The sequence below is a fragment of the Polaribacter sp. ALD11 genome (genome assembly GCF_002831685.1).
GTDB lineage: Bacteria > Bacteroidota > Bacteroidia > Flavobacteriales > Flavobacteriaceae > Polaribacter.
Genome location: NZ_CP025119.1, coordinates 3,040,857 through 3,271,542, shown reverse-complemented (window position 1 = coordinate 3,271,542; position 230,686 = coordinate 3,040,857). Strand labels below are relative to the sequence as shown.

Here is a 230,686-nt window from a genome sequence, read left to right as displayed (position 1 = left end):
ACTTAATTTAGCCTGAGTAAATTGATTGCTTGCACTGCTTTTACGATCTACAGCTTGTAAAATTGAAGTTGATAAGAAATCCATAGGTTCATTAGAGTTATAAGAAATTAATCCCTTACCTAAACTAGAAGTAATAGTATTGATACCCAATTTTGCAAAAACACCAAAATATAAAGAATTCCCATTTTTTAATATCTGTTTTAATCCAAGTCCTAAAGTTGCATTGTAACTATTCTTAATATCAAAATCATTTGCAATAAACTCTTGAGTATCAAAATTCCCAAAACCTGCAAACCTTGGTTGATCAAGTTCTGCATTTATTCTAGGAAAATAACCCGTAGTTGTTAGTTTTTCTACTCTAGACGTATACTTTTTATTTACAAAAAAGTTCGCTTCTAAACCTACTTTTGAATAAAAACGAAAATTTCCTGTAGTTTCATATTGAAACGCAATAGGAATGCTAATTGTTGTTAATTGTTGCTCTTCAGAAAAGTTTTGCAACTGATATCTAAACTCAAAATCCTCTCCAGAAAGATCTACTGAGTTTTGAAAACTTGAGTAAGAGTCTAGTTTAATTTCACTTTTATAATGATTCAAACCGATTCCAGAATGTACACTAAAATGAGTGTTTATACGATAGGAAACACCTAAATCAACACCATATCCAATACTTAACGAGTTATCAAGTGAGGCATTATTTAGTTCTAATTTTGGATACATCGATTGTACGCCGACAGATAAGTTAATGTCAGATTGAGCATTGCTAAATTGTACGAGTAGAACACCAACCAAAAGTGTAACTATGTTTTTTAATTTTATAAATAGATTCAAAAATTTCATGCTTTTTTATTTTTTTATTGCTAATTTAATTATTTATAAAACGTTTAAAATCACGACTTCTTGAAGTAATTACTACGAGGGTATATACTCCCTTAGCAATGCTTGTTGGCAACTCTATACTGTTATGAACACCTCTAACTTTTACGGTAGTAATTAACCTACCATTCAAATCAAAAATTTGAAAGATTGCATTTTTCAATTCCTCTTTAGGAAAATCTGCACGAACTTTAAGTTGATTTCCTTGGATTATAGGGTTTTGTAAAATGGTTAATCCTCCTATAACATCTAATTCTACCTGAGAAACACAGGTACGAAGCTCATATCCGGCTTCAGTGACCATAACTGCTTGATAAGTAGCATTTGGATCTAAAATATTATCCGCATTATCCCCTTCTGAGAAAAATTGTTTTTCAGAAACTAACACTCCATTTTTAAACCATTTATAACTCACAAAAGAATGCCCTCCATTTGTAGCTGGATTATTATTAACTATCAAAGTATTATTGTATTTTTTATCGATAATATCTTCAAAGTGGAAAGCTTTCTCTATTAAAATTTCATAGTTTTTACTTTGAGTTCCGTCTTGATAATTTACCACAACATTAGTACGATAGATTCCGGGGGTTAGGGTCTCTATACTAAACTCTGGAGCTACGTTTAGATTTGCATTTGCACCTACATGAATAACAACATCTACTAAAGAGGTATAATTACCACAATCAACTAAGTAATAGATTTGTGCTTCTGGGGCATCAATAGTTTGTCCGCCAATTGTAATATTAAATATTGCGGCATTCTCACTGGTGATGTTTAACTCACGTTTCACAGAAACTACAGGTACATAATTATTGTTTCCTATTTGTGTTGCGGTAATTTCAATTATTCCAGAACTCAACAGCTCAACAAACCCAGTAGAGCTAACTATAGCTGCTGGCGAAACCGAACTATAGGTAAATGTATAGTTGATAGGTAAACCAGAAGAAGCAGTAGCATTCAGTTGAAAATCAACATCATTCTCTAAACTTTTTATTGATATTTCATTAAACACAATAGTTTGTGTTGCTTTTTCGATGTTTAAGGTTACCGAAGTATTAGTTGCCTTATAATTTGTAGTTTCTACAGCAATAACCTCAACCACATAACTTCCTGCATCTGTATAGCCTTGTTGAGGTGCATACGCTATTGTTGTTTCTGAATGATTTAAACTTGCAGTTGCATTTTTAACAGTTCCATCATAGGTGAATGTTTGTACAGCATCCGCAGTTATTACAGATTGTGCTTTGTCAATAGTCAAGGTTGCGTTTAAAACAGCATCTTCATAATTAGGTCTCGAAACCGTGGCTTTCACGTTGTAAGTTCCAGCATTAGTTTGATTGTTATTTTCATACACCACATTTGCATCGCTTGCTGCTCCTGTAATTGCTAGTGCTTTGGCATTACTGTCATAGGTATGGGATGCTGCTGTAAGTACTAAACCTGTTTGCGTTGCCTTGTTTATGATTAAGGTAACTGTTTTACTTCCCGCCTCATAATTAGTGCTTGCTGCTGCTGTAACCTCTACGGTATAACTTCCTGCATTGGTATGCCCTTGCTGTGATGCATAGCTTACGCTTGTTTCTGCATGATTTAAACTGGCCACAACGTTTTTAACGGTACCATCATAAGTATGTGTTTGTGTTACCACTGCTGTTATAAACGTTTGTGCTTTGTTTATGATAAAATCTTTTGAATCAAAAGTTATTGTGTAATTTGTTCCTGCGGATAACATACCTTGTGTAATTGCATAGGTTCCAACTTCTTCTCCTGTTGCTCTTGCCAAACTTCCTGCAAAAGAATCCGTACCCAATAAAGCTGTTGCCGAATAGGTAAATATTGGATCTGTTTCTCCATACACTTTTGTTATTGTATCTGCTACTACTGTGATTGCTTTTGGTAAAATCTGTAAAATTATTATCTTTTCACTGCTTAAATAACTTGCATCGGCAGCTACTGTGGCTTTTATACTTACACTACCTACATTGCCTAAAGTTACAGTTGAATTATTTGAACCAGACAGGGTTACCGTTTCTGGGTCACCAGCTACAATACTGTACGTTATATTTCCTGTGGAGTTTGAAGTTGCATTTAAACTAAAAGCTGTATCTCCATAAATTTTAGAAATATTAGCAAAAGTTAACGGTGCTTTTTCAACATTATTTATAGTAACCATTGCAGTATCTGTAATATTTACATTAGTGCTTGTTCCTAATAAATTAGATTGGGAAATTGTAAATGTCTCATTTGACTCTCCTTTTGAATCTGCTATAGGTGTAACTGTAAAAGTTTGTGTTTCACCAATATTTCCAACAAAAGTTAATGTCTGATTGTTAATTGCTACATAATCATTATCTAACAAAGTTGCTGTACCGTCGTTTGTATTTATATCTACTGTAAACCCACCTTGTACAGCATTATCTAAAGTTGCTGTTAACGTAATTGTACCTCCATTTTCGTTTCCATTTACATCTTCAATTGTTACTTTGGCAGTATCGTTATTGATAATGGTATATGTATAAACTGTGTTAGTACCTAAAGTTGCATTTGTAGGGTTTGATAACGTTAAAATTACGGTTTCATCTGTTTCTAATACTAAATCATCTATAATATTGGCAATCGTGATGTTTTCTATTGTACTTGTTGGATCAAAAGTTAATGTTCCATTAGCCAAAGTATAATCTACCCCTGAAGTTGCTGTTCCTGTAACTGTATATTCTACAGTTACCGTATTTGACGTTGATCCATTTAAAATTACCTCTAAATTTGCAGAGTTTACATTTTCTAAACCGTTACTTGAAGTAGTTGTAAAAGCTACCGTTGGAAATTGAATATCTGCAGAAAGTGATAGACTATTTATTGTATAATTGTCTATATCAAATCCGTTTGAACCTGTTGGAGCAAAAGTAACGGTAACAGCTATATTATTAGCAACATTAGCATTTGCAAAATTATAGGTTCCGTTTACAGCATCTATTCCTTGCCCATTTGGTAAAAAATTATCTGAATCTAAATCTACTACTAAAAACGAATTTTCATTTGCAGTTGCTATAGTGTTTCCATCAAATATTTTATTATCAAGAGTAATATTCGTAAATGAAATAGGTCTTTTAGTTACAACCAAATTCCCATTAACATAAGAAATATTATAATTTGCATTAGAAAGGCCGCTTGCACTAATTTCATTTGCATACGTATTAGCGTCTACTGTAGTATCACTATCATAACCCGATTCTGATGCAATTGTAACTTCAGTAAATCCTAAAGAAGCTGCTGTATCTCCATTAACCAAACCTGTAAGAGAAAACGCTGTATCGTCTAAAGTTAACGTATTCCCATAAATTCTAGTTTGTGTTTGCGCAGTAACTTTTAAATCTGCTTTATCAATAGTAAGCGTTATTGTTTTTTCTGCGGCATCATAAGTAGCATCTTCGGCAATACTTGCTTTTAGAGTTACAGTCCCTGCTTTTACTATGGTTATATTTTTACCCGATAAAGTAACCTCACCTGTTCCTCCAGCAACAATACTATAGGTAACTGTTACCGGTGAAGTTGATGTTGCCGTTAAATCGAAAGCAGCATCACCATAGGTTTTACTAAAATCTTCAAACGTAATGGTTGGTGTTGCTTTTACAACAACGCTTACCGCCACACGATTACTAATCGCTATTTCTCTAATACGTTTGATTGTATTATTAAAAGTATCTGCTACCAAAATTTTTCCATCAGCTTGCACTGCAACTCCACGAGAAATATTAAATCCAGTGCCTAAAGTCTCTATATTAGAACCATCTGCATTCATCCGCTTAATTGGGTTACTACCAGAGCCTACCACCAAAATTTTCCCATCAGATTGTAGTGCAACTCCAGAAGGAGCAATAAAACCAGTTCCTAAAGTTACGATGTTATCCCCATTTGCATCCATTCGTTTAATGACATTATTTTCAGCATCTGCTACCAAAATTTCACCATCATATTGTACTGTAATTCCGTATGGATAACTAAAACCGCTCCCTAAAGTCTCTATATTACCCCCATTTGCATCCATTCGTTTAATAGCACTATTATAGCTATCTGCCACTAAAATTTTACCATTAGATTGAAGTGCAACTCCATGAGGTTGATTAAATGTACTGTTTAGGGTTACTATATTAGTACCGTCTGCATCCATACGTTTAATAGCGTTGTTGCCAGCATCTGCTACCAAAATTTTTCCATCAGGTTGTACTACAATTCCACGAGGTTTAGTAAATCCAGTCCCTAAAATTTGTATGTTAGTCCCATCTGCATCCATCAATTTAATCGCATTGTTATCGGTATCTGCCACCAAAATTTTACCGTCAGATTGCAGTGCAATTCCAAAAGGTTGAGAAAAATCACTTCCCAACGTTTCTATGGTTAACAAAGGTGTGGTTTGCGCTACATAATACGTACCAGAACTTAATGCATCTGTATTTTCTAAAGCAGTACTACCTGTTGCAGTTGCATACCATTTTACCATAGTACCTGTACTTGGCGTACTTACTAAATTAGCAACGGTTGGGTTGTTGCTACTTAAAAATGTTTGGGTAGCCTCACTTATTTTTTTAGCGATTACAGCTGCTCTCTCTGTACTTTCTACTCCGTTTACCATTTGGCTTGCGTAGTAGGTAGTGTTGTCTGTAAGAACAGTAGTGTTGTCTAAAAAGTTACCTGCAATTGCAGCATCATACCATTTTATAGCTGTACCGGTTACTTGTAAATCGGCTACTGTTTTTGCTTCTGCATAAATTTGCAATGCTAAAGTTGTTGTTGGAGCAGAAGGAATTAGCTCTGTTTGAGATTCATAAGCCCCCATATCAATAATATTTTGAAATACTCTCGGGTTTCCTGCTAAATCTTTGTCTGTAGTTACATTACCACCTGCATCTGTAAATAAAGTATTACTTCCTGCATTTACAGCAATACTTCCTGTTTTTAAGCTATAATCGCCATTGGTAGGGTCTTTAAAAAGACCTGTTGCTGTTAGGTTTGTAGTAGTTTCATTACCATCGTTATCATAACTTTTATCGGCTATAATACTGTTTTTATATACTGGTGTAGCATTATCATTAGAAATAATTCCAGTAATAATGGTGTTGTTAACTATTGGATTTGAATTATCTTGATTAGACATACCGCTACCATCAGTAGCCGAATTTCCGCTAAAAGTAGTATTGGTAATGGTTGGTGAAGATGAACTATTGTTAAACATACCACCACCTTTACCATCAAGACTAATAACACTGTTATCAATAAAAATGCTATTTGTAATGCCTGGTGAAGAGTTTAGATTAAACAGACCTCCACCAGCAATATTCGCTTTATTTCCAATAAAAATAGTGTTAGTAATAGTTGGTGAAGAATTTCTATTAAACATTCCTCCACCTACAAATCTTCTAATATCTGTATTATTGATACTAAAAGTTCTAGCATCATTTGCACGACCGCTAGAAACGGTAAAACCGTCTAAACGTGCTGTACCCACTACTCCAAAACTCACAACTACATTATTTGCATTGTCTGTGTCATCAGTAACCACGCCAATATCTCCACTTAATATAGATTTATTTACTGTTAAGGTTAAGTCTCTTTCCGCTAACGTAGTTTCTGTACCTGTAAAACCGCCATACAATTGTACGTTGTTTACCATTAAAAAAGCATTATCTCTGGTCTCATCTGTAAAATCTGCACCATCTCTTGGGCTGTATAATGGTTTATACGTACCGCCTGCTACCCAAATTTTTAAAGGTGTTGTGCTAAAGTTTGCTTTGTTTTTGTTTGCCCAAACTAAAGCATCTGCTAATTCTGGAATTGCGTTTGCCCAAGACTCTCCTGTTTTATTACCTGTAGTTGTTTTGTTTACGTATAAAACACCATTTGTTGCTGTAATTTTTAGTGGTTCTGCTTGGTATTCATAGGCCCCTAAATCTACAATAGCTGGATTAGGAATTCCTACAAATAAACGTGCGTTTCCTGCCAAGTCTTTGTCTGTACTAATAGTACCTGAGTAAAAAGAATTATCTCCTGCATTAATTAATGGGCTAAAACCGCTTAAACTATAATCTTCATTTGCTGAGTCTTTAAAAAGGTTTGCTTCTGTAAAATCTGTAGCATCTATATTACCATTATCTGTATTTGTTTTGTCTTTAAGTAATGAATATTCTGCCGTAAAATCTCCAGAAACAGCATCCCAAATAATACTGTTTTTAAACGTAACTGATGAATTTCCTTCACAGCCTACTCCTTTATCATAGACACTATTTACAGTTGCTCTATTTCCTGCAAGTGTAACGTTGATAAGTGTTGCATTAGAGTCATCTACATTATACAAACCACTAGCATTTGTAGTAGCATTGTTGTTGATGATAGATATATTAAGTAATGTAGCTGATGTTTCAAATTGATTTGCCATACCTCCACCATCTTTCGCTTGATTATTTTTAAAAATACTATTTTGAAGACTTGGTCTAGATTTATAACTAAACATACCGCCACCAGATTCTGTACAACTGTTTTCCTGTATGATTAAATTTGTATAAAAAGGTACTGACTCTGAATTATAGATTCCTGCTCCAGAACAACTATAAACCTCTTTGGTATTTATCAATATCGCAGGATCATCACTATCTGCATAACCGTCAACAATGGTAAAACCATCTAAACGTGCTGTACCCAAATCACCTGCACTAACTACCACATGGTAGGTATTATCTGTATTGTCATCAACAGTACCAATATCTCCACTTAAAATAGTTGTATTTGCTGGTAAGCTTAGATTTCTATTTGCCAACGTAGTCTCTGTACCCACAAAACCTCCATAGATTTGCACATTATTGGCTAATGAAAAAGCATTATTTCTGCCATCACTTGTGAAATTTTCACCATCTTCTGGACTATACAAGGGTTTATACGTACCGCCTGCTACCCAAATTTGTAAAGGAATTGTAGTGAAATTTGCTTTATTCTTGTTTGCCCAAACTAACGCATCTGCTAATTCTGGTACTGCGTTTGCCCAAGAATCACCTTCACCATTACCGCCACTTATATTTTTCTTAACGTAGAGAATGTTGTTTGTTGGTGATAATGTTAACGTTGTAACTTCTATTTTTGTTGGATTCGCCTGTAAATTAGACGCAGCTTCATCATCTTCTGCAATCACATACACATCATAAGCTGTACTATTTGTTAGACCTGTAATATTAAAATTATTGGTAAAATCTCCTACATTTACAGCTATATTACCACTAGAAACTACACTTGCACCACCATTACCTGTACCTGCTTTTACTTCTACAGCTGTTGGTGCAGTTGCGCCATCTGTTAGAACTACATAATAAATTGTACCTGCTTCATCTAAATCTGTTTCTAACGTAAAACCTGTTGTTGTTATTGACGCTGTTACTGGTTTGCTGTTTTCGAAAACTGGAGCAATAATATCAAAATTTGCAGCTAAACCTGGTGTGCCTCTTATTGGCAAATTATTAAGATAAGCAGGTCCTGGTATACTTGTTCTAAAATCTCTTACATCGTTAGAGGCTGACCAATTAGCTCCAACATTATTATCTGATGTTATATCACGTAATTCCATAGACGGTCCATCACCATTAGCGCCTGTCGGCCAAGGAGACCGATTATCATAATGTACATAATCTACAATGCGATTTACATCATCTACTAATTCAATTTCTTCTCCTCCATTGCTTAAACTATGAGAACCCACCAAACTTGCATCGGCTGTACCAGCACCAAACGCGGCCTCGAATGAAGCTACCTTAACTGCAATTACAAAATAGGCTCCTGCAGCAATTGAACCTGTTGTAAATGTGTGTGTAACACCTTTAGAGAAAGAATATCCGGTAAGATCTACTGCAGCAGTTCCTGCATTATACAACTCTATATATTCATTTTCATCTGAACCACGTTCTGGTGAATTGTACATTATTTCACTAATTACAATATTTGCTAAAGACTTAAATGTTTTTACAGTAACTAATGTTGCACTTGCTTGTAAAAGCGGTGTGGTTTCATCATCTTCTGCCGCCACATACACATTATAAGTTGTGTTTTCTGTTAAATTTGTAATAATAAAATCGTTTGTAAAACCGCCTGTATTTACAGTTGCATTACCACTAGTTACAACACTTGCGCCTGCGTTACCTGTACCTGCTTTTACTTCTGCTGCTGTTGGTGCAGTTGCGCCATCTGCCAAAACTACATAGTAAATTGTGCCTGCTTCGTTGATGTCTGTTTCTAAAGTGAAACCCATAGATGTAATTGAAGTAGCAACTGGTGTGCTGTTCTCAAATACTGGGGCTGTATTTGGGAATATATTGGTTGCAGAAAAATTATCAATTTTAAAAAAATCAATACTTGATATTTTTACTTCATCTACTGTGCCAATACTAAAACTTAATGTTGCAGAATTGCTAGACGAAACGGTTTGAGAATCCCCTACTAAACTATTGTTATTATACCCACTAACAGTTACAACAGCACCACAACATCCTACATTATTTATTAATATACTCGTAAAAGTAAAATCTCCTCCATCGTTTCGTTTGATAGAAGCTTCAGGATCTATAATAATAGAACCCCCACTCGTTTCCATATTACCATTAGTTATAACATCATATTGAATACCTTCTTGTGTAAAGCTAAACGAACTACAAGGGAAACAAGATACACTAGAGAAATCTTCTGTAAATTGAGCGGAAGAAGTTTGGCTATTGAATGCTAAAAATAGAAATGCGATTAAAAGTGTAATTTTTTTCATAATATGACTATTTTATTAATTTTTTTCTTTGTTTGGTATTTAGTTATATAGAACTTCCTAAAGTTTACTGTGCATCACTTTTTTGTTTCACAACAGTAATAGTAATAACCAGTTAATTGATTATTACTACAATAAATAGCACCCTAAGACAAGTTGGTTATCCTAAAGAGCATTATGCTGTTAAAAAAAACTAAAGATGTATTATCTTTTACTTGAATTTGATTATCAATTTCTGTTGTATGCTGGGTAGGTTTAAAATTGGTTGCCATACAATCTGACTCGTAACAATTTGTTTGTGCAGTAAAAGTTAGCAATAAAAATAATAGCAGTCCAAATAGTATTTGCTCATTCATAATCAGAAATTTTCACGAAATTTGGCAATTATAAATAATAGTGCCAAAAATTTGTCGTGAAATGCAGGTATTTTGTCGTGAATGAAGTAATTGGGATAAAATCGAAGCTTTTTATAGCGTTTTTCTAAACAGTTTGTTATTCTGGAAGAATGTTTAATTGAATGGTTTATTACCTTTCTGTGAAACATCTAATGCCATGACAGGTAAACTTACAGTGCAACAACCTAGTTGAGTAAAAGTGTAACAATTTATACGAGTAGAAGTTTTTAATAATTTCTGAACGAAACTCCAAAGGTGTTTATCTAGTTTTTTAAAAGGCACATTCTTTTTATCCAACCTAGATTAAAAGGATAAATATAAAACTCACATTTAGGTTCTTAAATTAATTTTAGCTGATTCTGCTAAATTTTCTTGAGACAAATTTCTTTTCACTCTTATATCTTTAATTCTTTTTCCGATTCCTGTCATAATTAATTCAGTTTGTTTTTGAATCAAAAGTATTCACAAAGTTTTCAGTTTGATAGCGGTTTATTAACGACATTTATACGGCATTCGCTGATATTACTGGAATTTTAAAAAGTACCAACTTAAATATAGTGAAAAGTACATTGTGCTTGTGTTCGTTAAAATATCAATTTTTTAATTGCGAAATGTTATCATTTCGAGAAGGTAAGACGTGAAAATCTAGGAATATTAACAAACAGATAGCTTCGTACCTCGCAGAGACGAATGCCTCACAATAACATTATCCTATTTCTTTTTACCCTTAGGCATCACTTCTTTAATCTTCACATAAATAAGTTTCAAACGCCCTTTAGTTGTTTCACGTCTTTCGATTTCAAAAGTAGGAATCGATTTAATTAAAGGAGTTAATTTCTGAAAGCCATAATTTCTAGAATCGAAATTGGGTTGTTTCTTTTGTAAAAGTCCTCCAACATCTCCTAAAAATGCCCAACCATCATCATCTGCAACATCATCTATCGTTGCTGCTATAAAACGAATCTCTTTTTGGGTTATTTTATCGTATTCATTTTTAGTATCTGTTGTTACTTCTGTAGATTCTTGCTCGTTTTCAGAAGCTTGCTGTTTCAAAATTTCAATATAAATAAACTTGTCACACGCTACAATAAAAGGTTTTGGTGTTTTCTTTTCTCCTAAACCATAGACTTTCATACCAGCTTCACGTAAACGCGTTGCCAAACGTGTAAAATCGCTATCACTAGAAACCAAACAAAAACCATCTACTTTCTCTGAATATAGAATATCCATTGCATCTATTATCATTGCAGAATCTGTAGCATTTTTACCTGTTGTGTAACCATACTGCTGTATTGGTGTTATGGCATTTTCTAACAATAAACTTTTCCATTTGTTAAGATTTGGCTTGGTCCAATCGCCGTAAATACGTTTTATAGTTGGGTTCCCATATTTCGCAATCTCCTCCATCATCTCTTTTACATAGGCAGAAGGAATGTTATCTCCATCTATAAGTACTGCAAGTTTTATATCCATAATCTTTAAAGCGTATTAGTTTTCACAGATAAAGATAAATCCTTTAAAACAAAAAACCACTCTAATTAGAGTGGTTTTTATAAATCTATGCGCATGCTGTTAATTACGAGCAGCTTTTTTAGCTAATTTAGCAGCCTTTTTTTCTTTGGTTGTCTTAGCTGGTTCCTTTTTTACATTCTTTTTTGAATCTTGTGATTTTGCCATAACGTTCTATTTTAAGTATTTTTATTATAAATTAAATATAGTGAAAAACACATTATGTTTGTTCATAATTTTATTTTTTAATTGATACTGTCTAAATATTGTCTTTAGCTAACAAGAACTAATAAGCTATAAATTTTTAAATTTTAAATAAAATGGTCATTCTTTCTTTTCTTATTATCTTAATTTAGCAGAAGACTAACAAACCATCATTAGTCATTTTAATTACTGTAAGGTTTTTAGATAAAAACAGACCTATATTATAATTTATTATTGATAAGAGACACCCTTTTTGTAATATTAAAACGGAAATAAATATACAGCTAATTAGAGAAACGTAACCCAAGTAAATGAACAAGTATTTAGACATTATAAAAAATTCTTATTCCGATTATTGGAACTACATAAAACAGTCCGTTCTTATGGATTTGAATTGGGAGAATTACTTCTATGGTTTAATTATCATTTCATTGGTCGTTTGGGGTCTAGAAGCTATTTTCCCTTGGCGTAAAAATCAATCTTTGTTTAGAAAAGACTTCTGGCTAGATACTTTCTACATGTTTTTCAACTTCTTTTTACTGAATTTGATTGTACTAATAGCCTTATCTAACGCTGCTGCAGAACTATTTAATGACATTTTAGGATTTCTGGGCGTATCTATTACCAACTTTCAATTGTTAGAAATTAATACGTTGCCTTTTTTTGTGAGAATCTTCCTCTTTTTTATTGTAGTGGACTTTGTACAGTGGTGGACACATAGATTGTTGCATCAGTATAAATTTCTTTGGAATTTTCACAAAGTACATCACTCTGTAAAACAAATGGGCTTTGCCGCACACCTTCGTTACCATTGGATGGAGCCTGTAGTTTATAATTCTTTACGATACATTCCGTTGGCTATTATTGGTGGTTTTTCTGCACAAGATGTTGCATTGGTACATTTCTTTAATATTATCATTGGGCACCTAAATCATGCCAATATTAATTGGGATTATGGCTGGTTAAAATATATCTTAAACAATCCTAAAATGCACATTTGGCATCATTCTAAAGTGTTGCCCAAAGAAAGAAAATCTGGTGTAAATTTCGGAATTACACTAAGTATTTGGGACTATATCTTTAAAACAGATTACATTCCATATTCTGGTAGAGATATAGAAATAGGTTTTGAAGGAGATGAAAATTTCCCAAAAGGTTTTCTCAAGCAAGAAATATATCCTTTAGGAAAAAAGTAATTTTTATGTTTTTTTAAATAATTTTTACAAAAACACCCTACTACATCGATTTCGCTTAGTATCTTTAGCGAAAAATTCATTCCTAAATTCAAAATATATTTCATAAGATGAAAATAAAAAAAGTACTTGTTGCCAATAGAGGAGAAATAGCTATTAGAATTTTTAGAGCCTGTACAGAAATAAACGTTAAAACGGTAGGTGTTTACACGTTCGAAGACAGATACTCGCTTCATAGATACAAAGCAGATGAGTCTTACCAAATTGGTGAAGACAACGCCCCTTTAAAACCATATCTAAATATTGATGAAATTATTAGAGTGGCTTTAGAAAGCGGTGCAGATGCTATTCACCCTGGGTATGGCTTTTTGTCTGAGAACGCCAATCTTGCTCAAAAATGTGAAGATAATGGACTTATTTTTGTTGGACCAAAAGTGTCTGTATTAAAGTCTTTAGGAGATAAAATTACAGCTAAGGAAGTTGCTGTTGCTAATAACGTTCCTGTTATTAGAAGTAATGAAAAACCTTTAGATAGTATTGAAATTGCTTTAAGTGAAGCAGAAAAAATAGGCTACCCTATTATGCTAAAAGCAGCCTCTGGTGGTGGTGGAAGAGGAATGCGAGTAATTCGAAAAGCAGATGAATTAAAAGGTGCTTTTAATGAAAGTAAACGTGAAGCTTTAAACGCTTTTGGAGACGATACTGTTTTTCTTGAAAAATTTGTAGCAAATCCTAAACACATCGAAATTCAAATTGTTGCCGATAATTATGGGAATACGGTGCACCTTTTTGAACGCGATTGTTCTGTGCAACGTCGCTATCAAAAAGTAATTGAGTTTGCGCCTTCATTTGGTTTAAAACCAGCAATAAAAGAGGCACTTTACAAATATGCAATAGACATTTGTAAAGCAGTAGATTATAATAATATAGGAACTGTTGAGTTTTTAGTAGATGATGATGATGCTATTTATTTTATTGAAGTAAACCCAAGAATTCAGGTAGAACACACCGTTACCGAAGTGGTAACAAATATAGATTTAGTAAAAACACAATTATTTATTGCTGGCGGTTATAAATTAGCAGATCAGCAAATAAAAATAGCCAATCAAGAAGCTATTGAAATAAATGGTTATGCCCTTCAATGTAGAATTACTACAGAAGACCCTCAAAACGATTTTAAACCAGATTACGGAGAAATTACAACCTATAGAAGTGCCTCTGGTTTCGGAATTCGTTTAGATGCGGGAAGTGTGTATCAAGGCGCAATTATTTCACCTTTTTTCGATTCTATGCTTGTAAAAGTTACTGCAAACAGTAGAACTTTAGATGGTGCTTGTAGAAAAGTACGAAGAGCATTAGCAGAATTTCGAATTAGAGGTGTAAAAACCAATATGCCTTTTCTTAACAATATTTTACAACATGAAACCTTCCGAAAAGGAGAAGTAACCGTTAATTTTATTAACCAAAATCCTGATTTATTTGTTTTTAAAGCACCTAGAAATAGAGCTACGAAATTAGTAACATACTTAGGTGATGTTATTATAAATGGAAATCCGGATGTTAAAAAATTAGACCCAACAAAAACATTCGTAAAACCTATCGTTCCTAAGTTTGATGCAAATGCTAGTTTCCCTAAAGGAACAAAAGATTTATTAACAGAATTAGGTCCTGAAAAATTTTCTCAATGGCTAAAAAATGAAAAGAAAATTCATTTTACAGACACCACAATGCGAGATGCACATCAAAGTCTATTAGCAACCAGAATGCGAACTTTCGATATGCTTAAAGTTGCAGAAGGTTATGCAAAAAACAATCCAGATATTTTTAGTATGGAGGTTTGGGGTGGTGCAACTTTTGATGTTTGTATGCGTTTCTTACAAGAAAACCCTTGGGAACGTTTACAATTATTACGAAAAGCAATGCCAAATGTATTGCTTCAAATGTTAATTAGAGGTTCTAACGGCGTTGGCTATACTGCATATCCTGATAATTTAATAGAAAGCTTCGTTGAAAAATCTTGGGAAAATGGAGTTGATATTTTTAGAATTTTCGATTCTTTAAACTGGATGCAATCTATTGCACCTTGTATTGAACATGTGCGTAATAGAACCAATGGTTTAGCTGAAGGTTCAATCTGCTATACTGGCGATATTTTAAACCCGAAGAACACAAAATACAACCTTAAATACTATACCTCTTTAGCCAAAGATATAGAAAATGCTGGTGCACATATTCTTGCAATTAAAGATATGGCGGGTTTACTAAAGCCGTATGCAGCCTTCGAATTGGTTTCAGCTTTAAAGCAAGAAGTTAATATTCCTATTCATTTACACACGCACGATACCTCATCTATTCAATCGGCAACCTATTTAAAAGCAATTGAAGCTGGTGTAGATGTTGTTGATGTTGCACTTGGTGGTTTATCGGGCTTAACATCGCAACCTAATTTTAATTCGGTTGTAGAAATGATGAAGTTTAATGATAGAGAAAGCAACTTAAATATTGATTCTTTAAATGAATATTCTAATTATTGGGAAACTGTTAGAGAATATTATTATCCGTTTGAATCTGGTTTAAAAGCGGGTTCTGGGGAAGTTTTTAAGCATGAAATTCCTGGAGGACAATATTCGAACTTAAAACCACAAGCACAAGCATTAGGTTTAGAAGATCGTTTTCATGAAATTACCAAAATGTATGGAGATGTAAATCATCTTTTTGGAGATATTGTAAAAGTAACTCCAAGTTCAAAAGTGGTTGGCGATATGGCTCAGTATTTAGTGAGTAATAATTTAACTGTTCAGGATGTATTGGAACGTGGAGACACCATTTCGTTTCCGCAATCTGTAGTAAGTTTCTTTAAGGGAGATTTAGGTCAGCCAGTTGGTGGTTTTCCTAAAGATCTTCAGAAATTAATTTTAAAAGATCAGAAACCATATACAGACAGACCAAATGCACATATAGAACCATTGGATATTGATGAAGCTTATAAAGATTTTAGAAAAATATTTGAGAATGATTTAAGCAGACCTATCGATTTTACAGATTTCTTATCGTACAAATTATATCCAAAAGTTTTTACAGATGCTTATAACAAGCATTTAAAATATGATAGTTTAATTAATTTACCAACCAAAAATTTCTTCTATGGAATGGAACGAGGTGAAGAAATTATTATAGAATTAGACAAAGGAAAAACCTTATTAATTACTTTAGACTCTGTTGGTGAAGCTAATAATGATGGAATGGTTACCGTTTATTTTAAAGTGAACGGACAAGGAAGAGCTGTACAAATAAAAGATGAATCTGTTAAAGTTCATAAAATAGCACATACCAAAGCAGATAAAAATAATGCTAAAGAAATTGGTGCGCCTTTACAAGGGATGTTGTCTACTATTTTGGTTAAAAAGGGAGATAAAATAAGTAAAAACCAACCTTTATTTATTATTGAAGCCATGAAAATGGAAACAACAATTACTGCAATAGAAGATGCAATTGTAAAGAAAATAACGTTAAAAGAAGGCGTAATGGTAAATTCTGAAGATTTAATTTTAACTATTGATTGATCAAATAAAAGTAATTATTATGAGAAACGAAACAGTCTTTTGGTTGTTTCGTTCTTCATAATTAGAACAGACTTTCATCATTCTTCGCAAGAATAACCGTTTTTATTTATTTCTCCCTTTTTCATTCGGATATAAATCAGGCAAATTATCACTTTGATAATAGGCTTTTGTATCAATATTTATTCCGGTTACTTTACCTTTAAAAGCAGCACCTGTATCAACATTCCAGATATTAACAGCATTCATAGGTACTGTCTCTCCGAAATTAGTTGTGGGTGTATGACCTATATAGACTTCGTTGTAATGTTGTAGCCTTTTTGGGTAGATTACATGGTCTTTATCAATACTTCTATCCATTGCTAATGCCAATTCCCATAAAGTTCTATCAAAATAAAAATTTTCTTTAAAAATCTCTCTTTCAACACCATGTATCGATGTATAACCAGCATGTAGAAACAATCTGTTTTCAGCATCTAAATGATACAAAGGCATGCCTTCAAAAAAACTTACATGTTGCTTTATTTTATCTGCAGAAAAACCCTCATAACTATCCATTGTTTCCTTACCACCATGCATATACCAAATAGCATTTACATCTTCTTCCTTTAACCAATTCTGACACCAAACATCATGATTTCCTTTAATAAAAATACAGTTTATTTCTTCTGATAAACGAATTAAAAACTCGATTACTTGTGCAGATTCACTCCAACCATCAACATAATCTCCCACAAAAATCAAGGTATCTTCTTCTGTTACTTCTAATTTGTTTAAAACTTGAAGCAATGCTTTTAAACCTCCATGAATATCTCCAATTGCAAAAGTGCTCATTCTTTTTTTATGCTAAACTAACGGTTTTCTATAAAACAATTAAAAACTAGTATTAAATTAAGATTAAAAATATTGTCCAATTCAAAAACGAAACCGCCATTAGAATTATTATTTTGTCCTAAAACTCTAAAACCATAATCGATTCTAAAAGCTATAAGATGCATTCTCTTATTTTTCCAAACAGTTAAATAGTTATTCTGAATAACTATTTTCTAAAATATCAAAAAATGAAAAAAAACCTAGAATAAAGATTTTCTTACAATATATTATTCCGCTATAAATGTATTTTGAATGACTAAATTTAACCAATTATCAGAACTCAATCCAAATACATAAAACTTATAACTATTATCTAAAACTAGACTTGGTGGTGTTTCTGTATGAATTTTATCCGTTATATTTTCTTCCTTATAATACTGAAATGTCTTTTCTGTAGTATATGTTCCAGATAGAAAAACATCGTCACTCTGTGTAAAAACTTGTAAATAGGCAACATTGTCTACATGTGTACCATCTGCCCATTTAAAAACTGGTTGTAAGGTTTCAGGATAGGTAATATCAACAGCTGTTTTCCACTCAGTTGTTTTTGAATTATTTTTGGTTTTTATAGGTTCTGAAATATGTAGTTTTCCATTTACAATATATGTTACCAAACACCAAACCTCATCTGAAGAACTGTGCGTAAATCTCCTGAATTTTCCACCAAACTGAATTACATCCGTTAAATTTCTTCTTTTATAGTTTGAAAAATCTGTTGGAATTACCTGTGCATTCTCCGTTTCATAATAACGATATTCAAAAGCCCCCTCAATAGGTTGAAAATAAATATAAGTTTCTTCTTTATTTCCATTTGCATTTCCTGCAAAAGCCAATACATCTATTGTTTTATCAGTATTTACAGCGATGTATTCTTCTAAATTTCTAGGAATAAATTGTTCTTTTATTATAATGTTTACCCAATTATCTTCATTAATTCCCATCATTGTAAAGTTGTAAACTTCATCCTCTACTAAATCCTTTACTATTACAGTGTTAATTTCAGGCTCCACGGTATTAGACAGATTGTAATATTGAAAGAACTTTTCTTTTGTATGCGTTCCTGAAATAAACTCTTCTTCTTCATCTGTAATTACCTGAAAATAAAGAACACTTTCTTTTGTAGCACTATCTTCCCAAGTAAAATTAGGTTCTATAGTCGTTTTATAATTAATGATAACCTCGTCTGAATATTGGGTAGATTTAGAGATATTGTTTAACTTAATAGGTTTAGAAATTCTTAAACCTCCGTCTTTTACATATGTAACCAAACACCATGTTTCTACATCGCTAGAGCGTGAAAAACGCTTTAATTTACCACCAAAAACAGCTTCGCTACCTAAGCTTTGTCTTCTGTAATTTATAAAATCATTTTTATTTAAAGAAGCGTCTGTTAATTCGTAATATCTAATATCTGAAGCTCCAACTTCTGGGTAATAAAAAATATAGGTTAAACTAGTATTCGCTTCTGCATTTGCAGCATAGGCAACCACTGGCTTTTCTGCTATAGTTGAATTTTCATCGATGTATTCTTGCAGGTTTCTAGCTACAGAAATATCTGTATCTTCTGAACAAGAAAATATTGAAATACATATAAAAAGGAGTACTATTTTTTTAAAGGCCATATAACTTTCTAATTAATTCTTCTGCAGGTTTATTCTGTGGTGTAAATCTATTGTTTTTTTCGCCACCAACCTTATCGTGACTATGAAACCATTTCCAAATAAAACCACCGGCAAACCATTCTTCTTTCCAAAACTGGTTATATATTGCTTGCAAAGCATTTGCTTGTGCTTCTAAATTTACTGCTCCTTCTACATTACTAGAGTCCCAAGGTTCTTTTCCATTAAAATCTACACTTCGATACCCAAACTCTGTAAATAAAACAGGCTTATTAAATTGCTGCTGAACCCTTAAGACTTCTTCTTTATGTAATTTCCAACCCAATTCATATTCTGCTGTGGTTGGTGATTTTTTATCACTCAAAGGAAAATAAGCATCAATACCAATAAAATCTAAATCTTTCCAAAAAGAAACGCGCTTAAACTCGTCCCAATTTGCTGCATAAGTTAACTTTCCTTTATAAACTTTTCTTATTTCTTGAATCAATTTTTGCCAATAAGCAGGTCTATTAACAACAAATTGCTCTAATTCTGTACCAATACATAATATGTCTGCATTCAAATTTTCTGCAGCTTTTGCATAGGTTAAAATAAATTCTCTGTAAGAATTTTCTAAGGTATTCCATTTTTCTTCAGAATCCATTTTTATATTCCCTGTGAACTCGCCTCGCCAAACCCAAATATGTGGTTTTACCATAATACTTAGCTTCTCTTTCTGAAAGCGTTTTGCGTATTGCAACAAACCATTTTTGGTTTCACCAAACCATTGTCTATTGGTATTATGAATTATTTTAGGTGATGCTAATTCTTTTATAAAACCAAAAGGCATCAATGCAACATAGTTACTTTGCGCCTTTAATACAGGATTAATATGTTGGTTGCTTATAGAGTCTCTAGAAGCAACAAAGCTTACTCCATTAATTTTTTTCGCCTGACTTTTACATGAAAAGTTTAAAAGAATTAGTAGTAAAAAAAGAAGTTTTTTTGTTTTCATAAATATTCATAAAAATACTTCTTTTTGTTAAAATAACGCTCTTAAACCAATGTTAAAACTTTGCCCTAATCCGGTATCATTTCCTCTAATAAACTTGCTGTACAAAACCTCTAAATTCAACAGATCTGTTAATTGATATTTTCCATTTAAATCCAATGCCATGTATGTTTTTAAAGAGCTTATTCAAAAGAGTTAAAACCAATACTCTTACTAGCATAATTCTTTTACATTCTGCTTTTCATAGAAATTTATACACTTCAAAACAACCCTAAACTGTAAATATCTTTGCGGGATTTTATTTATAATGATTCTAAATTCAAATAAATTATAGATTAATAATTAAGTTCTTAACTTGACCTTCGACATAAATGCTACAATCAATAAACCATGGAACATATTGTAATTATTGGTAATGGGATCTCTGGAGTTACTACTGCCAGACATATTAGAAAAAATTCTGATAAGAAAATAACCATTGTCTCTGCAGAAACAAAATATTTTTTTTCTAGAACCGCCCTAATGTATGTATATATGGGGCACATGAAATTTGAACACACTCAACCTTATGAAAATTGGTTTTGGGAGAAAAACAGGATCAATTTAAAACAGGGTTTTGTTGGAGCTGTTGATACTGATAAAAAAAGGCTAGATTTTACAAACGGAGAAACGTTAACCTATGATAAATTAATTATTGCAACGGGTTCTAAACCTAATAAATTTGGTTGGTCTGGGCAAGATTTAGACGGAGTTATGGGCATGTACCATAAACAAGATTTAGACAAACTAGAAAAATATGCACCAGACAATAAGGTTTGTAATAGAGCAGTTATTGTTGGAGGTGGTTTAATAGGAATTGAATTGGCAGAAATGTTAAGAAGTAGAAAAATTCCTGTTACTTTTTTAGTGAGAGAAGATAGTTTTTGGAACGGCGTTTTACCCGCACAAGAATCTGCAATGATAAATGAACACATTAAAGAACACCACATAGATTTACGATTAAGTACCAACTTAAAAGAAATAAGATCTGATGAAGACGGACGTGTAAAATCTATTATTATTGAAGAAACTGGCGAAGAAATATTCTGCAATGTAGTTGGTTTAACTGCTGGTGTTACACCTAATGTAGATTTTCTGAAAGAATCTGAAATTGAATTAGGCCGAGGTGTAAAAGTCAACCGTTTTTTAGAAACTAACATAAAAGGAATCTACGCAATTGGTGATTGTGCAGAACAACATGAAGCGATTGGACAACGCAGAAATATTGAAGCTGTTTGGTACACAGGTAGAATGATGGGGGAAACCTTAGCGCAAACTATTTGTGACAATAAAACAGCATACAAACCTGGACATTGGTTTAATTCTGCAAAGTTTTTAGATATTGAATACCAAACCTATGGTTGGGTTTTTAGCGAAAAAAGCAAGCAAGAAAACGAAGGTTATTTTCAATGGCAACACCCTAAAGAACAAAAATGTATTACCATTTCTTTTGACAAAAATACACATCTGTTTTTAGGTATAAATACTTTCGGAATTCGAATGCGTCATGAAATTTTTGATAAATGGTTAACCGAAAAAAAAACCATAGCACATGTAGTAGAGTATTTAGCAGATGCTAATTTCGACCCTGAGTTTTACAAATTACACGAACCCGAAATTGTAGCAAAATTCAATCAAGAAAATAACACAAATATTCAACCCAAAAAGAAAAGCTGGAAACGGATTTTCAGCAAAGCGCTATAAAAGCGTTTATAGATATTAAAAAACACATACAGTTAAATTTCATAAAACTAAAATATCATTTTGAAACTCATAAAACAATCAGGTCTCGTCATTTTTTTATTAGGATTGGCCTTCTTTATAGGAATTATTTTTACAGGTTCTTTCAGTCTAAAACAAACAGATCTAGATACTTTTTTAAAAGAACAAAATTATAAAAGTACGGTTATAAAAGGCGCATTAGAAAAAGCTGTGATAACAAAAGAAGACTTAAATATTTTTGAATTTTCTAGCAGAGTTACAAAAGCATACGCATCTTCTAATAATTATTATGACAATCTAATTCAGAAATATGACGAAGAAAAAAACTGGGAGAAAAAAGGAGAACAATTCCAGTATAAAATCTCTGGTAAACCTCATAGTTTAAGTTTTACGCTTGCTAAAAAAGCAGGTAAAGGTTTTGCGGCAGACAACACAGGTTTCATGTGGTTTTTAACTTTTGGTTTGGGTATTATTGGTGCACTTCTATTTATAATACCAGATGTAGTTTTATTAGGAAAACCAGGAATAAAAAATGATGGAATTTTTCTAAACGCAGCAACAAATCGAGGTTGGATTGGTTGGTTTGCTTTTCTATTTTTAGTTACATTTTACATCTTGCTTTATTTTTATCCAGATTTTATTGTAAACTGGGTGTATTTAGTAGACCCTATCAGCAAATCTATTAGCGGTAATCCTGCAAGTCAATGGTTTCTATATGGTTTTTTATACTGTACAGTAATGACGGTTATGGCCGTGAGAATGTATATAAAATACCGTCATAATAAATATCATATTTTACGAACTACCTCTGTTTTGTTCTTTCAAATTGTATTTGCCTTTTTAATTCCAGAAATTTTAGTTCGTTTCGAAAAGCCTTGGTACGATTTTAAAAATGCGTTTCCTTTAGATTATGATTTTTTCTTCAAATGGAACTTAGAAGAACTACTAGATAGTGGTAGTTTTGGTTTGTTTGTATTAGTTTGGGGAATTATTTTAACAATTGTTGTAGTACCCGTAATGGTATATTTCTTCGGGAAAAGATGGTATTGTTCTTGGGTTTGTGGTTGTGGTGGTTTGGCAGAAACTTTAGGAGACCCTTACAGACAACTCTCTAGTAAAACCTTACTTTCTTGGAAATTCGAACGTATTATTGTGCACTCTGTGTTGGTTTTTGTGTTGGTAATGACAGGTTTTGCTTTATATACTTTCTTTTCTGAAGAAAGTCAAATTTTAGGCATTCAAACACAAACCATTCAAGACATTTATGGTTTTCTAATCGGGGCTATTTTTGCAGGTGTTATTGGTACAGGGTTTTATCCAATTTTCGGAAACAGAGTTTGGTGTCGTTTCGGTTGCCCATTAGCGGCATATTTAGGTTTTATACAACGTTTTAAATCAAAATTTAGAATTACAACAAATGGCGGACAATGTATTTCTTGTGGAAATTGTTCTACCTATTGCGAAATGGGAATTGATGTAAGAGCCTATGCACAAAAAGGTGAAAATATTGTACGTTCTAGTTGTGTTGGTTGTGGTGTTTGTTCTGCAGTTTGCCCAAGAGGGGTTTTAAAATTAGAAAATGGACCAGAAGAAGGTAGAATAAATCCTACTGACGTTTTATTGGGGAATGATGTTGATTTAATGGCGTTTGTTAATAAAAAATAGTTCACAAGAAAGAAAATAAACTCAATTTTAAAAGATATATATGTTCCTAAACTTTTCGAAGTATAAAATATTTTCATGAAAAGAAATAGGTTATTTCTCTTTTTTTTATTGATAAATTTCTCGCTTTTGTCTCAAAAAAAATACCATAAAGAGTATTATAAAAACGGACAAATAAAAGAAGAAGGTTGGTTAAGAAACAATCAAAAAAATTCTTATTGGAAGTATTACTATAGAAACGGAAACATCCAAAAAGAAGGTAGGTTTAAAGACGATTTAGAAACAAAATATTGGTATTTTTACAGCCAAAATTCAACAGTAAAAAAAGAAGGCCATTTTAAAAAAGGAGTTAAGAATAATTGGTGGTTATTTTATGATAAAGACGGATTTATAGATCATAAATGTCAATTAAAAAACAATAAAAAAAACGGTTATTGTTTGATGTATAAAAAACAGCAATTAATAAAAGCTTCAAAATTTAAAAATGGTAAAAAAATAAAAGAATGGACAGACTTTTCATCCTTTAAGAATGAAAATAGTCTAAATGATTTAAGATAATGAAACCTATTATAAAAGTTATTATCCCTGCTTACAACGAGCAGGATTCTATTGCAAATGTTATTAATGATATTCCTAAAATTGTAGAAGAAGTTATTGTTATAAGCAATAATTCTACAGACAATACAGAAATTAATGCAAAAAATGCGGGCGCTACTGTTTTAAAAGAAAACAGAAAAGGCTATGGTTATGCTTGTTTAAAAGGGATGGATTACATCAGTAAACAAAAAACAAAACCAGAAATTATCGTTTTTTTAGATGGTGATTACTCTGACTACCCAGAACAATTAACCGAATTGATTGAACCAATACTAAAGGATAATTTAGATTTTGTAATTGGTGCACGTGTAAAAGAATTAAGAGAAATCGGTTCTATGACACCGCAACAAATTTTTGGTAATTGGCTGGCAACCTTTTTAATGAAACTTTTCTTTGGCGCAAAATTTACAGACTTAGGCCCTTTTAGAGCTATAAAATATGATAAATTATTAGCGCTAAATATGGAGGACAAAACCTACGGCTGGACCGTTGAAATGCAATTAAAGGCATTAAAACAAAAATTATCTTACAAAGAAATACCTATGAAATATCGAAATAGAATAGGAGTTTCTAAAGTTTCAGGAACTGTAAAAGGTAGTATCTTTGCAGGCGTAAAAATTTTAGGTTGGATCTTCAAATACAGTTTTAAATAATGATTTTAGAATACATCATCATCTTTATATATTCTATTGCTCTTTTGCTTATTTTTATGTATGCATTGGCGCAATTAAACTTGCTTTTAAATTATTTAAAAGCAAGAAAAAAAATAGATACTTCAGAGAAATTCGATTTTTCAAATTCAGAAGAAATTCCTTTTGTAACCATACAATTACCCGTTTATAATGAGTTGTACGTAATGAAGCGTTTGCTTAAAAACATTGCGAAACTAGAATATCCAATAGATAAATTAGAAATACAGGTTTTAGATGACTCTACAGATGAGTCTATTGAAACAACTGCAAAACATATTAAACAAATTAAAGAAAAAGGAATTGATATACAACATATTAGAAGAGACAACAGAAAAGGTTTTAAAGCTGGTGCTTTAAAAGAAGGTTTAAAAACAGCAAAAGGTGAATTTATTGTCATTTTTGATGCTGATTTTTTACCACAAAAGGAGTGGTTGTTTCAAACAGTGCCATATTTTAAAGATGATGAAATTGGCGTTGTACAAACTCGCTGGGGACATATAAATAGAGATTACTCTACACTTACCAAAATTCAAGCTTTTGCTTTAGATGCCCATTTTACATTAGAACAAGTAGGCAGAAATAGTAAAGGACACTTTATTAATTTTAATGGAACAGCTGGTGTTTGGCGTAAAGAGTGTATTTATGACGCTGGTAATTGGGAAGGAGACACACTAACAGAAGACTTAGATTTAAGCTATAGAGCACAACTTAAAAACTGGAAATTTAAATATTTAGAAAATGTAGAAACACCTGCAGAACTACCTGTTATTATTAGTGCTGCAAGGTCGCAACAATTTAGGTGGAACAAAGGTGGTGCAGAGAATTTTCAAAAGATGATGAAACGCGTTATTAAAAGCGAAAATGTTTCTTTTAAGACTAAAATACACAGTTTACTGCATCTTTTAAATAGCTCTATGTTTACCTGTATTTTTTTAGTTGCGGTTTTAAGCATACCAATGTTGTATATTAAAAATGAATATACTCATTTAAAAATCTATTTTTATGTAATGAGTTTTTTCGTAATAAGCTCGCTCATTTTCTTTGTTTGCTACTGGTATATGTATAAGAACAGTTACGGTGGCGGTATTAAAAACTTCTTTAAGTACATTGGTGCTTTTTTTACCTTTTTCTCTATCGCAATGGGCTTTTCCCTGCACAATACCGTTGCAGTTTTAGAAGGTCATTTTGGTAAAAAAAGCGAATTTGTAAGAACGCCAAAATTCAATATTAAAACAATAAAAGACGGCTGGAAAAACAATAAATACATTAAGAAAAAACCTTCTGTTCATGTAATTTTAGAAGGTATCTTAGCTCTTTATTTTGTCTTTGGAATGTACAGCGCATTTGTGGTTGGTAATGAAGGTGGAGATTTCGGTCTTTTCCCATTCCACTTTATGCTTTTTATAGGTTTTAGTTATGTCTTTTTTAAATCTGTATTCTCTAAAGCATAATGGCTTTTTTTAAAAAATATAGCAGCATTTTTACAATTATAGCAAGTGTAGTACTTTATTTTGTCTTTGCTTATTTTCTAGAAAGAACCGAATTTTACACGCTTTGCTTGTTATGGTTTTCTTTGTTTGTTGGTTTTTATATATTGATAAAAAACGAAAATATTTCGTTTACTACATTGGCTGGAGTTGCCATCTTATTTAGACTTGTTTTCTTATTTTCAATACCCAACTTATCACAAGATTTTTACCGATTTATTTGGGATGGACGCATGATTTTAAATGGATTTAACCCATATTTATCATTCCCAGAAACTTTTATTACACAAAATCTACGGCCAGTTTCAGAAGCTTCAATATTGTATGAAGGTATGGGAGAGTTAAACGGAAGCCATTATACCAATTATCCACCATTAAATCAATTATGCTTTTTTATAGCCGCTATTTTTGCCAATAAAAGTATTTTTAGTTCTGTAGTCGTACTTAGAATACTCATTATTTTAGCCGATTTGGGTATTATATACTTCGGAAAAAAGTTGTTAGAAAAATTAAACCTACCAATTAAAAATATCTTTTGGTATGTTTTAAATCCGTTTATAATTATAGAAATGACAGGTAATTTACACTTCGAACCTGTCATGCTATTTTTCTTAGTTTGGGCACTTTACAAACTACAGCAACAAAAATGGGTGTGGGCAGCCATCTTAATCGCCTGTTCTGTTTCGGTAAAATTAATTCCGTTGCTATTTTTACCCTTGTTTTTTCAATGGTTTATTGGCCGAAGCAAAACCTCACTGATTTCCAAAACCTGTGAGGTCTCTAAACTAGCTTTATTCTATATAATTATCTTCTCTATAACAATTCTTTTGTTTCTCCCCTTTTACTCCTCAGAATTAATTGCAAACTATGCTAATTCTGTAGGCTTGTGGTTTCGAAATTTTGAATTTAATGCAAGTTTTTATTATATTTTAAGAGAAATTGGCTACTTATTTAGAGGGTATAATGAGATTGCTATTATTGGTAAAGTAACTCCTATTTTAACCATACTATTTTTAATCTACCTTACTTTTTTCAGAAAGAATAAAACTACTATTCAATTAATTACAGCGATGTTATTTGGGTTGTGCTTTTACTATTTTACAGCCACAACAGTACATCCTTGGTATTTAGCAACTCCGTTAATTTTGTGTGTTTTTACCAACTATAAATTCCCTGTCATTTGGTCTTTGGTTATTATTTTAACCTATCAGGCGTATGCAAATAATCCTTGGAAAGAGAACTTATGGTTTGTTTTTATTGAGTATTTAATACTGTTTACTTTTTTAATTTATGAAGTTTTTCATCAACATAGAATGAAGAAATTGTAAAATAATAACGTTCCTACTCTTATCTGATGACTTTTTTGTATTTTGCTAACTTATATCTTAACTTACATGAAAAGACTTACCATAAAAGACATTGCTAAAGAATTTAGTGTTTCTATTTCAACGGTTTCTAAAGCCCTTAACGACAGTTATGAAATTAGCGTAAGTACGAAAGAAAAGATAAAAAAATATGCTAAAGAGAACAATTACAAGCCAAATTTTAATGCTTTAAGTTTAAAGAATAGATCTACAAGAACTATTGGAATCATTATTCCTAACATGTTAAACTATTTTTTTGCTCAGGTTTTTAATGGTATTGAAAAAGTAGCCAATGAAAAAGGATATAAAATCATTTCTTGTATTTCTAATGAGTCTTACACAAAAGAAGTAGAAACTATGGAAATGCTTTCTAACGGAAGTATCGATGGCTTTATTCTTTCTTTGGCAGAAGAAACGGTTTTAAAAAACGACTTTAAACATTGTGAAGAAATACTAGAAAACGGCACACCTATAGTAATGTTCGATAGAGTTGCAGAACCTATAAATTGCGACAAAGTAATTACAGATGATTTTAAAGGAGCTTCAAAAACCGTTAAATATTTAGCAAAATCTGGTAGTAAAAATATTGCATTTATTTCTACAATTAGCAATTTAGAAATTGGTAAAAAAAGACATCAAGGGTACATAAAAGGATTAGAGAAAGCAGGTTTACCAATAAATAACAACCTTATCATAAATATTCTAGAAGAAGATTATAAAAAATATGAAAGTATTTTAGCTCCTATTTTTGAAGCAAATGAAATTGATGCTGTTATTGCAACAGATGAATCTTCTGCCATTGCTGCTATGAAAACAGCTCAAAAAAGAGGTTTAAAAGTACCTGAAAATTTTGCTGTAGTCTGTTTTTCTAACGGAATTTTAGCAAGACATTCTCAACCAAAAATGACTACAGTGAGCCAACATGGAGAAAAAATGGGTGCAACTGCGGCTAAGTTGTTAATTGACCGATTAGAAAACAAATCTGAAGAAAAAGAAGGGCCAAAAACGGTAATTATAAAAACTGATTTAGTAGAACGTAACTCGACCAAGAAGTCTTAATAAATGGATTTAACTAAAGTAAAGTTGGTTGTTTCTGACATGGATGGAACACTACTAAACTCTAAAAACGAAGTCAGCCCGCTTTTTTTTGAAATTTTTAAAAAACTACAACAGCAAAACATACTTTTTTGCGCTGCAAGTGGCAGACAATACAATAGTATTGTAGACAAGTTAGCGACAATTAAAAACGAAATTTTTGTAATTGCAGAAAATGGTGCCATTGCTAAAAAGGGAAATCGCCTTTTACTCTTAAAGTCTTTAAACAAAAAAAAAGTTACAACAATACTTCCGGTTTTAAGAAATATTGATGGTGCTAATATTGTTTTATGCACTCAAAAAAATGCTTATATAGAAAGTAAAGATCAAAAATTTATCAAATTATTTCAAGAATATTATCATAGTTTTGAAATTGTTGATGATTTAATGGAAATAACTAAAACAACTCCAATTCTAAAAATAGCCGTATTTCATTTTTCTTCTTCTGAAGAGTTTATTTATCCGGAATTAAAACACTTAAAAGGCGATTATTTACTAAAAGTCTCTGGGCAGAATTGGTTAGATGTTTCAGAAGGTAACGCCAATAAAGGAAATGCTTTAAGAGAAGTACAGCAACTTTTAAATATTTCTAAAGAAGAAACTATGGTTTTTGGTGATTACCATAATGACATCGAAATGTTACAAGAAGCAGATTTTAGTTTTTCTATGGGAAATGCGCATAAAGACATTACAGAAATTGCAAATTATGCTACAGAAAGTAATGATAATTTTGGCGTAGAACGTGTTTTAGAAAAATTGGTTTCGCCTAGATAGTTGTTTCACAGAAATATATTGAGCTTGTCGAAGTGATTAAGAAATTCTTCGACAAGCATAACACCTAAACCTCTACAGAAACCACCAAACCTTCATTACTTCTTACATTAAAAACAGTTTCATCTTCAAAAATTAGATACTGTCCTTTTATTCCAATAAGTTTTCCTTTGTAAGTTGGTGTTTTTATTAAATTCAAACTTTTAGGTTTCAATGGATACTTTAAAACAGGAAACTTTAAATTCGTTTCAGAATTATTCTCAATAAAATACTCTTTAGCTTCCTCTGGTATAAATTCTTTCAATTTTTCTCTCCACTCCACCAAGTTTACATCTTCAATATCATTCTTTAACATTTTACGCCAATTGGTTTTATCGCCCACGTGATCTTTTAAAGCAACTTCTGTAATTCCCGCCAAATATCTGTTAGGTACTTCCACTATTTCAATTGCTTCGTGCGCACCTTGGTCTATCCAACGTGTTGGTACTTGTGTTTTTCTTGTTACGCCTACTTTTACATTACCAGAATTGGCTAAGTAGACAATATGCGGTTGTAATTGAACCGCTTTTTCATACGTTAAATCTCTATCCTCTTCATCTAAATGCGCTTTACTTAATTCTGGTCGCATAATCCAATCACCAGCATTCGGTGCATCAAAAAAACAAGATTTGCAAAAACCCTGTCTGTAAACTTGTTTTTCCAAATGGCAGCTTAGACATTCATACGTTACAAAGTTTAAAGAAATCTCTTTATTTAGTAACTGATTCATGTTTAAAAAATCAGTTTTCATATCTAAATAATACTGAATTTCATCAGCATTTTCGGTCATCATTTTTTTTAAAACTCCTTGGTAAATCATTGCACAAATTTTAGTATTTTTAGACTTTGGTTTTAAAACGATAATTGTTCTAAAATCGTCCAAAACAAATTTACGCATTTATATGGCTTTTCAGATTATCAATTCTATAATTTCTTGGTTTTTGAAGAAACGAAAACATCAAATTGAGTTATTTTTAAAATACCCAATAGATGTACAAAACGAGTTACTTATAAAATTATTAAACACTGCTAAAAACACCGAATTAGGAAAAGAAAATAATTTTTCGAGCATAAAAAACCATAAAGATTTTGCTGCAAATGTTCCCATTCAGAAATATGAAACTTTCGAACCTTTAATTGAACGCTGTCGAAAAGGGGAGCAAAATTTATTTTGGCCTTCAGAAATAAAATGGTTTGCAAAATCTAGTGGAACAACAAATGCAAAAAGTAAATTTATTCCTGTTTCTGATGATGCTTTAGAATATTGCCATATGAAAGCGGGTAAAGACATGTTGTGTAATTACATTAATAACAACCCAAAAACACAATTATTTACAGGTAAAGGGTTGCGATTGGGTGGTAGTTCGGAAGTCTACCAGGACAATGGTTCTCACTTTGGCGATTTATCTGCAATTATTATTGAAAACATGCCTTTTTGGGCAGACTTTAGCTCTGCTCCTAGTCAAGAAGTTGCTTTAATGAGCGATTGGGAAACCAAAATGGATGCAATTATTGATGAAACCATTAACGAAAATATTACAAGTTTAGCGGGCGTACCAAGTTGGATGTTGGTGTTGCTAAATCGTGTTTTAGAAAGAACAGGAAAAGAAAACATTCTAGAAGTTTGGCCAAATTTAGAAGTGTATTTTCATGGAGGCGTAAACTTTAACCCGTATCGAGAACAGTACAAAAAAATTATTCCAAAAGCTACTTTTAAATACTACGAAATTTACAATGCTTCGGAAGGTTTTTTCGCGATTCAAGATAGAAACCATTCTAAAGAATTGTTATTAATGTTAGATTACGGAATTTTCTATGAGTTTATTCCAATGAGCGAATATCATGGCGAAGATTCTAAAACAATAACGCTTGCTGATGTTAAAAAGGATACAGATTATGCTTTAATAATTACCACAAATGGCGGATTATGGCGTTATCTAATTGGTGATACCATTCGTTTTACTTCGCTAGAACCTTATCGAATTAAAATTACAGGACGAACAAAACATTATATAAATGTTTTTGGTGAAGAGTTAAATATCGAAAACGTAGAAGATGCATTAAAACTTGCTTGTGAAAAAGCTTCTGCTGCAATTTCAGATTATACCGTTGGCCCTATTTTTATGCAAGGAAAAGAAAAAGGAGGACATGAATGGATTATAGAATTCAGTAAAAAACCAAATTCTATGGGGTATTTTTCTGAAGTTTTAGACAATGCATTAAAATCTATAAACTCAGATTATGAAGCTAAACGTTATTTGAATATTACTTTAATGGCGCCAAAAGTACACCTAGCAAAAGAAGGTTTATTTTATAGTTGGTTAAAGAAAAAGAACAAGTTAGGTGGCCAGCATAAAGTACCAAGATTATCTAATTCTAGAGAGTTTGTAGAGGAATTACTAACTTTATAAAAGTAGCGTAACTCTTATATCTTACGCTCTACAACGTAATCTATCATTGTTTTTAAAGAGTTTTTATATTCAGATTCTGGAAAACCTTCTAAAATAGATAAAGCCTTGTTTTTGTAATCGTTCATTTTGGTGGTTGTGTACTCGATTCCACCATTATTTTTCACAAAAGCAATTACTTCTTTTACTCTTTTTTTATCCTTGTTATGTTTCTTAATCGAATTAATCAACCAAGATTTTTCTTTCTTAGTACAATTATTTAAGGTGTAAATTAGAGGCAAGGTCATTTTTTGTTCTTTAATATCAATACCTGTTGGTTTCCCTATTTTTTCATCTGAATAATCAAATAAATCATCTTTAATTTGAAAAGCAACCCCAATATACTCACCAAATTTTCGCATTTTCCGAACACAATCTTGATTCGCACCAACAGACGCTGCTCCAATACCACAACAAGCAGCAATTAAAGTTGCTGTTTTCTTTCGAATAATATCAAAATAAATATCTTCTGTAATGTCTAATTTTCTTGCTTTTTCTATTTGAAGTAATTCGCCCTCACTCATTTCACGAACGGCAATAGAAATCAATTTTAGCAAATCGAAATCTTCATTGTCTATGGACAATAATAATCCTTTAGATAATAAAAAATCTCCTACCAAAACCGCAATTTTATTTTTCCATAGTGCATTCACAGAGAAAAAACCTCTACGTCTGTTACTATCATCTACTACATCATCATGTACTAAAGTTGCTGTGTGGATTAATTCTACAACAGCAGCTCCTCTATAAGTTCTTTCATCGAAACCTCCATTAGAAACCATTTTTGCAACTAAAAAAACAAACATTGGTCGCATTTGTTTACCTTTTCTACGTACAATATAATAGGTAATTCTATTTAAAAGCGGAACTTTAGAAAGCATAGAATCTTTGAACTTTTCTTCAAAGAGTTCCATTTCATTTTTAATGGGAAGTTTAATTATTTCTACTGGTCTCATGCTTTACAAAAATAAGAAATATAAACAAGACTTTAACACTTTTGCATACTCCAGAGGTCTAAAAATCTGTTAAGATTTATTCGCTAATTGCCCGCAAGCAGCATCAATATCTTTCCCTCTACTTCTTCTTACATTTACAGTAATGTCGTTCATTTCTAAATTAGATATATAATTATTTATTGCAGAGGAATGTGCCTGCTGAAACTCGCCATCATCAATAGGGTTGTATTCGATTAAATTTACTTTACAAGGCACTGCTTTACAAAATGCAACCAAAGCCTTTATATCTTCTTTTTTATCGTTAATTCCGTCCCAAACAATGTATTCATAGGTAATTGCTCTACCTGTTTTTTCATACCAGTATTCTAAAGATTCTTTTAAATCTTTTAACGGAAACGTAGCATTAAAGGGCATAATAGAGGTTCTTACTTCATCTATTGCAGAATGTAAAGAAACCGCTAAGTTAAATTTCACTTCTTCGTCTGCCATCATTTTTATCATTTTTGGCACACCAGAAGTAGAAACAGTAATTCTTTTAGAAGACATTCCTAAACCTTCTGGAGAAGTAATCATTTCTATAGACTTCATCATATTTTTATAGTTCATTAAGGGCTCTCCCATTCCCATAAAAACAATATTTGTTAATTTATGATTGAAGTATAATCTACTTTGTTTGTCTATAACTACAACTTGATCGTAAATTTCATCTGGATTTAGATTACGCATTCTTTTTAAGCGAGAAGTTGCGCAGAATTTACAATCTAAACTACAACCAACCTGACTAGAAACACAGGCTGTTGTTCTTTTTTCTGTTGGAATTAGTACAGATTCAACAATTAAGCCGTCGTGTAATTTAATTCCGTTTTTAATAGTTCCATCCTTACTTTTTTGCATGGAATCTACTTTAATATGATTGATAACAAAGTTTGCTGCCAACATTTCTCTAGTTTCTTTAGAAATGTTTGTCATTTCTTCAAACGTATGTAAAGACTTACTCCAAAGCCATTCATACACCTGATTTCCACGAAAAGCTTTATCGTTATTTTCAACAAAAAAGAATCTTAATTCGTCCTTTGTTAATGCTCTTATATCTCTTTTTTTAACTTCCATTAGATTGCAAAAATACAAAACCTCGCATTAAAAATGCGAGGTTTTAATGTTTCAATAAAAAATTGAATTATATAATTAGCATAGCATCTCCGTATGTAGAGAATTTATAACCTTCTTTAATTGCTACTTTGTATGCTTCCATAACAAAATCAAACCCACCAAAAGCTGCAGCTTGCATTAGCAATGTAGATTTTGGTTCGTGAAAATTAGTAATCATTGCAGTGGCAATACTAAATTCATGCGGCGGAAAAATAAATTTATTTGTCCAACCTTCAAATGCATTTAATTCATGCTTAGAAGAAACAGAAGACTCTACCGTTCTCATTACTGTAGTTCCAACAGCACAAATTCTTCTTTTCTCTTTCTTCGCTTTATTAATCAATGTTGCAGTTTCCTCAGGAATCACAATTTGCTCAGAATCCATTTTATGCTTAGATAAATCTTCTACCTCAACTGCGCTAAAAGTACCTAAACCAACATGTAAAGTCATTTCTGCAAAATCTATTCCTTTAATTTCTAAACGCTTTAATAAGTGTTTAGAAAAATGTAAACCTGCGCTTGGTGCAGCTACAGCACCTTCATGCTTTGCAAAAATAGTTTGGTATCTTTCTTTATCTGAGGCCTCTACTTCTCTAGCAATTGCTTTTGGCAATGGTGTTTGCCCCAATTCTAATAACTTCGCTCTAAACTCTTCATAAGAACCGTCATACAAGAAACGTAAAGTTCTACCTCTAGAGGTTGTATTGTCTATTACTTCTGCTACTAAACTATCATCTTCACCAAAAAATAATTTGTTTCCAATTCTAATTTTTCTTGCAGGATCTACTAAAACATCCCACAATCTATTTTCTGCATTTAATTCTCTTAATAAGAAAACTTCAATTCTAGCACCTGTTTTTTCTTTGTTTCCAAACATTCTTGCAGGAAAAACTTTGGTGTTGTTCAACATCATCACATCACCTTCATCAAAGTAATCTATAACGTCTTTAAACTGTTTATGTTCTATAGTTTGTTCTGCCCTATTCAATACCATCAAACGAGATTCATCTCTATGCTCAGCAGGGTAAATTGCTAACAACTCTTCTGGTAACTCAAATTCAAAGTGCGATAATTTCATATATGTGTATCTTCTAAAAGCTACAAAGATACGATATCGGAATAGGCGTTGTCAAGTGTTTCGCCTTTTATTTACACTTCTTCTACCTTAATACCAATTTGTTGCATGTCTTCCCAAAATTTTTGAAACGACTTTGTAACTACTTCAGCATTTAAAATTTTTATAGGAACCTTTAAAGCTAAAGGAGCAAAAGCCATTGCCATTCGATGATCGTTATATGTTTTAATAGCAATGTTTTTGTTTATTTCTGAAGATTTTTCTAAAAGCAAACTCTCATTCGTCACAGAAATCGAAGCTCCTAAATTTGTTAATTCTTCTTTTAAAGCTTCTAATCTGTCTGTTTCCTTAATTTTTAAGGTATGCAAACCCGTTAAATTACAAGAAATTCCTTCAGAAAAACAAGTTACTGCAATTGTTTGTGCAATATCTGGTGCATTTTTAAGATCGATTTCTAATGTTTGTAAATTAGAACTTCTTTCTTTTTTTAGGGTGATAAAATTCTCGCCAAAAACAGTTTCTACACCAAAATGTTTATAGATTTCTGTTAAACAAGAATCGCCTTGTAAGCTTTCTTTTTTGTATGCCGTTAATTTTATTTCCGAACCAATTTCTGCAGATGCAATTATGGAATAAAAATAACTAGCAGAAGACCAATCTGACTCTACAACAACGGTTTGCTTTTCTATTGATTTCTTTGGAAATACTTTAATGCTATTTCCTACAAAAGTTGTCTCAATTCCCAATTGATTCAATAAACTCAACGTCATGTTAATATACGGAATCGAAGTAATTTTACCTAGCAATTCAATTTCTAGTCCGTTTTCTAATTTTGAAGCAATCAATAATAAAGACGAAATATATTGGCTACTTACGTTTCCGTTAATTTCAACTTTTGCTTTGGTTATCTTTTTTCCTTTGATTCTAATTGGTGGATACCCAACTTTGTCTTCGTAAGAAATTTCTGCACCTAAATCTGTTAACGCATTCACCAAAATTTCAATTGGTCTGTTTTGCATTCTTTCAGAACCAGTAAGCACTACTTCTCTTCCATTCTTTACGGCAAAATACGAGGTTAAAAAACGCATTGCAGTTCCTGCATGACCAATATCTACAGTTTCTTTATCAGTAGAAAGTGCGTGTTGCATATGAATAGAATCATCAGAATCTGACAAGTTTTCAATCTCAATTTCTGGAAACAAGTTTTGTAAAATAAGTAATCGATTCGATTCGCTTTTAGAACCAGAAATTGTAATTTCTTCCTTTATTTTCTTATCCTCTAAAACATTTAACAATATGTCCATTCTAAAAACTGATTTTAATTATAATAGCTACTTACTTGTTTTTACTTCTAAAAGCAAAGTTAACGCACAAAAAAAAACTACCAAATTTTATGGTGAATATTTTACAGCTATAAAGTAAAGAAGTATTCTAAGACCTTTATTAAATTTTATTTTTAATATTCCACAAGCTTAGACTAAAGACCTTCGTATTTAATGTTGCTTGTAATTATAGAATAATTGAAGTAATAAAAAATAACACATAAGCATATAGAAAACAGATCATTTTATTCTCTACATACCTATGTGTTAAAATATATTTTTACAGAAAAGTATGTTATAACGATTCGTTAAAAACTAATATATTGTTTACTTCATTTTTTTATTGGTGACGTAAAAACCATAAAAAGCACTTAAAAAAACTTTAAGCCCCCAGAAACTCATCCATTTTCCGTCGGCAAAATTAACTTCATTTACTTTTGCAAAATCGCCTGCAAAAATATCGCCCCAGCTATTCATAAATAATGAAATTAAGGTTACCATGATAAAAAAAGGGATGGCTACTTTTGCGAAATTATTCCAAAAAAGTGGTTGTTTTGTTTTTTCTAAAAAAGTCATTCTATTGTAATTTTTGATTGTTATGATGGCGATCGTGATCGCGTTTTGTTTTAATATCTAATTTTTTTTCAAAAGCACCTTGTAAATTGATTCCTGTTTGATTTGCCAAACATAAGACAACGAACATAACATCTGCCAATTCTTCACCTAAATCTTTATTTTTATCAGATTCTTTTTCACTTTGTTCACCATAACGTCTTGCAATTATTCTTGCAACTTCACCAACTTCTTCTGTTAATTGCGCCATGTTTGTAAGTTCATTAAAATAACGAACTCCATGATTTTTAATCCAATCGTCTACTTGCTTTTGTGCGTTTTCTATGTTCATGTTTCTTTTATTGAAAGATTGAAGGTTTTAAAACTCAAAGGTAAAAGTTTTGAAATGATTTTGTTTGTTTGTATTTTAAAAATATAACTTCGCTAATTAGGTATACAAGTTCCTAAAACAGCAGCATATGAATGCTAATTTTATTTATATAGTAGTAAATTATAATTAAATAGATGAATACAAAATCATTAATAACGTTTCTTGAAAGAGACCTGAATAAATTAATTACAGAAATAGAACTTTATAAAAATGAAGCAAATATTTGGCGATTAGAAAAAAATATTTCTAATTCAGCAGGAAACTTAACGTTACATCTAATTGGAAATTTACACACCTTTATTGGAAAAGAAATTGGACAAACAAACTATATTAGAAATAGAGAACTCGAATTTAGCCAAAAAAATGTTCCAAGACAAACGTTGATTAATCGTATAAATGAAACTATAGAAATGGTTAATAAATCACTTATTTCTGTTACAGATAAAGAATTGAATGAAGATTATCCTGTTTTAAAATTTTCAAAAGTAGAATCAACTGAGTATTTATTAATTCATTTAACTATTCATTTGACGTATCATCTTGGGCAAATAAATTATCATAGAAGATTATTAGATAAATAAAAACTCATACGAACTGCCACGTACAACATATTCGACTATGTTCTAATCAATTGACAAAAACTTATTTAAACTATTGCATTCTTCAGAACAAATAAAAAGATATAATAAACTTATAGATTTAATTACTATTAAATTTAACGAATCTATTAGTGTTAAAGAAGTTGAAAACATTACCAACTATTCATATAGAAATATGAATCGGATTTTTACCTCTCTAAACAAAGAATCTATAGGAAAATACATCAAACGTATCCGAATTGAAAAAGCAGCTGAAAATTTAAAATATACTAATAATGCTATTGGCGATATTGCTTTTAAAATTGGGTTTAATGATTTAGCCGTATTTAATAAGGCATTTAAAAATAAATTTGGTGTTTCTCCTTCAAAATTTAGAAACAAAGCCAATATCCAAATTATTTCGACTGCTAAGAAATTAAATAATGAATCTAATTTAGTGCAACAAAAAATTGATTACAAGATTGAATTATTACCTGATTTCAACATTTTATACATAGAACATAAAGGATCGTATGGTGATATAAAAAAGATAACTTTAACTTGGTCGAAACTACTTAACTATGCTAAAAAACTAGCTATTATAGATGATAATTCTATTTTTCTTGCAGAGATATTAGACGACAATCATATTACTGATGACCTAAATTGTAGATATAGTGCTGCAATAATCATTCCTGAATCATTTACTAAAATTCAAAACAACTTGTTTAGAACTAAGACTATCAAAAGTCAGAAATACATCAAATTTACTCATCAAGGAAGTCATGAAAAATCACATGAAACTTATAATTTAATATTCCCTTTCATATTCCTTAATTTAAAACTAGAATTATTAGACTTACCGATACTAGAATTCTATTTAAATGACGAAGATAACACACCTAAAGAAGAACTGCTCACAGAAATATATATCCCGATAAAATAAAATGTCCTAAAATGACTAACAGAACAAAATTTTCTGTAATATTTTTGTTTCAGATTTAAAAATTAAAATTTCGAAGCTATACAATATTGATTATCCGTAACGAATTCAGTTGCCTAAATCTTCTTTAATTAGTATGTTTTTTTTTTGAATTTAACGAATCTATTAGACAACAAAAGGATGAAAAAAAGAATAATAGGAATTGATGTAGCTAGAGCGCTGGCAGTTATGGGAATGATAATTGTGAACTTTAAAGTTGTATTTGGCGATAATGGACGCAACTGGATAAAATCTGCTGCAAGTATTTTCGATGGAAAAGCAGCTGCTACTTTTGTTGTTTTAGCTGGCATAGGTGTTGCATTAATGACGAATTCTGCTATTAAAAATAAAGACCAAGCTAAATTAAAAATTGTTCGCTTTAAAATTGTCAAAAGAGCTGTATTTCTATTTGTTATTGGAACCTCATACATTGTTATTTGGCCAGCAGACATTCTACATTTTTATGGTGTTTATATGATAATAACCCTCTTGTTGCTTACTTGTAAAGAAAAAAATATTTTAATTTCTGCAATAATCTTAATCATAACATTTCCTTTACTAATGATATTTTGGAGTTACGAAACTGGTTGGAATTTCGAGACTTTAAACTATCAAGACTTTTGGACTCTCAAAGGGTTTATGAGAAACCTCTTTTTTAATGGTTTTCATCCAGTAATTCCTTGGACTGCTTTTATGTTATTTGGTTATTGGTTTGGAAAACAAGACTTACACAACGATAAATTTATAAAAAAGACTTTTAAGGTTAGTGCAATTATTTTTATTTCAATCCAAATACTGTCATCTGTAACTATTTTATTTATATCAGAAGGAAACCAAGAAATAGCGAAGGAATTAACTGAAATACTAGGAACAAACCCAATGCCACCTTTGCCAGTTTATATGTTAAACGGCATTGCAATTGCTTTTACAGTAATTTCTGCTTGTATACTAATTGCTAAGAGATTTGAAAACAGCCTCATAATTGATGCTTTAAATAAAACTGGCCAATTAGCGTTAACATTTTACGTAGCACACGTAATTATTGGAATGGGAATTATTGAAATAATAAACCCTTCTAAAATGGGAAATTACGCTATTGAATTTTCAGTGATTTATGCTTTAGCATTTAGTTTTTTTTGTGTCCTATTTGCTGTAGTTTGGAGAAGCTATAAAAAATCTGGACCATTAGAATGGATTATGCGAAAATTAACTGATTAAAAAAACTACAAAAATGAATACGGTTTATTTCTAATTTAATGCCCACTACTATGGTTCTAACTCTATAACTAATTCATTTTCCTTTGAATTATTTGAAAATTTAACAATATTTTTTCTGAAATAGTTTGTTTTGTTTCTAAACCTAAAAAATGATAACTTCGCTAACACCGATTAATAGGTCATTAAAACGTCACATAATCGTCTAAAGTTGTGGTTTATATCTCACTCAAACGGCTGAATTGAAAACTGAAAATTAATTAGTAAATTTAAAAAATCATGAAAATGAAAAAAAACAAATTATTTAAACTTTTAAAAATTGGTATTATATTATTTGGAGTTACATTACTTCTCAACAGTTGTCAAGAATAAGATGTATTATTATCTGAAAAACAAGAGCAAATAAATCAAGTAAAATCTTGGTTTGAGCAAAATAAAAATTTCCCTATGGAGAATAATGTGTTTTTTAAAGGCGATTTAAATTGGGGAAATGGAGAAGTAACTAATCAAAAAATTTATATCCCATTAAAAAGAAGTAATTTAGAACTCACTAAAAAAGGAAAAAATTATAAAACAAAGACTACAGAAACTTATTCATATTTATTCTTTGACCTAAATCAAGAAAATCTAAGAGTAAACCTGAAAGTATTCATAAATAAGTCTGAAGATGATTTTTCAACATTTGAAGATAAATTAAAACTTCCTTTTCTTTTCTATAATAATGATGATTTTAGTTGGAATGACGTTGGAGGCGGTAGTGGAGGTGGAACTGGTACTGGTGGAAACTCTAATGCAAATTCAACAATTGATGATAAAATTGATACAGATAATTTAGACGCATGCTCTAAAGCAATTTTAGAAGCGATACAAAGTGGAAAAGCTATTGAAGATATCGTAAATCAATTTGCTGGTGAAAATGCAGATTTTAATTGGACACTCGAAACCACTAACACAACTGATGCAGCAAATACAGATTGGGATAATCAAACAGCAAGTAATTACCTTACAAAACTTAATACAAGTTATGTAAATTCTGCAACTAAATTATCTATAGCTAGAACAATAATCCATGAAGCAATTCATGCATATATTTTGAGTTACGTTGATTCAAATGTCAGCGGTTTCAAAAAAACATTCCCAGAACTCTGGAACGAATTGGTTAACAAAAAATATGGTAATCCAAATAATGGTACTGCATGGAATAAATATCAGCATGAAGAAATGGCAAGAAATTATATAGCAACTATCTCCAATGCTTTATCAGTTTGGGATAGCAATTCTAATACTTCTCAATATTATACAGATTTAGCTTGGGGTGGCTTATATGGAACAGAAATATATAACCAAACATCTGATTTAAATGATACAGATAGAACTAGAATTGAAGCCGAAAATCTAGCGGAGGATACTAACTCTTCAGATTCAAAAGGAAATAAATGTAACTAAAAATAAAATTATGAAAATAAAATATAATTTAATAATAATATTTTTGTTTGGTATCATATCATGTACCTCTCAAAAAAAAAATACAAAAAAAGAAACTGATAAAATTATAAATCTAGTCTTAAATAAATATGATTCAGTAAGATTAATTAGCGAAACTTTTTATAATACAGAGATAAAACCTTCTTCAATTTTAAATCCATATTATAGAGCTTATAATTCAAAAAAAAATACTTTTGCTTATCAAATATTGTACAAAAAAGTTCAAAATATTATATCTCTTAATGAGTTAGATGAAATAAAAAGCAGTTATAAAAATTGGTCTTTAAGAAAATGGGAGAGGAATTTTAATAAAGATAATGTATTAATTATTTTTTTAAAAGATAGAAAAAAATATAATTCTTCAATTCCAATATTAAGATTTTCAGAACCTTTATTTACTAAAGATATGAAAAAAGCAATAATTTATGAATATAACTTAAAAGATAATACTGGAGGAACTAGTATAAAAATTTTAGTTAAAGAAAATAATGAATGGTCAATAAAAGGTGAAATACCTAGTGGGACTATAAATTAAACAAACCACAACCACGTATATAAAAAATAGCAGTTAAGTGCAAACTACAAAGTTTGTGCTTTTCTGTTATTTTATTACTATACCTTGAAGTTGTAGCACCTTTACACTGCAACTTTCCATATACAAATACGTTAGCGAAAACTAAACCCTACCTCCACTTAATACCACAACCAACACTCGGTTTCTGGTTTTCTAAAACAGCTTTATTCTCTAACAAATTATCCAAAGCACTTCTAATATCTTTTCCATTAACAAGTTTTCCATTACTTGGTCTAGAGTTGTCTAATTGCCCGTGATAAACTGCTTTTAAATCGGCATCAAAAACATAAAAATCGGGTGTACAAGCGGCATCATATTCTTTTGCTACTTCTTGAGTTTCATCAAACAAATATGGAAAAGGATAGTTTAAATCCTCTGCAACTTGCTTCATGAAATTTGGTGCATCTTGTGGATAATTTTCAATTTCATTAGAACTAATCGCAATAAAACCAATTCCTTTGGCTTGGTATTCATTTGCCATTTTTATCAATTCAGAATTTACATGAATTACAAACGGACAATGATTACAGATAAACATAATTACAGTTCCTTTTTCTCCTTTTGCTTCAGATAAAGAAAGATCTGTATTATTAACCGTATTCATCAACCTGAAATCTGGTGCTTTTTTTCCTATTGGAAATTCGTTTGATTCTGCTCTTGCCATTTTTTTATTTTTACGATGTTATTACCAGGAACGAAGCAATCTGTTTATTTAAAGTTACAGACTGCTTCGTTCCTCGCAATGACGCTTATTCCTCACTCAACGCTTTTGCACAGATAAAACCACCTGTCCAAGCATTCTGAAAGTTGAATCCGCCAGTTACAGCATCAATATTTAAAACTTCTCCTACAAAAAACAAGTTGTTGTGTTTCTTACTTTCAAAACGTTTAAAGTTAATTTCTTTTAAATCGATTCCACCAGCCGTTACAAATTCGTCTTTAAAAGTAGTTCTACCATTTGCATTGTAAATTCCTTTGGTTAATTGATTTGCTAATTTTTCTAATTGTGCGCTGTTTAAATCTGCCCAATTATGGGTTTTATCAATATCTGAAAACAACACAAAACGCTCCCATAATCTTCTTGTAATCTCTGAAAATGGCGATTTTAAAATCACGGTTTTTCTAGGTTCTTTCTTTTTTAAATTCAGTAAAACATTTAAAACCTTGTCTGTTGGTCTCGACAACCAATTTACTTCTACGTTGTATTGGTAATTTTTATCAGCTAAAATTCGTGCGCCAAAAGCAGATAATTTTAAAATTGCGGGTCCGCTCATTCCCCAATGTGTAATTAATAAGGGACCGGATGCTTCTAATTTTGTTCCAGAAATGTTTACCGTTGCATTCGGCACAGAAGTTCCTAATAGATCGACCAATCTTTTGTCATTGATATTAAAAGTGAACAAAGAAGGAACGGGTTCTATGATAGAATGGTCTAATGTTTCACACAACTCCCACACTTTTTTAGAACTTCCTGCGGCAATGACCAATTGATCTGCTACAAAATTTTGCTCTTTGGTATTAACAATCCATTTATTATCTTCTTGATAAACGGAATTTACACCACAATTTGTTAGCACTTTAATACCTAAATTATCAACAGATTTTTGAAAACAATCTATAATTGCCTGACTTGTATTTGCTTCCGGAAAAACACGATTATCGCTTTCTATTTTTAACGGAACACCACGATCGTCAAACCACTCAAAAGTATCGCCCGTCATAAACTGATGAAAAGGTCCTAACAATTCTTTTTCTCCTCTTGGGTAAAACTTCACCAATTCTTTTGGTTCGAAACATGCATGTGTAACATTACATCTTCCGCCACCAGAAATCTTTACTTTTTGTAAGACATCTTTTCCTTTTTCAAGAATAGTAATATCTAAATCAGGATTATTTTCTTTCGCATTAATTGCTGTAAAATATCCTGCTGCTCCACCTCCAATAATTACTATTTTCTTCATGTTATTTTGTTCTAAAACTTCTCGACTGCGCTCGAGGACATATTTAATATATTCATTATCAGGCCGATCGCAGTCGAGACCTAAATTAGCTATTATAAAATCATTTCTGAATACGAAAGAATTGTTTCATATCCTTTATTTTTAAAATACGTTGGCGTTTCCTCGTTTCCTGTTACTAGCACAAAATCGCCACCCCAAGCACCTAAACTTTTTATTTCTCCAAAATAATTAGAGAATAATTTTTCTTTTACTGGTTTTAATTTGATAATCGAACTAATAATATGTTCGTGTTCTACAATTAATTTATTAAAATCTATGATTGAATTCGCTTTTAAAAACGCATCAGAAATACTAGAAACTGCTGCTATTTCTTTATCGAAATTGCGTCCGCTTTCTCTAAACTTAGCAATACCTTCTTTAGAATCTTGTTTTTGATTCAAATGCACAAAAAACAAATTTTCTTTAAAATTCGGATTGAATTCAACCTGTTTTACAATAGGTTTTTTATCTTGAATTTGATAAAATATTGGCCCATTATTCTGTGCACAAGCAATATCATAACCACTTCCTTTAAAAGAATTCCATAATAACTGAAACGCGTCTATATTTGCCCAACTTGCTATCGAATTTACTAAAGTTGATGACGTTCCTAAACCCCAATTTCTTGGAAATGTAAGGTTTGTTTTTACAACAAAACCATTTTCTGAACTTAAAAAAGCAGGATTTACTCTTTTTGCTTCCTCTAAAATAGCTAACAACGTTTCTGCAATAAACTCTGCACTTCCTTCTTTCTCTGATTTAAAAGTACAATTTACCAAACGTAATTTTGGTAAGTCGAAAACTGCTTCAAACCAACAATTGCCAGTATGTGTAAAACTACCCCAAATTAATTGCGGTTCTTTTATTTTCTCTACCACTAAATCTTGTCCAAATTTTGTGGGTATCGCTAAAGATTTTGCGCCGTCTAAGACCAAATATTCTCCTGTTAATAAAAGTTTTCCGTTTGAGTAGTAATTCATTAGACCAAACCAAATTGTTTAAAATGATGTGTAAAATGTTTTACATGAAATTTCTGCCAATATTCAAAATCTAACTCACCAAAAAACGGGTGATTTTCTGATTGCACTGTTTTAAAGTGTTTTTCAAAATCATTCACTTGTAAAATTAAATCGTCTATTGATTCTTTTATTGTAGCAAATTTTACTGGGTAAGGTTCTTCAGATAACATGGCTGGTTTAAATCCAATTTGTAATTCACCATCGGTATTTAAAAAAGTCTTTCTTCTTGCAGATTTTTCATCTTCTACAAAATAATCTGCAGCCACCTTTCCGTTAGAAATCTTCATTAAAAAACTTACATGTTCTACCATTTGTTGTCCGTTCATTTTACCGAAAAGTGGTTTTGAATCCGCTTTTAAATTTGACAATAAACTTCTCACTTCACTTTCATTTGTAAAATCTACCCAATTTACTTTTGCTTTTCTTAGTGTTTCAAACTTAGAAACTACAGCAGCATGTGAAACTGTTTTTCCATCGAAAAAAGTTGTTATTTTCTCTTTCTCTATTTTATTTGCACCTAACTGATTTATAATATTCTGCAAGTGCATTTTCATATGTCCGTGTTGAATTCCTTTGGTTGTTAACGCTCTTAAAGCCGCGAAATTCTGCGCCAAACCAGCAGTTGCAATAATCTGCATCAACTCTTTAGCAGATGGCTTTTGCAACATTTCTAAAGACAATTTTGCCAAAGGATGTAAAGCAGTAATACCGCCAACAGTTCCTAAGGCCAAAGGTACATCTAACCAAAATTTAAAAATTCCGTTATCAATGGTGCAATGAGACAAACTTGTGTAACTTCCTGAACGAGATGCGTATGCATGAACACCAGCTTCCACAGCTCTAAAATCATTTCCTGTTGCTAAAACTACCGCATCAACACCATTCATAATTCCTTTATTATGCGTCACTGCTCTATAAGGTTCTATTTCTGCAATTTTTACTGCTTGGTAGAATTTCTCTGCAAATTTCTGCGGATTCTTAACGCCTAAATCTTCAATCTTACAACTCACTTCTGCCCTTACCAAACATTCTGGAACGTAATTAGACAAAATACTCATGACAATTTCAATTTCATCATTTCTAAATTCAGTCGCAATTGCTTCTAAACAAGAATTAATGAAATTTGCGCCCATTGAATCTTTCGTTTCAAAAGTGATGTGTAATTGATAGTAATTTTCTAACTTCTCTGTTTTATCAACTAATTTTATATCTAAAATTCCACCGCCACGTTTTTCCATATTTTTAGTGATGGAAGCCGTTGCAGCATATAATTCTGTTTTATTTTTATTGAAATACTTTTCTAAATCTGCTTTTTCACCTGCAAACATAAAATGGACTTGCCCTATTTTCGTCGTTCCAAAAACGGTGGTTTTAAAACCACCTTTTGTACTCCAAAACTTAGCAACTAAAGAAGCAGCAGCAACTACAGAACTTTCTTCTGTAACCATTGGTATTGCATATTCTTTACCATTTATTAAAAAATTAGGCGCAACGCCCATTGGTAGATAGAAATTAGAGATGGTATTTTCTATGAAATCGTCATGCAATTGTTGCAATTTCTCATCAGCATTCCAATATTGCTTTATAATATCGATTGCAGTTGAATTACCCTTCAAATAATTTTCTGCCAACCAATTTATTTTTTCCTCTTTCGTAAACTTAGAAAAACCCGTTATTTTCTTACTCATTTCTTATCCTATAATCTATCAACAACAAATATAAATCAATCCGTTAAAACTTAACACAATATTCAAGATTTCTCATTTTTTAAAACATTTTTTGCGAATTTTTACGTAAACTTGACAAACTTTTATTAAAACGACGTCTATAATGAAAAAACTCTTCATTTTAGCAACTATAATCTTACTTGCTAGTTGCAAAGAGCACAAAACAATATCCAATTATACCTCTGGACTTAAAGAAATTACTTTAGAAGAAATTTGGGATGGCACTTTTTCTGCAGAAGGAATGAATGCCTTAAATTCTATGAATGGTGATTTTTATTCTTTGTTAAACACTGATGCTTTCGGAAATACAACGGTAGATAAGTATAGTTACAAAACTTTAGAAAAGGTAGAAACGATTGTAAACAGTAATAATTTAAAGGAGTTAGAGGGTTTTTCTTCTTATGTTTTTAATACTGAAGAGTCTTCTTTAATTTTAGGAACAGATTTCAAAAAAATATACAGACGTTCTTTTACAGGCACTTTTTATTACTATAATATTGCTTCTAAAAAACTAACTTTAATAGGAGAAGATATTCAGGAACCTACTTTTTCTCCTGATAGTAAAAAAATAGCCTACGCTAAAAACAACAATATTTATATTTTAAATGTAACCAACGGCAATAAATTAACGCAGGTTACTAAAGATGGTAAATTTAATCACATTATAAACGGAATTACAGATTGGGTTTATGAGGAAGAATTTGGTTTTGTACAAGCTTTTGAATGGAGTAAAAACAGCAACTATTTAGCTTTTTTACGTTTTGATGAAACCAACGTACCTACTTTTTCTATGGATATGGTTGGAGACAAAAATTATCCTGATCAGCAAGTTTTTAAATATCCAAAGGCAGGAGAGAAAAATGCAGTTGTAACTTTACATATGTACACTGTTTCTTCTAAAAACACAAAGAAAGTTTCTTTAGGTGATTACGAGTATATTCCTAGAATTAAATGGTCTAATGATGCGAAGACTTTAATTGCAACTACTTTAAACCGTCATCAGAATAATTTAAAATTATATAAAGTAAATGCGTTGAGAAATAGTTCAACTTTATTGTTGGGTGAAACTGACAAGGCGTATGTAGATGTTACAGATAATCTTACTTTTTTAAATGATAATAGCTTTATTTGGACAAGCGAAAAAGATGGATTTAATCATATTTATCATTATGATTTTTCTGGAAAATTAATCAATCAGATTACCAAAGGAAAATGGGAGGTAACCAATTACTATGGTTATAATAAAGACAAAAAAACTATTTATTATCAATCCGTAGAAAATGGCTCTACAAATAGAGGTGTCTATTCTATTGATTTAGATGGAAATAACAAAAAATATTTAAGCGCCAAAGAAGGTACAAACACAGCTTCGTTTAGTAAAAACTTAAATTACTTTATCAATACCTTTTCTTCTTCTCAAATTCCGCCAATTTATTCTTTATATACTGCTGAAGGCGAAATGCTGAAAGTTATAAAAGACAATGCTGAATTAAAAGAACAATTGGCAGCGTATAAAATGAGTAAAAAAGAATTTTCTACCATTTCTATTAATGGAAATGAATTAAATATGTGGACGATAAAACCCGTAGATTTTGATGAAAGTAAGAAATATCCATTATTAATGTTTCAATATTCTGGCCCAGGATCTCAGCAAGTGGCTAATAAATGGAATGCAAGTAATGATTATTGGCACAATATGTTGGCGCAAAAAGGTATGATTGTAGTTTGTGTAGATGGCCGTGGAACTGGTTTTAAAGGAAGTGATTTTAAGAAATCTACCTACCTAAACTTGGTAAAGTATGAAACTGAAGATCAAATTGCAGCTGCAAGAAAATTAGCAGAACGTACTTATATCGACGAAAACAATATTGGTATTTGGGGTTGGTCTTTTGGCGGACACATGAGTACCAATTCACTTTTAAAAGGAAATGATATCTTTACAACCGCAATTGCTGTTGCACCAGTTACTTCTTGGCGTTTTTATGACTCTGTTTATACAGAACGTTTCTTAAGAACTCCGCAAGAAAACCCAGGTGGTTATGATGAGAATTCACCTGTAAATTATGCAGATAAATTAGAAGGAAATTACTTGTTAGTTCATGGTACTGGAGATGACAATGTACATGTTCAAAATAGTTACAGAATGATAAACTCTTTAATTGAAGCCAACAAGCAATTCGATATGTTTATTGTACCAGATAGAACACACGGAATTTACAAAGGAAAAAATACGCGTTTAAATTTATATACAAAAATGACAAATTTTGTAGAAACGCATTTAATAAATAAATCAAATACATCAACAAAAATTAAAGGATAATTATGTTAGACAAAGGAGTTAGTACTACTGTAGAAGACCCACAATTATTTGGACACCCGAAAGGATTGTTCTATTTATTCTTCGCAGAAATGTGGGAGCGTTTCAGTTTCTATGGAATGAGAGCGTTGTTAACGCTGTACATGGTTGAAGAAATATTTAAATCTTTGTCAAATAGAGATTATGCAACTGCAGCAGTGTATGCATCTTATGGTTCTTTAGTGTATGCATCTACGGTTATTGGAGGCCAAATTTCTGATAAAATTTTAGGAATGCGTAGTTCCATTTTTCTAGGTGGAATTTTAATGTCTATTGGTCATTTTGTTTTAGCTGTAGAGAATGATATTGCCTTCTTTTTAGCCTTGGCTTTTATTATTGTTGGTAACGGTTTCTTTAAACCCAATATTTCAACTTTTGTTGGTGCTTTATATAAAGATGGAGACGTAAGGAAAGATTCTGGTTTCACTATTTTTTATATGGGAATTAATATTGGAGGTTGGATTGCGCCTTTATTATGCGGTTGGTTAGCTGTAAAATATGGGTATCATTATGGTTTTGGCTTAGCTGGAATTGGAATGATGACAGGTTTAATTTTCTTTTGGAGCGGTATTAAAAAGAATGTTTTTGGAGACAAAGGTATGCCACCAAGTAAAGAAATCTACGAAAAGAGAATTGCAGGGATTCCTCAAAAAACTTTTATTCCAATAGTAGCAACACTTTGTGTTCCATTAATCGCTTTTGTTTTAGCCTCTTACAAGTCTATTACAACAGATGATACTTTTTTAATTGGTGAAAAAAACTTAGTTGGGCTGGTCTTTTTAGCTATTGGTATTGGAATTGGAATTTATTTAATTAAAATTTTAGCAAGTGTAGAATTAGAACAGAGAAAGAAATTGTTTATGGCAATTTTAATTACTTTTTTCATGACTCTTTTTTGGGGTTTCCACGAATTATCTGGAAGTGTAATTACATTGTTTGCGTCTAGAAATATTGCTTTAGAAGGAATTATGACTGCTAGTCAGACAAATTCATTAAACTCTATGTTTATAATTATTTTAGCTATTCCTATTTCTTTGTTATGGGCTTATTTATCAAAGAAAAACATAAACCCTAGAACACCTTACAAGTTTGGTTTTGGCTTAATATTAGCAGGTATTAGTTTCTATATCTTAGCAATGAGTAAAGGAAGTGCAGATGAAAACGGAATGGTACCTTTTGCTTACTTATTAGTAATGTACTTAATAATATCTATTGGAGAATTATTTATGTCTCCTGTAGGTTTATCTAAAATTACAGATTTATCACCAAAAAGAATTATTGCTTTTATGATGGGAATTTGGTTTTTATCTTCTGCTTATGCTTTTCAAATTGTAGGTTTTATTTCTAAACAATTGGCAGTAGAGAGTACAGATGCTAATGTTGGCGGACTAGATACTTTAGCTATATACACAGACGGATTTGAATTAATAGCAATGTATGCTTTAGGAGCAGGAGTTATTGTTATTGTGCTATCTCCTCTAATGAAAAAATTAATGGGTAACGTACATTAATTATAATATATAAATATTTAAAAACCTTATAAACTAAAATTTATGAGGTTTTTTCATGCCTTAAAACAGCTAAATTATATACTATTAAAAAAAGTTTATTTGTAAATTTGGAACAACAATTTCGACAACACATACTATGAGAAAATTACTATTCATTTTAACAATAACATTGTTTACTATAAATACAAAAGCACAAGACACCATTAAGTGGTTGTCTTTTGAGGAAGCAGTTGCTTTAAATAAAAAGACTCCAAAACCTATTTTAATTGATGTGTACACAGATTGGTGTGGTTATTGTAAAAAAATGGACATGGAAACGTATTCAAATAGAACAATCATAAATGTTATAAATGACAATTTTTATGCTGTTAAATTAGACGGTGAAGAAAAAGAAGACATTGTTTATAAAGATCATACTTTTAAATTTCAGAAAAATGGCAGAAAAGGATTTCATCAATTACCTGCTACTCTGTTAAATGGAAAATTATCTTATCCAACCACTATTTTTCTAACAGAAACAGAAGAATTGATACAAAGTATTCCTGGATATTTAGATAAAAAAATGTTCGAGAAAATACTAGGTTATTTCTCTTCAAACAATTACAAAAATACGAACTGGAAAGACTTTGAAAAAGGTTTTAAAAGTAATTTATAAAGCTAATTTTCTAAAATGAAAGCTCCTTTTTGACCAGTATAATGAAACGGAGTTTCTTGTTTTATTGAAGTGTTTTTCCAACGTGTCACATAACTTTTATAATTAGAACCATCTGCTATTATTAAACTTGGTTCAAGCGTTTTAATTAATCTCTCTAAATTTATTTTTGGAGAATATTGTAAAACTACAATTGGATGCTTCAAATTATTTACTTGATAAATTCCCAAACTATCAATTATTAAAATGTCTTGTTCATTAGATCTGAGGTAACTTTTAAAATCAGTTTTCTGTATACGCTGAATATGTTCAGCAATTCTATAAGATTTCACCGCTTTAATTTCTTTCGTTTTTACGGTATCTAGATCATGCTGTATTTCTAAATTATCACCTTCTCTTTTCCCTATTACAGAAAACCTACTTTTATGAAATACAATAAAAGCTTCTTTCTCATTTGCTGTCTTACCTTCAATAAAATAAAGACTTTGCAATATTAAAATTGAAACTAAAAAGTAGGTTAATCGAATTGTTTTTTTCTTAATCAAAAAAAGAATTCCAGAAAAGATAAAGAAGTAACACCCTAACATCATTAGAAAAGAAATAGCTATTTCTTTAAATAAAAATTGCTCTTGTTGTGATATCCAACTTACAAATTCGTTCATTAAAGAAATTATAGCACCATAAATATCGGCTAAGAATTGTGGCAAAACATTTAATAAAGACATACAGATTATTACAACTCCACCAACTAAAATAGCACCTAAAAAAGGAATGATTACTAAATTAGACAACACAAATAACCCCGGAAATTGCTGAAAATAATAAATACTTAAGGGTAAAATCCCCACTTGTGCAGCAATAGAGACTGTAAATAATTGCCATATTTTTTTATCTAACAAAAATTTTGGTTTGTAAATAGTGGCTAATTTTGGCTGTACCCAAACAATACCAAAAACAGCAAGATAACTTAACTGAAAACCGACATCAAACAGAAACATTGGTTTTACTATTAAAAGAAATAACATCGATGAAATTAGTGAAAATTCTACCACTTTTTTTCTTTGAAAAGATTGCCCGATTGCTAAAAAAGTAAACATGGTTACCGCTCTTACAACGGAAGCTGATAAACCAGCTACAAAAGCGAACATCCACAATAACAAAACAATACAAAAAGCTTTTAAATAAGCACCGTTTTTAAGTCTTTCTAAAGGCTTAAAGAAGAAAGACAAAATCAATAAAATAATACCCACATGCAAACCAGAAACTGCCAAAATATGAATTGCGCCTGCATTTGCATAATCTTCTAAGAGTCCTTTTGAAATATCTTGTCTTTGTCCTAATAACAACGCACTAATTACTGCAAACTCATCATTCTTAAAGTTGAATTTTAATAATGATTCTTGAATTTTATCTCGAAAATTTTCTGAAATCCCAATTAAAGAAACAGAAGAGTTTGAGAGTTTTAAAAACTGAGAACTCTCTAAAAACATTTGATGATGAATGCCTTGTTTTGCTAAATAGGATTTATAATTGAACTGATTTGGATTTAAAGGCGGAATTAAGTTCTTAAAAACAGGATTTACAAACAGTTTATCATCAATTTTAAGCCGGATATTTAAACTGTCTTTTTTAACATTTAATAAAATTTCTCCTCTAGTTCCCTCTTCATTTAATTGAACAACCTCTGCTACATATTTCTCATAATAAAAACCTGGTTTTAAAACTTTAGAAATTCTTAAAATTACTTTAGCATCTTGCTTTGAAAAGTTATTATAATAGTTTTTAAAGTTTCTAGCATCTTGAATATAAACAGTAGAAACACCAATAAAAAAGTATAAAATAAATGCAACGAATGTGATGCCTTTTTTATTCTGAAGAAAAATAAGAGAAATTGATAAAAACAATATAGTAGATAACAACTTCAGTAAACTGAAAGTCCAAATTTGAGTATAAAATTGGATTCCAATTCCTAAAATTAAAAACACTAAAAAGTGTAAAGGCACATATTTTAACAACCTTTTCATAGCAACGGAAAGTTACTAAAAATAAATTATAATATTCTTTTTACTTTCACGAAGGCATCTTTCCAATATTTTTGAGACAATGAGGAAACAATAACACCTCTAGAAGTTGTAGAATGTATAAAACGAATCTGATTTTTTGCAACAGAAACAATCAGTCCAACATGATTAATTCTTCGTCTACTTTTAGAAGTTTTAAAAAAGAGTAAATCTCCCTTTTTAGCTTTTTTTAGAGGAATCTCACCTCCTCTTTTTGCCATGTCTCTAGAAATTCTAGGCAACTGTACATTTTCTTGTAAATAAGAAACATAGACAATCCCAGAGCAATCCATTCCTCTTTTTGTGGTTCCTCCAAATCGATATTTTACGCCTTTATATTTTAAAGCGTTCGAAACAATTTTATCAATTTTAGTTGAAGGTTGTTTTGTCGTTTTTCGAACTGTTTTGGTTGATGAGCAAGAAGCAAGCCCCAAAGAAGTTAAAAGAATTAAAAAATACCATTTTCTCATATTAATAACTCGATTTTAAACCTGCTACAATTTGTGTTGCTACATTTTTAGAGGCACCTTTCCCTCCTAATTTTTTCTCTAAATCGAAGTAATGCAGAAACATTTTTTCTCGATACGAAGCCTCTAAAATATTTGTTAACTCTGCTTTTAAATTTTTGGTATTAAAATCGTCCTGAATTAATTCTTTCACAACTTCCTTGTCCATTATTAAATTAACCAAAGAAATAAACTTTAAAGTAATAATTCTTCTTGCTATTTGGTACGAAATATAACCACCTTTATAACAAACAACTTGCGGTATTTTAAACAAAGCCGTCTCTAATGTTGCTGTACCAGAAGCCACCAAGGCAGCGTAAGAAACACTTAATAGATCGTAGGTTTTATTATTGATAAATGCCACTTCTCTCTGACCAATAATTTCTTGGTAAAAAGAAAAATCTTGACTTGGTGCACCTGCAATGACAAATTGATAATCAGAAAAATCATCTACCAAAGACAACATTACCGACAGCATTTTTGTAATTTCTTGCTTTCTGCTTCCAGGCAATAAAGCAATTATTTTTTTATTACTTAGCTTGTGTTCTTTTCTAAAACCAGCTTCAGAAACTTGGGTTCTATCTGCAATTGCATCAATTAAAGGGTGCCCAACAAAAGCAACTTCATAATTGTATTTCTTGTAAAAATCTTTCTCAAAAGGAAGAATTACAAACAATTTATCTATATCTCTTTTTATATCTTTTACTCTACTTGCTCTACTTGCCCAAACTTGTGGAGAAATGTAATAATTCGTTTTAAATCTGTTTTCTCTTGCCCATTTGGCAACTCGCAAATTAAAACCCGAGTTGTCTATAAAAATAATAACATCTGGGTTAAAGGCTGCAATATCTTTTTTACAAAACTTAATAAAGCCTAAAACTTTAGACAAGTTTTTTAAAACTTCAAAAAAGCCCATAAAAGCTCTTTCTTTATAATGACTCACTAAATTGCCCCCAACAGCTTGCATTAAATCTCCTCCCCAAAAACGAATATCTGCAGTTTTATCTTGCACATATAATTCTTTCATTAAGTTAGCACCATGTAAATCTCCTGAAGCTTCACCGGCAATTATGTAATATTTCATAAGCATTAAGCTATCTGGTCGAGCGCAATCGAGACCGTATTAAAACGACTCCATTGCGCTCGAGGATATATTATTTCTTTTTAAACAAACTTTAATATTAGCGTTGTTAGCGCAATTAAAATAGTAGCCAACAACACTCCTTTTGCGCGATTATCTTGTTTCTTTTTAATAAAAACAAAAAACACAAATAAATTAGGAATTGCAGCTAAAACGAGTACTTTTCCGTACAAACCACCTTCTTTTATCATCTCTAATGTATCATTAAAACTAAATTTAGAAAAATATTCTAAATACAAGAAAATACCACCAAAAGTGGCGAATAATGAAACCAAAACTCCTATTAAAATATCTTTTTTTATAGTTCCCAAGAATTTAATTTTTGAATCATATGATGTGCAGTCATATCAAATTGAACAGGAACTACAGAAACATACCCGTTTTCTAAAGCATAAATATCTGTATCTTGTCCTCTATCTTTATTTACAAACTCACCAGAAAGCCAGTAATATTCTTTTCCTAATGGGTTTTTACGTTTATCAAAAATTTCTTTCCAATATCCATTTGCTTGTCTGCAAATCTTCACTCCTTTTATCTCCTCTTTTTTTAATTTAGGAATATTCACATTCAAAACAATCCCTTCTGGAATACCATTTAACAAAGCATTTAAAGTAATATTTTTTATATATTCTTCTGATGGTTTAAAATCTGCATGCCATTTAAAATCTAGTAAAGAAAAGCCAATTGCGGGCACACCCTCTATTCCTGCTTCTACTGCAGCACTCATTGTTCCTGAATAAATTACGCTTATCGAAGAATTTGCACCGTGATTAATACCAGAAACACATAAATCTGGTTTTCTATTTAAAATTTCATTTACAGCCATTTTTACACAATCTGCAGGTGTTCCAGAGCACGTGTACTCTAATTGCGGACCATCATCAATAGTTATAGGATTACAAGTTAACACATTATCTACCGTAATTGCATGTCCCATTCCGCTTTGCGGACTATCGGGTGCAACAACAACAACATCTCCAATCTTATTCATTATTTTTATTAACGCTCTAATTCCAGGAGCAGTAATTCCATCATCATTTGTAACTAAGATTAACGGTTTTTCTTGCATAATTGTTTATTTTAAATACAAATGTAATTCATTTAAACTATTTTCTTTTTAACAATTCGTAAAGAATAGAACCGTCGTTTTTTATGTAATATTGTAGGATTCACTTTTAAGGTATTCTTAATAAAATTTACAAAAAAAAAGAAAGCAATCCTTCTTTTTAATAATTTGGCATTATTTTAGTAAATTGGTAAATGCAAAAAAGTAATTTTATAATACAAATCACGACAGAAGGTTTATGAAAGTAACAAATAAAATAAGCATTACATTAATAGCATTCTTAATGTTATTTACATCGGTTTATGCAAAAACTGATATAAAAAACTCAGATCCAGAGAAAGACAAAATCTTAGTTTATGTTCTAAAAAATATTTTAACTAGAGGTCATTTCCTAGTAAAAGATATGAATGATGATTTTTCTGAACAAGTTTTTAAAAGTTTTATTGATGGTTTAGATCCAAGTAAACGTTATTTTACTCAAAAAGACATCAAAGAGTTTTCTAAATACAAGTATGAGATTGACAATCAATTATTAAAAGATGATGTGTCTTTTTACAATTTGGTCTATAGTAATTTTACTGAAAAAATTAAGACAGCTAAATCTTATTATGGAGAATTATTAGCACAACCTTTCAATTTTAATAAAAATGAAACGATAGATCTCGATTATGATAAAGTTCCTTTTGCTAAAAACGAAAACGAACTAGTTAACTACTGGCGTAAACAGTTAAAATTAAATGTATTAAGCAGGGTTCAAGGTAAACTAGAAAAACAAGAGGCTAAAGGTAAAAAAGATAAGAAGTTTAAGAAAAAATCTTTTAAAGCTCTAGAAGAAGAAGCAAGAGCAGAGGTTTTAAAAAATATGGATGAGCTGTATTTAAGAATTGAAGAACTAGAGCATGAAGACTGGTTTTCTACATTTTTAAATAGTGTTGTTGGTGCTTTTGATCCTCACACAACCTATATGGCGCCTAGAACAAAAGAACGTTTTGACCAAGATATGTCTGGTAAATTAGAAGGAATTGGAGCACGTCTATTAAAAAAAGGAATTTATACAGAAATTTTTGAATTGGTTTCTGGAGGTCCTGCTTGGAAGCAAGGAGACCTAGAAGCGGGTGATATTATTTTAGAAGTTGCACAAGGAGACGAAGAACCCTTAGATATCGTTGGTATGCGTTTAGATGATGCTATTAAATTTATTAAAGGAAAGAAAGGAACTGAAGTACGATTAACTGTTAAGAAAAAAATGGATGGCTCTACAAGAGTAATTTCTATCATTAGAGATGTGGTAGAGTTAGAAGAAACTTTTGTAAAATCTACCATAGTAGAAAAAGAGGGAAAAAAATATGGTTTAATAGATTTACCTAGGTTTTATATCGATTTCTCTGATAGTAACTCTAGAGATTCTGCAAAGGACATGGAAAAAGAAATAGCACGTTTAAAAAGTGAAAATGTTTCTGGCTTGTTAATCGACTTGAGAAATAATGGTGGTGGTTCTTTAAAGACTGCTATTGAAATTGCAGGTTTATTTATTACAGAAGGTCCTGTTGTTCAAGTAAAATATAGAGGGCAAGAACCAGTTGTAAAAAATGATGTAGACCCTGAAATGCAGTGGGAAGGTTCTGTAGTCGTTTTAGTAAATGAATTATCCGCATCAGCTTCAGAAATTTTTGCTGCAGCAATGCAAGATTATGGACGCGCTGTAATTATAGGAGGAAATCAGACTTACGGAAAAGGTACTGTACAGAGTGTAATTCCTATTAATAATTTTTACCCGAAGTACGAAGAAGATTTAGGTGCAATAAAAATGACGATTCAGAAATTCTACAGAGTTAATGGTGGCTCTACACAAATTGAAGGTGTCTATTCTGACATTGCAATGCCAGATAGATATAGTTATATGAATTTTGGAGAAAGAGATTTAGATGGCGCTTTAATTTGGGACAAAGTTCCGCAAGCAAATTACACCAAAACAAACTCTTATGAGAACTTCTCTGACGTTGTAAATGAAAGTAAAAATAGAATAGCATCAGACACAAAATTTAAGTTGATAAATGAGTATGCTAAATGGCTGAAGAAAAACCAAGAAGACACTTCTTATTCTCTTAATTTTAAAGATTTTTCTAAAGAAAGTGAGTTGTTAGAAAAAGCTTCAAAAAAATACACAGATGCTTTTAAATATGAATCTAACCTTAGCTTTCAGTCTCCTAAATACGAATTTCCTTTAATAGAAAAAGATAGTGTTTTGGCTGATAAAAGAAATGCATGGCATAAGAGTTTAGCTAAAGATATTTATGTAGCAGAAGCATTAAATGTTTTAAAAGAATTAAAACTAAAAAATACTACAGAAATAGTAAAACACTAACTAATAAACAACCTATAATACCTGATGAATTAAAAACTTATCAGGTATTTTAATATCTAAAATATGAGTTTTCAAGTAACCTTTGCAACAAAATGGTCCGACTTTGACCCAAACAGACACATGCGCCACACCGCTTATAATGATTATGCTGCGGAAGTAAGAGTGCGTTATTTTGCCAAACATAACTTTTCTATTGATGAATTTACCAAACATAACCTTGGTCCTATTTTATTTACAGAAGAAACTTCTTTTAGAAAAGAAATTCATTTAGGAGAAAACATCACCGTAAACTTAAAATTACAAGGATTATCTGAAAACAACGAGCGTTGGAAAATTGTTCACGAAGTTTTTAATGAAGCCGGAAAATTGTCTGCAATCATAAAAGTCTATGGTGCTTGGATAGATTTAACAAAAAGAAAACTAAGAACACCTCCAGTTGAAACCAAAGAAATGTTTGATTTTGCTGAAAGAGCCGAAGATTTCGAAATTATTTCGTTAAAAAAATAAAGATTATAAATATACTTCTAATAGTTTACTTTTTTCTGACAAAGATTTCAACTCAATAGTATCTATTGAAGCTGGTAACAAAATAGTTTCTCCTTTTTTAAGCGAGAAGCTTTTTTTGTTGTGAGATAACTCTAAATCTCCGTCAACACAAATATAAATCACAAAAGAATCTAAATTCGTATAATCTTTTTGAATCGTTCCTTCAACAATTAAAAAATTAGAAGTAAAATAAGGCGAGTGTACCAATTCATTAGACACATTGGTTTTAGTTTCATACGTCGTTTTATAAGTATCATGACATTCAAAATCGATCACATCTTTTGCCAAATCATTGTGCAAATCTCTTAATTCACCTGTTTTTGCATCTACTCTATTATAATCGTAAATACGATAGGTAATATCTGAAGTTTGTTGAATCTCTGCCAACAAGACACCAGAACCAATCGCATGTACTCTTCCTGTAGGAATGTAAAAAGTATCTCCTTCTGCCACGTTTTCATGATGCATTACTTCTAAAATTGAACCATCTGCAACATATGTATCATACGCTGTCTTATCAATTTCTTTATCAAAACCAACAATCAACTCCGCATCTTTATCAGCTTCCATTACATACCACATTTCATTCTTCCCGAAAGAGTTGTGGCGTTCTTTTGCTATTTCGTTACCAGGATGCACTTGTATAGACAACGGTGTTTTAGCATCTATAAACTTAATTAATAATGGAAACTCATTCCCAAATTGTTTATAAACAGCTTCTCCTAAAAATGCTCCTTTGTACTCTTCTGTTAAATCTCTAAGCGTTTTTCCTTCAAAAAAACCGCTAGCAACAACAGTTTCATCATTTTCTACATCAGAAACCTCCCAAGATTCACCAATGTTCGTTTCAGAATACTCTTTATTTAATACTGATTTTAACTTATTTCCTCCCCAAAGTCTGTATTTAAAAAGAGGTGTAAATTTTAAAGGATGTAATTTCATAGCGTTAAATAGGTTTTTTAGAATAAAAAAAAGACCGAAGCTTTCACTTCGGTCTTATCATTTGTACAGGCGGAGAGACTCGAACTCTCACACCTCGCGGCACTAGATCCTAAGTCTAGCGTGTCTACCAATTCCACCACGCCTGCAACTTATCCGAAGATTCGGGATGCAAATATAAACAATACTTCCAAACTACAAACTTGTTCATTATAATTTTTCTATTTTTGATGAAGAAATAAAAAACAATTCAAATGAGTACAATTCAATCGTATATTCAAGAAAACAAAAATCGCTTTTTAGACGAGCTAATCAGTTTATTAGAAATACCATCTGTAAGTGCCGATAAAGCCTACAAAAAAGACGTTTTAAACACAGCCGATTTTGTGCTAGAAAGTCTTAAAAAAGCAGGTTGTGACCACGTAGAAATTTGCGAAACTCCAGGATATCCAATAATTTATGGAGAAAAAATTATTGATAAAAATTTACCAACAGTGCTCGTTTATGGTCATTATGACGTTCAACCAGCAGATCCTATTGAATTATGGACGTCTCCTCCATTCGAACCGGTCATTAAAAAAACGGAAATTCACCCAGAAGGAGCAATTTTTGCAAGAGGTGCTTGTGATGATAAAGGGCAAATGTACATGCATATAAAAGCAATGGAATATATGACTTCAACAGGTAATTTGCCTTGTAATGTAAAATTTATGATTGAAGGTGAAGAAGAAGTTGGTTCTGAAAGTTTAGCTTGGTTTGTACCTAGAAATAAAGAAAAGTTAGCAAATGATGTAATTTTAATTTCTGATACAGGAATGATTGCAAACGATATTCCATCAATAACTACTGGTTTACGTGGTTTAAGTTATGTTGAAGTGGAAGTTACAGGACCAAATAGAGATTTACATTCTGGTTTGTATGGAGGCGCGGTTGCAAATCCTATCAATATTTTGACAAAAATGATTGCTTCTTTACATGATGAGAACAATCATATAACCATTCCTGGTTTTTATGACAATGTCGAAGAATTATCCAAAGAAGAAAGAGCAGAAATGGCAAAAGCACCTTTTTCTTTAGAAAATTATAAAAAAGCCTTAGATATTGACGAAGTTCACGGCGAAAAAGGATATTCTACAAATGAAAGAAATGCAATTAGACCTACTTTAGACGTAAACGGAATTTGGGGTGGCTATATTGGTGAAGGCGCAAAAACAGTAATTGCTAGTAAAGCGTTTGCTAAAATTTCTATGCGTTTGGTTCCTAATCAAGATTGGAGAGAAATTACACAGTTATTTAAAACTCATTTCGAAAGTATTGCACCAAAATCTGTTACAGTACTTGTAAAACCACATCATGGCGGACAAGGTTATGTAACGCCAACGGATAATATTGCGTACCAAGCAGCAAGCAAAGCATACGAAACTAGTTTTGGTAAAACGCCAATTCCACAGAGAAGCGGCGGTAGTATTCCTATTGTTTCTTTGTTTGAAAAAGAATTAAAAAGCAAGACTATTTTAATGGGGTTTGGTTTAGATTCAGATGCAATTCACTCGCCAGATGAACATTTCGGAGTTTGGAATTATTTAAAAGGGATTGAAACCATTCCGTATTTTTATAAATATTTCACAGAATTATCAAAATAAAATAAGTAGACGTATGAGAAAATCAACTTTAACTAAAGCTTTAATTTTTAGTATCTTTTCGATACTACTATTAAGTTGTTCTAATTCTAAAGAACAAAAACAATTTACAGTTGCAGAATATGAAGCTGCAGCAAAACACATGGACAGAGGTTTATATAGCTTAGTCTACAACCAAGTTTCTGGAAGTTCATTTGTAAACGGAAATAAACTTCTGTATTCAACTACAAATAAAGACGGAAAATCATTTATTTTGGTGGATGCAAATTCTAAAACAAAAGAAGCTGCTTTTAACCATGAAAAATTAGCGGAAGCTTTGTCTAAAGAAATGGACAAAGAAATAAAAGCAACTGATTTACCAATTTATAGCGTTTCTTTTTCTGAAGATTTAAAAATGTTGCATTTTACTGCTTCTAAACAAAAATATTCTTATAATCTGGCAGATAATTCACTCTCTAAAAATTCATCAGAAAGTAAAAATATAAGCAGAAATGAGCACATTTCTCCTAACGGAAAGTTAGCGATTTACATAAATAACTTTAACCTTTGGGTTCGTAATTTAGAAACCGACAAGAAAACGCAACTTACTTTCGATGGGATCGAAGATTATGGCTATGCAACTAATAATGCAGGTTGGACTAAAAGTGATGGAGCCGTTTTAAAATGGTCTCCAAATTCGGATAAAATCGCAACATTTCAACAAGACGCTAGAGGTGTTGGTATGATGTATTTAACATCTACAAATGTTGGGCACCCAAGATTAGAAGCTTGGAAACATCCGTTACCAGGAGATGATAAAATTTTTACCATTGAACGTGTAATTATTCATTTAGAGAACAAGCCAAAAACGGTCCGTTTAAAAATGGACAAAGATTTTCAAAGAGGTTCTACAACAGATCATATTGCAGATTGGAACAATGAGTTATTAGATGCACAATGGAACAAAGATGGAACAAAATTTGCTTTTGTTTCTGGTTCTAGAGATCATAAAATTGCACATTTACAAATTGCAGATGCAGCAACTGGTAACGTCGAATCTATTCATAAAGAAGAAGTAGCAACCTATTATGAGTCTGGTGTGAATGTAGAAAACTGGAAAGTATTATTCGATTCTAATGAATTTATCTGGTATTCAGAAAAATCAAATTGGGGTCACATTTATTTGTATGATTTAGAAACTAAAAAGTTAAAAAATCAGATTACTTCTGGTGATTTCTTAGTGAAACAAATCAAAAATATTGACGAAAAAAACAGACAAATTTATTTTTCTGCAGGAGGAAAAGAAGAAGGAAATCCTTATCATAATTATTACTATAAAGTAAATTTCGATGGTACTAACTTCATCAACTTAACACCTTCTAAAGGAACACATACTGTTGCTTTCTCAGCAGACTATTCGATGTTAGTAGATACATATTCTACAACTACAAATGCACCAATTGCAGTTTTAAGAAATGGTAATGGAGAAAAAATAATGGATCTAGAAGCTGCAGATATTTCAGCATTAAAAGAAAGTAACTGGCAAGAACCTGTTGAGTTCAAGGTAAAAGCAAGAGATGAAAAAACAGACATTTATGGTATTATGTGTTTGCCTTCTCATTATGATGAATCTAAAAAGTATCCTGTTTTAAATTATATTTATCCTGGCCCACAATCTGGAAGTGTTGGTAATTATGGTTTTAGACCGGTTTGGAGTGATTACCAAGCAGTTGCAGAACTAGGTTTTGTGGTAATTGCTGTTGATGGTATGGGAACACCAATGCGCTCTAAATCTTTTCATGACGCATATTATGGAAACATGGGTGATAATGGTTTGCCAGATAATATTACTGCAATTAAACAACTAGCGCAAAAATATAAAGGAATGGACATTGAAAGAGTTGGTATTTGGGGACATTCTGGTGGCGGATTCGCTTCTACAAGAGCTGTTTTTGCATATCCTGAATTTTATGATGTTGCTGTTTCTGGTGCTGGAAACCACGATAATAGAAATTACGAAGCAGATTGGGGAGAAAAATGGCAAGGGCTTTTGGTTGATGGAAAGATAGAAGGAACTACAAATTATGACAACCAAGCAAATCAATTAATGGCAAAAAACTTAAAAGGAAAGCTATTAATTACGCATGGTTCTATGGATAATAATGTACCCCCATCTAACACTATGTTAGTTGTTGAAGCTTTAATTAAAGCGAACAAAGATTTTGACATGATTTTATATCCGAATAAAAGACATGGCTATGGAGATATGACAAAATATATGACCCGTAAACGTTGGGATTATTTTGTAACGCATTTATTAGGTGCAAAACCAGCAGAAAGTTTTAAATTAAAATAAAAAATTATTTATGAAAAATTCATTTTATGTATTCGTCTTTTTAATTATTTTTTCTTCTTGTAAAGACAAACCACAAGGTTTATTGCAAGAAAAAAGTGAATTTTCTAGACAAGATACCCTTAGAGGATCTATTACACCAGAAAGAATTTGGTGGGATTTAACGTATTATCATTTAGAGGTGGAAGTAAATCCTGATAAAAAATTTATATCTGGTAAAAACACTATTAAATATAAAGTTTTAAGTGTTTATAAAACAATGCAAGTTGATTTACAAACTCCTTTAAAAATCACGAAGGTTACGCAAGACGATAAAGAGTTAGAAGTCATTCATGAAGGAAATGCGCATTTTATTAAACTTACCAAAGACCAAATAATAGGCAATACAGAAAGTGTTGTTGTTTATTATGAAGGAAATCCTAAAGAAGCGGTTAGAGCACCTTGGGATGGCGGTTTTTCATGGAAGAAAGACAAAAATGGCAATCATTTTGTAGCTACTTCTTGCCAAGGTTTAGGTGCAAGCGTTTGGTGGCCTTGTAAAGATCACATGTATGATGAAGTTGAAAGTATGCGTATTAGCGTAACGGTTCCTAGTCATTTAATGGACGTTTCTAATGGTCGATTAGAAAGTGTAGAAGATCACGGAGACACGAAAACCTACAACTGGTTTGTAGACAACCCAATAAATAATTATGGAATTAATGTAAATATTGGTGATTATGCTCATTTTTCTGAAGTTTATAATGGAGAAAAAGGAGATTTAGACATGGATTATTACGTGCTAAAACACAATCTAGAAAAAGCAAAAAAACATTTTAAAGATGCTCCAAGAATGATGAAGGCTTTTGAACATTGGTTTGGACCATATCCTTTTTATGAAGATGGATTTAAATTGGTAGAAGTGCCTTACTTAGGAATGGAACACCAAAGCTCTGTTACTTATGGGAATGAATATAAACAAGGCTATTTAGGTAGAGATTTATCTGGAACCGGTTGGGGTTTAAAATTCGATTTTATTATTATTCACGAAGCGGGGCACGAATGGTTTGCTAATAATATTACCAATAAAGACATTGCAGATATGTGGATTCATGAAAGTTTTACAAACTATTCTGAAAGTTTATTTTTAGACTATTATTATGGTAAAAAAGCATCATCTGAATATGTAATTGGACTTAGAGATGCAATTGCTAATGAAGGAACCATCATTGGAAAATACAATGTAAATAAAGAAGGATCTGGTGACATGTATAACAAAGGTGGTAACATGTTACATACCTTAAGACAATGGATAGATAATGATGAAAAATGGCGTATAATTCTTCGGAAAATGAACAAAGAATTTTATCATCAGACAGTGGAAACCAAGCAAATTGAAGATTTTTTAAGTAGAGAAACTGGTTTTGATTTGAATCCATTTTTTAATCAATATTTAAGAACTATTAAAATCCCCACGTTAACGTATACTATTGAAAACAATGTATTAACCTATAAATGGACAAATATTGTTGAGGATTTTAAAATGCCTTTAAAGGTTTTTATTAATGATAAAGAGGAATGGATTTATCCAACTTCAGAAAATCAAAAAATAAGTTTCGAAATTAAAGACACCACTTTTAAAGTAGATCCGAATTTTTATATTTTCACAAAAAACTAAGACAAAAAAAGGCCGCTTCTAGCGGCTTTTTTTTATTTAATAAAATATGCTTTTATAATGTAATCTACTTTCGGATATTCTTTTCTTAAAAAAGTATTTCCACGTTTGTTAATTTCCCCTTGTTGCCTTCCTAATTTATCGCCATATCCATCATAGAATTTCAGCACATTTTCTTGACCAGAAATCACTTTTGCTACCACAGGAAAACCTGTAACACCAGAATACGCTAAGGTATTTAAACGATCATTATCCTTTAAATTGATAAAAATCTGATTCGTTCTTGTTTTTACGCCACCTCTTGCAAATGAAATGGTCATCGAATCGTTTTTCATTACAACTGGCTCATCTTCGATACCTTTGTTAGACCAACTTTTGTTTATTAAGGAATCGTTGTGTATTCCAAATTGCGCAACAAAATTTGGCACTACTCTATAAATAGCTACATCATTATAATACTCATATTTAATTAATTGATACAATCTATCAACCCCTTTTGGAGACCATTCTCTTTTTGCTTCAATATCAAAATTACCCTGAGTCGTTTCAAATCTTGCTTTAAAACTAATTGGTGCTTCCTTTTCTAACCATTTTTTTTTGAATTTTTTAGTTGCGCAAGCAGATAAAAGAACAACAATTGCTAATAATACTATTTTATTTTTCATTTATTTTCGTTGGTTTTTCTCTTTAATAGCAGCAAATATAACAAAATCATAAATTAAACATGTACTCTACATTTGTAGAATACATTTTTTTCTTCTATGTTTGTAGAGTAATAAATAGCTTAATTATGCAATTATCTAAAACTGAAGAACAATTAATGCAATATTTATGGAAACGTAAAAAGGCATTTTTAAAGGATTTATTAGAAGATTTCCCAGAACCAAAACCTGCAACAACAACCGTAGCTACTTTATTAAAACGAATAAACGACAAAGGTTTTATCAACTATAAATTATTTGGAAAATCGAGAGAATATTATCCGTTGATTAAAAAGACAGATTATTTTTCTAATCATGTAAACGGGTTGATTAAAAACTTTTTCAACGATTCTGCGAGTCAGTTTGCGTCTTTCTTTACCAAAGAAACAAACCTTTCTACAGAAGAATTAGAAGACTTAAAGAAGATAATTGACAATCAAATTAAAAAGCAACAGAAATGATTATTTACATTCTAAAATCTGCAAGTTGCCTCGCATTATTATTATTTTTCTATCACCTTGTTTTAGAAAAAGAGAAGATGCACAACTTTAACCGTTTCTACTTATTAGGAAGTGTTTTGTTTTCTTTTTTAGCTCCGCTAACAACATTTACAACCTATATAAAGCAAGAAATAATAGCTACAAGAGATGTAACTATAGTTCCAAATTACATTAATAATTCAGTGTTAATTACTAAAGAAAGCACCATCGATTATTATCAAATTCTAATAGGCATCTATTGTTTGATTTCTGCACTATTCTTACTTCGATTTAGTTATAATTTATTTAAAATAATTAAGAAAATCAATATAAACGAAAAAATAAAACAAGACCATGCGACCTTAATTTTGGTAACAGACAAAATTCTACCACATACGTTCTGGAGCTACATCTTTATAAATAAAGCTGCTTATGAAAACGGAGAAATTGAAGAAGAGCTTTTTACACATGAATTAACGCACGTAACCCAAAAACACACCTTTGATGTTTTAATTATTGAATTATTACAAGCTGTTTTTTGGATCAATCCGCTTTATATATTCTTAAAGAAAGCTGTTCAATTAAATCATGAATTTTTAGCAGACGAAAACGTAATCAATCAACATAAAAACACGTTCCAATACCAGTATTTATTATTGAATAAAGCTGCTTGGAACAACGAATATTACTTGGCCAGTAATTTGAATTATTCACTTACTAAAAAACGATTAAAAATGATGACAACACAAAGTTCACGCAGCATCATCTTGTTAAAAAAACTGGCGGTAATTCCGCTTTTAACAGGGTTTGTCTTCCTCTTTGCAGAAAGAGTTGAAGCACAGGAAAAAGAAGAAATTATTGAGACAATTGTTGAAGATGTTCCTTTTAAAGATAAATCTGAAGAAAATCTATATAAAGAATATTATTATAAAAATTTAACCACTCAAAGAAAAGGTAAAGATGGTAAATATATTATTAAAAAATATCAGGAATTAAATACTGAAGAAAAGGGGCGATTAATTCCGCCTCCACCTTTAAAACTTGAAAAAAAAATCCCTACAAAAAAGCAATTCGAAGATTTAAAAGACAACACTAAATATGCGGTTTGGATTGATGGAAAAGTTGTTAAAAATGAAGTTTTAAATAAATATAAGAATTCAGATTTTGCCAGATATTCTAACAGTTTTGTACACAAAAACGCAAGAAGCAAACGTTTCCCTCAAAAAAACCAAGCAAGTTTAGAAACCAAAGAATATTTTAAAGCTCAGAATACAAAAAGAGTTAAAGACTTTGAAATTTATAAGGAAATTCACAAAAAATTGGGTGAAGCTGAATGGCAAAAATTACCTAACGGAGAAAAAATTAAAATTATTGAAAATCCTAAGATTGAAACAGTAGAAGAAAATTATTCTAAACACAGTGGAGAAAAAGTTAATACTGGTTTTAAAGATATAAATGGAATAAACCATTATTTTGTAACTGTTGGCAATAAAACAAAATACTATAATAAAGAAGGTAAACAAACCAACGAAAAAGGGGCTTCTATTTCCAATAGAAAGGCGAGTTCAAGTAATATAATTCCAGGAAATCATGTTACAAAAATATATTTTGATGGAAAAATATTTTGTAAATTTAATGACAATATTCCAAGTAAAAGAGTTAATAAAAATTATATAGATGCTACTATCCATAGTAGTAAATCATCTAAACAAAGTATTAGTCCAATTCAGTTACAGCTAGAAGATGTTAAGAAGTTATACGAAAGAGTAAACTCACCTTTAAATGTTTATAACAGGAAAAATAATTATTATGAAGAAGATAGACAAGAAAAACCTCACTTTGTAAGAAGTTCTAGAGAAAGACAAGAAGAATTAAAAGGTAAATTTTCTAAATTAGGAACTTTATATTTTAAACTTTCAAAAGAAGATAAAAAGAAAGTAACAAGACCAATTCTTCCACATGCCCCATATTTAAAATTAAAAAAGAATAATAAAGTCTTTTATAAATTAAAAAATGAATTAACAGAGGAAGATAAATTATTAATCCCACCACCACCTCCTGCTCCAAATGCTTCAAATGAAGAAATTTTAAAAGCTAAAAAAGCATATTCAGATTGGAAGAAAAGAACCAGCAATGGCAATGCTCCTCCGCCACCTTCAATAGTAAATAAAAAGTAAAAAATTACTGTTACCAATTTCGAAATTACTTTTACAAAAAAGAAGAACCGATTAGAGTTAAAATGTTTTATAGGTTGCGCTTGGAAATAAATTTCACTACAAATAATGTAAAAATTGATAAATTTGGTATGACTAATAATTAAGTCTAGATTTAAATTAAAGAAAAAAAACGCATCAAATTAATTTTTGATGCGTTTTTGATTTTTTATAGAAAAAATTTTAGTAAAATTAATCTACATTATCATGTAAAAAAGAGTTATTAGATTTAAAATCTATATTATCATCATCTGTTCTAATAGCTGTTTGAGATCTACTTATTGGCGCATTTACATTTAAGTCTAAACCCTGTCTTTTATAAGCTGGTTGACGTGAGATTTCATCTACATTTTTATTCAATTGGTCATTGAACTTGTAATTAAAACCTTTCATTTTTTGACGTCTCTCTTCTGCTCTTTGTTGCAATTCTGAAATTGTTAAATCTAAAGGAGAAACCTCTTCATTAGAAGTTACTATAGCACTTTTTATCTGTGGTGTCGCCGTTTTTAATTCAAATTGAATTTCATCTTCAACAATTGCTTCTTTTGCGACGATGTGAGAACTTTTACCAATAGTTGGTTTTGCATCAAAATCTTCTAAAACATAGCGTTTTTCATTTGTTTTATTTTCAAGAACTACTTCTTTTGCTTCAAAAACATCAATATCATTTACATTTACAGCTCTTTCCACATTTAAATTGATTTTTTTAATATCTTCTTCTGCTTTTACTTCTGTATGAGAATTCAAAGGAAGGTCAAACAATAAATCTGCTTGCATTTGTTTTGGCTCTTCTATAATTTCTTTAACTACTGGTGCAGCATCCGTAATAATAAAATCTTCATCAGAAACAACATCTAAAGAAATTTCATCATAAGAAACAGGCATACTTGCAATAATTTGAGAAGTAGGAATCAAATCCATTCCCATTCTAGGAGAAGGCTTTACCACCTCAACAACTACATCTTCCTCTAGCGTGTGTACTGTTTTTTGTTGAACAACATTAGAAATTGGCTGATCGAAAGTTGGAGATTTAGAAACTGTCTTTTCTTCAAAATTATAAGTTGCTTTTTGTTCATCTTCTAATGTGTGAACAATTTTTTTAACTTCTGTATTTGTAATTGTACTTTGTTGATCTTTTGCAAAACCTGTAGCAACAATCGTTACAGCAATAGAATCTCCTAACTCTTCATCTTCACCAACCCCCATAATAATATTAGCGTCGTAACCAGCTTCATCTTGAATATAGTCGTTAATCTCTCCTATTTCATCTAAAGTAACTTCATTAGTACCAGAAACAATTAATAGCAATACATTTTTGGCTCCAGTAATTTTATTGTCATTCAATAACGGAGAATCCAACGCTTTTACAATCGCTGTTTTTGCTCTGTCTTTACCTTCTTCTTTTGCAGACCCCATAATTGCTGTTCCGCTATTAGAAAGTACTGTTTTAGCATCATGTAAATCAATATTTTGTTTATAGTGATGCGTAATTACCTCTGCAATACCACGAGAAGCTGTAGATAAAACTTCATCTGCTTTAGAGAAACCAGCTTTAAAACCAAGGTTTCCATAAACTTCACGAAGTTTATTATTATTAATTACAATTAAAGAATCTACATTTTGGCGTAATTGATCGATTCCTAATTGAGCTTGTGACGCACGTCTTCTTCCTTCAAAAGCAAAAGGCATGGTTACAATACCAACGGTAAGAACGTCCATATCTTTTGCAATTTTTGCTATAATTGGCGCTGCTCCTGTTCCTGTTCCTCCACCCATTCCTGCAGTTATAAATACCATTTTTGTCTGGGTATTTAACATTTGCTGAATTTCTTGCATGCTTTCTTTAGCTGCCTGTGCTCCAACTTCCGGATTTGCACCTGCACCCAAACCAGATGTTAGGCTTACTCCTAACTGTATTTTATTAGGAACTGGACTATTTTCTAATGCTTGTGCATCTGTATTACAAATTACGAAGTCTACACCTCTAATTTGTTGCGTGTACATATGATTTACTGCATTGCTTCCACCACCACCAACACCAATTACTTTAATTGTGTTAGATTGTGTTTTTGGCATGTCAAATGAAATGTTATCAAATTCTGTGCTCATAATAACGTTCTATTATATTTTAATATTTTTTTTTCTTTACTCCTTAACCCCTAGTTAAGAACTACCAACTTATTTAATGTACTTTTATTCTGCGTTGTCTAAAAAATCTTTTAGACTTTCTGTAAATTTTTCAAAAAAAGACCTTTTCTTTTTGGCCTTCGGCTTTTCTTCTTGTATTGGAGGTACTTCTTCGACCTCTTCTTCAATAGGATTTAAAATTTCTTCAATTGCTTCCTCTATAATTTCTTCTTCTTTAGAATCTTTACTCAAACCTTCCATTAGCAAACCAACTGCGGTTGCGTAGGCAGGACTAGATAAAGCATCGTCTGAATCTCCTGCTAAATGCTCATTAGGGAAACCAATTCGAGCATCCATACCCGTAATATATTCTACTAACTGACGTAAATGTTTTAATTGTGCACCTCCACCTGTTAACACAATTCCTGCAATTAATTTTCCTTTTGCAGTCTCGTGTCCATAATTTTTTATTTCTAAATACACATGCTCAATAATTTCTTGCACTCTTGCATGTATAATCTTTGATAAATTCTTTAATGTAATTTCTTTCGGTTCTCTTCCTCTTAAACCGGGAATTGAAACAATCTCTGTTTCTTTGTTTTCACCAGGCCACGCAGAACCAAATTTAATTTTCAATAATTCTGCCTGCTTTTCTATAATAGAACAACCTTCTTTAATATCGTCTGTAATTACACCTCCGCCAAACGGAATTACTGCTGTATGTCTAATAATACCATCTTTAAAAATGGCTAAATCTGTTGTTCCACCACCGATATCGATTAAAGCAACACCTGCTTCTTTTTCTTCTAAACTTAATACTGCAGATGCAGATGCTAAGGGTTCTAAAGTGATATCACTTAAGTCTAAACCAGCACTTTTAACACAACGTCCAATATTTCTAATTGATGAAACTTGCCCAACAACTACATGAAAATTCGCTTCTAGACGACCTCCATACATACCAATTGGTTCTTTAATATCTGCCTGAGAATCTACTTTAAATTCTTGTGGTAACACATGAATAATTTCTTCTCCTGGCAACATTACCAATTTATGAACTTGATTTACTAAATTTTCTATGTCTGTATCATTAATTACTTCTTCGGCATCATTTCTTGTAATATAATCTGAATGATGTAAACTTCTAATATGCTGACCAGCAATACCTACAACAACTTCCTCTATTTTAAGACCAGAAACACTTTCCGCTTCATCTACAGCTTGCTGAATAGATTGTATTGTTTGTGTAATATTACTTACAACACCACGTTTTACGCCTAAACTTTTCGCTTTTCCAATACCAACAACTTCTATTTTGTCATATTCGTTTTTACGACCAATCATGGCAACAATTTTGGTTGTACCAATATCTAAACCAACAGCTATTTTATTGTTTTCCATTTTGATTTATTTTGTGCACACAACTTGGTTGTGATATTTTACAGTAATTGTTTTATATTCTTGTATCGTTTTATCTTTATACGTTGTATTATAAAACGCTTTTAACTTACTAAATTTTATTTCAACATCCTTTAATTTTCCGAAATCGATCTTATAATCTCCACTTCTTACAGAAAACTCATACGCATCAACGTCAGACTTTACAATTCCAACAATTTCTTTTTGTAAAAAATTATCTTCTAAAATAGTTGATATTAAAGGCAAAACTGCCTGAATATCTTCCTTATTTTCAACACCTGAAACCAACAATACCCTTGCCGAATAGTTACTAGACAACGGAATCGTTACACCCTGTTTGTCAATATAATAAGAATCTTTACTAGAAATAATTCTTGCTACAGGCGTACGCTGTTTTATGGTCGATTTTAACACACCTCCAATAGTTAAAAAAACGGCTGCATTTTCAACATAAGGGTTTTTAGACACATTATTCTCTAATTTGTATAAATCTATTACAGATTTTGCTTGGTTTGTTACTATTGTATCATTTTGTATTAACAATTTGTTAACCATAGCATGTGTCAAGAAATTATTGTTTCCTTCTTCAAATTTTACTTCTATTTTTGTTACTTTTTTCTGTTCATTTCTAACAGAAGTAAAGCTATATAAAAAGCTAAAAAAACCAATTATAACAACAAATAGCAGGTATTTTAAGATTCTTTTAAGCCTCATATTATAGTTCTTTTAAAAGTTCTTTTGTCACCTCATTTATCATCACTCCAATATCTCCTGCACCCAACATAACCACTACTTTTGCTTCAGAATTTTTAATATCTTTTACTAAATTATTTTTTTGAGACATTTTTTTCTGCTTATTTTCAATCTTACTCAACACCCAATTAGAGTCTACACCGGCAATTGGAATTTCTCTTGCAGGATAAATATCTAATAGTATAATTTCATCAAACTTTGTTAAAGCAGCTGCAAAATCATCTATAAAATCTTTTGTTCTTGAAAACAAATGAGGTTGAAAAACGACCAAAATTTTCTCATCAGGGTACATTTCTCTCACAGCGTTTTCTACTGCATTTATTTCTGTTGGGTGATGTGCATAATCATCAATTAAAACAAAACTATCTGTTTTTATTTTATATGCAAATCTACGTTTTACTCCTTTAAAATCAGCTAGACTTTGTTTGATATTTTCTAACGAAATTCCATATACATCTGCCATTGCCAAAGCAGCCAAAGCATTCATAATATTATGCTGTCCTGGTAAATGGAATGTAATATTTTTTATTTCTGATGAAGGTGTTTTTACATCAAAAATATACGTGCCATTTTCTATTTTTAAATTAGAAGCTTTATAATCTGAATCTTCATTAATTGAATACGTTAACCCCTCTAAAGGCAATCCTTTTGCTACAATTAAAGTATCTGAAACTTTATTAGAAAACTCGATAAAAGATGCTGTTAGCGCTTCCGGATTTTTATAAATATCTAAATGATCTGCATCCATAGAAGTTACACAGGCAATATTCGGACTTAATTGTAAAAATGATCGATCAAATTCATCTGCTTCTACAACAGAAATTTTATCCTCACCTAAAATTAAATTTGAATTGTAATTCTCTGCAATTCCACCTAAAAAAGAAGTTGCCTTTACGCCTGCCATAATATGCCCTAAAATGGAAGATGTAGTTGTTTTACCATGCGTTCCTGCAACTGCTAAACAAAATGTAGTCTCTGTAATTTTACCTAGAATTTCTGCTCTTTTTAAAACCGTAAATTTATTATCTACAAAATAATTGAATTCATTATGAGTTTTTGGAACAGCCGGTGTATAAATAACCAATGTCTTTTCTGTATTCAAAAATGAAATTGGAATATTTTTCACAGCATCCTCAAAGTGAATTTCAACACCTAACCCCTCTAAATCTTTTGTAATTTGAGAAGGTGTTTTATCATAACCAGCCACATTTTTTCCATTCGCAGCAAAATAACGAGCAATTGCACTCATTCCTATGCCACCAATTCCGACAAAATAAACGTTATGTATCTTTTTTAAATTCACTTTTTTAATAATTTTTCAACTTCGTCAACAATATCTTTTGTTGCACTTGGTAGTGCTAATTTTTTAATATTTTCTGATAAAACTTGTTGCTTTTCAATATCCTTTAACAATGATTCGAACACCACTGAAAAGGTATCTAATTCACTTTCTTTTATCATTAAAGCGGCATCTTTTTCTACAATAGATTTCGCATTTTTTGTTTGATGATCTTCTGCAACGTTTGGTGAAGGAACAAACACAACTGGCTTACCAACAATACATAATTCTGAAACTGAACTTGCACCAGCTCTAGAGATAATTATATCAGCAGCAGCATAACCAAAATCCATTCTATTAATAAATTGATACACTTGTACATGTGCTAACTCATTATATTTCTTATACTCTTCAAAATATAGTTTTCCACATTGCCAAATAACCTGAATTCCTTGATCTTTAAAGAAATTTAAATTACTTTCTACTAATTGATTTATTTTTCTCGCCCCTAAACTTCCACCTAGAACCAAAACAGTTTTCTTTGTATCATCTAATTTAAAAAAGTTTTTACCTTCTTCTCTTTTAGAATCGATAGACAATAAATCTTGACGAACAGGGTTTCCTGTTTTTACTATTTTATCTAAAGGAAAAAAACGATCTAAATTATCGTATGCAACACAAATTTTTTTTGCTTTCTTACTTAATAATTTATTGGTAATTCCTGGGTATGAATTCTGTTCTTGAATTAATGTAGGAATTCTCTTTCTACCCGCCATAATTAATGTTGGTCCGCTTGCAAACCCCCCTGTACCAATCGCAATATCTGGCTTAAATTTTTTAATTATCTTTGAAGCATTCCATAAACTATTCATCAATTTAAAAGGAAAAGACAAATTATCTTTCGTTAACTTTCTTTGAATTCCAGAAATCCACAATCCTTTAATTTCATAACCCGCTTGTGGTACTTTTTCCATTTCCATTTTATCTTTTGCTCCGATAAAAAGAAATTTTGCATTAGGATAACGAAACTTTAATTCATTTGCTATTGCAATTGCAGGGTAAATATGCCCGCCAGTTCCACCTCCAGAAATTAATATGTTAAGCGATTGTTTCATGTAAAATATCTAAAGGGTTATCATCTAAAATATCTTCTTCTGTTTCTTCTTTTGATGCACTTACGCTTAAAATCATTCCAAGTGCAAAACACGTCATCCAAATAGAAGTACCTCCACTACTAATTAGCGGTAAAGTTTGTCCTGTTACAGGAAATAAATTAGTAGCTACTGCCATATTTATTATTGCCTGAAAAATAATAGGCAAACCAACACCTACTACTAATAATGTTCCAAAAATTGTTGTCGTTTTCTTTAAAACAACAAAGACTCTAAAGAGTAATAAAAAATACACAAACACTACTGTAATTGCTCCCAAAAGACCATATTCTTCAACAATAATTGCATAAATAAAATCTGATGATGATTGTGGTAAAAAGTTTTTCTGAACACTTTTACCAGGACCAACTCCTAATGGACCACCAGTTGCAATTGCTATTTTTGCTTTTTCTACTTGGTATGCCTCTTTACCTTCTTCTCCCGAAAAACTTTCTATTCTACTTTGCCAGGTTTGAACCCTATTTGGCATTGCATCTGGAAACGCTTTTGCAATTAATATAAAAAAAGACAATGCTAAAATTCCTGCACCTAGTATAAAACCAATGTACTTTAAAGGGTAGCCACCAATAAAAACCATGACTAAAATCATTGTAAAAATAATAGCTGTTGTCGAAAAATTGGCTGGTAAAATCAAAATTAAAACCAGTCCTACTGGCAACCACAACTGTAACAGACTTTCTTTAAATTTAATTTCTTTTTCTTTATTTCTAGCCAAATACCTTGCTACAAAAACCATTAAAACTAAACCAGCCAATGTAGATGTCTGAAAGCCAATACCTACAAACGGAATCCGAATCCATCTACTTGCATTTGCTCCACCAATTGTGGTTCCTTGTGCTAACGTAAAAATTAGCAAAATAATTACTATTGGCAACATTAAAACAGCTCCTCCAGAAAAATATCTATACGGAATTTTATGTACACCATAGATAATTGAAAAACCCATAATTAATAAAACCATGTGCTTTACTAAATACCCAAATGTAGAACCAGAACCTACAACATACACCAAGTTTGTACTTGCGCTATACACAGGCATAAATGAGAATATTGCCAAAGCAGCAACAATTGCCCAAATGGTTTTATCTCCTTTTATATGTTGAAAAATAGTTTTCATTATAAGTTTCTAGTTTCCTAGGTTATTGGTTTTGTATAAATAAATTTTGACTTCACTTTAATTAAACGATTATACCTTTTTACAAGTCTCTTACTGCTGCTTTAAATTGACGACCTCTATCTTCATAATTCTCAAACAAATCGAAACTTGCACAAGCTGGCGACAATAAAACAGCATCTCCAGATTCAGATAATTTATGCGCTACTTTAACAGCCTCTTCGGCTCCCGCAGTCTCTACAACAATATCAACTACGTTGCCAAACATGTTTTTTATTTTTTCATTATCTATACCTAAACAAACAATTGCCTTTACCTTTTCTCTTACCAAAGGCAACAAATCATTGTAATCATTTCCTTTATCAACACCACCAACAATCCAAACAGTTTGTCTATCCATACACTCTAAAGCATAGAAAGTTGCATTTACATTGGTAGCTTTAGAGTCATTAATATATTCAACACCATTTACTTTTCCAACATTCTCTAAACGATGTTCTACTCCTTCAAAATCTTCTAAACTTTCTTTAATCGCCTGCTTTCTAGCATTTAATAATTGTGCCGCCATTGTAGCAGCCATTGCATTTTTAACGTTATGTTTTCCCTTTACTGTTAAAGCTGATATAGGCATATTAAAAGTGTCTTTATTTATGTTGATTGTAATGTTATTGTTTTTCAAAAAAGCACCGTATTCTAATTCTCTTTCTATAGAAAACGGAACTAATTTTGCTTTTGTTTTATTCTTTTTTAACCAATTATTGATTGCTTCATTATCTGCATCATAAATTAAGTAATCGGTCGCTTTTTGATTCTTTGTAATTCTAAATTTTGAATCTATATATTTCTCAAAATTATATTCGTACCTGTCTAAATGATCTGGTGTTATATTTGTTAAAATTGCAATATGACTATTGAAGTTCTCAATTCCGTCTAACTGAAAACTACTTAATTCTAACACATAATTATCATACGATTCTTGGGCAACTTGTTGCGCAAAACTATCGCCAATATTACCAGCAACACCAACATTAAAACCTGCGCCTTTTAAAATATGATGCATTAATAACGTCGTAGTTGTTTTTCCGTTTGAACCCGTAATTCCTATAATATTTGCAGTTGTGTATTTCGATGCAAACTCAATTTCTGAAATTATTTTTATTCCTTTTTCTTTCAATTTTAAAATTAAAGGAACCTTATCTGGAATTCCAGGACTTTTCATCACTACATCTGCATTTAAAATTTTGCTTTCTGTATGATTTTTCTCCTCAAAATCTATCTCGTTATTTAAAAGAACTTGTTTATATTTTTTTGATATTTCTCCTTTATCTGAAACAAAAACTTCGTACCCTTTTTGTTTTCCTAAAATAGCTGTACCAACACCACTTTCTCCTCCGCCGAGTATTACTAACCTCTTCACTTTATCTTAATTTTAAAGTGACAATTGTAAATACTGCTAAAAGAATTCCTATAATCCAAAAACGGACTACAATTTTACTTTCGTGGTAACTTAATTTTTGATAATGGTGATGTAATGGTGCCATTCTAAAGACTCTTCTTCCTTCTCCAAACTTCTTTTTCGTGTATTTAAACCAAGAAACTTGCATGATTACAGACAAATTTTCGATAACAAAAATTCCTGCTAAAATTGGCAACAACAATTCTTTTCTAATGGCAATTGCTATAACCGCTATAATTCCTCCAATAGTTAAACTACCCGTATCTCCCATAAAAACCTGAGCTGGATAGGTATTATACCAAAGAAACCCAATTAAAGCACCTGCAAAAGCAAGTATAAAAACGGTCATTTCTCCGGAATTAGGTATATACATGACGTCTAAATAATCTGCGAAAATGATATTTCCAGAAACCCATGCAAAAACAGCGAGTGTTATCACTATAATTGCAGATGAACCTGCGGCTAAACCATCAATTCCGTCTGTTAAATTTGCTCCGTTTGAAATTCCTGTAACGATAAAAACAACGATAAAGATGAAAACAATCCACCCGTATTTTTCATAGCCTTCACCCAAGAAACTCAAAGCTTTTGTATAATCTAATTCATTATCTTTTAAGAAAGGAACTGTTGTTTTAGTAGATTTATGAACCTCCCCAAAAACCTTTGTCCTTCCGTTATCTTGCATTACTTGTTGTTCTATAGGTAATTGCTCTTTAATAGTTACATCGTCATGAAAATATAACATAGAACCTACAATAATTCCTAAGCCAACTTGCCCAAGAATTTTAAACCGTCCTTTTAAGCCAGCTTTGTCTTTCTTAAATACTTTAATATAATCATCTAGAAAACCTATTAAACCCATCCAAACGGTTGTAATTATCAAAATAACTACATAAATATTATCTAATTTAGCTAATAAAAGCACCGGAATTAAGGTAGCTAGAATGACAATAATTCCACCCATTGTTGGCGTACCCGCTTTTTGAACCTGACCTTCTAAACCAAGATCTCTAATAGACTCACCAACCTGCTGTTTTTGTAAAAAATTGATAATTCTTTTACCATAAATTGCCGAAATTAGTAAAGAGAAAATAAAAGCCGCTGCAGCTCTAAATGTGATAAACTGAAACACACTTGCTCCTGGAAAACTAAATTGACTTTCTAAATATTGAAATAAATAATACAGCATGTTTACTAATTTTTTAACTGATTGAAACAACTCTTCACTTCTTCTAAATCATCAAAATGAGCACGAACGCCATTAATTTCTTGATAATTTTCATGTCCTTTTCCGGCAATAAGTATAATGTCTCCCGTTTCAGAAAATTTACAAGCCGTTTTAATTGCTTGTCTTCTTTCTAAAACTGTTAATGTTTTTTTATAGTTTTCTGATGAAACCCCAACTTCCATTTCATCTAAAATAGTTTGTGGGTTTTCTGTTCTTGGATTGTCTGACGTAAAAATTACTTGATTACTTAATTGTGAAGCAATATGTGCCATTTTTGGTCTTTTACTTTTATCTCTATCACCACCACAACCAACAACTGTAATTACTTTTTCATTATTGGTTCTAATATCATTAATAGTTTCTAATACATTTTTTAATGCATCTGGCGTGTGTGCATAATCTATAATTGCAGTTACTCCGTCACTTGAAACTACATACTCAAAACGCCCACTAACACTTTCTAACGCACTAACAATTGTTAAAACTTCTAGTTTTTCTAACCCTAATAATTCTGCAGTTGCAATAATTGCAGTTAAATTATAAATATTAAAAACACCTATTAACTTTGTCCAAACTTCAGTTCCATCCACAGAAATTAAAGTTCCAGATAATTGTTTTTCTAAAATCTTAACCTTAAAATCTGCCAACGTTTTTAAAGCGTAGGTTTTCTTTTTAGCTTTGGTGTTTTGCAACATAAAGTCGCCATTCTTATCGTCTATATTTGTGAGCGCAAAAGCAGTTTTTGGTAAAGAATCGAAAAAATATTTTTTTACATCTCTATATTCAGCAAACGTATCGTGGTAATCTAAATGATCATGAGATAAGTTTGTAAAAATTCCGCCAGCAAAAGTTAACCCTTCTGTTCTTTTTTGATGAATTCCATGAGAACTCACTTCCATAAAACAGTAATCTACACCAGCATCAATCATTTTATCTAAATACAAATTGATTGTTACAGAATCTGGTGTTGTATGTGTTGCTTTAAATTCAGTTTCATCAACCATAACTTTAACCGTCGATAACAAACCAACTTTATACCCTGCTTTTTTAAATAACTGATATAAAAGTGAAGCAATTGTAGTTTTACCATTTGTACCAGTTACACCAACCAATGGAATTTTAGAAGAAGGGTTGTCATAAAAATTGGAAGCCATAATAGCCAAAGAAACATTTGCATCAGCAACCTGAACATAGGTAATTCCTGCTTTTTGTTCCTCCGGAAAATCTTCACAAATAATTACAATTGCACCTAAATGTATCGCTTTATCAATATATAAATGCCCATCTACAGAAACACCTTTTTGAGCTATAAAAACATCGTTCTCTTCAACTTTTCTAGAATCGAAAACAAGACTTTTCACATCAACATTTGTGTTACCAAAAACTTGATTTATTGAAACCTTATATAATATGTCTTTTAAATTTTTCAGACTAAGATAATTTTAACGTGATTGTATTTCCTTTTATTAATTTCTCTCCTTTTTTTAAAGATTGATATTCAACCTTACCAACCCCAGAAACTTTTACTTTTAAACCGATGTTCTCTAACAAAGACAAAGCATCCATACCAGACATCCCTTTAACATTAGGAACTTCTGTATAATTTTTATTTAACTTATCATCGTATGCTGAATATTTTTTTTCAATTTCTTCAAAATTGACTTTATCTTCTACAGACTGGTTGTCTATAGGAGTTGTAGTATAAATTTTCTGCGCAATTTCTTTAAAAACGGGTCCAGCAACAGTAGCACCATAATATCCTTTTTCTTTTTTCGGATCATGAATTACCACAATACATGAATATTTAGGTTTATCTGCAGGAAAAAAACCTGCAAATGAAGCCACATAATGTTTATTAGAATACCCAGCATACACCGTTTTACCGTTTTCATCAATATGTTTTGGAAGATACTTTTTAGCAGTTCCTGTTTTTCCTGCCATAGAAAAATTTGGAGAATATATATTTCTTCCTGTTCCTTTAACAACTGCATTTTCCATTACTTTTCTAACTTTACTTAAAGTTTCATCAGAAGCAATTTTTGGATTTACAATAACGGTTTCAAAAATCTTCTCCGTTTTATCCTGTCTTCTTAACTCTTTAACAAATCTCGGCTTCACCATCACTCCGTTATTTGCAACAGCATTGTAAAACATTAGAGTCTGCATTGGTGTAACTGAAATTCCATACCCCCAAGACATCCATTCTAAAGAAATTTTATTCCATCTTTTATCTGAAGGTTTTGGAACCACAGGAATTCCTTCTCCCTTAATTTCAAAACCAATTGGCTTTGTAAATCCGTATGCTTTTAATTTCTCTATAAATTTCTCTGGCTGATGATCGTAATGTTTTTTAATCATTTTAACAATACCTACATTAGAAGAAACTTCAAAAACTCTAGCCACAGAAATCTTACCATAACCGCCTCTATGAGAATCTTCTACTTTAGAACCGTGAATGTAAATTCTACCTTTTTCTGTATCTATAACAGTAGATGTATCTACTACTTTATCATCTAAAGCGGCCATTAAACTTGCCAATTTAAATGTAGAACCAGGCTCATGACTTTCCCAAACTGCGTAATTTCTTTTTTCGAAATATTTTCCTTTCGATGTTCTCCCTAAGTTAGAAATTGCTTTAATTTCTCCTGTTGCAGTTTCCATGACAACCGCACAACCATGATCTGCCTCAAAAGACTCGAGCGTTCTTAACAAAGCATGGTGGGTAATATCTTGAATATTTACATCAATAGTTGTAATAATATCATGACCATCAATTGGCTCTTTTTCATTAAAATCAGTAATTGGTTTCCATTGATTTTTAGCAATTTTCTGCTCCCATCTCAACCCATTTTCACCCTGCATATAATCTGCAAAAGCACCTTCAATTCCTGCTTCTCCCCTAAAATCGTCATAACCAATAGTTCTTTCAGCAATTTTACCTATTGGATGCGCTCGCTCTGTTCTGTGTTTTGCTATAAAACCACCTTTATAAACTCCCAATTTAAAAATTGGAAATTTTCTCATCTTTAAATAATCTGTATACCCAATATTTCTCGCAATTAAAAAGTAGCGTCTTTTTTTATTCTTAGCAGCTCTTAATCTTTTCTGATAATAACTAGAAGAACGCCCCAACATTTTAGAAAGCTCTGTAGATAATTCTACGATATTTTCTTCAAAAACAGTACCATCTACGGTAACTAAGTCCATAAAAATATTAAACTTAGACATAGAAGTTGCCAACAAGTTACCATCTGCAGCATACACATTTCCTTTATTTGCATAAATAGTGTCTTGCCTAATTGTAAGTTCTGTTGCTAATTTTCTATATTCATTTCCCTGAACATATTGAAGATTGATAACTCTAAAAATAATAGCCAACAAAAACAAAGTCATAAAAGCAGCTACCAAGTAGAATTTAGTAAGGATGCTTTTTTTGTGAGTTGCCAATTTTAATCGTTTTTATAGGTTACTTTTATTTTCTTTGGAGGGGTTTTCGAAGGCATTAAGCCTCTATGTTTTGCTTTTTCTCTGACACTAGATTCCATTTTCATTCTCATCAAAATAGTACCAGTATCTACGTACTCAGCCCTTAATTCTCTTTTTAATTTATTTAATTCAGAGATTTTTATTACTTTCTTATCTGCTTTATGAGAACTTGAAATCATTATTAAAAGCAGACCAACTACAAAAATTATAATGCGCCAATTTTTAAAAGCAGATTCATCTGTAAGGAAACTTCCTCTTAGAAAATCATATACACTTTTTTTAATTTTAGACATCCTACTTACTTAAAGTTGCAATTCTTAATTTAGCACTACGCGCTCTATTATTAATGTTAATTTCTTCTTGACTAGGTATTATTAATTTCCCTACTTTTTGCATAGGAACATCTATATTTCCAAAAACATCTTTTTCTGGCTCGCCACTAAACATGCCCGTTCTTATAAACCTCTTTACCAATCTATCTTCTAAAGAATGATATGAGATTACACTCAACCTTCCTTCTTCTTTTAATAAATTTGGCATTTGTTCTAAGAATTCTTTTAAAACATCTAACTCTTCATTTACTTCAATTCTAATTGCCTGAAATATTTGAGCTAAAATTTTATGTTCTTTTGCATTCGGTAAATATTTCTTTAAAACCTCTTTCAACTGAAAACTTGTTTCAATTTTTTCTTCTTGCCTTTTTTCAACAATCGTTTTTGCTATATTTCTAGAATTTCTTAATTCTCCATATAAAAACAAAATATCTGCTAATTTTTCTTCAGAATAACTACCGATAATTTGCTTCGCAGAAACCTTAGATTTCTGATTCATTCTCATGTCTAAATCACCGTCAAAACGAGTAGAAAAACCTCGTTCAGCCTCATCAAACTGATGAGAAGAAACCCCTAAATCAGCTAAGACTCCATCTACTTTTTTCACACCATGAAACCTTAAAAACCTTGAAATATATCTAAAGTTCTCTGGTATTAAAGTAAAACGTGCATCATCAATTATATTCTCTAAAGCGTCAGGATCTTGATCAAAACCAAACAACCTTCCGTTTTCACCAAGTCTGCTCAAAATTTCTCTTGAATGACCTCCACCACCAAACGTAACATCTACATAAACACCATCTTCTTTAATAGCTAATGCATCTACGCTTTCTTTTAATAAAACTGGACTATGATACTTCATCTAATTCTGTATTTCCCATTACTTCTTCAGCTAAATCTGCAAAATCTAAAGCGGCGTCATCAATTGCTTTTTCATAATTGTCTTTGTCCCAGATTTCTATAATATTAACCGCTGAAGACAAAACAACTTGTTTTTTAATTCCTGCAAAATCACATAAATCTTTCGGGATTAAAACTCTACCAGCAGCATCAAATTCTACTACCTTTACACCTGCTGTAAACCTTCTAATAAAATCATTATTCTTTTTAACAAACTTATTCAGCTTGTTCAACTTATTCATCATTAAACTCCATTCTTCCATAGAATACAACTCTAAACAAGGTTGAAAAACTGCTCTTTTTATGACAAACCCCTCATTTAAAATTGGTTGCAACTGCTTCTTTAGAGCCGACGCAAACATCACCCTACCTTTAGCATCTGCCTTACATTCGTATGTACCAATTAGATTTATCACAAATAAAAACGTGTTTTAACAGTTATCAAAAATATATAAATTTTACCACTTTTTACCACTTTTAACCACATTGTTAATAAATAATCTGTTTTTAAGACGAAAAAGGCATATCTGTAGTCTTAAAAATTGAAATAGAGTGATTTATGAAAACGACATTTATTTTATAAAAAAGAATTACATTTGCGCCAAAGTAAAACGAATTGAATGATGACTGACAAGTTAAAAACCGAAGGGAAATTTACATATGCAGAAGCAGGAGAAGGACCTGCTATAATTGTTTTACATGGATTAATGGGGGCTTTAAGTAATTTCGGTGCTACATTTAACCATTTTTCTAATAATGGATATAAAGTTTTAATTCCTGAATTACCTTTATACTCGCTTCCTCTTTTAAAAACAAATGTTAAAAATCTAGCAGAATTTTTGAAGGAATTTATGGAGTTAAAAAAAATAGACAATGCTATTTTATTAGGTAATTCTTTAGGCGGCCACATTGGTTTGTATTTTACAAAACATTACCAAGAAAAAGTGAATGCACTTGTTTTAACAGGAAGTTCTGGCTTGTATGAAAAGGCAATGGGAGATAGTTTTCCTAAAAGAGGAAACTATGAATATATAAAGGAAAAAACAAAGGGCGTTTTTTATGATCCAGCAATTGGAACAAAGGAAATGGTAGATGACGTTTTTAAAATTGTAAATGATAGGAGCTCTGTAATACGAACTTTAGCAATTGCAAAAAGTGCCATTAGACACAATATGGCAAACGATTTACCAGACATGAAACAACCTACCTGTTTAATTTGGGGAAAACAAGACATTGTAACTCCACCAGAAGTAGCAGAAGATTTTCATAAAATTTTACCAGATTCAGATTTATTTTGGATTGATAAATGCGGACATGCTGCAATGATGGAACAACCAGAAGAGTTCAATACAATTCTTCATAAATGGCTTATCGACAGAAACCTATAATAGAATGAAAATTAAGTCTGCAGAATTTGTAATGAGTAACAGTAATGTTATAAATGCACCAAAGGATAGAATACCAGAATACGCTTTTATTGGCCGCTCTAATGTTGGTAAATCTTCATTAATTAACATGTTAATGGAGCGAAAAGATTTGGCAAAAATTTCTGGAAAACCAGGAAAAACCCAACTTATAAATCATTTTAAAATAAATGACGAATGGTTTTTAGTAGATTTACCAGGGTATGGTTATGCTTCTGTTTCTAAAAAGAAAAGAGTAATCTTTCAATATTTTATAGAAAATTACTTTAAAGAAAGAGAACAATTGGTTTGTACTTTTGTTTTAATAGATTCTAGACACGACCCGCAAAAAATAGATTTAGATTTCATGCAATTTTTGGGTGAAAATCGAATTCCGTTTTGCATTGTTTTTACAAAAGCAGACAAATTAGGAAGTTCTAAACTAAACAAGCAAATAACTTCTTACAAAAAGAAATTATTACAACATTGGGAAACATTACCTACATCTTTTTTAACTTCTTCTGCTTCTCGTTTAGGTAGAGAAGAGTTTTTAACTTTTCTTGATGGCGTAAATGAAGATGTTGCTAAAGATTTTAAATAACAAATACACTTTACTTTTTAAGTAACCTATAATGCAATCTACTAAAGAGAATTTACAAGTTTTATTTGAAGACAATCATATAATTATTGTAAACAAAAGAGCTGGCGATATTACCCAAGGTGATAAAACCGGAGACAAACCTTTAAGTGATGTAATTAAAGAGTACGTAAAAGATAAGTACAACAAACCAGGAAATGTTTTTATTGGAACTGTTCACAGATTAGATAGACCAACTTCTGGTATTGTAATTTTTGCTAGAACATCTAAAGCTTTAGAGCGATTAAACAAGATGTTACGCGATAAAACCATCAATAAAACATACTGGGCACTTGTAAAAAGTCCACCAAAGAAAACAGCAGATACTTTAATTAATTTCTTAAAAAAGGACACGAAAAAAAACAAATCTTTTGTGTACAAGAAAGAAATTGAAGGCAGTAAAAACGCAATTCTACATTACAACGTTATTAAAAAATTAGAAAACTATTTTCTGATAGAAATTGACTTAGAAACGGGTAGACATCATCAAATTAGAACACAACTATCTCATATTGGAAGCGCTATTAAAGGTGATTTAAAATACGGCTTCCCTCGCTCGAACAAAGATGGAAGTATTAGCTTACATGCTCGAAAAATAAAATTCACCCATCCGGTTTCTAAAGAAGAAATAGCAGTTACAGCGCCTACACCAAAAGATATTATTTGGGACGCTTGTAATTAAAAAACAATTTAACCTCTATTTCCTCTAGACTAAAAATAAATTTTTAGTTAATTTCTAACGAAGTAAATTTAAAAGAAGTTCCATCAAATAAACCTTTGTCAGACAATTTTAAAGAAGGAATAACCAACAACGCCATAAAAGACAAACTCATGTATGGCGCTCTTAATTTACTTCCCATTTGTTTCGCCATTGTATCTAATTCTGCATACGCCTTTCCTACTTCTTCTGCAGATAAATCAGACATAATTCCGGCAACGGGTAAAGAAACTATTTTTTCTTCAGAATCATTTACAGCACAAATTCCTCCGCTATTCTCGATTATTAAGTTCACTGCCTTACAAATTGCCTCATCAGAAACACCAACGGCAATAATATTATGAGAGTCGTGCCCAACAGAACTTGCAATCGCACCTTCTTTTAATCCGAAGTTTTTGATGAATGCAATTGCTGGAACCTCATTTTTATAACGATTTACAACCGTCATCTTTAAAACATCTGTAGAAACATTAGATACTAAATTACCATCTATAATTAAAGTATCTGCTTCAATTTGATTCGTAACCAATTCGCCATCTAGAGCCTCTATAACTCTAATTTTTGCTGATGACGACTCAAATCTAAAGTCTTCAACTTTTTTTGTATCCGTATTAAAATTATTCAACACTTCAAAAGGAACCGATTTGATAAAAGATTCTCCATTTTTAGCAACCAATTCTCCACTAATATATGTTTCTAAAACATTGAATTCCTTTAAATTATCAACCAAAATAAAATCGGCATCATCTCCTTTACTTAGCAAACCAACGTCTAAATTGTAATGTTTTACAGGGTTTACACAAGCTGCTTGTAAGATCTTAAAAACATCAACTCCTTTTGCTACTGCTCTTTCACAAAGCTGATTGATATGTCCTAATAACAAATCATCTGGGTGTTTATCGTCGGAGCAAAACATCATATTTTCGAAATGTTCTGGCAATAAATTTATCAAAGCTTCGAAGTTTTTTGCCGCAGACCCCTCTCTAATAATCATCTTCATTCCTTTTTGAAGCTTCTCTAAAGCCTCATCATATGTAAAACACTCATGATCTGTAGAAATTCCGGCAGAAATATATTTCGTTGCCTCTTCTCCTCTTAAACCTGGAGCGTGACCATCAATTGGCTTGTTGTTATTTTTTGCATGCTGAATTTTCGCTAAAACCTCTTCATCGTCGAATAAAACACCAGGATAATTCATCATTTCTGCAAGATATTTAATATCAGGATTTTCCATCATCAACTTAATATCATCTGCATTTATAATTGCGCCAGCACTTTCGAAAGAAGTTGCTGGAACACAACTCGGAGCACCAAAATTAAACTTTAACGGAACTTTCTTTCCGTTTTCAATCATAAAATCGACTCCTTTTACACCTAAAACATTGGCAATTTCATGTGGGTCTGAAACCGTTGCAACAGTACCATGAATAACGGCAATTTTTGCAAATTCTGAAGGTACCAACATAGAGCTTTCTATGTGAATATGTGCATCGATAAAACCAGGTAAAATAAAGTTTTCTTGCTTGTGATCTGCTTCTATAATTTCTAAAATTTTGCCGTTTTTAACCTCGACTTCTCCTTTAAAAATTCGTTTATTTTGTATATCAACAATATTTCCTTGTACAATCATCCTTGAAATTATTTACCACAAATCTACAAAGAAAAGATTATATGAATAGGCACTTGACTTGAAACAAATAGAAGCCTTTTTAAACATTATAAGAGAATAAATTCTGTCGCCAAATTATCTAGATAAGCTCCTCCCTTGTTTCTATCATACAGATTCCTTCTTTTTTAAGTAACCCAAGAATTGGAGCATAGATTGATTTTTTAATTGGAATTTGAACTCCATTACCAACAATTACACCATCTAATATTAGCTTAACTGCCATTGCTGCTGGTAGCGCTACTGTTTTAGCTATTGAAGTATATTTATTATTTCCATAATCTATCATTCTAGAAGTAATGGTTTCCTTTTCTCCATTTTTCTTCGATATATTAAAAATATGCTGCATAATTACCATATCCCTTTCCGACGCGTCCATCATCATTTTTTCTATCATTAAATCAGAAATAATATCAAATGTAGAACTATTTTCTTGGGTTATAATTCTATTCGAATCTAATACACCCAACCATTCAATAGCTTTTAACCCTAAATGATTATCATTAATATTAAATTTATTTTTTATCTCCTCTTTTAAATTATTAACATCTAAATTATTTATTTCAGCCACAATTTTTGCCACTGATTTCCCTTTTACCTTTATAACATTATATGCTGTTAACTTTAAATTTTTTAATAAATCTAAAGAATCGCACCAACCATTATATCTAAAGGTTCCTCTATACATTGTTTTTACTTCGGGAATATTATAAATATCTATGTATGGTAATGAATTTCTATTCGGATAAACCTCCATTAGCTCTACTTCTGGGAAGTCAATTTTTAGAGGATTTTTAAATAAATTCTCTGTTGGCACTTCAATTACTTCGTTATTTTTAAGGTAGGTAGCGTCATTATTACTTGCCATTACAACTCCTTTTGGTGACCAAGAAAATTTATAACGAAAAGGATTATTAGATGCCTCTGGAGCACACAAAGCCCCGCACAATGAATAAAACTCATCTACTTTTCCTCCTTCATCATGAACTCTATCAATAATTTCCATTGCCGTCATGTGATCAAAACCTGGATCTACACCAATTTCATTTACAATAATAACATTAGCTGCCTTCGCTTGCGCATCCAATGCCTTCATTTCTTCTGAAACATACGATGTTGTTAACATATTTTTTTTGAATTGAATACATTTTTTAGCTACGGTTACGTGATGCGTGTATGGCAATAAACTAACCGTTAAATCATGCATTTTTATAAGATCATCTAATTGATCTAATTCATCAACTGTCCAACGAATTGCTTTACCATTTGAATACCCCTCTAAAACTTTTTCAGCTTTCTCTTTTGTGCGACTTGCAATAGTAACTTCGATATTATTATTTAACAAATAATGTGCTATTGGTTTCACGACCATTCCTGCTCCCAATATTAAAACTTTTTTCATTTTATGATTTTTGATTCTTAAATCTTTTTTTTTACTTAAACATCTTCTCATTCAAGCAAATATCTTCATCCTTTAAAAAAAAATAGTGTAATTTATCTTAAGCAACTACTTAGAGCGTTGCCTCTTCAAATTAATATCAATTCAAATAGATTTAATAAAAATGAATTTAGCTTAATCTAACAGTCTTAAATTCTCTTTAAATAACTCATTAAAAAAAGGGCAATCATAATTGAAAGCCCTTTTCTACATTCAAATAAAAATATTAATAGAAGAAAAAATAATATTCTTTTAGTTAACTTCTGAATTGTTCTTTACCTCTGTTAATGGAACTGGTAAATACGCATGGTTTGCTGAATTAAGAGATCTTCCGGCAGCATTCATAGCTGCATCTAACATTCCCCATCTACGTAAATCGAAAAATCTTGAAGATTCTAATTGAAACTCCATAGTTCTTTCATGAATAATTTGAGTTTTTACATCTGCTTTTGATACCGCAGTAATTGCTGGCATTTTACCATGCATTGTTCTAACAAGATTAATTAATGTAATTGCTTCTGCAGTATTAGCATTTTCATTTAAAGCTTCTGCCCTCATTAACAGTACATCTGCATAACGCATTAATGGCACATTTAAGTCGTCATTATAAACACCCCAAGTACTTTTAGGTATAAACTTTCTAAGAAAAACTTTAGTGTCTACTGCATCTACACTTCCATACTGCTGGTTAGATAAAAAGTCCCAAGTATAACCTTGCATGTTTGGGTTGTCATTATAATAATCTCCCTTGTAATATAAAGATGCGTATAACCTTTCGTCATAACCACCATTTGTAGAAGTTTTCCCTTCAGATTGCATTTCTGTTAATAAAGCCTGAGTAGCAGCAATACCTCCCCAACCATCATACATTGGGTCTCCAATAAACTTATGTAAATTGGTTCTATTATAAGCATCTGCAGACGGCGAATTAATTTGTATTTCGAAAATAGATTCTGATGAGTTTTGATTCGTTCCATCAAACATGCTTCCATAGTTTCCTTCTAAACTATATGCAGTTAATTTCATTACCGCATCTAATGCATCTGCAGCATTCTTATAATCATCAGATTCTGAAGACTCAACATCTCCTGCTTTATGCAAATATGCTTTCCCTAAATAAGCTAATGCAGCTCCTTTAGTCGCCCTACCAATATCAGAAGACCCGTAAGAAACTGGCAAATTAGCCGCTGCGTCTTTAAAATCTTGAAGAATAACTGCCCATGTTTCTACTCTTGTAGACAAAGCTTTATCTAAATTAGCTTCTTCAACAACACCTTTTCTTACAACAATTTGCTTATAGAGTGTTAATAATTTAAAATGATAGTACGCTCTTAAAAAAGTTGCTTCTGCTATAAAGTGTTTTCTTTCAGTTTCTGTAATAGTTGCTCCATCCATTAAAGCTACATTTGTAATTACTTGGTTTGCATAATTTAAACCTCTGTAATTTAATCTCCATAATAGATTTATAAATGTATGTCCGTCTGTATATGTTCCGTTAAACATAGACATCCAATGTGCATAATTATTTCCATCTACTCCTGGTAGCATGTAATCTGAACGATACCACTCGACTACTGAGCGTCCTTCTTGCCATCCATCCCAAAAATTTTGTCTTGCTTCTAATTCTGAGTACGCAGTTGTTAAGGCTGCTTTTGCATCTGCAGCGTCTCGCCAAAACAAATTGGATGATAATTGATCTGTTGATTCTCTTGTTAAAAAATCATCTTCATCACAAGAAACGATGTTTAATGCTATTAAAATGATTGCTATATATTTAAGTATGTTTTTCATCTTTAAAATATTTTAAAATTTAAGTTGTAATCCTACAATTACAGATTTGTATTTTGGATATAATGTTCTATCAATTCCTTGACTTAATACACTTCCTCCAACTTCAGGATCAAGCCCATTATAACTTGTTGCAGTAAATAGATTCTGCCCTGTTACATAGATTCTTAAATTATCTACCTTTAGTTTTTCTAAAACTTCATCAGATAAAGTATACCCTAATTGAATTGTTTTTACTCTTAAATACCCTCCATCATGTAAAAAACGAGTAGAAGCTCTATTATTCTGATTTGGATCTCCCAAAACAGCTCTTGGAATATTTGTGTCTGTATTAGTAGGTGTCCAAGCATTTAAAACATTAGAAGTAAAGTTTCTTGGAGCATCGATTCCTTGCATTTCAAAAGCATTACCATCATAAATTTCATTACCTCCAACTCCTTGTAAAAACACAGTAGTATCAAATCCTTTATATTCAAAATTAAAATTTAAACTGTATTCATATTTTGGTAAACCTGTACCTGCATAAATTAAATCATCTGAATCTAAGGCACCATCGTTGTTTTGATCTACAAAACGAATATCTCCTGGTTTTGCTCCTGGTTGTAGAGTTCCTGTAGGATCATGTGTTGTAATTTCTGCTTGACTTTGAAAAATACCAGCTGCTTCTGTTAAAAAGAAAGCACCTGCTTCATAACCAATTCTAGTACTATTTACATAATGATCTGAACCATATTTTAAACCGACTCCAGAAACCTCTTGGTCTGCATTTGATAAACTTGTTACTTCATTTTTTGTAGTTGAAAATGCTGCGTTTACCTTATATTTAAATTCATTTACAGAATCTGAATACCCTAACTCTAATTCTATTCCGCTATTTCTAAACTCTCCAATATTTACTATTGGATTATTAATACCAGCTGAAGGTGCTACTTGTCTTCTAAATAACAAATCTGAAGTAAGACTAGAGTAATAATTTGCAGAACCACTTAACCTTCTATCTAATACTGTAAAATCTATTCCTAAATTGGATGAGGTATTTGTCTCCCATCTTAAGTTAGGGTTGTTTAAATCTCTAGAAATAGCACCTCTTGTTGGTGTACCTCCAAAAACATAACCTCCATTATTATAATCTTTACCTACTTCTATTAACGGAGAATAGCCATAATAATTTAAACTCGAATCGTTACCTGCTTGCCCCCATGAAAAACGCAATTTCAAAGAACTAAAAATATCTTGATCTTTCATAAAACCTTCTTCTGTTACTTTCCAACCTAAAGCAAATGCAGGAAAAGTTCCGTATCTTTTATTTGAACCAAATTTAGAACTACCATCTCTACGAACACTTGCTTGAAATAAATATCTGTCTTTAAAAGAATAATTTACTCTTGCAAATTGTGATGCCAAGGCATATTCTGCATTTGTTCCTGTAGACGTTCTTGTTCCGTCTCCGAATGCATTTATAGTTTTAAAATTAGGATCAATTAAATCTGCTAATACTTGGTTTCCTTCTACAGTTTTATACCCATCTGCGACAGCATTTGTTTCTCTGAAAGGTTCGTAAATTTTAGAATACCCTAACAAGATGTCGAAAGCATGGTTTCCAATTTCTTTCTTGTATGTTAACAAAGCTTCCGTTTGAGTTCTTTTAAATTGAGAATTATACTCTGTTACTTGACCAAACTCATGTGTACTTTCTACAATTCTCTGTGCTTGAAAACGCTTTGAAAAACCGAAAGAGTAATTATTAGTAGTTGCCTGAGATACATTTAACTTAGCGTTTAAACCATCTAAAAGCTCGTAGCCCATTGATACATTAAATAAGTTGTATTGCAATTTGGTAGTTCCTTCTACAAAATTATTTATAGCTAAAGGGTTTGCTTGGTCTGGTATCGATGCATCTGTAGCATACCCATAACCACTTGTATTATTTGTATCGTAAATTGGAATTAAGGGAGAAATATGATATGCATCTCTTAAAGAAAACTTATATCCTTCTCTATTCGTTTCAGCATAAGTTACACCTCCATTTAAAGAAAACTTACCTTTCGTAAAACCTAAGTTTAGATTCAATGATTTTTTACCAAAATCTGACCCTAGCACAATACCTTCTTCAGAAACTTTATTTGCAGCTAAACTATAGTTAACATTGTCTGACGCTCCACTTACTCGAATACTATAGTTTGTTTGAACGGCATCATTCAAAATTTGATCTAACCAATTTGTATTTGCTGCAGTTGGCGCAGTTACAAACGATGGTAAAGCACTTCCTGCATTCTCAAACATTTGTTTATGAACACTTTTATACCCTTCTGCATCAAGTAAATTGTATGATTTTCTTATACTATTAAAACTAACATAAGAATCAAACTCTACTTTTGGCGCACCTGATTTCCCTTTTTTTGTAGTAATGATTACAACTCCATTAGCTGCCCTTGTACCATAAATTGCTGCAGATGAAACATCTTTTAAAATCTCTATAGATTCAATGTTATTCGGATCTATAAAGTACGAGCTAGCTTGTACACCATCTACGATGTATAATGGCTGGTTATTTCCATTTGTACCTACACCTCTAATTTTAATATCTACACCAGAACCTGGTGAACCAGAAGACTTTACTACTGTTACCCCAGCAACTCTACCTTGTAAAGCCTCAGTAGCATCTGAAACAGCAACCTTATTTAATTCCTCTGCCTTCACTTGCCCAACAGCTCCCGTTACGTCACTTCTCTTTTGAGTACCATAACCAACAACTACAATTTCATCTAAACTCTGGCTGTCTTCTTCTAAAACAACATTAATAACCGTTTGATTATTTACAACAACTTCTTTGCTTTTATAACCTAAATAACTAAAAACTAAACTTGTTCCTGATTTTACGTTTGTAATAGAAAAGTTTCCATTAAAATCAGTTTCTGTTCCTTTTGTAGCATTTCCTTTCGTTGTAATTGCAACTCCCGGAATTGGATTATTGCTTTTGTCGGAGACTGTTCCTTTTACAATTATGGTTTGTCCGAAAGTATTAAACATTCCTAAAAAAAGAAACGCAAGCAACATTACATGCTTTGCTCGAAATAAGTAATTAAAGTTAATTTGTATTTGCTTCATAATTGAATTATTTTATAATCCAAATATTGTAAAATTAACAACACCTCCCCAAAAAACAACCTTTACTTAACCTTTACAAAACAATAAAAACTTATATATAAAGGCTATTTTACCTAATAGTTTAGATTTTCTGTAAAAATTCCAATAGGTTTTCTTTTTTCTCTAAATTTAATTTTTTCCTCAAACGATGTCTACCAATCTCTACAGAGTTTAAAGAAATATTATTAAGATTTGCAATTTCTTTAGAACTAAGCTTAAGCTTCACCTGAACAGATAATTGTATTTCCTTCTCTGTAAGTTTTGGGTATTTCTCTTTAATTTTAAATAAGAAATCGCTTTGAAGAGTTTCTACATTTGTATGAAATTTCTGTATATCTTCATTAAAATCAAATTTAAATGTATATTCTTTTATAAGTGAATTAATGTCTTTTTTTAACTGATCTACACTTGTGAAATTTAAACTTTTAAACGATGTAGTAAGATCTTTATATATAGATGATCTTTGTGAAATAAACAATGCCAAATTTGTTAGCTCTTTCATTCTAAAATCTAATTTATGCTCAAGGTTTTCTCTTAAAAGAGATTGTGTTTTCAACTTCTCTTTAGAAAGCTTAGAGCTTTGCGTATAAATAGCTTTCTTCTTTTTAATATTATTTCTTAGAGATAAAACAATGAGAACCCCTATTACCATTAATAACACAAAACCATATAATAAGTACTTCTTTTTTTGAGCCTCTAAATTTCGCTGTTGCTGTAAGAGCTTTATTTCAGATTCACTTCGTTCTGCTTCATACAGAATTCGCATTTCTGTCAATTTTTCACTTTTATTATTCGAGAATATTTCAGCCTTCCCCATTTCATATTTCTTATAACTTCTCAATGCTTTTTTATAATCTCCTATTGCTAAATAATAGTTAGACCATTCTTTATCATTATCAATAATCCATTCTTTATTTTCAACAAACTCCATTATAATTAATCGAGATTTTGTTAGAAATTGGGCACATTTATTAAAATCACCAAGTTTTAAATAAACTTTAGCTAGTTCATTTAAAACTTCAACTTTAATTTGATTATCATTAATCTCTTCTGAAATTTTCAAAGAAGATTCTAAGAACTCTCTAGACAACTCAAGCTCATTTATTTTAGAATAACAAACCCCTATATTTTTCATAGTTTCTGCAATTCTACCTTTATTATTAAGTTCTTTTTTTAATAATAAAGATTTCTTAAAAAAAGACAAGGCTAAATAATAATCTTCTTTCTTATCATGAATGAGTCCGATACTGTTGTAACTATAAGCGATACGTTGAATATCCTTTATCTTTTCGTGTATTTTAAGCGTTTTAACATGGTATTCTAACGCCTTATTATAATAGCCTATATCATAATAAAGCCACCCTAAAGTTCGATATGTAAATGCTAAGTCATAGTCATCTCCAATCTCTTTTCTTACTTCTAGAGATTGCAACCCAAGCTTTAGTGCTTTATCATAAATATTATTAAACAAGTATCCTTGGCACAAGTTAATCAGTGCATATCCTTCTTGATTTTTATCACCAAACTCTAAAGACAGTTGTAAGGCTTCTGTTGCATACTCTATTGTTCTATCTGGGTTTACTATCCAATAAATTTCAGCAATTCTGTTTAATAAAGGAATCCTTTCTTTCTTTATCGCTTTTGGAAGAACAGTTAATAAGCTATCTAATTCTAACTGCGAATCATAAGGGTTTTCATCCCAGATGTTTTTTTGAGAATACACGCTACAACTTATTAAGAGGAGTATTAAAAACCTTTTTTTCATATCTAAAATTTAATTATTTCTTAATATCTACTAAAAAAAACATCAATATCTTTCTATTATCCAAACATAATACAAATTCAAACAAATAAATGCAATTTCACATAAAGTGTAAGGTAGTGTAAAGGTTAATTTTATTCAATTTTGATAAATAAAATCGAAATTTGCTTTTATAATTAAATATTAAAATTCAATTTTTTGAGTTTTCCTTAAAATTGATTGTAATCATTCAAAATAAAATATCTTGCAAAAATGATGAATAAACGCTCTACATATATCGCTTTGTTTTTATTAGTATTTTTCTTCTGCTGTACCAAATCAAACAAAACAAACAAAATACAACAAAAAGATTATTTAAATTTTAGTAAGAACATTTTAAATTATCAGATTACCCCTAAAAACAAATTTGATAAATCTGGATTGATGTTTTCAGACCAAGGTGCTTGGTTTGGTTATAGTTTTCCTGATTCTATTTCTGAAATAACAGGCTTTTCTGGTCCTTTTTTAATGACCCAACAAAACGGAATTTGGAGCAGTGCTTCATTAACTAATTTAGTAATTGAAGATAATAACTGGAAAACTCACACTACAAATAGTTATAATAGTCATTTAGAACAAACTTTTTTATCAGACAATTTAGAGTTAAAACAAGAACTGGTTTTTTCTTCTGGTCATACAGCAATCATTAAATCAACCTTAAAAAATAATAGTAAATCTAGCCAAAATATAAGTTATCATTTTGAAAACGAACTTTTAACGGCTGATGGATTGTCTCTTTCAACAAACAAGAATCAATTAACTATTGCATCTTCTAAAACAGATGCTGTTGGTCATATTATTTTCCCAAAAAAGGTTCAACTAAAATCTACAGACAGTACTTACAACTCTAATAAAGTTTCAATTCTATTAAAACCAAACGAAACAACTGAATTTACCATTTCACAAACTTTTATTTTTAAAGAGTATTCATGGACTGATGAGTTAAAGTCGCTTCAAGATTCAAATTTTCAAACTATACTAGAAAAACGAAAAGCAGAAAAAAACAAAGAATTAGAATCGTTAATTGAAAACAGAAAAGAACAATTCTCTGAAGATATTTATGCCGAAGTTTTAACAAAAGCACATTTAACTTTACAGAATAATTGGAGAATTGCTGCTGGTGAAGTAAAACAAGAAGGTTTGTTTCCTAGTTATCATTATAAATGGTTTAACGGTTTTTGGTCTTGGGATTCTTGGAAACATGCTGTTGGGTTGTCTTTTCACAATACAAATTTAGCAAAGAAACAAATGAAATTAATGTTCGAGTTTCAAAACGAAGACGGTTTTGTTGTAGATTGTGTATACAGAGATACTTTAATTGAAAAACACAATTATAGAGATACAAAACCACCTTTATCTGTTTGGGCAGTTGCTAAAATTTATGAAAAAGATACAGATATTGAGTTTGTTAAATATATGTATCCTAAATTAAAATTATATCATGAATTTTGGTACAAAAAAAGAGACCACGACAAAGATGGTTTGTGTGAATATGGCTCTACAGACGGTACTTTAATTGCAGCAAAATGGGAAAGTGGAATGGACAATGCTATTCGTTTTGATGATTCTAAGATTTTAAAAAATAGCGAAGGTGCATATTCTTTAGATCAAGAATCTGTAGATTTAAATGCGTATCTGTATGCCGAAAAAATATTTTTAGCAAAACTAGCTACTGTTTTAGAAAAAAATGAAGATGCTGAAAAATTAACAAAAGAAGCTGATATTTTAAAAGCTAAAATTCAAACACAGTTTTATGACGTGAATGATGGTTGGTTTTACGACACCTCTTTAGATGGGAAAACTTTTATTAAAGGAGAAGGTAGTGAAGGTTGGACAGCACTTTGGGCAAATGCTGCAACCCAAGAACAAGCGGAAGCAGTAAAAAATAAAATGATGAACCCTACCAAATTCTATACAAAAGTTCCGTTTCAAACAATGAGTGCAGATCACGAAAAATTTAATCCTTTAAACGGGTATTGGCGTGGACCAAATTGGTTAGATCAAGCGTATTTTGGTGTAGAAAGTTTACGCAATTATGGTTTTAATGAAGCCGCTAATAAAGCAACTATTCAAATCTTAAAAGGGGCTGAAGGTATTTTAGGCAAAGGAAAATCTATTAGAGAAAATTATCATCCTTTAACTGGTAAAGGATTGAATGCTGAAAATTTTAGTTGGAGTGCAGCTCATATAATTATGTTATTACAAAAAAATTAAATGAATTACAATCAAATAAATATAGAAACACAACAAGCAGAGGAAATTATTTTTAGCCTTTATAATCTTAAAGGGAAAGCTTCTAAACTTCCTGGTGAAATTGATTTTAATTTTAGAATTAAAGTTGAAAATTCTGAAGGGTTTATTTTAAAAATATCTCGTCCGAATGAAGATATTGATTATCTAGATTTTCAACAAAAACTATTACAATATATTGATTCAAATAATGAACATTTAATTGCTCCTAAAGTAATTAAAGATAGAGATGGTGCATCAATTTCTACAATTAAAGATGCTTTTGGAAACGAAAGAAAAGTTCGTTTATTAACTTGGATTTCTGGGAGAGTTTGGAGCTCTGTAAACCCACAGTTAGACAGTTTACGCTTTAGTTTAGGAAAGCAATGTGGTTTATTAACCACAGCTTTACAAGGGTTTAAACATAAAAAAGCAACAAGAGAATTTGCTTGGGATGTTGCACAATCTTTATGGACAAAAAAACACATTCAACTTTTTTCTGGTGAAGATAAGGAGGTTATCACCTATTTTCAAAAACAGTTTGAAGCTAAAAAACTAGCGTATAGTGCATTAAGAAAATCTGTAGTTCATAATGATGCAAATGACAATAATGTAATTGTCTCAGAAGAGCTCACCAACCCTAAAGTAAAAGCTGCTATTGATTATGGAGACGCAATTGATACACAAATAATTAATGATTTAGCAATTACTTGTGCCTATGCAGTTATGAATCATAATGATGCGCTGGCTGCTTCATTAGATATAATAAAAGGATATCATTCTACTTTTCCTTTACAAGAAAATGAGCTAAAACATTTGTACAACGCAATAGCAATGCGACTAGTTATTTCTGTTACAAAATCTGCTATTAACAAAATTGAAGAGCCAAATAATGAATATTTATTAATTAGTGAAAAATCTGCTTGGGAAGTCTTAAAGAAATGGAGAAGTATTCATCCTGATTTTGCTGAGTATTCTTTTAGAGCTGCTTGTGGTTTTGTTGCACATCCTAATGAAGAAATATTCAAAAAATGGACTCTAGAGAACAATTTTCTACTTTCTGATTTATTTCCTACTATCAATAAAAATGAAGTGCATCATTTAGATTTAAGTGTTTCTAGCAAATGGATTGGGCATCAAGAAAATTTTAATAATTTAGATTTATTTCAGTTTAAAATTGATCAATTACAAAAAGAAATTCCAACTAAAATTTTAGCAGGTGGTTATTTAGAACCAAGAGCTTTGTACACTTCTAGCACATATGATAAAATTGGAAATTATGGTAAGGAAAGTAGAAGTATTCATTTAGGTTTAGATTTTTGGTTACCAAAACTCACACCAGTTCACGCACTTTTTGATGGAGAAATAGTGATTGCTGTAAATGATGCTGGAGAAAAAGAATATGGTGGTTTGGTGGTTTTAAAACACAAAACATCAGCTTTTGAATTTTATACTTTATATGGGCATAACACAATAGAAAGTACTTTAAAACATACAATTGGCGACAAGGTTTTAAAGGGGGAAAAAATTACTGAATTGGCAAATTATCCTGAAAACGGAAATTGGGCACCGCATTTACACTTTCAAATACTGTTATCTTTATTTGATTCTAAAGTAGATTTCCCTGGTGTTGCTTATTTAAATCAGATTGATGTTTGGAAAAGTGTTTGTCCAGACCCTAACTTACTTTTCAAATCAGATGCCTTACATGAAAACACGGCTATTTCTAATGATGAAATCATTAAGTATAGAAAACAACACTTAGGTAAAAGTCTAAGCCTTCAATATAATACTCCAATTAAAATGGTTCGTGGAGCTGGTCAATATTTAATAGATCAATTCGGAAAAAAATATTTAGACACTGTAAATAATGTTGCACATGTTGGTCATGAACATTACAATGTTGTAAAAGCAGGTCAAGAACAAATGGCATTAATTAATACCAACTCAAGGTATTTACACGAGAATATTAATGCATTAGCAAAAGAATTAATTGAAACGTTACCCCCAGAATTAAATGTTTTGCATTTTGTGAATTCTGGAAGTGAGGCAAATGAACTGGCTATAAGAATGGTAAAAGCCGTTACGGGAGAAAAAGATATGATTGCTAGTGAGGTTGGTTATCATGGAAATGCAAATATGTGTATTGATATTTCTTCTTATAAATTTGATGGAAAAGGCGGAAATGGAGCACCAGAACACACACAAATATTCCCTTTACCAGATGCTTTTAGAGGAAAGTATAGAGGTAAAAATGCGGCATCTAAATACGTAGAAGAAGTTGTAAAGTGTATTGACAATATCAAACAAAAAGGTAGAAATATTGGTGGTTTTATTATCGAACCCATCATAAGTTGTGGTGGTCAGGTAGAATTACCAGAAGGTTTTTTAACAGAAGTATATAATAAAATTAGAGAAGCTGGCGGGATTTGTATTTCAGATGAAGTGCAAACAGGTTGTGGTAGAATGGGTAAAACTTTTTGGGGTTTCCAATTACATAACGTAATTCCAGATATTGTTACTATCGGTAAACCTTTAGGAAATGGACATCCTATTGCCGCAGTAGCTTGCACACAAAAAGTAGCTGATGCGTTTGCTAACGGAATGGAATATTTTAACACCTTTGGCGGAAACCCTGTTTCTTGTGCTATTGCTACTGAGGTTCTAAGAACTGTAAAAAACGAAAAACTACAAGAAAATGCGTTAGAAGTTGGCGAATTTTTTAAAGCTGAATTAAATAAACTTTCTAAAGAATTTCCAATTATTGGTGATGTTCGCGGACAAGGGTTGTTTTTAGGAATTGAATTGGTGGATGCAGATTTAAATCCCCTAGCCAAACAAACCGATTATTTAGCAAACAGAATGAAAGATCATGGTATTTTAATGAGTACAGATGGTATCGATTACAATGTTTTAAAAATTAAACCTCCAATTGTATTTACAAGAGAAAATGCAAAAGAAGTGCTGTTTTATCTAAGAAAAATACTAAAGGAAGATTTTATGAAACTACAAAATAAATAATATGAAATTAAAACTACTATACACCCTATTATTTTGCCTTATTTTTAGCTGTAATAAAAAACGTTTAGAAGCTGTATCAGCTCAAAAAAATCACTTTAATCATCAAATATTTGAAGAAAATAAGTTAGCCCCTAGAGCTACATATTTCACTTTTGAAAATTCGGAAATTAACTCAAAAGAAAATTCAAACCGTTTTTTAAGTTTGAATGGAGACTGGAAATTCAATTGGGTAAAAGATCCTAAAAAACGTCCTACAACTTTTCAAAACACAACATTTGATGATACTGACTGGAAAACAATTCCTGTTCCTGCAAATTGGGAAGTAGAAGGATATGGTCATCCTATTTATTTAGATGAACGTTACCCGTTTACAACAAAATGGCCAAGTGCGCCAACAGATTACAATCCTGTAGGAACTTATAGAAAAGAAATCACTTTAAATAAAGAATTCTTGTCTGAAGATGTTATCCTTCATTTCGCTGGAGCAAAATCTGCAATGTATGTTTATGTTAATGGCAAGTACACTGGCTATTCACAAGGAAGTAAAACGCCAGCAGAATTTAATATTTCAAAACAATTAAAAGAAGGGAAAAACTTAATCTCTTTACAATTATTTAGATGGTCTGACGCAAGTTATTTAGAAAGTCAAGACATGTTACGAATGAGCGGAATTGAACGTGAAGTTTACCTATATACTAGACCTAAAGTATATCTTTCAGATTATCATGCAAAAACAACGTTAGATACTTCTTATAAAAACGGAATTTTTAATGGTATTTTCTCAATTACAAATGATACCGATAAAGAAGTTACAAAAGAAATTACAATTTCTTTAAATGATGAATTTAAAGAAGCAAAAACGGTTATAGTTTCTGCAAATTCTACGCTAGACTTCAAAATTGATAAAAACATTGAGAATGTAAAATCTTGGTCTGCAGAAACACCTAACTTATATAATTTATATGTTTCTTTAGGTGATAATCAGTTTATATATAAAAAGGTAGGCTTTAAACGTGTAGAAATTAAAGATGCCCAAGTATTAATTAACGGAAAACCAATTTATATAAAAGGTGTAAACAGACACGAAACAGATCCTTTTACTGGTCATGTAGTTTCTAAGGCATCTATGGAAAAAGATATTAAATTGATGAAACAACATAACATTAATGCTGTTCGTTCCTCTCATTACCCCAATGATCCTTATTGGTTAGATTTATGCGATAACTATGGTTTGTATGTAGTAGATGAAGCGAATATAGAAAGTCATCCTTTGGCAATTGATGAGAAAACTCAAATAGGAAATGAAATGAGTTGGTTGCCTGCGCACTTAATGCGTACAAAAAGAATGTATTATAGAGATAGAAATCATGCTTCAATATATTCTTGGTCTTTAGGAAATGAGGCAGGTAAAGGCACTGTTTTTAAAACTACTTATAAGTGGTTGAAAGCACAAGATAACAACAGAATAGTACAATATGAACCTGCGGGAAAAGATGATTATACAGATTTGTATTGTCCAATGTACCCAAAACCTGAGTATTTAATCAAACATGGGAAATCAAATTCAGAGAAACCATCTATTATGATTGAGTATGCACACGCAATGGGAAATTCTGTTGGGAATTTACAAGATTATTGGAATATCATCGAAGAATACGACAATTTACAAGGTGGTTTTATTTGGGATTGGGTAGACCAAAGCTTAGAATATAAAGACAAAAATGGAAAACCATACTTAGCTTACGGACACGATTATCACCCAGATCTACCAACGGATGGTAACTTTTTAAACAATGGTTTGGTAGATCCGTATAGAAAACCTCACCCACATTTATCGGAAGTAAAAAAAGTCTATGAACCGGTTCAATTCAACTACTTAGGAAATGGAGTTCTAGAAATAGAAAATAAAAATTTCTTTGCAGACTTATCTAATAAAACATTACTATTAAAAATTTTAATAGATGGAAAGGAAAATATCTTGGTTAAAAATGTAGCCTTAAATATTAAACCACAATCAAAAGTACAAATGTATTTTTCTGAAATTCCAAATACATTTATTCCAGAAAATGAGGTTATTTTAGAAGCTAATCTTATTCAAAAAACAGCAACTAATATGATTCCTAAAGGGCATGAAGTTGCTTGGGATCAATTTATTCTTAATAAAGAAATTACTGCTGCTCCGACCTTTACAAACAAGGCAACTGCTTTAAATATAAAAAGCATTGAAAATGAAATTAATATTTCAAACAATTCAACTTTTTTAAAAATAAACTCAACCTCTGGAGAAATTATTTCTTGGGTCTTTGAAGGTAAAGAAATTACAAATCATCCAATTAAACCAAACTTTTGGCGTCCCCCGACAGATAATGATTTAGGAAACGGAATGGATAAATGGGCTAAAACTTGGCAAGATGCGAGTTACAATTACATCGCTAAGTTGATTAAAAAACCTATTCTAAACAACAAGGAAGTTTCATATGCTGTTTCCTATCATTTACCTAAAGATGAAGCAACCATAATTGTGTATTTCACAATACATAATTCTGGGGCTTTAACATTAGATTACTCTTTTAACGCCAATCAAAAAGAGCTACCAAATATTCCAAGATTAGGAATGTTTCTTACTCTTAATAAAGACTTCTCAGATATATCTTGGCATGGAAAAGGTCCAGAAGAAAGTTATTGGGACAGAAAAACTGGTCAGAAAACAGGCATTTATTCGGGTAAAGTTGAAGAGCAATTTCATGCTTATCCTCGTCCACAAGAAACAGGAAATAAAACAGATGTTCGTTGGGTGCAAATAGCATCAAAAGACATTAATTTAAAAGCTACAAGTCAGCATTTATTTAATACAAGTGTTTGGCCATTTGACATAAAAGAACTTGATTTTAATTCTAATGATGCTGGTAAATCTGCTTCTGGTTTGATTCCCGTAACCAAGAAACATGGCGCAGATATTAAAATTGGAAGTACAGTTCAATGGAATATCGATTATAAACAAATGGGCGTTGGAGGCGATACTTCATGGGGAAGATTCGTACATAAAGAATATACAATTAAGGCTAATAAGAACTACAAATACTCATTTACAATTGAACCAACTATAAGTCATTAATTTTTAAAAAAACTATTCTTTTTATTCAGTTTATATTTTTTTCTTGTAAATATAAACTGATTTAGGAATGTTAAAATTAAATTCATTATAAATCAAGAAAGCAATATTTTAATCTGTATAATCAGAGACACAAGTTGTTTTCTTATAGTTATTTAAATTAATTATAATATTATATATGAGTGATTTTAAGGGATAAAACCTTCTCAACTTCTTCGATCAGTTTAAAACGAATAGTGATTGTAAGAAATATTAAACGGAAAGATGGTTTTAGCTTTGTTAAGTATAACCATAAAAAAACACAACCAAGAAAGGTTTGTTTTACTGACTTATAATAGCTGTTCTCGTGAAGACCCTGTTACCTCAAAATCAGTTTTTTACAAAGTAAATTCTAGTGTCAGAAAAGCTTTTTTTATTGTTTTTGAAATGAGAATCATTATAAAAAGTACTTCTACAAGCTATGTCACAGTTCGTTTTGGAATCAATGAAAAAAGACAGCACGTTTATTTATGCTTAAAATTAGAGATGCCATGGAGAGTCGTGAAAATAATCCTATGGCCGGCATTGTTTATCTAAATAAATTTGTTCTTGGCGAACGAGAAAAAGATAAAATAGATAGGAAGTTATAAAGCAAAGAAAAAAAGGAAAAGGAAATCTTTTTAAAAAAGAAAGCCGCCTAAAATTATTTTAGACGACTTCTTCCAATTAATTCAAATAATTACTCTAATTTACATCCCAAAATACTTTTGTTCCTAAATCATCAAACTTAGGCAGACCTTGTTTAGATATTGCTTTATCTAACTCTGCTTTATTAGAATCATTAATTCCACTAGCATACCCCATTCTTACAGGAATAACTGTTCCATTTAAAGGAGATGAATGTGGAGTTAAAACTGGGTGATCTAATCTTCTCCATTCTGCCCATGCTTCAAAAGGTTGCATAAATAATGATGCCCACTTTTGTTCTGCAATCAACTTCATGCTATTTGAAGCATTCCACACTACAGCAGTCTCAGTAATATACTTATTGTAGTCATTGTTGCTTACACCCCACTGATCCATTGATGCTTTTATACCTTCGTAATAAAAAGACTTAGCACTTCCTGTCATCCATCCTTTTTCTACAGCTTCTGCCTTCGCAAAAGCAATTTGTGCATAAGTATATACATATCCAGGAGCTTCACTATTATTAGCAATATTGCCTGTAATGTATGATATATCTGCTCTATCTACATTGGGTGTAATTAAGTCATAAATCATTCCCACATATGTTCCGGGTGCATTTGGCACCTCATCAGCATATTTAGAAATTCTTGGATCATTTCTATTTGAATCCTGTAAAAAATCTACAAGAACATCACTTACAGCATAATCTGGAGCTCTATTACCGTTATATCTATCTTCCCATGGGTTGTCTGTACTATCATCTGATGTGTAAGCAAATTCAATATTATTAGCTACTGATGAAATAGCCCCAGTGATTCCTTCATTGAATTTTGTTCTTGCATAATCTGAAATTCCTGAAAGAGCAGTCATTTCTGTACTAACATCAGAAAGTCTTAATGCCATAATAACCTTTAAAGTATTACCAAATTCTTTCCAGCGAGTCATATTTCCTTCAAGTAAGATATCACCTGTTGGTCCTGAACCATTATCTATTTGAGCTAATGCATCGTCAATTAAGTTAAAAATACCATCATAAATAACTTCTTGACTATCAAATGAAGGCTCAGAAAATTCTAATGGTTTATTTGCTTCTGTAAACGGAATTTGCCCCCACCTATCTGTCATTGTATGATAGGTATAAGCTTTCACTAATTTTGCTACAGCAATTTGGTTTGAATTAGATCCAAAAACTGCTACCTGACTTTTTGTTGCTTCATTTGTATTTAAAGAAATGATGCGTTCTAAGTTATTTAAAACTCCTGTATAAAAACCAGAATAACCAAATTCTGCGGTTCCATAACGCTCACCATCGGTGTACTGAATATCTGCATAATGCTGCACATAGTACCCTGGTGTTAACGCTGTAGCCACATTTCCAGTAATAAATAAGGCATCAGATAACAATGCATTTGTTAAATCTTTTGTTGGTGAGTTTGGGTCAACATTTGTATCACCAAAATCAACATTAGAACATGAATTGAGTAATATAATAAGTACTACTATAAAACTATTTTTAATTATTTTCATTATTTTAATTTTTAAAACGTTACACTAAGATTAAGTCCGAAAGTTCTAGTGCTTGGAAATTGCGCTCCTTCTGCCCATCTAAAACCTGCACCAGATCTACCTAAAGATGAACCACTTACGTTCTCAATCTCAGAAGGATCGATTTCATCGGCAGCATAAATAAGCCATAGATTATTTCCAAAAATACTTGTTTGTATATTATCTACACCCAATTTTTCACTTACTTCTTTGGGTAAATTGTATGATAATGATAATTGACGTAACTTCACATAACTAGCATCATATACTAAATTTTCTGCAAATGCTGGTAATTGCCTATCGAAATATGCCGTAGCGTCAAAATACCTTGTAACAGGTTCACCTGTAACAGAATCTACACCATCTAAACGAATACCACCACCATTAGAAACATCATCTCTAATTGAATTTCCTTTATCATTTACCCCTACTGTTTCTATACTGTGTCCAGAACCAGTTGCCCAACGTTTAGATTGAGAGTAATAATCTCCTCCAACCTGAAAATCAATAGATGCAGACAATTCAAAATCTTTGTAATGGATTGTATTGGTAAGCCCTCCTGTTAAATCTGGTAAGAAATTACCTATCAGCTGATCGTCTTCTCTAACAATTGCATTTTCTGACCAATCACCTGCAGACTGATCTATAATAATACGACCTTGCGAATCTCTCTTTGCCTTAACTCCATAAATATTACCTTTACTCTCTCCTTCTACATCTCTTAAAACCACATAACTATTGTTAAATGTCCAGGTTCTATCTAATCTACGAGTTGAAGGTGTATTAGGGTCATCATTCGCATCTATTTCATTTACCTTCCAGTCAATGGTTGCAAAATTAATCCCAACATCCCATTTAAAGTTTTCAGTACTTATAGGTTTAAAGTTTAAACTTCCTTCAAAACCACTTCTTGTTTCTTTTCCTGTATTTCTATAAATAGTTGAACTACCTGTTGAAGATGGTAATAAATCTAATCGAGGAAAATCTTCTATTTTGGTGTTATAATAAGTTAAATCTAAAGCTATCTTATTATCAAAGAACTTCATCTCTAGTCCAAACTCAGACTCTTTTGTACTTGCTCCTGCTATTAAAGGGTTTGCAGCAGTACTTGGAATAGAAAACAATGGTGAACCATTATAATTACCTGAACTTTGGTACGTTGCATTTATAAGGTAAGCATTTGGAAAAGAGGGAGCACTTGAAATACCTGCTCTTAATTTACCAAAACTTAAAAACCCCGCGTCTTGTAATAATTCACTAAAGATAAAACTAGAAGAAACACCATAAGTTATAAGTCTGTTATTATCAGGGTTTGCAGTTGAACTCCAATCTGCACGTAGAGAAGCATCTAAATAGATAATATCATTATAGCCAATATTTACGTTCCCAAAAACAGCTCTAGACTCTTCTTTATAGGTGGTTGCATTGTAGGTAGGCCTGTCAACCGAAGTTTCAACTGAATAGAAACCAGGAACAGTTAACCCTCCAACAGATGAAGCATAAGTAGAATTATAAGTTTCATTCTTTATTTGAAACCCTGCAGTAGAAGCAAACTCAATTTTTCCTTCATCACCATACTTATCATTAAAATTCATTGTACCATAAACTTCGTTTTCTGCTCGACTGGATGTAGTTTCTTCAAATTGAGGGTCTGTTGCTCCACCTCTTCCTCCGAAAGCACCAATCTTGTAAGAATTAAAATGACTAAAAGTTCTACGATACTGTAGATTTGCACTTAACTTCTCATTAACTTTATAATTTAAGGCTAATTTACCAAAAATTGCATTTTTGTCTTGTTCATTTCTATTTTCATAAAATTCAAAATAAGGAGAATCCCAATATGCAGGGGTCGGGTTTGTTGGACTTTGTAAATTCCACGAAACAAATTGACCATTACGTTTGTAATCTTTCAATCTATGGATATCTAATTGACGTTGCCACCATAAGTTCGGTCTAAAAAATGAACCACTACCAGTATATCCTAATTGAGGGTTATTTAAGGTATTTCTTATTTGATAATTTATATTTGCGTCTAAAGTTAATTTTTTAGTTACATTATAATCTGCATTTACACTAATCTGCGTCGTTTTTCTTTCAGTATTCGGCAAAATACCTTCTTGACTTACATTTCGAATAGTTGTGCTTAAGTGATGGTTTTCTCCTCCGCTTTGAAACGTAAGTATGGCTTTATTTACTGTTGCAGTTTCATAAAAATCTTTTACATTATTAGGGTTTGCCGACCACGGACGTAATTTCCCATATTCAGGGTCTCCAACAATCCAACTATCCCAATGTCTTACTAAGGTACCATCTAATTTTGGCCCCCATGACTGATCTGCCCCATAGTCAGGACGCAACTCTCCATTTGGTAAAGTAATAAAATCTTGGGTGTAACCTCCTCCATATTCATTTTGATATTCTAATATGTTAGTTGCATTTGCCATTTCTGTACTTAATTGCAACTTTATTGATTGCCCCTGTTTTGCCTTTGAAGATGTAACAATTATTACACCACCACTTGCATCTGTACCATATAAAGCTGTCGCCGCCCCTCCCTTAAGAACAGAGATGCTTTCAATATCCGCAGTATTAATATCTCCTGCAGATTGCACTCTAACACCGTCTACTACGTAAAGAACGTTTGAGTTACCTCGTAAACGTATCAAAGCACCATCAAAAGTTGCACCAGAATTACCCAATGCCTGAACTCCAGAAACCTTACCTGCAATTGAATTATTAATATCAACCTCATTCGTTTTTACTAGATCTTGCCCTTCTACAGATTGTTGTGCAAAACCCACAGATTTTTTCTTTCTTACTTTTCCTAAAGCTGTAATAACAATTTCATCTAATAAGTTACTTCCCTCTAAAAAGACATCAATTATATTAGAATTATTTACAGTTACTTCTTTAGCCTCCATACCTACGTAGCTAAAAACAAGAACGTCCCCTGTATTTGCTTTGATCGCATAATTACCATTAAAATCTGTCTGTGTACCTTTTAAGGTTCCTTTAATTAGAATACTAACACCTGGTAACGGGTCGGATCCTTCTTTAACAATCCCTTTAATCCTTTTTTCTTGTGCAACTGTAAATTGCACAGAAACAAGAAATAGAAATGTTAAAAAAAATGTAAATTTTGTTTTCATATTTTTTCATTTATAGTTATCAATGGTTTAAAAGTATAAATATATTTGTAAGAAAAAAAAAATATGAGATAAGCTGATAAAAATGTATCAGTATTTGATTATTTCGTACTAATAAAACAACAAAACGACTCGATTAAAGAACTAATCCTAACTAAAATCAATATTTAATATAGTATTCGTAACGTAAAAAAACTAACACATTTATATACTAGAAAGAGAGTACTTTTTAGAAAAAAAAACAGATGAAGTAAATAATAAAAAAATGCCTTAAAATTTTAAAAATCATAGTATTCAATGACTAAAGAACACATACTCTAAACTAAGTAAGAATAAGTTGTCTTCCTTAAACACTACTTTCTGTATATTATAAATAAAATTATGAAAGCATTATTGTCTCGCAATTATATAAATGAATAGAAAACAAGGGAAATATGTATAAATAGAATTGAACGTGAAGATTATTTATATTGAATTTAATACTATTGATCTGTTTTTGTTTGTGCCACAAACATGTAATATCTTAATAGAAAACCAATTATACTAACAAAATAAAATTGGTTAAATACAGATAGCATCAACTTGAAGGTTACAATAATAGGTTTAACTTTTCATCCTGAAAAAAAATATTCCTTCAATAATAAATTAAAAAAAAATTACACCATAAATCTATTTTCTTTTCCTAACTGTTAGGATATATAACCTCACTTAACGCAACGTCATATTTATTCAAACCAACAATCTCTTTAATTGGTTGAAAAAAATTTAACCCAATAGTTATTACATCAGTTCTACATTCAGCAAGAAATCTATCATAAAAACCTTTTCCGTAACCAACTCTGTATTTTTTTTCATCCGAAATTAATAAAGGAACAAATACCATATCTATCTTATTAACATCTATTTCTATTCCATTCACAGGCTCTGGAATCCCATAAGAATTTACTTTAATTACTGTATTATTATCAAACAAAAAATGCTTTAATTTATTTGTAGAAAAATCACTTACACTAACTACAATAACCTTTTTATTTAATAATAAAAAATCTATTATAGGACCTGTATTAATTTCTGAAAATCTTTTTATTGATAGGAAAATATGAATTGTTTTTACTGAAGAAAAATCTAACTCAAAAATTTTTTCATATATTTTTTCTTGAAATTCTTCAAGTTGAAAAACTGACAAATCTTTACGTTTTTGCTTATATAGTTTTCGAAGAGCTACTTTATTCATTATCTCAAAGATAGTAAATTTTAAGAAAATAAATTTACTTACTTAACCTAAGTAACATCAATAATTAATGTTAACTATTCCTTCTCTTAAAATTTCTGCAATAAAATAATCTTTTCTCCCAATATATACTTTTTTTGAATAAACAAGAAGACTCGTCTTGTTTTTAGCAGTAAATTAAGTAGAAAACCAGATACAATTACAAACACCTTTATGTTTAGTTTTCAATTCTAAAAAACATTAAATAATTAACTTTTAAAAATAAGATTAAGTTAATCAACTTTAATACTAAATTCACCCTTATTAGGTAATAAGTGTATATTATTGGATATTTTGAGATCATACAGATCTAAATAAATGAGAGTTTTACCTTTTAGAATTATAGAACCAGAAAATAACACATTAGTTTATCTAGAAGACATTGAGATGATTTTTTATGATAAATTACATCAACACCATGAAGTTCTAGTAAGTTTTATTGAAAAAGAGGTGGAGCTTCATTGGCTAGTGATAAAATTTCTAATCATACAGAAAATGATATTTTTATTATAGGAAGTAATTTACCTCATACTTAAAAAAGTAACTAAAACACTTCAAAAAAAGTTGAGTTTTTCTTTAAAAAAAACTTCTTTTGGAGAATCTTTTTTGAGCTTAACAAACTCACTGAAATTAAAAGTTTCTTTTTAAAATATTAAAAGGACTTGAGTCTTAAAACTAATAAGAATAATATTATAAAATGAAAAACACATTTTAATTAGGACGCCTTATTTTATTTTTATAAAAATTAAAAATCGTTTCAATATCTAAATATAAACCTCCTTCTACTTTTGTTTACAATAAAAATGTTCTAATATTCAAGAAAAAAGAATGCATTATCTATTGGGTTTTAAAATAGAAAATGCAAATCAAAAAAATTATTTAAATGATATTGTAAATGTAGTAAATATGACAAAAAATGCTTTTATAAATATTTAAAAAAAGAACCAATAAAACTTATGTTCGTTTTTTAATTGAATTATGAATTGAAAAATCCTGTAAGTTATTAAACAAAGACTTATCTATTAATTAAATTACTTTTAAATCAGCATTTTACTGATTTCTAATTTTAATATTTTGTCTAATTCCTTTTGTATTTTTTGTCAATCCTTTTACCACCAAATCGTAAGAGTGATCTATTAATTCTTTCACCAAATCACCTGAAACATCACTAGAATTAATAGTTACCGTATTCCAAAGTCGTTTATTCATGTGCCAACCAGGGTTAATGCCTTCGTATTGGCCTCGTAATTCTTCTGCCTTATCAGGGTCGCATTTTAAATTAATTTTCTCCTCTCCTTTTTCCCAATTATTCAAACTTGTAAGTGCAAACATTTTCCCCATCACTTTAAAAACTAGAGTCACCTCATCGAAAGGGAAATGCTCTGTAACTCCTTTTTTTGCAATACAAAAATCTCTTAACTGTTCAATATTCATAAAGTCTTCAATTTAAAAGCACCTTTTTTATTATTTTAATAAGTATCTTTAACTATCAAATTTACAATTATTTTTTACGATGGAAAATGAATTTCTAGATAACACGTCTATCATTACTTATTCTGCCAAAACTTATGAGAAAACTGATTTTTCTGCAATTTCTCAAATAAATCTATCTCAAGGCACAGATACTATAGAGTGGCTAAATACTTATGGAATTAGATATCAAGATGAATATAAAAAAATAATTTATCAAAATAAGCTAGACGATTTTTTAATAAAACTATTAGGTGATGAAGAACACCCGAACAAGGTAATTTTACTAGACAATCTATTATTTATTACAACACGTGTTTTAATTACTGAAAGTCAGAAATTAGATTCTGAGCAGATGGTTTTTATTGTTTCTGCGGATTTCTTGTGGTCTATTCAAGAAAAGAAAGGAGACTATTTTAATTGGATTCGTGAACGCTTAGAAGGAAATAAAGGCATTGTAAGAAAGAAAAGAGCAGATTATTTACTGTTTTTATTATTAGAATCTATTATTGATAATTATCAAGATACTTATGAAGAAAATGCAGAATTAAGTGCTCATAAACTAAATTCTACGCATATAAAACCAACACCAGAATTCACTTCTTTAGTAGAAAAAAGAAAGCAAGAGTTGTTCAATTTTAAGAAAGCAACGATGTCTTTAAAAGACACTATTGTTAAGCTAGAAAAAATTGAAATTACCGGTTTTGATGTAAAATATTTTAGTGAACTAAAAGAGCAAACTAATAACTTAATTTCTAACATCGATTTTGAATTACAAGAGTTAGAAAGCAAAATAAATTTAATTTTCAGTATTCAAGGGCATCGTTTAAATGAAGTAATGAAAACCTTAACTATTTTATCTGTTATTTTTATTCCGTTAACTTTTTTAGCTGGAATCTACGGAATGAATTTTGAATATATTCCTGAATTAAAATTAAAATATGGTTATTTCATTTTATTAGGAATTATGGTATTGGTTACCGTTATTTCTGTTTGGTATTTTAAACGCAAAAAGTGGTTTTAAGTTGTTTATGAACCCTTTTCAGTTTTAAACAAGAAAGAGTCTTAATTTATAAAAATTTACTTTATAATTTTATACAAAACCGGTTTACTTGGCGTTGCATCATTTTCGAAAGGCGCAATCATTAAATTTAATAAATACTCACCATCTTCTATGTCATTTGGCACATAAATAAATTCTGTAATAGTAGCATTCATTCTTATTTCTCCTGCAGTATTCCAAAAAGCATTGTGTGCTAATAGCTTACCATTATCCTTTTCTTTGTCTATAGAAGGCAAATCTATCAATAAATGTTTTATACCTTTCTCTCGTAAATAAATTGCAGCTTCTTCTAATAAATAAGGCGGATTTGTATTCGAGTATTGCATCGATTTTTTGTCCTTTAAATTTGGCAATGTTCTAATTACAATTGCATCTCTTTTCTTATTCTTTAAAGCTGTTTTTAATTGTTTTTCTGAAATTACAAAATCTTCACCTCTACTTTCTGGTGCAACTGTAACTACTTCTGCAAGAAAAATATAAAATTTTAAATTTTGATTTACAGAATGAACTTCTTTTGTAATATGCCCAACACATTCTGTATGTGTAATATGAGAATGAGGATTAAAATGAATGTTATTAAAATTTACCACAGCACCTTCTGAAACCTTTGCTTTTTCGCCATCAAAATCTACAGGAAAAATTTTTGGCTCTTCTAAATACCAAGCATTTACATTTGTTTTTGATACATCTATAGGAATTGAAATATCTATGGGATTGGATATATTTACTTCTATTTTTCTAGAATTGTATTCTATAATTGCTTTCATGTGCGTTAAAATTGTTACTGTGTTTTATGAATAATAAATCCAAATATAAGTTTTTAAGTAAACTATATTCAAATAATTTGAAAGAAAAAAGGAGTTAAACCTAATTCAACATAAATAAATCTGATGCAATTCCATCTGCTAAAAACTTTCCTTTTTTAGTAGTTTTTAAAATGTTATTTTCAACAAACAATAATTCTTGTTCAATGTATTTTTTAGATTGATTTTCTAAATAAACTATAAATTTTTCACCAAAACCTTGTTTAATCTTCTCTAATGAAACTCCCCAAATTGTTCGCAAACCCGTCATAACATATTCATTATATCTGTCGGTTATAGAAAGTATTTCTCTTTCTATAGGCAATTTGTTCTCTTTAATCGATTTTATATATTTAGGATTGTTTCTCACATTCCAACTACGCTGTTTTCCATCGAAAGAATGCGCAGAAGGTCCAATTCCTAAATAAGATTTGCCTAACCAGTATGACGAATTATTTTTGCTAAAGAAATTTTCTTTCCCGAAGTTAGACAGTTCATAATGTATAAAACCAGCCTTGTCTAATTCTTCAATTAAAATATAGAATTGTTCTTGTGCCTTTTCTTCATCTACATTTTTAATTTTCCCTTTCGCTATTAAGGTTTCTAAAGCCGTTTTTGGCTCTACCGTTAATGCATAGCTAGAAATATGCGGAATGCCAAAACTTAATGCTGTTTGTATATTTTCTCGCCATGCTGCATTGGTACAATCAGGAACTCCATAAATTAAATCTACAGAAATATTTTTAAAATACTTCGTTGCCAAAGACAAAGATTTTTTTGCTTCTTCAGAATTATGAGCTCGGTTCATTAGCTTTAAATCTTTTTCGAAAAAAGATTGAACACCTATACTTAATCTATTAATTGGTGATTTAGAAAGTGCTATTATTTTTTCTTCAGATAAATCATCAGGATTTGCTTCTAAGGTTATTTCCGGGTTTTCTGCAACTTTAAAATTTGCATAAACCGCATTTATTAATTCCTGAATTTCTTCAGTATTTAAAACAGAAGGTGTTCCTCCACCAAAATAAATAGTTTCTATAATTGTATTTCCTAATTCGTTTTTTCTGATTTCAATTTCTTTAATTAAAGATGAAATCATGTCGCCTTTTTTCTTCAATGAAGTAGAAAAATGAAAATCGCAATAAAAACATGCTTGCTTACAAAATGGTATGTGAATGTATATTCCAGACATTATTTTTTAACTCGCTTTTCATTCTGTTTCACAAAACTCGCCCAACCTTTATAATTTTTTCCACCTACAACTTTCCCTGAATTATAAAAGTGACAAACTGCTGCAGCTAAACCATCTGTTGCATCTAAGTTTTTAGGCAATGTTTTTAAGTTTAATAGCGATTTTAACATCAAAGCAACTTGCTCTTTACTTGCACTTCCGCTTCCTGTAACTGCCATTTTTATTTTCTTTGGTAAGTATTCTGTAATGGGTATTTCACGAGACAAACCAGCCGCCATGGCAACGCCTTGTGCCCTACCTAACTTTAACATCGATTGTACATTTTTACCAAAAAACGGAGCTTCAATTGCAATTTCGTCAGGATTATAGGTGTCTATCAACTCGATCGTTCTCTCGAAAATTAGTTTTAACTTTAAATAATGATCGTCGTATTTCTTCAGCATTAATTCATTCATTTGAATGAATTCCATTTTTTTACCAATCACTTTTATGAGCCCGAAACCCATAATTGTGGTTCCAGGATCAATTCCTAAAATAATTTTTTCTGTCTTCACAACCTTAGATTGTTTTTGTTTTTCTCATCTAACTTAATCACGATTATTTGTTACTTTGCAAACAATGAATTATTCGCTAACACACAAATCTAAACAATTCTTTTGGTTGCTCATAAAACTAAGTATTGTATTTGGTTGCGGATATTTTATATGGCTAAAACTCACCACTAATAGTCAATTAAATTTTGCTTCATTTTATCAAAAACTGATCGAAAACAATGTTTTTTCAATCAAAAATCTGTTTTTTTTACTCGCTTTAAGTATTTTAAATTGGTTTTTAGAAATTCTAAAATGGGAAACACTAGCATCGTTCTGCATTAAAATAAGTAAAAAATCTGCGGCAATACAAAGTTTGGCTTCTTTAACAACTTCTTTAATTACACCTAATAGAATTGGCGAATATGGTGCAAAAGCGCTCTATTTTGAAAAACCTTTTCGAAAACAAATTCTGAGTTTAAATTTAATTGGAAATCTGTATCAACTTTTAGCGACAGTCTTTCTTGGTGTTTTAAGCTTGCTTTATTTTGTAAATAAACAAAATGTTGACTTGAACTTCAATAAAATTTATAATTGGATTTTTATTGGTTTTGTAGCTCTTTTAGTATTCTTTTTTCTTTGGAAAACTTTACTCACCAAAAAGAACTTGTTTAAAAGTTATGCCGTAAAACTGAACAGGAAACAACATTTTAAAATTGCCTATTTATCCTTTTTAAAATACTTGGTTTTCTCCCATCAATTTTATTTTTTATTGCTAATTTTTAATGTAAACATTTCTTACATCGATGCAGTTACAGCAATTAGTAGTTTGTATCTCATTAGTTCTTTCATACCCATGTTATCTTTGTTTGATGCTGTTTTAAAAGGAACGGTTGCTCTTTTTATTTTCGGTTTTTTAAAGGTTGATACATTTACTATTCTAAGCATTACAACACTTATGTGGATTTTAAATTTTGTAATTCCTGCAAGTATTGGCAGCTATTTTGTACTTACTTTTAACCCCAAACAGACCACATGATTTGGATTCTTATTTTTCTATTTTCATCTTACACAATTCTAATTATTTCTTTAGCAATTGGGTTTCTAAAGATGGATGAATTTAAACCTGAAAGCAAGATTCCGAAAACGAGTTTTTCTGTAATTATTCCGTTTAGGAATGAAGTAAAAAACCTACTTGGTTTGTTAAATTCTATTCTAGCTTTAGAATATCCTAAAGAATTGGTAACATTTATTTTTGTAGATGATGCTTCTTCGGATGGTTCTACTGAACTCATAAAAAAATTTAAGTCTGTTATTTCTAACGAGAAACGAAGAGAAATCTTAGAACGGAAACAAGTACTCGACACAATTTCGAAAAATAGCGAAATCACTCAAACTGACATCTGTATAATTAGTAATAATAGAACATCAAACTCGCCAAAAAAAGATGCCATTTCAACAGCAGTTGCTATTGCTAAAAACAACTGGATTGTTACTACAGACGCAGATTGTATTTTACCACAAAAATGGCTTTCAACTTTAGATGCTTTCATTCAAAAAAATAGCCCAAAAATGGTTGTTGCTCCTGTAAACTATATTGTAAATAATACTTCTTTAGAACAATTTCAGTTATTAGATTTTATGAGTTTACAAGGAACTACCATTGGTAGTTTTGGCATCAATTCTCCTTTTTTATGCAATGGTGCAAATTTAGCTTACAAAAAAGAAACGTTCTTAAAACTAAACGGATTTGTTGGAAATAACAACATTGCAAGTGGAGATGATATTTTTCTCTTTGAAAAATTTATTGAACATGATAAAAAAGGAGTTCAGTTTTTAAAATCTAAAGATGCAATTGTTTCTACTTTTCCTGTAAAGACAATTAAAAACTTAATACACCAAAGAGTTCGTTGGGCTTCTAAAACAAGTAAATTTAAATCTACTAAAGTAAAATTAATTGGTCTGTTGGTTTTTCTAATAAATATTAGTGTAATTCTTAGTGTGTTTTTATCAAACAACATCTTGGTAATTCTTTTGCCTTTATTACTAAAAACAGCAATCGATTTATTTTTATTTATACCAACGATGTTTTTTTATAATCACAAAAAATCATTTTTAAAATGGTATATTTTTAGTAGTATTTTATATCCTTTTTTTAGCGTTTTTATTGTTTTTAAATCCCTTTTTTCTGAATACAGTTGGAAAGGAAGAACTTTTAAAAAATAGGTTTTCTAAAAGCCAACAAACTATTTTAGCCCAGATTGAAGTGGCATCCTTTTTTTGTTTTTCTCAAAAAAAGATACAACGGAAAGCTGGAAATTGCTTCGAAAATTATTTTGAAAATAAAGAGTTCATAATAGGCTCCATTTTAAACCAAAGTACAACAGCAATAACTAACAATAGTATTAAAAAAATGCCTTTTGTAGGTTTAGTTTGCTTCTTTTTACCGAATTTTCTTTTGAATTCCATCTTTATTTCTTTATTGTTTTCTAATACTATTTAACAAGAATTGTTTGCTAATTACTTATTTTAGTTGCTCTTAACATTTCTCTTTTCCCTGGAGGCCCAGGAATTCGTTCTACAGAAAAACCTACCGTTTGCATTGCTCTTCTAACACTCCCTTTTGCCGAATAGGTTACTAAAATTCCGTTTTCTTTTATGGCATTATACATTCTTAAGAAAATGTCTTCGGTCCATAATTCTGGTTGATTTTGGGCTCCAAACGCATCAAAATAAATTAAGTCAAAAGCATTTTTGTCTGAAATATTTTGAAAAAATTGTTTTCTTTTCGTGAGTTGAAACCGCTCTGAGATAGCCTGTTTTTCTTCCCAAGAAATCGCATGCATTTCATCGAAAATAACTTGCTCGTTTGTGGCTTTTAATTCCTCTACATAATTCAATTTTAAAACTTCTTCCGAAGAAATAGGATACGCTTCTACACCAACATAATTAATTTTAATGGCATTTTTTTCTGCTTCTAAAAAAGTGATAAACGCATTTAAACCTGTACCAAAACCAATTTCAAAAATAGAAATATTTTTATTTTTTTCTATAATCTGATCAAAACCAGCACGTAAAAAAACATGATACGCTTCTTGAATCGCACCATGTTTTGAGTGGTATTGCTCGTTCCAATCGGGTAAATGAATGGTTGTAGAACCGTCTGATGTAATTAAAATTTCTCTTTTCAAACTCGCAGCGTCTTTTTCCATTTATAAATTTTAGGTCACCAATAACTAATTTACTAGTTCATTTCGAAACTTCATTTGCTACTTAAATTAACATCCATTTTAATATTGGTAAAGCTCTAAGTAACAATAATCTTATTCCACTTTTAATAAAACGCCATTTGCTTCAAAAGCAAATTCTTTTTTAGGTGAAGTAATTTCGGCTATTTCTTCTTTACTTTTCCCTGCGTCTTCTGCATAATGTTGTAACTCTTCTACAGAAGTCATTTGTACAAATGCTTTTCCCTCTACAATTACTTCTTGTCCTTGCGAATCTAAAGGCATAAAAAAACCATAATCTTTAAAGCGAACCATTGTTTCTGCTTCTTCTGCTAGAGGCAATTTCATCCAACATCCTTTTTTAGTACAAACTTCTTTAATTTCTGATGCAAATTTTACATTAATAGTATCACCTACATTCATATTTTCAAATTTAGCTAACATCTCTTCAGAAGTCATTGCCTTATCTTCAGATATTTTATCACCATAAGAAGCATATGCTAATTCTTGCGCAGGAGTTGCTACTTCTGTACTTTCTTTTTTCCCTTCTTTACATGCTGTAAAAAATAATAGTGCTATTGCACAAAATTTAATTGCTAATTTCATATCTTATATTTTTAATAACTTGTTTACAAATGTAAGGAATTTAACATCAAAACGGTGGTTTTTATATTCCATCAAATGAATAAATTATGTACATTTGTAACGAAAATTAATCAAAAAAAAATATGAATTCTAACATAGAAATCAAACATATAGAGAAATCTAAAATAGATACGGTAGACTTTAATAACCTACCTTTTGGTAGTGTTTTTTCTGATCACATGCTTACATGTACTTATAAAGACGGAAAATGGCAAGACCCAATTATTGAGCCTTTTGCTCCTATCTCTTTAGATCCTTCTGCAAAGATTTTTCATTACGGACAATCAATTTTCGAAGGAATGAAAGCATACAAAGATGCAGATAGAAATACTTTATTGTTTAGACCTTTAGACAATTGCAAACGTTTAAATAAATCTGCAGAACGTTTGGTTATTCCTCAAATTCCTGAAGATATTTTCATGAATGGTTTAAAGGAATTATTAAAAGTTGATGACGCTTGGATTCCTACAAATGACGGAAGCTCTTTATATATAAGACCATTTATGTTTGCTTCTGGAAACGGCTTTCACGCATCTCCTGCAAATGAGTATAAATTTATGATTTGTACTGCACCTTCTGGAGCTTATTTTGCGGGTAAAGTAAAGGTTTTAATTGAAGAAAAATATGCACGTGCTGCAAATGGCGGAGTTGGTTTTGCAAAAGCTGGTGGTAATTATGCTGCTCAGTTTTACCCAACACAGTTAGCTATTGAAAAAGGATACAATCAAGTAATCTGGACAGATGACAATACACATGAGTATATTGAAGAAGCTGGAGCCATGAATATTTTTATCAGAATTAATGATACCTTAATTACGAGCCCAACTAACGATAGAATTTTAGATGGAATTACGCGTAAAAGTATCATTAAGATTGCAGAAGATTTAAAAATTAATGTAGAAGTAAGAAAAATTTCTGTTTCAGAAGTTATTGCTGCTGCACAATCTGGTAGTTTAAAAGAAATGTTTGGTACAGGTACTGCTGCTGTAATTTCTCCTATCTCTGGTTTTGGTTATCAAGAAAAAGATTACGATTTACCAGAATTAGAAAAGCCTTTTGCTGCCTTATTAAAGAAAACAATTACAGATATTCAGACAAATAAATCTGAAGACCCTTATGGTTGGAGAATGAAATTATAAAACCATTTTTTATAAAATATAAAAAAGCATCAAGTTAATTCTTGATGCTTTTTTTGTTAAAAACCGAAACTAGCTCACCCTATTTTTAAAATTAGAATACCTTATTAAAATAATTGAATGTTGTATTTTTGAATTTTAAAAACTCAACCTTTTCATATGAAAAAACTGATACTACTCTTATCTTTATTAATACTTATTTCTTGCAATTCACAAGGAAAAAGAGCTTTAATAGGAAAAACTACATACCAACAAAAACTAAATGCAAGTTATAAAGACGCTACAAAATCACCCTTAGAAAAGAAAGATTTAAAAAACTTTAAAGGCTTAGATTTCTTTCCTATAGATTCCACTTTTATCGTTACTGCAAAATTAGTTAGAACAGAAAATGCACCGACTTTTAAAATGGCAACCACCACAGATAGGAAACCCTTGTACAAAGAGTACGGAAAATTAAGCTTTACCCTAAAAGGAGAAAATCGTGAACTTACAATTTATCAAAGTCAAGATGATTTAATTGAAGAAGAATACAAAGATTACCTATTCCTGCCCTTTACAGACAACACTTCTGCCAACGAATCTTATGGTGGCGGGCGTTATATGGACGTTATGTTAACAGATATTAGCAAAGAAAACACCATAGAATTAAATTTCAACAACACCTACAATCCGTATTGTGCTTATAACGACAAATTTTCTTGCCCGTTAACACCAAGAAAAAATCATTTAGACGTAGAAATTAAAGCCGGAATTAAAGTTTTTAAGAAGTATTAGTTTTAGAAGCTATTTCCTGCTTTTCGTTGTATCTTTTTTATGAAAAATAAAAAAGGATGTCACTACAATCAGGGCTAGAATTGTTTGCTAACTTTCTATCATTTCTAATTTTTATTTAATCTCTAAATATTATTTTCGTAATGAGTTTTTTGAGTGATTTAAAAACTTCATAAAAGGCTTAATTATAAAATTATTCTCCATTTTTCATTCAGAATAGCAACCTGAACTTAAACCAAAACAGACCTCACAGGTTTTAAAATCTGTGAGGTCTGTTTTTTTATCATAACTATTTAAATAATAGAAATAACCTTACGAATTGATAGAAATAACTCCTTTTAAATCTAATTCAATGGCATTTTCTAAATCTTGTAAATGCTGTTTACGAACTCTTAGCTTTGTTTCTGCATGTGCTTTTTTATTCAATTTAGAAGACATTTCTGCAACCTTAATTGCAGTTGGCAACAAATGATCTTCCGGCACAATAATATCTAGAAAACCAGCAGTAATTGCTTGTTTAGAACTGTAAATCTCTGCATTGTTTACACTTCTATTCAAATATACTTCAGACAAACGTGCTTTTGCAATAGCAATTCCTGCATGGTGCATTGTCATGCCAATAATCACTTCATTTAAACCGATTTTAAAATCGCCTTCTACACCAATTCTATAATCTGCAGAAAGCAATAAAAATGCCCCTTTTGCAATTGCATGACCAGAACAAGCTACTATAATTGGTTGCGGAAAAGATAACATTCTTAAGGATAGTTTAGACCCTTTTGTTACCAACTCTTTTGCAGCCTCGGGAGATTTTGTCATTACTTTTAAATCAAATCCTCCAGAAAAAATGCCCGCTTTACCTGTTAAAACAACTACTTTATTTTCTTGTTCGGCCTTATCTAAACTTGCATTTAAACCCGCTACAACTTCATGCGAAATTGCATTTGCCTTTCCGTTATTAATTGTAATTATTGCGTAGTTTTCTTCTGATGTATAGGTAACAAATTCGTTCATTTTATTCATTTTTAAACAAGTTACAATAAAATATGAAACAGCAAAATATTTGTTAAAAAAATGAACCTACCATATAAATATTCTCTTAGTTATTAATTGTTTATTTTTGCCAAATAAAGCATATTATATACTCCTTAATTGTTTTATCAGACAAATTTATTTTCCGTAAAAGGATATAAAATATATGAATAAAATCAAAAAAATATTTCTTTCTTTCCAACAAAGCTATTCCTTGCTTTTTCTATTAAAATGGACTTTCATCTGTTTATTAATAGGCCTTTTTACAGGAAGTGTGTCTGCTGTTTTTTTATGGGCTTTAGAATGGGCAACAAATTATAGAGAAGCAAATATTTGGATTATTGCTTTACTACCAATTGCGGGTTTAGTAATTGGTTTATCATATCATTATTATGGCGAAAGTGCTGTAAAAGGAAACAATTTGTTATTAGAGGAATACCATTCTCCTAAAAAAGTAATTCCTTTAAAAATGGCTCCTTTGGTGTTTATAGGAACTATTCTTACACATTTATTTGGTGGTTCTGCAGGTAGAGAAGGAACAGCTGTACAAATTGGTGGCGCAATTGCAGATCAATTTACTAAAATATTCAAACTTTCTAATTTAGATAGAAAAATTATATTAATAGCAGGTATAAGTGCAGGTTTCTCCTCTGTTTTCGGAACACCTTTAGCAGGTGCTATTTTTGCATTGGAAGTAATGGTAATTGGAAGAATAAAGTTTGATGCTATTTTACCTAGTTTTTTAGCCGCCATTTTTGCAAATTATTTTTGTGACGTTTGGCAAATATCTCATCATACCCATTATACGATTTCAACAATTGCAGAAGTAACGCCAACAACTGTTTTGTGGGCTTTATTAGCAGGTATTATTTTCGGATTGGTGAGCATGTTATTTTCAAAATCTACACACTTTTGGGGGAATTTATTTAAGAAATATATTAATTACCCTCCACTTCGCCCTGTAATTGGTGGTATTGTTATCGCTGCTACAGTCTACTTTATGGGAACTACAAAATATATTGGTTTAGGAGTACCCACCATTGTAGATGCTTTTAATATCGATCTAAATTCTTATGATTTTTTCTTAAAACTATTGTTAACTTCCTTCACTTTAGGCGCAGGTTTTAAAGGAGGAGAAGTAACGCCTTTATTCTTTATTGGTGCAACTCTAGGAAACATTTTAATCTGGTTTATTCCTTTACCGATGCCTTTATTAGCTGGAATGGGATTTGTAGCTGTCTTTGCAGGCGCAACAAATACACCAATTGCATGTACAATTATGGGCATTGAATTATTCGGAATAGAATCTGGTGTTTTTATTGCCTTAGCGTGTACCACTTCTTACTTATTTTCTGGGCATTCTGGTATTTATTCCGCCCAAATTATAGGAAGTTCTAAACACATCTTTTATAAAAACGAAAAAGGACGAACACTTACTGAGATAGAAAATCTACGCAATAAGAATTAGTCCTTAAGAATTGAAATTATAAATTGTCTATTATTTTAAAGTTCTAGATCTTCTACGTCTATCCAATTTTTCTTTTGCATAACGGTTCCCTTATCTAGAATCATAACCCCAGGGTTTGCTCTAATCATTGTTTTTAAAGTTGTTTCATCACAGAATAAAAACTCAAAAGGCAAGTTGTATTTTTCTTTAGCGATTATTAAATCGTCTGAAAAAGATGCAGAAACGCCGTAAACAGTGTATCCTTTTTCAATTGCTTTCTTAGAAACTTCTTTAATTGCAGGGAATCCTTTTGCGTCAGATTTATCTAGATTGTACATAATTACCAACATCACTTTTTCCTTTTCCAATAAAATTGGCGCTAAATCTTGTTGCGTATCTTCTAACATAAAATCGTGCACTGGCGGTATAGAACCATCTGAAGGATACTCCATTCCTTCTTGTAAATTCTTACCAACGGCATACGCTCTAAAGTCTATTATTGGCAAATGTGTTAATACATGCTGTACAATAAATAAGAAAGCTGCCAATGATAAAAAGGTAATCAATTTAGGGGTTTTTCCTTTAAATATTGGTTTAATGAATTCTACTTTTATCAACAAAACTATAATTAATACAATTAGAATTACGTTTTTATAAAAGGTTTCCCAAGGTGTTAGTTTAATGGCATCACCAAAACAACCACAATCTGTTACCTTATTATAAAAAGCAGAATACCAGGTTAAAAACAAGAAAATTAAGGTTATAATTAACAAACTCCAAACTGTAAATTTTGGTTTGTAACCGATTAAAATCATAACTCCCAATAGTATTTCCGCAACAATTAAAACAATTGCAAATGGCAATGCATACGGAATTAAAAATCCCATATTTAAAACTGATTCAGAAAAATATTCTTGAAACTTGTATTGAGAACCAATAGGATCTACTAATTTTACAAAGCCTGAAAAAATAAATAAGGCTCCTACTATAACTCTAAATAATTGTACTATTATTTTCATTTTACGCTTTTTATCTTCTTGTGTGGTTATTTATTTTATCATTTAATGTTAAATAATATATAGCAAAAAATAACCTTCTTTTTATTCCTTTAAATTCTTTTATCTCTAATTTATTAAATGCAGAAGCATTTACTCCAAAAGAAATCTCATTAGACAGACTAAACATCTTATAAAAGTCTCTAAATAAAACATCTTCTTCCTTTAAACTTTCTAAAAATAGCATATATTTTCCAAATTGATTTAAATTGTAGGCTTTATCAGCATATTTCACTCCTTCTCGTAAATATATATTATGATTCCAAATTTCTTTAAAAAAAAGACGATCAATTTCAGAACACAATTTCTGCTGTAATTTATAATCTATTTGAAGTTCTAATGCTTTATTCCCATAAAGTGCACTTGCTATAATTTTTTTATTAAAATCGAAATAACACACTTCTTTAGATTTATTTTTTTCAAAACATATTTCGTCTTCAAAAAAATCTACAATTTTACTTAATTCTTTAAGTTCATTAACTGTAAAAAACTTAGACATAGAGTCATCAGCCTTCATTTCATCAAAAGAAGATTTCTCAATTAATGAGTTTGTAAAAAAACTAATGGCAAATAAAAAAACTAACTTTTTCATATAAATAATTTAACGATGTACTCTTAATTTCCTAAATGAATCATTGCAAAAACAGCATAATTAATCATATCTTGGTAATTTGCATCAATTCCTTCAGAAACCAATGTTTTCCCTTTATTATCTTCAATTTGTTTTACACGTAATAATTTTTGAAGAATTAAATCCGTTAAACTAGAAACACGCATTTCACGCCAAGCTTCACCATAATCATGATTTTTATTTAGCATTAATTCTTTGGTAACCTTGCTATGTTTGTCGTACAAAATGGTTGCATCTTCTGTGTTTAAATCTGGGTTTTCTACAACCCCATTTTCTAACTGAATTAACGCCATTATAGAATAATTAATAATACCGATAAACTCAGACTTCTCTCCTTCATCAACCTTTCTTACCTCATTTTCTTGCAATTGTCTAATTCTTTGTGCTTTTATAAAAATCTGATCGGTTAAGGATGGTAGACGTAAAATACGCCACGCAGAACCATAATCGCTCATTTTTTTTATAAATAAACTTCTACATTCTTCAATTACAGCATCGTATTGTTTCGAGGTATCTTGCATTTTCTCTTGTTAAAAGTATTTGTTCAAAAATACTAAATCCTGTATGCTTTTCATTTATTTTTGTAAAAGAATTTTAAAACCTACAAATTGAAAAGAATTGCTGTTTTTTGCGGAGCTAGTTTAGGCTTCGACCCTGTTTACAAAGAAGCTGCCATAGCATTAGGAGATCATTTTGCGAATAACAAAATTGGTTTAGTGTATGGTGGAGGAAAAATTGGAATGATGGGCGCTATTGCCGACACAATTCTAGCTCATAATGGCGAAGTGATTGGGGTGATTCCGAAGTTATTAGAAAAAGAGGAAGTTGTGCATGCAGATGTTGAAGAAATGATTGTTTGCAAAAAAATGAGTGAACGCAAAGTTATTATAAGCAAATTAGTAGATGGCTATATTACACTTCCTGGAGGTTTTGGAACGTTAGATGAATTGTTTGAGGCACTTACTTTGGGGCAATTACATATTGAACAAAAACCAATCGGACTTTTAAACCTAAATGGTTTTTTTGATGCGATTTTAGTTCAGTTAGATAAAATGGTAGCAGAAGGTTTTTTAAAACAAGCCAATAGAAATATGTTAATTATTGGAACTTCTGTAGAAGATTTAATGCTAAAAATGAACAATTACAAGGCTCCGGAAATTAGCCACGTAATTAATAAAGTTGTTAGTTAAAATGACGATAAATTGCAAAGGTACTTTAATCGATTTAGCATCACCAAAAGTGATGGGAATTTTAAATATTACACCAGATTCTTTCTTTGACGGTGGAAAATATAAAAACGAATCTGACATTCTTTCTCAAGTTGAAAAAATGCTTTCTGATGGCGCAACTTTTATTGATGTTGGTGCCTATTCTTCAAGACCGGGTGCAAAACACATTTCTGAGGAAGAAGAACTAAAAAGAATTGTTCCTGTAATCAATTTATTGTCTAGTAATTTTCCTGAGATTATCATTTCTGTAGATACTTTTAGAAGTAAAATAGCACAAGAAACGATAGATGCAGGTGCTGCAATTATAAACGATATTTCTGGTGGAAAAATGGACGAGAAGATGTTTGAAACTGTTGCACAATTGCAAGTTCCATATATTTTAATGCACATGTTAAGCACGCCACAAAACATGCAGAAAAACCCCGTTTACACAGACGTAACTAAAGAAATTATCTCCTTTTTTGCTGAACAAACACGCAAATTACATCAACTTAAAATAAATGATATTATTATAGATGTTGGTTTCGGTTTTGGAAAAACCAACGCTCATAATTTTGAAATTCTAAAAAAATTAGAACTTTTTAAAAGTTTAGACGCACCTATATTAGCAGGAATTTCAAGAAAATCGATGTTGTACAAAACATTAGATATTTCTGCCCAAGAAGCTTTAAATGCGACCACTTCTGCAAATACAATAGCTCTTTTAAATGGCGCAAATATTTTGCGTGTGCATGATGTAAAAGAAGCTATTGAAACTGTAAAAATTGTAAAACAGATTTCTTAAAATATTTTTCAGAAGCTATTTCCCGCTTTCACTACTCGCTTTTTTTATCCTAAAAAGGAATAAAAAAGAGCTCAAACAAACCGTTCAATCAGGGCTAAACTTGTTTGCTTACTAATTTCATTAATTAAAAGCAGCGTGTCATTTCGAAGTGAGCACTTTTTAGCGATTAAGAAATCTCATAATCATCAAAACGATTAAAGCTTCATAAATATAATCGTTTGTTAGAAGACTTTAAAAAATCAAACAACAGCCACAATAATATTCAGGAAAAAATAAAACTAATGCATAATAGATACCCACTTTTAGTATCTGACGTAGAAAAAAATAATTGATACAGTTCTCCTAATTATTTATTAGTATTTTAGCCTAAAATCCGTCTATTTTCTATGTTCGATTTTATTGAATTTTCTTTACTAGATATCTTAGATATTTTATTAGTAGCAACACTACTCTATTATATTTACAAGCTTTTAAAAGGCACTGTAGCCATTAACATTGTTATTGGAATTGCATTTATTTTCTTAATATGGAAAATAACACAAGCCTTAAAAATGGAAATGTTAAGTGGTATTTTAGGGTATCTACTTTCTGGTGGTGTTATTGCACTGATTATTGTTTTTCAACAAGAAATAAGAAAGTTTTTATTAATGATTGGTACAACAAACTTTACCAATAAACGAAGCTTTTTAAAACAGTTAAAGTTTTTACAAACAGAAATAACGTCTGAAGTAGACACCGAAACCGTTATAGAAGCTTGTCAAAAAATGTCTAAAACTAAAACAGGGGCCTTAATTGTTATAGAAAGAACAAATACTTTAGATTTTTTAATAAATACGGGAGATAAGATGAATGCACTTCTAAACCAAGCGCTTCTGCAAAGTATTTTTTATAAAAATAGCCCGCTTCATGATGGCGCCTTAATTATTCGAGATAATTATATTGTGGCAACTAGAGTAGTTTTACCAATTTCTGATAGTACCAAAATTCCTGCAAGATTTGGTTTAAGACATAGAGCAGCTATAGGTGTTTCTGAAAAAACAGATGCTGTTTGTATCTTGGTTTCCGAAGAAACTGGCGAAATTTCTTATATAAAAGATGGTGGCTTTGAGCTGTATGCAGACTTTGCAGAATTAAATGAAAAACTTCGAAAAGATTTAATGTAATAGAAAAAGGTTCTCAAATGAGAACCTTTTTCTGTTGTTGAAAATAATTTAAATTTATTTTGCTGGAGCCATTTTAGACTGAATAGCATTCATAACACTTTTAAATTTCGCTGCTGCTTTAGCATCTAAATTACTTACAATTTCTTTACTCTTTTTAGCAAATTCTACGCTTTCTTTTGCCAACTTAGAATTTTTTACGACATCTCCTTTAGCTTCGATATACTCTTTTGCATGTGCTGCGTAATCTTCTAAAAACTCAGTAGCTTCCTCATTTTCAAATTCAGGAATAGTAACCCCCTCTAAATCAGACTCCTTAACTTCAGATATAACCTCTTTAGTTCCTTCTACAACCGCGTTTGCAGCATCTTCCGTTGCATCTGCAGCTTTTTCAGCAGCCTCTACGGTAGCATCTTTAATATCTGTACCTGTTTCTTTTGCTTTTTTACAACTTGTTGCTAATAAAGCAACAACTGCCAATGATACTAATACTTTTTTCATGTTAAATTTATTTTAAATTGAGCTACAAATTTAACAGAAAATAAACTACAAACAATAAAAATTATATTAATTTTAAGAAGCAATGTCTAAGCTAAATTGTTTATCATATAAATTTTTATAATAGCCATTTTCTTTTTCTAACAACTCAGAATGGGTTCCTTCTTCAACAATTAAACCTTTATCCATCACAATAATCTTATCCGCTTGTTTAATGGTTGCTAACCTATGTGCTATTACAATTGATGTTCTATCTTTTGTAATTGTTTCTGTTGCATATTGTATCATTTGTTCTGCATGTGCATCTACAGAAGAAGTTGCTTCATCTAATATTAAAATACTAGGTTTACTTACATAAGCTCTTAAAAATGCTATTAATTGTCTTTGTCCAGAAGAAAGCATCGCACCTCTTTCTTTTACATTATAATTATAACCTCCAGGAAGTGTCATTATAAAATCATGAATTCCTATTTGTTTGGCTGCTTTTTCTACTTCTTCCTTAGAAATAGTGTCATCTTTTAAAGTTATATTATTTAAAACCGAGTCAGAAAACAGAAAAACATCTTGTAAGACAACTGCAACCTGATCTCTTAAACTTTCTAATTTATATGTATCTATAGCAACATCATCAACACAAATAGTACCGCTATCAATTTCATAAAAACGATTTAATAAGTTAATTATAGTTGATTTACCTGCTCCAGTAGCACCTACAATAGCAACTGTTTGCCCGCTATTAACATCTAAATTAATTCCTTTTAAAACTTCCTCACCTTCCACATAACTAAACCTAACATCTTTAAAATTAATACTTCCTTTAAGGTTTTTTGCTTCAATTGTTCCGTTTTTGGAAATAGCACTTTCTGTATCAATAATTTTAAAAACCCTTTCTCCAGAAACAATTCCCATTTGTAGCTGATTAAATTTATCTGCAATTTGTCTTAAAGGTCTAAATAACATTTGCGCCATTTGTACAAAAGCCATAACTGTTCCTGGTCCTGGAACCGCACCACCAATAACTTGTTTACTTCCAAACCAAACAATTAGACCAATACCAATAGAAGATAAAATTTCTGCAATAGGAAAGAAAATAGAGAAATACCAAATGGTTTTTATGTAGGCTTCTTTGTGTTTATTATTTATATTCTTAAAGTTATCATATTCAATCTTCTCTCTATTAAAAAGTTGCACAATTTTCATTCCTGTAACTCTTTCTTGCACAAAACCATTTAAATTTGCTACCTGATTTCTAACTTCTTGAAAAGTAGCTTTTATCGCTTTTTGAAAAACTTTTGTAGCATATAATAAAATTGGTAAAACTGCAATAGCAATAAATGCTAATTTCCAGTTGATAAAAAACATTACAATAATAACAGCAAACATTTGTAAAACATCACTTACAATTGTAAAAACACCACTACTAAAAAAAGCAGCAATTGTTTCGATATCAGACACCACTCTAGTAACCAATTTACCAACAGAATTCTTATCGAAATAAGACATTTTAAATTGCAAAATATGTCTAAAAATTTTTGCTCTTATATCTCTAATTATATGTTGCCCAACCCAGTTTGCATAATATATAAACGTAAATCTTAAAAGAACTTCTAGTAGTAAAATTCCAAACATTAATAAAACACTATTTATTAAACCTTCGGTGTCTTTATTTGCTATATATAAATCTACGGTATCTTTAAGAATAATAGGTGTTAACAAAGCTACACCCGCCAAAATAATCGTAGAACTTGCTGCAATTATAAAATTACGTTTGTACCTCTTTGCAAAACTCATCAGTCTTAAAAAGATTTCCATATCAAAAGCATTACCTGTTTTATTTGCCAAAACTTAATATTTTATATGTGTTAAAAATAATCCTTTTGCAGGTACAGATAACCCTGCATTGCTTCTATTTTTACTTTCTATAATTTGCCTGAATTGAATAGTTGATATTTTACCTAAACCAACATCTACCAAAGTACCAACAATGGCTCTTACCATATTTCTTAGAAATCTATTTGCTGAAATATGAAAGGTTAATAAACTTCCTTCTTGTTTCCATAAAGCTTCTGTTACATCGCAATTAAAGGTATAAACGTCTGTTCTAACTTTAGAAAATGTTTGAAAATCTTCGTACTCTAATAAAATACTTGCTGCTTCATTCATTTTAGAAACATCTAATTCTTGAGAATGAATTTGCCAAGAAAAATCTAACAAAAACGGATTTCTACCCAACCATATTCGATACTCATAACTTCTGCTTTCAGCATTAAATCTTGCATGTTTTTCTTCGTCTACCAAAAAAACTTTATAAACGGTAATATCATTTGGTAAAATTGAGTTCAGTTTGTGTACAACATCACCTTTAATTAATTTTTCGACATTAAAATGCGCGAACATCTGTGAAGCATGAACGCCAGTATCTGTTCTTCCTGCACCAACAACTTCTATTTTTTCTTGTAGAATTGTACTTACAGCATTGTTTAATTCTTCTTGTACAGAAATAACGTCTGGTTGAATTTGCCAACCATGATATTTTTTTCCGTTGTAAGAAAGCTCTATAAAATATCTCAAGAAAATTGTTTTTTGTAGACCGTAAAATTACGGAATTTATTTTGTTATTAGTATTTTTGAAACTGGAAGAGACGTTAAACTTTTCTTACCTTTTTTAAATGAAGAAAATACTATTATTATCTGACACACATAGTTTTATAGATGCCCAAATTTTAAAGTTTGTAAAACAAGCTGACGAAGTTTGGCATGTAGGAGATATTGGTAACTTGAATGTTACCGATACCATTAAAAAAATAAAACCGTTGCGTGCGGTTTATGGTAATATTGATGATCAAGATGCAAGAGCAGAGTTTCCTTTAGACTTAAAATTTGAAGTTGAAAAAGTAACTGTATGGATGACGCACATTGGTGGTTACCCTAATAATTATTATCGAAGAATTAGAGAAGAAATTAAAGTAAATCCACCCAAGGTTTTTATCTCTGGTCATTCTCATATCTTAAAAGTACAGTATGATAAAAAACTAAACTTATTACATTTAAACCCAGGTGCTGCTGGAAACCATGGTTTTCATAAAATAAGAACCATGTTAAGGTTTGATTTAGAAAATGGAGAAATTAAAAATTTGGAAATTATAGAATTGGCTGCCCGTGGTTGATAGCGTTTTTTTCTATAACCGGTAGTTCTACTGAAACAGTTGTTCCTTCACCAATAGTAGATTCAACCAAAAAAAGACCTTGCATCATTTGTATTCTAGCATCAATTTGATTTAACCCTAAACCATCTTTATTAAAAACTTTTGTTTTATCAAAGCCAATACCATCATCAGTAATTTGAAAACAAATTCTATTATCTTGCTCATAAAGTTTGATAACAGCATTCTCAGCTTTACTGTGTTTTAATATATTATTTACAAATTCTTGAATAATATTATATATTTTTATTTCAAAATTCTGATGATATCTTCGTAAATCATAAATATCTGTTTCTATATATAATACAGAATTAGAATATTTAGAAGCCATGTCTTTTAAGGCAAAATTCAATCCGAACTTAAGCAATACTGAAGAAACTAAGGTGTGAGATAAATCTCTGATTTTCTGTGAAGCTTCTGCTATAATACTTTGCGTCTTATCTATTTCTACTGGAATTTCTCCTTTAAACTGAGTTTTAGTTGCCATTAAATGAAGGTTAGCAGAAGAAAGCAATGCACTTACACTATCATGCAACGTTTCCGCAATCTCTTTACGCTCGGTCTCTTTACCGTCAATTGTAGCATTTAAAATTCTTGTTTGAGATTCCGATTTTAGTTTTTCTATGTTCTGATTTTGTAGCAATTGTGTTTGAGATAGTTTTAACCCTAGGTTTTTTTGTTTTAACCTATTTAAGCTCAACCAATAAAGTAATGTTATTATTATAATTGCACCAGCAATAATAAAAATCCAAAAAGTAGCATTTTGTCTTAACCTTTTATTTTCTTCTTCTTTTTTTACACCTTCTACATCAAACTTTGCTGTAACTTCCTCGACCATTCTTCTAACTTCCTTATCTCTTATACCATCTTCAATTTCATAAGAAAGCTCAAGATTATCATAAGCCTCATACTCTTTTAAATTACGCATTGCCCAAGCTAGATTATAATATAAATCTGCTTTTAATCTTACCGCAGTTTGACTATTGTCATTTTTTATTAATTTAATACCTTTTAAGTAAGTCTTTTTTGATTTTGAGAAATTATCTAAAGACAAATATATGTTACCTAAATTCATAGTTGCCTTAGCTTCACTTATTTTATTATTTGTGATTTTGTGAAGAACAATTGCTTTCTCAGCATATACAATTGCCTTATCAAATAATGAGTCTAGTTCATATATTCCAGCTAAATTGCTATAGGAAGCAGCTTTATATATTATTACTTCATTATTAACACTTGGTAAATCATCTATTTTTTCAAAATAATACTTAGCACTATCCCTTTTCAAAAGTTTTTGAAAAGTACTCCCCATCCTTAAATAAATTTTTGCAGAGTTCTTTAACAAAAACTCATCATTGATGTTATCTGAAACGATATTATACTTTAAGATTCGTAAAGATTCTTTATAATAATCTAAAGCCCTTTCATGATTGTTTACTTTATCATAAATATCTGCAATAAGAGAAATAATCTTATAAGTATTACATTTGATATTATCAATTTTAGAATCGTCGTAAATTTTTAAAGCATCCTGTAAAGCATCTAAGTAATTTTCTTTATTATATTCATTTAAAACCTTATCATATCTTCTGGTGAAAACAGAATCTGTTTTAAAAGTAAAAACTGAAGAAATTTCTTTAACAGAAACTTCTTCAGTGCCATATCTATTATTGGGGGCAGCTTTTAATTGGTAACTATTAAAAGAAATAAAAAATATGTAAAATAGTGTTTGAATTCTCTTTCTCAAAAAGATTTTTATTAGAAATTATAAGTTCTCTCCACTTTCTCCATTATCTATAGCAATTCTAGGCTTTCTTCTAATTAATTCTCTAGCTGCAACTCCTTTTAAACTAGAGTCACCTTTATCTAAATGATTTACAAAATCAATTTTTAAAACTTGACCATTTACTCTTGTTAAGCTTCTAGAAAAATTTGTTTCACTAGATTTCCCTTCCTCTAAATGAATTTCATAAGTATTTATTTCTTCATTGTAAACAAAGTCTACACTTACCTTATTATTCACTTTAAAATCTAAGTTAATTGTACCATCCGTATTACTCGAAAAACTATATTCTGATAACATTTTTGAATTTACACTACTTGTCTTTAATATAGCTATATTATCATCTTCAATTGTAATATTAGCTTTTTTATTTGTTCTTGTATCAATAAAGCCAATGCTTAATTCATTTCCGTCAATAAATAATTCTTCTGATTGTCTTTTACTTGTTGTATAATCTGATTGATATAAATGAAACTCGTTTGTATTTGTTACGCTATTTGTTACTTTTTCTGATTTTACATTTTCCTCTAAATCATAATCAATTGAATATGCACCAGAAGCATCTCTTTTTACTTTATAAGATTTTAATGAGTTGGTTTTTTCAGCTTCAGGAAGCAAATTCTCATTACTAGAACATGAAGATAAAACAAAAGCAGACACAATAACTAACGATAATAATTTGGTGATTTTCATAATAATAGGATTTGTTGAGTTTGAAAAGTTGTTAATTAGGGGTAGATAATATTTTTACCAATATGGAAAACAATGTATACAAATATATATAGTACTTGTGTTTGGGGGATAAATTTTAAGTTTTTTAGGGGACAGATTTTTTTAATCTAAAACTTAAAACTGGGGAATATTTTATACTAATTTATATTTTACTGCATACATTGCTAATCCTACTGAGTTTTTTACATTTAATTTTCTTAATAATTTTTTTCTATATGATTCTACAGTATGATGGCTTATATTCATTCTATCTGCTATTTCACCTGTACTTAATTCTCTTGTAACTAATCTTAAAACATCTTTCTCTCTCTCTGTTAGAGAATCAAATAAAAAATCTTCGGGCATGTCTCCTTTTCTTGCTCTTTGTCCTGATATTGCCTTTATCAATTGATTTTGAATATCATCACTAAAATATTGTTCTCCATTTGCAACTGCCTTTATTGCTTTTACAATATGTTCGCCTGCATTATTTTTAGAGATATAGCCACTTGCACCTAAACTTAAAACCTCTTGAACAATTTTTACATCATCATAACTAGATAAAACAATTACTTTCTGATTTATTCTTTTATCATAAAAATATTTTAGGACTTCAAAACCATCAAGAACTGGCATGGTAATATCTAATATTAAAACATCTGCTTTGTTTTCCTTTTTTTTAAACCAATCAATTACTTCTTGGCCGGTTAAAGAAAAATCTCTAATTTCAATATCTTCATCAGTATTTATTACAGCTATGATTCCTTCAATTAAAATCTTGTGGTCATCAGCTACGTGAACGTATATTTTTTTTCCCATTGTTTACTCTACAAATTTAAATTAGATATTTAGACTGTGCAATCCCTGAAAACAGTATGTTTTTTCTATCCCTGAATTCAGGGATATCCATCCCTGAATTCAGGGATAGACCATAAGTTAAAGGATTGATTACCTGTGTTTTAGTGATTTATATTTTTTAACATATTCTTGATTTATAAAAAACTAAAATTATAAAAACATTTTAAGAAAATCTTATTTAAGGGTAGAAAATAAAAAAACCGAGAATAAATCTCGGTTTCTTTTCGCACTAAATATACTAAGATGTTAGTTTTATCGCAATCTATCTACAGATTTTACAAGATCTTCATCCTTTTTAATAGCTTTATTTGCCAAAACAACAAGCAAAATAGCCAAAATTGGTATAAACATCCCAATACCTTTCTCCGAAACAGAAGCTTCTCCAGGTAGTGTTAGAGATACATAAATCAATAATCCTAATAAAATAAGGTTTATCAAAATTGTTAAACGACCAATAACAAATTGTAATTTTCTATTTTTAAATATAAAAATAGCTACAAATGCTAAAATTGCCGATACTAAAAATAAAATAGGAATCACCTTTAATAGGTAAGATTCACTTTTTAACAAATCTATAGCAAAAACTTCTTTACCTATAGATTCCCACAAATTAAAAACAAAAATTAAAACTCCAGAAATAATAGAAGCCATTAATAAATATACTGTTTGTACTCTTTGAATCATTTGTAATTTCTAATACTACAAAAGTAGCACATTCTTTTTTAAAAAGAAAACCCTCAACTAAAAAAAAAAACTATATATTTGTTACACAAGAACCACACAAAAAGCTGTTTTGTAGAACTATACTCAATAGCATTATTCAAAAAAACATACAAATCTTACAAAAATTAAGATTCATACTTTAAACTTAACAATATTATAATGTTCGAAATCTCAGAACTGAAAGCAAAAACTCTTGCTGAATTACAAGGTATCTCTAAATCTATTGGTCTTACCAAAACTAGTCAGTTAAAAAAATTAGATTTAGTATATCAAATTTTAGATACACAAGCTGCAAATCCTTCAAAAGCAAACGTAGCTGCAACTCCTAAAAAAGAAGAAGTTGAAAAGACAGAAAAACCAAAAAGAAGACGTGTTACTAAAAAACCTCAAGCGGTAGAAAACACAACTCCTTTAGAGAAAACACAGGTTGTAGAAAATACTGAAACAGTTACGAACATTAAAACTGTTGAAAAAACTGCTGATGTTTCTACTACCGAAAAACCAAAACCTACTCCAAGGCCACAAAGAAAACCTCCTGTAAAAAAACCTATTAAAGCAGAAGAGAAAAAAGAGGTTGTTATTTCTAAGGTAAAGGAAGAAAAGCAAGAACAGAAACCTGCGAATCAACCAAACAGACCACAACAAAATAGAAACAATCCTCCCCAGAAGAACAAAAACAACAACCAGAGCAGAGAAAAAGTTAACAATAGTAGAAGTAACGGAAATAAATCTACAAATAGATATAGAGACCCTGACTTTGAATTTGATGGTATTATAGAAAGTGAAGGTGTTTTAGAAATGATGCCAGATGGCTATGGTTTCTTACGTTCTTCTGACTATAACTACTTATCATCACCAGATGATATATATGTTTCTCAATCTCAAATTAAGTTATTTGGTTTAAAGACTGGTGATACAGTAAGAGGAAATGTTCGTCCGCCAAAAGAAGGTGAAAAATATTTCCCTTTAATTCGAGTATCAAAAATTAACGGATTAAACCCTAACATTGTTAGAGATCGTGTTTCTTTTGAACATTTAACTCCATTGTTTCCTCAAGAAAAATTCAATTTAGCTGAAAAAGGAAGTTCTTTATCTACAAGAATTATCGATTTGTTTTCTCCTTTAGGAAAAGGACAACGTGGTATGATTGTAGCGCAACCTAAAACTGGTAAAACCATGTTATTAAAGGATGTAGCGAATGCTATTGCGGCGAATCACCCAGAAGTGTATCAAATTGTTTTATTGATTGATGAGCGTCCGGAAGAGGTTACAGACATGAAACGTAATGTACGTGGAGAAGTTGTAGCTTCAACTTTTGATGAACCGGCAGACAAACATGTAAAAGTGGCAAACATTGTTTTAGAAAAAGCAAAACGTTTGGTAGAGTGTGGACATGATGTTGTTATTCTTTTAGATTCAATTACACGTTTGGCAAGAGCTTACAATACTGTTGCACCAGCTTCAGGAAAAATACTTTCTGGTGGTATCGATGCAAATGCATTACACAAACCTAAACGTTTCTTTGGTGCTGCTAGAAACATAGAAAATGGTGGTTCTTTAACCATTATCGCAACTGCACTTACAGAAACTGGTTCTAAAATGGACGAAGTAATCTTCGAAGAATTTAAAGGAACAGGTAATATGGAACTTCAATTAGATAGAAATATTTCTAACAGAAGAATCTACCCAGCAATCGACTTAATTAAATCTTCTACAAGAAGAGACGATCTATTATTAGATGCGAAAACTGTACAGAGAATGTGGGTTTTACGTAAATATTTAGCAGATATGAATCCTATTGAAGCAATGGAATTCATTAATGATAGAATTAAATTATCTAAAAATAATGATGAGTTCTTAATCTCTATGAACGGATAAAAAACTTCACAAGTTTTAGTCATAAAAATAATACAACCTTTTTGAGCAATCAAAAAGGTTTTTTTTATTGAGGAGCTGGTTATCCATTTTAAATACTAGGTTTTATAACTCTAAAAACCGAAATCAATTGAGCATAAAGAAAGGTTCAATCAGGCCAAAACTAAATTATTTTATATAGCCAAAGAGTAATTTAATAACTTCATAAAAGTTATTAAAACAAAAAAAACCGTTCAATTAATTATGAACGGTTTTTTATATTTTGATAGTAAAGTTTCTTAGTTCGAAACGTACATATTTTCTCTGTTATCTTCAATATCAGAAGCTTTTTTAATTGCCTCATATATTTTGAAAGTCAATCTTTTTCTTGATTCTGCAATCTTCTTTCTGTTTGATTCGTAGTTTGGTAATGCAGTTGGTAATTCTCTTTTATTTAAAACGAAAGAAAACACGCCTCTACTACCCTCTATACTATTGTATACTTTATCTAATTCTGCACTATACATTGCTCCTACAACTTTAGGCTCTGAACCAACACCAGATAAAGAAGAGTTTGTTAAGTTAATGTTATTTGCAGTACTTACTGTTGTATTATTTGCTTTCGCAATTTCAGCTAAAGAACTTCCTTTTAATTTATCTGAAATTAAAGCAGCTTTCTTTTCATTTAACAAAATTGGTCTTACACTATTAATAGCTTTCTCAACAGACATTAAACCCTTTTTAGATTTGGCTGTTACTACGGCAACAACATAACTTCCTTGTAAATCAAAACGGTTAAAACTACCTTTATCTGAATCTCCTTTGAAAGCCCAAGATACTATTTGTCTTTGGTTTCCTAACCCAGGAACATTTTCATCTAATACTTTTAAACCAATTGCCGGTCTTAAATTATAACCATTTTCTTTTGCCAAAGCATTGTAATCTGTAGTTTTAGAAATTGCCAAAGCAAATTGTTCTGCTTTCTGAAAGAAATCATTTTCTGTAGCCTCAGAAGGAACAATTTTTCTTGCAAAAGTAGCTAATTTTAAAACTGTTTGATTATTCTTAGCATCATCTACTCTAATAACATGGTAACCAAAAGGAGTTTCTACAACACCTAAAGAACCTTTCCCGTTTGTAAAAGTATAATCTCTAAAAGCAGGTGTCATTCTATTATAATTAAACCAGTCTAAATCTCCACCTTTAGCGCCAGAACCTTTGTCTGAAGAAAAGTCTTTCGCTAAATCAGCAAATTTACTTCTGCTTCTTTTAACAACCGTTAATAAACTATCCGCTAACTGTTCTGCTTGTTCTTTTGTTCTTGTTACATCAGACGTAGCACTTTGAGAACCAATAAAAGGAATTAAAATATGACTTGCTTTTACAGAATCGGGCATTTTGGTAACTTCAGTAATTTTAGAAATCTTGAAGAAACCTTGATCTTTATAAGGTCCAAAAACATCTCCTTCATTTCCTTCGAAAATCTGTTTTGCTACTGTTTGATTTACTGAAGCATTGTATTTATATCCTAAATCTAAATTAATATCAGAATTATTTTCAGCTAAAAAATCTTTATAATCTGTAGTATTTTTAAGACCAACTCTAGCGTCATTATTTCTATCTAAAGAATTCTCTATTAATTTTGCTACATCTTGTTTAATTGCTTCTTCATCTTCTGTAGTTGCTTCTATGTCAAACTTTACATAAGAAATATCTCTTGTAGCTTCAACTTTATATTGATTTTCGTTGTCTTTTATATAAGCTGCAACTTCAGATTTCTTAATTTTCACTAAACTATCTGCAATACTAGCATAGGGTACATAAACAAACTGACCACTTAACTTTGTGTTTTCAATTAAATATTCAGTTTCTCCTTCTTTCAAAGATGCTCCTAAACCAGCAGTAACCAATTTATTATATGTATTTGTTTCTGCATTTTCTTTAATTTGGTTCATGTAATTAGACCAAGCAGACCACATATCTGGATTCTCTTTTTTAGTAGTTGCTAAAAAAGCTTTAAACTTTCCTTCATCAAATAAACCTGCTTCATTTTGAAACTGTGGGTTATTACTAACAGATGGCGCGTTTACTACTTCGTTCCAAACATCTTGTTCACCAACAGTAATTCCTGCCTGCTCTAATTGGTTCTTATAGATCTTTTTTCTAACAATGTTATCCCAAACAGTATTTGCTGCTTGCATCTCAGAAACACTACTACCTGTTTGTTGCTTATATTGATCGATTGCTTTTGCAAATTCTTGCGTAGAAATAACCTCTCCATTTACTTCACCAACTTCATTTACTTTACTTGAGCTAAAAAAGTCTCCTAAAGTAGAAGGATCTAATACAAAAGCAAAAAGTGCTAAACCAATTATAATAATTAAGAACATTGAGCGTTCTCTAATTTTTGATAAAATTGCCATACGTTTTATTTTATTTTCAGTGGGCGAATATACGATTTGGGTTTTAATATTGCAACCCATTTTAAATTAAATAAATAGGAAGTTAGCTTGTAAGCTTAAAGGATAGTAAGGAAGTTATAATTTCTAATCTTCTGAATCGGTAATTTTTAAACAAACAGCATCTATTTTTGCACCACTTGTATTCAGAATCCTAATTTCAAAACCCTCTATATCTACAACTTCGTTTTCTTCTGGTATATTTTCTGTATGCTCTATAATAAAGCCTCCTAAAGTTTCGTAAGCCTCAGATTTAGGAATACTTAAACCATATTCTTCGTTTAAATAATCTACTTCTAACCTTGCCGAAAAATTAAAAGTTTCATCATTTATTTTCTCTTCTAAGAATTCTTGAGAATCATGCTCATCCTCAATCTCCCCAAATAATTCTTCAACAATATCTTCTACCGTTATCATTCCAGAAGTACCCCCATATTCATCTACAACAACAGCAACACTTTTACGCTTTTTCATTAAGATATTTAAGATATCATTAATCATCATAGATTCTGGCACAATTTCTACTGGCAGTAAAATAGATTTAATACTGTTCGGTTTTTTAAAAAGTTCGAAAGCGTTTACATAACCTATTACATCATCCATAGATGATTTATAAACCAATACTTTAGACAAACCAGTTTCAATAAAAATACTTTTTAAATTGCTTACTTTTTCATGAATTTCTACAGCTATAATTTCAGTTCTAGGAACCATTACCTCTCTAGCTTTTACATTATGAAAATCTAATGCATTTTGAAAAATTTGAATTTCAGAATCCATTTCTTCATCATCATTACCTGTTTCTAACTGCTCTGAAATATAATTACCTAATTCCTCTTTGCTAAATTCCACTTGTTGCTCATCTGCATTCGTTTTGAAAAAAACACGTAAAAAGAAATCTGAAATTAACGTAATAAACTCAGAGAAATAATGAAATAATACATAAAAAATATATGCAGGTACAGCAAATATTTTTAACACTTCGTTAGCATAAATTCTAAATATTGCTTTTGGTAAAAATTCTGCCGTTACAAGAATTATAATCGTAGAAATTATAGTTTGTAAAAGTAAAATAGAGAATTCATTATAACTTTCTATTGGTAAAATTCTAACTAAGAACCTTCCCATATAATAACTATAAATTACTAAGGAAATATTATTACCCACCAACATTGTGGTAATAAACTTTGAAGATTTTTGAGTTATTTTATTTAGAATTTGAGGAATAAAACCCTCTCTCTTTTTTTCTAATTCTATGTGCAATTTGTTTGCAGATACAAATGCAATCTCCATTCCCGAAAAAAATGCGGAAAGTATAATTGACAAGAATATAATAATAAGTTCAATTTCCATTCAGAAATTTATAAACTATTTGTTTTGGTTGTTACGTTTTTCAACTTTCTTTCTAAAATGTCTTTTAAAAAAGAATACTAAGGTAATCAGAATTGCAAAACCTAAGAACAAGTAAGACCTACTTCGCTCTAACTCCCAACGCACAATACCTTCAACCAAGCAAATAAATGCGACCATTAAATATCCGTATTGAAAAAATTTCCAAAGTTTACTCATAATTTTATTCTTTTGTTTCTATTATTCCTGTTGTTTTTTTCGCTAAATGCTTGCTTAAATCTTGTTTACATTCAAAACCAATACCAGTTATAGTGTCATTTTCTTTGTACATTGTAAATGCTTTTTCAGATACAAAATATTGCGTCTTTTGATCCCAAAACAATTGCTCCGTCTCTAATCTCGATTTATCTGTGTGATTTGTAACAACAACATTCCCCTTAATTTCTGAAACTTCTGTTTTTGCATAAGATAATGCATAATCTCCAATAATAGTTACAGAATCTCTTCCTTTATTATTAAAATTTATAATTTTTATTCCTTTAGGAAATTCATTATAAGGGTGATTTTTTCGGTTGCTAAAATCTAATAATAAGGGAGTAATTAGCTTAGATGTAATTTTCCCTGAATCTTTATAAACATGATACGCTTCTTTTGCTTTACCAATTGGTAGGTTTTTTTCTTCTAAAAAATTACGAACCTCTTCTGTACTATTAGAGCAAGAAAAAAGCATTACTGTAAAGAAAATTACAGTAATGCTTTTTATTAGTATATGTTTAACGTTTTTCAAAAAACTATTTATTTGGTATTCTTACAGTTTCTCCAATCCAACATTTTATTGTGAATTTTCCTCCAGGAGTTGCTGTTGCATTAAATATATCTTTTTGACTTGGTACATTCTGGCTGTATATATTAATATATTTTCTTGCGCTAGAAGAGATACTAGGGTCTACAGATGCTGCTCTTTGAGCCATGTTTAATGCAGCTACATACACCATTCTTTTTTCAAATAGATTCTCTCCACAGTTATTTACACTAGACTGGTATAAAGTAGCTATAAATAAATACGCTCTACCAGAATTCGGATTAAACTTTAATGCTTCTCTAGCTAAACTTCTTGCTTTACTAAATTGACCTCTATCTCTTGCTGCTTGAGCAAATTTTAATTTATACTTCGCTTTCTTTAATGGATCTGTTTCTAAGTCAAAAGACTTTTCTCTCATCTCATTTGCACCAGCTGAATCTCCATTATCTTCTAAAACATTTGCTAAGAAAGAATATGCTTCTGGTGATGGTGAAGCTTCTGCATAAGCTCTAACTAATTTCTCGAATAAAGGATCTGCTTGACAACCTTTATTAAACATTCTAGAAACCGATCTTTTCAACCAAACCGCATCTGTTTTATTAGCTTCAAAATCTCTTTGATACAAAGGCACTAACCTTTCACAAGTAGCAATTTCCGAAATAATATTATCTAAACCACCTTCTACCGTACCTAAAGCCTTAGAGTTAATTGTATACGCTCTTTTTAATTGCTTACCTCTTTTATCTAACACTTTAGTAGTATCACTATACTCAACTAATTTTTCAGCATAATTATCTAATTTTTTATTTACGTTTTCTAAAACATCATCATACGTATCAAAAACCTTTTGTGGGTTTGTATCTTTATTTCTATCGGTTACACCTTGAAAATAAATATATAAATTTTTAACCCCCATTTTAGTTGGGTCTATGCTATATCCTTTCTCTAAGATAGAAAAAATTTCATCATCTGAAGCTAATTTATTTTCAAACAAGTACGTTGCGTAATCACTATGAACTTTTGCTGGGTTTTGGTCAGGAAAATATTGCAACCTTTGCTCATAAACTCTTTTTGCTAAGGCTGGATCTTTTCTAACGTCCTCAGCTAAAGTTGAACCACGTTTATATATATTAACAGACAAATCTTTACAATTGTCCATTAAAAAAATCCAATTCGTATAAGCATCATCATACTTTTTAGACTGAAAATCTCCATTAAAAAGGTTATATTTAACTTCACAATCTCTTTTTGTTACCTGTGCATTCATTTTTACTGTTGTTACAAATAACAGTAAAGCTAATAAAAGTGTAATTTTCTTCATTTTAGTATTTTTATAAATTAATCAATTTTTCTTTGTCTGAACCAACTTTGAGCACCGGAAGCAGTTAGTGATAAACTGAGCCTAAAGTTAAAATAGTTTTCTTGAATCAAGTTATTAGATGTTGTTCCTCTTTGTCCATATTCAAAACCTAAATTAACATTAGATAATTGTTTCAATGGTAAACCTAATCCAAAAGACATGCCAAAGTCGTTTATTGATGTGAAATTTGTACCTGTACCAGAACCATCTATAGCTAAACCAACATTTTCATATCTTAAACCAGCTCTATACGTAACTCTATCCCAGTAGCTTGAAATTGAGTTTATTTTTGGTAAATAAAAACCTCCTAAAGAGAATCTATTTGAATTTTCATATTTATAAGATGAACTTGTATTGTTAATAAACCCTTCAGGTTTTAATGCAGCTTGATTTTGATACTCTAAACCTACATGCCATTTGTCATATTTACCAATACCAACTCCTAAAATAGATTTTAAAGGTAATTTGTATTTACCTGAAATTGAACTACTATAAATTGTATCTCTAGGTATATCTGTACCAGCTCCAGAAATTGTTAGTGAATATAAATATTCATTCCCAGTAGTTGTTAGATCATTTCCTAATTTTAATGTAGCACCTGCATTAAAATACAAGTTCTCTTTTAAAAATTTTTGATATTGTGTTCCAAAAGTGATAGATCCTCCTCTTATAACACTTTTTTCTTTATATTTTGTTGCTAAACTGACTTCAGCTCTTTGGTTCGTTATGCTATTTTCTATGCTACCAAAACTATAATCAGCTTCCACCCCTACTGCAAATTGCTTTGAAATTTTCATTCCAAAACTACCATAAATTCTATTTACACCGCCTTCACCTGAATATAAAGTAATTGCAGATAAATCATTATTAGAGTCAAATTCATTATTTGATAATGAATAGCCAACAGAAGATAATGGCTGCAAACCTAAAGAAAAACCTGCTTTATTACCAATAGGAAAGCCTAATGCAATGTAATTTAAACTGGTAGAAGTTGAACTTTCTTTAGAATCAACTGTTTTTAAAGTTAGATCATTATTTAAGATCCCTAAAGAATAAGTTGTTTGTCTTAAAAATGCATTTGCTGCAGGATTTGTGAAATTTAAATATTTATAATGGTTAAAGGCAACACCAATACCTCCCATTGCAGTGTTCTCGACAGTTCTTGGAGTGTATTGTTCTCCTATTCCGAAAAAAGAATAAGGAGAAGAACTTGTTCTTTGCGCTAATAAATTTGTTGAAGTTATTAGTAAAAAAACTATTAAAATCTTTCTAATCATTTGTGTCCGTTATGTTTCAATATTTCATTTAATCCTTGAAGGAGAAAATTTTGAGTGGCAAATATGCTACTTTTTAATTGTTTTGACAAGAAATTTGTGTCTCCTCCTGTTAAAACTACTGTTAAATCCAAATATTTCTCGTTATAGTCTTCTATTACACCATCTATCTCTTTTTGTACACCATTTAAAACGCCAGAAATTATACTCTCCTCAGTATTTTTCCCTATAAGATTATTCAATTCTAAAACATCTACCAACGGTAAGTTAGCAGTAAACTTATTTAAAGCTTTATAACGCATTTTTATTCCTGGTGAAATTGCGCCCCCAAAATACGCTCCTTTACTATCTACAAAATCGAAAGTAATACAAGTTCCTGCATCTATAATTAATACGTTTTTATTCGGAAATTGTACAACGGCACCTGCAACAAGTGCAATTCTATCTACGCCTAGGGTTTTTGGTGTTTCATACAAATTTGTAAAAGGAACTTTAGAAACAGAAGAAACAACTTGAAAATTGATGATTTTTTTCAACTCCACCATCTTTTTCTCTGAGATTGCAGCTACATTTGATATAATTCCTGCAGAAATTGAATTTCCCTTCACAATCTTTTTAATTTCTGAAATTATCTTTCTTTTATCAAAAACATACAAGCTTATGAGATTATCACCCTCAAAAACAGCGGACTTAACTCTTGTATTTCCAATATCAATTGCTAGATTCATGCATCAAATTTAGGGAAATTTAAAAAAAAAAATACATTTTTATCATATTTCTTTAGGATAAGTCAAAAAACATTGTATATTTGCAGCCGCTAAGGCAATGGTACCTTAGCTCAGTTGGTAGAGCAAAGGACTGAAAATCCTTGTGTCCCTGGTTCGATTCCTGGAGGTACCACTTAAAAACCCAAACTTTTTAGTTTGGGTTTTTTGTATTTATACTTTTCTTATACTTAATTTAGAGAAGTGCTAAAACATCATTTAGAATAGGATTTGTATTTTTTTTATTCCAAATTACAGAAAGGGTTGTTTTCTGCGAAATCATATCTAATTCAATAAACTTAATTTGATGCCCTCCTTTTTGTGCTAACGATTTTGGAACAATAGAAATTCCGAAGTTATTTTCTACCAACTTAAAAATAGAGCTAGAATGTATTGTATTGTGAGATATTAAAGGAGCAAAACCACAATCGTCAAAAATTTGCATTACTTTTTCATGATAGGACGCGCTATATTTTGCATCAAAAAGAATAAAGGACTCTTCTTTAAATTGTGCTAAACTTTTAAAATTATTTTCATTTATAGTATGATTTTTTGGTAATACCAAACAAAAATTCTCCTTTAAAATTGATTTTATTTCTAAAGCTCTTGGTACTCTTTCTAAACGCACAAACCCAATATCCGAAGAAAAAGAAAGTAAATCTTCTATTTGCTTCTGATTGTCTATTTCTTTTAAATTAAATAATATATCAGGATGATTTTTCTCAAATCTCAATAATAAATTAGGAATCACCTCTTGCATTGCTGAACCAACATATCCTATATTCAATTCTCCTTTTTTACCATCATGTAATAATTTAGCATTGTCTAACGTATGAGAAAGTGTTTTTAGTTGCAATGAAAATTCAACTTTTAAATACTCTCCAACTTTGGTTAAAACAACCTTTCTGGTATGCCTTTCAAATAAAACAACCCCTAATTCTTCTTCGAACAACTTAATTTGCCTACTTAATCCTGGTTGAGAAATAAACAACTTCTCAGCCGCTTTTCTAAAATGTAACTCTTCAGCAACTGCTAAAAAATATCGAATGTGTCTTAACTCTATTTGATAATTCATAGTTATTAATTATTACAATAATCAGTATTAAAAAGCATCAAAAGTAATGATAACTTTGTTGAGACCCAATTAATATAAAAAACAATGTTTAAATACGGAATAGATCAACTTACGCTTCATAAAGTTAAAGAAATAGCAAACGGTAGTTTAAAAGCCATTATTGATACTGAAGCAAAAGAAAAAATAATTTCTTGCAGAAAGAAAGTAGAAACCATAACTAAAAGCAATAAAGTGGTTTATGGTATAAATACTGGTTTTGGACCTTTGTGCGATGTACAAATATCACCTGAAGAAACAAATCAACTTCAAACAAACTTATTAATTACACATGCAGTTGGCGTTGGTAGTAATATTGATAAGAATTTATCAAAAATTATGATGATTTGCAAAGTACATGCACTTTGCCAGGGTTTTTCTGGTGTTCGTTTAGAATTAATAGAACGCATTATTTACTTTATAGAAAACGATTTATTACCAACCGTTCCTAAACAAGGTTCTGTAGGCGCTTCAGGAGACTTAGCACCGCTTTCTCATTTATTTTTACCTTTAATTGGTGAAGGAGATTTTTGGATTAATGATGAAGTTATTTCTGCTAAAGAAGTTTTAAAAAATCATAATTTAGATGCTTTAGAACTACAAGCAAAAGAAGGTTTAGGGCTAATAAACGGAACACAATTTATTTTAGCACATACTATAACCGGACTTCTAAAAATGGAGTATCTATTAGATTTAGCAGATATTTCTGGCGCTATGAGTATTGAAGGTTATAAAGGAAGTTCATCTCCTTTTAGAAAGGAATTACATAGCATAAGACCTTTTAAAGGAAGTATAAAAGTTGCAGAGAGAATGCGAAATATATTCAAAGACTCTCAAAACATTACTTCACATGAAAATTGCGAACGTGTTCAAGATCCGTATTCAATGCGTTGTATTCCGCAAGTTCATGGCGCATCTAGAAATGCATTTTATCATTTGTTAGAATTAGCAGAAATAGAAATGAATTCGGTTACAGACAACCCGATTGTTTTAAGTGAAACAGAAGCTATTTCTGGTGGAAATTTCCACGGACAACCTTTGGCAATGGCGTTAGATTACTGCTCAATTGCAGCTTCAGAATTAGGAAATATAGCCGACAGACGTTGTTATTTATTACTGGAAGGAAAATATGGTTTACCAAGGTTATTAACCAAAGGTGGTGGTTTAAATTCTGGTTTTATGATTCCTCAATACACTACAGCAGCTCTAGTTACAGAGAATAAATCGTTATGTTTCCCTCCTTCTGCAGATAGTATTCCAACTTCATTAGGTCAAGAAGATCATGTTTCTATGGGAAGTATTTCTGGACGACAATTCAATCAAATTCTAGGGAATCTAGAAAAAATACTAGCAATAGAATTGATGTACGCAGCACAAGCTATGGAATTTAGAAGACCAAATACATTTTCTGAAATTATCGAAAAAAATCATTCAATTATTAGAGAAAAAGTTGACAAACTAGAAGAAGACAGGCTTTTAAAAGATGACATCTACAATATGATTCAACTAGTAAAAAACAAAGAATTAATTGTAAAATATAATTAAATATGACATTCAAAAGACAAATTTTACAAGGAATTCCTGAAATTTTACCTGCTAAAAAAAGCTATCCGAAAGATACAAATAGAGCTCCGAAAAGGAAAGATGTTTTATCTGTGGAAGAAAAACAGCTAGCAATTAAAAATGCGTTGCGTTATTTTCCAAAAGAATGGCACCAAGAATTAGCTACTGAATTCGCGAATGAATTAAAAGAGTTTGGTAGAATTTATATGTATCGATTCAAACCAGATTATAAAATATTTGCAAGAGCAATTACAGAATATCCCGCAAAAACACAACAAGCCGCAGCCATAATGTTAATGATTCATAATAATTTGAATCCTGATGTTGCACAGCATCCAGAAGAATTAATTACGTATGGAGGTAATGGGGCCGTTTTCCAGAATTGGGCACAATATCTTTTAGTAATGCATTATTTAGCTATTATGACCGAAGAACAAACGCTACATCTATACTCTGGGCATCCAATGGGTTTGTTTCCTTCGTCTAAGAATGCCCCGAGAGTTGTAGTTACAAACGGATTGATGATTCCTAATTACTCAAAACCAAATGATTGGGAAAAATTTAATGCTTTGGGAGTAACACAATACGGACAAATGACAGCTGGTTCGTTTATGTATATTGGTCCGCAAGGAATTGTACACGGAACCACAATTACGGTAATGAATGCTTTTCGAAAAATATTAAAGAAAGAAGAAAATCCGAGTGGAAAAATATTTTTAACAGCAGGTTTAGGCGGCATGAGTGGTGCACAACCTAAAGCAGGAAACATTGCTGGTTGTATAACAATTTGCGCAGAAGTAAATAGAAAAGCAGCTACAAAAAGACATGAACAAGGTTGGGTAGATGTTTTAATTGATAATATAGATATTCTTGTTAAAAGAACTTTAGAAGCACAAAAAAACAACGAAGTCGTTTCTATTGCTTTCATTGGAAACATTATTGATGTTTGGGAGAAATTTGACAAAGAAAATATTTTTATTCATATTGGTTCAGACCAAACTTCGCTTCATATTCCTTGGACGGGTGGTTATTATCCTGCGGATATTTCTTACGAGGAGTCTAATATTTTAATAAGAGAAAATCCTGAGTTATTTAAAGAAAAAGTACAAGCATCTTTAAGAAGACACGCTAAATCCATAAATAATCACACAAAAAAAGGAACCTACTTTTTTGATTACGGAAACGCATTTTTATTAGAAGCCTCTAGAGCTGGTGCAGCTGTAATGGCAGAAAATAACATCGATTTTAAATATCCTTCTTATGTGCAAGATATTTTAGGTCCTATGTGTTTCGATTATGGTTTTGGTCCTTTTAGATGGGTTTGTGCTTCTGGAAACTCTACAGATTTAGATAAAACAGATGCAATTGCAGCAAGTGTTTTACAAGAATTAATGGAAAATTCGCCAGAAGAAATTCAGCTGCAAATGCAAGACAACATTACTTGGATACAAAATGCAAAGTCAAATAAAATGGTGGTTGGCTCACAAGCAAGAATTTTATATGCAGATGCAGAAGGACGTATAAAAATTGCAGAAGCTTTTAATAATGCCATTGCAAAAGGAGAAATTGGCGCAGTTATTTTAGGTAGAGATCATCATGATGTTAGTGGAACAGATTCTCCGTTTAGAGAAACATCTAACATTTATGATGGAAGTAAATTTACTGCAGACATGGCAATACACAATGTAATTGGAGACAGTTTTAGAGGCGCAACTTGGGTTTCTATTCATAATGGAGGTGGCGTTGGCTGGGGAGAAGTAATGAATGGTGGATTCGGAATGTTGTTAGACGGTACAAAAGAAGCAGAAGAGAAGTTAAAAAACATGCTTTTTTATGACGTGAATAACGGAATCGCTAGAAGAAGTTGGGCAAGAAATGATGAAGCTATTTTCGCTATTAAAAGAGAAATGGAAAGAACACCCAATTTAAAAGTTACTTTGCCTAATTTAGTAGAAGAAAACCTCTTAAAAGATTTATTTTAATGAATGTACTTTTTATAAATATCAAAGAATTAATTCAGGTTAGAGAGAATTCTGTAGATTTTCTTTCTGGTAAAGAAATGAACATTTTACCAACTATTAAAAATGCTTTTCTATTAGTTGAAAATGGACTGATTGCAGATTTTGGCTTGATGGAAAATTGCCCTAAAACCAACGTTAAAACCATTGATGCAAAAGGAAAAATGATATTACCTTCTTGGTGTGATTCTCATACACATTTGGTGTACGCTGGTAATAGAGAAGGTGAATTTGTAGATAGAATAAATGGACTTTCTTATGCGGAAATTGCGAATAATGGCGGCGGAATTTTAAACTCTGCTAAAAAACTTCAACAAACTTCAGCAGAAGATTTATACAACCAAAGTAAGGTTCGATTGGAAGAAATTATTCAATTAGGAACCGGTGCTGTAGAAATAAAATCTGGTTATGGTTTAACAAAAGATGCAGAGCTTAAAATACTTCGTGTTATTAAAAGGTTGAAAGAAAATTATCCAATAGAAATAAAGGCTACTTTTTTAGGTGCTCATGCAGTTCCTGCGGAATATAAAGATAACAAAAATGGATATTTACAAATGCTGATTGAAGATATTCTACCAACAATTCAAAAAGAAAACTTAGCAGATTTTATAGATATTTTCTGTGAAACGGGCTATTTTTCTGTGGATGATACCAAAAAAATTTTAGAAGCCGGAAAAAAACACGGTTTGGTTGGTAAAATTCATGTAAATCAGTTTACTGCCATTGGCGGAATTGAAGCGGGAGTTCAAAATAATGTATTATCTGTAGATCATTTAGAAGAAATGCGAGATGAAGATATAGCAGTGTTGAAAAACACGAAAACAATGCCTGTAGCTTTACCTAGTTGTTCTTATTTTTTAAGTATTCCGTATACGCCTGCTAGAAAAATGATAACTGCTGGTTTGCCGTTGGCTATAGCAACAGATTTCAATCCTGGTTCTACGCCTTCTGGAAACATGAATTTTGTAGTTGCTACTGCTTGCATTAAAATGAAAATGACACCCGAAGAAGCTATAAATGCAGCTACAATCAACGGTGCCTATGCTATGAATTCATTAGATAAAGTTGGTTCTATTACAAAAGGAAAAATTGCAAATCTAATTTTGACTAAAGAAATTAATTCGTATAATTTTATTCCATATTCTTTTGGTAATCATCAAATTGATAGCGTATTTTTAAAAGGAACAGAAATTAAAAAATCATAAAATGGAGTTTTTTGAAGATTTAAAAGTCGATTATAAAGCTGGAAATAAAGAAAATTATTCTGGCAGAATTTCTAAACTTGATAATCAATATTGGCATCAAGAAATATTGTTTTCTAATATTGAAGATTTTAAGGTTGATAATTCTACTGATATTGGTATTGTTGGGTACGTTTGTGATGAAGGAGTTCTAAGAAACCAAGGTAGAATTGGAGCTAGAAAAGGACCAAAAAGCGTACGAAATAAATTAGGGAAACTTCCAATTCATTTTGAGAACAAAAAGATTACAGATTTTGGTGATGTAATCTGTCTTGATAATAATCTAGAAGATTGCCAGAAAGCACTTTCTAAAACCATTAGTAAGTTAATTACGAATAGTATTTTACCAATTGCAATTGGTGGCGGACATGATATTGGGTACGCCAACTTTAACGGGATTAAAGACGCTCTAAAATCATCGACAAAAAACAAGATAGGGATTATAAATTTTGATGCTCATTTCGATTTAAGAACAGTTGAAACACAACCAAATTCAGGCACACCTTTCAACCAGATATTAACCGAAAATAAAAATGCTCGTTATTTTGCAATCGGAATTCAGCAACAATCGAACACGAAAGAACTATTTGAAATTGCAGCAGAAAACAATGTTCCTTATGTTTCTAGTTTTGATTGTGAAACCTTTACTTCAACCTTAAAAAAGAAACTTGATGCTTTTATCGAAAATGTAGATTATTTATACATTACTATTGATTTAGATGGATTTTCATCAGCTTTTGCTCCTGGGGTTAGTGCTCCTTCTCCACTTGGTTTTACACCTAGTTTTGTATATCAAGTACTACCATTTTTATTCCAAAGTAAAAAAGTAATTTCTTGTGATATTGCAGAACTAAACCCAGATTTAGATATTGATGGTCATACTGCTAGTTTAGCTGCAAGATTGATAGATTTCATGGTTTTTAATGCATAAAATGAGATGAAATTTCAAATCAACTCTTAATCAATAAAAAAAATATTGATTCTTAATAAGTTTTAGACTGCGCTCGAAGAGATGTGAATGCAACTTAAAAGACTTCTTTTATCAGATTAAAACGCATAAAAAAACCTTTTAGAATTTAACTTCTAAAAGGTTTTTATTTTTTTAATCGTATAGAATTACTTCAACATTTGAAGATTACTTACTTCTTGGTTTGTTAACTCTCTCCACCTACCTCTTGGTAAATTTTTCTTAGTTAATTCAGCAAAAATTACTCTATCTAATTTATTTACCTTGTACCCAACGTGTTCAAAAATCTTACGTACAATTCTGTTTCTACCAGAGTGAATCTCGATTCCCACTTCAGATTTTGGTTGTCCGTCTACATAAGAAATAGCATCAATAAATACTTTTTTACCTTCAATAATTACTTCTCCACGTAATTTTTCTAAATCTTTTAACTCTAACTTCTTGTCTAAAGAAGCATGGTATAATTTACGTACGTCATGTTTTGGATGCGTTAACTTTTTAGCCAAATCTCCATCATTTGTAAACAACAACAAACCAGTGGTATTTCTATCTAAACGCCCAACAGGATAAATTCTCTCCTTTGATGCATTTGAAATCAATTCCATTACTGTTTTTCTACCACGATCATCGTCCATCGTAGTAATGTAATTTTTAGGTTTGTTCAGTAAAATATATTTCTTTTGTTCTGGCGTAATGCTTGTTCCGTCGAAACGTACAACATCATCAGGCTGTACTTTGTACCCCATTTCGGTTACCAAATTCCCATTTACTTCAACACTACCATGCTCGATATATGTATCCGCTTCACGTCTAGAACAGATACCAGAATTGGCAATATATTTGTTTAAGCGAATTCCTGATGATTCATCAGATTTTGGCGCTTCTTTAATTTTGGTAAAAGTTTTTTTAGGACTCTTTCTACTTAAAGGAGTGCTCTTTTTACTTGCTGTACTACTTTTTCTACTTAGAGGAGTACTTTTTTTACCTTCTTGTCGTCCTCTCGACGAGTTTCTATTTGAATTCATTATAAAAATTTTTGCAAAGATAGTTATATTCTTGAATTCTAGTTCAATCTATTAATTACTTTATCTAAAAGTAGTGAAGTGTCAATAAAAATTAAACATAAAACACCAATAAACAACAAAAGTTTTAAAATATTATGCAGTGTTCTGTAATGATTTCTGGTTTTTGATTTCCAAAGGTAAAAACCGACAAACAACAAGGTTACTAAAGCGAAATAGAAATAGTAACGCATGTAGCTTAATGCAGGATAACTAAATAAAATTGAGATTGGAATGATGGTAAAAAGTAATAATAAAATAGACAGTTGTTTTGTTTTTTTTTCACCATAAACTACAGGAAAGGTTTTGTAATTATTTACAATGGCACCTTTTATGTTTTGCAAATCTTTAATTAATTCACGCACCATAATTACTAAAAACAAGAAAATTGCGTGGACAAATATTATTTTTGAAAAATTTCCGAAGTAAACAAATACAGCAAAAAAAGGCGAAACAGTAAGTACCGTTGCCGAAATTACACCAATAAATGGGTGTTTTTTTAGTTTATGTGAATATAACCAAATTGCAAATATATACACTGCAAAGAACAATGCTGCTCTCCAAGAAATTAAAATTCCGAAACAAAAACCAATAAAATTTAAAAAAAAGTATAATCGTAACTTTGTAGACTGTTTTACGTAATTATCTAAACCCGCTTTTACAGGCCTATTTATTTTATCAACCTTTGCATCGTAAAAATCATTGATGATATATCCGCCAGCAATTACAAAAACAGAAGCTAATACTAAAAACAATAGATGAAGGTCGAAAACAACATCTTTTAAAGAATTTGTTGGCGAAAAAATAAAAATAGCAGCTAAGTATTGGGCAGCTATTAATACTAAAATATTGTATCCTCTAACTGCGGAAAATAAACTGAGAAATTTAAGTATTATTTGTTTTGCCTTTAAAGTACTCATAAAGCGTTCTAAAATCTATAAACCAATTCTAGCTTGTAATCTTTTAAACTTTTTTGAGCTTTTGCAAAATCTTCAGTAAAACCTAAAATATAACCACCACCACCAGAACCACATAATTTTAAATAGTAGTCGTTGGTAGAGATTCCTTTTTCCCAAACTTTATGAAAAGCATCCGGAATCATCGGTTTAAAATTGGTTAAAACAATTTTAGATAAAGATTTTACGTTACCAAATAAAGATTTTACGTTTCCTTGCAAAAAATCTTCAATACAAGCATCTGTTGTTGTTGAAAACTCTTCGCTAATCATTTTTCTAAAACCTTCATTTTTCATCTTATTCATAAAGATGTTTACCATTGGCTCAGTTTCACCAATTTGTTCTGAATCTAATAAGAAAACCGCTCCTTTCCCTTCTTTTTGTGAAGGAATTCCTGCTGGTTCTACACTATCTTTAGAATTAATTAATATTGGTAAGCTTAAATAACTATTTAAAGGATCTAAACCAGAGCTTTTTCCATGAAAAAAAGATTCCATTAAAGCAAAAACTGCTTTTAAATTCAACAATTTATCTCTTGTTAAATTTTCTAAAACCGTTATTTTGTTCGCAGCATATTCATCATAAATAGAAGCAACCAAAGCACCAGAACTACCAACACCATAACCTTGTGGTATTGAAGAATCAAAATACATTCCGTCTTGAATGTCTTTCTTAAAAGCATCTAAATTAAATGAGACTAAATCTGTTTTTAAAGCAGATAAATAGGTGTAGAATCGTTGTAGGTTACCATTAGATTCTAATGATTTTCCTGAAAGGTTTTTCGAAGTTTTTAAAGCTCCTCTGTAAGCATTATAAGGAATTGCAAGACCTTTAGAATCTTTTATAATTCCGTATTCTCCAAACAGCAAAATTTTAGCATAAAATAATGGTCCTTTCATAGTTTTCTTTATAACAATGCAAAAATACGATTTTATATGTTAACAAATTATTTTTAATTGTTCTTGTAAAAATTTTTCCAAACACCTACTTTTTTACCCTTATCGTATTTCCCTTTTTCTTTAATATTACCATTTTTATCGTAGGTTTTCCACATTCCATCCCTATAACCATCTTCAAATTTACCGGTAGTTTTCACTTCACCTGTAACATAAAACTCAATAAATTTGCCATCTTTACTTCCTTCTACAAAAAAAAACTCTTTGGCTTTTTCTCCTGAAATATAATAATCTACAATAAGTTTATTTTCAATTTTGTTATTGAAAGATATTCTGTAATAAACTGCTTTTTCTTTAGTTGAAGAGTTTCCATTAGCATCAAACCAATTTTTTTCTTGGGCAGCTGCATCCATTATCGAAAAACAACTAATAGATAAAAGTATTAAGATAATTCTCATAAAATTTATTTTGTGTTATGCTTTTTTGCCCCAAAACCTACTGAGTCATAAATATACTGCTTTTTCTGACAGTAATTTGCCAACTCATTCTCTATAAATTCATTCACAGTTTCTTTTTCATTGGCTGGGTATAAAACATGCACATTTGCGCCTGCATCTAAAGTGAAACAAATATTACTATTTTTTGATGCTCTAAATTCCCAAATTTTATTTATGATTTCTAAGGTATTTGGTTTCATCAAAATAAAATAAGGGTTACTCGTAAGCATCATTGCATGCAAGGTTAATGCTTCACTTTCCACCAAACTTATAAAGTCTTTTAAATTTCCTTCTTGAAGAATTTTAGACATTTTAGATAAATTTTCATTCGCTTGTTGAAATCTATTTTCTGCATAAGGGTGGTTGTGCATTAAATTATGACCGATAGTACTAGAAACTTGTTTTTCTCCTTTGTCTACCAATAAAATTGCATCTTGATAATTTTCAAAAACTGAATGTACTTTATAAGGAAACTGAATTCCGAATAGATCTGAACTTCCTTCAATTTCCGGGTGATTTCCCCAAACAACCAAAGGGCCTTCGATACTTCTACTTGCGCTTCCAGAACCTAAACGTGCTAGAAAAGAAGCTTTTTTATTCACAAATTCTTGTGTTAAATCTGAATTCAATTCTTGCTCTAAGCTCATTAAACACATTGCAATTGCACTTAAACCACTTGCTGAAGAAGCGATTCCGCTTGAATGTGGAAAAGAATTTTCTGAATTAATTGTCATTTTATAATCGAAAATATACGGACAATATTCTTGTACTCTTTTAAAAAAATCGGCAATTTTAGGCTTGAATTCTTCCTTTTCTTTTCCTTCAAAAAACAAATCGAAAGCTACTTCTGTAGTTCTTTCTTTTCTCGAAAAATCTATTCTAGTAATTGTATGACAATTATTTAAAGTAAAACTAATAGAAGCATTTTTAGGAATTTGTGGATTACTTTTCCCCCAATATTTTACCAGCGCAATATTACTTGGTGTTTGCCAAGTAAAACTTGCTTTTGCTATTTTTTCTGAAAGTATTTTTGGAATAAATTGTGCTGTATTCAAAGTTTAAAATTTGCATCAAAGATAAAACTATTTCACGTAAAGTTTAATTGAGTTTTGTTTGTATTTTTGCTTTCATGAAAACCAAGAAAGTTTTTTTGTTATTAAATGGAGAAAAGCCAAAAAAAATGCCAGATGTATCTAATTACGATATTATTTGTGCAACAGATGGCGCTTATCAATATTTAAAAGATCAAGAAATTACACCTCATTTTATTTCTGGTGATTTTGATTCTTTAGAAAATATTCCAGAGGAAATTGAAGTGATAGAAACACCAGATCAAGATTTTACAGATTTCGATAAAATACTTCAAATTCTTTTTAACAAAGGACACGAAACTATTGATATCTTTGGTGCGAGTGGAAAAGAACAAGATCATTTTTTAGGAAACCTAAACACTGCAATACAGTGGAAAGAGAAATTAAAAATTACTTTTTTCGATAACCATGGAAAGTACTTTTTAGCGGATAAAAAAACGATTGTAAACAATTGCAAACACAAAATAGTTTCTTTAGTTCCGTTTCCTAAGGTTACAGATATCACTACTAAAGGCTTACAATACTCTTTAAATAAAGAAGATTTAGTTTTCGGAAAAAGAATAGGAACTAGAAATAAAGCAATAGAAAATCAAATAGAAGTCAGTTTTAAAACGGGTGACTTATTTATTTTTATAAACAATTAAATAATGAGTAAGAAAATAAAATTATTATGGGATTTTAGAGGTGAAGATGCAAAACAAACAGCGAAACACCACACCATTCACTTGAGGGAATTTGCAGATTTAGAGAAATTAAATTTTCATGAAATTGCTATTTTAGAAATGAATCCAATGTTTTCTTCTGCATTTATTATTGTAGATGAAACAAACATGAAAATATTTAGAGATGCTTTAAAACCACATCGTGGAGAAATAGCTGAGTAAAAAATCTATTTGCATTTAAAAATTCATAGTTACACCGAAACTTTGAGGCGTTACTTGCAGATCCCAAACAACCTTTTTTTGTTTTCTTTGGTCGTTGTATTTTTGATCGTATTTTGTATCTAAAAATCGATCAATCGCTTCCACTATAAAAATACTAATTGCAGTGGAAAAAGCAACATCCGAAATCCAATGAAAACGATCTATAATTCTACTAATTCCTGGTATAGAACCAATTGTATATAAACCTGCTTTTACCCAAGGACTTTCGAAATGTTTTGCAATTGCATAGGCATTTGTAAAACCCAACATTACATGTCCAGAAGGAAAAGAGTCATAATTATAAACTCTATCTATATGAAAAGGGTCGAAAACATCTTTACCTACATTTGTTTTTGGTCTTGCTCTACCAATTATTCTTTTAGAAATTTGTTGCAACAAACCAGAAGCTGCCGCAGAAGAAATTAATAAGACTCCCGTTCTTCTTAATTTCGGGCTATCTGTAAACAAACCGGTTAGATAAACTGCACCTGTTAGCATAAAATTATTATTCGGACTCCCAATATCGTTTCCATAGTCCGTTAACCATCGTGGCACATCATTTCGCCAACCATCTGCCCAAGTATCTACATTGTCATCTATTGTATATAAAGCAACGGTTCCGGCAGCTACATAACCAAAATTTGCCAATTGTTTCTTTTTCCAATACAAGGGTCTTGTGTATGCGTATCCCATTCCACCAGCCATATTACCTAAATCATAGGTAAGTTTTTGCCATGTATTTCTGTCTTTTTGAAAATTTAGATTTATCGTATTAGTCGTTTGGCAATAAGCTAAACTGAAAACCAAAATAAATAAAAGTGTAAATAATTTCTTCATTTATGAATATATTAAAGCCTCAAAGATAAAACTATCTTATATAATTTAGTTTGCTCCATCCTTAAAAATTAATGATTTCGTTACCAACTATTACCGAAACCCATTTAATCTAAAAATAAAAAAGCCAACAATTAATTAAATGAAATTGTAGTTAATTTTAAAAGATTACTTCAAAAAAGCACAAACTTCAGAATAAAATTGCTTCGAATTTTCAGCATGCAACCAGTGACCAGCATTTTTAATTTCCACAATTTTTGAGTTTGGAAAATGTGCCTCTATAATAGGTTCTTCGTTTTCTGTAATATAATTTGATTTTTCTCCTTTTAAAAACAATGTCTCCTTCTCAAAAACAGTAAATGGAGGCAAAGCGTCGCCAACTTCTGAATTATTTTCTGTTAGAGATTCTAAATTAAATCGAAATCCTAATTGTCCTTTTTCTACCCAATACACATTTTTCAACAAAAATTGACGCACACCTAATTCTGGAATTAACGTTGCTAACTTTTTATCTACTTTCCCTCTAGAATTATCCACAGAAAAGTCTATGGAATTTAAACCTGCTAAAATTGCGTTGTGATGTGGTTGGTATTCTCTTGGAGAAATATCTACAACAATTAATTTCTCTACTAATTCTGGATACGTAACTGCAAATAACATGGCTGTTTTTCCGCCCATCGAATGCCCAATTATGTAGACCTTTTCTAATTTATGATGCTGAATATAGTTGAACAAATCTTCCACCAAAACTTCATAATTAAACTCATCTTCATGAAAACTACGTCCGTGGTTCCTTTGATCTATTAAATGCACTTCAAAATCTTCAGAAAATTGATTTCCTAAAGTTTTCCAGTTATCAGACATTCCAAAATAACCGTGTAAAATTAATAATGGAATTCCTTCGCCTTTTGTAGTAGCATGTAATATTAGGTTTGTAGACATTTAGTTTATTAGATTTTTAGACTATTAGTATTAACTTGTTATTTCGAAATGAAATTTGCAACTGTTTACTGAGGCTGCCAACTGAAAACTACTTCAATCGGTGTAAATACATATTTACAACGTTCTCTAAACCTAAATACAAACTTTCTGCAATAAGCGCATGTCCTATAGAAACTTCAGCCAAATTAGGTATATTCTCTTTAAAAAATTTAATATTCTCTAAGCTTAAATCATGCCCTGCATTAATCCCTAGACCTAAATCATGTGCTACAATTGCTGCTTCTGTATATGGTTTTATTGCTGCCTTGTTTCCTAAATCGAACTGCGTTGCAAACTCCTCTGTATATAATTCTATTCTGTCGGCACCTGTTTTTGCGGCAGCTTCAATCAATTTTAAATCGGTGTCTATAAAAATAGAAGTTCTAATTCCGTTTTGTTGAAACTCTTTCACTACTTCCTGCAAAAAAGATTGATGTTTTATAGTATCCCAACCTGCGTTAGACGTTATTGCGTGTATAGAATCTGGCACTAAAGTTACTTGTGTTGGTTTTGTTTCTAAAACTAAATCTATAAAAGACTGAATCGGGTTTCCTTCAATATTATATTCGGTTTTTACAACTGCAACCAAATCTCTGGCATCTTGGTAACGAATATGTCTTTCATCTGGTCTTGGGTGAATGGTTATTCCCTCTCCACCAAAACTTTCTATATCTGCTGCAACTTTCAGTAAATTTGGTACATTACCACCACGAGAGTTTCGTAAAGTTGCTATTTTATTAATATTTACGCTTAACTTTGTCATTGTCTAAAATTAGACGACAAAGATAAATTATTAAATCATTTTATCCTATATTCGTAGAGCATGAATATTACAGACTACATACTAAATGAAATAAAACCATTGAGCTTAAAAAGCAGTGTAAAAGCTGCTAAGAAGTTGTTTGACAATTTCCCTATTACACATTTTGCTGTGATAGAAAATAATAAAATATTGGGGTGTTTTGCGCAAGATGATATTCAAACGATAGAGAATAAATCGGATGAACTAGTAGCCTACACACATTTGTTAAATTCTTTTTTTGCCGATGAAAAAGCAACTGTTTTAGAGCTTTTAAAGATTTTCGCAGACAATGACACCAACGTTATTCCTGTTATAAATAAAGAAAAAGAATACATAGGTTATTATGATTTATGTGATGTTCTAGATGTTTTTTCTACAAGTCCGTTTATGATTGAAGATAGCGAAACCTTAATTATAGAAAAATTAGAAAGCGATTATTCTATGAGTGAAGTTACCCAAATTGTAGAATCTAACGGAGGTAAATTATTAGGTTTGTATATTTCTGAAAAGCAGCAAGGTTTAGTGCAAGTCACACTTAAAATCAGCACAGAAGATATTCATGAAATTATACACACTTGTAGAAGATATGATTATAAAATAATTTCTACACACGAAAACGACATCTATTTAGAAGATTTAAAAAACAGATCTGATTATTTACAAAGATATTTAGAAATGTAAATTTATTGAAGAGATACAGTAGAAAAAATAATAAAGAAGATTAAAATTATTTATAGATTTGAAAAAAGTAGCAGTTTACGGACAATCTTATTCCATATCAGCAGAGAAAGAAATTAAAATTCTTTTGAGGGTTTTAGAAAAGAATAATATTGTTTGTTTTATAGAGGAAAAGTTTTATAATTTATTAGTTGAAGGCGCAATTTTAGATAAAAAATACCCTACGTTTTCTCATTTCAAGGACCTAAATGATTCTTTTGATCTCATGTTTACTTTAGGTGGAGATGGTACCATTTTAAGAGCCGTTACTTACATTAGAGATTTGGGAATACCAATGTTAGGCATAAATACTGGTAGATTGGGTTTCTTGGCAACCATCAATAAAAAAACAATTAAAGAAAGCATCGAACTCATCTTAAAAGGAGAATACTCTGTGCTAGAAAGATCTCTTTTATCAATAAAAACATCTCCTAGTACAAAAGAATTTTCTGAACTTAATTTTGCTTTGAATGAAGTAACTATTGCAAGAAAAAACACCACTTCTATGATTGGCGTAAGAACCAACCTAAATAATGAATACTTAACCAATTACTGGGCAGATGGTTTAATAATTGCAACACCAACTGGTTCTACAGGTTATTCTTTAAGTTGTAACGGCCCCGTAATTTCACCAAATTCTAAAAATTTAGTAATTACACCAATTGCACCACATAATTTAACCGCAAGATCTATGGTAATTTCTGATGAAACTTCTATTCAACTAGAGGTAGATTCTAGAGAAAAAGAATTTTTAATCTCATTAGATTCTAGAATTACTACGGTTACAGAAAATACAAAAGTTTTTATCGAAAAAGCATCATTTACTATCAAAAGTATCATTCCAAACAATCAATCTTTTTTACAAACATTGCGCAGCAAATTGTTGTGGGGAGAAGACACTCGAAATGAAACAAATCTTTAACCAACTTACAACAATAAAAGGGCAGAAAAGTTGTTATTCAAAAAAGACTGAGTATTAACTTTATAAAGCAGATTGAAATTCCTATATTTGCTCGCTATTTTCTAGAATGAAAAAAAGAATTTTATTTATCGTATTTATTAGCTTTTCCTCAATTGTATTAGGACAGGTGTATGAAATTGGACTTTCTTTAGGAGGCACAAACTATGTTGGTGATATTGGTAGAACAAATTACATCTACCCAAATCAGTTGGCAGGTAACGTGTTTTTTAAATATAATTACAACCCTAGAATTGCACTAAGAGGAACTTTTTCCTATTTACCAATAAGCGGAAACGATGCAAATGCCGATACTAATTTCAGGAAAAATAGGGGTTTAAATTTTTCTAATACAATAAATGAATTGGCTTTAGGAATGGAATATAATTTTTATGAATATGATATTTCATCAGAAGATAAAAACTGGACACCATACATATTAGTAGAACTTGCGGCACTTAATTACTCTTATGTGAAAGGTCAAAACCCTGCAGATGAGAATATTTTTGATAAAAAGACAGCATTTGCAATACCAATAGGTGTTGGTTTTAAATCTAAATTATCTGGTAGTTTTGCTTTTTCATTAGAAACAAAGTTTAGATATAGTTTTAAAGATGATTTAGATTTTACATCAGAAAAAAACACAAATTTAAATATTGAAGGAAATAGTAATGATTGGTATATGTTTACAGGAGTATCTTTAATTTACACCTTTGGCAGACCCGCTTGTTATACACAAGGATTATAAAAACATATGGATAAAAAACTACGTATCGATTTACAAAAAGTACCAAAACACGTTGCCATTATTATGGATGGTAATGGCCGTTGGGCAAAAGGTAAAGGGATGAATAGAATTTTTGGCCACAGAAATGCCCTAACTGCCGTAAGAGAATGTGTAAAAGCAGCTTCTCAAGTAAATGTAGAGGCTATTACTTTGTACGCTTTTTCTACAGAAAACTGGAACCGCCCTAAACTAGAAGTAGATGCTTTAATGAGCTTGTTAATTAATTCTTTAAAAAAAGAATTACCAGACTTCATGAAAAATGGCGTTAAAGTAAATGCAATTGGCTTAATTACTAGCCTTCCAAAAAAAGCCCAGAAGGTTTTAACCGATGTTATAACTCAAACAGAAAACAATACAGATATTGTTTTAACTTTTGCTTTAAGTTATGGTTCTAGAGAAGAAATTGTTAACACAATTAAAAATATATCTAAAAAAGTTGTTAATAAAGAACTTAATTTAGAAGAAATTAATGAAAATACTATAAATAACCATTTATATACGTTTAATTTGCCCGACGTTGATTTAATGATAAGAACTAGTGGAGAACAACGCATTAGTAATTTCTTATTATGGCAAATGGCATATGCCGAATTATATTTTACAGATATACTTTGGCCAGATTTTAGAGAAGAGCATTTTTACGATGCAATTATAGACTATCAGAATAGAGAACGAAGATTTGGAAAAACAAGCGAACAAATTACAGAATAAACTTTTTATGAAATTATTTTTTGCAGCAATAGTGTTTATAGCACTATTTTCTACTTACAGCACCAATGCACAAGTTAAAAATGATAGTTTATCTGTAATCAAGAAAGATACGATAGCTAATAAAAACATTTCTTTTGAAAAAGGGAAAGAATATATTTTAGGAGGTATTACCGTAACAGGACTCCAAAAATTTAGCGAAGAAACTGTAAGGGTTTTTACAGGTCTTAGGTACGGACAAACCATTAAACTTCCTGGAGATAAACTAACAAGTGCTATTAAAAAGCTATATGAAAGTGAGCAATTTAGCGATGTAGATGTTTATTTGGCAAGAATTGACGGAAATACAGTATATCTTCAGTTAGATGTGCAAGAACTTCCGCAATTAAATCAAATAAAAATTAATGGTATAAAAAAGTCTAAAGCGAAAGATCTTCTCAAAGAAACAGAGCTTAAACTAGGAAAAATGGTAACAGACAACTTGTTAGTTACTACCAAAAATTACTTCACAAAAAAATATACAGATAAAGGTTTCTTAAAAACAAAAGTTTCTTTAAATGTTCAAAAAGATACCTCAGACATTAATATAGTGAACATGTCTGTGTTTATTGATAAAGGAAAAAAAATTAAAATTAAAGACATTAATTTTACTGGTAACAAAGCACTTTCTGGAAAGAAACTTAGAAAGTCGATGAAAAACACCAAGGAAAAGTTTTTTGGTCGTTTCTGGAAATCATCTAAATATGTAGAAGAAGAATATCAAAAAGATTTAGAAAGTATTTTAGATAAATATAGCAGATTAGGTTATAGAGATGCACGTATTCTAAAAGAAGCTATTTCTTGGAATGATGATAATAACACTATAGATATTAATATAGATTTAGAAGAAGGCAAACAATATCGTTTTGCAGAAATATTATTTGTTGGTAACAAAGAATACACAGATGAGCAGTTACACCAAATTTTAAGAATTGACAAAGGAGATATTTATAATGGAGCTGTCTTAAAAGAACGTGTTAGTGGAGATGGAACTCCAACATCTTTTGATATTTCTTCAGAATACCAAAATAATGGTTATTTATTTTCTCAAGTAAATGCAGTAGAAACAAAAGTAGAGAATGATTCTATAACTGTAGAAGTTAGAATTAGAGAAGATGAGAAGGCACGTATTAAAAAAGTAACAGTTTCTGGAAACGACAAGACAAATGATCATGTGATTTTTAGAGAGTTACGTGTAAAACCAGGAGATTTATTTAGCAGAAGAGAGATTATTAGATCTATTAGAGAAATTGGTCAATTAGGGTTTTTCGATCAAAATGTAACCCCAGATGTTGTTCCAAATTACCAAGATAAAACTACAGACATTAATTTTAATGTTATAGAAAAAGGTGGTAGTCAGATAGAACTACAAGGGGGTTATGGTGGTGGATCTTTTATTGGTACTTTAGGTTTGTCTTTTAATAACTTCTCTATAAAAAATATCTTTAATAAAGAAGCATACAAACCATTACCAACAGGAGATGGACAAAAATTATCTTTAAGGTTACAATCTAGTAGAACTTATAATACTTATAGTTTTTCTTTTACAGAACCATGGTTTGGTGGTAAAAAACCAAAATCATTATCATTTTCTGTATATCAGTCAAACCAATATCAGTTAAACCCTCAAACATATGATGTTGATAGAAGTAGGAAATTAGGTATTACAGGTGCTTCTGTAGGTCTAGGACAACGTTTAAAATGGCCAGATGATTTTTTCCAACTATCACAAACTATTTCTTACCAAAGTTTTCAATTACAAAATTATGGTTTTAGAGTTGGAGATAATGTTTTAAATAATGGTACTCTTAATAATTTATCTTACAGTTTAAACATAAGTAGAAGCTCTGCAGGACCAAGTTTAATTTTCCCAACATATGGTTCGGAATTCTCATTTGGTGTAAAAGCAACATTGCCTTATTCTTTATTTAGTAATAAAGATTACTCAGAACCTACTAATTTAAATGCTGAAGAACAAAATGATTTTCTTGCAGATAAATACAAATGGCTAGAATATTACAAGTTAAATGCAAAAGGTAAATGGTACACTGCATTTACAGATAAATTGGTTTTAATGACCAATGCAGAAATGGGTTTCTTAGGTTTTTACAATGATAAATTAGGACAAACACCTTTCGAACGTTATTTTGTTGGTGGAGATGGTATTGCACAGTTTCAATTAGATGGTAGAGAAACAGTAGGTTTAAGAGGTTATGAGAACAATAGATTGTCTTCAATATCTGGAGGAACCATCTATAATAAATTTCAATTAGAACTTAGATATTCTATTACAGATTCTCCTTCTGCATCTATATATACATTAGGTTTCTTAGAAGCTGGTAATTCTTATGACAATTTTAGCACATTTAATCCGTTTAACGTAAAAAGATCAGCTGGTTTAGGTGTAAGAATATTTATGCCTGCTTTTGGATTATTAGGAATCGATTTTGCTCATGGTTTTGATCCATTACCAGGGCAAACAGAAAAATCTGGTTGGCAAACACATTTTATTATCGGAAGACAATTCTAAGAAAACTGTACATTTGTAATGTCAAAAGTTTTTTTGGCACGGTTTTTTCTAAATACTTAACAAATGAAAAAAATATTTTTATTTACAGTTCTTTTACTTACGGTTAGTATTTCTTGGTCTCAAAGAAGTCAAACAATTGCTTATATCGATATGGAATATATTCTAGAAAATGTTCCGGAATATTTAGAGGCTCAAAACACTTTAGATGAAAAAGTGGTAAAATGGAGACAGAATTTAGATAAAGAGGCAAGGTTTATAGAAGTATTAAAAACAGATTTAGCAAATGAAAAGGCAATTCTTACAAAAGATCTTATAGAAGAGAAAGAAGAAGAAATTTCTTTAAAGCAAGACGAACTAAGAAGATTAGAATCTTTATACTTTGGTCCTAAGGGAGATATGTTTTTACTAAGAAAACAATTAGTAAAACCAATTCAAGATCAAGTTTACAATGCAATACAAAGTATTTCTGCCAGAAAAAAATATGACTTTGTTTTTGATAAATCTAGTGAATTAGTGATGCTATATTCAAATAAAAAATACGATATTAGCGACCTTGTTTTAGGAACTATAGACAGAACAAGATTAGTAGATGAGAAAAATGCTCAAAGAAATGCTCCTAGAGAGCTAACTGATAAACAGAAACAAGCGGTCGTAAAAAGGGAAACTGCTGTAGCTAAAAATATATCAGACAGAGAAGTAAAGAAAAAAGCTGCAAACGAAAATAGACAAGCACTTTTAAAAAAGAGAAACGAGAAAAGAGATTTGCTTAGAAAAAAGAAAGAAGCACTGAAAAAGAAAAAAGAAAAACAAAAGAAAGAGCAAGAAAATCAAGACAATAATAATTAAATTAAAAACAAGAATGAAAAATTTTAAAACGTTACTATTAATTGCTGTATTTACTTTAGGAGTAGGTGGTTTTGCAAATGCACAAAAAATAGGTCATGTAGATTACCAGAGAGTAATTGATAATATGCCAGAAACGAGAGCACTAAGCACTACATTAGAAAAACTAGGTAAATCTTACCAAAGTGAAATTGAAGGATTAAAGAAAAAATTAGAAGCTAAGGTTCAGAAATATACTGCAGAACAAGCTACGCAAACTGAAACTACCAATAAACAAAGAGCTCAAGAAGTTCAAGTAGATAAAGCAAGATTTGACCAAGCACAACAAGCTGCTTATCAAGAAATGCAAAAAAGACAAGCTACAGATTTAGAGCCAATAGTAATGAAAGCTGAAAATGCAATTAAAGCTATTGCTGCAACAAAAGGTATCTTGTATGTATTTGATGCTAAATCTTTAATAGTAAAAGAAGGTGAAGATTTATATGATGCTGCTAAAGCTAAATTAGGTTTATTAAAGGACAATCCAAAGCCACAACAATAAGCGAGGTAGTTCTTACTTTTAATAAATAAATTATAGAAACCTACTTTTTTAAAAGTAGGTTTTTTATTTTTACAAGATATGGATTCTAATAATTTTTCGATTGGTTTTTTTGATTCTGGTGTTGGAGGCACTTCTATATGGAAAGAAGTAATTACACTTTTACCTAACGAGAATACCATCTACCTTTCAGACAGTATAAACGCACCCTACGGAGAAAAATCTGAAGAAGAAATTATTGCATTGTCTATAAAGAATACAGAGTTTTTACTAAAGAAAAACTGTAAACTAATTGTAGTTGCTTGTAATACCGCTACTACTAATGCAATCACTCTTTTAAGGAATAACTATGATATTCCTTTTATTGGTATAGAACCTGCTATAAGACCAGCAGCATTAACTACCAAAACCAATACAATAGGTATTCTAGCCACAAAAGGAACGCTTAATAGCCGTTTATTTGAAGAAACTTCAAGTACTATTAGAAAAGATATTCAGATAAAAGAAACTATTGGAAAAGGGCTCGTTGAATTGATTGAGGGTGGAAAGTTAAACTCAAAAGAAATGACATTCTTATTATCTTCCTATTTAAAACCTATGATTGCAAATAATATAGATTCTTTAGTATTAGGTTGCACCCATTACCCTTATTTAATTCCACAAATAAGAAAAATTGTTGGTTCTAAAATACAAATTATAGATTCTGGTGAAGCCGTTGCAAAACAAACAAAAGCAGTTTTATCAAAAAACAATTTGTTAAATATTGATAAAGAACATGAGGCAAAACATCAATTATATATTAATAAAAATAAAGCTGCCCTAAAGAATTTACTTATCAGTATAAAAGATAAAAATATAGAAATTTTAGAACGTAAATTTTAGAAACTTCCATAATTAGAATTTATATTAGGACAAGCTGCTGCCCTTTGCTCTCTAGTCCACAAGTTAAAACCTATAGAAATTTGATGAAAACCAGATTCTGCAAACAAAACCTCATTTAATTGCTTTGTGTGCGTATATGAGAACATAAAGTTTTTGTAATTCAGTCCAATAACTGGTGATACATAAGCAGAATTATCTATACTGTTACTATCAAAATTCCTTCGATAAGATAAAGCTGCCCAAATTTGGGTCTTAGAAAATGTTTTATAAGCTTTTAAATTAAAATCGGCTATTCTTTCTCCTGTTGCTTCTCTAAGTTGAACCATAACAGAAGGTTCTAATTGAACAACATTATCTTCTCCAAAATAATAACCAGCAGACAAAATATAATTTCTTAAATCTAAAGGTTCTTGAACATTTAAATTATTTTTTGCTGTTAGGAATAAATTCTTTACAGTGAAATATGAAGATAAGCCACCTCTATGGTATGCAACACTAAAATCTGCATTGTAATAACTTGTACTTTCTATAACCTGACTGATTACACCTGGCCTATCACCTGAAAAAGTTCTTTGATCTGATTGATTTTGAACAAAAGAAAATGCCAGACCAAAAGATAGTTGTTTAAATAATTTATTAGTACTCATTGGTAAGTGATATGTATATGCACCTTGCAAACCTTGTTGAGAATGAAAACCGTTCTTATCATTAAACAGCACCAAACCATAACCTGCGTTAGACTCTTCTCCAAACTTCGTATGAAAACTTATCGTTTGCAAAGCTGGTGCATTGGGTACACCAATCCATTGTTGTCTTGTGGTTAATCTTAACTTACTCGAATTACCAATTCCTGCTGCAGAAGGGTGCACTAAAAAAACATTGTCAGATAAATAATCTGTATATATTGGTAGAGTTTCTTGAGCTTGACTTTTTATTGAAAAAACAACAATACTTAAAAGACAAATTCTTAGGTAAATTAACTTCATTAAAGCTCGAATATTTTTAAAGGAATCAAATATATTATTTTTATTGTTAGAAATTCTTTTGTCGAGAAAGTTTTAACATACTTAAATAATAGAAAAACAAGCTTTTACTAATTAATACGGCAAAATAAAACTTAATGACATACATTATTATTAGAAATAATCTCTAAAACCGGTGCTGGTGAAACATAAGGAATGCCCAAGCCTAAACCTCTTAAAATAAACAACACTCCAATACATACTACTGCAATAGGAATTATTTTTTGTATTTTTTTTCTAAAGGTACCTTTTGTAAAGTTCCCTAAGTAGACAACGGCAGTCATTAAAGGAATAGTACCTAAGCCAAATAAAAACATATATAAACTTCCATAAAAAGAATTTGTTGTAGCTAATGCGCCAAAAACAGCCATATAAACAAGACCACAGGGTAGAAATCCGTTTAAAAAGCCAATGGTAAAAAAAGTGTCATTTCTCTTTTTCTTTAACTCCTTACCCAAGGCATTTTTTACTTTAGAAATAATGTGACTTATTTTGTTTGAAAAATTCACTTTCTTAAAAATCTTAGGAAATAAAACAAAAAGGATCATTAAAACGCCAACAATTATTGAAATTTGCTGCTGAAATCCGAAGAAGTAAAACCCTTTTCCTAAGAAACCAAACAGTAAACCGATTAAACTGTAGGTAAATAATCTACCTAAATGATAACTTAAAATTTGAAAAAGACCTTTTACTTTGTGCTCTCTGTCAATTGGCAACATAAATGCTATTGGACCACACATACCAACACAGTGGAAACTACCCAATAAACCAAATATAATTGCTGATAAAAACATTAATAGTCTATTTCTTTCTTAATTAAATACTCTTTATTATTATATTTGAAGGCTATATTAATGTTCCAACGACCATCCAATAAACGTTTCTCAGGCACGAGCAAATATGTATTAGAGATTGAAATAGGGATTTCAAAATCTAATTGTTTATTAGATGGTCTATATAGGAACACTTTTCCTTTAATCTCTTTTGGAGAAAAAGTTGTTGGAAATACTACTTTTAAACCTTTTTCTGTTCTTTGAATAGTTACTTTTTCTTTTAATTCTGAAGCATTTGTTTCTGCATTAATTTCATCTTGAAAACCTAATTCTTTTTGATAATATTTTTCTGTAACCAGATCAAAACGATAAGACTTATCTGTACTCATGGTGATAACTAAGTATAATATAAAGCTCATAAAAGCTACAATTGCAATAACAATTCCTGTTCCCCAATTAAATTTCATAATTTTTATTTTTTGTCTGATCGAGCGCAGTTGATACCTCCTTTTATTTGTACCTAAAAGACTTTTGAAGCCTTGTAGAGTAACTTACTCCCTGAGTACCATCAACTGAAAACTACCTACTTCTTTTACTTATAACTTCTGGGTCCTAAAAAACTAGTTATTGTTGTTTCAATTAATTTACCATTACTATAAACCCCAATTTCTAATTTGTCTTTATCTCCTTTTAAAGCAGCTTCATTTATTTCAATAAATAAAGTACCTTCTGCTAAACCTTGTTTCGGTATCATAAAATGATGATTAGAAACTAGTTTTATTTCCCCTTTATGAGACAATAACTTATAACTAACATCATTAATATCTTCAGTGGTCTTATTTATTACTTTAAAAGTATATACATTACTAATAATGTTATTTTCTTTATGCTGATATAATTGCCCTGGTAACCTTAAAATATTAGCTTCAACATCATTTCTTAAAAACAACATTCCTATTAAAATTCCTGTTAAAATAAATAAAACTGCAGAATACCCTTTTATTCTTGCCGTAAATTCGAAAGGTTTCTTCTTAGCAATATTATCTTCACTTGCATATCTAATTAATCCTTTTGGATAGCCAACACTTTCCATTATATGATCACATTCATCTATACATGCTGTGCAATTTACACATTCTAGCTGCGTACCGTTTCTAATATCTATACCTGTTGGACAAACAACTACACATTGTTTACAATCTATACAATCTCCTTTTCCAACAGCAGCTCTATCTTCATTTTTCTTAAATTTAGATCTTCCCTCTTCTCTTTCACCACGCTTATAATCATAAGCAACATTTATGGTTTTGTTATCTAATAATACACCTTGTAAACGACCATAAGGACAAGCAATAATGCAGACTTGTTCTCTAAACCAAGCAAATATAAAATAGAAAACACAAGTGAAAATTGTTAATGAAATTAGAGTACTTATGTTATCGAAAGGATTACCAGTAATGTAACTTATTAGTGTGTCTCCACCAATTAAATAAGCTAAAAACACATTTGCTATTATAAAAGAAATCACAAAAAAGAGAAACCACTTTAAGAGTCTTTTTCGAATTTTTTCTGCATTCCAAGGTTGTTTTTCTAGACGAATTTGTTTTCCTCGATCACCATCTATTAAATATTCTATCTTTCTAAAGACCATTTCTAGAAAAATTGTTTGCGGACAAATCCATCCGCAAAAAATACGCCCAAAAACGACTGTAAAAAGAATGATAAAAACAACACCAACAATCATAGAAACCACCAGTAAATGAAAATCTTGTGGCCAAAAAGGAAATCCGAAAATATTAAATTTACGTTCAAAAACATTAAACAGTAAAAACTGATTTCCATTAATTTTAATAAATGGAGCTGATAATAGAAAAGCTAATAAAATATAACTTACATACGTTCTATATTTATAAAATATTCCGCTTGGCTTTTTAGGATAGACCCAAGAACGCTTGCCCTCTGTATCTACAGTTGCAATACTATCTCTAAATTGTTCGCTCTTGGGTGTTTCCATATTAGTAACTATTAAAAACTAATTTATTAATCTTTTTCAATAACTTATTCTTCCCACTTTTCTCCTTGCGCAGCTTTCCCTTGCGCTGGCGTAGTTCCCTGTAATGAAACTACATAACTAGAAACTTTTGCAATATCTTCTGTCTTTAAAGTTTTATTCCAAGCAATCATACCTTTTCCATCTCTACCTCCATTAGATATCGTTGAAAAAACATTTTTAATTCCTCCTCCTAAAATCCAGAACTCATCTGTTAAATTAGGTCCAATAGAACCTCCACCATCACCTAAATGACAAGATGCACAGTTTAAATTAAATATTGCTTTACCTCTACTTAAATCTTTAGCATCAGTTAACAACGTTACATTATCTGCTGTAATTAAATCTGTTGCTGTAGCTTTATATTTGTTTAATTCTGCTTTTGCTTCTGCAACTGCTTTGTCATACTCTACTATTTGGCTATCGCCATCTAGAACCTCAAACCTTACCAAATACACAACCGCAAAAACAATAGATGCGTAAAACATATATACCCACCAAGGTGGAAGCGAATTGTCTAATTCTCTAATTCCGTCATAATTATGATCTAGAATTATTTCTTGTTCATCTTCAATTCGTTTTGCTTTTGTCCAAGATTTTAAAAGTTTTGGAAGCCAAGCATTACTAGGTTCTGGAATAATACCATCTTTTTCATTTTGTAATGTTGTGGCTCTTTTAATTGCTAATGTACTTACCAATTCCTTTAAAACAACAACCAAAATAAAACCTATTAAAGCTAGCCAAACTAACGGATTTTCATAAACACTAAATGGGTTTTCGTACACCATAAACGCTTTTGCAAGTGCTATAAACGTAACAATTACAAAGATTACATATACTGTAGATTGAAAAGATTTTTTCATTTTTAATACTTTTTAGTGGTCTAATGGCATTTGACTAACCTTGTTTATATATTCTTTCTTTGCTGTAAATACCCACCAAAATAAGGCTACAAAAAAAGTGAAGAATATGAGTAATGATATCAATGGATAAATTTCTATTCCTATGATACTTTCCATATAATTTTTTACAAATCTTAACATGGTTTCTAGTTTTTAGCGGTTTTTTGTTCGTCTTTTACTTTTATATCTGTACCTAGACGTTGTATGTATGCTATCACTGCTACAATCTCTCTGTTTTTCATTTCTATAAAAGGCTCTCCATTTTCTTGGGCATACTTTTTATCTGCTTCGTAACTTTTTGCAAAATCTGGATCTGCATATAAGTTTTCTTCAATTTTAGTTCCCTGAGCTAACATGTGTTGTTGCGCATTTGTAATTTCTTCTTCAGAATAAGGAACACCTAAAGTAACCATAGCTTCCATTTTAGTCTCTGTATTCGATTTATCCAGCTTATCTGTAATTAACCATTTGTAAGAAGGCATAATAGAACCTGGTGAAGTACTTTGTGGATCGTACATGTGATTTAAGTGCCAGCTATCATTATATTTCTGACCAATTCTATGTAAATCTGGTCCTGTACGTTTACTTCCCCATAAAAACGGATGATCGTAGACAAATTCTCCTGCCTTAGAATATTCACCATAACGTTCTACTTCACTTCTAAAAGGTCTTACCATTTGAGAGTGACAACCTACACAACCTTCTCTAATGTAAATATCTCTTCCTTCTAATTCTAAAGGCGTATAGGGTTTTACACTACTAATTGTTGGTATGTTAGATTTTACTAATAAGGTTGGTACAATCTGAATTACACCTCCTATTAAAATTGCAATGGTTGCAAAAATTGTTAATTTAATTGGTTTTCTTTCTAACCAAGTATGCCAACCTTCTCCTTTGGTTCTGTATTTAGAAACCTTTGTTAAAGCTGCTGCTTCTGCTAGTTCATCTGTAACACCAACGCCAGATCTAACCGTTCTAACAACGTTGTACAACATTACAAATGCACCAATAATAAACATACTTCCTCCAATGGCACGCATCCAATACATTGGTATAATTTCATTTACGGTTTCTAAGAAGTTACCGTATGTTAAGGTACCATCTGGGTTAAATTGTTTCCACATAGAAGCTTGTACAAAACCTGCAACATACATTGGTAATGTGTACATAATAATACCTAGCGTACCAATCCAGAAGTGAAAATTTGCTAAGGCTACAGAGTATAATTTTGTTTTAAACATTCTTGGTATTAACCAATACAACATTCCAAAAGTAAAGAAACCATTCCAAGCCAATGCACCTACATGCACGTGCGCAATAATCCAATCACTAAAATGCGCAATTGCATTTACGTTTTTAAGAGATAACATTGGTCCTTCAAAAGTTGCCATACCATAACCTGTAATTGCAACAACCATAAATTTTAAAACAGGATCTGTTCTAACTTTATCCCAAGCTCCTCTTAAAGTTAACAGTCCATTAATCATTCCACCCCAAGAAGGTGCCAACAACATGATAGAAAAAGCAACTCCTAAATTCTGAGCCCATTCTGGTAAAGATGTGTATAATAAATGGTGCGGTCCTGCCCAGATATAAATAAATATTAAAGACCAAAAGTGAACAATAGATAATCTATAAGAATATACAGGTCTATTTGCTGCTTTAGGAACAAAATAATACATTAATCCTAAAAACGGAGTCGTTAAGAAAAATGCCACAGCATTATGACCATACCACCATTGTACCAAAGCATCTTGTACACCTGCATACACAGAATAAGATTTTAAGAAACCAACTGGTAAAGCTAAACTGTTAAAAATATGAAGTACCGCAACGGTAACAAATGTTGCTAAATAGAACCAAATTGCAACATATAAATGGCGTTGTCTTCTTTGAAGAATTGTCCAAATCATATTTGCTCCAAAAGCAACCCAAACCAAAGCAATGGCAATGTCTATTGGCCACTCTAATTCTGCATATTCTTTAGAACTAGAATACCCTAAAGGAAGCGTTATCGCTGCTGCAACAATAATTGCTTGCCAACCCCAAAAGTTAAAATTACTTAAGAAGTTACTTGCCATTCTTGCTTTTAGCAATCGTTGAAGCGAATAATAAACTCCAGCAAAAATAGCATTTCCTACAAAAGCAAAAATTACAGCATTGGTATGTAAAGGTCTTAAACGACCAAAACTTAACCACGAAATTCCGTCTGTAATATTTGGGAATAAAAACATAAGTGCTAGCAATAAACCTACCGAGAAACCTACAATTCCCCAAAGTAGTGTTGCGTAGATGAATTTTTTTACGATCTTATTATCGTAATAAAATTGTTGCATTTCCATAATATAAAATTTAGTCTAAAGTTGATTTTTCTTGTTTCTCGGTAATTAGTTCATCATCAAAGAGCATGCGAACAGATGGCGTATATGAATCGTCATACTGCCCTCTTTTAACTGAATAAATAAATGCTATAAAAAATATTAGTGCCACTAAGATACTTAGTGTTAATAGTAAATATATTACGCTCATATCTTGCCTGATAATTGATTGTTCAAAATTAATAATGTTCGTTTTATTAAAACATGACATTTGTCATATTTCATAAAAATTTGTTAAAAAATCTCTATTTTTTTTATTAAAAAGAAAGCCTTAAATAGTCATAGAGAATAATTGTGTCTTTGGCTTATTTTCTAATAAGTGAACGTCAAAAGCCATACAAATATTACGAACATAAGGTCTTGCTTTTTCTGGTACTAATAGTGATTTCACTTCTTTATCAATTACAACCAAACCATCTTGTTCCATTTCCTTTAATAAACTTAAATGCGACTCTATATTTTTAATTTGCATTGATTTTTCTTCCCACGAAGTGGAAAAATGACACATAATATTTAAAATATGCTTTCTAATAATTCTATCTTCTTCAGACAAAAGGTGCCCTCTAAAAATCGGAATTTCACCTTCATTTACTATTTTCTGATACTCTTTTACCGTCTTTACATTCTGTGCAAATGCATACCAAGAATCTGAAATTGCAGACATTCCTAAACCAATCATTAATTGTGTTTTATTGGCGGTATACCCCATAAAATTTCTATGTAATGTTTTGTTGATGGTTGCCGTATACAAACTATCTGTTTTTAACGCAAAATGATCCATTCCTATTTCTACATATCCCAATTCTGCAAAAAGTTCTTTACCTATTTCATAGAGTTCTCTTTTCTCATCATTTTTTGGTAAATCATCGTCATTAAAACCTCTTTGGCCTACTCCTTTTACCCAAGGTACGTGTGCGTAACTGTAAAATGAAATTCTGTCTGGTTGTAATTCTTTCGTTTTATTAATGGTATGAATTACATTTTCTTTGGTTTGAAATGGCAACCCGAAAATTAAATCGTGACTTACAGAGGTATACCCAATTTCTCGAGACCATTTTGTAACTTGTTCAACTTCTGAAAAAGGCTGAATTCTATGGATTGCCTTTTGTACTTTTTCATTGTAATCTTGCACACCAAAACTAACTCTTGTAAAACCTTCATTAAATAATGTTTGCAATTGTTCTTTGGTAGTATTACTAGGGTGTCCTTCGAAACTAAATTCATATTTTGAATGTTTTTTGGCAATTTCAAAAATACCATCCATTAAATATTTAAGGTTTTCTTTTGAGAAAAAAGTTGGTGTTCCACCACCTAAATGTAATTCTTTAACAACCGGAGTTTCATCTACAAAGGCAACATATAGTTTCCATTCTTTTAAAACCGTTTCTATATATTCCTCTTCTACTTCATGACGTTTTGTAATGTGTTTATGGCATGCACAAAACGTACACAAACTCTCGCAAAAAGGCAAATGAATATAAATGCTAATTCCTTCGGATGTGTTGCTTTCTTTAAAAGACATTTGAAAAGATGCAATCCAATCTTGCTTGTCAATTCCTTCTTTATTCCAATAAGGTACTGTTGGGTAGCTAGTGTATCTTGGTCCTGGAATGTTGTATTTTTGAATGAGAGAATTTTTCATAATTTATATTATTTATTAATTCAAAAAAAGATTAAGATTTTTTTCATCAGATAGAAACATAGGCTATGCAAACGATGCTTCTATATGGTTGATTTCTTTTACTCCTTTTACCTGTTCGAGCATTACTATTTAATTTTCTTGCCCAATAAATTAGTAGAAATTGTTGTAAAAACAACAATACTTATAGAACTTAAAGGCATTAAAATAGCTGCCATTACTGGAACTAACTGCCCTGTTACAGCAAAATACAACCCTACTACATTGTAGCAGAAAGAAAGTATAAAACTGTATTTAATAATTTGAATTGCTTTTTTTGAAGCCTTTAAATACGTTCCTATTTTATTAAATTTTGAGGCATCTAAAATTCCGTCACAAGCAGGAGAAAACACATTTATGTTTTCTGACAATGCAATACCAACATCACTTTGTGCCAATGCACCAGCATCATTTAAACCATCTCCAATCATGGCTACTTTTTTATGTTCTTTTTGAAGCTTTGCAACTACGTCTAATTTATCTTCGGGTTTTTGATTGAATAACAAATTTGTTCCTTCGGGTAAATTTTCTTGTAGATATGCTCTTTCACCTTCATTATCTCCGGAAACAACCGCTAAATTATACTCTTCTTTTAAAGCCGTAAATAAAGATTTAACTCCTTCTCTATAAGAATTCTTAAAAGTAAACTTCCCTTTATAATCATCATTAAAACTGATGTAAACAGCAGTATCTAAAGTTACTTTTTCTTCATTATTTTTCACAAAAGCAGCTGAACCTAGTTTTAAACTTGTGCCTTTAAAAGTTACTTGAATTCCCTTACCAACAATTTCTTTATAATCTTCAATAGTTAAGATTTCAACATCATTAAAAGTGCTATATAATGTTCTACTTAAAGGATGATTAGAGGCTCTTAATGAACTTTTTAAAATGCTTTTTTCTCTTTCATTTAATTCTATTCCTTCATAGGAAATAGTGTTTTCTTTATGTGTAGTTAACGTTCCTGTTTTATCAAAAATAATAGTATCTATGGCTGCTAATTGCTCTACAACTGTTGCATTTTTTAGATAAAATTTCTCTTTGCCAAAAATACGTAACATGTTCCCTAAAGTAAATGGTGCAGCCAATGCAATTGCACAAGGGCAAGCAATAATTAAGACAGCTGTAAAAACATTTAATGCTTTACTTGCATCAAAAAACAACCAAAAAGCTGTAGATACAAAAGCGATACATAAAACAACAATTGTAAAGTTTTTACTAATGTTGTCTGTAATGGTTTTGAAGTTCGATTTATTATCTTTCTGAAACACGTCATTGCTCCATAATTGTGTTAAATAACTTTGAGAAACAGACGCTAAAACTTCCATTTCTAAGATTCCAGAAAGTTGTTTTCCTCCAGCAAAAAGTTTGTCTCCAGATTTTTTAACAACTGGTTCTGCTTCACCGGTTACAAAACTATAATCTATTTCTGCGTTTCCGTTAATTAAAATTCCGTCTACAGGAATTAATTCTTGATTTCGAATTAATAACCGATCTCCTTTTTCAATATCATAAATAGGAACATTTTCTTCTTTATTATCTTTTGAAATTCGTGTAACCGCAATTGGAAAATAAGATTTATAATCGCGTTCAAAAGACAAAAAGTTATAAGTTTTTTGTTGAAAAAACTTCCCTAACAGCAGAAAGAAAACCAAACCAGTTAAGCTATCGAAAAAACCAGTACCTAAATCGAAAATAATTTCTACAGAACTTCTAATAAATAACACAAAAATTCCTAGAGCAATAGGAACATCAATATTTAAAATTTTAGAACGTAACCCTTTATAAGCTGAAATAAAATAACCACTGCCAGCATAAAAAACAACAGGTAGTGAGAAAAAAAACATTAACCATCGAAAGATATTTTTATACTCTTCGATCCAATAACCATCTACTTCAAAATATTCTGGAAACGAAAGAAACATAACGTTACCAAAAGCAAAACCTGCAATACCTAATTTGTAAGTTAAACTTCTGTCTATCGCTTTTTTTCCTGCTTCATAATCTTCTAAACTTATGTAAGGTTCATAACCGATAGCACTTAACAGTAATACAATTTCCTTTAGAGAGGTTTCTTCAGAGTTGTAAGTAACTCTTACTTTTTTCTTCGGAAAATCTACTTGAGAAGTACTTACTTTAGAATTTAGTTTGTGCAAGTTTTCTAACACCCAAATACAAGAACTACAATGTATATGCGGAATGTATAACGTTGCTATTTGGGTATTTCCGTCAGAAAAATCTAATAACTTTTCTGCAATTTCTTTATTGTCCAAGAAATCGTATTTTCCTTGAATTTCAGTTGGAATTGCTCCTGGATTGTCTTGAAAATTGTAATAGCAAGTCAAATCATTCTCTGAAAAAATCTCATAAACAGTCTTACAACCGTTACAACAGAAATTTTTTTCATCAAAATTAATTAAACTATCCTCACAAGAATCGCCACAGTGATAACATTGTGTAGATTTCATATTCACTCTTTTGCCTTTTGCAAATTTCCAATAAGAGTTTGCTTTAAAACATGATATTTGTCAGCTTTTCAATATCTTTGAATAAATAAATTTTTCTTGACATGGGTAAATGTGAACAATGTATTGTTCGTAAATTTAATTCTCTAAAACATCTTTCTAAAGAAGAGTTGTTAAGAATGTCTGCTTGTAAAACTTCTAAAACTATAAAAAAAGGAGAAGTTCTTTTTGAAGAAGGAGAACATTTAAATGGGGTTTTTTGTATAAAAGATGGTGTTTGTAAAGTTTCTAAAATGAGTGAAAATGGAAGAAACCAAATTATTAGTCTTGTACAAAAAGGGAATTTAATAGGCGAAAGAAGTTTAGTTTCTGATGAAGTTTCAAACTTAAAAGCTGTTGCCTTAAATGATATGGAGATTTGTTTTATTCCTAGAGAAGAAATTATTAGAGATTTAGAAAAAAATAATGCTTTTACAATGAGTGTTTTAAAGGATATGGCAAATTCTTTAAAAAGCGCTGATAATCTTATTGTAGATATGGCTCAAAAAACCGTAAAACAGCGTTTGGCAGAAACGCTATTGCATTTACACACTAAATTTAATACAGATAGCGAAGGTAATATAGATCTTCATCTTTCTAGAGAAGATATTGCTAATATTATTGGTACCGCTACAGAATCTGCAATTCGTTTATTATCTGAATTTAAAAAGAATAAAATTATTGAATTTAAAGGCAAGGAAATTAAAATTTTAGATATAGCAGCTTTAGAAAAAATTATTCACGGTTTTTAATATTCTCTAAAACGAATACCCAATTGCAAAATTAAAAACAGGTTCATCAATTTTAAAATCCCATCTTTTTACTTCTTCTAAGGAAGGATCATGAAAAGGAGCTGCCAAATCAAAACGAATTACAAAACCTTGCACGTCTACTCGCAAACCAAAACCTGCACCCATTCCTAATTCATTGATAAAGTTTGACGTGATTTTATCTTTACCATCATTTCCAAAATCTGGATTTGCAACAGAGTTCCATACATTTCCTGCATCTGCAAAAACAGCACCTTTAAAAAAAGAAAATAACGGAAAACGATATTCTACATTTGCCTCTAACCGAATATTACCTGTTTTATCGAAAAAGTTCCCAGTATTGTTTGGCTGCGTTGTCGCAGTGTTTTCATTATATGTTCCAGGTCCAAGAGAACGAGTGCTAAATGCTCTTACACTATAAGGTCCGCCAGAAAAATATTGTTTTACAAACGGCACAACATCCGAATTACCATACGCTAAACCATAACCAGCAAACAATCTTGTGGCAATTGTTTGCTCATTACTTTTGCCAAAATTGTAATGGTATCTCGCATCAAAATCTGCTTTAGCGTATTGTGCATATTGCAATCCTAAAAATTCTTTTGGCGCTCCTGCAGTGTTTTGTTTTCCGAATAAACTAATCGAATTACCAGCAACATCTAAAGTAGCGTTTATATAAAATTGATGTATTTTACTTGAATTCAGCATTTCATTATAGGTAAAAGAAAAAGTAAGTCCGCTTATAAATTGTTGCTCAAAACTTCTTTTTAAAAACGAATTGTCTTCTAATATTTGTTGAAATTCTTCTGTTGTATTAGACAACCTAGTATAATTTACAGAAATAGGATTCAGCTCGTACGTTGTATATTTATTCGCATTCCAAACATACCCAAAAAGTGCACTTCCAGATAAAAGCGTATACAATTTACTTCTGTTTAAATACGTAATTCCTAAACTTGTTTTGGTTTTCGGAATGGAATATTCGAAAAAATCTTCATTAAAAGAAAAAGGCGCAATAACTCTTGGAAAAATTAACTCTGATTTTAAACCCAATTCTAAACTACTTAATCCTAAATTATCACCACTAGAAATCTGTGTTTCATAACCAATATTAGTACTTATATTTAAAGTTTCTCCTCCTTTAAATACATTTCTATTGCTGTATGTTAATGCGAGCTTAGGGCCTGCAAAATTATTCGATTTTGTAACTGCTTGTAATTCTGCACGAACCGCACGTTTTGTTAGCGGAGATAAAAAGATGTTTGCTTCTAAAACTCCTAAACTATCTGTTTGTAAAGAATCTAATTCTTTATACTGTATGTTTACATATTTGTAGACACCAATTGAAGACAAACGTCTTGCTGTATTTTTTGAAGTAATAGGATTGTACAAATCACCTTCTTTAAGGGTTATAAATTCATCTAAATATGCTGGTTTAAAGAAAAGAGAATCTTGATAATAACTTTTATTTTTGTGCCTGACCTTTTTCGCTTTCAAAGAATCTTTTAAATCGAAATCTGGGTATATATTTATTTTTTTAATTTGATAAGGTACAGTTGCTATCTTTGGTACTTTTGCTTTTAACTTTAAAAATAGGTCAAATTTTTTATTTTTATATTGATTGGTATCTGCTTCAAAAATTAAAAAACTAGGATTGAAGTTATAATATCCTTTCTTTTTTAATTCTAAATCTAATCTTTGGCGTTCTAACTTTAGATTAGCCAAATCAAATCTCATATTTTTAGGAAAAGGAGTCTCTTTTGTAAGTTCTTTAATAACAGTATAAATTGGAGAAACCATACTGTCTATTTTATAGTTTGCCATCTTATAAGGCGCAGGAACCTTTAAACTGTAAGTTACAGAAGCTTTTTTTTCTTTCTCTATGAATGAGGAAGTTGCACTGCTGTAGAAAAACCCATAATTTTCTAACCTGTTTCTTAAAATTTCTTGCACTTCTAGCGCATTAACATCAGATTGATAAACAGGTTTTTGCCCAAGTTTCTTATACAACCATCTGTTTATAAAATTCGGATTCTCTTTTTGATTTTTATAGTAATAATACAATCCTAGATAGCTTCCTAAAAATTTAGAATTAGGTGCTGGTCTTAAAACAGTTCTTAAGTCTTGCTTTAATTTACTTGCATTTTTTACTGTAGAATCTACTTCCATTTCAATTTTTGCGCCCGTATACAAACGCTCATCTTCAGGAATGTGTTTTTGTATACTACAAGAGTATAAAAATGCACACAAGATGCTCAAAAAAGCTATGTTTTTTATATAATCTTTCAAAATTTAATTTGTTTTCTTTTTTAATTTTTCAGAGGCTGCTTTTGTCTGTTTTTTATTTTCAGACTTTACCTCCTCTTTTTCTTTCTCTTTTCGAGAACGTAGCAAGGCATTCCAAAGTTCATGAAATTCATTAAACTCTTGTGTAAAAATCAAACCAATTCCGCTTACAATTGTTTGTCCATCAATAACATTTTCAAATTCACTTTTTCTAAACCCTTTTAGACGGTATCTACCATCTTCTGTAATCTTGTACTCTAAGCTTACATTACCAATTAAAGGTGTTTGTTCTCCTGTTGTATTGCTTCCTTGAATATCTACTTCACTACCAACTCTAACCGTTAATCGCTCATTAAAAAGTTGTTTCTGTGCCGCGATATCTAATTGGGTTCTGTCGGTAGGCGCATCTCCTTGATAATCTGTAAAACTATTTAAACCGAAGTCTAACTTTACGCCAGAATTTCCTAATATTTTATCAGAAAAGGCATTTAATTGTCCTGAAACTGCATCGTTCAAATTATTTCTAGCAATAGATGCAAACCCACCAAAACTACCATCACTACCTGCATCTGGATAAAATCTATTTAAAACCAATAACGAAAAAACTTGTTTATTTAATTCTTCTTCTTGTTGTTTTACTTGTTGTACTCTACCATATACTTGCCCACCAATTGCCCCTTGTTCTTCTTCTGGCATGTCTAAATCAAAAGAAATTTTAGGTTGTAATAATTCACCATCGATATTTAAATATACTTGAAACGGTAACACTTGTTTGTATTTATTTTTTACGGATGCATCTTCTCCTGAAATTTGTGCTGCCATTAGAGGTGATGCAGAAGTTTCTAATTTATAAATTGCGCTCACGTCTAACTTCGCATCAAAAGGATCTCCAGACCAAGAAATTCTTCCTCCAGGAGCCAATAAAAATTTTCTATTTACTAAATTATAAAGGGTTAATTCATAATGACCTCCAGAAATCTCATAACTCCCTGTTAAAGAAACTCTTCCGTTGGGTATCATCGTAAAAACGAAATCACCATCACCTGAAACCTTAAAATTGTCTCCGGTATCTTCGTTAATAACAATATTTACAATTGCTTCTTTACTTACTTTTAATTGTGAAGAAATGTCAAAACCACTAATAATTGCCGTTTGTTCTTCAGTTTGTGTTAAAATTGCATTCGGATTTTCTCTATTTACAAAAACCACAACACCGTCTCTTTCTTCTACATTTGCATACGCAGAAGGCATTACATACGTTACATCGGTGTCTTTACCTAAAGTAAAACTTGCATCTAATTTTGGTATCTGTAAATCTCCTGTTAATGTTGCATTTGCATTAAAAGTAACTTTACCGTACAGGGTTTCATTATCTTCTTTTGTCGCGTTTAAAATTCTGAAATTATTGGCTTTTAATTTTAAATCGAATTTTGGATTTATAAAACTTTTCGTTTTAATTTTTCCTGAAAGCACCAAGGCATTATTCTTAGCATCTAAAACAGTAAAATTATTCATTGAAAAACCAGTGTTGTCTACATTAAGAATTTCATTCTTTAAAGTAAATTTAGTATTCAGCTTGGTTACATTAAAAGTAGCATCCTTAAACTTTAAAGCGCCTTTGTATTTTGGTTCGGATGTTGTACCCATCACTTTAAAATCGCCAGAAAAACTACCATTAGTTTCTTTTATCTCTCCCAAAGAAAGTGTGCTTAAGGCTTTCATTTTAAATTCGTTAATAACTAAGTCTAAATTCAAATTGGCATCCTTATTGTCTACAAAATAATCTCCTTTTAAATCTAAATTAACGTCTCCTTCTCTTAATTTCGCATTAAAATCATATCTATTATTCCCTAAAGATTTTGCATCTATGGTTAGTTTTCCAAAATTAGTTTTTAAAAACTCAAAGTTGGTTACACTCACATCTGCAATAATACCCGTATTTGTAAAAGGTTCTTCTAAAATAAAATCTCCATTTAAAATTCCGTTTGCGATTTCATTTTCTGGATTTAAATAATTAAAAACCTCATTTATTTTAAAATTACTGTATACCAAAGCAATATGGCTCTTTGCTACGTTTTTTAATTGGTCTGTAATTTCTATAGATTGCTTGTCTTTGGTGATTTTAAAGTTTTTAAAAGCTAGGTTATTATCTGACAAAATGATTTCATTATCCTCTGGAATTGTCCATTTACGCCTGTTTAAAATCAAACTATCTTTATTTACAGAAAACTTTAGTTTTTCTCTATTTCCTGTAATTTTAGTATTTACATTCATTAGTTTTTCACCTTTATGAAACCCTAAGAAATTAAGTGACAATTCGTTGTTTGTTTGATTCCCAGTAATAATGGTTTTTGGCACGTCTATAGGTCCAGCAGTTATATTCCTGAAACCTAAATTAAAATTGAAGTTTTCTTTATCTGTATGCATAGAAAAAGCCAAACTATCTAATTTATTGTCACTGTAGTTAATATACGGAGCAGTAATATTCGCTTTTAAAACCCTTTCTTTTTCTTTAAAATCTACAGCAATATTAATTGTATCAATATCTTTTACATTCACCAAGAAAACATCTTTTATTAAAGAAGTTTGAGCTATTTTGGCAGTCAAGTGTAAATTTATAGGATTCGTAATGGTATCTGAAAGTACTTCATCTCTGTAAAAATAACTAAAAATATGACGTTGAATTGCCTTACTAAATGTTTGCGGATCTGTGTTCGATTCTAAATTAAAATCTAACATTTTGTTCTTTATCGAAACAGCCGTAGTATCCTTATCTACAAAGGCTTTTGCATTTACAGCACCCACTAAATAGGTTCTATTGTCATAAACTACAACTCCGTTTTTCACGTTTGTAGAAATATGATAACTTTTAGGGTTTCCTTTAAAATCTAAAGAGACTTCCATTCCTGTTTTTACATTGCGCTTTACAATTCCTAAAGCCTGTAAGTCTGCGCCAATTACATTCAAATTTAGCTTTGCTTCTGTAGCAATAGAATCTAATTTTATAAATGCATTTAAACCTACATTTAGATTTTCATCTTTATATTTTGAAGTAACATTTCCCTGTCCGTTTTTTAAATTACCCTTAATATTTAAACCTGTAATTTTGTAATTTTGTAATTGAAACTTAGAAATAGTTGTTTCTAAAGTAGCTTCTAAATTATTGATATTTTCACCACTTCCCTCAGAATTTAAACGAAGGCTTAATTCTCCTAAATTAGGATTCATCAACAATTCACCAACTTTATATTTTTCAATATTTACAACAAGATCATAACTTAATTTATCACTATTTTTAAAAGTTCCTTTTACAGTTGCCAAACCTTGGGTTGTATTTATTTTTGCAGCTGTAATTATATTTTTTAAGTTCCCTTTTACAGTTCCTGAAATTAAAATTTCTTCTGGCAACTTAATATTTAACTCCTTTTCAGCTACTATTTTTAAAAGATCTGAACGTTTCGTTTTCGCGCTAAATCTTGGAAAATCTAGTTGTAATATATCAGGGTTTGTTACATTTTTAATATTTCCGTTTAAAGAAATCGCTGTTGCTTGCCCCCAATTTACGTTTGTTTTTAAAATTTCAATATCCGATAAAGAACCGTTTACATTTAAGGTTCCTGTAAATTCTTTTGTGCTCAACTTCTTTAAGTATTCATTCTTTTTTAAACTTGGTTGAAATCTAAAAATTTCGTCTAACCAAAGATTAAAAGAAGGCATATTCAATTGAATTCTAGTGCTCTCTGGTGATGAGACTAATTGAGAAAGCGATTGATAATTAGCCTTTGCAAAACCGCTGATTTTATTTTTATTGATTGCAATATTTAAGTCTGAGACTTCTAATCTTTTATCTGTAATATGTGCATTAAAGGCGAGTTCTTTTAAGTTAATTCCAGATTTTTCTTTAAAATTGAATGTTTCTATTGCTAAACTTGCGTTTTGGTCTTTTAGAAAAACATTTGAAGCCTTTAAATTTAGATTATCTAAAGAAATAGCGTTGGCATTAAAGCTATTTTTCTGTGATTTTGCACCATCTATAAAATAGTTGATATTGTTATTCTCTAACGTTAGCTCCTCTACCTCTAAAGCGAGATCGGGCCAAGTAAAAGTAGCTTGAGTATTATTTTTTACAATCGTTTTTGTGGGTTTCTTAGTTGTTTTCATCTCAACCAAAATATTGGAGTTTTTAAGTTGAATGGTATTTAACTTGAATGATTTATTGGCTAAATCTAACAACGGAATTTCAGTATAAAACTCGCTGATATTTACATCTGCTAATATATTTTCTGTTTCAGACTTGTAAAATATTTTTGTTTCTGTTATCTTAATGGCTTCAGCAGAAAATGTTGGTAAAACGGTGTCTGCAACAGGCAATTTTATAGTAACCTTACTTTGTATGAATTTAATTTTAGCATTAGAAAGCGAAATAGCATTCGCGTTAAAAATCATTTTTTCGAGATCTAAAGATTCCATTTCTGCAGCAAGAGTACCTATTTCAAACTTACTATCAATCCCTAAAACAGCGTCTTTAAAAGTAACATCAATCTCTTTTAAATTCAATTTTCCTAAAACAATATCTACTGGTTTTACAATAGTATCTTTAGCTACCGAAGTTGATTTTCCTGAAGAAAACGCATCAATTAGAAACTGAAAATTATAACCAGCAACCGTATCTTTTCTTATGATATTTGCACGCAATCCCTCCCATTTTAAATTATCTAATCCAACAGAATTTCCTGTAATCATTCCCCAAAGAGGCACGTTTGCTTCCAAAGATTTAGAATACACTAAAGTATCTCCTTTTTTATCTTCTAAATAAAGACCTTCTAATTGCAGCGCTCCACCAAAAGTTATAAATAGTTTTTCTACGGCGACTTTAGTATTGGTTTTATCAGAAACATACTGAACTGCTTTATCAACAATAATGCTTTGTCCCCAAGGGCTTCTTATAAATAAAACAAGCAGTAATAAGAACGTAAAAATCCCGAAAAGTACGCGTAAGGTTCTTCTTAAAAAACGATATTTTTTCTTTATAACTTTTTTAGCAGACATATATAATTTTTATATCAACGCAAAAATACATCAGTATTTGTTCTAAGATTGTCTTTAATAATTAATATTTTAACGCTATTGACAAACAATTGATTACGTAATAAATAAACGCCTTCAATATAACAATAGTATTTTAGAGCTTAGAAGATACAATAAGATTCTCATTCTAGAAATCTTAAAATATTTCAGATGAACTATTAAACACCAAACATCAACCTTTTAAGGTTTTTAAAAATAAATCTCTTTCAATTTCTCTGGCCCCCAAACTTGCCAAGTGTTCATTATGAACTTGGCAATCTATTAATTGATACTTTTTTTTGCTAGCCAAATGTATAAATGCTAATTTAGATGCATTAGATACTTTGCTAAACATACTTTCTCCACAGAAAATATTATTTATTTCTAAACCATATAAACCACCAACAAGTTCATTATCTAACCAAATTTCTATAGATTTTGCAACTCCTTTTTTGTGTAAATTAATGTATGCAGCTTCCATATCATCTGTAATCCAGGTTCCAAAACCATCATTTCTATCAATACTTTTACAATTATAAATTACTTCTTCAAACGCGGTATTTTCTGTAATTGTAAATTCTTTTTTATTGATGATTCTTCGCATCGATTTAGATATTTTTATTTCATCTGGAAACAAAACCATTCTTTCAAACGGACAATACCAAACAATAGGATCATCTTCAGAAAACCATGGGAAAATTCCGTTTTTGTAAGCATGAATTAATCTTTCTTCAGATAAATCTCCACCCAAGGCAATAATACCTTCTTTAGAAGTGAATTGATACGCAGGAAATTCTATTTTATGGGTAAGCCAAATCATGTAGTAAAAATTAATGCTAATATTTAGCGAATTTACTGTTTTATTAAAAAATCGTTAATCTAAAATTCTAATCTTATTTATTTAGATTTTGTTCCTATTTTTGTAACTTCATAAAAAATAATTGACTAGTTGGAAGATAAACGCAAAAGAAGAAAAAAAAAGACTGCATTTATAGGCAAGAGGCTCCATAATTATTATGGTAGAACTGGCTTTTACTTGTTTGTCTGGGAAAGTGTAAAAAAAGCTTTCATACCCATCGTTTTAGTTATTTTGGGCTTATTTCTTTTCAACAAATATGTCTATGATATTAATGAAGGGTTAGAAACGGTTACAGAAACTTTTTCTAGAACTGGTATTTTAATTACTTTTTTCCTCTCTGAAACCTTATTAGGTTTGGTTCCTCCAGAAATTTTTATTGCATGGTCTGGTAAGACAGAAAGTCCGGTTTTAAACCTATCTCTTTTAGCTACGTTGTCTTACGTAGGTGGTTTACTTTCTTATTTTATAGGAAAAATGACTTTGAAAATTGAATCTGTAAAAAATTATTTAGAAGTTAAAATGGCTGCTAATTTAAGAAACACTAAAAAATGGGGTGGTTTTTTAATTTTAGTTGGTGCATTGTTACCTTTGCCTTTTTCTATTGCTTGTTTAGCAGCGGGTATGATAAAATATCCTTTTAGAAACGTAGTATTCTTTGGTTTATTTCGTTTTTTACGATTTGCAATTTATGCTTGGGCAATTTTTAAAGTAGTTACATAAAAAACTTACATTTGTAGTATGGGATTAACAAATAACGATATTTTAAAAAAATTACGTGTTGCACACAAATTACGTGACACAGACATTGTAGAAATCTGCGCTTTAGTAGATTTTAAAGTTTCAAAAGGTGAATTAGGTGCTTTATTCAGAAATGAAGAGCATGAAAAATATGTAGAATGTGGAGATCAAATTTTACGTAATTTCTTAAACGGATTGGTCATTCATTTACGTGGACCAATGCCTAAAAAAGGGGAAAAGAAATAAACTTCTTCTCTTTTAGATTCAAGCATTAAAACTAAAAACTTATATAATAAAAAAGAGTGCAATTTAAAAAATTGCACTCTTTTTTATGTATCTAAAGATCTATCTTTCTAGAAAGGTAAATCGTCTGGTTCTTCATTTGAAACATTAGATGCTGGTTGAAATTGATCTACTGGAGGCAAGTTCTCGTTTTGAGCCCCTGTTTGAGATACATTTTCAACTCTCCAACCTTGTACAGAGTTAAAGTATTTTGCTTCTCCTTGTGGGTTAATCCATTCTCTACCTCTTAAGTTGATAGATACTTTTACATCTTGTCCAACAGCATAATTGTTTAACAAATCACATTTATCTTGCACAAACTCTATCATAATCATTTGTGGATATTGGTCATCTGTTGTAACAACTAATTCTCTTTTTCTAAAACCGTTAGCCCCAAAACTTTGTACCTCTCCAATTAACTTTACTTTACCAATAACTTCCATAATATAATCTTAACTATTTAATTAAAAGCACTTTCCAAGCACTTTCTACATCATTCTTTTTTAAATACTCTTGCGCAAATGTATGTTTTTTTGTGGTTTCTAACCCAATAAATTGCGGATGTTCTTTTGCAAAGTTATTAACAGTTTCTTCGGTTGGCAGTTGCTCTACGTTACCCAACATACCTAAATTGTTTCCTGTTAAAACAGTGCTATTTCTAATTATAGAAGCTATTGCATCTACACCAATACCTAAAGTAGCAATTGGTTTCGGAATTTCAAAAAACCCATCTCTTGCTCTCGAATAATAACTTCCTCCTGCTCTTGCTACTAAATCTATTTTATATTGGTCGATGCCACCTTTTTCATCTAAAACATCTTCAGAAATATGAATTTTAACTACTTCACAAACAATTAAATTTCCTGCTCCGCCTTCATCACCAGTAAAAATAACATCCTTCACTTTGCATTCAAATTGCACAGGCGATTCTGCAACTCTAAATGGTTTTATTTTATCGGATGGTAACATGGTAAAACCAGCTTTTTCAAACTCATTTATACCTTCTGGGTATTCTGTAGAACTTAAAGACATTTGCTGTACAATCGCATAATTCACCACATTTATAACCACTTCTTTGGTTGCCAGAGCATTTTCTAAAGTATGTTTTGTGGTATTATCGCGTACTCTTCTTGCCGGAGAAAAAATCATTATTGGCGGATTTGCACCAAACACATTAAAAAAGCTAAAAGGCGATAAATTCGGATTCCCTTCTGCATCAATTGTACTTGCAAACGCAATGGGTCTTGGCGCAACAGCACCTAATAAATAACCGTGTAATTGTTGCGTAGAAATTTCTTTTGGATCTATTGTAAGCATTCTAAAATATTTTATCTTGTAAAGATACTATCAAAATCACAAATGAGTTATATAGGGAAACCTTTATATTTGTTTTCATGAATTTTCTAACCAACACGCTTCTATTTAAAAGAATTGCCATTTTAGTTTCTTTGATTATTGTTTCTCTAATCTTATGGAACACCTATATGTTTTTTCAGAAATTTAAAAATGAAGAAAGGGTTAAAATGGAAATTTTAGGAATTGCTCAAAAAGAATTGGCGAGCGCAGATTTAAATTCCGACATTACTTTACAAGATAAAATTATTACCACCAACACAAGTATTCCTTTAATTTTAGTTGACGGACAAGGAAATATTGAATCCTTTCAAAATTTAGACCCTGTAAAATCTTTAGATTCGAAGTACATTGAAGAGCAGTTGGAAAAAATGAAGACCGAAAACACACCAATTGAGATTAGCTATAAAGGGAAAAACAAACAATTTATTTATTATAGAAATTCAGATTTATTAAACAGACTTACCTATTATCCCATTGCCTTAATTTTAATATTATTTCTTTTTTTAAGCGTAATTTATCTCTTTTACAATTCTAATAAAGCTGCAGAAACCAATAAATTATGGACCGGAATGGCAAAAGAAACCGCACATCAAATTGGTACACCTCTGTCTTCTCTTTTAGGATGGATTGCCATTTTAAAAATGGAAAAAATAGATGATAAATATGTCGAAGAAATAGAAAAAGACGTTGCTAGACTAAACACCATTGCAAATCGATTTTCTAAAATTGGTTCTACACCAGAGTTAAAAAAAGAAAATATTGTTGTCATTACAAAACAAGCATTCGATTATTTAGAGTCGAGAAGTTCTAAACAAATCACATTTTACTTTACAACTTCAGACAAAGAAATTTTAACCAACCTTAACACAGAATTGTTTGGTTGGGTTATAGAAAACCTTATTAAAAACGCCATTGATGCAATGCAAAAAGAAGGTTCTTTAAATTTAAGAATAGAAAATACACCAAAAAAAGTAAAAATAACGGTTTCTGATACCGGAAAAGGAATGCCAAAAAAATTATACAAGCAGATTTTTAAACCAGGTTTTACTACAAAAAAACGTGGTTGGGGCTTAGGCTTATCACTTTCTAAACGTATTGTAGAAGATTACCACAAAGGAAAAATATTTGTACAAAAATCTGAAATAGGAAAAGGAACTACATTCCAGATTTTGTTAGATAAGGTTTAGTTTTAGAAGCTATTTCCTGCTTTCCGCACTCGCTTTTTTTATCTAAAAAGATAAAAAAGAGCTCAAACAAGTGCTACAATCAGGGCTAGACTTGTTTGCCAACTTATTATTATTCCTATGTAAACACAACAACCCTTAATAGGTTTATTCAGAATAAAATTTTAAAATTTCAGCATAAGAAAACTAAAACTCAGCAGCAATTCTTTCAGCCAAACTTACAAACTCATCATTTGTTAATTTTACTTTTTTCGAAAATTGAATATCTGCCATTTCATCTAACGGAATTAAATGCACATGCACATGAGGTACTTCTAAACCAATTACACTCATTCCTATTCTTTTACAAGGAATTGCTTTCTCCAATGCTTTTGCAACGGTATAAGAAAAATCCATCAAATCTTTATATGCGTCTCTAGACAAGTCGAAAAGCTTATTTTCTTCTTTTTTAGGCACCACTAAAGTGTGTCCTTTAGCATTCGGATTAATATCTAAAAAAGCAATAAAATTTTCATTTTCTGCTACTTTATAACTTGGTATTTCTCCTGTAATTATTTTTGTAAATATGCTCATAATTTTATTTAAGTATCTCCTCGAGCGCAGTCGAAGGGGCTATTAATTAGATCTTACCTACGCTCGATCTAACAAACGAAAGTAAATATAAAAAAGAATTCGGATTTTGACTAAATCAAAACCCGAATTTATAAATATTAATTGGTAAATTACAAATGTAACAACCCTTTTATTCTCTAGAAATTTCAACAATTTCAAACTTCATAATTCCGCTAGGAACTTGAATCTCCGCAACATCACCCACTTTTTTACCCAACAAACCTTTACCAATTGGCGAGTTTACAGATAATTTACCATTTCTAACATCAGTTTCAGAATCTGCAACCAATCTATATTTAAACTCCATTCCGTTTGTAGCATTCTTAATTACCACACTAGAGTGTATTAAAACTTTAGATGTATCTAATTGACTTTCATCTAAAATACGTGCACTAGAAATTACATTCTTTAACTTCGCTATCTTAAATTCTAAGTGAGATTGCTCTTCTTTTGCTGCATGATATTCTGCATTTTCACTTAAATCACCTTTATCTCTTGCATCTGCAATTTCTGTAGTAACTCTTGGTCTTTCTACTTGTTCTAACTGAACTAATTCTTCTCTTAATTTTTTTAATCCTTCCGCAGAATAATATGATATCTCACTCATGTTGTTTAAATTTAAAAATCCCATTGCCCTTTCAGGAATGAGATTGTTATACAAATATACAAAATATTTGTAACTTGCCTTCGTTATTAAAATAACAAAAATATTTTTATGTTTAAAACAATCGGTTTTTTATTCTTTACCCTCATATTCTATTCATGCGAAGATAATACTAGAATTAGCTCTTGCTTTCGAAATTCAATAGCAACAGTTCCTTTAGATTTAAATAACCCACAATTAAATGGAGTATTAACACCTACAGGTTCTGCAAAAATAACAGGTGGCATGCAAGGAATTATTCTTTATAACGGAGCTACTTTAGGATACAAGGCATTTGACAGAAAATGTCCTAAATTCGATTGTAACACACCAATGTCTTTTGATGGACAGCGCTTAAAGTGTGTTTGTGATGACAGCGAATACAGTATTTTAACTGGAGAACCTTTACCACAAGGGACGGATGCTTGTTTTGCAAGAGAATACACAGTCACTCGAAACGGAAGTTCTTTAAGAATAAGTAATTAATTCTTAAAATAGTTGTGTATTTTTGCCGAAACACAACAACTTTTAAGGTGAAAAACTATTATTCTTCAAATTTTAAATTAGGTATTCTTGGTGGTGGTCAATTAGGAAGAATGCTTTTAGCAGAAACACAAAAATTCGACATCCACACTTCTATTCTAGAAAGCAATAAAGAGGCACCTTGTGCAGAAATTTGCAATAACTTTATAGTTGGAGATTTATTAGATTTTAATGCCGTTTATAACTTCGGAAAAACCGTTGATTTACTAACTATAGAAATAGAAAATGTAAATTTAGATGCGTTAGACAAATTGGAAGATGAAGGATTAACTATTTTCCCCAAACCAAAAGATTTACGAATTATTCAAAGTAAAGCAAGACAGAAAAACTTCTATATAGATCATCAAATTCCTACAGCAGAATTTTCTCATTACGCATATTTAGAAGAATTAAAACATTCTTACGAAAATAATATCATTGAATTTCCATTTGTATGGAAAGCTGCACGTTTTGGTTATGATGGTAACGGCGTAAAAATTGTTAGAAATATTCAAGATTTAGAACGTTTACCAAATGTAGAATGTATTACAGAAAAACTAATTCCTTTTAAAAATGAATTGGCTGTAATTGTTGCAAGAAATGCAACTGGTGAAGTAAAAACATACCCGGTTGTAGAAATGGAATTTCACCCAGAAGCAAACCAAGTAGAGTATGTAATTTGTCCTGCAAGAATACCTTCTAAAGTTGCAGAAAAAGCAAGAGAAGTTGCTTTAAAAGTAGTGAGCGATTTAGATTTTGTAGGTTTATTAGCTGTTGAAATGTTTCAGACAGAAGATGATAAAATTTTAGTAAATGAAGTGGCTCCTAGACCACACAATTCTGGGCATTATTCTATTGAGGCGAGTTACACCAATCAATTTGAACAACATTTAAGAAGTATTTTAAACCTTCCTTTAGGAAATACAGACAGTAAAGTTGCAGGAATTATGGTGAATTTAGTAGGTGAAGAAGGTTTTTCTGGCAATGTAATTTATCAGAATATAGAGGAAATTTTAAAGATTGATGGCGTTACTCCGCATATTTACGGAAAAAAAGAAACAAGACCATTTCGAAAAATGGGTCATGTTACTATTGTAAATTCAGATATTGATATTGCAAGAAAAGTTGCACAAAAGGTAAAAGAAACAATTAGAGTGATAAGCAAATAATTATGGTAGGAATAATAATGGGAAGTGATTCTGATCTTCCAATAATGCAAGAGGCAATAGATATTTTAGAAAGTTTTAATATTGCAATAGAAGTAGATATTGTTTCTGCTCATAGAACTCCAGAAAAATTAGTTGAGTATTCTAAAAATGCACACAAAAGAGGCATCAAAGTAATTATTGCTGGTGCTGGTGGCGCAGCTCATTTACCAGGAATGGTGGCTTCTATGAGTCCGTTGCCAATAATTGGTGTTCCTGTAAAAAGTAGAAATTCAATTGATGGTTGGGATTCTATTTTATCTATTTTACAAATGCCTGGTGGCGTTCCTGTAGCTACAGTTGCTTTAGATGGGGCTAAAAATGCAGGTATTTTAGCAGCTCAAATAATTGGTGCTTCAGATGAACTTGTTTTAAATAGAATTATCGCTTACAAAGAGGAATTAAAGTTAAAAGTTGAGCAAGCTTCGGAAAGGGTTCGGAAATAAAAATAGTTAGAAATACTGATTGCTAATTAGCAATCAGTATTTTTTTTGTCATGTTAATATTATTCATTAAAGTAGTGTTTACTATATAAATCCCTGTTTTTAAGTTAGAAACATTTTTAGTTTCCTTACCTAAAAACGATTTTACTTTTCTTCCTTGAATATTATACAAAGTAACTTCTTTTATATTATCTACATCAAAATCATAGGTTACAATTAGTTCTTTTGCTCCATCTACATAAATTGTAAAATCTTTAGAATCTATTTCTTCTACAAGTAAAGATTCTTTGCCTGTTTTTTGTGTAGCTCTTCGCTTCTTTTTTGTGTAAATAAGTTTAAATCTTGTATTATTTTCACCAATAGTATCGATATTAAAAGTATAACCTCTTTGCTTTAAATCTACTGTTTTCTTAGCTTCTGTATCTCTTAAATAAATATAATAATCTTCATTTATAGATTCCCCTTGAATACCGATTGAGTACTCACCTAACTCGTCAACCACAAAACCTACTTTTACTACTTTTTTATCTCTTTTTAATTTTGGAAAACCTTGTATAGATGCTTTTTTATTACCTCTTACCAAAGTGTAAAAACCTAAAGAAGTTTGATTGATGTCGAAAGGCGCATCATACAATCTGTCATATCTATTGGTAGCTCCTTTTAAAAAACCAACTAAAAGTGTATTTGTTTTGTTTCCTTTATTAAATGTAAACCAAGATCTTCCTTCTTTCTTAGCTATTGTTTTGGCTTTATTCGTTTTATAAAACTGTGTGTTATTTGCTACAATCTGATGCGTGGTTTTAAAAGTAATACTACTGTTGGCTGTAGTTCTTACAAAAAAACCTTGACCAGAAGCAATTTTACCCGTTGTTGTATTACTCATACCGCCTGTAGCATTGTATTGTAAATAATCTGACACGTTATTATCTCCAACTTCTGCTGTATTCTGGTTCCATAAATAAACAGTACCATCAATATCTAAATTGTCTGTATCTGCACTTACTAGATCCCAATTTATTGCTGATGCATACGGGTTTCCAACTAAATTATCTCCTTCTGTAGACCAAACATTACTTGGATCTGTACTTGCTAAATTTGATGTGGCAAAAACATTTACAACAACATCACCCTCATTAATTTTACCGTTAAAAGTTCTTAATTGTCCACCTAAACCTTCATTTTGAATAGCATAACCAACACCAGGATTAAAGTTTGATCTTCCATGAGAAGCCCAACTAGAACTAGCACTACTTGCATCAAATCTATAAATTAAGTCTGCATCAGGAAAAACGCCACCAATATTAGAATCTGCTGCAATTACAGGAGAACTCCAGTAAGAATAAAAATTATTGCCTGTATATATTGGTGTTGCTCTTTTTATGTTGAAGGTTCCAGAACCAGTAATGGTAGCACTACATGAATTAAAAATTAATGCACCACCATCTTCTACAGTAATCGTTCCGTTGTTTGTTAACCCGTAAAATATATTTAAAGTTGCACCACTTTGTACAATAAACTCTGCACCAGCACTCACGGTTAATCTACCTATTTTAACTTCTGAAGTTATTTCTGGTTTATTAGTACCATTATTTATAACTACGGTTTGTGTTTTTGTAATTGCAGGTGATGTTCCAGACCAATTTGCATTATTAGAAAAATCAGTAGATACACCACCATTCCAAGTATACGTTGTCCCACTTCCGTTTGCAGTCGCAGTTGCACCAATAGATGCTGCCCCGTTTGCTTTATACTTTATTTGATCTCCATCTTGATATGCTACCAAACTAGTTCCTGTTGTTAAATATATCGACTTATTAGTATCTATTTGAGTTTCTGTTCTTGCAACATTCCAAATTCTTAATAAAGAAATATTTCCTTCAAAATTATTATCAGCTCCATTGCTTCCAGAGAATGTTCCATTATAAGTTCCTATTCCGCTTCCTCCCCAATTTGCATTCGACAAACTAGTTGGGTATCTTACACTACCACCATTTCTACCAATAGAAACATTACCCGAATGATTGCTTACTTGTAAACCTGCCTGAGAATCTTGTTCAGTACCATCTAAAAACCATTTAAAAGTAATGTCTGGTGAAGCTGTATCTTCAATTGTAAAAGAAATATGCGTCCATTTATCTATTGCAATATCTCCAATTGCAGATCTAAAAAAGCGTCTTCTAGTATTGTTATTTGCATTGTTTCTATAACCACCTAAATAAGCTCTACCACCTTCAATATAAAAAAGGATGACATTTACTTGAGCCCCTTCTTCATACAAAACCTGTCTCGTAGTAATATCTGAAGGTTTAAACCAAAATTCTACAGTTCTATTTCTAGTATTTTGTAAGTTAATTGCATTTGTGTTTGGAATTGTAATATAATCATCGGTTCCGTTTCCTGTAAAACCAGCTGAACAAGGTATTTGAGCTCCAATAATTTGAGTTAGAAAGACAAATAAGAATAGTATGTGTTTTTTCATGGTTCTAATATTTAATTGTGGACGCGTAAAATCACAATATTATTAAACAAAAATAGCGTCAAATTTTATTAGTACTGAAAAATTTTCGCTAAAAAGACATATTTTATCGTTTAAAGGAAACTTCAATTAAACAAATGATAAGATTAATAGAATCTTTATATTTGAGCTTTAAAATAAATACAATGAATCCACTTTTACAAGACTTTGATACTGCTCCTTTTTCTAAAATTTCTAACAATAATTACAAACCAGCAATTAAAAAAGGGATTGAAATTGCAAAAACAGAAATTGATGCAATCATACATAATTCTGAAACACCTACTTTTGAAAACACAACAGTTGCTTTAGATTTTTCTGGTGAAAAACTAAATAGAATTACAAGTATTTTCTTTAACTTAAATTCTGCTGAAACCAATGATGAAATCCAGAAAATAGCACAAGAAGTTTCTCCTTGGTTAAGTGAGTTTGGAAATGATATTACGTTAAATAAAGACTTATTTAAAAGAGTAAAGTCGGTTTTTGATACGAAAGAAACTTTAGATTTAACGCCAGAACAAGAAATGCTTTTAGACAAGCAATATAAAAGTTTTGCAAGAAATGGTGCAAATTTAAATGAAGCTGATAAAGCAAAACTTCGTGAAATTGATGCAAAACTATCTAAACTCTCTTTAAAATTTGGCGAGAATGTATTGGCAGAAACCAATGCTTTCGAAATGCACTTAACAAATGAGGATGATTTGGCAGGTTTACCAGAAAGCGAAAAAGAAGCTGCGAGAGAAGTTGCAAAGTCTAAGAAAAAAGAAGGTTATATTTTTACTTTAGATTACCCAAGCTACATTCCATTCTTAACATATGCAGACAATAGAGAATTGCGTAAAAAAATGGCAATTGCTGCTGGTAAAAAAGGATTTCAGGACAATGAATTCAACAATGAAAAAATTGTTTTAGAAATTGTGAATCTGCGTCATGAAAGAGCCAACTTATTAAGTTATAAAACACATGCTCATTTTGTTTTAGAAGAAAGAATGGCAGAAACGCCAGAAAAAGTAATTGACTTTTCTAATAATTTATTAGAAAAAGCAAAACCTGCAGCGCTAAAAGAATTTGAAAACTTAGAAAATTACGCGAAAAAATTAGATGGTATAGATCAACTTCAAAAATGGGATAGCGCTTATTATTCAGAAAAATTAAAGAAAGAATTATTTGATTTAGACCAAGAATTATTAAAGCCTTATTTTAAATTAGAGAATGTAATTGATGGTGTTTTTGAAATTGCAAATCGATTATTCGATTTAAATTTTGAAGAAGTCTCTAATATCGACAAATACCACGAAGACGTTAAAACGTATAACGTTACTGATACAAATGGTAATTTTATAGCTATTTTTTACGCTGACTTTCATCCAAGAAAAGGAAAAAGAAATGGTGCGTGGATGACGTCTTATAAATCGCAACAAATTAAAAACGGCATTAACGAAAGACCACACGTTTCTATTGTTTGTAATTTCACAAAACCAACCGAAACAAAACCTTCTTTATTAACTTTTAATGAGGTTACCACTTTGTTTCATGAATTTGGTCATGCGCTTCACGGAATGTTAGCAAATACAACCTACAATAGCTTATCGGGTACTTCTGTTTCATGGGATTTTGTAGAATTACCAAGTCAAGTTTTAGAAAATTGGTGTTTTGAGAAAGAAGCTTTAGAGTTATTTGCAAAACATTATGAAACAGGAGAAATTATTCCGATGAAATATGTTGAGAAAATTAAAGAATCGGCAAGTTTTCATGAAGGAATGCAAACGTTAAGACAACTTAGTTTTGGTTTGTTAGATATGCAATGGCACGGTGGTGAGTCGCCAGAGACAATTACATCTGTAAAAGAGTTTGAAAACGGTGCTTTTGCTGAAACAAAATTATATCCTGATGTTGCAGAAAATGTAATGAGTACTGCTTTTTCACATATTTTTCAAGGTGGATATTCCGCAGGATATTATTCTTACAAATGGGCAGAAGTTTTAGATGCAGATGCTTTTGAATATTTTTTAGAAGAAGGAATTTTTAATAAAGAAGTAGCTACAAAATTCAAAGAAAATGTACTTTCTAAAGGAGGAACAGAAAAACCAATGACTTTGTACAAGCGTTTTAGAGGAAAAGAGCCAAAACCAGATGCTTTATTAAAAAGAGCGGGTTTAATCTAATATATAGTGAGCAATCTTCAGTTGGCAATTTATTAAGAATGACTAACTGAAGACTGTTTACTTATTTTTTTAATGAATAGCAGCAATTAATACAAGAGGTATTTTTTTCTAACCTCTTGAAATGTATTTAAATCATTTTGCCAACTTGCTTTTATATCTTCAAACGAAACTCCTTGCTCAATTTGTTTTTGTAATTTTGAGGTTCCTGCTAACTTTAGAAAGAATTTATTAAAAAACTGGGCTTTATTTTCTGTATTCTTATACGATTCAATCAGCCAGTTTAAATTTAAACTACTCAGTTTCTCTGTATTTCTTAAATCTCTTCCATAGCACATTTCCCCTTCATGCTTCGGGTGTTTTGCCCCAAAATTAGGTTGTGGTGTAAAACTAAAATCAAAAGATTTTTCAAGTAAAAAAGGCGAACCAAAAATTTGAAATTGCATTTCTGTACCTCTACCAGCACTTACATTTGTTCCTTCAAAAAAACACAAACTAGCATACAAATTAATAGACTTTGCGTTTGGTAAGTTTGGTGAAGGAAGTATTGGTAAATCATACTCAGAATGATGTGTGTAATTCTTTAATGATATTACCGTAAGGTCGCACTGAATTCCGTTTTCTAACCATTTTTCGCCATTAATCATTTTACCATATTCTCCAATTGTCATTCCGTAAACCGTAGGAACTGGATGCATTCCTACAAAACTTTTTGCTTCTTGTTCTAACACCGGACCATCAATATAGTGCCCATTAGGATTCGGCCTATCTAAAACAATTAGTGGAATATTTAACTCAGCACAAACCTCCATTACATTATGAAGTGTAGAAATATAGGTGTAAAAACGGACACCTACATCCTGAATATCGAACAGCATAACATCTAAACCTTTTAAATGCTCCTGCGATGGTTTTCTATTTGCTCCATATAAAGAAACAATAGGCAAACCTGTACTTGCATCAACACCATCTGCTACATGTTCTCCAGCGTCTGCTTTCCCTCTAAAACCATGTTCTGGAGCAAAAACTTTTGTAACGTTTACACCTAGAGCAATTAAAGAATCAACAAGATGTATATTTGTTTCCTCTTTAAAAATAACACTTGTTTGGTTTGCTACAACACCAACATTTTTACCTTTAAGTATTGGTAAATACTGTTTGGTTAAGTTTGCAGCTACAATAATTTTTGTTGCGGTTTTTTTTTCTAATTGATCTGTATGTACTGTTTCTTTGTTCTTTTTAGAACCACAAGAGATTATAATAAAAGCGCATAATAGTAGTATGTAGTTTTTCATAATTAGTAGCACTCTTTAAGTTTTTTTTTAATTTAATAATTCAATTCCGTTACCTGTTACAAAATCGTTGTTTATAGAAGCGGGTAATTTCCCTTTTGCTTCCTTATTTCCTACAATAATTTGTGCAGATATTTTTTGAGCAATATCAGTATTTTCATAAGAAATAACTGTTGCTTCAATATTTTCAAATGAAAGGTTTTCTAAACAATACTGACTTGCAAATACGTCTAAAACTACTTTATTGTTTTTCGCAATTTCTTCAATCATCTGCTGATCTTTTTTAGAAATTTTTGAAGTTAGTCGGCTATTTAAACGATGATAACCAATAATAACTTTATCATAATTTTTGAGTTTTTTAAGCAACTTTTTACTTGTAGCATTAGAAAATACATCAACAGTTACATGTGCCTTTATTTCTTCTAAAAATGCAGCAGAATTTCCATCACCTAAATGCACAAATGCTATTTTTTCTTCTTTTATTATCGGAAGTATTTCATCCGTATTTTTTAGTGTAGTAATTGCATTTATAAATATTTCTTCGTTTAGTGCATCATTTGTTTCATCATTTAAATCGCTAATAAGGTTTGCTGTTTCAATGGGTTTAAAATTATTTAACTGCACCTTAAATTTAGCTGTAAGAATCTTTTTAACCGAATGCGCTAACCTTTCTTCTGTAATTTCTGTTTTATTATAAGCTTCTATAATTTTTAACATTCCTTTCGAAACATCTTCTGTTAAAACCAAAATATCGTTTCCAGCCATAAACGCCGCCAAATCTATATCTCCAGTTTCTTTATAGTTTGAAGCCCCTTTCATATTTAAAGCATCCGTAAAAATGAGTCCTTTAAATTGCAGTTTCTCTTTTAAAATATCTGAAACAATATGATATGACAATGAAGATGGAAGTCCGTCTGTACTTTCTAAACTTGGTACATTCAAATGCGCAACCATAACACCTGCAATGTTGTTTTTAAACAATTTTTTATAGGGATAAAATTCAACCGAATCAATTCTTTCTTTTGACAACGAAACAGTTGGCAACGTTTTATGAGAATCTTTGTCGGTATCTCCATGCCCAGGAAAATGCTTTGCACATGCCAATACATTTAAACTTTGTAAACCTTCTGTAAATGCAATTGCTTTATTGGTGACATTTATTTTATTTTCTGCAAAAGAACGCACACCAATTATCGGGTTTTTAGAGTTTGTATTGATATCTACTACAGGTGCAAAATTAATATGAACTCCCAAACGATTGCAATGCTCACCAATTTTATGACCAACTTTTCTAACCAAATCGTTATCACTTACAGCACCAAGTGTCATATTATAAGGAAACCTTGCAGTACTATCTAAACGCATATTTAAACCCCATTCTGCATCCATTGCAATTAACAAAGGTACTTTCGAAGTCGATTGGTATAAGTTTGTTTGCTTTGCTTGTCTTACAGGGCCTCCTTGAAAAAAGACGAGTCCGCCAATTGCGTTTTCTTTTATCAGTTTTTGAATGGTATCTGTATGACTTTCCTCTTTATTTGAATACGCAGCAATCATAAATAGCTGTCCTACTTTTTCTTTAAGAGTCATTGTATTATAAATACTATCTACCCATTTTGTTTGGTTTGTATTTTCTGAGATATTGCTTTTAGTTTGTTTTTTGTCACAACTAAAAATCATTGCTAATAAGGCTAAAAAGATAGAAACTGATTTTTTCATTTTTTATGAATTAAATTTTTATAAATATTTTTTTTCTAAACAAAATATAGACTAGACACCAAAAAAAGAGAATATGAGCAATTGCAAATAATAGCGACCCGTTCATATTTCCAGCAATTGGAACAAATATATTTTGATATATATAATTTAAACCACTTGTAGTTTCACCTTGTGCATTTGTAATTTTCACCAAATAAATCATTGTTTTTATATACAAACCAGAGAAAACAAAAATAAACAATGAATTTGTACCAAAATGTATAAATGGTTGAGACCAGGAGTTGTATTTTTTCACATCAATAAGCCATATTAAAAACGCCAATAGTAGCATTGCAAAACCTGCGGAAAAACACACAAAAGAACTTGACCAAAGCGATTTATTTATAGGAAACACAAAACTCCAGACATATCCCAACACTACAAGACTGAATCCATAAATTAAAAGTCTTTTTATTTTAAGAGTGATGTCTGTTGGTTTACTTAAAAAACCTCCTGTCAAACTACCTATAAGAACAGTTGCAATAGAAGGCAATGTAGACAATAAACCTTCAGGATCGAAAGGAAAACCCAGACCTTTCCAAATATGATTTGACCCAAATAAATACAAGTCTATTTTACCCACTAAATTGGTTTGTGGTTCAAACGGATTTTCTGGAACAAGGAAATATAACAATCCCCAGTAAATTATTAAAATACTGGCGGTAACATAGATTAGGCTTCTTTTATTGAAGAGCAAACAAATGGAAGCACCAATTCCGTAAGCAAGCGCAATACGCTGTAAAACTCCGAAATATCGAACCGTTTCAAAATTAAATTTAGGATAGAGGTTTAAAAATAGTCCTATTGCAAAAATGATAAAGGTTCTTTTGATAATCTTCTTTAATGCCTTCGGGTTTTCTTTTGGCTTAAAATTTTTAAAGGCAAAATGAATAGAAACACCAACAATAAATAAGAAAAAAGGAAAAACGGCATCTGTTGGTGTAAAACCATGCCATTTCGCATGCAATAAAGGCCAATATACATAAGACCAACTACCTGGTGTATTCACCAAAATCATTGCAGCTATAGTGATTCCCCTTAAAACATCTAATGCTTTTAGTCTTTCTTTTACTATCATTTTTAACTATTCAATTATTTAACTTCAGTTTTATATGCTTCTATCGTTTTTCTAACACTTTTATATTTTTGTAGTAATTTGGTTGCCAATTCTTCTTCAATATTCAAATCGTCCATGACCATTCTAACACCTCTTGAAACAAGCTTTTTGTTTGATAGTTGCATGTCTACCATTTTATTTCCTTTTACACGTCCCAATTTTATCATCACCGTTGTAGAAATCATATTCAAGGCTAACTTCTGTGCTGTACCCGCTTTCATTCTTGTGCTTCCTGTAACAAACTCTGGCCCAACAATTAATTCTACAGGAAAGCCTGCTTCTAGTGATAATGGGGAATCTTTATTACAAGTAACGCAGCCAGTTATAATTTGGTGCTGTTTCGCTTTTTGTAAGCCACCAATTACATACGGTGTAGTGCCCGAAGCCGCAATACCAACAAGAACATCTTTGTCTGTAATATTGTGTTCTTGTAAATCTTTCCAAGCTAACTCGGTATCATCTTCTGCATTTTCAATAGCTTTTCTAAGCGCTGTATCTCCACCAGCAATTATTCCAATAATCCAATTATCTGAAACCCCAAATGTAGGCGGACATTCAGATGCATCCAAAACCCCTAATCTACCACTTGTTCCTGCTCCAATGTAAAAAAGCCTTCCTCCTTTACTCATTTTCGCATGAATAACATCCGTTAATTTTTCAATTTGTGGTATGGCTTTTTCAATTGCATTAGGTACTTTTTTATCTTCTATATTCATGTTTGAAAGTAATTCAAACGTACTCATTTCTTCTAAATTATTGTAATCTGATGTTTGCTCTGTTGTTAGGTTGTTAATCATTTTTATTTCGTGTGAGGATTAAACTTAAAATTGTTAATGATGCGTTTAATAATATATTCATAAAGCCTAAATCGAAAGAAAATTTTTCTTTAACGATGTAGTTTAAATAATAAGTTAGCAATGGCATTAAAATACAGACATAAGGTACTACTGTATCTTTTATATTTATTTTAGTAAAAATACCCAACAAATAGAGCCCCAATAACGGACCATACGTATAGCCTGCAACTTTAAATATTGTTGTAATTACATCTCCTTTACTTTCTGAAAACAACATTATGATGATAAAAATGATCACAGAAAAACCAAGTAACACGTAATTTTTAAGTCGTTTTTTTTCTTTTGAATTCTTATTTTTCACATCTAAAAAATCTACTGTAAAAGATGTTGTTAGTGCTGTTAATGATGAATCTACACTAGAAAATGAAGCCGCAGTTATTCCTAAAATAAAACTAACCGCTGCTACAGTTCCAAAATTTCCAAGAGAAAGCATTGGAAATAAATTATCTGTATTGATAAACTTTCCGTTCTCCATTTCTAACTGAATTCCGAATTTTTCTGCGTACAAATAAAGCATCACACCTAAACCTAAAAAAAGAAATTGAGCCAAGGCTAAAAACAAACTGAATGTTAATATATTACGTTGTGCTTCCTTTTTATTTTTACAGGTTAAGGTTTTTTGCATCATATTTTGATCTAAACCAACCATAGCTACAGCAATCAAAATTCCAGAAATAAACTGTTTAAAAAAGTTACTTCCCGAATTAAAATCCCAATTAAAAACCTTAAAATATTTATGATCTGTAATAGAAGTTATCGTTTCTGAAACGCTTAAATCTAAAGCGTCTTTTATAATAAATATAGATACGATTGCAGCCATTAATAAAAAGAAGGTTTGTAAAGTATCCGTCCAAACAATGGTTTTAATTCCAGATTTATTGGTGTACATCCATATTAAGATTAATATGATAATTACGGTTGCATAAAAAGGAATATTAAACGCATCGAAAACTGCATATTGTAAAATTTTTGCTGCTAGCAACAATCTTAATGCTGCACCAAAAGATTGCGAAATCAAGAAAAATAAAGAACCTGTCTTATACGTTCTTGGTCCGAATCTGGTTTCTAAATAACTGTATATCGAAACCAGTTTTAAATTGTAATAGATGGGAATTAACACGTAAGTTATAAACACATAACCCACTACGTTTCCGAAAACGAATTGTAAATAATAAAAGTAATTATTACTTACCATTCCTGGTATAGAAACAAATGTTACACCAGACATAACGGCGCCAATCATCCCAAAAGCAACGACTTGCCAAGGAGATTTTCTGTCTCCTGTATAAAAGGAATCGTCACTTGTGTTTTTTGAAGTAAAGTGTGATATTAACATTAATACCCCAAAATAAGATACAATGATTAATAGAATTATGGTTGAGTTCATTTTAATTTATTAGCTTTAAACTACTTTTATTATTTATTAAGTACCATTAGTTATGGTATTGAAGTTGACATACTTTTTTTTAAAAATAGTTGTAATTTAATTTTTGAAGTTGAATTTCTGATACATGAGTTTTTACTTTTTCAATTTTAAGAAGAATTGTCTTCCTAAATTTAAACTCTTTATTAAAATAAGAGGTGAGATTCGTCTTTTAGTATCTCACCTCCTATCACAAATTCAAACTAAAAACAAATATTGTTACTCTCTTTTATTTTTAAAAATTATCTTTTTCTCAATTAATTTTTATCCCACCACATTCTTGTCGTTAAAAGGTCTCCTCCTTGTTGCGTTATTGCTGCGTCAACATTTACTGGATTGTTTAATTTTTCTGAAGCTGGATACACCAATCTTCTTGGAATTTCACCACCTGTAAGCGTAGCTGCAACACTTGCAGGCACTAACTCTGGATAACCAGATCTTCTCCAATTTGAAAAAGTTTCTAAACCATTACCAAATGTAGCTACCCAATATTGTTCATTAATCATTTTTAAAGCCTCCGAGGATACAAAAGGATTCGTATTTAAGTAATCGTCTATCTGAGTAGTTGTAATATTTGCGACATTACCATACATCGATAAATATTGCATTGCCGCAGTTACACCTGCATTGTAATGTATTTCAACATTTGTAGCTCCACCTGCCAAACTCCATCTTTCTCCTGCTTCGGCTAACATAAACTCAACCTCTGCATACGTTTGAAAGAAAAAAGGAGCATCGTAAACTACATTTCCCGAACCACCAAAAATATTGATGTTTGGTTTTGAATTTGCTGTACCTCTTGTATCAACATTTATATCTTGACCAAATTGTAAGGTAGGATCTGTATCTCCACTAACTGTAGATGCTAAAACAGAAACTCTTGGATCATCTCTATCTTTCATAAAATCCATAAAAGTTTTAGAAATTTTAACTTGAGTTGAAGCTCTAGAAGTAAAACACTTGGTAAGCGGATTTACGTTTGGTCCACCATCATTTGCAGAATTCTCATATTGTAAAAAAGCAATATCTGCATTACTTGTCATCACTCCTCCATTAATCGCTTTCGTTGCCCATGCTTTCGCACTTGCATCGTCTACTTTTACCATTCTCATCGCCAAACGTAACATTAATGAATTGGCAAACTTTTTCCATTTCCCGGTATCACCAGCAAACATTAAATCTGCAGTACCATAAGAACTTATACCTCCTGAATTTAAAACAGTAGCAGAAGCTTCTAATGTTTCTAACATATTTGTATAAATAGAACTTTGTGTATCATATTTAGGAAAACGAATCCCTTCTAAAAACCCTTTGCCAGCTTCACTGTATGGAATATCTCCATAAGCATCTGTTATTCTACTAAAAATTAAAACTTTTTGTACTCTTGCAATCGCTAAATCTACCGTTGCAGTAGGTGCTGTACTTGCTTCTAATTGTGCTTCTAAATCTGCAATGTTTTTTACAGTAGTTTTAAATTGCTCTTCAAATAACCAATGTGTATTTCCTTCTTTATATAAAAAGGATACGTACGACGTATTATTTAAGTGCTGTACGTTTTGCATAAAATGAATAACATTCCAAAATAAATACGCAACATAACTACTACCACCTGTGTATAACTGAATATAAGTAAGTTTTGTTGATGGATCTAACTGAACTGGTTTTGTTGGATTTACATTGAGTTCTTCGAAACCGTCATCACAAAAACTAAATGTACATAGTATTACTACTAAAATAAATATTTTTTTCATATTCTATTTTTTAAAATTTAACGTTTACTGAAAACCCATAACTTCTTGTTGATGGTGTTCCAAACCTTTCTATACCTTGAGAGTTTAAATTATTTAATGAAGCCTCTGGATCTACATTATCAATTTTTCTTGAAATAAAGAATAGGTTTCTACCTATAACAGACAATCTTACATTGTCAATAAAAACATTTTTTAATGCTGTTTGAGGAAGACTATATGACAGACTTACCTCTCTAAACTTAATAAAATCTGTACTGTATACAAATTCTTCAGAAATTCCTGAATTTTCTTCACCTATAAAACCATAATAAGTTCGTAAGTTTTCTGGAGCCACAACCTTCGTAAATGCTTGCCCTGTAGCATTATCAATACCAGATACTTCTAAACCATCTTCTCGACCTTTAAGTGTCTTTTTATGAAGTCCTCTCATCATTAATTCTCTGTTTGTTCCAGAATGTACACTTCCTCCAAACTTTGCATCAATTAAAAAACTTAATGAAAAATCCTTGTAACTAAATCTATTTGAGAAACCCATGGTATAAGGTGCAACACCTTGCCCTAGTATTTTATTTTCTCCTTGAACCGGTTTTGGTATCGTACCACTATTGTTATACATAATCGTTCCGTTTTCATCTCTCTTATATGAAGAACCGAAAATTACCCCATAATTCTCACCAACAATATGAGAAATAATTGCTGTTCTAGATCTCGTTAAACTTCCATCTACATTAATAGCAGTATCTTCATCATCTGTGTGAATAATTTCACTATTATTATACCCAAAATTAAATGAAGTATTCCATGAGAAATCTTCTGTTTTAATTGGCGAACCTCCTATTAAAAATTCAAATCCTTTATTTTGTAATTCACCAATATTAAGAATTGATGAAGTAAATCCTGAGGATTGAGAAGCTGCTGCTCTAACAATATCATTCTGAGTTTTGTTTGCATAATAAGCCATATCAAGATGTAACCTACTGTTAAAAAAACGCCCTTCAAAACCAACTTCAAATTCATTTTTTTGAAACGGAATTAAGTTTGGATTTGGGATAGAATTTCCATTTAACTGCCCGAAAGACTGTCCTTGAAAAGATCCTGTAATTGCATAATCTAAATTTAAACTATAAGCATTTCTAGCGCCACCTGCAACTTGCGCATAACTGGTTCTTACTTTCGCGTAATTAATTGCTTCTGGTAAATCAAAAGCCTGACTTAATAATAAACTCTGACTTACAGACCAATAAAACCCGTCATTTGGTGTCGTTTTCCCAGGAAAAGAAAGTGTAGAAAACCAATCATTTCTTCCTGTAAAAGTTACATACAAATACCTGTTATAACTTGCTTCAAATGAACCGTAGATAGAATTTGTTTTTGTTTCGAAAAACCCATAAGTTGGTTCTGGCAGTGTTGTATTGTTTAAATCTTCTAACCCAACAACAATAAAACCTCTTCCTAACGCACTTAAAGATTCGAAACTAGATGTTCTAGAATTAGCGCCTAATATAGAATTTATTGATATTTTATCTGTGATATCTTTATCAATACCTAACATAACATCTGAATTTACTAATTTATAAGTAGATTTTACTTGGTATAATTCACCTGCTGGTCTGTAAGCTGTACCAAAAGGAGTCACTCTTTTTCTTGACAAATCATACGTATCGATACCCGTTCTTCCAGTAACACTTAACCAATCATTTACATCATATTTTAAAGTTGTTGATGCAGTAAGTCTATTTTTAGTATCATCATTATTAAAATCATTTGTTGCCCAATAAGGGTTAGAGATAAACTGACTTGGCTGAAACCTTAACTCTGTTCCTTCTTCATTAGAACCTGGCTTCAAATCATAAATATTTAAACTACTTGGCAATACAAAAGCTACTGTGTTTGCATTTCCTGGTGTATCTCCAATACTTATACGATTATGTACATCTTCTACAATGTATTTTGTGTTGATTGTAGATGTTAATTTTGAACTAATTTTAGCAGAAGCATTTAAAGATATCGATCTTCTTTTTAAGGTTGTATTAGGAAAAATATCTTTATTATCTAGGTTTGAAAAAGACAAACGATAATTATAATCTTCGCCTCCTTTTGCAAGTGCAAGCGTATTAATTGAAGTAACACCTGTTTTGTAAAATTTATCTAAATTATTACCTGCATAAGAATAAGGTCTTTTAACTCCGTCCCAATTATATACTAACGAACCATCTAAAGGTGCACCCCAAGATTGTAAAGAACTCACATAAGAATCATCAATTGCACTGGCTTTCAGTCCTATTTCTACAGGATTACCAGTTAAATCATATTCATACCCTGGTCTTAACCTGTTATTTCCTTGTCCGTAGGTTGTTTGAAAATCTTGAAGACCTGTGTTTACTTTATCAAAAGTAAAAGAACTAGAATATTCTATTCCCATCTTTTTTTTATTCTTACCCGATTTTGTGGTAATCATTATTACACCGTTAGAAGCTAAAGAACCATAAAGAGCTGCTGCTGAACTTCCTTTTAAAACGGATACACTTTCAATATCATCGGGGTTTAGTGAAGAGATATCATCTCCTCCATCTCCTGTTGCATTGTTTGTTGCACCCACAACAGAGCCATTGGTATTATTAATAACAGGAATTCCGTCTATTACATACAATGGTTGATTATTTCCTGTTAATGAACTCGCACCACGTATAATAACCCTACTAGAACCTGCAGCTCCACCACTACCGCTAGAAATATTAACACCCGCAACTCTTCCTTGTAAAGAGTTCACAGCACTTAAACTTTTAACAGTAGATAAATCTTCTCCGTCTACTTTGGTTAATGAATACCCCAAAGCTTTTGACTCTCTTTTAATACCTAAAGCCGTAACTACAATTTCATTAAGATTTGTTGAATCTGGCTCTAAAGTAGCATTTATCACTTGATCTTCTCCTGTTAAATTAATAGTAACAGTTTTATACCCAAGGTAACTAAAAGTTAGTGTCTTTCCTTTTAAATCTTCAGCCTTTATAGAATAACGTCCATCAAAGTCGGTTATATCTCCTTTATTAACTTGGTTAATAAATACACTAACCTCAGGTAAAGGAATTTTACTCCCTTTTTCGGTAACAGTTCCTGAAATAGTTTTCAGTTGAGCAAATGAACTTTGCACAACCAAGAGCATAAACAAGACTATTATTAGGTTGTAAGTTTTTTTCATATAAAATTGAGTTTAAATTAATTAGGGTAAAGATATGAAAATAATTAAAACACGCAAGTAATATGCAAAAAACTGCACATTACTTGCTACAACACAACATATTCAAACAAAAAAACAAACTAAAACATGCAGTAAAATTATATTATAAGAGGAATAAAAAACAACTAAAATATTTAAAAAAATAAAAAACAATTGATTTTACTACACTTAAATGTATTATTATTTTAAGAACACTAAAAAGCAATATTTAATTTAGATATTATTTTATTGCAACTTTAATATTAAATAACAGCAAAAAAATGCAACTTTAATATTTTATCACAAAGATATTTGCATAATCACTTAATAAAATCTTATTTTTGAGAAAATCAATTTTTATGAAGAAAAAGGATCGACAGCAAAAAGTAGTAGATGAAGTAAGTATTAATAGGCAAGTAAGTTCTAGTTTTCTTTCTGAAAAATTAAATGTTTCTGAAGACACCATAAGAAGAGATATAAAAGAGCTAGACAAAAGAGGCCTATTAACCAAAGTACACGGAGGAGCTATTTCTACGATGCAAAAACTGTATCACTACAATGAAGATGTAATATATAAAAGAGAAGAAAAAGTTCTAATTGCTAAAAAAGCAATTACCTTAGTTGAAGACGGCATGGTAATTATAATGAGTGGTGGAACGACAAATCTGATGTTAGCCAAATTATTTCCAAAAACGTTAAAAGCCACTATTTACACATATAGCTTACCAATTGCAATGCAATTAGCAGAACACCCAACTATTGAAACTATATTTATTGGAGGTCGAATTCAAAGAAACTCAATGGTAACCACAGGTATTGATGTTATTCAATACTTATCTAACATTACCGCAAATCTTTGTTTTATTGGCGTAAGTGGTTTTAGTTTAGAGCAAGGTATTACTGGCGAAGGTTATGAAGTTGCATTGGTTAAAAAAGCAATGATTAAAGCTTCTGAACGAAACGTCTATTTATCTACCTCAAATAAATTAAATATTAGACTTAACTATGATATTTGTAGCCTTCAAGAAATTGACATTGCCATTACAGATTTAGACGTAAAAGATCCAATACTAAAACCTTATGTTGAATCTGGCGTTGTATTAATTTAATTTCTGAATATAAAATTTAAACTGACTTAAATTAAATCGTAAAGCATATGATTTTAAAAAAAATCTGTTTTCATCAAAAAACAACATCTATCTTTTTTATTGTCTTTTTTACGTTGCTTTTAATCAATTGTAGCAAAAAGGTTTACACGCCTATAGAAATAAAAAAGGTCGGGATTAAAAAAACAACGAATACTGAAGTTAAAGAAAACAATCCTCTCGCTACCGAAAGGGAGTTTAGAGCGGTTTGGATTGCTAGTGTAGCAAACATTAATTGGCCAAGTAAACGCGGCCTTTCTACTGAGGAACAACAAAAAGAGGCTATTGAATTATTAGACCTTCTTCATCAAAATAATTTTAATACCGTTATATTACAAGTGAGACCACAAGCAGATGCGATGTACAAAAGCAACTTAGAACCTTGGTCTTATTATTTAACAGGAACACAAGGAAAAGCGCCTTTTCCTTATTACGACCCCTTAGAGTTTTGGATTAACGAAGCACATAAAAGAGGCTTAGAATTACATGCTTGGTTAAACCCTTATAGAGCGCATCACACAGCAGGAGGCGAAATAACCGAAGCTTCAATAGTTTACAAAAAACCAGAATTGGTTACAAAATTAGAAGCCGGTTTTTGGTGGTTAGATCCTGGTAATAAGAAAACGCAAGAACATAGCTACAAAGTTGTGATGGATATTGTTAAAAGATACAATGTAGACGGAATTCATTTTGATGATTATTTTTATCCATATCCTTCTTACAATAATAACAAAGATTTTCCGGATGATAAAAGCTGGAAAAACTACCTAAATTCTCGTGGTCAACTAAAAAGAGATGATTGGAGAAGAGATAACGTAAATACATTTATCGAAAAAGTTTACTCCAATATCAAAAAAGTAAAACCAAGTGTAAAGTTCGGTATTAGTCCTTTTGGTTTTTGGCGACCAAATTACCCTGCCTCGGTAACTGCTGGTTTCGATCAATACAGTGAGTTGTATGCAGACGCAAAGCTTTGGTTAAATAAAGGATGGATCGATTATCTTACCCCTCAATTGTATTGGCCAATTAATAGAACAGATGTTAGTTTTCCGGTTTTACTAAATTGGTGGAATCAAGAAAACACGCACAAAAGACACCTATGGCCAGGAATGAGTATTGGCAGAATCAAAGGAGATGAAGGAATTGATGAAGTTATAAATCAGATTATGATAACCAAAGGCATGTTATCTAAATCTCCTGGAGCTGTACATTGGAGCATTGCACCTTTAATAGAATCACCAAAATTAATGGAAGCAATAGCTAACGGACCGTATAAAAAACAGGCGCTCGTTCCGGGTTCTCCTTGGCTAAATAATTCAAAACCCGAAAAACCAACACTAAATTATACTTTTGAAAATGATACTTTATTGATAAACTGGACGGCTAAAAACAGCAATAAAGTTGCCAACTGGGTAGTTCGTTACAAATACAATAACAAATGGGATTATAGCATTCACGGACGATTTACAAATTCAGATAAGCTTCCGCTGACTTTAAATGACTCTAAAAAAACTTTAAAAGCAATTGCGATATCTGCTATTGATAAATTTGGAAACGAAAGTATTTTTGAAGAAATACCGATTACAAAAGTAAAAACACGAATTAAAGACTAATTTTATCGCTACTTATTTTTAGCTTCAATCCATTTACTCATGTATTTTGTCGCTTGCAAAGTTTGATGATGTAACAAGCTTCCCAGAAAATTCTGAGTTCTGTGTTGTTCTAAATTATGCTGAATTTCTTCAATTTTATTGAAAAGTAATTCGCCGTTTTTTTCTTTACTATAAATGCAATTGATAATCTCTATTCCATTTAATTGGGCATTTTCCCAAGCAGACTTATTCGTATATAATTCATTTGCCATTAATGCAAAATCAGAAAAATCATCTTCTACAAAACCATTCCAAGGAAATTTATCCGCCATTCCCTCTGCTCCAATAGAAGTCGTAACGCTTGGTGTTCCGCAAAGCATTGCCTCTGTAAGTTTTCCTTTAATTCCTGCACCAAAATTTAAAGGTGCTAAAACAACCCTAGCGTTTTCTACAACTTCATTTGCATTTGCTGCAAAACCCTTAATGATAAAACCTTCTTTTTTATTGTGAAGCTGTTCAATTTGCTGATTCATGTATGCACCATAAATATGGACTTCAGCTTTTGGAAGCTGCTTTCTTATCTCGTTCCAAATCTCATTTTTTAAGGTTAAAACGGCGTCAACATTTGGCTTGTGAAAGAAATTACCAATAAAAATGAAATGTTCTCTTTCTTCAAATATTTTCCATTTTTTTTGTTGATGTTTGCTAATCTCATCAAACAAAAAAGGCACATACATTAAAATAGTTTCGTCTATTTTAAAAGTATTTTTCAACAATTCCATTTCAAACGTAGAAATAATTAGAGACAAATCGCACCTTAAAATAGCTGCAATTTCTCTTTTTGTAATGTCTTGTTTCAGAAGTTCTTCCTTAGAAAAATCGATATTCTTTTTAAAACACAACTCTCTTGTTTTTCGCAAACAATGCAAATCTTCTGTATCTAAAATCCTGATTGCTTTTGGGTAATTTTCTGCAACGCGCCAACCAAATTGTTCTTCCATCATAAAACGATCGAACATGACAATACTTGGCTGTAATTCTTTTATAAAATCATCAAAAGAAACGTTGTTTAATTCAATAGAAACTTCAGTAATTCCTGAAGAAATTAAATCGATTGCTTTCTCACTTTTTTGTGAAGGCGAAGCAAAAGTAATTGCATAATCCCTTTCTAAGAATTGATGTATTAACTGCAACATTCTCTTTCCCGCAGCAGAAGAATTGGGTTCTACCCAAACTGCACCAATAATTAAAAGCGTTTTTTTTTGCAATTATTTGGTGGTCATTTGTAGTTTGTAATCCCCTTGTACTTTCTTTCCCCAAGCAACAACCGCCGCAATTTGAGCTGGCGTTAAGTTAGCATCTACGTGCGTCCAAGTATAAGAATCTAAAGGCATTTCTCCTTTTTCAACTTCTTCGTACAGCTCGTCCATTTTATGCTCCTTCTTTTTCAAAGAATATGTATTCCATTTAGAAAAGTTCAAATGCTTTTTACCATCGACAATATGGTCGTTTAACCAAAAGTTTATAGGTGTAATAGAATTGTACCAAGGATAGGTAGTTTTATCTGAATGGCAATCGAAACAGGTAGTTTCTAAAATCTTTTTAACGTCTTCTGGAGGGTTAGTTTCCGAAATAAAAGTTGCAACAGTCGCTAATTTTCCATCATTTTTTTCTGGCCCAAAAAATTGAGCGACAACAAGAACAATCAACAAGAAAACAACCATTTTTTTTAGAATCTTCATCTTTAAATTTTAAGAATATTTTATGTTGTAAAACTACTACATTCTTACTTTATTTTATGAAAATATGTGTATTTTTGTTCATTATTAGTAGAAGTTAACCATTATGGTTACAAAAAAAGCAAAATAAACTTACTTATGAAATACGATATTATTGTAATTGGTTCTGGACCTGGAGGATATATAGCTGCAGTTAGAGCTTCTCAATTAGGCAAAAAAGTAGCAATTATAGAAAAATATTCAACTTTGGGCGGTACCTGTTTAAATGTTGGTTGTATTCCTTCTAAAGCACTATTAGATTCTTCGCATCATTACTATGACGCGGTTCATCATTTTGAAGAACACGGTATTACTGTTGAAAAACCAACCTTCGATTTCGGAAAAATGGTAGACAGAAAAGCCAAAGTTGTAGAAACAACTACAGGCGGAATCAAATATTTAATGGACAAAAACAATGTGGATGTTTTTGAAGGCTTAGGTTCTTTTGTTGATAAAACACACGTAAACATTGCAAAAAATGATGGAACTTCTGAAGTAATTGAAGGAACAAATATTATTATAGCAACAGGTTCGAAACCATCTACTTTACCATTTATTAAACTAGACAAAGAGAGAGTAATAACTTCTACAGAAGCTTTAAAACTACCTGAAGTACCAAAACATTTATTGGTAATTGGAGGTGGTGTTATTGGTTTAGAGTTAGGTTCTGTTTACAAGCGTTTAGGTGCAGATGTTACAGTGATAGAATATGCTGCAAAAATTACCCCAACAATGGACTCTGATATTTCTAAGGAATTACAAAAAGTTCTAAAGAAACAAGGCATTAAATTTGCTACAAGTCATGGTGTTACTGCTGTGGAAAGAAATGGAGATGAAGTTATTGTAAAAGCAACTAATAAAAAAGGGGAAGAAGTAACTTTTACTGGAGATTATTGTTTGGTTGCTGTGGGTAGAAAAGCATACACAGAAGGTTTAGGCTTAGAAAAAATTGGTATTGAAGTAAATGAACGTGGTCAAGTTTCTATAAATGATCATTTACAAACAAATGTACCTAATGTTTATGCAATTGGTGATGTTGTAAAGGGTGCAATGTTAGCACACAAAGCAGAAGAAGAAGGTGTTGTAGTTGCAGAATTTTTAGCTGGCGAAAAACCACACATCGATTATAATTTAATTCCTGGTATTGTATACACATGGCCAGAAGTTGCTGCAGTTGGTAAAACTGAAGACGAATTAAAAGAAGCAAAAGTAGATTACAAATCTGGTAAATTTTCAATGAGAGCTTTAGGTAGATCTCGTGCAAGTGGAGATATAGATGGATTTGTAAAAGTTTTAGCAGATAAAAACACTGATGAGATTTTAGGAGTTCACATGGTTGGTGCACGTGTTGCAGATTTAATTATGGAAGCTGCAGTTGCAATGGAGTTTAGAGCATCCGCAGAAGATTTGGCAAGAATTTGTCATGGTCACCCAACCTATTCTGAAGCTGTAAAAGAAGCGGCAAAAGCTGCTTGGGACGGAAAACCATTAAACGCATAAAATTATTATTCCTGCGAAAGCTAGAATTTAAAAATATCTAAAAAGCATCCAATTAATTGGGTGCTTTTTGTTTTTAAAAAGTTGCTTACTTTTATCACATGAAAAAAATATTTGCTTTCTTTTTAATTTTTATTTTTTCAGGAATCTTATACAGTCAAGAAGAAACAGCTTCGAAAGCCCAACCTTCTAACTTTTTATCTAACTCTTATTACAGCATTAATTTTGGCGGAATTTTCTATCCGTTTTCTAACAATAATTTAATTGATGGTTATAAAACAGACACTTTTTCTAGAAATTATTTCTCTGGAAGGTTGTTGTTGGGGTATAAAATTTCTCCAGATTTAGCGTTACAGTTCGGAACCATGAGACCCGCATCTTGGTTTAAATATAACAATGTAAATAATATTGGTTATGAAAGAAGTGTATGGATAAATGCTTGGTCTCTATCTCTAAAGAAAAACATCAACTTACATAAAAAACTTTCTATTTATGGTGAAGCTGGTATTGCAAATGTTACACGCATTGGCTTTTCTATAGACGATACAATTATTTATCCAGATGCACATTTTGCTAGTTTAATCTATGGTTTTGGCTTAAACTATAAATTGAATAAAAAATGGAGATTGAATTTAAACGGAACATTTTTACCTAAATCTGTAAAAGAAAATCAGCCTTCTATTTCTCAAGTTACGTTTGGCTTTGAATATCACATTAATAAATTACCTAAAGAACAAGTTGAGAAACACGAAAATAATGGTCATTTTTTTCCAAAAAACATGGTTCAAGTAAGTTACGGAAACAGCAAAATTGGTTTTGGTGCAAATCGCTTTTTCGGAATGAGTTTAAAAGTAGGCAATTTCGAAAGTTTTGGAATTCCTGTTTTTTGGGTTGGAGCAGTTAAAGCAGCACATTCCTTTTCCATTACCTATCAAAGATTAGCTTTTAGAACAGAAAAGATATTTTCTTTAGATTGGGGCGTTAGTATAACCGCTTTTCAAACAGAAGCAACACAAGAAAATGTGCTGGCTTTCTCTATTTTTCCGACCATGCGTTTTTATTTATTACGTAGAAAAGGGTTTGATATGTACACAAATTATTCTTTAATCGGCCCTACTTTTTTAACGAAAGGAAATTTAGATAATTTAAAAACCGGACCAAAAACAACCTATCAAGACACCATGGGTTTAGGTGTTTTCTTCGGAAAAAAACGAGCGTACAATGCAGAACTTAGAATTATGCATTACTCTAACGGAAATATTTTTCCGAATAACTCTGGCGTTGCGGTTCCGATTCAATTTACCTTTGGAAAAACATTTTAAATCTGACTACTAATCAATAAGAATTGTATTTTTGCGCTAATGACTCAAAGAACTACCCGTACTTTTTCTGTAGAAAACATTAAAGACTTTAAGCAAAACTTATTGTCTTGGTCGCAACAATTTGAAACAGCACTTTGGTTAGATTCAAACAATTACGAGCAGCAATATTCTAATTTCGATAGCGCTTTGGCTGTTGAAGAGTTTACAGCTATCAAAACAGATTACACCAATGCTTTTGATAAACTAAAAGAATACCAAACCATCACAAAAGATTATATTTTTGGGTATATTTCTTATGATGTTAAAAATGATGTAGAACGTCTTTCTTCTAATAATTTTGATGGTTTAGATTTTGCTGATTTGTATTTTTTTCAACCACAAAAGTTAATTTTTATCCGAGGAAAAAATATCGAATTTCAATATTTAAAAATGGTCGATGATGAGATAAAAAATGATTTTGAAGAGATTTCTAATATGTCTCTTCAATCAAAGTCAAGAGGTGTCGACTCCTTTGAACTAGACAGCGAAAAAGCAGATATTAAAATAAAGCTTAGAATTCACAAAGACGAATACCATCAAAAAGTTACAAAAGTTTTAGAGCATATTAAAAGAGGCGATATTTACGAAGCTAATTTTTGTCAGGAATTTTATGCTGAAAACGCAACCATACATCCTCTTGAAGTGTACAGACATTTAAATGAGATTTCTGAACCGCCTTTTGCTTCATTTCTAAAAATGGACCATCAATATGCTTTGTGTGCTTCACCAGAAAGATATCTAAAAAAGGAAGGTGCTAAAATTATTTCTCAACCTATTAAAGGAACTGCAAAAAGATTGATAAGTGCAATTGATGACGCCAAAATTGCATCCGATTTATCGAGAGACATCAAAGAACGCGCAGAAAATGTAATGATTGTAGATTTGGTAAGAAACGACTTATCTAAAACTGCAAAAATGGGTTCTGTAAAAGTTGAAGAATTGTGTAAAATCTATTCTTTTAAACAAGTGCATCAGATGATTTCTACCGTGGTTTCAGAAATTGACATGAATATGCACCCTTTAGAAACACTAAGAAGTACTTTTCCTATGGGAAGTATGACGGGCGCTCCGAAAATTTCTGCTATGAAAATTATTGAAGAACTAGAAGAAACAAAACGAGGTTTGTATTCTGGTACTATTGGTTATTTTACACCAGAAAATGATTTCGATTTTAATGTAGTTATTAGAAGTATTCTTTATAATGAAGAAAAAAAATATATTTCGTTTTCTGTTGGTGGCGCAATTACAGCAAAATCTGTGGTAGAAAAGGAGTATGAAGAATGCTTGTTAAAAGCAAAAGCGATGAAATACGTTTTATTGAGTTCTAAATAAAACGGCTATATTTATAGCATTTTAAAATCTTAAAAACGCTATTGTCTTATGGTATTTCCTAAAAAAACATATACTTCTCTTTTAATTGGGTTTTTATGTATTTCAAATTTTACAACTGCTCAAAATAGTAAGCATCAAAAAATATCTTTTGGAAATCCTTCTGAAGTTGATATGGATTCTCTTTACATTCACACAAAAGCAGATTCAATTATAAATTACGGCATACAAAAGGAAGCTTTTCCTGGAGCTCAAATTTTAGTTATAAAAAATCATAAAATTATTTTTAACAAAGCGTACGGTTTTCATACATATGACAGCATTCAGAAAGTTAGTTTAGAAGACATATATGACTTGGCTTCTGTTACAAAAATTATTGGTCCTTTGCCTGCATTAATGAAATTGCATAGCGAAGGAAAACTAGATCTAGACAGTCCGTTTAGTAATTACTGGAAACCTTGGAAAAGACGAAAAGACAAGAAACACCTTACTGTTAGAGCAGTATTAGCGCACCAAGCAGGTTTAAGTCCGTATATTATATTTTTAAATGAAGTTTTAAAAGAGAACGGAAAAATAAAAAAAAGGTTTGTAAAAAATGAACCGAATAAAAGGTTTAAAAACGAAGCGTACGAAGGTCTTTTTGTAAAAAACAGATTTAAGAATAAAATGTTTCGTCAAATTAACAGATCTAAAGTTTCTGATGAAAAGAAGTACAAATATTCTGGTTTGAGTTTTTTAATCTATCCTGAATTGATTTCACAAATCACCAAAAAAAAATATACAGATTATCTACAAGAAAACTTTTTTTCACCTTTAGAAACAGGCACTTTAGGTTATAGGCCAAAAACCAAAAATTTCAAAAACTTAATTGTTCCCACAGAAAGAGATTCGATTTTTAGAAAAGGACTTACAAAAAACTGGGTTCATGATGAAAATGCTGCGCTTTTAGGCGGAATTTCTGGTAACGCAGGTTTGTTTGGTACTTCTTTAGATTTAGCAAAAATTATGCAGATGTATAATAATTACGGTGTTTACGACGGTAAAAGATACCTTGCAGAAAGTACGGTAAGAGAATTTACTAAAATTCAATACCCAGAAAACGAAAATAGAAGAGGTCTTGGTTTCGACAAACCTTTAATAAATAACGCAACATTGTCTATAGAAGAAGCATATCCTGCGCCAGAAGTTAGTGCAGAAAGTTTTGGTCATAGTGGTTTTACAGGAACATTTGTTTGGGCAGATCCTATAAACAATTTGGTTTTTATATTTTTATCTAACAGAGTATACCCAAGTAGAACACACAGAAATATCTACAATTTAAATATTAGACCAAAACTTCAGCAAGTCTTCTATAAAGCAATCAAAAATAAAAAATAATTTCACTTATATTTGCGCTATGATAATTGACCAAGAAGCACTTTTTCAAAAAACGTTAGATAGTTTACAAGAAAAACCAACGGAACAGAATATGTTTAATAAATTTTTAGATTTGTATCCTGCAGAATGGAAACGACTAAAAGTTACTTTTTCTAAATTTAACAGAAGCAAGCAATTTGGTAAGACAATTCCGTTACCGAGACCCGAAGTTTCTTTAAGAAGAAATATTAGCGTTTGGTTGAAAAAACAATAGTATAATAACGTTATTAATTTGCGTACTTTTGAAGATCTTATGCTTCAAAAACTATCAAATCACATTACCAAAAATTTTCCTTTTCTGAAGGATAAAAAACTATTAATTGCTATTTCTGGCGGAATAGATTCTGTTGTTTTAACTCACAATTTAGCGGCTTTAAACTTTAATATTTCTCTTGCACATTGTAATTTCAATTTAAGAAATACAGAAAGCGATTTAGATGAAAAATTTGTAACAGAATTAGCGAACACCTTAGGTATCGATTGTTTTACAACTTCTTTTGAAACTAAAAAAATAGCAAAAGTAAACAAAGAATCTACACAAATTGCCGCTAGAAACTTACGGTATACTTGGTTTGAAGAACTAATTACCACTCATAATTTTGACTTTGTTTTAACAGCACATCATGCAGATGATAATCTAGAAACGTTTCTAATTAATTTAACTAGAGGAAGTGGTTTAGACGGTTTTACAGGAATTCCTGAAATTAATGGAAATATTGTACGTCCGTTTTTAAAATTTTCTAGAGAAGAAATTCTCAATTTTGCCAATGAGAATGCTATTTCTTGGCGAGAAGATAAAAGCAATGCTTCTACAAAATATGTTCGGAATAAAATTCGCCATAACGTATTGCCTGTTTTAAAGGAAATAAATCCGAGTTTGTTAGATACATTTTCTAAAACAATAGAAAATCTACAAGAAAGTAAGCAAATTATTGAAGATCGAATTGCAGACGTTTCTAAGAAAATAGTTGAGAATAACTGTTCGATTGCACTCGAAGAAACAAAATTCAATATTAAAAAAATTCAGCAATTATCAAATCCGAAAGCATATTTATATCAACTTTTAGAAAAATATCATTTTACCGAGTTTAATGATGTTTACAATTTGCTTTCTGCACAATCTGGCAAACAACTTTTTTCTAAAACGCACATACTTTTAAAGAATAGAGAGTTTTTAATATTATCCAAAAAAAATAACTTTTCTGATGTTTCTAAATCACAGAAAACAACCTTTGAAATAGCTAAAAACACAGTTGAAATTACAAATCCGATTCATTTAACGCTAGAAGAAGTTAATGAGAAATCAATTCAAAATAAAAACACTATTTACGTTGCTAAGGCGCTTTTAAAATTTCCGTTAATTTTAAGAAAATGGCAAAATGGCGACTATTTTTATCCTTCAGGAATGAAAGGAAAAAAGAAGTTAAGTAAGTATTTTAAAGATGAAAAATTATCACTCTTAGAAAAAAATAATATTTGGTTATTGTGTAATAATACTGGAGATATTATTTGGATTATCGACAAAAGGCAAGACAACAGATTTGGAGTTGACACAAACGCTGAAATTATAAAAATCTGTATCAAAGATAATTGACCAAAAGGTTTGTATCTTTAAATCTTTAACCAAAAACAATATACTTATGAAAAAAATAGGGCTTTTAATAGCAATAATTACAATGGTTTCTTGTAAACCAGAAAACAAAGTAAACTACACCATTGTTTCTGGAAAAATTGAAAATGCAACCTCTAAAAAAGTAACCATATATAGTCGTTTTGACACAAGTTTGATGTCTGAAATCGAGTTAGCTGAAGATGGTACCTTTAAAGATACTCTAAAAATGAATTCAGATTTTTATTTCTTGAGAGAAGGTAAAAATATGACAGACTTTTACGCACCAAGTGGAAGCAATACAAACATTAATTATGATTCAAAAAAGAAAGATTCAACACTTACTTTGGCGGGAACTACAAGTACTATAAACAACTACCTTCTTAACAAAAGCAAAACAAATTTAGCTATTACAGGAGACCAAGAAGAAATGTACTTAAAAAATGAAGAAGATTTTAAAGCTCATTTACTTAAAATAAAAACAGCAGAAGAAGATTTATTATTTAAAACGGATGGCATTCCAGAAGATTTTAAAATTAATGAGAAAAAAAATATTAACTATGCCTATTTAACTACGTTAAACAACTACCAACCTTATCATGGTTACTACATTAAAGATAGAAGTTTTAAGGCTTCTGACAACTTTCTTAATGAACTAGATGATTTGGATATAGATAATGAAACTGACTTTCTTTTTTCTGGAAACTATAGAAACCTTGTAAGTACAAGCTTAAAAGAAAAAGCCCAGAAATTGGTAGAAAAAGATTCTTTAGAAAGAGACATTGCTTATTTAAAAACAATTGTAGCTGTTAAAAGCGACGTAATAAAAAATAAATTATTATATGATGATGCTAGATACGGCATTACTTACACAGAAAATTTAGAAGAATATTATGCACTTTTCTCTAAAAACTCTACAAACGTAGAAAATAATAAAAAAATAACCAAAGACTATAATAAACTAAAATCTTTAGCTAAAGGAAATCCTTCACCAAATTTTACAGATTACGAAGATAATGCAGGTGGCACAAAATCTTTAGAAGACTTAAAAGGAAAATATGTTTACATAGATGTTTGGGCAACTTGGTGCGGACCATGTATTGCAGAAATTCCTTCTTTAAAGCAAGTTGAAAAAGATTTTCATGGTAGAAACATTCAGTTTTTAAGTATTTCTATTGATGTTGAAAAAGATCATGAAAAATGGAAAAAAATGATTGTAGACAAAGAATTAGGCGGTATGCAATTGATGGCCGATAGCGATTGGAAATCTCAATTTATAGAAGATTATATGATCAAAGGAATTCCGCGTTTTATTTTATTAGACCCTCAAGGAAACATTGTAAATGCAAATGCACCAAGACCTTCAGATAAAAAATTAATAGAAACCTTAAATGGTTTAAACCTTTAATACACTCTTAACATCAAATTATAATGAAGAAGATTTTTTCCTTTTTTCTACTTTTTACAGTGCTTTCTATTTTTTCACAAACAGAAAACAATCCTATTGTTTGGGAAGCATCTATCAATAAAATTTCAGACACTGAATACGACGCCGTTTTTACAGCCAAACTTTTACAAGAATGGCATTTGTACTCGCAATACAACCCAGAAGATGCTTCACAAGCTTTAGAAATTATAATTCCCGAAGGTAAAACTGGCTACAAATTAGTTGGAAAAGCCAAAGAAAGCAAAACAGATAAAGAGTATTCAGAAATCTGGGAAAAAGAAGAAATTTTCTTCAAAGACAATGCTACGATTACACAACGAATAGCAATAGTAAATGCTGATATTTCATCAGTTACATTAGAAATATATGGGCAAATTTGTAAGCAAGCTTGTATTCAAATAGAAGAATCTTTTTCTTTTCCTTTAGATGGTAAAAAACTAGAAAAAGAGGTTGTTGTTTTAGATGACAAAAGTAAAAACCTAACACAAGCACTAAAATTAGATTTAAAGAACACCGCTTTATTAAAAGCAGGAACTAAAACTGATGATGGATCTGGTGACTCGCTATTTAATATTTTTCTTTTAGGTTTTGCTGGTGGTTTATTCGCTTTATTAACTCCGTGTGTGTTTCCAATGATTCCTTTAACGGTTTCATTCTTCACAAAACAATCTCAAAGTAAAAGTAAAGGAATTTTTAACGCCATTTTATATGGTGTTTTTATTGTAATTATTTACATACTTTTAAGCATACCTTTTCATCTAATTGATGGTTTAGACCCAAATATTTTAAATACTATTTCTACCAATATCTGGTTAAATATTTTCTTCTTTGTTATTTTAGTGTTCTTTTCATTGTCCTTTTTTGGCTTTTACGAAATAACATTACCAAGTTCTTGGGGAAATAAAATGGATTCTGCCTCTAACGTTGGTGGGGTTGTTGGTATTTTCTTTATGGCATTAACGTTGGCAATTATCTCTTTTTCTTGTACCGGACCAATTTTAGGTTCTCTTTTAGCTGGTTCTCTTGGTACAGTTGGTAATCCTGCATTTCAGCTTTCTGCTGGTATGACAGGTTTCGGACTCGCTTTGGCGTTGCCTTTTGCTTTATTTGCTTTGTTTCCTAATTTATTAAATGCTTTACCAAAGTCTGGTGGTTGGTTAAATACAACCAAAGTAGTTTTAGGTTTTTTAGAATTGGCATTTGCTTTTAAATTTTTATCAAACTCAGATTTAGTTGGTCATTGGGACATTTTAAAACGTGAAGTTTTTATTGGTATTTGGATTGTTATTTTCTTAGGATTGGCGTTGTATCTATTCGGGAAAATTAAATTTCCGCATGACTCTCCACTTAAAAAACTATCTTTCTTTAGAGCTTCTTTTGGTGTATTAGTTATTGCTTTTGTAATCTATTTAATTCCTGGAACGTTAAAAGACCCAACATGGAATTTGAATGCGTTAAGTGGTTTTCCACCACCACAATTTTATAGTATTTATGAGCAAGAATCAGACTGCCCATTAGGTTTAGATTGTTATAAAGATTTTGATGAAGGCCTGCAAGTTGCAAAAGAAACAAATAAACCAATTTTATTAGACTTTACAGGTTGGGCTTGTGTAAACTGTAGAAAAATGGAAGAAAATGTTTGGAGCGATCCTGCAGTTTATAACATTATTAAAAATGAATATGTTCTGATCTCATTGTACGTAGATGATAATGAAAAAGAGCTTCCGAAGGCAGCACAATTCGACTTTAAAAAAGCAAACGGAAAAATAAAGAAAATTAAAACCTACGGAGATAAATGGTCTACGTTTCAGGTAATAAACTTTAAAAATGCTTCACAGCCTTATTATATATTGATGAATGCAGATCTAGAGATTTTAAATTCTCCGCAAAAATATACAGACATAGAAACTTATAAAAGTTGGCTAGAAAAAGGAATTGAAAATTATAAAAAATAATTGGTATAAAAGTTGATGTTATAATAAGCATCAACTTTTATTTTTTAAATTATGAAAAGAAGAACTTTATTTTTAATGATCGTTTTATTAGTGAGTATCTCTTTTCACGCTCAAAAAACGGAACTACCTCAACAAAAAGTACCCGTTAGTATTTATACTTTTAACTCGCTTGATAAAGACGTAAATAGCATTTCTTCGTTAAACAAAAGGCTAAATTTAACGACTTACAAATTTGTAACTATAGCTGCAAATGATATTGAGAACAATATTGCTTCTATTAACTTTAGTGATGTTGGTAAAAAACCATCAGCATATATTTATGATGATTATAAAAAATATCAAAACAACAATTTATTAAAAGGTTTTTTACTTAAAAATGACCCAACAAGATGGAACCTACATCGCATAGAAAACAGAATACAACCCTACTTCCTAAATCAAAAATAATACAGAAATTGAATTTTTCTTAAAATTAACCCCTATTTCTACGATTATCACAATTAAATAGAAAACTATTGCTATATAAGTAAGTTCTGTAGAAACTCCTTTTTGTAACTTTACCCTATAAAATTCACAAAAAATATGTCAGGATTATCTAAACTTTCTCGTTTTAATGAAAATGTGTTGTCTAAATATCAAATTTACAACAGTATTTTTATGACCTTACCTTTCGACACCATTAGCAATACTGGTGTGTTACTACCCTTATTTCATAAATTGTGTGAAAAAGGATTTCAAGAAGGAAAAAATCCGACAGAAATTGTAAATACCTTCTTTAGTAAGTACCAAGAAAATCCTACAGAAAAAGAGAAAACAGATTTATTATTTCGTTTTATTCAGTACATAGAGCGCCAAGTAGTTTTGTTTGATGCTATTGAAGACGCTGCTTTTCCCGTGGTAAATAATATGGACGGAATTGGCACGCTTAGAAACTCTAAAGAAACTGCAATTTTAAGTGATAAAAAAGAAGCTTTAAAAGCCCATTTAGAAGATTTTAAAGTTCGTGTGGTTTTAACAGCGCACCCAACACAATTTTACCCTGGAAGTGTTTTAGGTATTATTACAGATTTAGATCAAGCGATTCAGAATGATGATTTATTACTGATAAAAAAATTGTTAGCTCAATTAGGAAAAACGCCGTTTTATAAAAAAGCGAAACCGTCTCCTTATGATGAAGCGATCAGCTTAATTTGGTATTTAGAAAATGTATTTTATCATTCTATCAGTAAAATATATAACTACATTCAAAACAATATTTATGATGGAAATCCTATGGATAATGAAATTATAGACCTTGGTTTTTGGCCTGGTGGAGACAGAGATGGAAATCCGTTTGTTACCACACAAATTACATTAGATGTTGCAGAAAAACTACGTCAATCTATTTTAAGAAGCTACTACAGAGATGTAAAAAGGTTAAAGAGACGTTTTACTTTTGATGGGGTTCAAGAAATATTAGCAAGAGTAGAAAAAAG

183 protein-coding genes and 2 tRNA genes (2 of these 185 only partly in view) are annotated in these 230,686 nt (G+C 30.8%); 78 read left to right on the top strand and 107 right to left on the bottom strand.

What is annotated here, in order from left to right; genetic code table 11:
- The 3 genes from CW731_RS14195 to CW731_RS14175 all read right to left on the bottom strand — a co-directional run.
- Nucleotides 1–840, bottom strand: partial view of an outer membrane beta-barrel protein gene (locus CW731_RS14195; protein WP_100947344.1) — the 5' portion only. The gene continues 39 nt to the left of window position 1, outside the view; only the first 840 of its 879 coding nucleotides appear in the window; the start codon lies at nt 838–840; its stop codon lies off the left edge, out of view.
- A 25-nt stretch (nt 841–865) separates the two neighbouring features.
- Nucleotides 866–9,667, bottom strand: coding sequence for an MBG domain-containing protein (locus CW731_RS14190; protein ID WP_100947343.1), 8,802 nt, complete (start codon nt 9,665–9,667; stop codon nt 866–868).
- Between the two features lie 1,103 nt (nt 9,668–10,770).
- A complete protein-coding gene (locus CW731_RS14175) occupies nt 10,771–11,532 on the bottom strand; it encodes an NYN domain-containing protein (protein ID WP_100947340.1) in 762 nt (253 codons plus the stop codon).
- 551 nt (nt 11,533–12,083) lie between these two features.
- Between CW731_RS14175 and CW731_RS14170 the strand changes: the two genes are divergently transcribed.
- Nucleotides 12,084–12,968: a sterol desaturase family protein gene (locus CW731_RS14170; RefSeq protein WP_100947339.1), complete on the top strand. Its 885-nt coding sequence runs from the start codon at nt 12,084–12,086 to the stop codon at nt 12,966–12,968.
- A gap of 107 nt (nt 12,969–13,075) precedes the next feature.
- A complete protein-coding gene (locus CW731_RS14165; protein WP_100947338.1) occupies nt 13,076–16,528 on the top strand; it encodes a pyruvate carboxylase in 3,453 nt (1,150 codons plus the stop codon).
- A gap of 102 nt (nt 16,529–16,630) precedes the next feature.
- On the opposite strand, the gene CW731_RS14160 is transcribed toward CW731_RS14165, so the two are convergent.
- The 4 genes from CW731_RS14160 to CW731_RS15910 all read right to left on the bottom strand — a co-directional run bounded on the left by CW731_RS14160 (nt 16,631) and on the right by CW731_RS15910 (nt 20,173).
- Nucleotides 16,631–17,359 (bottom strand): metallophosphoesterase family protein, encoded by a 729-nt coding sequence (locus tag CW731_RS14160; protein ID WP_100947337.1) that lies wholly within the window; start codon nt 17,357–17,359, stop codon nt 16,631–16,633.
- A gap of 266 nt (nt 17,360–17,625) precedes the next feature.
- Entirely contained in the window at nt 17,626–19,020 is a 1,395-nt protein-coding gene (locus CW731_RS14155) for a hypothetical protein (RefSeq protein ID WP_100947336.1), read from the bottom strand.
- Nucleotides 19,010–20,011, bottom strand: a complete 1,002-nt coding sequence (locus CW731_RS14150) for a glycoside hydrolase TIM-barrel-like domain-containing protein (protein WP_100947335.1) — start codon at nt 20,009–20,011, stop codon at nt 19,010–19,012. The genes CW731_RS14155 and CW731_RS14150 overlap by 11 nt, the downstream gene beginning before the upstream one ends.
- Nucleotides 20,012–20,038: 27 nt before the next feature.
- Nucleotides 20,039–20,173 (bottom strand): hypothetical protein, encoded by a 135-nt coding sequence (locus tag CW731_RS15910; RefSeq protein ID WP_302849643.1) that lies wholly within the window; start codon nt 20,171–20,173, stop codon nt 20,039–20,041.
- A gap of 225 nt (nt 20,174–20,398) precedes the next feature.
- On the opposite strand from CW731_RS15910, the gene CW731_RS14145 reads away from it, so the two are divergent.
- The 8 genes from CW731_RS14145 (at nt 20,399) to CW731_RS14110 (ending at nt 29,440) form a co-directional block, all read left to right on the top strand.
- Complete coding sequence (locus CW731_RS14145) at nt 20,399–21,751, top strand: NAD(P)/FAD-dependent oxidoreductase (protein ID WP_100947334.1); 1,353 nt, start codon at nt 20,399–20,401, stop codon at nt 21,749–21,751.
- A gap of 60 nt (nt 21,752–21,811) precedes the next feature.
- On the top strand, nt 21,812–23,434 hold the full coding sequence (locus CW731_RS14140) for a 4Fe-4S dicluster domain-containing protein (RefSeq protein ID WP_100947333.1): 1,623 nt from the start codon (nt 21,812–21,814) through the stop codon (nt 23,432–23,434).
- A 126-nt stretch (nt 23,435–23,560) separates the two neighbouring features.
- Nucleotides 23,561–23,989 carry a toxin-antitoxin system YwqK family antitoxin gene (locus CW731_RS14135; protein WP_232734682.1) on the top strand — a complete coding sequence of 143 codons (429 nt, stop codon included), beginning with the start codon at nt 23,561–23,563 and terminating at the stop codon, nt 23,987–23,989.
- Nucleotides 23,989–24,681: a glycosyltransferase family 2 protein gene (locus tag CW731_RS14130; RefSeq protein ID WP_198519824.1), complete on the top strand. Its 693-nt coding sequence runs from the start codon at nt 23,989–23,991 to the stop codon at nt 24,679–24,681. The genes CW731_RS14135 and CW731_RS14130 overlap by 1 nt, the downstream gene beginning before the upstream one ends.
- Nucleotides 24,681–26,171 (top strand): cellulose synthase family protein, encoded by a 1,491-nt coding sequence (locus CW731_RS14125; protein WP_100947330.1) that lies wholly within the window; start codon nt 24,681–24,683, stop codon nt 26,169–26,171. Before CW731_RS14130 ends, CW731_RS14125 begins: the two co-directional genes overlap by 1 nt.
- The gene (locus CW731_RS14120; RefSeq protein ID WP_100947329.1) at nt 26,171–27,535 is read left to right on the top strand and encodes a mannosyltransferase; all 1,365 of its coding nucleotides are present in this window, start codon (nt 26,171–26,173) and stop codon (nt 27,533–27,535) included. The genes CW731_RS14125 and CW731_RS14120 overlap by 1 nt, the downstream gene beginning before the upstream one ends.
- 66 nt (nt 27,536–27,601) lie before the next feature.
- Complete coding sequence (locus CW731_RS14115) at nt 27,602–28,630, top strand: LacI family DNA-binding transcriptional regulator (protein WP_100947328.1); 1,029 nt, start codon at nt 27,602–27,604, stop codon at nt 28,628–28,630.
- A gap of 3 nt (nt 28,631–28,633) precedes the next feature.
- On the top strand, nt 28,634–29,440 hold the full coding sequence (locus CW731_RS14110) for an HAD family hydrolase (protein WP_100947327.1): 807 nt from the start codon (nt 28,634–28,636) through the stop codon (nt 29,438–29,440).
- Nucleotides 29,441–29,504: 64 nt separating this feature from the next.
- Here the strand turns inward: CW731_RS14110 and CW731_RS14105 are convergent, their stop codons facing one another.
- On the bottom strand, nt 29,505–30,296 hold the full coding sequence (locus CW731_RS14105; RefSeq protein ID WP_100947726.1) for a DUF2797 domain-containing protein: 792 nt from the start codon (nt 30,294–30,296) through the stop codon (nt 29,505–29,507).
- Between the two features lie 82 nt (nt 30,297–30,378).
- On the opposite strand from CW731_RS14105, the gene CW731_RS14100 reads away from it, so the two are divergent.
- Entirely contained in the window at nt 30,379–31,887 is a 1,509-nt protein-coding gene (locus tag CW731_RS14100; protein WP_100947326.1) for a GH3 auxin-responsive promoter family protein, read from the top strand.
- Nucleotides 31,888–31,901: 14 nt separating this feature from the next.
- Here the strand turns inward: CW731_RS14100 and CW731_RS14095 are convergent, their stop codons facing one another.
- The 6 genes from CW731_RS14095 to CW731_RS14070 all read right to left on the bottom strand — a co-directional run bounded on the left by CW731_RS14095 (nt 31,902) and on the right by CW731_RS14070 (nt 37,329).
- Nucleotides 31,902–32,879: a polyprenyl synthetase family protein gene (locus tag CW731_RS14095; RefSeq protein WP_100947325.1), complete on the bottom strand. Its 978-nt coding sequence runs from the start codon at nt 32,877–32,879 to the stop codon at nt 31,902–31,904.
- A 69-nt stretch (nt 32,880–32,948) separates the two neighbouring features.
- Entirely contained in the window at nt 32,949–33,989 is a 1,041-nt protein-coding gene (gene rlmN / locus CW731_RS14090) for a 23S rRNA (adenine(2503)-C(2))-methyltransferase RlmN (RefSeq protein WP_100947324.1), read from the bottom strand.
- A 67-nt stretch (nt 33,990–34,056) separates the two neighbouring features.
- Entirely contained in the window at nt 34,057–35,106 is a 1,050-nt protein-coding gene (gene queA, locus CW731_RS14085; protein WP_100947323.1) for a tRNA preQ1(34) S-adenosylmethionine ribosyltransferase-isomerase QueA, read from the bottom strand.
- A 71-nt stretch (nt 35,107–35,177) separates the two neighbouring features.
- Complete coding sequence (locus CW731_RS14080) at nt 35,178–36,407, bottom strand: 3-phosphoshikimate 1-carboxyvinyltransferase (RefSeq protein WP_100947322.1); 1,230 nt, start codon at nt 36,405–36,407, stop codon at nt 35,178–35,180.
- A gap of 345 nt (nt 36,408–36,752) precedes the next feature.
- Nucleotides 36,753–37,001: a hypothetical protein gene (locus CW731_RS14075; protein WP_100947321.1), complete on the bottom strand. Its 249-nt coding sequence runs from the start codon at nt 36,999–37,001 to the stop codon at nt 36,753–36,755.
- 1 nt (nt 37,002) lies between these two features.
- The gene (locus CW731_RS14070) at nt 37,003–37,329 is read right to left on the bottom strand and encodes a nucleotide pyrophosphohydrolase (protein WP_100947320.1); all 327 of its coding nucleotides are present in this window, start codon (nt 37,327–37,329) and stop codon (nt 37,003–37,005) included.
- 173 nt (nt 37,330–37,502) lie between these two features.
- On the opposite strand from CW731_RS14070, the gene CW731_RS14065 reads away from it, so the two are divergent.
- The 5 genes from CW731_RS14065 (at nt 37,503) to CW731_RS14045 (ending at nt 42,163) form a co-directional block, all read left to right on the top strand.
- Nucleotides 37,503–37,949: a DUF1572 family protein gene (locus CW731_RS14065; RefSeq protein ID WP_100947319.1), complete on the top strand. Its 447-nt coding sequence runs from the start codon at nt 37,503–37,505 to the stop codon at nt 37,947–37,949.
- A 73-nt stretch (nt 37,950–38,022) separates the two neighbouring features.
- Nucleotides 38,023–38,892, top strand: a complete 870-nt coding sequence (locus CW731_RS14060) for a GyrI-like domain-containing protein (protein ID WP_100947318.1) — start codon at nt 38,023–38,025, stop codon at nt 38,890–38,892.
- A gap of 177 nt (nt 38,893–39,069) precedes the next feature.
- Nucleotides 39,070–40,146 (top strand): DUF418 domain-containing protein, encoded by a 1,077-nt coding sequence (locus CW731_RS14055; RefSeq protein ID WP_100947317.1) that lies wholly within the window; start codon nt 39,070–39,072, stop codon nt 40,144–40,146.
- Between the two features lie 444 nt (nt 40,147–40,590).
- Nucleotides 40,591–41,589, top strand: a complete 999-nt coding sequence (locus CW731_RS14050; protein ID WP_100947316.1) for a hypothetical protein — start codon at nt 40,591–40,593, stop codon at nt 41,587–41,589.
- Nucleotides 41,590–41,599: 10 nt separating this feature from the next.
- The gene (locus tag CW731_RS14045) at nt 41,600–42,163 is read left to right on the top strand and encodes a hypothetical protein (protein WP_100947315.1); all 564 of its coding nucleotides are present in this window, start codon (nt 41,600–41,602) and stop codon (nt 42,161–42,163) included.
- A gap of 148 nt (nt 42,164–42,311) precedes the next feature.
- Here the strand turns inward: CW731_RS14045 and CW731_RS14040 are convergent, their stop codons facing one another.
- From CW731_RS14040 to CW731_RS14025, 4 genes are all read right to left on the bottom strand, one after another.
- The gene (locus CW731_RS14040) at nt 42,312–42,866 is read right to left on the bottom strand and encodes a thioredoxin family protein (protein ID WP_100947314.1); all 555 of its coding nucleotides are present in this window, start codon (nt 42,864–42,866) and stop codon (nt 42,312–42,314) included.
- 85 nt (nt 42,867–42,951) lie between these two features.
- On the bottom strand, nt 42,952–44,163 hold the full coding sequence (locus CW731_RS14035) for an NAD(P)/FAD-dependent oxidoreductase (RefSeq protein ID WP_100947313.1): 1,212 nt from the start codon (nt 44,161–44,163) through the stop codon (nt 42,952–42,954).
- A gap of 92 nt (nt 44,164–44,255) precedes the next feature.
- The gene (locus CW731_RS14030) at nt 44,256–45,182 is read right to left on the bottom strand and encodes a GYDIA family GHMP kinase (protein WP_100947312.1); all 927 of its coding nucleotides are present in this window, start codon (nt 45,180–45,182) and stop codon (nt 44,256–44,258) included.
- Nucleotides 45,182–46,909, bottom strand: a complete 1,728-nt coding sequence (locus CW731_RS14025; protein WP_100947311.1) for a hydroxymethylglutaryl-CoA reductase, degradative — start codon at nt 46,907–46,909, stop codon at nt 45,182–45,184. Before CW731_RS14025 ends, CW731_RS14030 begins: the two co-directional genes overlap by 1 nt.
- A gap of 142 nt (nt 46,910–47,051) precedes the next feature.
- On the opposite strand from CW731_RS14025, the gene CW731_RS14020 reads away from it, so the two are divergent.
- From CW731_RS14020 to CW731_RS14010, 3 genes are all read left to right on the top strand, one after another.
- A complete protein-coding gene (locus tag CW731_RS14020) occupies nt 47,052–49,268 on the top strand; it encodes a S9 family peptidase (protein ID WP_100947310.1) in 2,217 nt (738 codons plus the stop codon).
- Nucleotides 49,269–49,270: 2 nt separating this feature from the next.
- Entirely contained in the window at nt 49,271–50,815 is a 1,545-nt protein-coding gene (locus CW731_RS14015) for a peptide MFS transporter (protein ID WP_100947309.1), read from the top strand.
- 136 nt (nt 50,816–50,951) lie between these two features.
- Complete coding sequence (locus tag CW731_RS14010) at nt 50,952–51,470, top strand: DUF255 domain-containing protein (RefSeq protein ID WP_100947308.1); 519 nt, start codon at nt 50,952–50,954, stop codon at nt 51,468–51,470.
- A 2-nt stretch (nt 51,471–51,472) separates the two neighbouring features.
- Here the strand turns inward: CW731_RS14010 and CW731_RS14005 are convergent, their stop codons facing one another.
- The 5 genes from CW731_RS14005 to surE all read right to left on the bottom strand — a co-directional run bounded on the left by CW731_RS14005 (nt 51,473) and on the right by surE (nt 56,243).
- Nucleotides 51,473–53,491 (bottom strand): ComEC/Rec2 family competence protein, encoded by a 2,019-nt coding sequence (locus CW731_RS14005; protein WP_198519823.1) that lies wholly within the window; start codon nt 53,489–53,491, stop codon nt 51,473–51,475.
- A 26-nt stretch (nt 53,492–53,517) separates the two neighbouring features.
- Complete coding sequence (locus CW731_RS14000) at nt 53,518–53,997, bottom strand: C40 family peptidase (protein WP_100947307.1); 480 nt, start codon at nt 53,995–53,997, stop codon at nt 53,518–53,520.
- Nucleotide 53,998: 1 nt separating this feature from the next.
- Nucleotides 53,999–55,117 carry a lipid-A-disaccharide synthase gene (gene lpxB, locus CW731_RS13995; RefSeq protein ID WP_100947725.1) on the bottom strand — a complete coding sequence of 373 codons (1,119 nt, stop codon included), beginning with the start codon at nt 55,115–55,117 and terminating at the stop codon, nt 53,999–54,001.
- Between the two features lie 80 nt (nt 55,118–55,197).
- Complete coding sequence (locus CW731_RS13990; protein ID WP_100947306.1) at nt 55,198–55,485, bottom strand: hypothetical protein; 288 nt, start codon at nt 55,483–55,485, stop codon at nt 55,198–55,200.
- Nucleotides 55,473–56,243, bottom strand: a complete 771-nt coding sequence (surE, locus tag CW731_RS13985; RefSeq protein WP_100947305.1) for a 5'/3'-nucleotidase SurE — start codon at nt 56,241–56,243, stop codon at nt 55,473–55,475. Before surE ends, CW731_RS13990 begins: the two co-directional genes overlap by 13 nt.
- A 235-nt stretch (nt 56,244–56,478) precedes the next feature.
- On the opposite strand from surE, the gene CW731_RS13980 reads away from it, so the two are divergent.
- Both CW731_RS13980 and CW731_RS13975 read left to right on the top strand, forming a co-directional pair.
- Nucleotides 56,479–58,605: a carboxy terminal-processing peptidase gene (locus CW731_RS13980; RefSeq protein WP_100947304.1), complete on the top strand. Its 2,127-nt coding sequence runs from the start codon at nt 56,479–56,481 to the stop codon at nt 58,603–58,605.
- Nucleotides 58,606–58,668: 63 nt separating this feature from the next.
- A complete protein-coding gene (locus CW731_RS13975; protein ID WP_100947303.1) occupies nt 58,669–59,112 on the top strand; it encodes a thioesterase family protein in 444 nt (147 codons plus the stop codon).
- A 3-nt stretch (nt 59,113–59,115) separates the two neighbouring features.
- Here CW731_RS13975 and CW731_RS13970 read toward each other — a convergent pair whose 3' ends face one another.
- Together CW731_RS13970 and CW731_RS13965 are read right to left on the bottom strand one after the other, a co-directional pair.
- A complete protein-coding gene (locus CW731_RS13970; protein ID WP_100947302.1) occupies nt 59,116–60,093 on the bottom strand; it encodes a type I phosphomannose isomerase catalytic subunit in 978 nt (325 codons plus the stop codon).
- A gap of 64 nt (nt 60,094–60,157) precedes the next feature.
- Nucleotides 60,158–60,239 (bottom strand) — tRNA-Leu (locus CW731_RS13965).
- A gap of 105 nt (nt 60,240–60,344) precedes the next feature.
- On the opposite strand from CW731_RS13965, the gene CW731_RS13960 reads away from it, so the two are divergent.
- The 3 genes from CW731_RS13960 to CW731_RS13950 are packed head-to-tail and all read left to right on the top strand — an operon-like array spanning nt 60,345 to nt 65,719.
- On the top strand, nt 60,345–61,733 hold the full coding sequence (locus tag CW731_RS13960; protein ID WP_100947301.1) for a dipeptidase: 1,389 nt from the start codon (nt 60,345–60,347) through the stop codon (nt 61,731–61,733).
- Between the two features lie 13 nt (nt 61,734–61,746).
- Complete coding sequence (locus CW731_RS13955) at nt 61,747–64,065, top strand: DPP IV N-terminal domain-containing protein (protein WP_232734681.1); 2,319 nt, start codon at nt 61,747–61,749, stop codon at nt 64,063–64,065.
- Between the two features lie 10 nt (nt 64,066–64,075).
- Nucleotides 64,076–65,719, top strand: coding sequence for a M1 family metallopeptidase (locus CW731_RS13950; protein ID WP_100947300.1), 1,644 nt, complete (start codon nt 64,076–64,078; stop codon nt 65,717–65,719).
- A gap of 32 nt (nt 65,720–65,751) precedes the next feature.
- Here CW731_RS13950 and CW731_RS13945 read toward each other — a convergent pair whose 3' ends face one another.
- A complete protein-coding gene (locus CW731_RS13945; protein ID WP_100947299.1) occupies nt 65,752–66,381 on the bottom strand; it encodes a peptidylprolyl isomerase in 630 nt (209 codons plus the stop codon).
- 125 nt (nt 66,382–66,506) lie between these two features.
- Between CW731_RS13945 and CW731_RS13940 the strand changes: the two genes are divergently transcribed.
- Entirely contained in the window at nt 66,507–66,878 is a 372-nt protein-coding gene (locus CW731_RS13940) for a BlaI/MecI/CopY family transcriptional regulator (RefSeq protein WP_100947298.1), read from the top strand.
- A complete protein-coding gene (locus CW731_RS13935) occupies nt 66,875–69,073 on the top strand; it encodes a M56 family metallopeptidase (RefSeq protein ID WP_100947297.1) in 2,199 nt (732 codons plus the stop codon). Before CW731_RS13940 ends, CW731_RS13935 begins: the two co-directional genes overlap by 4 nt.
- 228 nt (nt 69,074–69,301) lie before the next feature.
- Here CW731_RS13935 and ftsZ read toward each other — a convergent pair whose 3' ends face one another.
- The 13 genes from ftsZ to CW731_RS13870 all read right to left on the bottom strand — a co-directional run bounded on the left by ftsZ (nt 69,302) and on the right by CW731_RS13870 (nt 84,791).
- Entirely contained in the window at nt 69,302–71,218 is a 1,917-nt protein-coding gene (gene ftsZ, locus CW731_RS13930) for a cell division protein FtsZ (RefSeq protein WP_100947296.1), read from the bottom strand.
- An 84-nt stretch (nt 71,219–71,302) separates the two neighbouring features.
- Nucleotides 71,303–72,637 carry a cell division protein FtsA gene (gene ftsA / locus CW731_RS13925; protein ID WP_100947295.1) on the bottom strand — a complete coding sequence of 445 codons (1,335 nt, stop codon included), beginning with the start codon at nt 72,635–72,637 and terminating at the stop codon, nt 71,303–71,305.
- Nucleotides 72,638–72,643: 6 nt separating this feature from the next.
- Entirely contained in the window at nt 72,644–73,369 is a 726-nt protein-coding gene (locus CW731_RS13920; RefSeq protein WP_100947294.1) for a cell division protein FtsQ/DivIB, read from the bottom strand.
- A gap of 1 nt (nt 73,370) precedes the next feature.
- Entirely contained in the window at nt 73,371–74,711 is a 1,341-nt protein-coding gene (gene murC / locus CW731_RS13915) for a UDP-N-acetylmuramate--L-alanine ligase (RefSeq protein ID WP_100947293.1), read from the bottom strand.
- The gene (gene murG, locus CW731_RS13910) at nt 74,708–75,802 is read right to left on the bottom strand and encodes an undecaprenyldiphospho-muramoylpentapeptide beta-N-acetylglucosaminyltransferase (protein WP_100947292.1); all 1,095 of its coding nucleotides are present in this window, start codon (nt 75,800–75,802) and stop codon (nt 74,708–74,710) included. Before murG ends, murC begins: the two co-directional genes overlap by 4 nt.
- The gene (locus CW731_RS13905) at nt 75,786–76,976 is read right to left on the bottom strand and encodes an FtsW/RodA/SpoVE family cell cycle protein (protein ID WP_100947291.1); all 1,191 of its coding nucleotides are present in this window, start codon (nt 76,974–76,976) and stop codon (nt 75,786–75,788) included. Before CW731_RS13905 ends, murG begins: the two co-directional genes overlap by 17 nt.
- 79 nt (nt 76,977–77,055) lie before the next feature.
- Entirely contained in the window at nt 77,056–78,390 is a 1,335-nt protein-coding gene (gene murD / locus CW731_RS13900) for a UDP-N-acetylmuramoyl-L-alanine--D-glutamate ligase (RefSeq protein ID WP_100947290.1), read from the bottom strand.
- A gap of 1 nt (nt 78,391) precedes the next feature.
- On the bottom strand, nt 78,392–79,618 hold the full coding sequence (gene mraY / locus CW731_RS13895; RefSeq protein WP_100947723.1) for a phospho-N-acetylmuramoyl-pentapeptide-transferase: 1,227 nt from the start codon (nt 79,616–79,618) through the stop codon (nt 78,392–78,394).
- A 5-nt stretch (nt 79,619–79,623) separates the two neighbouring features.
- Entirely contained in the window at nt 79,624–81,087 is a 1,464-nt protein-coding gene (locus tag CW731_RS13890) for a UDP-N-acetylmuramoyl-L-alanyl-D-glutamate--2,6-diaminopimelate ligase (protein ID WP_100947289.1), read from the bottom strand.
- Between the two features lies 1 nt (nt 81,088).
- A complete protein-coding gene (locus CW731_RS13885; protein WP_100947288.1) occupies nt 81,089–83,050 on the bottom strand; it encodes a penicillin-binding protein in 1,962 nt (653 codons plus the stop codon).
- A gap of 56 nt (nt 83,051–83,106) precedes the next feature.
- The gene (locus CW731_RS13880; RefSeq protein WP_100947287.1) at nt 83,107–83,436 is read right to left on the bottom strand and encodes an FtsL-like putative cell division protein; all 330 of its coding nucleotides are present in this window, start codon (nt 83,434–83,436) and stop codon (nt 83,107–83,109) included.
- Nucleotide 83,437: 1 nt separating this feature from the next.
- Entirely contained in the window at nt 83,438–84,337 is a 900-nt protein-coding gene (rsmH, locus tag CW731_RS13875) for a 16S rRNA (cytosine(1402)-N(4))-methyltransferase RsmH (protein WP_100947286.1), read from the bottom strand.
- Nucleotides 84,324–84,791, bottom strand: coding sequence for a division/cell wall cluster transcriptional repressor MraZ (locus CW731_RS13870; RefSeq protein WP_100947285.1), 468 nt, complete (start codon nt 84,789–84,791; stop codon nt 84,324–84,326). Before CW731_RS13870 ends, rsmH begins: the two co-directional genes overlap by 14 nt.
- Nucleotides 84,792–84,998: 207 nt before the next feature.
- On the opposite strand from CW731_RS13870, the gene CW731_RS13865 reads away from it, so the two are divergent.
- From CW731_RS13865 to CW731_RS13855, 3 genes are read left to right on the top strand one after another with little or no spacing between them, the layout of a single operon-like run.
- Complete coding sequence (locus CW731_RS13865) at nt 84,999–85,763, top strand: alpha/beta fold hydrolase (protein ID WP_100947284.1); 765 nt, start codon at nt 84,999–85,001, stop codon at nt 85,761–85,763.
- A gap of 4 nt (nt 85,764–85,767) precedes the next feature.
- Complete coding sequence (gene yihA / locus CW731_RS13860; RefSeq protein WP_100947283.1) at nt 85,768–86,379, top strand: ribosome biogenesis GTP-binding protein YihA/YsxC; 612 nt, start codon at nt 85,768–85,770, stop codon at nt 86,377–86,379.
- A 31-nt stretch (nt 86,380–86,410) separates the two neighbouring features.
- Nucleotides 86,411–87,097 (top strand): RluA family pseudouridine synthase, encoded by a 687-nt coding sequence (locus CW731_RS13855; protein WP_100947282.1) that lies wholly within the window; start codon nt 86,411–86,413, stop codon nt 87,095–87,097.
- A 43-nt stretch (nt 87,098–87,140) separates the two neighbouring features.
- Here CW731_RS13855 and ade read toward each other — a convergent pair whose 3' ends face one another.
- The 5 genes from ade to CW731_RS13830 all read right to left on the bottom strand — a co-directional run bounded on the left by ade (nt 87,141) and on the right by CW731_RS13830 (nt 96,937).
- The gene (gene ade / locus CW731_RS13850; protein ID WP_100947281.1) at nt 87,141–88,763 is read right to left on the bottom strand and encodes an adenine deaminase; all 1,623 of its coding nucleotides are present in this window, start codon (nt 88,761–88,763) and stop codon (nt 87,141–87,143) included.
- Nucleotides 88,764–88,881: 118 nt separating this feature from the next.
- Nucleotides 88,882–90,252, bottom strand: coding sequence for a saccharopine dehydrogenase C-terminal domain-containing protein (locus CW731_RS13845; protein ID WP_100947280.1), 1,371 nt, complete (start codon nt 90,250–90,252; stop codon nt 88,882–88,884).
- A gap of 237 nt (nt 90,253–90,489) precedes the next feature.
- Nucleotides 90,490–92,028 carry a RagB/SusD family nutrient uptake outer membrane protein gene (locus tag CW731_RS13840; protein WP_100947279.1) on the bottom strand — a complete coding sequence of 513 codons (1,539 nt, stop codon included), beginning with the start codon at nt 92,026–92,028 and terminating at the stop codon, nt 90,490–90,492.
- Nucleotides 92,029–92,040: 12 nt separating this feature from the next.
- Nucleotides 92,041–95,133: a TonB-dependent receptor gene (locus CW731_RS13835; protein ID WP_100947278.1), complete on the bottom strand. Its 3,093-nt coding sequence runs from the start codon at nt 95,131–95,133 to the stop codon at nt 92,041–92,043.
- 121 nt (nt 95,134–95,254) lie between these two features.
- Entirely contained in the window at nt 95,255–96,937 is a 1,683-nt protein-coding gene (locus CW731_RS13830) for a transcriptional regulator (protein WP_100947277.1), read from the bottom strand.
- 249 nt (nt 96,938–97,186) lie between these two features.
- Here CW731_RS13830 and CW731_RS13825 point away from each other — a divergent pair, with 249 nt between their 5' ends.
- From CW731_RS13825 to CW731_RS13815, 3 genes are read left to right on the top strand one after another with little or no spacing between them, the layout of a single operon-like run.
- Nucleotides 97,187–99,187 (top strand): trehalase family glycosidase, encoded by a 2,001-nt coding sequence (locus tag CW731_RS13825; RefSeq protein WP_232734680.1) that lies wholly within the window; start codon nt 97,187–97,189, stop codon nt 99,185–99,187.
- Nucleotides 99,188–102,223 carry an aminotransferase class III-fold pyridoxal phosphate-dependent enzyme gene (locus CW731_RS13820; RefSeq protein WP_100947276.1) on the top strand — a complete coding sequence of 1,012 codons (3,036 nt, stop codon included), beginning with the start codon at nt 99,188–99,190 and terminating at the stop codon, nt 102,221–102,223.
- 1 nt (nt 102,224) lies between these two features.
- On the top strand, nt 102,225–105,338 hold the full coding sequence (locus CW731_RS13815; protein WP_100947275.1) for a glycoside hydrolase family 2 TIM barrel-domain containing protein: 3,114 nt from the start codon (nt 102,225–102,227) through the stop codon (nt 105,336–105,338).
- A gap of 720 nt (nt 105,339–106,058) precedes the next feature.
- Here CW731_RS13815 and CW731_RS13810 read toward each other — a convergent pair.
- From CW731_RS13810 to CW731_RS13790, 4 genes are all read right to left on the bottom strand, one after another.
- Complete coding sequence (locus CW731_RS13810) at nt 106,059–107,528, bottom strand: SusD/RagB family nutrient-binding outer membrane lipoprotein (RefSeq protein WP_100947274.1); 1,470 nt, start codon at nt 107,526–107,528, stop codon at nt 106,059–106,061.
- An 11-nt stretch (nt 107,529–107,539) separates the two neighbouring features.
- On the bottom strand, nt 107,540–110,695 hold the full coding sequence (locus CW731_RS13805) for a SusC/RagA family TonB-linked outer membrane protein (protein WP_100947273.1): 3,156 nt from the start codon (nt 110,693–110,695) through the stop codon (nt 107,540–107,542).
- 679 nt (nt 110,696–111,374) lie between these two features.
- A complete protein-coding gene (locus tag CW731_RS13800; protein WP_100947272.1) occupies nt 111,375–111,926 on the bottom strand; it encodes a 5-formyltetrahydrofolate cyclo-ligase in 552 nt (183 codons plus the stop codon).
- A gap of 1,086 nt (nt 111,927–113,012) precedes the next feature.
- On the bottom strand, nt 113,013–113,396 hold the full coding sequence (locus tag CW731_RS13790; protein ID WP_100947270.1) for an MmcQ/YjbR family DNA-binding protein: 384 nt from the start codon (nt 113,394–113,396) through the stop codon (nt 113,013–113,015).
- Between the two features lie 79 nt (nt 113,397–113,475).
- Between CW731_RS13790 and CW731_RS13785 the strand changes: the two genes are divergently transcribed.
- Nucleotides 113,476–114,456: a CorA family divalent cation transporter gene (locus CW731_RS13785; protein WP_100947269.1), complete on the top strand. Its 981-nt coding sequence runs from the start codon at nt 113,476–113,478 to the stop codon at nt 114,454–114,456.
- Between the two features lie 56 nt (nt 114,457–114,512).
- Here CW731_RS13785 and CW731_RS13780 read toward each other — a convergent pair whose 3' ends face one another.
- From CW731_RS13780 to ruvC, 3 genes are all read right to left on the bottom strand, one after another.
- Nucleotides 114,513–115,262: a cyclase family protein gene (locus CW731_RS13780; RefSeq protein WP_100947268.1), complete on the bottom strand. Its 750-nt coding sequence runs from the start codon at nt 115,260–115,262 to the stop codon at nt 114,513–114,515.
- Between the two features lie 100 nt (nt 115,263–115,362).
- Nucleotides 115,363–116,490 carry a radical SAM family heme chaperone HemW gene (hemW, locus tag CW731_RS13775; RefSeq protein WP_100947267.1) on the bottom strand — a complete coding sequence of 376 codons (1,128 nt, stop codon included), beginning with the start codon at nt 116,488–116,490 and terminating at the stop codon, nt 115,363–115,365.
- Complete coding sequence (ruvC, locus tag CW731_RS13770) at nt 116,490–117,044, bottom strand: crossover junction endodeoxyribonuclease RuvC (protein ID WP_100947266.1); 555 nt, start codon at nt 117,042–117,044, stop codon at nt 116,490–116,492. The genes hemW and ruvC overlap by 1 nt, the downstream gene beginning before the upstream one ends.
- A gap of 64 nt (nt 117,045–117,108) precedes the next feature.
- Between ruvC and CW731_RS13765 the strand changes: the two genes are divergently transcribed.
- On the top strand, nt 117,109–118,059 hold the full coding sequence (locus CW731_RS13765) for a hypothetical protein (protein WP_100947265.1): 951 nt from the start codon (nt 117,109–117,111) through the stop codon (nt 118,057–118,059).
- Nucleotides 118,056–119,246, top strand: a complete 1,191-nt coding sequence (locus CW731_RS13760) for a glycosyltransferase (RefSeq protein WP_100947264.1) — start codon at nt 118,056–118,058, stop codon at nt 119,244–119,246. The genes CW731_RS13765 and CW731_RS13760 overlap by 4 nt, the downstream gene beginning before the upstream one ends.
- A gap of 290 nt (nt 119,247–119,536) precedes the next feature.
- Here CW731_RS13760 and mnmD read toward each other — a convergent pair whose 3' ends face one another.
- Complete coding sequence (mnmD, locus tag CW731_RS13755) at nt 119,537–120,211, bottom strand: tRNA (5-methylaminomethyl-2-thiouridine)(34)-methyltransferase MnmD (protein ID WP_100947721.1); 675 nt, start codon at nt 120,209–120,211, stop codon at nt 119,537–119,539.
- Nucleotides 120,212–120,343: 132 nt separating this feature from the next.
- The gene (locus CW731_RS13750; RefSeq protein ID WP_100947263.1) at nt 120,344–120,853 is read right to left on the bottom strand and encodes a DUF4920 domain-containing protein; all 510 of its coding nucleotides are present in this window, start codon (nt 120,851–120,853) and stop codon (nt 120,344–120,346) included.
- A 122-nt stretch (nt 120,854–120,975) separates the two neighbouring features.
- Between CW731_RS13750 and CW731_RS13745 the strand changes: the two genes are divergently transcribed.
- Together CW731_RS13745 and CW731_RS13740 are read left to right on the top strand one after the other, a co-directional pair.
- Complete coding sequence (locus CW731_RS13745) at nt 120,976–122,031, top strand: branched-chain amino acid aminotransferase (protein WP_100947262.1); 1,056 nt, start codon at nt 120,976–120,978, stop codon at nt 122,029–122,031.
- A 156-nt stretch (nt 122,032–122,187) separates the two neighbouring features.
- Nucleotides 122,188–122,802, top strand: coding sequence for a DUF1684 domain-containing protein (locus CW731_RS13740; RefSeq protein ID WP_100947261.1), 615 nt, complete (start codon nt 122,188–122,190; stop codon nt 122,800–122,802).
- A gap of 309 nt (nt 122,803–123,111) precedes the next feature.
- Here the strand turns inward: CW731_RS13740 and CW731_RS13735 are convergent, their stop codons facing one another.
- Nucleotides 123,112–123,822, bottom strand: coding sequence for a crotonase/enoyl-CoA hydratase family protein (locus CW731_RS13735; protein WP_232734678.1), 711 nt, complete (start codon nt 123,820–123,822; stop codon nt 123,112–123,114).
- 175 nt (nt 123,823–123,997) lie between these two features.
- On the opposite strand from CW731_RS13735, the gene CW731_RS13730 reads away from it, so the two are divergent.
- Nucleotides 123,998–125,299, top strand: a complete 1,302-nt coding sequence (locus CW731_RS13730; RefSeq protein ID WP_100947260.1) for a voltage-gated chloride channel family protein — start codon at nt 123,998–124,000, stop codon at nt 125,297–125,299.
- Nucleotides 125,300–125,334: 35 nt separating this feature from the next.
- Here CW731_RS13730 and CW731_RS13725 read toward each other — a convergent pair whose 3' ends face one another.
- Genes CW731_RS13725 through CW731_RS13715 form a run of 3 tightly spaced genes read right to left on the bottom strand, consistent with a single transcriptional unit; the run spans nt 125,335 to nt 127,485 of the window.
- Nucleotides 125,335–126,297, bottom strand: coding sequence for a BT_3928 family protein (locus CW731_RS13725; protein ID WP_100947259.1), 963 nt, complete (start codon nt 126,295–126,297; stop codon nt 125,335–125,337).
- 10 nt (nt 126,298–126,307) lie between these two features.
- The gene (locus CW731_RS13720) at nt 126,308–126,925 is read right to left on the bottom strand and encodes a hypothetical protein (protein WP_100947258.1); all 618 of its coding nucleotides are present in this window, start codon (nt 126,923–126,925) and stop codon (nt 126,308–126,310) included.
- A gap of 23 nt (nt 126,926–126,948) precedes the next feature.
- Nucleotides 126,949–127,485, bottom strand: a complete 537-nt coding sequence (locus tag CW731_RS13715; protein ID WP_100947257.1) for a DUF1599 domain-containing protein — start codon at nt 127,483–127,485, stop codon at nt 126,949–126,951.
- Nucleotides 127,486–127,572: 87 nt separating this feature from the next.
- Here CW731_RS13715 and CW731_RS13710 point away from each other — a divergent pair, with 87 nt between their 5' ends.
- The 3 genes from CW731_RS13710 to cdaA all read left to right on the top strand — a co-directional run bounded on the left by CW731_RS13710 (nt 127,573) and on the right by cdaA (nt 130,140).
- A complete protein-coding gene (locus CW731_RS13710; protein WP_100947256.1) occupies nt 127,573–128,154 on the top strand; it encodes a TIGR00730 family Rossman fold protein in 582 nt (193 codons plus the stop codon).
- 1 nt (nt 128,155) lies between these two features.
- Entirely contained in the window at nt 128,156–128,977 is an 822-nt protein-coding gene (gene folP, locus CW731_RS13705; protein WP_100947255.1) for a dihydropteroate synthase, read from the top strand.
- 386 nt (nt 128,978–129,363) lie between these two features.
- Nucleotides 129,364–130,140 (top strand): diadenylate cyclase CdaA, encoded by a 777-nt coding sequence (cdaA, locus tag CW731_RS13700; protein WP_100947254.1) that lies wholly within the window; start codon nt 129,364–129,366, stop codon nt 130,138–130,140.
- 54 nt (nt 130,141–130,194) lie between these two features.
- Here cdaA and CW731_RS13695 read toward each other — a convergent pair whose 3' ends face one another.
- From CW731_RS13695 to truA, 3 genes are all read right to left on the bottom strand, one after another.
- On the bottom strand, nt 130,195–130,638 hold the full coding sequence (locus CW731_RS13695) for a hypothetical protein (protein WP_100947253.1): 444 nt from the start codon (nt 130,636–130,638) through the stop codon (nt 130,195–130,197).
- Between the two features lie 72 nt (nt 130,639–130,710).
- Nucleotides 130,711–132,477, bottom strand: a complete 1,767-nt coding sequence (locus CW731_RS13690) for an ABC transporter ATP-binding protein (protein ID WP_100947252.1) — start codon at nt 132,475–132,477, stop codon at nt 130,711–130,713.
- A gap of 3 nt (nt 132,478–132,480) precedes the next feature.
- Nucleotides 132,481–133,206, bottom strand: a complete 726-nt coding sequence (gene truA / locus CW731_RS13685) for a tRNA pseudouridine(38-40) synthase TruA (protein ID WP_100947251.1) — start codon at nt 133,204–133,206, stop codon at nt 132,481–132,483.
- A gap of 98 nt (nt 133,207–133,304) precedes the next feature.
- Here truA and CW731_RS13680 point away from each other — a divergent pair, with 98 nt between their 5' ends.
- On the top strand, nt 133,305–133,802 hold the full coding sequence (locus CW731_RS13680) for a metallophosphoesterase (protein WP_100947250.1): 498 nt from the start codon (nt 133,305–133,307) through the stop codon (nt 133,800–133,802).
- Here CW731_RS13680 and CW731_RS13675 read toward each other — a convergent pair.
- From CW731_RS13675 to CW731_RS13660, 4 genes are all read right to left on the bottom strand, one after another.
- Nucleotides 133,777–135,585, bottom strand: coding sequence for a tetratricopeptide repeat-containing sensor histidine kinase (locus CW731_RS13675; RefSeq protein ID WP_100947249.1), 1,809 nt, complete (start codon nt 135,583–135,585; stop codon nt 133,777–133,779). The genes CW731_RS13680 and CW731_RS13675 overlap by 26 nt on opposite strands.
- 18 nt (nt 135,586–135,603) lie before the next feature.
- Entirely contained in the window at nt 135,604–136,314 is a 711-nt protein-coding gene (locus tag CW731_RS13670) for a hypothetical protein (RefSeq protein WP_100947248.1), read from the bottom strand.
- A 171-nt stretch (nt 136,315–136,485) separates the two neighbouring features.
- Complete coding sequence (locus CW731_RS13665; protein WP_100947247.1) at nt 136,486–137,151, bottom strand: response regulator transcription factor; 666 nt, start codon at nt 137,149–137,151, stop codon at nt 136,486–136,488.
- Nucleotides 137,152–137,442: 291 nt separating this feature from the next.
- Nucleotides 137,443–137,874, bottom strand: a complete 432-nt coding sequence (locus CW731_RS13660) for a DUF4293 domain-containing protein (RefSeq protein WP_100947246.1) — start codon at nt 137,872–137,874, stop codon at nt 137,443–137,445.
- Nucleotides 137,875–138,072: 198 nt separating this feature from the next.
- Between CW731_RS13660 and rho the strand changes: the two genes are divergently transcribed.
- On the top strand, nt 138,073–139,791 hold the full coding sequence (gene rho, locus CW731_RS13655; protein WP_100947245.1) for a transcription termination factor Rho: 1,719 nt from the start codon (nt 138,073–138,075) through the stop codon (nt 139,789–139,791).
- A 275-nt stretch (nt 139,792–140,066) separates the two neighbouring features.
- Here the strand turns inward: rho and CW731_RS13650 are convergent, their stop codons facing one another.
- The 7 genes from CW731_RS13650 to CW731_RS13620 form a co-directional block, all read right to left on the bottom strand.
- Entirely contained in the window at nt 140,067–142,190 is a 2,124-nt protein-coding gene (locus tag CW731_RS13650; protein ID WP_100947244.1) for a peptidylprolyl isomerase, read from the bottom strand.
- 123 nt (nt 142,191–142,313) lie between these two features.
- On the bottom strand, nt 142,314–143,579 hold the full coding sequence (locus CW731_RS13645) for a hemolysin family protein (protein ID WP_100947243.1): 1,266 nt from the start codon (nt 143,577–143,579) through the stop codon (nt 142,314–142,316).
- A gap of 15 nt (nt 143,580–143,594) precedes the next feature.
- Complete coding sequence (locus CW731_RS13640; RefSeq protein ID WP_100947242.1) at nt 143,595–143,795, bottom strand: hypothetical protein; 201 nt, start codon at nt 143,793–143,795, stop codon at nt 143,595–143,597.
- A gap of 4 nt (nt 143,796–143,799) precedes the next feature.
- Nucleotides 143,800–144,363, bottom strand: coding sequence for an LPS export ABC transporter periplasmic protein LptC (gene lptC, locus CW731_RS13635; RefSeq protein WP_100947241.1), 564 nt, complete (start codon nt 144,361–144,363; stop codon nt 143,800–143,802).
- A gap of 4 nt (nt 144,364–144,367) precedes the next feature.
- On the bottom strand, nt 144,368–145,699 hold the full coding sequence (locus tag CW731_RS13630) for a lipopolysaccharide assembly protein LapB (RefSeq protein ID WP_100947240.1): 1,332 nt from the start codon (nt 145,697–145,699) through the stop codon (nt 144,368–144,370).
- A 17-nt stretch (nt 145,700–145,716) separates the two neighbouring features.
- A complete protein-coding gene (locus CW731_RS13625) occupies nt 145,717–147,015 on the bottom strand; it encodes a hypothetical protein (protein ID WP_100947239.1) in 1,299 nt (432 codons plus the stop codon).
- A complete protein-coding gene (locus CW731_RS13620; RefSeq protein WP_100947238.1) occupies nt 147,012–147,740 on the bottom strand; it encodes a type III pantothenate kinase in 729 nt (242 codons plus the stop codon). The genes CW731_RS13625 and CW731_RS13620 overlap by 4 nt, the downstream gene beginning before the upstream one ends.
- 99 nt (nt 147,741–147,839) lie before the next feature.
- Here CW731_RS13620 and CW731_RS13615 point away from each other — a divergent pair.
- A tRNA-Phe gene (locus CW731_RS13615) sits at nt 147,840–147,912 on the top strand.
- A gap of 60 nt (nt 147,913–147,972) precedes the next feature.
- Here CW731_RS13615 and CW731_RS13610 read toward each other — a convergent pair.
- Nucleotides 147,973–148,851 (bottom strand): LysR family transcriptional regulator, encoded by an 879-nt coding sequence (locus CW731_RS13610; RefSeq protein ID WP_100947237.1) that lies wholly within the window; start codon nt 148,849–148,851, stop codon nt 147,973–147,975.
- An 84-nt stretch (nt 148,852–148,935) separates the two neighbouring features.
- Here CW731_RS13610 and hutH point away from each other — a divergent pair, with 84 nt between their 5' ends.
- From hutH to hutG, 4 genes are read left to right on the top strand one after another with little or no spacing between them, the layout of a single operon-like run.
- Nucleotides 148,936–150,432 carry a histidine ammonia-lyase gene (gene hutH, locus CW731_RS13605; RefSeq protein ID WP_100947236.1) on the top strand — a complete coding sequence of 499 codons (1,497 nt, stop codon included), beginning with the start codon at nt 148,936–148,938 and terminating at the stop codon, nt 150,430–150,432.
- A gap of 2 nt (nt 150,433–150,434) precedes the next feature.
- On the top strand, nt 150,435–152,432 hold the full coding sequence (locus CW731_RS13600; RefSeq protein WP_100947235.1) for a urocanate hydratase: 1,998 nt from the start codon (nt 150,435–150,437) through the stop codon (nt 152,430–152,432).
- A complete protein-coding gene (gene hutI, locus CW731_RS13595; RefSeq protein ID WP_100947234.1) occupies nt 152,432–153,673 on the top strand; it encodes an imidazolonepropionase in 1,242 nt (413 codons plus the stop codon). The genes CW731_RS13600 and hutI overlap by 1 nt, the downstream gene beginning before the upstream one ends.
- Before the next feature lies 1 nt (nt 153,674).
- Nucleotides 153,675–154,640: a formimidoylglutamase gene (gene hutG, locus CW731_RS13590; protein WP_100947233.1), complete on the top strand. Its 966-nt coding sequence runs from the start codon at nt 153,675–153,677 to the stop codon at nt 154,638–154,640.
- 185 nt (nt 154,641–154,825) lie between these two features.
- Here the strand turns inward: hutG and CW731_RS13585 are convergent, their stop codons facing one another.
- From CW731_RS13585 to CW731_RS13565, 5 genes are read right to left on the bottom strand one after another with little or no spacing between them, the layout of a single operon-like run.
- Complete coding sequence (locus tag CW731_RS13585; protein WP_100947232.1) at nt 154,826–155,701, bottom strand: pseudouridine synthase; 876 nt, start codon at nt 155,699–155,701, stop codon at nt 154,826–154,828.
- Between the two features lie 38 nt (nt 155,702–155,739).
- Nucleotides 155,740–156,657 carry a geranylgeranylglycerol-phosphate geranylgeranyltransferase gene (locus tag CW731_RS13580; protein ID WP_100947231.1) on the bottom strand — a complete coding sequence of 306 codons (918 nt, stop codon included), beginning with the start codon at nt 156,655–156,657 and terminating at the stop codon, nt 155,740–155,742.
- Nucleotides 156,658–156,665: 8 nt separating this feature from the next.
- Nucleotides 156,666–157,592 (bottom strand): mevalonate kinase, encoded by a 927-nt coding sequence (locus tag CW731_RS13575; RefSeq protein WP_100947230.1) that lies wholly within the window; start codon nt 157,590–157,592, stop codon nt 156,666–156,668.
- Between the two features lie 53 nt (nt 157,593–157,645).
- Nucleotides 157,646–158,047 (bottom strand): toxin-antitoxin system YwqK family antitoxin, encoded by a 402-nt coding sequence (locus CW731_RS13570; RefSeq protein ID WP_157812235.1) that lies wholly within the window; start codon nt 158,045–158,047, stop codon nt 157,646–157,648.
- A gap of 5 nt (nt 158,048–158,052) precedes the next feature.
- Nucleotides 158,053–159,141, bottom strand: a complete 1,089-nt coding sequence (locus CW731_RS13565; protein ID WP_100947228.1) for a diphosphomevalonate/mevalonate 3,5-bisphosphate decarboxylase family protein — start codon at nt 159,139–159,141, stop codon at nt 158,053–158,055.
- Between the two features lie 74 nt (nt 159,142–159,215).
- Here CW731_RS13565 and CW731_RS13560 point away from each other — a divergent pair, with 74 nt between their 5' ends.
- Together CW731_RS13560 and CW731_RS13555 are read left to right on the top strand one after the other, a co-directional pair.
- Complete coding sequence (locus tag CW731_RS13560) at nt 159,216–159,821, top strand: thiamine diphosphokinase (protein ID WP_100947227.1); 606 nt, start codon at nt 159,216–159,218, stop codon at nt 159,819–159,821.
- Between the two features lie 3 nt (nt 159,822–159,824).
- Entirely contained in the window at nt 159,825–160,061 is a 237-nt protein-coding gene (locus tag CW731_RS13555) for a hypothetical protein (protein ID WP_100947226.1), read from the top strand.
- A 15-nt stretch (nt 160,062–160,076) separates the two neighbouring features.
- On the opposite strand, the gene CW731_RS13550 is transcribed toward CW731_RS13555, so the two are convergent.
- The 3 genes from CW731_RS13550 to CW731_RS13540 form a co-directional block, all read right to left on the bottom strand.
- Complete coding sequence (locus tag CW731_RS13550; protein WP_100947225.1) at nt 160,077–160,937, bottom strand: phosphatase PAP2 family protein; 861 nt, start codon at nt 160,935–160,937, stop codon at nt 160,077–160,079.
- Between the two features lie 165 nt (nt 160,938–161,102).
- Nucleotides 161,103–161,876, bottom strand: a complete 774-nt coding sequence (locus CW731_RS13545; protein ID WP_100947224.1) for an alpha/beta fold hydrolase — start codon at nt 161,874–161,876, stop codon at nt 161,103–161,105.
- 88 nt (nt 161,877–161,964) lie between these two features.
- A complete protein-coding gene (locus CW731_RS13540; protein WP_100947223.1) occupies nt 161,965–162,678 on the bottom strand; it encodes a pyridoxine 5'-phosphate synthase in 714 nt (237 codons plus the stop codon).
- A gap of 60 nt (nt 162,679–162,738) precedes the next feature.
- Here CW731_RS13540 and CW731_RS13535 point away from each other — a divergent pair, with 60 nt between their 5' ends.
- From CW731_RS13535 to murI, 8 genes are all read left to right on the top strand, one after another.
- Entirely contained in the window at nt 162,739–163,398 is a 660-nt protein-coding gene (locus tag CW731_RS13535; protein WP_100947222.1) for a CBS domain-containing protein, read from the top strand.
- Nucleotides 163,399–163,456: 58 nt separating this feature from the next.
- Nucleotides 163,457–164,356: an NAD kinase gene (locus tag CW731_RS13530; protein ID WP_100947221.1), complete on the top strand. Its 900-nt coding sequence runs from the start codon at nt 163,457–163,459 to the stop codon at nt 164,354–164,356.
- 106 nt (nt 164,357–164,462) lie between these two features.
- Nucleotides 164,463–165,140, top strand: coding sequence for a DUF6089 family protein (locus tag CW731_RS13525; protein WP_100947220.1), 678 nt, complete (start codon nt 164,463–164,465; stop codon nt 165,138–165,140).
- A 6-nt stretch (nt 165,141–165,146) separates the two neighbouring features.
- A complete protein-coding gene (locus tag CW731_RS13520; RefSeq protein ID WP_100947219.1) occupies nt 165,147–165,890 on the top strand; it encodes an isoprenyl transferase in 744 nt (247 codons plus the stop codon).
- A gap of 7 nt (nt 165,891–165,897) precedes the next feature.
- The gene (gene bamA, locus CW731_RS13515) at nt 165,898–168,456 is read left to right on the top strand and encodes an outer membrane protein assembly factor BamA (protein WP_100947719.1); all 2,559 of its coding nucleotides are present in this window, start codon (nt 165,898–165,900) and stop codon (nt 168,454–168,456) included.
- A gap of 63 nt (nt 168,457–168,519) precedes the next feature.
- Nucleotides 168,520–169,302, top strand: a complete 783-nt coding sequence (locus tag CW731_RS13510) for an OmpH family outer membrane protein (RefSeq protein WP_100947218.1) — start codon at nt 168,520–168,522, stop codon at nt 169,300–169,302.
- A 13-nt stretch (nt 169,303–169,315) separates the two neighbouring features.
- On the top strand, nt 169,316–169,840 hold the full coding sequence (locus tag CW731_RS13505; protein ID WP_100947217.1) for an OmpH family outer membrane protein: 525 nt from the start codon (nt 169,316–169,318) through the stop codon (nt 169,838–169,840).
- A 78-nt stretch (nt 169,841–169,918) separates the two neighbouring features.
- Complete coding sequence (murI, locus tag CW731_RS13500) at nt 169,919–170,719, top strand: glutamate racemase (RefSeq protein ID WP_100947216.1); 801 nt, start codon at nt 169,919–169,921, stop codon at nt 170,717–170,719.
- Here the strand turns inward: murI and CW731_RS13495 are convergent.
- From CW731_RS13495 to CW731_RS13450, 10 genes are all read right to left on the bottom strand, one after another.
- Nucleotides 170,716–171,705 carry a type IX secretion system membrane protein PorP/SprF gene (locus tag CW731_RS13495; protein WP_100947215.1) on the bottom strand — a complete coding sequence of 330 codons (990 nt, stop codon included), beginning with the start codon at nt 171,703–171,705 and terminating at the stop codon, nt 170,716–170,718. The two genes, murI and CW731_RS13495, sit on opposite strands and share 4 nt — an antisense overlap.
- 131 nt (nt 171,706–171,836) lie before the next feature.
- Nucleotides 171,837–172,535, bottom strand: coding sequence for a sulfite exporter TauE/SafE family protein (locus CW731_RS13490; protein WP_100947214.1), 699 nt, complete (start codon nt 172,533–172,535; stop codon nt 171,837–171,839).
- Entirely contained in the window at nt 172,535–172,981 is a 447-nt protein-coding gene (locus tag CW731_RS13485) for a FixH family protein (protein WP_100947213.1), read from the bottom strand. Before CW731_RS13485 ends, CW731_RS13490 begins: the two co-directional genes overlap by 1 nt.
- A gap of 125 nt (nt 172,982–173,106) precedes the next feature.
- Nucleotides 173,107–174,528: a cytochrome c oxidase accessory protein CcoG gene (gene ccoG / locus CW731_RS13480; RefSeq protein ID WP_100947212.1), complete on the bottom strand. Its 1,422-nt coding sequence runs from the start codon at nt 174,526–174,528 to the stop codon at nt 173,107–173,109.
- Nucleotides 174,529–174,572: 44 nt separating this feature from the next.
- On the bottom strand, nt 174,573–175,427 hold the full coding sequence (locus CW731_RS13475) for a cbb3-type cytochrome c oxidase N-terminal domain-containing protein (RefSeq protein ID WP_100947211.1): 855 nt from the start codon (nt 175,425–175,427) through the stop codon (nt 174,573–174,575).
- A 12-nt stretch (nt 175,428–175,439) separates the two neighbouring features.
- Nucleotides 175,440–175,607 carry a CcoQ/FixQ family Cbb3-type cytochrome c oxidase assembly chaperone gene (locus tag CW731_RS15855; RefSeq protein WP_100947210.1) on the bottom strand — a complete coding sequence of 56 codons (168 nt, stop codon included), beginning with the start codon at nt 175,605–175,607 and terminating at the stop codon, nt 175,440–175,442.
- 5 nt (nt 175,608–175,612) lie between these two features.
- Nucleotides 175,613–177,808, bottom strand: a complete 2,196-nt coding sequence (ccoN, locus tag CW731_RS13465) for a cytochrome-c oxidase, cbb3-type subunit I (RefSeq protein WP_100947209.1) — start codon at nt 177,806–177,808, stop codon at nt 175,613–175,615.
- A gap of 10 nt (nt 177,809–177,818) precedes the next feature.
- Nucleotides 177,819–177,995: a cbb3-type cytochrome oxidase assembly protein CcoS gene (gene ccoS, locus CW731_RS13460; protein WP_100947718.1), complete on the bottom strand. Its 177-nt coding sequence runs from the start codon at nt 177,993–177,995 to the stop codon at nt 177,819–177,821.
- Between the two features lie 120 nt (nt 177,996–178,115).
- Nucleotides 178,116–179,486 (bottom strand): oxygen-independent coproporphyrinogen III oxidase, encoded by a 1,371-nt coding sequence (hemN, locus tag CW731_RS13455; RefSeq protein WP_100947208.1) that lies wholly within the window; start codon nt 179,484–179,486, stop codon nt 178,116–178,118.
- A gap of 125 nt (nt 179,487–179,611) precedes the next feature.
- On the bottom strand, nt 179,612–181,987 hold the full coding sequence (locus tag CW731_RS13450) for a heavy metal translocating P-type ATPase metal-binding domain-containing protein (protein ID WP_100947207.1): 2,376 nt from the start codon (nt 181,985–181,987) through the stop codon (nt 179,612–179,614).
- Nucleotides 181,988–182,088: 101 nt separating this feature from the next.
- On the opposite strand from CW731_RS13450, the gene CW731_RS13445 reads away from it, so the two are divergent.
- Entirely contained in the window at nt 182,089–182,775 is a 687-nt protein-coding gene (locus tag CW731_RS13445; RefSeq protein ID WP_100947206.1) for a Crp/Fnr family transcriptional regulator, read from the top strand.
- A 6-nt stretch (nt 182,776–182,781) separates the two neighbouring features.
- Here CW731_RS13445 and CW731_RS13440 read toward each other — a convergent pair whose 3' ends face one another.
- The 3 genes from CW731_RS13440 to aat form a co-directional block, all read right to left on the bottom strand.
- Nucleotides 182,782–185,082, bottom strand: a complete 2,301-nt coding sequence (locus CW731_RS13440; RefSeq protein WP_100947205.1) for a BamA/TamA family outer membrane protein — start codon at nt 185,080–185,082, stop codon at nt 182,782–182,784.
- A gap of 3 nt (nt 185,083–185,085) precedes the next feature.
- A complete protein-coding gene (locus tag CW731_RS13435) occupies nt 185,086–190,128 on the bottom strand; it encodes a translocation/assembly module TamB domain-containing protein (RefSeq protein WP_100947204.1) in 5,043 nt (1,680 codons plus the stop codon).
- 211 nt (nt 190,129–190,339) lie between these two features.
- A complete protein-coding gene (aat, locus tag CW731_RS13430; RefSeq protein ID WP_100947203.1) occupies nt 190,340–190,966 on the bottom strand; it encodes a leucyl/phenylalanyl-tRNA--protein transferase in 627 nt (208 codons plus the stop codon).
- Nucleotides 190,967–191,095: 129 nt separating this feature from the next.
- On the opposite strand from aat, the gene CW731_RS13425 reads away from it, so the two are divergent.
- On the top strand, nt 191,096–191,725 hold the full coding sequence (locus CW731_RS13425) for a YqaA family protein (protein WP_100947202.1): 630 nt from the start codon (nt 191,096–191,098) through the stop codon (nt 191,723–191,725).
- Nucleotides 191,726–191,743: 18 nt separating this feature from the next.
- The gene (locus tag CW731_RS13420; RefSeq protein ID WP_100947201.1) at nt 191,744–191,989 is read left to right on the top strand and encodes a DUF1456 family protein; all 246 of its coding nucleotides are present in this window, start codon (nt 191,744–191,746) and stop codon (nt 191,987–191,989) included.
- A gap of 107 nt (nt 191,990–192,096) precedes the next feature.
- On the opposite strand, the gene CW731_RS13415 is transcribed toward CW731_RS13420, so the two are convergent.
- Nucleotides 192,097–192,468 carry a DUF3127 domain-containing protein gene (locus CW731_RS13415; RefSeq protein ID WP_100947200.1) on the bottom strand — a complete coding sequence of 124 codons (372 nt, stop codon included), beginning with the start codon at nt 192,466–192,468 and terminating at the stop codon, nt 192,097–192,099.
- A gap of 13 nt (nt 192,469–192,481) precedes the next feature.
- Nucleotides 192,482–193,342, bottom strand: a complete 861-nt coding sequence (locus CW731_RS13410; protein WP_100947199.1) for a flavin reductase family protein — start codon at nt 193,340–193,342, stop codon at nt 192,482–192,484.
- A 77-nt stretch (nt 193,343–193,419) separates the two neighbouring features.
- Here CW731_RS13410 and CW731_RS13405 point away from each other — a divergent pair, with 77 nt between their 5' ends.
- On the top strand, nt 193,420–194,568 hold the full coding sequence (locus tag CW731_RS13405) for a PAS domain-containing sensor histidine kinase (RefSeq protein WP_100947198.1): 1,149 nt from the start codon (nt 193,420–193,422) through the stop codon (nt 194,566–194,568).
- A 183-nt stretch (nt 194,569–194,751) separates the two neighbouring features.
- On the opposite strand, the gene CW731_RS13400 is transcribed toward CW731_RS13405, so the two are convergent.
- On the bottom strand, nt 194,752–195,138 hold the full coding sequence (locus CW731_RS13400; RefSeq protein WP_100947197.1) for an HIT family protein: 387 nt from the start codon (nt 195,136–195,138) through the stop codon (nt 194,752–194,754).
- Between the two features lie 169 nt (nt 195,139–195,307).
- The gene (gene greA / locus CW731_RS13395) at nt 195,308–195,784 is read right to left on the bottom strand and encodes a transcription elongation factor GreA (protein ID WP_100947717.1); all 477 of its coding nucleotides are present in this window, start codon (nt 195,782–195,784) and stop codon (nt 195,308–195,310) included.
- A gap of 108 nt (nt 195,785–195,892) precedes the next feature.
- On the opposite strand from greA, the gene CW731_RS13390 reads away from it, so the two are divergent.
- From CW731_RS13390 to purE, 3 genes are read left to right on the top strand one after another with little or no spacing between them, the layout of a single operon-like run.
- The gene (locus tag CW731_RS13390; protein ID WP_100947196.1) at nt 195,893–196,306 is read left to right on the top strand and encodes a phosphoribosylaminoimidazole carboxylase; all 414 of its coding nucleotides are present in this window, start codon (nt 195,893–195,895) and stop codon (nt 196,304–196,306) included.
- 47 nt (nt 196,307–196,353) lie between these two features.
- Nucleotides 196,354–197,511 (top strand): 5-(carboxyamino)imidazole ribonucleotide synthase, encoded by a 1,158-nt coding sequence (locus CW731_RS13385; protein WP_100947195.1) that lies wholly within the window; start codon nt 196,354–196,356, stop codon nt 197,509–197,511.
- Nucleotides 197,512–197,513: 2 nt separating this feature from the next.
- Complete coding sequence (gene purE / locus CW731_RS13380) at nt 197,514–197,993, top strand: 5-(carboxyamino)imidazole ribonucleotide mutase (RefSeq protein ID WP_100947194.1); 480 nt, start codon at nt 197,514–197,516, stop codon at nt 197,991–197,993.
- Nucleotides 197,994–198,015: 22 nt separating this feature from the next.
- Here purE and CW731_RS13375 read toward each other — a convergent pair whose 3' ends face one another.
- The gene (locus tag CW731_RS13375; RefSeq protein WP_100947193.1) at nt 198,016–200,469 is read right to left on the bottom strand and encodes a LamG-like jellyroll fold domain-containing protein; all 2,454 of its coding nucleotides are present in this window, start codon (nt 200,467–200,469) and stop codon (nt 198,016–198,018) included.
- Between the two features lie 182 nt (nt 200,470–200,651).
- Between CW731_RS13375 and CW731_RS13370 the strand changes: the two genes are divergently transcribed.
- Nucleotides 200,652–202,670, top strand: coding sequence for a M3 family metallopeptidase (locus CW731_RS13370; protein WP_100947192.1), 2,019 nt, complete (start codon nt 200,652–200,654; stop codon nt 202,668–202,670).
- 86 nt (nt 202,671–202,756) lie between these two features.
- Here CW731_RS13370 and CW731_RS13365 read toward each other — a convergent pair whose 3' ends face one another.
- The 7 genes from CW731_RS13365 to CW731_RS13335 all read right to left on the bottom strand — a co-directional run bounded on the left by CW731_RS13365 (nt 202,757) and on the right by CW731_RS13335 (nt 214,064).
- On the bottom strand, nt 202,757–203,962 hold the full coding sequence (locus tag CW731_RS13365) for an exo-beta-N-acetylmuramidase NamZ domain-containing protein (RefSeq protein WP_100947191.1): 1,206 nt from the start codon (nt 203,960–203,962) through the stop codon (nt 202,757–202,759).
- Between the two features lie 27 nt (nt 203,963–203,989).
- On the bottom strand, nt 203,990–205,678 hold the full coding sequence (locus CW731_RS13360; protein ID WP_100947190.1) for a glycoside hydrolase family 3 N-terminal domain-containing protein: 1,689 nt from the start codon (nt 205,676–205,678) through the stop codon (nt 203,990–203,992).
- A 10-nt stretch (nt 205,679–205,688) separates the two neighbouring features.
- Entirely contained in the window at nt 205,689–206,795 is a 1,107-nt protein-coding gene (locus CW731_RS13355; protein WP_100947189.1) for an acyltransferase family protein, read from the bottom strand.
- 14 nt (nt 206,796–206,809) lie between these two features.
- Nucleotides 206,810–207,631: an N-acetylmuramic acid 6-phosphate etherase gene (murQ, locus tag CW731_RS13350; RefSeq protein ID WP_100947188.1), complete on the bottom strand. Its 822-nt coding sequence runs from the start codon at nt 207,629–207,631 to the stop codon at nt 206,810–206,812.
- Nucleotides 207,624–209,078, bottom strand: a complete 1,455-nt coding sequence (locus tag CW731_RS13345) for a sodium:solute symporter (RefSeq protein ID WP_100947187.1) — start codon at nt 209,076–209,078, stop codon at nt 207,624–207,626. Before CW731_RS13345 ends, murQ begins: the two co-directional genes overlap by 8 nt.
- A 293-nt stretch (nt 209,079–209,371) precedes the next feature.
- On the bottom strand, nt 209,372–210,865 hold the full coding sequence (locus CW731_RS13340; protein WP_100947186.1) for a SusD/RagB family nutrient-binding outer membrane lipoprotein: 1,494 nt from the start codon (nt 210,863–210,865) through the stop codon (nt 209,372–209,374).
- Nucleotides 210,866–210,875: 10 nt separating this feature from the next.
- Nucleotides 210,876–214,064 carry a SusC/RagA family TonB-linked outer membrane protein gene (locus tag CW731_RS13335; protein ID WP_100947185.1) on the bottom strand — a complete coding sequence of 1,063 codons (3,189 nt, stop codon included), beginning with the start codon at nt 214,062–214,064 and terminating at the stop codon, nt 210,876–210,878.
- A 377-nt stretch (nt 214,065–214,441) separates the two neighbouring features.
- Here CW731_RS13335 and CW731_RS13330 point away from each other — a divergent pair, with 377 nt between their 5' ends.
- Together CW731_RS13330 and CW731_RS13325 are read left to right on the top strand one after the other, a co-directional pair.
- A complete protein-coding gene (locus CW731_RS13330; protein ID WP_100947716.1) occupies nt 214,442–215,191 on the top strand; it encodes a DeoR/GlpR family DNA-binding transcription regulator in 750 nt (249 codons plus the stop codon).
- A 47-nt stretch (nt 215,192–215,238) separates the two neighbouring features.
- Nucleotides 215,239–216,840, top strand: coding sequence for a glycoside hydrolase family 10 protein (locus CW731_RS13325; RefSeq protein WP_100947184.1), 1,602 nt, complete (start codon nt 215,239–215,241; stop codon nt 216,838–216,840).
- A gap of 8 nt (nt 216,841–216,848) precedes the next feature.
- On the opposite strand, the gene CW731_RS13320 is transcribed toward CW731_RS13325, so the two are convergent.
- Together CW731_RS13320 and CW731_RS13315 are read right to left on the bottom strand one after the other, a co-directional pair.
- Nucleotides 216,849–218,087 (bottom strand): glycosyltransferase, encoded by a 1,239-nt coding sequence (locus CW731_RS13320; protein ID WP_100947183.1) that lies wholly within the window; start codon nt 218,085–218,087, stop codon nt 216,849–216,851.
- Nucleotides 218,088–218,561, bottom strand: a complete 474-nt coding sequence (locus CW731_RS13315) for a heme-binding domain-containing protein (RefSeq protein WP_100947182.1) — start codon at nt 218,559–218,561, stop codon at nt 218,088–218,090. It lies immediately after the preceding gene.
- A 135-nt stretch (nt 218,562–218,696) separates the two neighbouring features.
- On the opposite strand from CW731_RS13315, the gene lpdA reads away from it, so the two are divergent.
- The 10 genes from lpdA to CW731_RS13260 all read left to right on the top strand — a co-directional run.
- A complete protein-coding gene (gene lpdA, locus CW731_RS13310) occupies nt 218,697–220,097 on the top strand; it encodes a dihydrolipoyl dehydrogenase (protein WP_100947181.1) in 1,401 nt (466 codons plus the stop codon).
- Nucleotides 220,098–220,195: 98 nt separating this feature from the next.
- A complete protein-coding gene (locus CW731_RS15850; RefSeq protein ID WP_232734677.1) occupies nt 220,196–221,416 on the top strand; it encodes an acyloxyacyl hydrolase in 1,221 nt (406 codons plus the stop codon).
- Between the two features lie 39 nt (nt 221,417–221,455).
- Nucleotides 221,456–222,787, top strand: a complete 1,332-nt coding sequence (locus tag CW731_RS13295) for an anthranilate synthase component I family protein (RefSeq protein WP_100947180.1) — start codon at nt 221,456–221,458, stop codon at nt 222,785–222,787.
- 48 nt (nt 222,788–222,835) lie between these two features.
- Nucleotides 222,836–224,161: a serine hydrolase gene (locus tag CW731_RS13290; RefSeq protein ID WP_100947179.1), complete on the top strand. Its 1,326-nt coding sequence runs from the start codon at nt 222,836–222,838 to the stop codon at nt 224,159–224,161.
- 19 nt (nt 224,162–224,180) lie between these two features.
- Complete coding sequence (locus tag CW731_RS13285; RefSeq protein WP_100947178.1) at nt 224,181–224,414, top strand: hypothetical protein; 234 nt, start codon at nt 224,181–224,183, stop codon at nt 224,412–224,414.
- Nucleotides 224,415–224,453: 39 nt separating this feature from the next.
- Complete coding sequence (tilS, locus tag CW731_RS13280) at nt 224,454–225,794, top strand: tRNA lysidine(34) synthetase TilS (RefSeq protein WP_100947177.1); 1,341 nt, start codon at nt 224,454–224,456, stop codon at nt 225,792–225,794.
- Nucleotides 225,795–225,840: 46 nt separating this feature from the next.
- Nucleotides 225,841–227,217: a TlpA disulfide reductase family protein gene (locus tag CW731_RS13275; RefSeq protein WP_100947176.1), complete on the top strand. Its 1,377-nt coding sequence runs from the start codon at nt 225,841–225,843 to the stop codon at nt 227,215–227,217.
- 23 nt (nt 227,218–227,240) lie between these two features.
- The gene (locus CW731_RS13270; RefSeq protein WP_100947175.1) at nt 227,241–229,211 is read left to right on the top strand and encodes a protein-disulfide reductase DsbD; all 1,971 of its coding nucleotides are present in this window, start codon (nt 227,241–227,243) and stop codon (nt 229,209–229,211) included.
- A 51-nt stretch (nt 229,212–229,262) separates the two neighbouring features.
- The gene (locus CW731_RS13265) at nt 229,263–229,658 is read left to right on the top strand and encodes a hypothetical protein (protein ID WP_100947174.1); all 396 of its coding nucleotides are present in this window, start codon (nt 229,263–229,265) and stop codon (nt 229,656–229,658) included.
- A 135-nt stretch (nt 229,659–229,793) separates the two neighbouring features.
- Nucleotides 229,794–230,686, top strand: partial view of a phosphoenolpyruvate carboxylase gene (locus tag CW731_RS13260; RefSeq protein WP_100947173.1) — the beginning only. It continues 1,687 nt past the right edge of the window; the window shows 893 of its 2,580 coding nt (coding positions 1–893); its start codon is at nt 229,794–229,796; its stop codon lies beyond the right edge, outside the window.

Excerpts from the sequence above, each read along its gene's own strand:
- CW731_RS13820 (WP_100947276.1), top strand. The coding sequence starts at position 99,188 with ATGAATTACAATCAAATAAATATAGAAACACAACAAGCAGAGGAAATT.
- CW731_RS13845 (WP_100947280.1), bottom strand. The coding sequence starts at position 90,252 with ATGAGAAGATGTTTAAGTAAAAAAAAAGATTTAAGAATCAAAAATCAT.
- ccoS (WP_100947718.1), bottom strand. The coding sequence starts at position 177,995 with ATGAGCGTAATATATTTACTATTAACACTAAGTATCTTAGTGGCACTA.
- CW731_RS13580 (WP_100947231.1), bottom strand. The coding sequence starts at position 156,657 with ATGAGTACTTTAAAGGCAAAACAAATAATACTTAAATTTCTCAGTTTA.
- CW731_RS14120 (WP_100947329.1), top strand. The coding sequence starts at position 26,171 with ATGGCTTTTTTTAAAAAATATAGCAGCATTTTTACAATTATAGCAAGT.
- CW731_RS13805 (WP_100947273.1), bottom strand. The coding sequence starts at position 110,695 with ATGAAAACAAAATTTACATTTTTTTTAACATTTCTATTTCTTGTTTCT.
- CW731_RS15910 (WP_302849643.1), bottom strand. The coding sequence starts at position 20,173 with ATGGCATTGGATTTAAATGGAAAATATCAATTAACAGATCTGTTGAAT.
- mraY (WP_100947723.1), bottom strand. The coding sequence starts at position 79,618 with ATGCTGTATTATTTATTTCAATATTTAGAAAGTCAATTTAGTTTTCCA.
- CW731_RS13625 (WP_100947239.1), bottom strand. The coding sequence starts at position 147,015 with ATGATTAGAAAGATTTTAATAGTTTTTTTACTAATAACTTCAACAAAT.
- CW731_RS13445 (WP_100947206.1), top strand. The coding sequence starts at position 182,089 with ATGGGTAAATGTGAACAATGTATTGTTCGTAAATTTAATTCTCTAAAA.
- CW731_RS13275 (WP_100947176.1), top strand. The coding sequence starts at position 225,841 with ATGAAAAAAATAGGGCTTTTAATAGCAATAATTACAATGGTTTCTTGT.
- CW731_RS13765 (WP_100947265.1), top strand. The coding sequence starts at position 117,109 with ATGAATTATTCGCTAACACACAAATCTAAACAATTCTTTTGGTTGCTC.
- CW731_RS14095 (WP_100947325.1), bottom strand. The coding sequence starts at position 32,879 with ATGAGACCAGTAGAAATAATTAAACTTCCCATTAAAAATGAAATGGAA.
- CW731_RS14040 (WP_100947314.1), bottom strand. The coding sequence starts at position 42,866 with ATGGCAAGAGCAGAATCAAACGAATTTCCAATAGGAAAAAAAGCACCA.
- CW731_RS13600 (WP_100947235.1), top strand. The coding sequence starts at position 150,435 with ATGACATTCAAAAGACAAATTTTACAAGGAATTCCTGAAATTTTACCT.
- CW731_RS14190 (WP_100947343.1), bottom strand. The coding sequence starts at position 9,667 with ATGAAAAAAATTACACTTTTAATCGCATTTCTATTTTTAGCATTCAAT.
- CW731_RS13560 (WP_100947227.1), top strand. The coding sequence starts at position 159,216 with ATGAAAACCAAGAAAGTTTTTTTGTTATTAAATGGAGAAAAGCCAAAA.
- CW731_RS14155 (WP_100947336.1), bottom strand. The coding sequence starts at position 19,020 with ATGGCCTTTAAAAAAATAGTACTCCTTTTTATATGTATTTCAATATTT.
- CW731_RS13885 (WP_100947288.1), bottom strand. The coding sequence starts at position 83,050 with ATGACTTTGTTTTTGTTGGCTATTATTTTTAGAGTTATCAATCTTCAA.
- CW731_RS13525 (WP_100947220.1), top strand. The coding sequence starts at position 164,463 with ATGAAAAAAAGAATTTTATTTATCGTATTTATTAGCTTTTCCTCAATT.
- CW731_RS14065 (WP_100947319.1), top strand. The coding sequence starts at position 37,503 with ATGAATACAAAATCATTAATAACGTTTCTTGAAAGAGACCTGAATAAA.
- CW731_RS13735 (WP_232734678.1), bottom strand. The coding sequence starts at position 123,822 with ATGAATAAAATGAACGAATTTGTTACCTATACATCAGAAGAAAACTAC.
- murI (WP_100947216.1), top strand. The coding sequence starts at position 169,919 with ATGGATTCTAATAATTTTTCGATTGGTTTTTTTGATTCTGGTGTTGGA.
- CW731_RS14030 (WP_100947312.1), bottom strand. The coding sequence starts at position 45,182 with ATGAATTACTACTCAAACGGAAAACTTTTATTAACAGGAGAATATTTG.
- CW731_RS13265 (WP_100947174.1), top strand. The coding sequence starts at position 229,263 with ATGAAAAGAAGAACTTTATTTTTAATGATCGTTTTATTAGTGAGTATC.
- queA (WP_100947323.1), bottom strand. The coding sequence starts at position 35,106 with ATGAAATTATCGCACTTTGAATTTGAGTTACCAGAAGAGTTGTTAGCA.
- CW731_RS14070 (WP_100947320.1), bottom strand. The coding sequence starts at position 37,329 with ATGAACATAGAAAACGCACAAAAGCAAGTAGACGATTGGATTAAAAAT.
- CW731_RS13550 (WP_100947225.1), bottom strand. The coding sequence starts at position 160,937 with ATGAAGAAATTATTTACACTTTTATTTATTTTGGTTTTCAGTTTAGCT.
- CW731_RS14175 (WP_100947340.1), bottom strand. The coding sequence starts at position 11,532 with ATGGATATAAAACTTGCAGTACTTATAGATGGAGATAACATTCCTTCT.
- hemW (WP_100947267.1), bottom strand. The coding sequence starts at position 116,490 with ATGTCTGGAATATACATTCACATACCATTTTGTAAGCAAGCATGTTTT.
- CW731_RS14080 (WP_100947322.1), bottom strand. The coding sequence starts at position 36,407 with ATGGACATATTGTTAAATGTTTTAGAGGATAAGAAAATAAAGGAAGAA.
- yihA (WP_100947283.1), top strand. The coding sequence starts at position 85,768 with ATGAAAATTAAGTCTGCAGAATTTGTAATGAGTAACAGTAATGTTATA.
- CW731_RS13400 (WP_100947197.1), bottom strand. The coding sequence starts at position 195,138 with ATGAGCATATTTACAAAAATAATTACAGGAGAAATACCAAGTTATAAA.
- murQ (WP_100947188.1), bottom strand. The coding sequence starts at position 207,631 with ATGATTAACAACCTAACAACAGAGCAAACATCAGATTACAATAATTTA.
- CW731_RS13330 (WP_100947716.1), top strand. The coding sequence starts at position 214,442 with ATGAAGAAAAAGGATCGACAGCAAAAAGTAGTAGATGAAGTAAGTATT.
- CW731_RS14105 (WP_100947726.1), bottom strand. The coding sequence starts at position 30,296 with ATGATTTACCAAGGAGTTTTAAAAAAAATGATGACCGAAAATGCTGAT.
- CW731_RS14130 (WP_198519824.1), top strand. The coding sequence starts at position 23,989 with ATGAAACCTATTATAAAAGTTATTATCCCTGCTTACAACGAGCAGGAT.
- CW731_RS13945 (WP_100947299.1), bottom strand. The coding sequence starts at position 66,381 with ATGAAAAATAAAATAGTATTATTAGCAATTGTTGTTCTTTTATCTGCT.
- CW731_RS13670 (WP_100947248.1), bottom strand. The coding sequence starts at position 136,314 with ATGAAAATCACCAAATTATTATCGTTAGTTATTGTGTCTGCTTTTGTT.
- CW731_RS13290 (WP_100947179.1), top strand. The coding sequence starts at position 222,836 with ATGGTATTTCCTAAAAAAACATATACTTCTCTTTTAATTGGGTTTTTA.
- lpdA (WP_100947181.1), top strand. The coding sequence starts at position 218,697 with ATGAAATACGATATTATTGTAATTGGTTCTGGACCTGGAGGATATATA.
- CW731_RS13365 (WP_100947191.1), bottom strand. The coding sequence starts at position 203,962 with ATGAAAAACTACATACTACTATTATGCGCTTTTATTATAATCTCTTGT.
- CW731_RS13790 (WP_100947270.1), bottom strand. The coding sequence starts at position 113,396 with ATGAATATTGAACAGTTAAGAGATTTTTGTATTGCAAAAAAAGGAGTT.
- CW731_RS13555 (WP_100947226.1), top strand. The coding sequence starts at position 159,825 with ATGAGTAAGAAAATAAAATTATTATGGGATTTTAGAGGTGAAGATGCA.
- CW731_RS13920 (WP_100947294.1), bottom strand. The coding sequence starts at position 73,369 with ATGAGGCTTAAAAGAATCTTAAAATACCTGCTATTTGTTGTTATAATT.
- CW731_RS14025 (WP_100947311.1), bottom strand. The coding sequence starts at position 46,909 with ATGAGTAAGAAAATAACGGGTTTTTCTAAGTTTACGAAAGAGGAAAAA.
- CW731_RS13840 (WP_100947279.1), bottom strand. The coding sequence starts at position 92,028 with ATGAAAAACATACTTAAATATATAGCAATCATTTTAATAGCATTAAAC.
- CW731_RS13730 (WP_100947260.1), top strand. The coding sequence starts at position 123,998 with ATGAATAAAATCAAAAAAATATTTCTTTCTTTCCAACAAAGCTATTCC.
- folP (WP_100947255.1), top strand. The coding sequence starts at position 128,156 with ATGACGATAAATTGCAAAGGTACTTTAATCGATTTAGCATCACCAAAA.
- CW731_RS13575 (WP_100947230.1), bottom strand. The coding sequence starts at position 157,592 with ATGAAAGGACCATTATTTTATGCTAAAATTTTGCTGTTTGGAGAATAC.
- CW731_RS13830 (WP_100947277.1), bottom strand. The coding sequence starts at position 96,937 with ATGAAAAAAAGGTTTTTAATACTCCTCTTAATAAGTTGTAGCGTGTAT.
- surE (WP_100947305.1), bottom strand. The coding sequence starts at position 56,243 with ATGCAAGAAAAACCGTTAATCTTAGTTACAAATGATGATGGAATTACT.
- CW731_RS14075 (WP_100947321.1), bottom strand. The coding sequence starts at position 37,001 with ATGACTTTTTTAGAAAAAACAAAACAACCACTTTTTTGGAATAATTTC.
- CW731_RS13865 (WP_100947284.1), top strand. The coding sequence starts at position 84,999 with ATGACTGACAAGTTAAAAACCGAAGGGAAATTTACATATGCAGAAGCA.
- CW731_RS13405 (WP_100947198.1), top strand. The coding sequence starts at position 193,420 with ATGAATTTTCTAACCAACACGCTTCTATTTAAAAGAATTGCCATTTTA.
- CW731_RS13335 (WP_100947185.1), bottom strand. The coding sequence starts at position 214,064 with ATGAAAAAAACTTACAACCTAATAATAGTCTTGTTTATGCTCTTGGTT.
- CW731_RS13740 (WP_100947261.1), top strand. The coding sequence starts at position 122,188 with ATGAAAAAACTGATACTACTCTTATCTTTATTAATACTTATTTCTTGC.
- CW731_RS14005 (WP_198519823.1), bottom strand. The coding sequence starts at position 53,491 with ATGAAAAGGTTGTTAAAATATGTGCCTTTACACTTTTTAGTGTTTTTA.
- CW731_RS13725 (WP_100947259.1), bottom strand. The coding sequence starts at position 126,297 with ATGAAAATAATAGTACAATTATTTAGAGTTATAGTAGGAGCCTTATTT.
- CW731_RS13390 (WP_100947196.1), top strand. The coding sequence starts at position 195,893 with ATGTTTAAAACAATCGGTTTTTTATTCTTTACCCTCATATTCTATTCA.
- CW731_RS13975 (WP_100947303.1), top strand. The coding sequence starts at position 58,669 with ATGAGTTTTCAAGTAACCTTTGCAACAAAATGGTCCGACTTTGACCCA.
- CW731_RS13360 (WP_100947190.1), bottom strand. The coding sequence starts at position 205,678 with ATGAAAAAATCAGTTTCTATCTTTTTAGCCTTATTAGCAATGATTTTT.
- CW731_RS13880 (WP_100947287.1), bottom strand. The coding sequence starts at position 83,436 with ATGTCTAAAATTAAAAAAAGTGTATATGATTTTCTAAGAGGAAGTTTC.
- CW731_RS13415 (WP_100947200.1), bottom strand. The coding sequence starts at position 192,468 with ATGGAAGTTATTGGTAAAGTAAAGTTAATTGGAGAGGTACAAAGTTTT.
- CW731_RS13785 (WP_100947269.1), top strand. The coding sequence starts at position 113,476 with ATGGAAAATGAATTTCTAGATAACACGTCTATCATTACTTATTCTGCC.
- greA (WP_100947717.1), bottom strand. The coding sequence starts at position 195,784 with ATGAGTGAGATATCATATTATTCTGCGGAAGGATTAAAAAAATTAAGA.
- CW731_RS13495 (WP_100947215.1), bottom strand. The coding sequence starts at position 171,705 with ATGAAGTTAATTTACCTAAGAATTTGTCTTTTAAGTATTGTTGTTTTT.
- CW731_RS13630 (WP_100947240.1), bottom strand. The coding sequence starts at position 145,699 with ATGAAGAAAATTACACTTTTATTAGCTTTACTGTTATTTGTAACAACA.
- ade (WP_100947281.1), bottom strand. The coding sequence starts at position 88,763 with ATGATTGTACAAGGAAATATTGTTGATATACAAAATAAACGAATTTTT.
- CW731_RS13980 (WP_100947304.1), top strand. The coding sequence starts at position 56,479 with ATGAAAGTAACAAATAAAATAAGCATTACATTAATAGCATTCTTAATG.
- CW731_RS13695 (WP_100947253.1), bottom strand. The coding sequence starts at position 130,638 with ATGAAAAAAGTATTAGTATCATTGGCAGTTGTTGCTTTATTAGCAACA.
- CW731_RS14045 (WP_100947315.1), top strand. The coding sequence starts at position 41,600 with ATGAAAATAAAATATAATTTAATAATAATATTTTTGTTTGGTATCATA.
- CW731_RS13450 (WP_100947207.1), bottom strand. The coding sequence starts at position 181,987 with ATGAAATCTACACAATGTTATCACTGTGGCGATTCTTGTGAGGATAGT.
- CW731_RS14160 (WP_100947337.1), bottom strand. The coding sequence starts at position 17,359 with ATGAGCACTTTTGCAATTGGAGATATTCATGGAGGTTTAAAAGCATTG.
- CW731_RS13475 (WP_100947211.1), bottom strand. The coding sequence starts at position 175,427 with ATGAAAAAATCTTTTCAATCTACAGTATATGTAATCTTTGTAATTGTT.
- CW731_RS14050 (WP_100947316.1), top strand. The coding sequence starts at position 40,591 with ATGGAGAATAATGTGTTTTTTAAAGGCGATTTAAATTGGGGAAATGGA.
- bamA (WP_100947719.1), top strand. The coding sequence starts at position 165,898 with ATGAAATTATTTTTTGCAGCAATAGTGTTTATAGCACTATTTTCTACT.
- CW731_RS13720 (WP_100947258.1), bottom strand. The coding sequence starts at position 126,925 with ATGAAAAAGTTAGTTTTTTTATTTGCCATTAGTTTTTTTACAAACTCA.
- CW731_RS14020 (WP_100947310.1), top strand. The coding sequence starts at position 47,052 with ATGAAAAAACTCTTCATTTTAGCAACTATAATCTTACTTGCTAGTTGC.
- CW731_RS14145 (WP_100947334.1), top strand. The coding sequence starts at position 20,399 with ATGGAACATATTGTAATTATTGGTAATGGGATCTCTGGAGTTACTACT.
- hutI (WP_100947234.1), top strand. The coding sequence starts at position 152,432 with ATGAATGTACTTTTTATAAATATCAAAGAATTAATTCAGGTTAGAGAG.
- CW731_RS14115 (WP_100947328.1), top strand. The coding sequence starts at position 27,602 with ATGAAAAGACTTACCATAAAAGACATTGCTAAAGAATTTAGTGTTTCT.
- hutH (WP_100947236.1), top strand. The coding sequence starts at position 148,936 with ATGTTTAAATACGGAATAGATCAACTTACGCTTCATAAAGTTAAAGAA.
- hemN (WP_100947208.1), bottom strand. The coding sequence starts at position 179,486 with ATGAAAAATTCTCTCATTCAAAAATACAACATTCCAGGACCAAGATAC.
- CW731_RS14125 (WP_100947330.1), top strand. The coding sequence starts at position 24,681 with ATGATTTTAGAATACATCATCATCTTTATATATTCTATTGCTCTTTTG.
- aat (WP_100947203.1), bottom strand. The coding sequence starts at position 190,966 with ATGATTTGGCTTACCCATAAAATAGAATTTCCTGCGTATCAATTCACT.
- CW731_RS13680 (WP_100947250.1), top strand. The coding sequence starts at position 133,305 with ATGAAGAAAATACTATTATTATCTGACACACATAGTTTTATAGATGCC.
- CW731_RS13935 (WP_100947297.1), top strand. The coding sequence starts at position 66,875 with ATGATTATTTACATTCTAAAATCTGCAAGTTGCCTCGCATTATTATTA.
- CW731_RS13640 (WP_100947242.1), bottom strand. The coding sequence starts at position 143,795 with ATGAGTAAACTTTGGAAATTTTTTCAATACGGATATTTAATGGTCGCA.
- CW731_RS14015 (WP_100947309.1), top strand. The coding sequence starts at position 49,271 with ATGTTAGACAAAGGAGTTAGTACTACTGTAGAAGACCCACAATTATTT.
- CW731_RS13510 (WP_100947218.1), top strand. The coding sequence starts at position 168,520 with ATGAAAAAAATATTTTTATTTACAGTTCTTTTACTTACGGTTAGTATT.
- cdaA (WP_100947254.1), top strand. The coding sequence starts at position 129,364 with ATGTTCGATTTTATTGAATTTTCTTTACTAGATATCTTAGATATTTTA.
- CW731_RS13490 (WP_100947214.1), bottom strand. The coding sequence starts at position 172,535 with ATGTTTTTATCAGCAATTATATTTGGTTTATTGGGTAGTTTCCACTGT.
- CW731_RS13325 (WP_100947184.1), top strand. The coding sequence starts at position 215,239 with ATGATTTTAAAAAAAATCTGTTTTCATCAAAAAACAACATCTATCTTT.
- CW731_RS13750 (WP_100947263.1), bottom strand. The coding sequence starts at position 120,853 with ATGAAATTAGCAATTAAATTTTGTGCAATAGCACTATTATTTTTTACA.
- CW731_RS13315 (WP_100947182.1), bottom strand. The coding sequence starts at position 218,561 with ATGAAGATTCTAAAAAAAATGGTTGTTTTCTTGTTGATTGTTCTTGTT.
- CW731_RS15850 (WP_232734677.1), top strand. The coding sequence starts at position 220,196 with ATGAAAAAAATATTTGCTTTCTTTTTAATTTTTATTTTTTCAGGAATC.
- ftsZ (WP_100947296.1), bottom strand. The coding sequence starts at position 71,218 with ATGAGCACAGAATTTGATAACATTTCATTTGACATGCCAAAAACACAA.
- CW731_RS14150 (WP_100947335.1), bottom strand. The coding sequence starts at position 20,011 with ATGAAAACAAAAAAACTTCTTTTTTTACTACTAATTCTTTTAAACTTT.
- tilS (WP_100947177.1), top strand. The coding sequence starts at position 224,454 with ATGCTTCAAAAACTATCAAATCACATTACCAAAAATTTTCCTTTTCTG.
- CW731_RS13800 (WP_100947272.1), bottom strand. The coding sequence starts at position 111,926 with ATGAATAAAGTAGCTCTTCGAAAACTATATAAGCAAAAACGTAAAGAT.
- CW731_RS13940 (WP_100947298.1), top strand. The coding sequence starts at position 66,507 with ATGCAATTATCTAAAACTGAAGAACAATTAATGCAATATTTATGGAAA.
- CW731_RS14055 (WP_100947317.1), top strand. The coding sequence starts at position 39,070 with ATGAAAAAAAGAATAATAGGAATTGATGTAGCTAGAGCGCTGGCAGTT.
- CW731_RS13955 (WP_232734681.1), top strand. The coding sequence starts at position 61,747 with ATGAGAAAATCAACTTTAACTAAAGCTTTAATTTTTAGTATCTTTTCG.
- CW731_RS13340 (WP_100947186.1), bottom strand. The coding sequence starts at position 210,865 with ATGAAAAAAATATTTATTTTAGTAGTAATACTATGTACATTTAGTTTT.
- CW731_RS13780 (WP_100947268.1), bottom strand. The coding sequence starts at position 115,262 with ATGAAAGCAATTATAGAATACAATTCTAGAAAAATAGAAGTAAATATA.
- CW731_RS13960 (WP_100947301.1), top strand. The coding sequence starts at position 60,345 with ATGAGTACAATTCAATCGTATATTCAAGAAAACAAAAATCGCTTTTTA.
- murG (WP_100947292.1), bottom strand. The coding sequence starts at position 75,802 with ATGAAACAATCGCTTAACATATTAATTTCTGGAGGTGGAACTGGCGGG.
- CW731_RS13355 (WP_100947189.1), bottom strand. The coding sequence starts at position 206,795 with ATGATAGTAAAAGAAAGACTAAAAGCATTAGATGTTTTAAGGGGAATC.
- ccoG (WP_100947212.1), bottom strand. The coding sequence starts at position 174,528 with ATGGAAACACCCAAGAGCGAACAATTTAGAGATAGTATTGCAACTGTA.
- CW731_RS13815 (WP_100947275.1), top strand. The coding sequence starts at position 102,225 with ATGAAATTAAAACTACTATACACCCTATTATTTTGCCTTATTTTTAGC.
- CW731_RS13435 (WP_100947204.1), bottom strand. The coding sequence starts at position 190,128 with ATGTCTGCTAAAAAAGTTATAAAGAAAAAATATCGTTTTTTAAGAAGA.
- CW731_RS13540 (WP_100947223.1), bottom strand. The coding sequence starts at position 162,678 with ATGACAAAGTTAAGCGTAAATATTAATAAAATAGCAACTTTACGAAAC.
- CW731_RS13545 (WP_100947224.1), bottom strand. The coding sequence starts at position 161,876 with ATGTCTACAAACCTAATATTACATGCTACTACAAAAGGCGAAGGAATT.
- CW731_RS13970 (WP_100947302.1), bottom strand. The coding sequence starts at position 60,093 with ATGAAATTACATCCTTTAAAATTTACACCTCTTTTTAAATACAGACTT.
- CW731_RS13665 (WP_100947247.1), bottom strand. The coding sequence starts at position 137,151 with ATGGGAAAAAAAATATACGTTCACGTAGCTGATGACCACAAGATTTTA.
- CW731_RS13950 (WP_100947300.1), top strand. The coding sequence starts at position 64,076 with ATGAAAAATTCATTTTATGTATTCGTCTTTTTAATTATTTTTTCTTCT.
- CW731_RS13585 (WP_100947232.1), bottom strand. The coding sequence starts at position 155,701 with ATGAATTCAAATAGAAACTCGTCGAGAGGACGACAAGAAGGTAAAAAA.
- CW731_RS13760 (WP_100947264.1), top strand. The coding sequence starts at position 118,056 with ATGATTTGGATTCTTATTTTTCTATTTTCATCTTACACAATTCTAATT.
- ccoN (WP_100947209.1), bottom strand. The coding sequence starts at position 177,808 with ATGGAAATGCAACAATTTTATTACGATAATAAGATCGTAAAAAAATTC.
- CW731_RS14035 (WP_100947313.1), bottom strand. The coding sequence starts at position 44,163 with ATGAAGAAAATAGTAATTATTGGAGGTGGAGCAGCAGGATATTTTACA.
- CW731_RS13810 (WP_100947274.1), bottom strand. The coding sequence starts at position 107,528 with ATGAAAATAATTAAAAATAGTTTTATAGTAGTACTTATTATATTACTC.
- CW731_RS13855 (WP_100947282.1), top strand. The coding sequence starts at position 86,411 with ATGCAATCTACTAAAGAGAATTTACAAGTTTTATTTGAAGACAATCAT.
- rlmN (WP_100947324.1), bottom strand. The coding sequence starts at position 33,989 with ATGGAAGTTAAAAAAAGAGATATAAGAGCATTAACAAAGGACGAATTA.
- CW731_RS14110 (WP_100947327.1), top strand. The coding sequence starts at position 28,634 with ATGGATTTAACTAAAGTAAAGTTGGTTGTTTCTGACATGGATGGAACA.
- lpxB (WP_100947725.1), bottom strand. The coding sequence starts at position 55,117 with ATGAAATATTACATAATTGCCGGTGAAGCTTCAGGAGATTTACATGGT.
- CW731_RS13610 (WP_100947237.1), bottom strand. The coding sequence starts at position 148,851 with ATGAATTATCAAATAGAGTTAAGACACATTCGATATTTTTTAGCAGTT.
- hutG (WP_100947233.1), top strand. The coding sequence starts at position 153,675 with ATGGAGTTTTTTGAAGATTTAAAAGTCGATTATAAAGCTGGAAATAAA.
- CW731_RS14170 (WP_100947339.1), top strand. The coding sequence starts at position 12,084 with ATGAACAAGTATTTAGACATTATAAAAAATTCTTATTCCGATTATTGG.
- CW731_RS13505 (WP_100947217.1), top strand. The coding sequence starts at position 169,316 with ATGAAAAATTTTAAAACGTTACTATTAATTGCTGTATTTACTTTAGGA.
- rho (WP_100947245.1), top strand. The coding sequence starts at position 138,073 with ATGTTCGAAATCTCAGAACTGAAAGCAAAAACTCTTGCTGAATTACAA.
- CW731_RS13620 (WP_100947238.1), bottom strand. The coding sequence starts at position 147,740 with ATGAATCTAGCAATTGATATTGGAAATACAAGAGTTAAGTCCGCTGTT.
- CW731_RS13745 (WP_100947262.1), top strand. The coding sequence starts at position 120,976 with ATGAATTCTAACATAGAAATCAAACATATAGAGAAATCTAAAATAGAT.
- CW731_RS13370 (WP_100947192.1), top strand. The coding sequence starts at position 200,652 with ATGAATCCACTTTTACAAGACTTTGATACTGCTCCTTTTTCTAAAATT.
- CW731_RS13375 (WP_100947193.1), bottom strand. The coding sequence starts at position 200,469 with ATGAAAAAACACATACTATTCTTATTTGTCTTTCTAACTCAAATTATT.
- CW731_RS13570 (WP_157812235.1), bottom strand. The coding sequence starts at position 158,047 with ATGAGAATTATCTTAATACTTTTATCTATTAGTTGTTTTTCGATAATG.
- CW731_RS14165 (WP_100947338.1), top strand. The coding sequence starts at position 13,076 with ATGAAAATAAAAAAAGTACTTGTTGCCAATAGAGGAGAAATAGCTATT.
- CW731_RS13485 (WP_100947213.1), bottom strand. The coding sequence starts at position 172,981 with ATGAAATTTAATTGGGGAACAGGAATTGTTATTGCAATTGTAGCTTTT.
- CW731_RS13535 (WP_100947222.1), top strand. The coding sequence starts at position 162,739 with ATGAATATTACAGACTACATACTAAATGAAATAAAACCATTGAGCTTA.
- rsmH (WP_100947286.1), bottom strand. The coding sequence starts at position 84,337 with ATGAAGTATCATAGTCCAGTTTTATTAAAAGAAAGCGTAGATGCATTA.
- CW731_RS13270 (WP_100947175.1), top strand. The coding sequence starts at position 227,241 with ATGAAGAAGATTTTTTCCTTTTTTCTACTTTTTACAGTGCTTTCTATT.
- ftsA (WP_100947295.1), bottom strand. The coding sequence starts at position 72,637 with ATGGAAAACAATAAAATAGCTGTTGGTTTAGATATTGGTACAACCAAA.
- CW731_RS13835 (WP_100947278.1), bottom strand. The coding sequence starts at position 95,133 with ATGAAGCAAATACAAATTAACTTTAATTACTTATTTCGAGCAAAGCAT.
- CW731_RS13825 (WP_232734680.1), top strand. The coding sequence starts at position 97,187 with ATGATGAATAAACGCTCTACATATATCGCTTTGTTTTTATTAGTATTT.
- CW731_RS13520 (WP_100947219.1), top strand. The coding sequence starts at position 165,147 with ATGGATAAAAAACTACGTATCGATTTACAAAAAGTACCAAAACACGTT.
- CW731_RS13715 (WP_100947257.1), bottom strand. The coding sequence starts at position 127,485 with ATGCAAGATACCTCGAAACAATACGATGCTGTAATTGAAGAATGTAGA.
- CW731_RS13410 (WP_100947199.1), bottom strand. The coding sequence starts at position 193,342 with ATGCTTACAATAGATCCAAAAGAAATTTCTACGCAACAATTACACGGT.
- purE (WP_100947194.1), top strand. The coding sequence starts at position 197,514 with ATGGTAGGAATAATAATGGGAAGTGATTCTGATCTTCCAATAATGCAA.
- CW731_RS14100 (WP_100947326.1), top strand. The coding sequence starts at position 30,379 with ATGGCTTTTCAGATTATCAATTCTATAATTTCTTGGTTTTTGAAGAAA.
- CW731_RS14010 (WP_100947308.1), top strand. The coding sequence starts at position 50,952 with ATGAGAAAATTACTATTCATTTTAACAATAACATTGTTTACTATAAAT.
- CW731_RS13650 (WP_100947244.1), bottom strand. The coding sequence starts at position 142,190 with ATGGCAATTTTATCAAAAATTAGAGAACGCTCAATGTTCTTAATTATT.
- CW731_RS13660 (WP_100947246.1), bottom strand. The coding sequence starts at position 137,874 with ATGATTCAAAGAGTACAAACAGTATATTTATTAATGGCTTCTATTATT.
- CW731_RS13420 (WP_100947201.1), top strand. The coding sequence starts at position 191,744 with ATGGGATTAACAAATAACGATATTTTAAAAAAATTACGTGTTGCACAC.
- CW731_RS13345 (WP_100947187.1), bottom strand. The coding sequence starts at position 209,078 with ATGAACTCAACCATAATTCTATTAATCATTGTATCTTATTTTGGGGTA.
- CW731_RS13285 (WP_100947178.1), top strand. The coding sequence starts at position 224,181 with ATGATAATTGACCAAGAAGCACTTTTTCAAAAAACGTTAGATAGTTTA.
- CW731_RS14000 (WP_100947307.1), bottom strand. The coding sequence starts at position 53,997 with ATGAGAAAATGGTATTTTTTAATTCTTTTAACTTCTTTGGGGCTTGCT.
- CW731_RS15855 (WP_100947210.1), bottom strand. The coding sequence starts at position 175,607 with ATGTTAAGATTTGTAAAAAATTATATGGAAAGTATCATAGGAATAGAA.
- CW731_RS13295 (WP_100947180.1), top strand. The coding sequence starts at position 221,456 with ATGACTCAAAGAACTACCCGTACTTTTTCTGTAGAAAACATTAAAGAC.
- CW731_RS13905 (WP_100947291.1), bottom strand. The coding sequence starts at position 76,976 with ATGAAAACTATTTTTCAACATATAAAAGGAGATAAAACCATTTGGGCA.
- CW731_RS13645 (WP_100947243.1), bottom strand. The coding sequence starts at position 143,579 with ATGGAAATTGAACTTATTATTATATTCTTGTCAATTATACTTTCCGCA.